The following is a 224822-nucleotide window of genomic DNA, read 5'->3' on the forward strand; positions in this document are numbered from 1 at the left end:
GTGGCGGCATTGCGGGCAGGGCTGCGGGAAGAGGCGGGGCATCTTGCCGTCGTCCGACCCGCAGGGCGCTCAAGCTGCAGGTCTTCTTCGGCGCCATCAAGCAAAAGAACTTGATGGTTCACTCTTCGTCTTCCTCATCCAACGCATCTATGCGGGCGAACACGTCTGCGGCAGGCGAGACCCGGCCTTCCTCGATTTCCCGCCGTCCGTGGGCAAGCAGTTGTAGCAGGGCCATCGCTTGCTCCTGCTCCTCGAAACTCTTGACGTCCATGACGACGAGCTTGGCTTCGCCGTTCTGCGTGATGAGCAGGGGTTCGCGTGTTTCGGTCAACGTCGTGACGATCTCGGCGGCGTGGCTCTTGAGGTAGGAGATGGGTTTGACTTGGGTCGAATACTTCATGGCGCGGACTCCCTGTGGTTAGGGTCTGGACTGACTGTAGTCTTTATTTAGTCCGACCATGAATTGGGGTGGGTCTTATTGTCCCGGGAGAACAATGGTCTTTTTTTGGTGCGTTTGTCCATCGCGGTCATGATCTCCCGGCGTGCCATCTCCTGGCATGGACTTAAGGCAACGCCACCGCCTGCCTGACGCTCGCCGCCAGCATCTGCGCCGTCGCCGCCGACAGCGTCCATCCCAGATGCCCGTGCCCGGTGTTGTAGAAAACGCCCGGCCGCTTACCAGGGCCGACGCGCGGCATCATGTCGGGCATCATCGGCCGCAGGCCGCACCACGGCACCACGCGGGCGGTGCGCACGCCGGGGAAATGGCGGCGGGTCCAGTCCACCAGCGGCTGGATGCGTTCGGCGCGGATGTCCAGGTTGAAGCCATTGAACTCGGCGGTGCCGGCCACGCGGAAGCGGTCGCCCAGGCGGCTGGTGACGATCTTGGCGGCCTCGTCCAGCAGGCTCACGGTGGGCGCGGCGGCCTGGCTCGCGGCGTCGTCCAGATGCACGCTGATCGAGTAGCCCTTGACCGGGTAGATGTTCAGGCGGTCGCCCAGTTGCCGCGCGAACTGGCGGCTGGCGGCGCCGGCGCAGACCACGATGGCGTCGGCTTCGTGCTGTTCGCGCGGCGCGCCCTCTGCACGCGCGATATCCAGCACGTAGGGCAGGCCGTCGCGGCTGATGGCGCGGATGTCGGCATCCTGTTCGAAACGCACCCCGCGCCGCAGGCACGCCTGCGCCAGGCCGCTGGTGAACTTGTGGATGTCGCCGGTGGCGTCGGACGGCGTGTAGAAGCCGCCGTGGCAGGGCGTTTGCAGCGTCGGCTCGATGCCGCGGATTTCCTCGGGCGTGACGGCGTGCCGCTCCAGCCCGCCTTCGCGCAGCAGCGCGTTGGCGCGGCGCGCGGTCTCGAAGCTGGCGGCGTCATGGTAGATGTGCAGGATGCCGCGGCGCTGCAGGTCGAAGTCGATGCCTTCGTCCACCGCCATGGCGTACAGGTGCTCGCGCGCTTCGATCGCCATGCGGGTGGTGGCGATGGTGTTCTGGCGGTAGTTGCGGATCTGCCCCATGAACTGGGCCAGCCACGAATACTTGTGCCAGCTCGGGCGCGGATTGAGCAGCAGCGGCGCGTCGTGGCGGCCCAGCCAGCGCAGGCCCTTCATGATGGTGGCGGCGCTGTTCCACACTTCGGCATTGCTGGCGGACAGTTGGCCGCCGTTGGCAAAGGACGTCTCCATGGCGGGATAGCGCTGGCGGTCGTAGACGGTGACGTCGTAGCCCAGTTTGCTCAAGGCGTAGGCGGACGTGACGCCGGTGATGCCGGCGCCGATGATGGCGATGCGGGGCATGATGGCTCCAGATGGCGTGGCCACGACCCAATGATCGTGGCACCCCATCTGTCTCTGTACCTGAGAGCTTCACCCGGGCGCGGCGGCGCGGGTTCCCCTTCGGTGGGCGCCAGGCGCCTCTCTCCAGATTGTCTAGACCGCGCAGTCCTGTTGCCTGAGAGTTTCCGGGGCGGTTGCTCCGTCGGCGCCCGCCACGGGGGCGGGACTCTTCTGCGGGGTTTTGAATCGACGCACCGAGAATAGCCAAAATTCGGCGCGGGCGGGACTCAGGGTTAATACCAAGGGGGCGCCGGATTGGCTCTACACTGGGCGCCGAACCGCCGGCACGCGCCGGCCGGAAAACGAAAGGACGACCCCGCATGCGCGCTCCGGCAATGTTCCGTATTTCCCTGCTGTCCATGACGTTGACGCTGGCCCTGGCCGGCGCCGCCTCGGCCGGCCCGGCCGTCGCGCAAGCGCCCGCCGCCAAGGCGACCACGGCATCGACCTCCGTATCCACGCCCGCATCCACGCCCGCATCCTCGCCGGCATCCACCGCCAAGGCATCCGCGACGCCGGCACCCGCGTCCGCCGAGGCCGATCGCGCCACCGCCGCCGTCGACGCCGCCGTGGCCGAGGTCATGCGCGAGTACGGCATCGCCGGCATGGCCATCGGCGTCAGCCGCGATGGCGAGCAACGCTTCTTCAACTACGGCGACGCCTCGCGCGCGCCGCGCCGCGCGGTCTCCAGCGACACCCTGTTCGAACTGGGGTCGATCAGCAAGACCTTCACCGTCACGCTGGCCGCCTACGCCCAGGCCACGGGCCGCCTCTCGCTCACCGGCAGCCCGGCCAAGTGGGTGCCCGAGCTGCAAGGCAGCGAATTCGCCAGGCTGACGCTGGTGAACCTGGCCACGCACACCGCCGGCGGCTTCCCCTTGCAGGTGCCGGACGCGGTGCAGAGCATGGCGCAACTGATGGACTACCTGAAGGCCTGGACCCCGCGGTACGCGCCTGGCACGCGCCGCACCTACGCCAACCCCAGCATCGGCATGCTGGGCGTGGTGGCGGCGCGCGCGCTGGGCGAGCCCTACGTGGTGGCGATGGAGCAGCGGCTGTTTCCCAAGCTGGGCCTGCGCGATACCTACCTGGAAGTGCCGCCGGGCAAGATGCCCGACTACGCCCAGGGCTACGACAAGCAGGATGCGCCGGTGCGCGTGAACCCGGGCGTGCTGGCGGACGAGGCCTATGGCGTGAAGTCCAGCGCCCGCGACATGCTGCGCTTCGTCGAGATCAACCTGGGCACCGCGCCGGTCGATGCCACGCTGCAGCGCGCCATCGCCGAGACCCATACCGGCTATTACCAGTTGGGCGCGATGACGCAGGACCTGATCTGGGAACAGTACCGTTACCCGGTGTCGGTGGAAGACCTGGTGCACGGCAATTCCGCCCAGGTCGCGTTCGAGACCCTGCCGGTCAAGGCCCTGCAACCGCCGCTGGCGCCGCAGCAGGCAGTGTGGATCAACAAGACCGGCGCCACCAATGGCTTCGGCGCCTACGTGGCGTTCGTGCCGTCGCGCAAGCTCGGCATCGTGATCCTGGCCAACCGCAACTATCCGAATGAGGCGCGGGTGCGGCTGGCGTTGCGGGTGCTCAAGGCGCTGGCGCCGTGAACGCCGGCGTCGGTCTTTGCCGTAGCGCAAACCCGTCGGACCCGATTCCACCCTGGCGCGCGCCGCTGCGGCGATAATCGCGCGCATGACCTACCAATTACTCAAAATGCTGCATGTCGCCGCCGTGGTCGCATGGCTGGGCGGCTCCCTGTTCGTGTCGCTGTTCCTGCTGTCGTCGCAGCCGCCCGACAGCGACGAGGCGCCCAAGGAACGCAGGATGCTGGGCGCGCTGCGCCGCTGGACGCTGTTCGTGACCACGCCGGCGATGGTGCTGGCCTGGCTGGTCGGCCTGCACCTGGCCGTGACCTTCGGCTGGTTCGCCATGACCTGGATCTGGATCAAGATCGCGCTGGCGCTGGTCCTGTCGGGCCTGCTGGGCGTGCAGAGCGCGGCCTTGCGCCGCCAGGCCCAGGGCAGCGCGAAGCGCGCGCCGCTGGTTGACCTGTACGCGCCGCTCACGGTGGTCGCCGCTGCGGTCATCGTGACGCTGGTGGTGGTCAAGCCGTTCTGAGGCGCCACTTATGCGCCGGCGCCATATCCAAACGCCCCTGTAATAACGACTCAACCAACTATTCGTTCGCGCGCGCAGGGGCCATCCCTAGAATCGTCTGCTCATAACCGTATCGACTGAGAGGCGATTTCCATATGACTCCCCGCACTTACACCGCCCGCGCGGGCACGCTGGCCAAGGCCCTGCTGGGCGCCGTGCTGGCCGCGGCCGCCATGTTCCACGGGCCGGCTTTCTCGGCCGATCCCAAGCCGCTCAAGGTCGGCGTGCGCGGCGGCGTCGACGAGCAGATCTGGGAAGTGGTGGCGCAGGTCGCCAAGAAGAACGGCCTGGCCGTCGAGCCGGTGGTCATCACCGGCACCGCCAGCCCCAACGAGGCGCTCAACAACGGCGACCTGGACGCCAACGCGTTCCAGCACATCCCGTTCCTGAACGATCAGATCAAGCAGCGCGGCTACAAGCTGGTGTCGGTGGCCAATACGCTGATCTCGCCCATCGCCTTCTATTCGAAGAAATACAAGTCGCTGCAGGCCTTGCCCGAGGGCGCCAAGGTCGGCATCCCCAACGACCCCAGCAACCAGACCCGCGCGCTGGTGATCCTGCGCGACCAGGGCCTGATCACGCTCAAGGACGGCTTCGATCCGGCCACGGGCACCGCCACGCTGGCCGACGTGACCTCCAACCCGCGCAAGCTCGACTTCGTCGAAAGCGCCTCGGTGGTCCTGGCGCGTTCGCTGCCCGACGTCGACACCGCCGCCATCGTCAACAGCTTCGCCTACCAGGCCGGGCTGATCGCCACCCGCGACGGCATCGCGGTCGAGAAGAAAGAGAACAACCCCTACGTCAACATCATCGCCGTGCGCGAGAAAGACAGGAACGCGCCCTGGGTGCTTGAGCTGGTCAAGGCCTATCACTCCGAGGAAGTGCGCCAGTTCATCCTGAGCAAGTACGAAGGCTCGGTGATCCCGGTCTTTTGATCCAGAGGGCGCGGCGGCTCCATCCGGCGCCGCCGCCAATCCCGTCCGCGCCATGGCATGAGCCGGGCGCGCGGGCGGCTCGGGAACACAGCATGATGCAACACGACATCCCCCTGGCGGATCCGGCCCTGCGGCCCGCCGCCGACGCGGCGCAAGACGCCCACATCGTTTTCGACGGCCTGCAGAAACGCTACCAGGGCCCGCAGGGCACGGTAACGGCGCTGGCCGATATCTCCTTTTCCATCGGGCGCGGCGAGGTGTTCGGCATCATCGGCCGCAGCGGCGCCGGCAAGTCGACGCTGCTGCGCTCGATCAACATGCTGGAGCGGCCCAGCGCCGGCCAGGTGTGGGTCGACGGCGTGGACGTCGGCGGCCTGGACGAAAATGCGCTTGTCGGCCTGCGGCGCCGCATCGGCATGATCTTCCAGCACTTCAACCTGCTGTCGGCCAAGACCGTGGCGCAGAACGTGGCGCTGCCCTTGCGCGTGGCGGGCGTCAAGCCGGCCGAGGCGCGCGCCAAGGTCGACGCGCTGCTGGACCTGGTCGGGTTGCGCGACAAGGCCGACACCTATCCGTCCAAGCTGTCCGGCGGCCAGAAGCAGCGCGTGGGCATCGCCCGCGCCCTGGTGCATGACCCGGAGATCCTGCTGTGCGACGAGGCCACCTCGGCGCTCGACCCCGAAACCACGCAGTCGATCCTGGCGCTGCTGCGCGACATCAACCGCAAGCTGGGCCTGACGGTGGTGCTGATCACGCACGATATGGCGGTGATCCGCGAGGTCTGCCACAAGGTGCTGGTGCTGGACGGCGGCCGCAAGGTCGAGCACGGCGAGGTCTGGCGCGTGTTCGGCAATCCCCAGGCCGATGCCACCCGTGCGTTGCTGCGGCCGTTGCAGCATGACCTGCCGGCCGACCTGGCCGCGCGGCTGGTGCCGGACCTGCAAGGCGGCGCGGGCCTGGCAGTGCTGCGGCTGCGCTTCACCGGGCAGGGCCGTCCCGAGGGCGTGTCGCTGCAGGCGTTGGCGGCGCTGGGGCCGGGCGCGACGCTGTTGCATGGCGGGCTGGACCGCCTGCGCGGCCACGCCCAGGGCAGCCTGCTGGTGTCGGTGCCGGCCGCCGTTCTACAGGAAGAGGCCGCGCGCGCCGCGCTGGTGGCCGATCAGATCGAGGTACTGGGCTATGTCGCTGCCGATGCTGGATAAATACCTGCAGGCCTTCCTGCAGACGCTGACCATGGTGGGCGTGTCCGCGCTCATCGCGATCGCCGCCGGCCTGACGCTGGCGGTGGTGCTGACCGTCACCGCGCCGGGCAACCTGTATCCGCGTCCGCGCCTGAACAAAGCGCTGTCGATCACCGTGAACACGTTCCGCGCCATCCCCTTCATCATCCTGCTGGTGGCGATGCTGCCGTTCACGCGCATGCTGGTCGGCACCACGCTCGGCACCTGGGCCGCGATCGTGCCGCTGTCCGCCAATCTGGTGCCGTTCTTCGCGCGCATCGCCCAGGTCAGCCTGAACGATGTCGACCACGGCCTGGTGGAGGCCGCGCGCGCCATGGGCTGCCGCCGCTGGCACATCGTGCGCCACGTGCTGCTGCCCGAGGCGTTGCCCGGCATCATCGGCGGCATGACCGTCAGCGTCATCGCCATGATCAACGCCTCGGCCATGGCCGGCGCGGTGGGCGCCGGCGGCCTGGGCGACCTAGCCATCCGCTATGGCTACGAACGCTACGAGACCCGCGTGATGTTCGAAGTGATCGTGATCCTGATCGCGCTGGTCTCGATCGTGCAATTCACCGGCGAATGGCTGTCGCGCCGCGCCGACCACAAGCGCTGACGGCGCCGCGCCGTCCGCATCCCCGAGCTGATTCCCGGAGGTATCCATGTCCGACTCGCAACACCACGGCTTCGCCACCCGCGCCATCCACCTGGGCTACGACCCGCTGGACGAGCAGGGCGCGCTGTCGCCGCCGCTCTACCTGACCTCCACCTACACCCAGGACAGCATCGAGGCCTTCGACCGCATCCGCCTGGGTGAACAATCGGGCTACGTCTACGGCCGCACCCGCAACCCGACCCAGGCCCTGCTGGAAGAGCGGCTGGCCTCGCTCGAAGGGGCCGAGGCCGGCGTGGTCACCGCGTCGGGCATGGCGGCGATCTCGGCCACGCTGCTGTCGCTGCTGCAAAGCGGCGACGAGATCGTGGTCGACCAGATCGTCTACGGCACCGCCTTCACGCTGTTCGCGCAGGGGCTGCCGCGCCTGGGCATCAACGCCGTGTTCGCCGATTTCACGCGCCCGGAAACCGTGGCCGCCGCCATCGGCCCCAAGACCCGCGCGGTCTATTTCGAGACGCCGGCCAACCCCAACCTGCGGCTGGTCGACATCGCCGCCATCTCGGCCATCGCGCGCGGCAAGGGGCTCTTGACCATCGTCGACAACACCTTCGCCACGCCCGTGCTGCAACGGCCGCTGCAACACGGCGCCGACATCGTGCTGCACTCGGCCACCAAGTACCTGGGCGGCCATGGCGACCTGCTGGCCGGGGCGGTGGTTGGCCGCAAGCAGCACATCGACGCGATCCGCCTGCAGGGCCTGCGTTACTTCACCGGCGCGACGCTGTCGCCGTTCACCGCCTTCCTGGTGCTGCGCGGCCTGAAGACGCTGGAATTGCGGGTCGAGCGTCACAGCGAATCGGCATTGAAGGTGGCGAAGTTCCTGCGCGAACACGCGGCGGTGGCCGACGTGTTCTATCCGGGCCTGGCGGGCACGGCCGGCGCCGAGATCGCGCAGCGCCAGCAGGCGGCCGGCGGCGGGCTGGTGGCGTTCGAGTTGAAGGGGGGGCTGGCCGCGGGCCGGCGCCTGCTGAACAGCCTGAAGCTGGCGCGCATCGCTGTCAGCCTGGGCGATCCGGAAACGCTGATCCAGCATCCGGCCACCATGACGCACGCCAGCTATACGGCCGAAGACCGCGAAAAGTATGGCCTGTCGGAAGGCCTGCTGCGCTTGTCGGTCGGGCTGGAAACCGCCGCCGACATCCTGGCCGATCTGAAGCAGGGGCTGGATCAGGCGGGGAGCTGACGCTCGATCGCGCCCGGCCCGCCTTCGCGCCCGGGCGCCGACGACCCGCGTCAGCGCAGCACCGAGGTCAGGCTGTCGAACTGCTGCGATTCCAGCCGCGCGCGTTCCTCGGTCAGTTGGCGCACCGCCAGTTGATGCGCGCGGAACCGGTTCAACAGGCTGTCGCGGTCGAACACGATCTCGTTGTGCTCCACGCGCCACGCGCGGCGGTTGTCGTCGAGCAGATTGATCATCTTCTCGAACTCGTCCAGCGTCTGGCGCTCCAGCTCCCAGTTGCGCGCCAGCGTTGCCTTCTGCTGCGGCCGCGCCTTGATCGCGCCTTCGACCATGCGGTCCTTCTGCTGCTCGCTCAGGTCGAGCGAGCGGATGGTGACGGGCACGTCGGCCAGCAGCCGCTGGTTCTGCTGGCTGTATTTCCGCACCACGCGCTGCGATTGTTCCAGGATCAGCCGGCTTTCCACCATGCCGCGGTCGCGCGCCAGACGGTTGGGGATGAAGAGGTCCGACAGCCGCACCTCGTCCAGTTCCTTCATGTAGGCGCGGTACTGCGCCACCCGCTGTCCCAGGATGATCTTGACGCCGCGCTCGATCTCGCCATACACGCCATGCGCCTTGGGGGTGGCGTCGATGTCCGGCACGTCGCCGGGCGGATGGTCGGGCGCGTTGAGCGCGGCGCGCATCCATTCGCCGGTGCGGCGGATCTCGGCCAGCGCGGTGGCCTTCTGCGTTTCGCGATAGGCCGCGAGGCCGGCCAGGACGGCGGCCGCGGCCGCCAGCAGCAGGCCGGTGGCGAAGGCCGCGCGCATGCGGTGCAACGGCGTGCGAAAGCGCTTGAACGGCGACAGGGCCAGGATCACCAGGGCGGCGGGCAGCACCAGCGCGATGGCGCTGCCGACCGCGCTGCCGACGCGGTAGCCCAGCGACTCGGCGGGGTCCGCGACGCCGTCCGCGCCGTCGGACTTGAAGATCAACAGGAGCAGCCACAACCCGATGTACAGGCCCCAGGTCCATGCCCGCAGGGCGCGGCTGGGTCGTGGGGAACCGCGCGCCGCCGATGTCGCGGACGGCAGCGGCGTGTTGGCGCCTTCCGGGCTCAGGGTGGGTTCTCTACGTGTTTCCACGGCGGGCGGCAGCCACGAAATATTTAGCCGCAGATGTTACCGTGAGGGCTTTTCAGGTGCAATGCGGATCGCGCCGCCAGCCGACCCAGTTGCCTTCGCCCTCGAAGTGATGGATACCGCGTTTGGCCACGGCCAATCCCTCGCGCAGCGCCTGCATGTTCAGTCCCGGCATGTGCCGCAGCAGCGCCGGCGGCAGGGCGGCCAGGTCGAGGTGTTCCTGGCCGAACTCGACCGCCATCGGCGAGCCGTCGTCGCGCACGCGGACGTACCATAGGCCTTCCATGTAAGCGCCGGCCCACGGATCGGGAAACAGCGCCTCGGTGAAGCGGAAACCGAATTCGTCGATGGCCTCCCACGGCCAGAACTGGCGCCGGCCGCCCGTCGCTTCGGTGCCCATGGCGCGGGTGAAGCCGCTGTCGTCGAAGCGGACGGTTTCGGCGTAGGGGTCGGGCGGCGCGGGCGGGCCGGCGAACAGCCGTTTGAGCAGGGACCACATGGCGGCAGGGGGGCAGTCGAAAGAGGGCAGCGGGCAGTGTAGCGGCGCGGATTGCTGCCGCAATGTTACAAGCATTGATCCACGTCAACGCCCCGCCTCGGCACGCCGGTTAGGGTAGATGTTTTTTCCTGACGGGTCGCCGGCGACTGGCCGGCCGCCGCGGCTCTGACCTCACGCGCAGCAAGGATTGCAACGATGACTGACAAGACCCCGCAAGCTTCCGGATCGCCCGCCGAGAACGACGACGGCGCCACGGCCCCGCGCGCCGCCAAGCGCACCGCCGCGCCGCGCAAGGCCACCCGCTCCGCCGCGGCCGGCAAGCGCACGCCGGCCCCGGCGCGGTCCGCCCGCGGCGCCGCGACGCCCAAGTCCACGCGCGCCGTCCGCGCCGACAAGCCGTCCAAGGTCGCCCAGCCGTCGGCGTCCGCGCCGGCAGCCCCGGCCGGGCTGCCCGCCATCGAACCGGCGATCCAGGCGCGCAAGCGCGTCAATGCGCGGGAAGTCGCCGCGCGCCAGGAGACCTCGTCGGTGTTGGCCGATATCGCCCGCCGCTACCAGATCGGCGAATCGGGCGAAGCCCACGCGGCGCTGCGCTCGGTGATCGAGGAACTGTCGCCGGACGACGCGGTGGCGGTGCACCGCGCGCTGCTCGAAGCCAACGCGCAGGCGCCGGCCGCGCGCCGCAATCCCGACGAGGAGCTGGCGACCGACTGGCGCGAGGGCATCTATCCGTACCGCCACCGCATGCTGCGGCGCAATTACGAAAAGCAGAAATACGCGCTGCAGGTCGAGCTGCTCAAGCTGCAGGCCTGGGTCAAGGCCACCGGACAGCGCGTGGTGATCCTGTTCGAGGGCCGCGACGCGGCGGGCAAGGGTGGCACCATCAAGCGCATGATGGAGCACCTGAATCCGCGCGGCGCGCGCGTGGTGGCGCTGGAGAAGCCGTCCGACACCGAACGCGGCCAGTGGTATTTCCAGCGCTATGTGCAGCATCTGCCCACCGCCGGCGAAATCGTGATGTTCGACCGCTCCTGGTACAACCGCGCCGGCGTCGAGCGCGTGATGGGCTTCTGCTCGCAGGAGGAATACCTGCAGTTCCTGCGCCAGGTGCCCGACTTCGAGCGCCACCTGGTCACCAGCGGCATCCACCTGGTCAAGTTCTGGTTCTCGGTCAGCCAGGAAGAGCAGCGCCGCCGCTTCCTGCAGCGCAAGGTGCATCCGCTCAAGCAATGGAAGCTGAGCCCCGTGGACCTGGCCTCGCTCGACAAGTGGGACGACTACACCCGCGCCAAGGAAGCGATGTTCGCGCACACCGACACGGCCGACGCGCCGTGGATCGTGGTGAAGTCGGATTGCAAGAAGCGCGCGCGCCTGAACGCCATGCGCTATGTGCTCAGCCGCCTGCCGTACGAAGGCAAGAGCGGCGCGCCGGAACTGGCGCTGGATCCGTTGATCGTGGGACGGGCGCTGTAGCGCTGTCGCTTTTTCGTGGCCGGTCCGCCGGGCCGGTCCGGGCCCTGTCGCGGTCGCGTCTCACTTGCCCCGCATCTGGTCGATCAGGCGCCGGTCGCGCTTGGTCGGTCGGCCGGCGGCGATGTCCAGCGCCGGCTCGGGCGCCAGCCGCCGCATCTCGGCCGCGCGTTCGCGCGCGGCGGCGCTTTCCGGGGTTTCCTCATATAGCTGGCGCGCCACCGGCGCCGGGCCGCGCGCGCCGCTGACGGCGACCACGCGCACCTGGATGGGCGGGTCTTCCTTGCGGATGCTGATCACGTCGCCGGGGCCGACCTCGCGCGCCGGTTTGGCGGGCTGGCCGTTGACCTGCACCCGGCCCTTGCCGATTTCGTCCACCGCCAGGCTGCGCGTCTTGTAGAAGCGCGCCGCCCAGAGCCATTTGTCGAGCCGTATTCTGTCCATCGTCATTGCCGTCATCAATCGGGTCGTCAGGCGGACATGATAGCGGTTCGCCTCAGCGCGGCACTTCGCGCAGCAGCGCGGCGAAGGCGCTGGCCGGCAGCGCGCGGCTGAACAGGAAGCCCTGCATCGCGTCGCAGCCTTCCTCGATCAGCATCTGGCGCTGCGCCTCGGTCTCGACGCCCTCGGCCAGCGTGCGCATGCCCAGCGAATGCGCCAGCCGCACCACGCCGCGGATCACGGCGGTGGCGGTCGGCACCTTGCCCAGCGCCCAGACGAACGACTGGTCGATCTTGAGCGTGTCGATCGGCAGCCGCGCCAGGTACGCCAGGCTCGAATAACCCGAGCCGAAGTCATCCAGCGACGCCGATATGCCGGCCTCGCGCAGCGCCGCGAGAATGCCGGAGGCCTTCTCGACGTCGCTCATCAGCGAATTCTCGGTGACTTCCACGTCGAGCAGTGTCGGCGGCACGCCATGCACCTGCGCCAGGCGCACGATGGTGTTGGCCAGGTCGGGCGCCACCAACTGGCGCGCCGACAGGTTGAACGAGATGCGCGGCACCGGCAGGCCCTCGCCCAGCCATTCGCTGATGTGCAGGCAGGTGGCGTTGGCCACCCATTCGGTCAGCGCCGACTCCATCGGCGAATCCAGGATCACGTCCAGGAACGCCGCCGGCGCCAGCAGGCCGCGGGTGGGATGGCGCCAGCGCAGCAACGCCTCGGCGCCGCACAGCGAGCCGTCGTGCATGCTGATCTGCGGCTGGAAGTGCAGCTCGAACTGGTTGTTGGCCAGCGCGCCCTGGATGTCGCCGCGCAGCGACAGGCGCGCGCCCAGCCCCTGCATCAGTTCGCGGTGATACACCCGCACCTGGAAACGGCCGGCCGACTTGGCCGCGTACATCGCCGCGTCGGCATAGTTCAGCAGCATCTCGGCCGATTCGCCGGGCGAGTTCATCAGCGCGATGCCGATGCTGGCGCCCAGCGAGACCGAGCGGCCATGGATGTCGCTCGGGATCGACAGCGCGTTCAGGATCGAATTGGCCAGGGCCTCGGCCGCACGCTCATTGGTGCCGCGCAGCACCAGCAGGAACTCGTCGCCGCCGACCCGGGCGCAGAAAATCGCGGGCGTGAGGAACTTGCGCAGCCGCTCGGCCACATCGCACAGCAGCAGGTCGCCCTCGGCGTGGCCGAAGGCGTCGTTGACTTCCTTGAAGCGGTCCAGGTCCAGGAACAGCACCGCCAGGGTCGGGCCCTGCGCGGCCAGCGTCCGCTCGGCCTCGGCGATGGCGGCGGACAGCGTGTCCATGCATTGGCGCCGGTTCGGCAGGCCGGTCAGGTAGTCATGGGTGGCCTGGTATCTGAGCTGGGCGGTTTCCTCGCGTTCGCGCGAGACGTCGCGCAACAGGACCGCCAGGCCGTCCTCATGCGCAAAGGCGCGCACCTCGAACCAGCTCGCCAGCGGCGCGTAGTAGCCGATGTGTTGGGCCGGGCGGCCGGTCTGCATGGCGCCGCGGCAGGCATCGTAGTAGCCGGTGCCGACCAGGTCCGGACAACTGTCCCACAGGCCGCGCCCCACCAGGTCCAGCCTGTTGCGCCGCAACAGGCGTTCGGCGGCCGGGTTCAGGTAGCGCACACGCCATTCGCGATCGAGCGACAGGAAGCCGTCGGCCAGACTGTCGAGCGTGGCGCCGTCGGCGCCGGCCGCGAGGCGGGCGTCGGCGGGCGGGGGAAAGGATGAGGGCTCGTGGCTGTCGTGGTTCATCTCGTCGCGGATTTCCCTGAGCGCGCTTGAAGTGCTGTTGTATCGCATCGGGGAGCCGCCGTAAAACCAAAAAAAGACGCCCCGAGGGGCGTCCAAGACCGGCATTCCGGTTGTCGGGCGGCAGGTCGCCCGGCGGTACTCAATCCAGTTTCAGGTCGGCTTCCTTGACCACGCGCTGCCACTTGGCGATCTCGGCGCGGCGGAACGTGTCCAGTTCGGCGGGGGTGGAGCCGATGGGCTCGGCGCCGATGCCTTCGAGCTGTTCGGCGATCTGCGGGTCCTTCAGCACCTTGGCCAGGGCCTGCGACACCTGGTTGACGATTTCCGGCGGCGTGCCGGCCGGGGCGAACACGGCGTTCCACTCATACGTCTCGTAGCCGGGCACGCCGGATTCGGCGATGGTGGGCAGGTCCGGCGCCGCTTTGGAACGCTCCGAGCCGCCCACGGCGACCGCGCGCAGCTTGCCGTTCTTCACGTGCTGCCAGGCCGAGCCCATGCTGGCGAACATCACCGGCACCTGGCCCGACATGACGTCGATCATGGCCGGGCCGCCGCCCTTGTAGGCGACGTGCTGCAGTTGGGTCTTGGCCAGCAGGTTGAACAGTTCGCCGGCCAGATGCTGGGCCGAGCCGGGGCCGGCCGAGGCGAAATAGACGTGTTCCTTGCTGTCGGGCTGGCCCAGGCGGATCAGGTCGGCCACGGTCTTGACCTCGTACGAAGGCGTCACCACCAGCACGTTGGGCACGCGCAACAGCAGCGATACCGGTGCGAACGCGGTCAGCGTGTCGAACTGCATCTTGGAGTGCAGCGCCGGGTTCTGCGCGTGGTTGGAGGCGTCCAGCATCAGCGTGTAGCCGTCGGGCTGGGCCTTGGCGACCACGGCGCCGCCGATCATGCCGCCGGCGCCGCCGCGGTTTTCGATGACCACCGGTTGACCCAGTTCGGCCGCCAGCTTGGGGCCGATCAGGCGGGCCACCACGTCGACCGTGCCGCCGGGCGGGTAGGTCACCACCAGCGTAACGGCGCGCTCGGGGTAGGCGGCGGTTGCCGTGCCGGCGGCGCCGGCCAGCAGGCCGGCGGCAGCCAGCAGGCTGGCGCGGCGCGCGAGGCGTTGGATCAGAGGGGTCATCAGAATTCTCCTTGGAATTGGAACAGCCGCAACGGTGTCTCGGCGAGTACGGCGCGCCGTTGCGTGGGGTCGTCGATCCAGTCGTCCAGCCACCGCATGGACGCGGGGTAAGACGCCAGGTGGCGATGCTCGGTGTGGGGCCAGTCGCTGCCCCACATGAGGCGGGCGGGCGTGTAGGCGTCCAGCAGTTGGCGCGCGGCCTCGCGGCCAGCGCTGGCACAGGCCTCGCCGGTCCAGTTGCGGTAAGGGGCGGACAGCTTGACCCATACCCGGCCGCTGTCGGCCTGCCGCAGCAGGTAGCCGAAGCCGGGGTCGGCCACGCCGAGCGCCGGGTCGGGACGGCCGAAGTGGTCCACCACCACGCGGCAGCCGGCCTGCAGCAGCGCCGGCATGATATCGGCCAGGCGCGCGGCCTGCAGGTGGATCTCGACGTGCCAGCCGAGCGCGTTGACGCGAGCCAGCAATGACTGCCACGGTTGCGTGCGCAGGTCGGGCACGGCCAGGCCGATCAGGTTGAGCCGGATGCCGACCACGCCGGCCGCGGCCAGCGCCCGCAGCGCGGCCTCGTCGATGGCCGTGTCCACCACCGCCACGCCGCGCAGCCGCGCCGGCGCGGCGCGCAGCGCCTCCAGCAGGTGGCTGTTGTCAGTGCCCAGGAAACTGGGCTGCACCAGCACGCCATGCGACAGCCCGTGCGCGTCCAGCAGGCCCAGGTATTGGGCCAGCGGGGCGTCGTAGTCCGGGGTGTGGCGGCGGGTGTCCGCCAACGCCAGGCCCTGCAGGAAGACGTGGGCGTGGCTGTCGACGGCGAGGCCGGTGACGGAGGGGGGCAAGGCAGTCTCCTGGGCGGGGTCCATGCCCCGCGCGTTCTGTAAGGTTCTGTAAGCGGCATTCTAGGGAGGCAGGGTATAGTTTTCCATTCTGGAAAATTGCTTTATTTATATTGGATTGATATGGAAACCCGGCATCTGCGCTACTTCCTGGCGGTGGTGGACCACGGCAGCGTCAGCCGCGCCTCCGAATGGCTGGGCATCGCCCAGCCGGCGTTGAGCCAGGCCCTGGGACGCATGGAAAAGGACCTGGGCGTGCGCCTGTTCGAACGCTCGCGCCAGGGCACCACGCCCACGCCCGCGGCCCAGGCCATCCTGGAGGACGTGCGCGCCAGCGTCGCGCGCATCGACGCCGCCGCGCGCCGCGCCCGCGAGATCGGCCGCGGCAGCGCCGGCCAGTTGACGGTGGGGCTGGTGTCGTCGGCGCTGTTCGATACGCTGCCGCGCGCCTTGCGCGAGATGCGTCGGCAGGCGCCCGGCGTGCGCGTGATCCTGCGCGAGATGAGCAATGCCGAGCAGGCCGACGCCCTGCAGACCGGCGAGATCGACATCGGCCTGATGCATACGCCGGTGGCGGTGGGCGGGCGCATGCGCGAGCGGCAACTGCTGCGCGACCGGCTGGTGGCGGCGGTGCCGGACGAGTTCGACGTCGCCGCCGATGGCCGGGTCTCGATGGCGCAGATCGCGCAGGCCGGCCTGGTGATGTACCCGCAGTCACAACTGCCGGCGTTCTACGCCGACATTCTCGATGCCATGCGCAAGGGCGGCCATGACGCCCACGTGGCGCAGGAGGCCAACCGCACCCTGACCGTGCTGGCGTGCGTGGCCGGCGGTTGCGGCGTGGCGCTCTTGCCCAGTTGGATCCGCTCGATGGATTTCCGCGGCGTGCGCTTTTGCGAAGTGCGCGACGGCGAGCGCCTGCCCAGCTTCGACCTGAGCGCGATCTGGCCGGCCCGCTCGGTGCCGACCCTGGCTGATTTGTTCGCCAACCTGGACCTGGGCGGGCATTGACCTTTCACTGCGCATTCAGTTGCGCCGGCGAACGCTTAAGCCACGCTTAAGAAGCCGTTTCCCCCGGAACCGCGACGCCCCGGCCGCTCTAAACAGAAACGACGTTAGAGGGGCTCTTCATGGACCTGAACTGGCAGCAGCAGTTGTGGGAAAGCGCGCTCTGGATGGCGCGCGCGTTTGGCATCAGCGTGGTCGCGCTGGCAGTGGCGACGCTGGCGCTGGCGCGCTGGACCGACTGGGGGCGCAAGTTCTGGCGCCTGGCCTGGCCCTACCTGACGCCGCGGCGCAGTTGGCGCCCGCTGCTGACGCTGGCCGCGCTGTTGTTCCTGGCGATGTTCGCGGTCCGCATGACCGTGCTGTTTTCGTTCTGGTACAACGGCTTCTACAGCGCGCTGCAGGCGCTCGATCCGAACGCATTCTGGCGCTTGCTGGGCATCTTCGCGGTGCTGGCCACGGTGCACGTGATTCGTACCCTGGTCGACAGCTACGCCGGCCAGGCCTTCGACATCCACTGGCGGGTCTGGCTCAACGACCGCCTGACGCGCGACTGGCTTGGCGCGCGCGCCTACTACCGCGGCCACTTCGTGGGCGAACCGGTGGACAACCCCGACCAGCGCATCGAGCAGGACATCGCCCTGTTCGTGAGCGGCTCGCGCTCGCTGGCGATCGGCGCCTTGAGCGCGGTGGTGTCGCTGGTGGCGTTCACCGGCATCCTGTGGAACCTGTCCGGCGCGCTCGAGGTGGCTGGCGTGGAGATCCCGCGCGCCATGGTATTCATGGTGTACGTGTACGTGCTCATCGCCACCTTGTTCGCGTTCCGCATCGGCCGGCCCCTGATCCTGCTGAACTTCCTGTCCGAGCGGCTCACCGCCAACTTCCGCTACGCCTTGCTGCGGCTGCGCGAGAATGCCGAGAACGTGGCCTTCTACCAGGGCGAGGAGGTCGAACGGGCGACGCTGTGGGCGCGCTTTTCGGCCTATATCGCCAACCTGTGGGAGCGGGTATACCGGGGCCTGAAATTCGACGGCTTCAACCTGGTGGTGAGCCAGGTGGCCGTGGTGTTCCCGTTCCTGTTGCAGGCGCAGCGCTTCTTCAGCGGCGCGATCAAGCTGGGCGACGTCATGCAGACCTCTCAGGCCTTCGGCCAGGTGCAGGACTCGCTGTCGTTCTTCCGCACCTCATACGATGCCTTCGCGCAGTACCGCGCCACGCTCAACCGCCTGGCCGGCTTCCTCGACGTCAACGCGGCGGCGCGCGATCTGCCGGCGATCGCGGCGCTGCCCTTGCCGCACGCCATGGAAATCAGCGGACTGGACGTGTCGCGTCCCGATGGCCGCGCGCTGCTGCGGCGGTTGGACCTGGCGCTGCATCCGGGCCAGGCCCTGCTGATCAAGGGGCCTTCGGGCAGCGGCAAGACCACCCTGTTGCGCGCCCTGGCGGGCCTGTGGCCCTACGCGCAGGGCACGGTGCGGCGGCCGCAAGGCGCGGCCGCGCTGTTCCTGTCGCAGCGCCCCTATCTGCCGCTGGGCAAGCTGCGCGATGCCGTGGCTTATCCCGGGCATGCGCAGGCCGGCGATGATGCGCGCCTGGCGTCCGCGCTGCGGGCGGTGAATCTGGGGCACCTGGCCGCGCGGCTGGACCACGAGGCCGATTGGTCGCGCATCCTGTCGATCGGCGAGCAGCAGCGCGTGGCGTTCGCCCGCGTGCTGTTCAACCGGCCGGCGATCGTGTTCCTGGACGAGGCCACATCGGCCACCGACGAAGGGCTGGAACACATGCTCTACGGCCTGCTGCGCGAACAGTTGCCAGACGCCATGCTGGTCAGCGTCGGCCACCGCAGCACGCTGGACGCGTTCCACTCCCATCGGCTGGACCTGGACGGAGAGGGGGGCTGGCGCGCCGGACCGCTGGCCGCGGCGCCGGGGCCGGTGCTGACGCGGGCGGCGGCCTGAGGCCGGTGCGAGGCGTTCTGCCGTGCGGCCGGGTCCCAGCGGCCGGCCGCTGGCACGAGCACGGGCGGCGCCCGGCGTGCCCGGGCGCCGGTCAGGTGCCGACCCGCAGCGGGCCGGTCAGCTTGCGCAGCGCCGCGATCACGCTTTGCGCGGTGATGCGGCCGGTCTTGGGATTGGCCGACGGGATGTTCTGGATTTCCATCGAGAACGAGGCGGAATCCGACACCACCTCGACGCGATGCACATTGCGTTCCAGCGACGGGTCGGCCCAGATCTCCAGCGTGGTGCGGTCCGGACCGATGCCGGCCAGCGAGACGCTCACCGCCACGTTCAGGTTGGCCGGGAAGCCCACCGCCGCCTCGCGCGGCGAACCGCGGAAGATCAGGCGCGGCTCGGTGATGCCGTCGATATCGATGTTGTTGTCGGTCAGGTAGGGCGCGCCCAGCAGGCCGCGCACCGGTTTGCGCGTGATCATCGTGACCGAATGGATCTCGCCCTCGGCGGCGGCGGTGATCGCATCCAGGCCCAGGATGGCGCCGGACGGCACCAGGATCTGGCCGTGGTGGCGGCGCGCCAGCTCGATCAGGTCGTCGTGGCGCAGCAGCGCGCCGGAGCTCAGCACCACCAGCTTCTTGCCGGCCGTGAGCACCGGCTCGGCCAGTTCGCGGAACACGGCGGCCGGGGCGCATTCGACCACCACGTCGCAATGTTCGGCCAGCGCGCCGATGGTGGTGAACACCGGCCTGGCGTTCTGCCACGCCACCGCGGGCGCGGCCTGGGGATCGCGCACGGCCACGGCGGCCAGCGTCAGGCCGGGCAGGCCGGCATCCAGGGATTGCGCCACGGCCTGGCCGATGGCGCCGAAGCCGGCGATGCCGACGCGGTAGCTGTTCATGGAAGATTCCGGGGAAGGGGCGCAGGGCGCCGTCAGATTCGCGGGCCGGCCGGCGGCAGCATCGCCGGCCAGGGTCGGCGGTCACTGTAGCGAGGGGGCGGGCGTGCGTCAATCATCGCGGACGCCATGCGCTGTCCGTTCCGTTCGTTCATCGCCAGGGGGCAGGGGCATGCGGCTAGCGGGCCGGCGGGGCGAATTCCCGTCCCGTGTAGTCGGACGCGACCGCGATCTCGCCGCGAGCCAGCCGCGCAGACCAGTCGTCCAGCACGCGGCGTTCCTCCGCGCCGACGTCCGCGCCCAGCGCCAGCCGCAGCGATGCGCCCGCTTCCAGGCCGAAGTGCGTGACCGCGCCGACCCGCAGCGCGCCGGCGGCGTGATCGGCCGCGGCGCGTTCCACGCACAAGCCAGAATCGGCCAGCGCCGACGCCAGATACACGGCGGGATCGCGCGCCACCCAGTCCAGCACATTGCCGATCTGCCACAGGCCGCGGCGGCGGCAGGCGCGGGTGATGCCGTCGCGGCCGCCATCCATCATCGCGAACACCACGCGCGCGCCGTCGGCGGCCAGCGCGTCGGTCCAGGCCTCGGCCAGCGCCGGGTCGTGCTGGTTGCCGCAGAAGCCGGTCAGCGGATCCTGGCCGACTACGCGGCGCACACCGTCGGCATAGGCGGCGCGACCCTTCAGCCCGGGCCGCACGCGTTCCCCCGACAGATGCGCGGCGCCGCCGCGCAGGCCCGCCAGCACGCCGGCCAGGAAGGCCGTGTGCTCCTGCAGGATTTCATAGGACGCGACATTGGCCGCATGGTGGCTGCCCTGGGTGATGGCGAACTGCGTGCGCGCAAAGCGCGGCGCCACCCGCGCCACCGGCACATCGCCCTGGCCGCCATGCACGATGACGAGGTCGGGGGCGTCCGCGCACAGCGCCGCCAGGCGCTCGGCGCGCGCATCGGGGTCGTTGTCCGCGATCCATTCCACCTGCAGGGCGTGGCCCGCGCGCGCGGCGCGCGCCGCGCCCTGCACGGCGGCTTCGTTGAACCCGCCCCGGCCGGCCTGGCCGAACAGCACCAGCAACCGGCGCACGCTCACAGGCTGGCTCCGGTCGCCCGCACCACCGGGCCCCAGGTATCGGCCTGGCGGCGCACGAAGTCGGCGAATTCGGCGGGCGACTTCTGCGCCAGCACGAAGCCCTGCCCTTCCAGTTTGGCGCGGATATCGGGGATGCGCAGCACCTGCGTCAAGGCGTCGTACAGGCGTTCGCTGACGGCGTCGGGCAGGCCCGCCGGGCCAGACAGGCCGACGAAATTCTCGGCCACCAGGCCGGGATAGCCCAGCTCGCCCACCGCCGGAATCTCCGGCGCCTGCGGCACGCGTTGCGCGGTGGTCACGGCCAGCAGGCGCAATTGGCCGGTGCGCAGGAACGGCAGGTTCTGCGGCAGCGCGTCGACCGCGAAGCGGATCTGTCCGCCCAGCAGGTCGTTGCGCATCGCGCCCGAGCCCTTGTACGGAATGTGTTCGAGCCGCGCGCCGGTCTGGCGCGCGTACAGTTCGCCGACGATCTGGCCGACCGACGCCAGGCCGCCGCTGCCGTACTGCACCGGCGCCGGCTGCGCCTTGATCCACTCGGTCAGTTGCGCGAAGGTCTCGACCGGCACCGACGGATGCACCACGAACGCGGTCGGCACCGCGCCCAGGTAGGCCACGTGGCGGAAGCTGGCCAGCGGATCGTAGTGGTGCTGGGGCATCAGCGCCGGCGAGATCGACAGCGGCGCCGAGTTCGACATCAGCAGGGTGTAGCCGTCGGCCGGGGCCTGCGCCACCTGCGTCGCGCCGATGGTGGAGCCGGCGCCGGGACGGTTGTCGATCACGATGGACTGGCCGAGCAGTTCGCCCAGCGCGGGCGCGATGACGCGCGCGGCAATGTCGCTGGCGCCGCCCGGCGGGAACGTCACCACCAGGCGGATGGGGCGCTCGGGCCAGGCGGCGGCGCGCGCCCGGCGCGGACGCGCAAGCGGCAGGGCCAGCGTGCTGGCGAGCAGGAATCGGCGGCGGGAGATCGGCATGGCGGGTCGGCGCTTTGGCGGCAAAGGGCCGTACTGTAGGAAACCATGCCGTCCGCCACAAAGACTTTATGGCGGTTTGCTTATGCCCGCCGCGTATCGCGGCGGACGGGGCGCGCGCCTTGCGCTTGCGCCGCCCGTCGCGCCGCCGGCAGAGCGCGGGCGGCGGGGCCCGTGGTCAGCCGCCTTGCCTGGCCTTGGCCATGTAGTCGACCGTCAGGTTGGACAATGCGCGCACGCCGTTGATCAGGCCCGACTCGTCCACATAGAAGCGCGGCGAATGGTTGGGAGCGGCGGTGTCGGGATTGACGTCCTTGGGCGTGACGCCAAGGTAGAAGAACATGCCCGGCACCTTCTCCTGGTAGAACGAGAAGTCCTCGGACGCCGTCGACTTGGGCTGCAGGCCGTAGTTGCCTTCACCCGCCACGCGCCGCAGCGTGCCACCCATCTCCTCGGTCAGGCCGGGATTGTTGACGGTGGCGTTGTACAGCTCCACCACCCGCACGTCGGCCTTGGCGCCGGCGCTCTGCGCGATCTGCGTGGCCGTGCGCTCGATGCGCTGGTGGATGTCCTTCTTCATGCCCTCGTCATACGTGCGGATGGTGCCCGTCATGGCGACGCTGTCCGGCACGATGTTCATGCGGTTGCCGCCGTGGATCGCGCCCACGGTGATGACGGCCGGCTCCAGCATGCTGTTGATCTGGCGGCTGGGAATGGTCTGCAGGCCCAGGATGATCTGCGAGCTGACCACGATCGGGTCGATGCCCGACCACGGCCGCGCGCCGTGCGTCTGCTTGCCGGTGACGTCGATCCAGAACTGGTCGGCCGCGGCCATCGCCGGGCCGCTGCGCCACGACAGCTTGCCCACCGGATAGCTGCTGGAGACATGCAGGCCGAAGATCGCGTCGACCTTGGGATTGTCCAGCACGCCTTCCTGCACCATCATCTTGGCGCCCCAGATCTTCTTGCCGTCCGGCTCGAAGTCGGCGGGACTCTCCTCGGCCGGCTGGAAGATGAACTTGACGCTGCCGGGCAACTGGTCCTTCATGCCGGCCAGCACTTCGGCGGTGGCCATCAGGATGGCGGTGTGGGCATCGTGGCCGCAGGCGTGCATCACGTCCACTTCCTTGCCCAGGTAGGTGCCCTTGGCCTGGGAGGCGAACGGCACGTCCACCTGCTCCTTGACCGGCAGCGCGTCCATGTCGGCGCGCAGCGCCACCACCGGGCCGGGCTTGCCGCCCTTGAGCAGCGCCACCACGCCGGTGCCGGCCACGCCGGTCTTCACTTCCATGCCGAGCGCGCGCAGATGGTCGGCCACCAGCTTGGACGTGCGCGTTTCCTGGTTGCCCAGTTCGGGATGCTGGTGGATGTCACGGCGCCAGGCGATGAGCTTGTCTTCGATGGCCTTGGCGCGCTGGTCGATCTGCGCGGCCAGTTCCGGCATGGGCGCCGGCGCCAGCGGCCCCTGCGTGCCGGGCGCGCTTTGCGCGGCGGCGGCGCCGCTCAACGCCAGGTGCGCGGCCAGCGCCAGCGGGGCCAGGCGAAACAGGATCTTGCGGTGTTGCATGGCATGTCTCCTCTTGGTTGTTAACCTGTTATTGGGCGGAGATATTACCGGAGCGCATGCGCGGCGGCGCGCTTGTTACGCCTGCTTAAAAACGCCGCTGTTTGATTCCGGGCGCTGGAATTCCGCGCCTTGGAATTGCGCGCCCCGCCTGGGTTTCGCCGACTCGCCGCGAGGCCCGCGCAGCGTCGTCGGACCCACGCGGTAGCGTCCGGCGTCGCCGCGACGATGCGCGCGCCTGTCGCCTACGCGGCCCGCAACACCGGCCGCGCGCCGCGCGTGACCCGCAGCAGCACCAGCGCCGCCAGCAGCGAGGCCACGCCGGCGCCGGCCATGGCGGCATGGAAACCGCTGGCCAATGCGTCGGCGAACAACGCCGCCACGCCATCGGGTTGCGCCGGCAGCGCGTGCCGGGTGACCGCCACGCGCGCCACCGCCTGCGCATCCGGTTGGCCCAGCCGCGCCAGCGCCGCGGCCAGGTGCTCGACCGCGCGGCTGCTCATCAGCGCGCCGAGCAGCGCGATGCCGATGGTCATGCCGGTCTGGCGCAGCGCATTCATGGTGGCCGAGGCCATGCCCGAGCGCTCGCGCGGCACGGTCGCCATCACCGCCATGCTGGTGGCCGGCACCGACAGTCCCATGCCCAGGCCCAGCAGCACCATCAGCGAACCCGACAGTGCATAAGGCGTGTGGGCGTCGAAGCTCATCATGCCCAGCATGGCCGCGCCGACCATGGCATAGCCCGCGATCATCAGCCGGGGCAGGCCGAAGCGCTGGTTCAACCGGCCGAACACCGTCGACACGATGCCGGTGGCCACGAACTGCGGCGCCAGTTGCCAGCCCGTCTCCAGCGGCGTCAGGCCGCGCACGTGCTGCAGGTAGAGCGAGAAGAAGAACAGGCTGCTGTAGGCGCCGAATCCCATCACGAACGAGGCGAAGTTGGTGCTGGCGAAGCCGGCGTCGCGGAACAGGCCCAGCGGCAGGATGGGGCGCGCCACGGTGTGCTCGACCCAGAGGAAGGCGATCAGTCCGAGCGCGGCAACGGCCAGTGCGGCGAGGGTGGCCGGCGCCTGCCAGCCGTGTTCGCCGGCAGTGATCAGGCCATAGGTCAGCGCGCCCAGCCAGACCACGCTCAGGGCCTGCCCGAGCGGATCGAAGGCGGCATGCTCGGGATGCGCGCTTTCCTGGATGCCCCAGGCGCCCAGCGCGATCGCCAGCGCGCCCACCGGCAGGTTGATCAGGAAGATGCTCTGCCAACTGAAGTGCGCCACCAGCAGGCCGCCCAGCATGGGCCCCACGATCAGCGAGATGGCATTGCACGAGGCCCACAGGCCGATGGCGCGGGCGCGCTCGGCGGGGTCGGGAAAGGCCTGGGTCAGCAGCGACATCGCGCCCGGGATCAGCAGCGCGCCCGCCACGCCTTGCACCGCGCGGCCCGCCAGCAGCAGCGGCAGGTTGTCGGCCAGCCCGCACAAGGCCGAACCCAGCGTGAACAGCGCCACGCCCGCCAGCCACGAGCGCTTGCGGCCATAGCGGTCGCCCAGCGGCCCGGCCGACAGCATGAAGGCAGACAGGAACAGCGCGTAGGCGTCCACCACCCATTGCAGGCCGGCCATGTCGATGCGCAGCGCCGCCTGCATGGTGGGCAGGGCGACATTGACGATGCTGATGTCCAGGATGGTGATGAAGCTGCCTAGGTTGACGGCAAACACCAGGGCGCGGCGGCGGGAGGCAAGCATGCGGAAGGGCCGTGAAGGGGATGGAAAGCGTATTCTAGTAATCGACTGACCGTCGGTCAATAAATAAAAAGACGCATTCCCGGATGTTTTGCGGGCGGCAGGCGGGGCGCGTCCTCTACACTGCGGATCGTTGAAAATGAAAGGATTCCCGCTCGCGATGGTCCGTTCCGCCAAGTCCCCCGGCAAGCCCGACGCCAAGCCCGACGCCGAGCCTGGCGCCAGGCCGGATACCCGGCCCGCCGGCAAGCCGGACACCCGGCGCGGCGCCAATGCCAGCGCCGCAACGCCGCGCACCAAGCCCGCGTCGGTGCGCCTGGACGAACTGATGGCGGCCGCCGAAGATCTGTTCGTGCGCCAGGGCGTCGAGACCACCACCATCGACCAGATCGTGGCGCAGGCCGGCGTGGCCAAGGGCACCTTCTATCATTACTTTTCATCCAAGGCGGACGTGCTGGCGGCGCTGCGCGTGAAGTTCTCGCAAGGCTTCCTGGACCGCATCGACGCGGCCATGGCGGCCTGCGCGCCGGACGATGGCGTGGCGCGCCTGCAGGCCTGGACGCGCGCCGGCGTGCACGCCTATTTCGACGGCTATGCGCTGCACGACGTCGTGTTCCACGACGTCAACCACCCGCATCGCGGCGCCGCTGAACGCGCGGCGGTGCTGGCGCAGGCCGAGGGCATGCTGCGCGCCGGCCAGGCCGCCGGCTGCTGGCAACTGGCGCAGCCCGGGCTGACAGCGATCCTGCTGTATCACGGCATGCATGGCGCGGTGGACGACAGCATCGCGCGCGGCGCGGCCGACGCCGAGGCGCTGGCCGCCAGCCTGATTCCCTCGTTCCTGCGGCTGGTGGGCGCGGCTACTGCAGCTTGATGCCCAGTTCCTTGATCAGCGGGGCCATCTGCGCGCGATCGGCGGCGATGGTGTCGGCCAGTTCCTGCGCGCTGCCGCCGATGGGTATCATGCCCAGCGCCTCCATCTGCGCCTTCATCGCTGGTTCCTTGAGGATGTCCGCGACCGATTGCTGGATCCGCGCCACGCGGTCGGCCGGCACCCCGGCCGGCGCCATCAGCCCGATCCACGGCTGCGGCGCGTAGTCGCCCATGCCCGATTCGCGCAGCGTGGGCGTGTCCGGCAGGCCGGGAAAACGTTCGGGGCTGGTGATGGCCAGCGCCCGCAGGCGGCCGCTGTCGATCAGGCCCTTCGAACTGGAAGGGGCGTCCAGGCCGACGTCGAGCTGGCCGCCGATCAGATCGTTCTGCGTCTTGCCCGACGAGGAGGAGGGGATGTACAGCGCCTTGATGCCGGCGCGTCGCGCCGTCTGTTCCCACACCAGGTGGAAGGCGGTGCCGATCGAGAACGAACCCACCGTCAGGCTGCGGGCCCTGCTCTCGCGCACGAAGTCCTGCCAGGTCCTGATGGGGCTGTCGCTGGGCACGATGAAAAGGAACGGCGTGCGCGCCACCAGCGCCACCGGCTGCAGGTCCTTCTGCGGATCGAACGGCAGGTGGTCGACCGCGAACGGCACGATGGTCACGGACGACGCCACCACCATGCCCAGCGTGTAGCCGTCCGGCGCCGACTTGACCAGCGCCCCGGTGCTGATGATGCCGGACGCGCCGGGCTTGTTTTCGACCACCACCGCCTGGCCCCAGGCGGTGGACAGCTTGCTGGCGAGCACGCGCAGCATCACGTCGACCGGACCGCCCGGCGGATTGGAGACGATGATTTTGACCGGTTTGTCCGGATAGGCCGCGCCGGCGGCGGCGGGCAGCAGCAGCGCGAGCGCGATGGCAAATTGCTTGAGCATTGGTATTCCCCTTGTCGATGTTGGACGCGCCGGGTCATGCGCCCGGCGCGGGACTTCAGGCCAGCCGTTCCAGGTGCGGCGCGGCCGGCCACGCGGGCGTCTCGCCGCGGATGAAGGCAATCCAGGCGCGTTGCGTGGTCCGCGCCAGGGAGGCGGCCTGCGTCGGCGCCAGGCCCCGCAGCATCGGCGCGTCGGCAAAGGCCGCGAGCGTGTCGAAGACGAACGGCAGTTCGATGCAATGGCAGGCCTGAAAGCGCGCCGTGGGCGCCACGTCGAAGCGCGCCAGCCACGCCTGCCGACCCTGGGCCGTGGCGTCCGCGGCCCACTGCCGCGAAGGCGCGCCGAACACGGCCTCGCTGGTCAGCGCGCAGTCGGGGCCGTCGCCGCCGGGAAATGCCGCCATTTCGTCACGGGTGTAGCTGACCAGCACATCGGCGCGGCCCGCCGCCCGCCGTAAGGCAGGCTCGATGTCGACGGGCAGCACCTGGCCATCGAGCACCGGACCGAACAGGCTGCGGCGGCTGCCTTCGGCCTGCAGGGCCGTCGCCACTTCGGGCGCCTGTTGCGCCGCCAGCAGCCGCTCGACGGGCAGGGCGCGGGCCTGTTCCAGCGTATCGGCGCCGGCGGCGGCGAGGAATGTCTGGCCCAGCGCCGCGGCCTGCGCGCTGCTGCGAAAGCCGCGGCCGAGCGCCGCGCTTTGCAGGATGGCGCGGCCAAAGCGCGGCCGCCGCGCCAGCATGGCGCAGATCGACGAGGCGCCAGCCGATTGGCCCATCAACGTGACGCGGGCCGGGTCGCCGCCCAGGTCCTGGATGTTGTCGAGCACCCAGTCGATGGCGCATTCCTGGTCCAGCAGGCCGACGTTGGCGGTCTCGCCCGGCAGGTGCAGCCAGCCCAGCGCGGCCAGCCGGTAGTTCACCGCCACCACCACCAGGTCGCCGCGCGCCGCCAGGGACGCGCCGTCATACCAGTCGAGCGCGCCGCCGCCGCTTTGCCAGGCGCCGCCGTGCAGCCACACCACCACCGGCCGGCGGCGCGCGTCGGCGGCGGGCGTCCACACCGTCAGGTGCAGGCAGTCTTCCGCCTGCGGCGCCACGAAGTCGCCCATGGCGCCGCGCAGGCGCGAGGGCAGTTGCGGCGCCACGCTGCCGGGGCGGGAGGCATCGCGCGGGCCGCGCCAGCGGGCCGGCTGGGGCGGCGCGAAGCGCAGCGCACCCAAGGGCGGTTCGGCATATGGAATGGCGCTGAAGCGGCAGGCGCCGCCCTCGCGCACACCGGCCAACCTGCCGGCGCGCAGGTTGGCCTGAACGGTGTCAGTCATGGTCTGGTCCCTTGTCGTCCTGGTTTTCGGCGGACGGCGTGCAGGGCCGCCATCCGCTCGGGACTATGGTAGGGACTGACGGGGGCGGGCAGGCATGCCGGTTTCGAACCGGGTCATGCGCAACCCGCATACCTGCGCCGTGGGCGCGGCCGGGCCTGCCGCGCCTACTTCAGGATGCGCGCATCCATGCTGTTGTCGGCCAGCGCCTGGGCCTGCGCCTGGCTCATGCCCAGGTGCTCGTAGAGCGCGTGGAAGTTCTCGGTGACGTAGCCGCCGAAGTAGGCCGGGTCGTCGGAGTTGACCGTGACCTTCACGCCGGCGTCCAGCAGCGACAGGATGTTGTGCTGCGACATGTGGTCGAACACGCGCAGGCGGGTGTTCGACAGCGGACACACGGTCAGCGGGATCTGCTCGTCGATCAGACGCGCCATCAGGCGCGGGTCCTCGGCGGCGCGCACGCCGTGGTCGATGCGCAGCACCTTCAGCAGATCGAGCGCCTCCCAGATGTATTCGGGCGGGCCTTCCTCGCCGGCGTGGGCCACGGCCGGCAGGCCCTCGGCGCGGGCGCGGTCGAAGACGCGCTGGAACAGGCGCGGCGGAAAGCCCTTTTCGCTGCTGTCCAGGCCCACGGCGATGAAAGCGTCGCGGTAGGGCAGCGCTTCTTCCAGCGTGCGCATGGCCTGTTCTTCGGGCAGGTGGCGCAGGAAGCTGAGGATCAGGCCGCTGCTGATGCCGAGCTTCCTGCGGCCGTCTTCCAGCGCCTGGCTGATGCCGTCCAGCACCACCTTGAACGGCACGCCGCGGTCGGTGTGGGTCTGCGGATCGAAAAAGGGCTCGGTGTGCACCACGTTCTGCTCGTGGCACTTGACCAGGTAGTCCCAGGTCAGGTCGTAGAAATCCTGCTCGGTGCGCAGCACGTCGGCGCCGCGGTAATACAGGTCGAGGAATTCCTGCAGGTTGCCGTAGTTGTAGGCCGCGCGCAGGGCATCCATATCGGGCCACGGCAGCGCCACGCCGTTGCGGCGGGCCAGCCGGAACAGCAGCTCGGGTTCGAGCGTGCCTTCCAGGTGCAGGTGCAGTTCCGCCTTGGGCAGAGAGTTGAGCCAGTCGTACATGGGTGCTCCTAAGTCGAGGTATTGATGGCCTGCGCCACGGTGTCGGCGAATGCGCGCGCCTGGCGCGTGCTGGGGCGGTCGCGGCGCCAGATGGCGGCCAGCGGCGATTTGCGCAGCGCCGGCCGGGCCGCCAGCACCACCACTTCGCCGCGTGCCGCGCGCACCGCCGCGACGCTGCCCGGCAGCATCCACAGGTAGGGACCGACCGTCAGCATCTCGCGGCCGAATTCCAGCGACAGGGCGCCGATCATATCCGGAATCGGCAGCCCCTCGCGATGCAGCACCATTTCCAGTTCACCGCGGATACGGCTGCCGGGCAGGGCGGTGATCCAGGGATAGGCCACGCACTCGGCCAGCGTGGCATCGGCGCGCTCCGCCAGCGGATGGCCGGGGGCGCACACCAGCACCACCGGATCGTCCAGCAGGTTGGCCGAGCGGTAGATGCGCGGGTCCACCGTGGACGAGAAGCGGCTGATCAGCACATCCAGCGCGCCCGCGTCCAGGTCTTCGATCAGGCGTTCATGGGTGCCGATCTCCAGCGTCAGGGTGATGCGCGGATAGGTCTCGCGAAAGCGCGTCGCCGCCTGCGCCACCGGCCAGCCGGCAAACATCGAAAAGCAGCCCACCGTCAGGCTGCCCTCGTCGCCGCGCGAGAGCGCCGCCAGGTCGATCTCGGCCTTGCGGAATCCCGTCAGCAGCTGGCGCGCGTGGCGGCACATGGCCTCGCCCAGCGGCGTACAGCTGGTGCCGCGCGCGGTGCGCTCGAACAGCCGCGCGCCCACCAGTTCCTCGATCTCGGCGATGGCGCGCGACAGGCCGGACTGCGTGCTGTGCAACTGCGCCGCCGCCTTGGACAGATTGCCCAGCTCGGCGACCGTCAGCACGATTTCCAGGTGCCGGGTGCGGAGTTTTCCTTTGAAGGGCGTCATGGCGGGCGGGGCAGTGGCGATGCGCCGATTATTGACCCGCGCCGGGCCCTTGGCAACGCGGCCCTGGCGTTTCGGTATAGTTCGTCGCCAGGGAGGCGGACGCGCGATGCGCATGACGACAAGGTGGAAATCCGGGCGGCCCCAGGCCGCGCCACGATGGCTGGTGGCGGGGCTGGCGCTGGCCATGCTGGCCGGCTGCGGCGTGTCGACCGTGGACGCCGTGCGCGTGACCTGGCCGCCGTTCAAGGAAGGCACGGCGCTGACGCTGCCGTCCGATCCGGCGCAGTGTCCCGACCTGTCCGGCACCTACCGGGTGGCGGGTGAACCGCGGGGTGAACCGGGCTCGGGCGAGGGCGCCGCCGGCATGGCCGACCTGCGCCACTTCCTGGCCTACACCCTGGACCTGGCGGGCCTGCCGGATACCTCGGAACATGCCTGGCGCCCCACAGCGGCCGCCAGCGTCGCCTTCGCGGCGGCGCCGGAAGGCTGGCGGATCCTGGCCGATGACGGCCAGGGCGGCCGCTTCACCGGCCTGCTGCCGCTGCGCGACGGCACGGCGGGCTTCCCCGGTCCGGCGGATGGCCCGCCGCTGGCCCGGACCGACATCCAGCACTTCGGCGGCTGCACCCAGGGCCGCTACTGGATCAGCGCCCGGCGCGACTGGCGCCAGTATGAATCCAAGGGCGTGTTCCGCACCGTGGCGCTGCTGCGGCCACAGGCGGGCGGATTGCTGGTGAGCGTGCAGCGCGAGTCGCACAGCATCGGCCTGCTGCCGTGGTATTCGTCGGATGAGGTGCGGTCGCAGTATTGGTTCGGGCCGTCGGCCGCGGGCCGGTAGCCCCTCGGGTAACCGCCCGTATCCACGCGCGCTTTCCGGTTCGATTTCGTCGCCCGCTCGCGGTACGATCCGGGCTGACTTCGATTTTTCAGGATAACCATGCGACAGAATGCGCTTCGCACCCGAATCGATCCCCTGGCGCGCGCCGTCCTGGCCGCCACGCTGAGCGTCGCCGCCTTGGGCGCCGCCCAGGCCCAGTCGCCTTCTTCGGCCACCGGTACGCGCAGTCCCGGGGCCCAGCCTTCCTCGTCCGGACCGGTGCTGACGCCCAAGCGCAGCTTCGACGATCCGGCCACGCCGGCCGCGGCCCCTGCCGCCGCGCCCGCCGCCACGCCGGACGATTCGGCGGCCGCTCCGCCGACAAACATGCGTACGCCTGTCGCCACGCCGGCCGCCACGCCCGCGGCGGCGCCGGCCCATGCGCCTGCCGCGCCAGCCGCCACCGCCGCGCCCGCCGCGCCCGCCGCGCCCGCCGCGACCGCCACCCCCGCCACCCCCGCCGCGCCCACGGTCATCATCCCGACCGAGCTCGACACCAAGGCGTGTATCGCCAAGCTGCGCAAGGGCGCCACCGCCAACGGCCTGACCCTGGCCGACTGGGATAAGTACACCGCCAAGGCCAAGCTGCTGCCCACCACCGTGGCGTCCGCCCAGGGCCAGCCCGAGGGCCGCGAAACCTGGTGGGACTACATCGCCAAGACGGTTGACGACGAGCGCGTGGCCGATGGCCGCGCGGTGCTCGCCAAGTACGGCAAGCAACTGGGCGACATCAGCCAGCAGTACCAGGTGGACCCGGCCACGCTGGTCGCCATTTTCGGCATCGAAACCAACTACGGCCGCCAGGTCGGCAAGACCGACGTGCTCAACGCCTGGCTGACCCGCGCCTGCACCGAGAACAAGACGCTGTGGGAAAAGAACGCCTACGCCTCCGTGCGCCTGCTGCGCGACGGCGTGGTGCCGGCCGACAACTTCGTCGGCTCCTGGAGCGGCGCCTTCGGCATGACGCAGTTCATCCCCACCTCGTTCTACGAGCTGGCGGCGGACGGCGACGGCGACGGCAAGATCGATCTGTACAACTCGCTGCCCGACGCCCTGGCCTCGACCGCCAACCACCTGCGCAAGCGCCGCGCCAAGTGGACCCACGGCCTGCCGGCGGTGGTGGAGGTGCGCGTGCCGGCCGACGTGGCCGCCGCCATTCCGCCCGCGCCCGACGCCGAATACGTCGGCTCGCAGGACCGCCGCAGCATCGCGCAGTGGGCCCAGGCGGGCCTCAAGCAGGGCGACGGTTCCGCGCTCAAGCTGGCCAGCGGCAACGACCAGCAGGCCTACCTGTTCGCGCCCACCGGCGCCAAGGGCCCGGTGTTCCTGGCCACCGTCAATTTCGATGCGATCCTGCACTACAACCAGTCGCGCCGTTACGGGCTGGCGGTGGCGTTGCTGCTGAACCGCCTGCAGGGCGGCCCGGCGCTGGCCACGGCCTGGCCGACGGACGACCCCGGCCTGTCGCGCGCGCAGATCAAGGAAGTGCAGGAGATGCTCAACGCCCGCGGCTATGACGTCGGCACCGCCGATGGCATCCCCGGCGCCAAGACCCGCGACGCGGTGCGCGCCGAACAGGAAAAGCGCAACCTGCCGCAGGACGGCCGCGTCGGCAAGCGCATCTACGACGCGCTCAAGGCCAAATGAGCGCCGCCGATCCCGCGCAAACCGTCGACGGCAGCGGGGCCGTGGTCTCGGGCACCCAGGGTTACGGCGAAAACGCCGCGGCCCTGGCCGAGCAGTACGAGAGCATCGCTTTCGCGGATGTGCATCGCGACGTGGCGCACCTGATCCCGGCAACGCCGTCTCGCATCGCCGACATCGGCGCCGGTTCGGGCCGCGACGCCGCCGCGCTGGCCCGCATGGGCCACCAGGTGGTGGCGGCCGAGCCCACGCCCGAGCTGCGGCGCGAGGGCCAGCGGCGCCACGCGCTGCCCAACCTGGAATGGGTCGATGACGCCTTGCCCGCCCTTGCGGGCCTGCAAGGGCGCGAATTCGACGTGATCATGCTGACCGCCGTCTGGATGCACCTGGACGCGGACGAGCGCGCCCGTGGCATGGCGGCGCTGGCGGCATTGCTGGCGCCCGGCGGCCAGATCCTGATGTCGCTGCGCCACGGCCCGGTGCCGCCCGGCCGCCGTATGTTCGACGTGTCGGCCGAGGAGACCATCGCGCTGGCGGCCGGGCATGGCCTGTCGGCGCATCACCTCGTCAGGCGCGAAGACATGCTGGACCGCGCCGACGTGCACTGGAGCTTCCTGGGCCTGCGGCGCGGCTAGCAGGGTGTGTCCACGGTGCGAAAGTGCGATGGCATGCAGGGGCGGGCATGGATATGATGCAAGGCACCGTGTGTGTCCATGTTTCGATATCATGCCGTCCGCCCTGCTACCCGAATCCTTCGTCACCCAGCGCTTGCGCGCCGAGCGCATGTCGTCGACCCATCTGCCCTTCATCGCGGCCATGCACGCCGATGCCGCCCTGATGGCAACCATGGGCGGCACCCGAGACGCCACGGCCAGCCGGCGCTACGTCGAGCACAACATGCTGCATTGGGCCGAACATGGCTACGGCATGTACGTGCTGAGCGAGCGCGACAGCGGCGCGCTGGCCGGCCGAGCCGGCCTCAAGCTGGCGCTGTCGGGCAAGATCGAGCGGGTCGAGATCGCCTACGCGTTCATGCCCACCTGTTGGGGCCGCGGCCACGCCTCGGAAATCACCCGCGCCTTGCTGGCGATGGGATTCGAACGCCTGCCGGTGGACGCGCTGAGCGCCGTGGCGATACAGGCCAACGCCGCGTCGCTGCGCGTGATGGAAAAATGCGGGATGCGCTGGATCGAGACCACCGGCGAAGGCGAGGCGCGCAAGCTGCGCTACGAGATCCGGCGCCAGCAATGGCGGGCGCTGGCGGACGAAGCGGCGCCGATCGGCGCTAACATGCGGCCATGAGTCCCGCGAATACCCCCGATACCCCGAATACCACTCCGCCCGCCGACGACGATCCGCCGCCCGTGCCGCCCGAGGCCCCCGCGCCCGAGGAATGCTGCAACAGCGGCTGTATCCCCTGCGTCTACGACACCTACAACGAAGCCATGGACGAATACCGCGCCGCGCTCAAGGCGTGGCGGGCTCGGCATGGCGTGGCGGGGTAGGGGGCGGGCAACCGCCGTTTGGGCGCGGCTTTGCCGTACCGCGAGATTCAACGATTGCCCGGCGATGAATCCGGCGTTGGCCACTGCCGAGCCGCATGCAGCACACGCAGCATGCGCACCAGATCGTTCGTCACGTCGTAGATCAATAGATAGTTCGGGTGCGCCACCAGCTCCCGGGTGCCAGCGACACGGCCCGGGCGACCCAGGCCGGGATGATCGATCAGGCGTCCCGCCTGCTCTTCAAGCTGTTCATCAAGCGTCAGCGCCGCAACGGGGTTGTCCGCCTCGATGAAATCGTAGATCGCTTCCCGGTCCCGGATCGCTTCGGGCGTCCAGCGCAATGCCCTCACTTGGATGTTGCAATCCGGCGACGGGTCGCGGCGCGACGGGCCGCGAATTTGGTTTCGACCTCGGCGGCCGGCACCAGGCGGCCGGCGTTAGCGGAATCCAGGCCCGCTTGCACCTGGCGGCGGAACCAGGCGTCATGCTGGGCGGCTTCCTGTTGTTGCTGCACGTACTCCCGCATGAAGTCACGCAGAAGCTGTGCGCCGGTGCGGTCTCGGGCCTTGGCGGCCATGGCGAACTCGTTTTTCAAGGCTTCATCCACCCGAAAGGTAAAGGTAGCGTCGCTCATGGTGCGGTTCTCATGTGTTACACGATAAGTGCAGCGTAACACGCCCGTCCCGTGGCGCTTGCTGCGATCATTCGCCACCCCGGCGGGGAAAGCAACAGGGGACGCCATCAATTGGGTGATATATCGAGCACGCATATCGAACCGGCGCCCGTGCAGGCAGCGTGGCTGCCTCCTCCCGTCCGCCTCAGCCCGCCAGCTTCATATGAATGATCGGCCGCGGCCGCCCCGCGGCGTCGGTTTCCGAACGGCCTACGTCCTCGAAGCCATAGTGCTTGTAGAAACCGTGCGCCTGCGGATTCTGTTCATTGACGTCGACCCGCAGGCTGCCGTGCAGCGACAGCGCGAAATTCAGCAGGCGCCGCCCGGCGCCCTTGCCGCGCTTGTTGGCGTCGACGAACAGCATCTCGACCTTGTTGCCGTTCAGGCCCATGAAACCGGCGACCTCGCCGGCATCGTCCTCGCAGACCCAGACGCGCACCGACGGCAGGTAGGTGTTGAGCACCTGCGGGTACATGGCCTGGATTTCCTTTTCGGACAGGAACGTATGGGTGGCGCGCACCGAACGAAGCCAGATGTCCACCAGGGCGAGGTCGTCGCCGTGGTTGCGTTCTCGGATGTTCATGTCAGGAAGGGGCGTCAGTGTCCGGCGCGGTGGATGTCGGTCGCCGCCAGGACGGTTTCCATTTGCACAGTATGCGCGAAAACGAAGCGGTCCCCGTACACGGTTTCATCCGGAAACTCGGAGATCAGCGCCATCGGCAGCGCTTCCCGGTCGGTCTCCGTGACCTGCACGGGAATGCCGTTCAGCACATCGAATCCGGTTTCGAGCGCGTGCGCGTGGAATAGTTCAAGCTGGCGCGCATTGAATTCCACCAGGCCGGGCACGTTGCGGGCCAGCCGCGCCGTCACGCCCTCGATCAGGCGGCGGGCGCGCTCGCGCCAGCCGGGGTGGTGGCGCAGCACCAGGAAGAAGCCCTTGGGAATGGTCCACAGCTCGAAATTGCGCGGCAGGTAGCCCGACAGGGGGCGGGTCCACTCATGGGCTGGGTAGCCGTGCAGGTTGATGTGCAACTGCGCGCCGCTGATGGCGTGGGCCTGGTGGCGGCCCTCGCGTTCGAAGAACGGCGCGTGTTCGCGGTAGGCGATGTCGTCGCCCAGCGCGCTGTAGCGCGAGGCGTGCAGCATGTGGCGCGGATGCTGTTCGCGCAGGCGGTTAAAGAGCGCGTAGCCGTCTGGATTCTCGGCGGCGATCAGCGCGAAGTGGGCGTCGCCGCGCGCCTTGAGCGCTTGCGCCGCGCGCAGCGCGCCGACCACGCCGGAGGTCTCGTTGGCATGCTGCGCGCCCGAGATGAAGACCGCCGGGCCCGGGCCGCGCAGATAGGTGCCCAGCACCGGGCGGCCCTGGCGCGACACGGCCTGGAAGGCGTCGCCGCCCAGCGCGGCCATGCAGCCGGCGATCTGCCCGGCCGCCAGCGGCTGGCGCAGCTCGGCCAGCGGCGCGTCCAGCGCCACGGGCGCCACCGGCGCCGGCGGCGCGAAGGGTTCCAGCGTCACCAGCACGCGCGCCGCGCCGTCGTGGCGGCGGATGTCGGGAATGATCTGGCCGGGCTGCAGGCCGCGGTCGCCGGAGGGACGGCCGGAGTGGTGCTGGAAGTGTTCCAGCAGCGTGAAGTACAGGTCTTCGTGCAGCGCCTCGAAGGTGCTGACGATTTCCTCGTCGACCGGCAGCGCGAAGTCCATGCCGGGCAGGTCGACGCGGATCTCCAGCCGGTCGAAATACGGCTCGTGCGCGCCCCAGGGATGGTTGCGCACCGTGTCGACGATGCTGCGAAAGGCCTGCTGGTATTCGGTGGCCTGGGCCGCGTCGGTCTGCATGGCGCCGTCGGCGTCGCGCACGCGCAGCCAGCCGGTGGGCGACAGTTCGGGCGTGCCGTCCTGCGCCTGGCCAAGCTGGTTGGGCGCGAACACGCGATCTTCACGGCGTCGGCCGTCGGCGTAGACGAGCGTGACGTCGTAGTGCAGGTCGGACGCGCCCGGCTTCATCGTCACGCGCACGCCTTGCAGCAGCGCCACCAGCGGATAGGCTTCGAGCGTGAAGCGCTTGGGCAGCGCGTGCTCATGCCGCGGGTAGCGCAGCTCGACCGCCACCAGGCCGTCGCGCTCGACCTCTTCCAGGAAGTAGTGCAGCAGGGGCTTGTAGGCGCTGCGAAAGCGCGCCGTCACGCCGGCCTGCGCCAGCCGCGCCTCGGCCTCGCGGCGCGCGTCGACGCCTTCGAACAGCCAGCCTTCCACCGCCGCGCCACGCCAGGCCGGGGCCTTGTAGGCATGGATCCAGGCGTCCAGCGTGCGGTCGAATGTCTTTTCCAGCAATGCCATCGTCAGTAGTCCTCAAGTGCCTGCCGGAGCAGGCCGCCCCAGGGCGGGGGCATTCATTTACACCTTGCCGGTGGGATCCAGGCGATCGCGCAGCCAGTCGCCCAGCAGGTTCAGGCCCAGCACGGTCAGCATGATCGCCAGGCCGGGGAACACGCTCACCCACCACGCCGTCTGCATGTAGGTGCGGCCATCGGCCAGCATACCGCCCCAGCTCGGGATCATGGGATCCACGCCCAGGCCCAGGAAGGTCAGGCTGCTTTCCAGCAGGATGTTGTTGGCGACGTTCAGCGTCATCAGGATCACCAGCGGGCCCAGCAGGTTGGGCACGATGTGGTGGCGGATCATGGCCAGGTCGCGCACGCCGAAGGCACGCGCCGCCAGCACGAACTCGCGCTCGCGCAGCGCCAGCACCTGGGCCCGCACCAGGCGCGCGTACTGCACCCACTGCGAGATGATCATGAAGAAGATCACGTTGAACAGGCCGCCGCCGAGGATGGCGATGAAGGTGATGGCCACCAGGATGAACGGCAGCGCCAGTTGCACGTCGGCGAAGCGCATCACGATCATGTCCCAGAAGCCGCGGTAGTAGCCGGCGATCAGGCCCATGATGATGCCGAGCAGGGCGCCGCCCAGCACCGACGCGAAGCCCACCAGCAGCGAGATCTTGCCGCCGACGATGACGCGCGCCAGCACGTCGCGGCCCAGCGGGTCGGTGCCGAACAGGTGGGCCGCGCTGTTGAAGGGCGCCATCAGGCGGGCGGTCAGGTCCATGGACTCGCCGCCATCGGGAAACAGCCAGCCCGAGGCCAGCACCAGGACGATCATGACGCCGGTCAGCACGGCGCCCAGCACGAATTCCAGCGAGCGGTAGCGGCTGCGCGGCTTGACGGCCTTGGGAGCGGCGGGGGAAGTAGTGGTCTGCATGGGGCTCACCGCGTGCGGATACGGGGATCGACGATGCCGTAGGCGATGTCGACGATCAGGTTGACCAGGACGATGACGGCGGCCAGCACGGTGACCGTGCCTTGCAGCACCGGGTAGTCGCGGCCGGAGATGGCGTCGAACGCCAGCGTGCCCAGGCCGGGCCAGTTGAACACCATCTCGATGACGACGATGCCGCCGATCAGGCCGCCGAACTGCAGCCCCAGGTAGGTGATGAGGGGAATGGCGCAATTGCGCAGCGCGTGCTTGTACAGCACGATGCGCTCTTTCAGGCCCTTGCTGCGCGCCACCATGATGTACTGGGCCGACAGCGTCTCCAGCATGGTGGTGCGCACCAGGCGGATGTTGGTGGCCGACAGGATGATCGCCATGGTCAGCGACGGCAGCACCAGGCTGGCCGGACCGCTCCAGCCCGACGGCGGCAGCAGCGGGAAGGTGATCGACAGCAGCAGCACCAGCATCAGCGCCAGCCAGAAGTTGGGGAACGACAGTCCCACCAGCGACAGGATGCGGATCGCCTGGTCGGTGGGCTTGCCGCGCTTGATGGCGGCCTGGATGCCCAGCGGCAGCGAAATCAGGATCGACGCGATCAGCGAGGTGAACGCCAGCATCAGCGTGGCCGGCAGCGCGTCGCCGATCAGCTTGGCGACCGAGGTGCCGCCCATGAAGCTGCGGCCGAAGTCGCCGTGCAGCAGGCCCTGCATGTAGCTCAGGTATTGCTCGTGGAACGGCCGGTTCAGGCCCAGCGCCTGGCGGATGTTGGCCAGGTCCTGCTCGGTGACGCTGCCCGAGCCCTGGCTGAGCATCAGCGCGGGGTCGCCGGTCAGGCGCACGGCGTAGGAGACGAGCAGCGTCACGGCCACGATCACGAAGACCGCCTGCAACACGCGTTTAATCAGAAATCCGGTCATGAGGCTCCGCCAGGGCTTTCGCCCCGGCGAATCAGTAGGGTTAATGCGTCAAATACTTCACAGACATCGCGACGCCCAATCAGGCATCGCCCCCCTGGCGGGATGCCGCGGATCCGGCTCCGCCGGTCCGCAGGCATGCCCCTGGGGGAAGGCGCGCAGCGCCTCGGGGGGGCTCTACTCCACGGTCGTATCGACGAACCGGAAGCGGATGTCGCCCGGCACTTCCAGGTTCTTCACGCGCTTGTTCACGCCGACGATGGTGTTCAGGCTGTACAGCGGCAGTTCCAGCGCCTGGTCGGCCACGTAGCCGGCGATCTCCTGCAGCATGGCTTCGCGCTTCTTCACGTCATAGACGGTGCGCTGCGCTTCCAGCATGGCGTTCAGCTTGGGATCGTTGTCGTACGGATTCCACTTCTGGCCCGAGTGGTACATCAGGTAGGCCGTGTTGTCGTAGTCGTAGGTCCAGCCGCCCCACTGGTTCTGCCACATCTCGCCGGTCTTGCCGCCGGGGATGATGTCGTTGAGCAGCACGCCGGTCTCATACGGCTTGATGGTGGCGCGCACGCCGACCGCCTGCAGATAGCCCGACACCGCCTGGGCCACTTCGCGGAAGTTCGAATCGCTGCCGCGCACGTCGATCTGCACCGTCGCGCCCGGCTTGATGCCGGCGCCGGCCAGCAGCTTCTTGGCTTCGGCGGGGTTGAAGGGCAGGGGCTTTTGCTCGGGGTTGTAGCCGAACGACTGCGGACCCTGGAAGCTGGCGATGGTCTTGGCCTGGCCCAGCAGCAACTGCTTGACGATGGTGTCGCGGTCCACCGCCATGATCAGCGCGCGGCGCACGTCGCGGTTCTGGGTGATGCCGTTCTTGGTGTTGTAGCGCAGCGCGAAGGCCACCGGGCCGCCGGTCGAGATGACGTCGGCGTTGCCCGACTTCTTGACCGTCTCGATCAGGCCCAGCGGGATCAGCGTGGCGATGTCCACGCGCCCGGCCTGCAGTTCGGCGACCTGGGTGCCGGGTTCGCTGATGAAGCGGTAGACCACCTTGTCCAGCTTGGGCTTGCCGCCCCAGTAGTCGTCATTGCGCGCCAGGGTCACGTTGACCTTGGGCTGGTAGCTCTCGAACTTGAACGGGCCGGTGCCGACCGGGTGGGTGTTGAAGTTCTCCTCGCCCTTTTCCTGGATGTACTTGGGCGGCACGATCATGGCGCCGTAGCCGGCCAGCTTGGTCAGCAGCACGGGGTCGGGCTGCTTGAGGATGAAGTCGACGGTGTACTCGTCCACCACCTTGACCTCGCCGATCGAGTCGTAGTTCGACTTCTGCGGGCCCTTGGCGCCTTCCGCGCCCAGCAGGCGCTCGAACGTGAACTTGACGGCCTCGGCGTTGAACGGCTCGCCGTTGTGGAACTTGACGCCCTGGCGCAGCGTGAAGCGCAGGCGTTTGTTGTCGTCCAGGTATTCCCACTTGGTGGCCAGGCCCGGCTGCAGCTTCAGGTCGGCGCCGCGCATGGTCAGCCCGTCGTACAGGTTGCTGCCGACCGAACCCCAGAAGGTCACGAAGGTGTCGATCGGATCCCAACTGCCCGGATCCTGGTTGATGGCGACGTTGAGCGTGCCGGCGGCCTGGGCGGTCGACAGGACCGCGGGCAGCGCGCCGCCCAGCGCCAGGGCCAGGGCGGTGGCGGTGAAGGTTTTGCGTAGGGAGAGCATGTTCAACTCCAGGGACGGGAAATCGGCCGGGCCGACGTGTAGAAAACGGAAGGTTCAAGCGGCGCGGGCCACGCGGTGGCCGGGCGCGAATTCAACCAGGGGAATGATCGCCGGCTCGTCGCCCACGCGCCGCACCGGGCTGGGGATCTCGCCCTCGATCAGCGAAGTGTCGATGTGGCGGCCGGGCTCGGCCACCGGCACGGCGGCCAGCAGCTTGCGGGTGTAGGCGTGCTGCGGAGATTCGAAGATCTGGCGGCGCGTGCCCAGTTCCACGATCTGGCCCAGGTAAAGCACCGCCACGCGGTGGCTGACCTTCTCCACCACCGCCATGTCGTGGGTGATGAACAGGTACGACAGGCCGCGGTCTTTCTGCAGGTCCATCAGCAGGTTCAGGATCTGCGCCTGGATCGACACGTCCAGCGCCGACACCGATTCGTCGGCGATGATCAGCTTGGGGTCGCTGGCCAGGGCGCGCGCGATGCAGACGCGCTGGCGCTGGCCGCCGGAGAATTCATGCGGATAGCGGCGCGCGTGCTCGGGCTTGAGGCCCACCTGTTCCAGCAGCTCGCCGACGCGGCGCGCGATGGCGGCCTCGTCGGTCAGCAGGCGGTGGGTGCGGATCGGCTCGGCGATGCTGAAGGCCACGGTCTTGCGCGGGTCCAGCGAGGCATACGGATCCTGGAAGATGTATTGGATCTCCTGGCGCAGGCGCTGGCGGCCGGCGGCGTCCATCGAGAAGATGTCCTGGCCGTTGTAGCGCACCGCGCCCGAGGTCGGCGCCACCAATTGCTGCAGGGTCTTGCCGATGGTCGATTTGCCGCTGCCCGATTCGCCCACCAGCGCCAGCGTTTCGCCGGGGTAGACGTCGAAGCTCACTTCCTCGACCGCGTGCACGCGGTGGGTGACGCGGCCGAACAGGTTGTGGCCGACGTCAAAGCGCGTGGTCAGTTTCTCGACGCGCAGCACCGGCTCGTCGTAGCGCGCCGTGTCCTGCTCGCGGGTCTCGCCGACTTCGCGCAGCGTTTCGCCTTCCAGCACCGTCTGCGGCGTGCGCAGCGGCAGGTCGCGGCCGGTCAGGCTGCCCAGGCGCGGCACGGCGGCCAGCAGGGCGCGGGTATAGGGATGCTTGGGCGCGCGGAAGATCTCTTCCACCGGGCCCTGCTCGACCTTCCTGCCGCGCAGCATCACCACCACGTCATCGGCCATCTCGGCCACCACGCCCATGTCGTGGGTGATGAAGATCACGGCCGTGCCCAGGTCGCGCTGCAGTTCGCGGATGGTGTTCAGGATCTGCGCCTGGATGGTCACGTCCAGCGCGGTGGTTGGTTCGTCGGCGATCAGCAGGCGCGGCTGGCACGACAGCGCCATCGCGATCATCACGCGCTGGCGCATGCCGCCCGACAACTGGTGCGGGTAGCGGTCCAGCAGTTGTTCGGCGTCCGGCAGGCGCACCTTCTCCAGCAGCGCGCGCGCCGCCTTGCGGGCGGCCGAGCGCGACAACTGCTGGTGCAGCATGATGGCCTCGATGATCTGGTCCCCGATGGTGAACACCGGGTTCAGCGAGGTCATCGGCTCCTGGAAGATCATGGCAATGTCGTTGCCGCGGATCGCGCGCATCTGTTCGTCGGACGCGGCGGTCAGGTCGACCTCGCGGTCGGCGCCGTCGCGGAACAGGATCTTGCCGGTGGCGATGCGGCCGTTGTTGTAGTCCGTCAGGCGCATGATGGCCATGGACGTCACCGACTTGCCCGACCCGGACTCGCCGACGATGGCCAGCGTCTTGCCCGGCCGCACGTCGAAGTCCAGGTTCTCGACGGCGCGGAACACGCCGTTTTCGGTATTGAAATCCACCGAGACGCCGCGCACGGAGAGCAGCGGCTGGGCGGAGGAGGCGGGAAGGCTAGACAACGTGGATTCTCACAGCGAGGTGGCGGCGCGGGCGGCCTGGTCGTACAGGCCCGACAGGGCGCGCAGGGTATTGGCCAACTGGTGGCTGGCATCGTCCGCGGCGGGGGAGTCGATGAAGGGTTTCACCAGGCATTGCTCGCGCACTTCGGCGTAGCGCTGGATCGCGGCGGCGCCGGCATCGGTGGTGGTGTAGATCACTTCCTTGCCGGTCTTGGCGCTTTGCACCACGCCCAGCCGCTCCAGCTTCTTGAGCGAATAGTTCACCAGGTGGGTGTCTTCGACATTGAGCGTGAAGCAGATGTCCGCCAGTTTCTTGCCGCGGCCGCGATGGAACACGTGGTTCAGCACCAGGATGTCCAGCGAGGTCAGCTCGGGCAGCCCGGCACAGGCCATGCAGCGGACCATCCAGCGATTGAAGGCGTGCGAGGCGATGATCAGGCCGAACTCCACCTCGGACAGCTCCGGGGCGGAAGAGGCGAGATGGGAGGAGGAAACAATGGCGTCCCGGACGGAAACAGGCATGGGAGGCAGATGGGGACGGATCGACAACAAAACGTTGGCGAATTATTGACGATTTGTGGATATGCAGGCATCCGGGATAACCCGTGGATATAAGCGGTCCCCGGGGTTCATGACCGCAAGTTATTCCCGCGGCGGCGTCGTGGCCGCCGTCGCGATCTGACGCGGACCCTTGCTATGCCGCGCCCGCCGATTCCTGCAACAGCCCCAGGTCGGGCGGGCGGTTCTCGATGATGGCTTCCATGCTGAAAAAGCCCGTCACGGTGGACAGTTCGAAGTCGGTGATGAGCTTCTGGTAGAAGCGGTCGTACCCGGCGATGCCGCGGCAGACCACCTGGATCAGGTAGTCCCAGTCGCCGCCGATGCGGTAGAAACCGGTCACTTCGGGCAGGCGTTCCACGTGCTTGCGGAAGCCGTCGGCCCATTCCTTGGCATGATGGCTGGTGCGGATCATGACGAACACCGTCAGGTCCAGCCCGAGTTCGGCCAGGTTCACCTCGGCGCGGGTGCCGCGGATGATGCCGCAGGCGTTCAGCCGCTGCAGTCGGCGCCAGCAGGCGTTCTGGGACAGGCCGACCCGGTCGGCCAGCTCGCGCTGCGACAGCGAGCCCTCGCGTTGCAGGCAGGAAATAATATTCAGATCAAACTTGTCAATTTTTTCCATGAATTCGATCAGATGATCTATTTTCAGCGATTTTAAGGAAAATTTAGGTGAGGTTTCAAAATTCCTTCCATCGTATGATATTCCGATAATTTTCCTGCCAGCCGTTTCATCGAATCCGCACCATGTCTACCCAAGCGACCCCGGCCGCCACAGGGCCGTTGCGCCAGTTCCAGCAATCCCTGCAATCCCCCGACATCATCGCCAGCCTGGCCGACGGCCTGATCGGCAAGGACGCCGTCATCGAAGGCCCCTTTGGCCTCAAGCCGCTGGTCTACGCCGACTACGTCGCCTCGGGCCGCGCGCTGATGCAGGTCGAGCGCTTCGTCCTGGAACACGTGCTGCCGTACTACGCCAATTCGCACACCGAGGCCTCGTTCTGCGGCGGCTTCATCACGCGCCTGCGGCGCGAGGCGCGCGCCGTGGTCGGCCGCTGCTGCGGCGCGGGCGACGAGCACGCCGTGATCTTCTCCGGCTCGGGCGCCACCATGGGCCTTAACCGCCTGGTGCACCTGTTGGGCGTGCCGGCCGCCTTGGCGGCGGGGCGCAAGGTGCGGGTCGTCATCGGCCCCTACGAGCATCATTCCAACATCCTGCCGTGGCGCGAATGCGGCGCCGACATCGTCGTGCTGGCGGAAAGCCCGCAGGGCGGCCCGGACCTGGGCGAACTCGACGCCGCGCTGCGGGCGCCGGACGGCACGCTGGTCATCTGCGCGCTGTCGGCCGCCTCCAACGTCACCGGCATCGTCGCCGACGTCGAGGCCATCACCCGCCGCGTGAAGCGCGCCGGCGCCCGGATGATCTGGGACTACGCCGGCGGCGCGCCGTACCTGGACATCCGCATGACGCCCGCGGCCGATGCCCCGATCGACGCCATCGTGTTCTCGCCGCACAAGTTCATCGGCGGGCCCGGCGCGTCCGGCATCCTGATCGTGCGCCGCGACGCGGTCGTGCCAACCACGCCGACCTTCCCGGGCGGGGGCACCGCCAAGTTCGTATCGCCCAGCCACCACGACTACAGCGCCAGCCTGGAAGCGCGCGAAGAGGCCGGCACCCCCAACGTGGTCGGAGACATCCGCGCCGCGCTGGTGCTGCTGGTCAAGGAAGCGCTGGGCGCCGACCTGATGGCGCGGCGCAACGCCGCCTTCGTGCGGCGCGCGCTGGCGCGCTGGCAGGGCGATCCCCGCCTGGAACTGCTGGGGTCGCTGAGCGCGCCGAGACTGCCGATCTTCTCCTTCCGCGTGCGCAACGGCCAGGGCGGCTACGTGCACCAGCAACTGGTCACGCGCATGCTGAGCGACCGCTTCGGCATCCAGGCCCGCGGCGGCTGCGCCTGCGCCGGGCCTTACGTGCACAACCTGCTGGAGATCGACGAGGCCGAATCGGCGCGCATGCGCCAGGCCATCCTCGATGGCCGCGAAATCGAAAAGCCGGGCTTTGTCCGCCTGAATTTCAGCGTGCTGCTGTCCGACGCCAAGGCCGACTTCATCCTCGATTCGGTGCTGGCGCTGGCCGCCGATGCGACCGAGTTCGAAGACCGCTACGACTTCGATCCCGCTCGCGCCATCTTCTTCCCGCGGCCCGCCTCGGCGGTGGCCTGACGCGGCTGGCGGCCACGCATCGCGGGGGCCTGGCCCCGCTGCGCGGCCGTCCCTTCATTCCTTCATGTAGGGGCCGCAGGTATTGATCCACGCGGTCTTGAGCGCGGCCAGGTCGTCGGGCCGGTCCTTCATTGCGCGCACGGTCTTCTCGGGAAATTCCCCGCCGTCGCGCACGCATTGCTCATAGTCATCGACCAGCTCGAACTCCATGTCCAGCAGGTCCAGCCGACCTTGGCACAGCGGCGCGTTCAGCTCCTGCCAGTTGGCGGTCTCGCGTCCCTTCTGCACGTTCACCGCTTCCTGGTAGCGGGCGGCGCTGGCGTCGAACCGCGCCACGCATTCCTTGGCCGCGTGGGCGGCGCCCGGCGGCAGGACACAGGCGAGCAGGAGCAGGATGGGCAGGGGGCGGATCGGGATCATGGACGGGGCTTCCGGCGCGGCGGGGCCGCGAAATGCAATGGGCGGATCATAACTGCCGGACGAGTCGTCACTCGCGCCGTATTCTTTTTTCCTGTTTCCCGCTAGTGGGAAACGCGCGTGTCAGCGAGTTCGCCAGCGGCGGGCGCGCACCCTGCGCGGCCGCATGCTGCATGGAAAACCAGTATGGCAATCAATGCAAACGCGTCTACCATCGTTCACACGTCAAGGAATCGAAGATCCAATCCCCACATGCGAAATTGGACGCGCCTTCCAGCTTAAGTTCTGTTTTATCAACACGTTGCGTTGGAGATGAAAGAGAATGACGAACACCCTCATCCATGTCGACCTGACCCAATCCCCTTACGAGAACGAGAAGATCCACAACCGCTGGCATCCGGATATCCCGATGGCCGTCTGGGTCAAGCCCGGCGATGATTTCATCCTGGAGACCTACGACTGGACCGGCGGCGCCATCAAGAACGACGACAGCGCCGACGACGTGCGCGACGTCGACCTGTCCACCGTGCATTTCCTGTCCGGCCCCGTCGGCGTCGAAGGCGCCGAGCCCGGCGACCTGCTGGTGGTGGATCTGCTGGACATCGGCGCCAAGCCCGACAGCCTGTGGGGCTTCAATGGCTTTTTCAGCAAGAACAACGGCGGCGGTTTTCTCACCGACCATTTCCCCCATGCGCAGAAATCCATCTGGGATTTCCACGGCATGTTCACCTCGTCGCGACACATCCCGGGCGTCAGCTTCGCCGGCCTGATCCATCCCGGCCTGATCGGCTGCCTGCCCGACAAGAAGCTGCTGGACACCTGGAACCAGCGCGAGCAGGCGCTGATCGACACCAACCCGAACCGCGTGCCGCCGCTGGCCAATCCGCCCGCGCCCAAGACGGCGCACATGGGCGCGCTGCAAGGGGCCGAGCGCGAGCGCGCGGCGGCCGAGGGCGCGCGCACCGTGCCCCCGCGCGAGCATGGCGGCAATTGCGACATCAAGGACCTGTCGCGCGGCGCGCGCGTGTTCTTCCCGGTCTACGTCAAGGGCGGCGGCCTGTCGGTGGGCGACCTGCATTTCTCGCAGGGCGACGGCGAGATCACCTTCTGCGGCGCCATCGAGATGGCCGGCTGGGTGCACATGCGCGTCACGCTGATCAAGGGAGGCATGGACAAGTACGCCATCCGCAACCCGATCTTCAAGCCCAGCCCGATCACGCCGGCCTACAAGGACTTCCTGATCTTCGAGGGCATCTCGGTGGACGAGGGCGGCAAGCAGCACTACCTGGACGTGAACGTGGCCTACCGCCAGGCCTGCCTGAACGCCATCGAATACCTGAAGAAGTTCGGCTATTCGGGCGCGCAGGCGTACTCGATCCTGGGCACGGCGCCGGTGCAGGGGCACATCAGCGGGGTGGTGGACATTCCCAACTCCTGCGCCACGCTGTGGCTGCCGACCGAGATCTTCGATTTCGACATCCAGCCCTCGGCCTCCGGGCCGATCAAGCACATCAAGGGCGGCGTCGACATGCCCTTGTCGCGCGACCGCTGAAGCGCCCGCGCCAAGGAGACCGACATGCCCATGTATGACTACGCTTGTGCCGACTGCGGCGAGTTCGCGGCGCTGCGGCCGCTGGCGCAATGGCGCGATCCAGCCGATTGTCCGCGCTGCGGCGCGGCGTCGAACCGCATCGTTGGCGGCGCGCCCGCGATCTCGGCGCTGTCGTCGGCCGTCAACCGCGCCCATGCCGCCAACGAACGCAGCGCCAACGAGCCGCGCAGCTCGCGTTCGGGACACGGCATGAATTGCGGTTGTTGCGCGGGCGGACGCAAGTCCGGCAGGACCCGCGCCACGGCCGACGGCGCCAAGTCCTTCGCCGGTGCGCGGCCCTGGATGATCAGCCACTGACGCCGGCTGCGCGCAATCAAGCGAGGCGGCCGCCTCGCTTTTTTTCTTACTGCGGCGCGGCTTCCAGCGGCGCCACGGCGGCGCCCTGGATCTTGTGGCGCGCCAGCGCCTCGGCCACGAAACCGCTTTTCTTCATGGCTTCGACAAAGGCGGCCAGGTAGGCGCTGGCCTTGGCGCCACGGCTTTTGGGCACGCCCATGGCCTGGCGGATCAGCATGAAGTGGCCGTCCAGCAGGCGCAGGCCGCCCAGGCGCTGCGCATCGGCTTGCAGTTGCTGTTTGACGCCGGCGGCCACTTCCATGTTTTCCTTGACGAAGGTGTCGACCACCGCGGGCGAGGTGGGCGCGCGGAACAGCTCGGCGTGCTTGATTTCACGCGTCAGGTACAGGTCATAGGCGCTGCCCTTGCCGACCACCACGCGCTGGCCGGCGCGGTCCACCTCTTCCATGCGGGTGATGGGCGAATCGTCGCGCACCAGGTAAGCGCCCTCGATCACCACATAGGGCGCGGTGAAGGCGATCTGCTCGCCGCGCAGCGGATCGATCGCGAAAAAGCCCACGTCGGCCTGCTCGGCGGCGACCGCGTTGACCGATTCGCCGGCGGACTTGAACACCACCAGTTCCAGCTTCACGTCGAGCCGGCGGGCCAGTTCCGTGGCCAGGTCGACCGACACGCCGCCGGGCGCGCCGGTGTCGGGATGGGTGTTGGCCAGGATCGGGTTGCCCAGGTTGATGGAGGCGCGCAGCGTGCCCGTCGGGGCAAACGCGTCGAGCAGTTCGTGATCGGTCTTCATGGATCTTCCTTCCTCGAGGGACGCCGCCGGTGTCGCGGCGGCGCGGCATGTGCAGCCCAGAGAATAGCCGCAAGCGAGGCGCTTGCGTGTCGCTGGCGGCGCCGACGGCAGGGCGCGGGGCCCGCCGCCGGCGCGCGGCCGGTGACGCCGCGCTATTGCGCGCGGCGCAGCACGTAGTGCGGCGCCAGCGGACCGGTGGGGCGGGTGCCGTCGCGGTACAGCATGATCACCTGGTTCTCGGCGACGAAGTAGCGCTGGCTGTCGCCGGAGGCGTCCAGCCGGATGGTGCTGCCGTCGGATTCCCAACTGAAGGTGCCGGCCACCGCTTCAGGCTGCGGCTGGCGATCCAGGTATTGCGTGGTGCGCTCGTAGCGGCCGTCCTTCATCAGCGTCAGGCGGGTGCGGATGCCGGGGCAGTCGGCGCAGGGCAGGGTGCCCTCGTAGCTGCCGGGCCAGTCCAGCGAGTCGCGCGCCGTGTGGTTGTCCACGGGCACGGCGGCCGTGTGTCGGGAAGGGGCGCAGCCGGCAAGCAGGGCGACTGTCAGGGTGCAGGTCAAGGTGGTTTTCATCATGGCGAGCTCCTGTGTTGCGGTGCGTCCACGATACGGACGCACGCCCATCCTTGCTGAAACGGGATGTAAAGGCAAGCGCGGCGGGCCCGGCGCGCAGGCGCGGGATCCCGCCGGGCAAGGAACCCGGAGCGCGTCAGCGCGGGGCCGCGGCCAGCAGGCCCGGATGGGGCGCGCGGGCGGTCAGGATGGTGCCTGTCACCGACTCGGTGCAGAACAGCGTGCGGCCATCCTCGCCGCCAAAGGCGAGGTTGGTGGTCGACATGCCCTTGGGGCTGCGCCAGACGATCAGCGGTTCGGCGCGATGGTTGAGCAGCCACACGTAGCCCAGCCCCGGATTGCAGACCAGCAGGTTGCCTTCGCGGTCCACCGCCAGGCCATCCGGGCCGCTGGGGCCGTAAGAGGTGAAGAACTGGCTCACCTTGCTGACGCTGCCGTCCGCCATCAGCGGCACGCGCCAGACGCAGTTGCCGCGCGTCACCGCCAGGTACAGCACCTTGCCATCCGGCGACAGCGCCACGCCATTGGGGCTGGGGATGTTGTCGAGCAGGCAGTCGAGCTGGCCGCCGGGACGCAAGCGGTACAGTCGGCCGCTGGGATCGTGCAGGCCGCTCTGGCCCTGGTCGGTGAAGTAGATATTGCCCTGCGCATCGAAGATCAGGTCGTTCACGCCCTTGAAGCGCTCGCTGTTGCGCCGGGCCAGGTAGGGCGTGACCTGGCCGCTGGCCACGTCCAGGACCATCAGGCCATTCTTGTAGTCCGTGATCAGCAGTCGGCCGTCGTCCAGGAACTTCATGCCGTTCGGTTCGCCGTCGTATTCGGTCACCAGGGTCCACTGGCGGTCGGACCCGATGCGGAACACCCGGCCCCAGGGGATGTCGGTGACGTACAGATTGCCGTGGCGGTCGAACACCGGGCCTTCCAGGAACGAATCGACCGGCGCCCCGGCGCGGTTGGCGTCGGCCCAGTCGCTGCGCTGGAGGCGGCGGAAAGCGTCGGGCATGGCGCTCCATGCTTCGAAGGGCGCCACCTCGGGCGGTTGCAGGAAAAACATGGCGTCTCCTCGGTGTCTATTTGGCGTCGTAGCCGATGCTGCGCGCGACGTTGCCCCACATCACGTTGCTGTCGGCCAGGATGCGGCCGAATTCCGCCGCGTCGGCGGCGCGCGGCTCGGCGCCCATCTTGGTGGCGAAGGTCTGCATTTCCTCCGACGCCATGGCCTTGGCGACCTCGCGTTGCAGGCGTTCGGTGACTTCCGGCGGCGTGCCTTTGGGCGCCCACAGGCCGGTCCAGTTGACCACGCCGAAATCCTTCACGCCAGCCTGCGCGAATGTCGGCACGTCGGGAAGCACCGCCAGCCGCTTGGCGCCGCTCACGGCCAGCAGGCGCAACTGTCCGCCCTGCGCCGGCCCCATCAGGCCGGTGGTCGAGGCGAACTGGAAGTCGATCACCTTGCCCAGCACCGCCTGCGTGGCTTCGGCGGCGCCCTTGAACGGCACGTGCATGAATTTCACGCCCGTCGCCCGCGCCAGCCCTTCGGCGGCGAAGTGCGGCGTGGTGCCGGCGCCGCCCGAGCCGTACGTCACCGAGTCGGGCTTGGCGCGCGCCTGCGCCACCAGGTCGTCGAGCGTGCGATACGGGCTGTCGGCCGCCACCGCCAGCGCCATGGGCGCGAAGATGAAGGCCGTGACCGGCTGCAGGTCCGCCGCCGGATCGAAGGGCAGTTTCTTGAAGATGTGCGGCAGCAGCGAATAGGTGGTGTCGTTGGCCACCAGCGTGTAGCCATCGGCCGGCGCGCGGGCCACCTGGCTGACGCCGATGGTGCCGGTCGCGCCGGGCTTGTTCTCCACCACGAAACTCTGGCCGGTCTGCGTCGACAGCATCTGCGCGACCTTGCGCGTGGCCACGTCGACCGCGCCGCCCGGGCCGTAGGGCACCACGATCCGCACCGGGCGGCTGGGCCAGGCGTCCGCGGCATGGGCAACGCCGCCCGCCAGGAGTGTCGCGGCGGCCGCGACGAGCAGCGCGGTGCGCTGGGGGGAGAAGCGGGTGCGATTACGGTGATTCATTTGTCGTCCTCTGTTTTTATGCGGGAATGTCATTCGGCCTTGAGTCCTCGCAGGCCGCGTCACTCCTTGTGGATGCCGGCATCGGCCAGGATACGGGCCGAACGTTCCATCTGGTCGTCGATGAAGGCGCGGAATTCGGTGGCGGTCGAGCCCACCGGCTGCGCGCCGAGTTCCTGCAGGCTGTGGCGCAGCGCCGGGTCCTGCAGCGTGGCGCGCAGCGCCTGCTCGATGCGCGCGGCCACCTCGGGCGGCACGCCGGCCGGCGCCAGCACGCCGTTCCACTCGTACACCGAATACTGCGGCACGCCGCTCTCCGCGACGGTGGGCAGGTCGGGCAGCGCCGCGATGCGCTCGGGCGATGTGACCGCCAGCGCGCGCAGCTTGCCGCTCTTGACCAGCGGGTAGGACGCCGCCATGTTGCTGAACATCATATCGATCTGGCCGCCCATCAGGTCGGTCAGCGCCGGCGCGCCGCCCTTGTAGGGGACGTGGGTGAGTTCCAGCTTGTTGCCCTGCGCGTACCAGGCGGCGGCGATGTGTTGCGCGGTGCCCTGGCCAGGCGTGCCGAACGTCAGGTGGCCCTTGCGCGCGGCGGCCGTGAGGTCCTCGATGCGCTGGTAGGGCGACTGCGTCGGCACCACCAGGAGGTTGGGCGTCAGGCTGATCAGCGAGATCGGCAGGAAATCCCGCCGGCTGTCGTAGCTGAGTTTCTTGTAGAGCGAGGGATTGATGGCGAACGCCGTGGCGTCGTAGAGCAGCGTGTAGCCGTCGGCGGCGGCGTGCGCCACGCTGGCCGCGCCGATGGTGCCGCTGGCGCCGGGCTTGTTCTCGACCACCACGGTCTGGCCCAGGCGCGCGCCCAGCTTCTGGGCAACCAGGCGGGCCTGGGCATCGGCGGCGCCGCCGGCGGAATAGGGCACTACCAGCCTGAGCGCGCGGTCGGGGTAGTCGGCGGCGGCCACGCTGGCGCAGAACGCAAGCGCCAGGGGCAAAAGGCGGAACAGTTTCACGAGATTGTCTCCTTGTGGAAAGCGCGCCGCCTGTGCCGGCGGCTGCGCCTGGTTGGTTTTTTTCAGCGTTTCAGACCGTGGCGATGGGCGTGGCCGGTGAGCCGGCCGCGCCCGGCAGGCGCAGCGGGGGCGCGGTCAGCAGGAAGCGGTGGCGCCCGTTGGCGCGCAGCCAGCGCGCCAGCGGCGTCAGCCACCACAGTTCACCCAGGTGGATGCCGTTCTTGAACAGGCAGTGCTCGTGCAGCGGCAGGCGCGGGCGTCGCAGCGGCGTGGCCGCGCCCCCCAGGGCCACCGGCCGCACCAGCTCGACGGCGGGGTTGTCGGCGATCAGGCAGGCCAGGCGCGCGTCGACGATCCAGCGCAGCAGGCGCGCATCGTCGCCGTCCAGGCCGCTGCCGGTGGCGTGCAGGTGCGCGACATCGGGCTGGCGGTTCATCGACATCAGCGTGTCGCCGAAGCCGGTGTGCAGGCACACCATGTCGCCCGGCTCGATGGCCACGCCGTCGGCCTCCAGGATGCGCATCAGCGCGTCGTAGCCCACGGCGGCGCGCGTGCGGCCGACATGGGCCTCCAGGTCGATCAGCACGGCGCGGCCCTGCACGCCATGTTCGGCCAGTTGCTCGATGCCGAGCGCCCCGGCGCGGGGGCCGGGAAAGCGGGCCCAGTCGGCCACGGCCTGCGGATCCTCCGCGGCCGCGACGATTTCGGCGCCGGCCCGAAAGCCGTTGTAGAACACCGCCTCGGCCCGCCCGTCGCCATCGGCATCGAACCGGCTGCCCATGTGCGCCAGGCTGTCCCACTGCGTGGAATACTGCGTATTCATCAGCAGCACGTCGTCGCACACCACATCGGTGAGCAGCGGATCCTCCGACGCATAGGACCAGCAAAAGCCCTGGGCGCCCGCGCTCTTGCCATCGCGCAGCGTGGCGTAGCGTTGCGGCGGCAGGCGCCGCGGGTTCAGCGCCATGCCGCCCGGCACGTCCAGCGGCAGCGACAGGCAGAACGTCAGGCCCTCGCGGACTTCCGCGATGCCCTGCAGCACCTTGGCGCGGTCCACCAGGTTCATGCGGCCGCGCTGGTCGTCGGGGCCGAATTCGCCCCAGTTGCTGTCCGGCGGCGCGTGCTTCCATCGTTGCGGCATGGCGCGGCTCCTCAGGCGGGGGCGGCCGCGCGGGCCAGCACGTCCAGGGCATTGCGCGCGGCGGCCACGCCCATGTTGACGTAGGCGGCGCTGGTCACCCCGCCGACGTGCGGGCTCAGGAGAATGCGCGGCTCCTGCTGGAAGGGGTGGCCGGCCGTCATGGGCTCGACGGCGAAGCTGTCCAGGCCGGCGGCGCGCACCTGGCCCGAGCGCACCGCCTGCAGCAACGCGTCTTCGTCGACCAGGCCGCCGCGCGCGGTGTTGACCAGGACCACGCCGGGCTTGCACTGCGCCAGCGTCGCCGCGTTGACCATGCCGCGGTTCTCGTCGGTCAGGGGGCAATGCAGCGATACCACGTCGGCCTCGCGCCAGATCGCGTCCAGCGGCACGCTGGCGATGTACTCGGGCAGATCGCGCGCGTAGGGATCGAAGCCGATCACGCGCATGTTCATGCCGTGCGCCATGGCGGCCATGCGCCGGCCGATGGCGCCCAGGCCCACCAGGCCGATGGTCTTGCCGTCCAGCTCCAGGCTCTTGTGCGTCGACTTGTCCCAGTGTCCGGCGCGCATGCGCCCATCCAGGCCCACGACCGATTTGGCGCAGGCCAGCAGCAGCGCCAGGGCGTGTTCCGCCACGGCGGCGGCGTTCACGCCCACGGCGGCCACGACCTGGATGCCGCGCTGGGCGGCGGCGGCCTTGTCGATGGTGTCGGTGCCGCTGCCGTGCTTGGAAATCACGCGCAACGCGGGCGCGGCGTCCATGGCGGCGGCGCCCACCTTGCTGTAGCGCACGATGATGGCGACCGGGTTGTGCTCGCGGCACAAGGCCACGATTTCCTCTTCGGCGGGCGTCTTGCCGGCAAACACCAGATTGAAATCCTGCAGCAGCGCGATGGCTTCCGGGGCCAGGTCGGCCGCGGTCACGACGATGGCGGCCTTGCCTGTGGCGGTCTTGTTCACAGCGATTCCCCTTCCTTGAGCACGCCGGCGGCGCGCAGCGCCGCCGACAGCCACTTGGCCTCGGTGTCGCCGGCCTGGATCGCGGCGATGCGCGCGGCCTCGTCGCGCACCTTCTTTTCGGCGGCCGGCAGCAGGCCTTCGATTTTCTCGCGTTCGACCACCACCACGCCGTCGGCGTCGCCGATGACGAAGTCGCCGGGGTACACGGTCACGCCGCCGACCGACACGGGATGGCCGATGCGGCCGGGCACGTTCTTGGTGGGGCCGTTCGGGTTGGTGCCGGCGGCGAACACCGGATAGTCCATTTCGATGATCTCGACGCTGTCGCGCGCCGCGCCATCCATCACCACGCCGGCGATGCCGAGCTTGCGGCAGGCGTTCATCATGATGGTGCCCATCAGCGCCGAGCTGAGGTCGCCCTTGCCGTCGATCACCAGCACGTCGCCCGGCTTGGCCAGGGAAATCGCGGCGTGGATCATGAGGTTGTCACCGGGGCGCACCTCCACCGTCAGCGCCGTGCCGGCCAGCTTCATGCCCGGATGCAGCGGGCGGATGCGGCCGCTGAGCGCGCCGCGGCGGCCGGCCACGTCGGCCAGGATGGCCGGTTGCAGTGCCGCCGCGCGGCGCACGATGTCGGCGCCGACGCGCGGGAAGTCCTTGATGATGTCCTGGTTTGCCATGAGTGTTCCTGTGAAGAAGGAGAAAGTCGGGAGGGCGGGTCAGGCCGGCTTGATGCCGGCATCGCGGATGACCTTGCCCCATTTGTCGAAGTCCGCCCTGCGGGTGGTGTCCAGGGCCTGCGGCGTGCCGCCGGCCAGCGTGATGCCGAGCTGCTCGGCCAGCGTCGTGAGCGCCGGGCTCTGCAAGGCGCGTCCGATCCCGGCGTTGAGTCGGGCGATGACGGGCGCGGGCGTGGCGGCGGGGGCGAACACGGCCTGCCATTGCTCCACCACGAAATCGCTGAAGCCGGCCTCGGCCATGGTTGGCACCCGCGGCAAGGCCGGCAGACGCTGCGCCGACGTGGCGGCGAGCGCGCGCAGCGCGCCGGTCTGCACGTGCGGCAACGCGGCCGCCGCGGGAATGAAGGCGAATTGCACCTGCCCGGCCAGCGTGTCCTGCAGCGCGGGCGTGTCGCCCTTGTAGGGCACGTGCAGGAACCGCGCGCCGCTCTTTTGCTGCAGCAGTTCGCCCTGCATGTGCAGGATCGTGCCCGTGCCGCCCGAGGCATACGCCAGGCTTTGCGGCGCCTTTTTCGCGGCCGAGATCAGGTCGGCGACCGTGTGGAACGGCTGGTCCTTGCCCACCACCAGAAGATGGGGAATGGTGCCGATCATGATGACGGGGGCGAAGTCCTCCACCGGGTCATAGGTCAGCTTGCCGAGCACGTGCGGCGCGATCGCCTGGGGCCCGATCGAGGTGCCCAGCAGCGTCAGGCCGTCCGGCTCGGCGCGCGCCACGCGGGCCGCGCCAATGGTGCCGGTGGCGCCGGGACGGTTGTCGACGATCACGCGCGTGGCCAGCAGCGCATCCAGTTGCTGCGCGATGGCGCGGCCCAGCACGTCGGTGCTGCCGCCGGCCGGATAGGGCACCACCCAGGTGATGGTCTTGCCGGCGGGCCAATCCTGCGCGGCGCGCGCGCTGAAGGCCGCGCCCGCCGCCACGGCCGCGCCAAGCGCGAGGAAGCGCCGGCGCGAGAGCGAATAAGAGGTCTGCATGGGTTGTCTCCGTGTTGTTCTGGTATTCATGCCGCAAAGCCGTACAGGGCCGCCGGGTTGTGCACCAGGACCTGGCGCAGCCGGGCGCTGCCGGCCCAGTCGGCCAGCCGGTCGAGCTGGCGCGCGTCGTCGGGCATGGGCTGCATGCCGGCCGACGCCGAGGCGTGGGGCCAGTCGCTGCCCCAGACGATGCGTTCGGGATTGGCGTCGAGATAGCCGCGGGCCAGCGCGTCCAGCGCGGGATCCTCGACGCTGTGGCGCGGGCTGACGAGGTAGCCGCCCGACAGCTTGAGCCAGGCGCGGCCCTGGCCGAGCAGGCGCAGCACCAGGGCATGGGCCGGATGCGCGCCGGCCTGCGCCGGGCTGATGCGGGCCATGTGATCGAACACGACCGGCGCGGGCAGGGCCGACAGCAGATCCTCCAGTTGCGCCAGCCGCTCGGGCGGCATCAGCAACTGCACATGCCACCCGAGCGGGGCGACCCGCGCCGTCAGCGGCAGCACCTGGTCGATGGTGCTCGTCACCCCCAGCGAAAGGTTGAGCCGGATGCCGCGCACGCCGGCGTCATGCAAGGCTTGCAGTTGCGCATCGCTTTCGCTGCCATCGATCACGGCCACGCCGCGCGCCTGCCCGCCCAGTTGGGCCAACGCATCGAGCATGGCGCGGTTGTCGGCGCCATAGGTCGATGGCGTGACCAGCACCGCGCGCTGGGTGCCAAGGCGGGCCTGGATCGCGCGGTACTGTGCCATGGACGCGTCCGGCGGCAGCAGCCTTGCGCCCTTCACCGCCGGGTAGCGGGCGTCATACGCGTGGATGTGGCAGTCGCACGCCCCGGGCGGGGCGGCGGTGGCCGGCCTGGCGTCGCCGCTGGAGTAGGCGTAAAGGGCAGCCACGGCCGGATCACTCCACCTTCGCGCCCGAGTCCTTGACGATCTTGCCCCAGCGGATGCGGTCGTCGTGGATCAGCTTGGCGAACGCTTCCGGGGTGTCGGTAAGCACGCGCGCGCCCTGTTCCTGGTACTTGACGCGCAGCTCCGGCGTCTGGAGCGCCTTGTTGAACTCGGCATTCAGGCGCTGCACGATGTCCTTGGGCGTGCCGGCCGGCGCGGCCAGGCCGAACCAGGTCACGGCCTCGAAGCCGGGGAAACCGCGCTCGGCGATGGTGGGCACGTCGGGCATGTCGGGCACGCGCTGCGCCGAAGTCACCGCCAGCGCGCGCATCTTGCCGTTGCGCACGTGGCCGATGAGCGTCGGCACGGAAGACAGGTACATGTCGATCTGTCCGCCGATCAGGTCGTTGGACGCCTGCGCCGCGCCCTTGTAGGGGATGTGCGTGAGCTGGATGCCCGCCGCGTTCTGCAATTGCACCGCCGCCAGGTGGGCCACCGTGCCGTTGCCGGAACTGGCGAAGTTCAAGGCCCCCGGCTTGGCCTTGGCCGCCGCGATCATGTCCTCGAAGGTCTTGAGCGGCGAGTTGGCCGGCACCACGATCACCAGCGGCGCGTCGGCCACCAGGCCGATGGCGGTGAGGTCCTTCTCGGGGTCGTAGGGCAGCTTGGCGTACAGCGTCGGGTTGATCGCCAGGTTGCTGGTCTGGCCCAGCACCAGGGAATACCCGTCCGGCGCCGACTTGGCGACGGCGTCCACGCCGATGTTGCCGCCCGAGCCGGGGCGGTTTTCGGTGACGATGTTCCAGCCGGTGTTGCCGGCCACCTTGATCGCCGCTTCGCGGGCCAGCACGTCGGTGCCGCCCCCGGGCGGGAATGGCACGATCAGCCGGATGGGTTTGTCGGGGTAGCCCTGGGCGGCGCCCAGGCTGGTCATGCACATCAGGGCCAGGCCCGACAGCAAGCGTGCGAACGGCTTCATGTTTTGTCTCCGATATTTGTTTTTGATTGAAGGAATTGTCGGAGGATGTTCCGTCCAATACAATACGAGTTCATACAGCGGAACATGTTTCATATGACGAACGATGACCTGCCTCCGGAATCCACCGACGCGCCGAGCGAAGAGGGCGTCGTGGCCGTGCGCCGCGCGATGCGCATCCTTGAAGCCTTTGGCGTGGAGGATCCGCATCTGTCGCTGGCGGAACTGAGCCGGCGCACCGGCTGCCATCGCTCCACCGTGCTGCGGCTGGCGCGCACCCTGGCCATGGACGACTACCTGGCGCAGCGGCCCGACGGCACCTGGCGCCTGGCGCGCGCCGCCGGCTGGCTGGGCGCGTGTTACCAGGCCACCTTCAACATCGTCGAGGTGGTCCAGCCGATCCTGCGCGAGCTGTCGGCGGCGACCGGCGAAAGCGCGACGTTCTACGTGCGCGAAGGCAAGCAGCGCATCTGCATGGCGCGGGTCGAAGGCCCCAGGTCGATCCGGCACCACGTGCGCGTGGGCGCGGCCCTGCCGCTGGAGCTGGGCAGCCCCGGCCGCGTGCTGCTCGCCTTCTCCGGCGAACCGGGCGAACCCTATGAGTCGGTGCGCCGCGCCGGCTACATGGTGTCGCTGGGCGAACGCGATCCCGAGGTCTCCAGCATCTCCGCGCCGGTCTATGGCATCAATTGGGCGCTGCAGGGGGCGGTGTGCATCTCGGGGCCGATTTCGCGCCTGGGCGAAAGCGTGCTGCATGAACTGAAGGAGCCGATCCTCGCCGCGGCCAGTCGCCTGTCGCGCTCGCTGATGGGCGCGCGGCAAGGGCAGGGCGCCTGACGCGGCCGCGGCGGCCGGCCAGGCCTTGCGCCGTGGCCGCGCATGTCCGCCGCCGCCCGCCATCCTGGCCGTATCGGCGCGGCGCGCCAATCAGGCACGCGCTACGCTCATCGGCGGGCCCGCGGCATCGTGCCGTGGGCGCGAAGGAGCCTCATCATGCAAGGAAGCTGTCTGTGCGGCGCCGTGGCCTACCAGGCGGAGCGCCTGGCCGGGCCCATCGTCCATTGCCATTGCGCCACCTGCCGCAAGGCGCACGCGGCCGCGTTCGCCTCGACCGCCCGGGTGGCGCGCGCGGATTTCCGCTGGACCCGTGGCGTGGACGCGCTGGGCGCCTATGAATCGTCGCCCGGCAAGATCCGCCACTTCTGCACCCGCTGCGGCGCGCACCTGATGGCGCACTGGGTGGCGCAGCCGCAGGTCATCCTGCGCGTGGCGACGCTGGACGACGATCCCGGCGCGCGGCCGCTCGCGCACATCCACACCGCGCACGACGTGCCGTGGCTCGATCATGGGCCGGGCGTTCCGTCCTATCCGGACACCATGCCGGGATAGCGCGCGCCGCCGTCCCGTTTCCGGCGCGTGGCGCATGCGCTACGCTAGCGATCTTTGCGCGCCGGCGTGGCGCGCCGCGAGGAAGCCGCAATGAAAGGCGAACACCATTACGACGTCGGCGTGACCTGGACCGGCAATACCGGCAAGGGCACCGCCAGTTACACCGCATATGCCCGCGACCACGTGATCCAGTCGCCGGGCAAGCCCGATATCGCCGGTTCGGCCGATCCCGCGTTCCGCGGCGACCCGGCGCGCTGGAATCCCGAGGACCTGTTGGTGGCCTCGCTGTCGGCCTGCCACAAGCTCTGGTATCTGCATCTGTGCGCGGTCGAGAACATCATCGTCACAGCCTACCGCGACGACGCCCACGGCGTCATGCGCGAAGACCCCGAGCGCGGCGGCGCCTTCGCCTCGGTCACGCTGCGGCCCGAGGTCACCATCGCCGCGGGCGGCGATGCCGGACTGGCCGAAGCGCTGCACGCCCGCGCCCACCATTTCTGCTACATCGCCAATTCGGTGAACTTCCCGGTGCTGTGCGAGCCGCGCATCGTCGTGGCCGGCTGACACGGGAGGACAGGCCATGACCCTGCCGACGATCTGGGGCCGGCGCAGTTCGTTCAACGTGCAGAAAGTGCTTTGGCTGGCGGGCGAATTGGGCCTGGCCTACGAACACATTCCCGCCGGCGGACAATTCGGCCTGCTCGATACGCCGGATTTCCTGCGCATGAACCCGCATGGCCGGGTGCCGCTGCTGCGCGATGGCGACACGGTGGTGTGGGAGTCGCACGCGATCCTGCGTTACCTGGCCGCGCGCCATGGCGCCGAGGCCTTCTGGCCGGCCGATCCGGCGCGCCGCGCGCGCGCCGACGGCTGGATGGACTGGGCCCAGACGGCGTTGCAGCCGGCATTCCTGTCGGGCGTGTTCTGGGGCTACTACCGCACCCCCGAGGCGCAGCGCGACCTGCCCGCCATCGCGCGCAGCCTGGCCGCCACCCATGCCTGCCTGCGCCAGCTCGACGCGGTGCTGGCCACGCAACCCTACCTGGGCGGGCAGGCCCTGACGCTGGCCGACATTCCCGCCGCCACCGCGCTCTACCGCTACTACGAGCTGGACATCGCCCGCGAGCCCCTGGCGCACGTGCGGGCCTGGTACGACCGCCTGCGCGAGCGTCCCGCCTACCGCGAGCACATCATGGTGCCTTTCAGCGAATTGAAGGGGCGGCTGGATTTCTGACGGGCGCGGGCCTGTTAATCTGTTCCTGGCCGGCGCGAGCGCACCGGCCCATCCTTTGCCACGTAGCCCTCTTCATGTTCCTGCCTCTTTCCGACTGGCCGCGGCGCGCGCCCGAACTGGGTATCGCCGGTCTGCGCCTGCGCCCGCTGCGCGACACCGACGCGGCCGATTGGCATGCCTACCTGCGCGACGACAACGTAACCCGCCACACCAGTTGGCAACTGGACGGCCCGGATGCGCTGGCGTCGCTGATCCAGGGCTATGCCGACCCCGCCGCCAGCCATTGCGTGCGGCTGGCCATCGTCGAGGCCGACGACCGCCTGATCGGCACCATCGGTTTGAACGAGATCGCGCCGGGCGCGCGCCGCGCCGAAATCGCCTATGACCTGGCGCCTTCGCACTGGCGCCGCGGCATCGCCACGCAGGCCTGCGAAGTCGTGTCCACGTGGGCCTTGCAGACGCTGGGCCTGGCGCGGGTGCAGGCCACCGTGCTGGATACCAATACGGCGTCGGCCGGCGTGCTGGAGCGCTGCCGCTTCCACCGCGAAGGGCTGCTGCATCATTACCGGCAGGTGCGCGGCGAGCCTCGCCATTTCTGGATGTACGCGCGCATCTGGCCGCCCCCGCTGGTGGGCGCCGAATGCGGCTAGGCTTGCTTTCCCACGCCGCGCGCCCGGTGGGGCCGGGCCGCCATTTCCTTTCGCGAGAACCATGACTTCCGCTTTGATTGTGATCGACGTACAACGCGCGCTGTTCGAAACCACGCCCGAGCCGGCCGATGCCGGCGCCGTGCTGGCGCGCATCAATGACCTGGCCGGGCGCGCCCGCGCCGCCGGCGCGCCGGTGATCTACGTGCAGCATGAAGCGCCCGGCGGCAAGCTGGCGCATGGCGAGCCCGGCTGGCAGCTCGACACGCGTTTGCGTCCCGCCGATGGCGATGTGCGGGTGCGCAAGACCACGCCCGATTCCTTCCTGCGCACCGGCCTGGACGATGCCTTGTCGCGGGCGGGCGCCACGCATCTGGTGGTGTGCGGCTATGCCAGCGAGTTCTGCGTCGATACCACCGTGCGCCGCGCCGCGGCGCTGGGCTATCCGGTGACGCTGGCGGCCGACGCCCACACCACCCACGACAAGCCGCACGCGGCGGGCGCGCAGATCCGCGCGCACCACAACGCCACGCTGTCGTCGATCTCCAGCTTCGGCGTGAAGATCGCCGCCGTGCCGGCGGCCGACATTGGCTTTGGCCAAGCGAGGTAGCGGCCCATGGATCCCGAACTGCTGCAGTTGCTGGTGACGCGCACCATGCCTTTCGGCAAGTACCAGGGGCGCCTCATCGCCGACCTGCCGGGGCCGTACCTGGCCTGGTTCGCGCGCAAGGGTTTTCCGCCGGGCGAACTGGGGCGCCTGCTGGCGTTGATGCACGAGCTGGACCACAACGGCCTGTCGTCCCTGCTGGCGCCCTTGCGCCAGCCGCCGGCGGCGCGCTGAACGGCGCCGGGGAAACCGCAAGAAACAAATCTCGCGGCTGGCGTAGCGTCTTGGCACGCCCCTCGGGCGCGCGTGGGGCTACGATAGACCGGCGCGTCACCGGGCGGGGTATCTGGCCCGGGCGCGACCAACAAAGAGAGGTCGTCATGAAGAAACTCCCGTTCACCGCCGTCCTGCTGGCCCTGGCCTGCCTGGGCGGCGCGGCCCAGGCGCAGAACGCGGCGCCGGTCACGCAGGAATTCCAGTATCCCAGCCAGCGCTCCAAGGACGGCAGCCTGTCGCCGCCGTCCACCTTGCGCATGACCGTCACGCCCGACCCGAATGCGGCGCCGGCCGTGATCCGCGACACGCCCGAGAGCCAGGCGCAATACGTGCGCTGCCGCGAGGTCTCGGACCGCGCCGCCGTCTCCAACGCCCAGATGCAGGCCGGCGTCGCCCAGTGCCTGCGCGAACTGGAGCAGCGTCGCCAGCAGCAGTAGGCGCCGCGCCCGCCGGGCTTGATCCGGCAGGGCAGCGTCAGGTCGGGCTCGGTCAGGCCAACCCGCTTCAGGCAGGGCCTGGTCAGGCCGGGCCGGCTGCCGTGGCGGCCCTGGCCGATCCGCGCGCCCAGTGCCAGGTCATCAGGCCGGCGGCCAGCACCACCGGCAGCATGGCGGCATTCAGCGCCTCCCAGCCAAACGCGTCCAGCGCCGGACCGGCCGCCAGCGTCGCCACCGCGGTGGCCGCGTAGCGCAGCATTTCGGCCGCGCCCTGGGCGCGGGCCCGCTCGGAGGGACGGTACGACTGCGCCAGCAGCGTGGTGCCGCCGACGAACATGAAATTCCATCCCACGCCCAGGCAGAACAGCGCCGCGTAGAACGCCGGCAGCGATGGCGAGGCCATCGCGATCAGCGCGCAGGCCACGTTCAGCAGCATGCCCGCGCCCAGCACCCTGGGCAGGCCGAAGCGCTGGATCAGCGCGCCGGCGAAGAAGGCGGGCGCATACATGCCGACCAGATGCCACTGCATGATGTTGGCGCCGTCGCCGATGCTGTGGCTGCACGCCACCGCCGCCAGCGGCGCGGCCGTCATGATGAACATCATCGACACCGATCCCACCACGTTGTTGGCCAGCGCGGCGATGAACACCGGCTGGCGCGCCACCGCGCGCAGCGGGCGCGCCGGCAGTCCGCCCTGGACTTCGCCCGCGGCCACGGGCGCCTCGGTATCGCGGTAGAAGCCGAACAACAGGGCGGCGGACAACAGCGCCAGCAGCGCCACCATCAGGTAGGCGCCGGCAAACGTCACCGGCGCGAACAGGTCGCGGCTCCAGGCCGCCAGCGCCGGCCCGGCGATCGCGGCGATGACGCCGCCGGTCATCACCACCGAGATCGCGCGGCTCTTGGCGGCCGGCTCCACCGCGTCCGCCGCCGCCAGCCGGTAGTACTGCGCGAATGCCTGGAACACGCCGACCAGCGCGGTGCCCGCGCAGAACGCCCAGAAATCGGCATGGAACACCGCCCACACCGAGATGCCGCCGCCCGCCGCGCCAGCCAGGGCGCCCAGCGCGAAACCGTTGCGGCGGCCGATGCGCTGCATCAGCAGCGAAGCGAACCAGGTGACCACGGCGCCGGCGACGGTGATCAGCGCGAACGGCAGCGTGGACAGCGCCTTGTCCGGCGCCAGCATGTGGCCGGTCAGCGCGGTCAGGGTCAGGTCGATGGAGATGGCCGCGATGAACAGGCCCTGGCACACGGCCAGGATGCGGGCGTTGCGGCGGCCCGTGGCGGGCGAGGGCGAGGAGGGCATGGGAAGAAAAAGAGAGCGGGGGGTTTGACAGACCCCACTGTATCGACGCAGACTTTGGCGTGAATGACATAATTCCCTCAAAAAACGCCAATCCCCAACGCCAATCCCGAACGCCAATCCTGAACGCCAACCCCGACCGCCAACCCCACCCCAGCCCCAACCCTGAACTCCCATCCGCCATGACCCACCACGTCGCCTTCCTGCTGGTGCCCGATTTTCAGTTGCTGGACATGTCCGGCCCGGCCGCGGTGTTCCAGACCGCCGGCCGTTTCGCGCAGACCGCCGCCGGCCCCGCGTATGCGGTGCACGTCGTCTCCGAACACGGCGGCCAGGTGCGCAGCTCCTGTGGCATCGGCGTGCAGACGGTGTCCTGGCACGGCACGCCCGCCGATACCCTGGTGGTGCCTGGCGGGGAGGGCGCGCGCGCCGCCGCCGTCACGCCCGCCCTGCGCGCCCGCCTGCTGGCGCAGCGGCAGGCGGGCCGGCGCCTGGCCAGTGTCTGCACCGGCGCCCTGGTGCTGGCGGGCGCGGGCCTGCTCGACGGCCGCCGCGCCACCACCCATTGGCGCCATGCCGCAATGCTGGCGCGCGAGCATCCGGGCGTGCGGGTCGAGCCCGACCGCATCCATATCCGCGATGGCGATACCTGGACCTCGGCCGGCATCACCGCCGGCATCGACCTGGCGCTGGCGATGGTGGAGGCCGACCTGGGCGCCGAACTGGCGGCCACCACCGCGCGCGAAATGGTGGTGTATCACCGTCGCTCGGGCGGCCAATCGCAGTTCTCGGCCCTGCAGGACCTGGCGCCCGACAGCGAGCGCATGCGCGCGGTGCTCGAACATATCCGCGCCAACCTGGGCGCGGCCCTGACGGTGGAGCATCTGGCCGAGGTGGCCTGCGTCAGTCCGCGCCAGTTTCTGCGCAGCTTCAAGGCCGATACCGGCGAAACCCCCGCCAAGGCGGTCGAGCGCATCCGCGCCGAGGCGGCGCGGGCCTGCATCGAGGCTGGCGACGACAGTATCGACAGCGTGGCGCGGCGCGTCGGTTTCATGGACAGCGAACGGATGCGGCGCGCCTTCCTGCGGGTCTACGGCCAGCCGCCCCAGGCGCTGCGCCGCGCCGCGCGCAACGCCGCGTTGGCATGAGCGGGGCGAAAACGGTAATAATAGTCACTCTCAATAAAGCATGGGGCCCCGGGCGGGCCCGCGACCGTGACCGCTTCTCACCCCGAACTCGATTGGGCCGTTCCGGCCGCCACGCCCGCCATGTCGCTGGCCGGCGGCACGTTGCGCTTCGAGCGCGGCGAACGGGTGCTGGAAGACCTGGCGCCGGGCCTGAAGCTGGTGCTGGTGCTGGACGGCGAGCTGCGCTACCGCGTGCCGGGCGCGCCGGCCGCCCAGGTCAGCGGGCCGTTGCTGCACCTGAGCCTGTGCCGCGATCCGCTGCGCATGGAACACGAATTCGGCGCGCGCCGGTCGCTGCGCTTCGTGTCGCTGCGCACCTCGCTGGAACACCTGCGCGAGTCCTTATCCCTGGAGCCGGCCGACATCGCGGGCCTGTTGCGCGCGCCGCGCGACGGCGCACCCTATGCCGACGCCAATTTGCGGCTGGCCGCGCCACTGCAGGCCTTGGGCCGGCAGATGCTGGCCTGCCCCATGCAGGGCGCGCTCAAGCGCATGTACCTGTCCGCCAAGGCGCTGGAGCTGACCGCGCTGGCGCTGGGCGCGCTCCAACCGGCGCCGGCCGCATCGACCCCGGGCGGACCGTCGCGCGCCGACGTTGAACGCCTGCACCACGCGCGCGATCTGCTGCTGGCCGATCTTCAGCATCCCCCCACGTTGCCCGAGCTGGCGCGCCGTGTCGGCGTCAACGTCAACAAGCTCACCACGGGCTTTCGCCAGTTGTTCGGATGCAGCGTCTATGCCTGCGTGCGCGAGCAGCGCATGGCCCAGGCGCACGCGCTGCTCGCCGCCGGCGAGATGAGCGTATCGGAGGCCGCCTATGCCTGCGGTTATACGGATTCGCATTTCAGCAAGGCCTTCCAGAGGCGTTACGGCGTGCTGCCGCGCGCGCTGATCCGCGGCCGCTGACCGCGCCGCCGGTTGTCGGCGTTCTGGCCCCACCCGTCGCGCGGGATCGCGCGCATGCCGATGCGCGTTCGCGCCCGCGCGGTTTCCATGGCAAGAGTCTTACAAACGCCTGCGCGTTGCGGTTTCTCCTCGAAATTGTATGAGAATAATTCTCAGTATTAACGAAGGAGAAGTACCCATGCGTTCTAGGTTCGGGAACAACGCGCGGCGCGTGCGGTTGGCGCGCCAATGGCCGCTCTGGCTGGCGGTGGCGACGGGGCCGGCGCTGGCCGAAGGCACCCAGGAGCCCACGGGCGCCGCCACCTTGCCCGCGGTCACCGTCAGCGGCGAGCGCGAGGCCGGCGCCGCGCAACAGCCGACGCTGGGCAAGCTGCCCTTGAGCGTGCGCGAGACGCCCCAATCGATCTCCGTGATCGGCCAGGAACAGATCCGCCAGCAGAACCTGCACACCCTGGACGACGTCATGCGGCACGCCACCGGCATCACGGTGCAGCCGCACCATCACCTCACCACCGGCTACTACGCGCGCGGCTTCCAGATCGAATCCTTCGAGCAGGACGGCGTGCCGGCCATGATGGGCAACCGCGCCGCCGCGCCGGAAGACATGGCCATCTACGAGCGCGTCGAGATCCTGCGCGGCGCCAACGGCCTGTTGCACGGCGCCGGCAATCCCTCGGCCACCGTCAACCTGGTGCGCAAGCGGGGGCAGCGGCAATTCGCCTTCGGCGGGGAACTCAGCGCCGGCAGTTGGGACAACTATCGCGCCGAAGTCGACCTGGGCGGACCGCTGAACGACAGCGGCCGCGTGCGCGGCCGCGTCGTCGGGGTCATGGCCGACCGCGGCTTCTTCTATGAAAGCGCGAACGAGAAGACCGGCCTGTTCTACGGCACTGCCGAGGTCGACCTGGGCCCGGACACCGTGCTGTCGGCGGGCCTGCTGCACAGCCGCGTGCGCTCGCATCCGCCGCCCAGCATGGGCGGACTGCCGCGCTACAAGGACGGCGCGCCGATCGGGCTGCGGCGCTCGGTCAACCTGGAGTCCGCCGGCAGCCGTTCCGACTGGAACACGACGCGCGTGTTCGCGGACCTGGACCACCGCTTCAGCCAGGGCTGGCGTGCGCGGCTCAGCGTCGATCATCTTCGCTCCGATTCCGAGATGAAGTACCTCACCGTCAACGGCGGGATCGACCGCGCGACGGGCCTGGGCGCCAAGCTGTCGGGAGGAGGCATCAAGTACGACAACAGCCAGACCAGCATCGACGCCTACGTCAGCGGCCCGGTCGAACTGTTCGGGCGGCGCCACGAGCTGCTGTTCGGCGCCAATTCACTGCGGACTTCGTACGAGAACCTGAATGCCGATGTCACCAGCCCTCAGTTGAACATGCCGATGGACGTGTTCCACTGGCATCCGCGCGATGTGCCCGACTACGACATCGGCCCCTACAAGTCCGCGAGCATCAATCGCGACCGGGAGCAGGGCGTGTACGGCATGGGCCGCTTCTCGCTGGCCGATCCGCTGACGCTGGTGCTGGGCGCGCGCATGGACTGGAGCCGGCTGCAAGCGCCCAAAGCGAGCCAGCGCACCAACGCCAGATTCACGCCCTATGGCGGCCTGATCGTCGACCTGGACCGGCAGTGGTCGCTGTATGGCAGTTACGCGCAGGTATTCATGCCGCAAATCGACCAGCTCGATCGCGACGGCCGGCCGCTCGATCCGGTCACGGGCACCAATACCGAGGCCGGCGTCAAGGGTGAACTGATGGACGGCGCGCTCAACGTGTCCCTGGCGCTGTTCCAGATCCAGCAAAAGAACCGCGCCCAGGCCGACCCGTCGGTGGTGTGCGCGGGCCGACGCTGCCCCTCGGTCGCCGGGGGCGAGGTCCGCAGCCGCGGCTTCGAGGCCGAGGCCGCCGGCGCCATCACGCCTTACTGGACGGTGGCGGCGGGCTACACCTTCAACACCACCAAGTACATGGTGGACACGCGCGCCAGCGGCCAACCCTATGCCAGCTTCACGCCCAGGCACATCTTCCGCCTGTGGACCGAGTACGCCCTGCCGGCGCTGGAGCGGCGCCTGAGCATAGGCGGGGGCGTACAGGTGCAATCGGGCTTTTACAACGTGGCCAAGACCATCACGCTGCGCCAGGGCGGCTACGCGCTGGCCGACATGCGCGTGGCCTATCGCGTCGACAAGCACGTCACGGTGGCGCTCAACGCCAACAACCTGTTCGACCGCGTCTACTACCAGCGCCTGAACGATGCCAACTGGACCAACTACTACGGCGAGCCGCGCAATTTCATGTTGACGGTGCGCGCCGAGTATTGACCGTCGTCATCGCATGAGGCGGCCGCGCGCGTCGCGTGGCGCGCGCCGGCCGCCTCGGCCCGCCCGGTAAAAAACTTCCGCAATCGCCAGCGAGACTTCCGCAATCGCCAGTGGCGCGCCACGTCGCTCTCTAGAATGGTTTGAGAATAATTCTCAGTAACCAGGAAAGAGGAACGGCGGTGCGATCAAGGTTCAGGAACAGGGCGGCACGGCCGCGCAAGGGCGCGGCGCGCCATTGGCCGGTGTGGCTGGCATTGACGGCGGCGGGGCCGGTGGCGGCGCAAGCGTCCGACGATGCCGCGACCTTGCCGGCGGTCACCGTCAGCGGCGAACGCGACGCGACCGCGCCGGCGCCCACGATGGGCAAGCTGCCCTTGACGGTACGCGAGACGCCGCAGTCGATCACCGTGATCGGCCAGGAACAGATGCGGCAGCAGAACCTGCAGAGCCTGGATGACGTCATGCTGCACGCCACCGGCATCACGGTGCAGCCGTACCAGTTGCTGACCACGGCCTACTATTCCCGCGGCTTCAAGGTCGATTCGTACGAGCAGGATGGGGTGCCGGTGCTGATGGGCAACATGGCCGCGTCGCCGCAGGACATGGCGGTGTACGAGCGCGTCGAGATCCTGCGCGGCGCCAACGGCCTGCTGCATGGCGCCGGCAATCCCGCCGCCACCGTCAACCTGGTGCGCAAGCGTCCGCAGCGCGAGTTCGCCTTCAGCGGCGCGGTCAGCGCTGGCAACTGGGACCGCTACCGCGCCGAGGCCGACCTGGGCGGCCCGCTCAACGCCAGCGGCAGCGTGCGCGGCCGTCTCGTCACGGCCTTTGAAGACCGCGGCTATTTCTACGACGTGGCGGACCAGAAGTCGGCGCTGTTCTACGGCATCGGCGAGGTCGACCTGGGCCCGGACACGGTACTGTCGGCCGGGCTGCAATACCAGCGCATCCGCTCCACCACCAACATGGCGGGCGTGCCACGCTACAAGGATGGCGGCGACATCGGCCTGAAGCGCTCGACCTACCTGGACGCGGCCTGGGACCGCTTCAACTGGAACACGACGCGCGTGTTCGCCGACCTGGAACACCGTTTCGGCCAGGGCTGGAGCGCCAAGCTCAGCGCCAACTACCTCACCGCCGACAGCAACCTGAAGTACGCCGGCGCCTATGGCGCGATCGACCGCCAGACTGGCCTGGGCTCGGCGCTGATGGGCGGCGCCTACAAATTCGACAACACCCAGGCCAGCGTCGATGCCTACGTCAGCGGCCCCGTGGAGCTGTTCGGCCGGCGCCACGAGCTGCTGGTCGGCGGCAATGCGCAGCGCACCACGACCGAGCAGTACACCGGCCAGCTGACGCCGGCGCTGCGCGTGCCGGTGAACGTGTTCGACTGGGATCCGCGCAGCGTGCCGGAGCCGGGCGTCGGCCCCTATACCTCGCCGGGCGAGACGCGCGCGCGCCAGCAGGGCGTCTACGGCATGGGCCGCTTCTCCCTGGCCGATCCACTGACGCTGGTGCTGGGCGGCCGCATGAGCTGGTGGAACCAGGACGCGCCCGGTTCGCGACAGCGCATCGACCCCGAATTCACGCCCTACGGCGGGCTGATCGTCGATCTGGACCGCCAGTGGTCGCTGTACGGCAGCTATGCCGAGGTGTTCCAGCCGCAGACCCAGCTCACGCGCGACGGCCAGGGGCTGGACCCGGTCACCGGCACCAACTACGAGGCCGGCATCAAGGGCGAACTGATGGACGGCGCGCTGAACGTATCGCTGGCCGCGTTCCAGATCCGCCAGAAGAACCGCGCGCAGCAGGATCCGGCCTGGCCCTGCGTCGGCCAGAACTGCTACTACGTGGCGGGCGGCGAGGTGCGCAGCCGCGGCTTCGAGGCCGAGGCCAGCGGCAACATCACGCCGTACTGGACGGTGGCCGCGGGCTACACCTTCAACACCAGCAAGTACCTGACCGACACGCAGGCGGGCGGCCAGCCCTTCGCCAGCTTCACGCCCAGGCACATCTTCCGGCTGTGGACGAACTATGCGCTGCCGACGATGCAGCGGCGCCTGAGCGTGGGCGGCGGCCTGCAGGTGCAGTCCGGCTACTCGACCGTGTCGGGCCCGGTCACGCTGCGCCAGGGCGGCTACGCGCTGGTGGACCTGCGCCTGGCCTACCGCGTCGACAAGCACCTGACCGCCGCGCTGAACGTCAACAACGTGTTCGACCGCGGCTACTACCAGAGCCTGTCGGGCACGGCCTGGAACAACCGCTACGGCGAGCCGCGCAACGTCATGCTGACCCTGCGCGCCGAGTACTGAGCGGTGTGCGATCGATGGACGGCGCGGGCGCGCCGTCCATCCGTTTTTTCAAGGAGAGACAACGTGGCTGCAATGACGCCCGTGCCAGTGTTCGACTGGCTCGATCATTTCATGGCGCTGGCTGGCGATGGCGGCATGCGCGACATCGGCAGGCTGCGGCGCCTGGCGCCGCACGAAGGCTGGCTGGTCGGCATCAAGGCCGCGGCCAGCGACGCCGACGTGCACGGCGATGTCTGGGAACGCCATCCCGCCGGCGAGGAAATGCTCTGTGTGCTGGAAGGCAGCGTGGTGCTCACGCTGATGGACGAGGCCGGCGCCGAGACCGATGTGCTGTTGGACGCCCGGCGCGGCGCCGTGGTGCCGCGCGGCATCTGGCACCGCCTGCGCGTGGCCTGTCCGGCCCGCATCCTGTTCGTCACGCCCGGGCAGGGCAGTGAACACCGCCGCGTGGGCGCGGCGACGCAAGCTTGAAGGAAATCGACGTGAAGCAAACCGCGAATGCGCGCCTGTTCGTCATGATCGGCGCGCTGTATTTCTCCCAGGGCATTCCGCTGGGCGTGGCCATGGAGGCATTGCCCACGCTGCTGCGGCGCGACGGCGCGCCCCTGCACGCGCTGGCCTGGCTGCCGCTGGTGGGGCTGCCCTGGGTGCTGAAGTTCCTGTGGGCGCCGCAGGTCGACAACCGCTGGCGCGCCGCGCTCGGCCGGCGCCGTAGCTGGATTCTTCCGATGCAGGCCGTGGTGCTGGCCTGCCTGGCGGCGGTGGCCATGACCGGCATCGCCGCCGCCAGCGCGCCCTGGGTGGTGGGCCTGATGGCCCTGGCCTCGCTGGCCAGCGCCACCCAGGACATCGCCACCGACGGCCTGACCGCCGAGCGCTTCGATGGCCAGGCGCTGGCGCGCGCCAACGCCGTGCAGGTCGGCGGCACCATGGTCGGCTTTTTCGCCGGCGGGCCGGGCTGCCTGGTGCTGGCGGGGTGGCTGGGGCAGGGCGTTGCGCTGACGCTGCTGGCGGCGGTGGTGGCCTTCAGCCTGCTGATGGCGCTGGGGTGGCGTGAAGCCGCCTTGCCCGCGCCCGCCGCCGCGCCGCGGCGCGCCACCCTGGCGGGCTTCGCGCGCCGGCCCGGCGCCTGGGCGCTGGTGCTGGCGGCGTTCCTGGCGGCCATGACGGCGGTGGCGGGCTATGGGCTGTCCAAGCTGTTCCTGGTGGACGCGGGCTGGCCGGTGGAGGCGGTGGGGCGACTCGGAATGGCGGGGGGCGCGGTGACCGTCTTGCTCGGCTGCGGCGGCGGCGCCTGGCTGGTGGGCCGCATGGGCGCACGCGGCGCGCTGGCCCTGGGGCTGGCGGCGTCGGGCGCGGCCGCCGCGGCCTGGCTGGCGCAGGCGCAGGGTTGGGCGGCGCAGCCCACGCCGACGGCCTATCTGGCCCAGGCGCTGGGTTCGTTCGGCGCGGGCGCGGCCTCGGTTGCGCTGATGACGCTGGCGATGCGCTTCGCCGCGCGCGGCACGCAGGCCGGCACCGACATGACGGCGGTGCAGAGCGCGCGCGACCTGGGCGAGATCCTGACCTCGTCGCTGATCACGGCGCTGGCGGCGCGGTTGGGCTATGCCGCCGGTTTCGGCGGCGGGCTGCTGGCGGCCGTTGCCACCCTGGCATTCGTGGCGTTGGCGCTGCGCCGCCGAGGGTGACATGGCGTTTCGGGCGGTTGCGGCTACACTTGTGCGCCGTTTTGCTTTCAAGCCCCCGAATTTCCATGATTTCCACCGCATGCGGCGTCGACTTCGGCACCTCCAACTCCACCGTCGGCTGGAGCCGCCCCGACCAGCGCGCGCTCCTGGCCCTCGAAGACGGCAAGACCACCTTGCCCTCGGCCATCTTCTTCCACGATGAAGACGCCGAGGTCAGTTACGGCCGCGCGGCCATCTCCGACTACCTGGCGGGCTACGACGGGCGCCTGATGCGCTCGATGAAAAGCCTGCTGGGCAGCTCGCTGATCGACGGCTCCACCGAGGTGCAGGGCCGCTCGATCCCGTTCCGCGTGCTGCTGACGCGCTTCATCGCCGAACTCAAGCGCCGCGCCGAAACCGCCGCCGGCCGCGACTTCACCCGCGCCGTGCTGGGCCGGCCGGTGTTCTTCGTCGACGACAACCCCGCCGCCGACCAGACCGCCCAGGACACGCTGGGCGAGATCGCGCGCAGCGTCGGCTTCACCGACATCGAATTCCAGTTCGAGCCGCTGGCGGCGGCCTTCGACTACGAGTCGCAGATCGACCGCGAGGAACTGGTGCTGGTCATCGACATCGGCGGGGGCACATCCGACTTCTCGCTGATCCGCCTGGGGCCGGGCCGCGCCGCCAAGCCGGACCGGCGCGACGACATCCTGGCCTACGGCGGCGTGCACATCGGCGGGGTGGACTTCGACAAGCAGCTCAGCCTGGCGCACGTCATGCCGCTGCTGGGGCTGGGCAGCCAGTTGCGCAGCGGCAAGGATGTGCCGTCCACGCAATACGGCAACCTGGCCTGCTGGCACACCATCAACCAGGCCTACACCCGCAAGGCGGCCGAACACTTCGCCTACATCCGCGCCGAAGCCGGCGACCGCGACAAGATCGACCTGTTGCTGAACCTGGTCAAGCAGCGCGCCGGCCACTGGGTGGCGGTGCAGGTGGAAGAGGCCAAGATCGCGCTGTCGGAAGGCCCGGCCGCGCGCATCGACCTGTCGCGCATCGCGCCCGAGCTGGGCGTGGACGTGACGCGGCCGTCGTTTGACGCCAGCGTGGCGCGGCTGATCGAGAAGATCGAACAGACCGTCGGCGTCCTGCTGCGCGACGCGGGCGTCGCCCCCGCCGACGTGGACACGGTGTTCTTCACCGGCGGTTCCAGCCGCGTGCCGCGCCTGCGCGATTGCGTCTCGGCGCTGGTGCCGCAGGCGCGCAGCGTCGAAGGCGACCTGTTCGGCAGCATCGGCGCCGGCCTGGCGCTGGACGCCCGTCGCAAGTTCGACTGATACACGGGGCGGCGAGCCTGCCGCCCCGAGATCCTCGGCGCTTGGTCCTGCGCGGGGGGCATGATGCCCGTCATTCCCATCACGCCCGTCAGCTCCATGACGCGGCCATGGCGGGCGCGATGGTAAGCTGCAAGCTCTTCGCGCCGGCCGCCTTGCGTGCCGGCGCTTGCACCTTCCCACGCCGCGCCATGACCGACAAGTCCGATTCCCATCTGTTCGAAGAACGCGTCTCCACCGAGGCCGCCTACGATGGCCGCTTCCTCAAGATCCGCAACGACACCGTGCGGCTGCCCAACGGCAACACCTCCACGCGCGAATACGTCGTGCATCCGGGCGCGGTGGTGGTGATCCCGTTGCTCGACGACGGCCGCGTGCTGCTCGAGCGCCAGTACCGCTATCCGATCGGCCGCGTCATGACCGAATTCCCCGCAGGCAAGCTCGATCCGGGTGAAGACCCGCTGGCCTGCGGCAAGCGCGAACTGCTCGAGGAAACCGGCTACACCGCCAGCCAGTGGGCCCGCGCCGGCGCGCTGCACCTGGCCATCGCCTATTCCACCGAGATCATCCACATCTACTTCGCGCGCGGCTTGCGCGCCGGCCCCCGGCAACTGGACCAGGACGAATTCCTCGACGTCTTCAGCGCCCTGCCCGAAGACCTGTACACGGCCTGCGCCAAGGGCGAAGTCACCGACGCCAAGACCCTGACCTGCACGCTGTGGCTGCAGAACGTGCTGTCCGGCGCCTGGCAACTGGACTGGCAGGACCAGCCCGCCTGAGCGGACAGCGGCCTTCCCGGGCCCGCCCTGAAGGCCGGCCCGCGCCGCCGCCCTTACTAGACGAACGATCCCGCCGACCATGCCTGCCTTTCCTGTCCTGGTGCACCCGTCCGGACTGCGTTTCGAGGCCGACGCCGATTCGACCCTGCTGGCGGCCGCGCAGGCCGCCGGCATCAAGCTGCCCAGTTCCTGCCGCAACGGCACCTGCCGCGCCTGCATGTGCCTGATGCTGGAAGGCGAGATCGCCTACCGCATCGAATGGCCGGGCCTGTCGCGCGACGAGAAGGAAGAAGGCTGGATCCTGCCCTGCGTGGCCCAGGCCCGGTCACCGCTGGAAATCCAGTCGTTGCAGGCCGCGCCTCTCGAACCGGCGCCGCCGGCGCCACCGCGGCCGCTGACGGGCGCGCGGCGCTAGGCCGCGGTCCAGCAACCTCCGCCCGCTTCCCGTTTCCCGCGGCTCGCTGCCCGCCGCCGGCTGCCAGCCGCCAGCCGCCAGCCGCCCGGCACGGCAACCCTCGGATGCGCGGTTGATACGAATCAGCATATAAACGCGATTTTTCGGCTAAATAATCGCTGCCAGGTCGCGCATACTGCCTCCATGGCGTCAGGCATTCAGCCACGCCGCTTTTTTTAAGGAGCACGACATGCTGGATTGGGTGAACTACCAAAAGGAACTGATGGGCCGCATCGGCGAACTGGGCGCGCTCACGCCCGACACGCTCAAGGGCTACCAGGCGCTGTCGGCCGCCGGCGCCAGGACCGCGCACCTGGATGCCAAGACGCGCGAATTGATCGCGCTGGCGGTGGCGGTCACGACCCGCTGCGACGGCTGCATCACGGTGCATTCGGCGCAGGCGCTCAAGCACGGCGCCACCCGCGAGGAAATCGGCGAGGCGCTGGGCGTGGCGGTGGCCTTGAACGCTGGCGCCGCGATGGTGTATTCGGCCCGTGTGCTGGACGCCGTCAGCGCGCATCAGCCGGGCTGACGGCCCGTGCGACTTTGCACGGTCGCACATCGCCGGCGCGCGCGGCCGGTCGTCGCACGGGCGGCCGCGCGCGCCGGCCATTCCCCGCGTGCGGCGTCAGTCGTGCCGGTGCATGGCCGACTGATGCTTGGTGTCGCGCATGGTCGCGTACACCAGCAGCGAGATGAAGATCACGCCCGCCAGGTAGTAGTAGAACCACTGCTCGTGGCCCTGCTGCTTGAACCACAGCGCGATGGCGGGCGCCGTGCCGCCGAAGATCGACACGGTGATGGCGTAGGGCACCGCCACGCCGGTGGCGCGGATATTGGTGGGGAACAGCTCGGCCTTCACCACGGCGTTGATCGAGGTGTAGCCGGCCGTGAAGATCCAGGCCGCGCAGATCAGCAGGAAGGCGATGAACGGCGAGCGGGTCTGCGACAGCGTCATCAGCAGCGGCACGGTAAGCAGCGCGCCGGCGATGCCGAAGAACACCAGCAGCGGCTTGCGCCCGATCCTGTCGGACAGCGCGCCATACAGCGGCTGCAGGATCAGCGCGAAGATCAGCGACGCGGCGATCACGTAGGTGGTGACGATGTCGGAGAACCCGGCGGTCTGCCGCACGAAGGTCTGCATGTAGGTGGTGAAGGTGTAGAACGCCGCCGTGCCGCCGGCCGTCAGGCCCACCACGATGGCGACCTCGCGCGGATAGCGCAGCAGGCCGCGCAGGGAACTGGTCTTGGGCTTGGTCTGGCTGGCCTGCCGGTAGGAGTCGGTTTCCGGCATGTCGCGCCGCATGACGGCGGTGATGATGGCCAGCATGGCGCCGATCACGAAGGGAATGCGCCAGCCCCATTGCACCAGTTGCTCGTGCGTCAGGAATACGTTCTGCAGCAACAGCAGCACCAGGATCGCGCAGAGCTGGCCGCCGATCAGCGTGACGTACTGGAAGCTGGAATAGAAGCCGCGATGATCGGGATCGGCGATCTCGGTGAGGTAGGTGGCGCTGGCGCCGTATTCGCCGCCCAGGCTCAGGCCCTCGATGACCCGCGCCAGTGCCAGCAGCGCCGGCGCCGCCAGGCCGATGGAGGCATAGGTGGGCGTGACCGCGATGATCAGCGATCCCATGCACATCATGCCCACCGAGACCATCAGCGACAATCGGCGCCCGTGCCGGTCGGCCAGGTGGCCGAACAGCCAGCCCCCCAGCGGCCGCACGATGAAGCCGGCGGCGAACAGCGTGGCGGCGTTCAACTGCTGCACGACGGGATCGTGCGAGGGGAAGAAGGCGGGGGCGAAGTACAGGGCGAAGGCGGTATAGGCGTAGAAGTCATACCATTCGACCAGGTTGCCCATGGAGCCGACGAAGATCGCCTTGATGCGGCGTTTGGCGTCGGGCATGTCGAGATACGCTTGGCTCATATCTGTCTTCCACGGAGACGGTTCCCGCCTATGGTGCGCCTGCTGGCGCCAAAATGCACCCCTGCGCCCGTCCGGGTTATTCGTTCAGCTTGGTGTCAATAATCGCCGGCGGGATACTCCGCGCCGCGTTGCGGTCCGGGCGCGTCTACTTGCGCGGCGGTTCGATCACCGTGCAGGCCGCCGCGCCGGCGGGCGCCTGGGCATCGTCGCCGAGCAAGGCGCGCGCGCCGCAGACCGAGCCGAACATCCCCTTGTTGTCGTGGCCGATGCCCGTCACTTCGAAGCCGGCGCGATGCAGTGTCACCGGCCGGCTGCCGCGCGCGGCGACGATGCGCTCGTACTGCAGGTAGGCGGTGCCGCGCGCCAGCCGCGTCGCCCCCTGGGCCTCGGCGCCGCAGGTCTTGTCCAGCAGGCGGTGCTCGGGGTTGTTGTCGGCGCCGCCCAGCAGGTAGGTCACGTCGCGCGCCGCGTAGCGGATGAACAGGCGCGTGTCGTCGGTTTCCTGCGCGTACGCGGGCAGCTTGTCGGTGCCGTACTTGTATTGGTTGTAGGTCGGGCAGATGCCGCGCTCGTAGGGCGCGTAGCCCTTGCCGTCGGGGCGCGGGCGTTCGCGGGTCAGATACAGGTACGACGAGGGGTTGGCGATCACGTAGCGCAGCGCGACGCCGTCGCGGCGCAACGGGCCGTCGATCTGGTTCAGCACGGCGTAGCGCTGCACCAGTTGGCCACCGCCGGAATGCCCGGCCAGCACGATGCCGGCCAGGATCGGCAGGCGCTTGCGATCGTCCAGGCTGCGCAGCAGGTCGTCAATCACCTGGAACGAGCTGACCGGCGCGGGCCGGCCGTTGGCCTGCACACTGTCCTCGCCGTCCTCCCAGCCGGCCTTGCGCCACGCGGCCATGCCGGCGAAGCCCGAGTCGATCGAACCGACAAAGCGCGGCGCCAGGATCAGCGTGTCGTTGGCCCGCGCCGGATTGGCGGCCAGCACCGTGGCGACCGTTTCGTAATAGGCGTCCGCGTTGCGCTTGACCCCATGGAACACGATCACGATCTGCTTGATATCGCGCAGGTCGCCGCGCGCCAGGTTCCGGTTAGCATAAACCGGTATCTTGTAGCGATGGCCGGGCTTGCCCAGTTCCAGCGTCTGCCAGCGCGGCACCACCACCCGCTTGGGAGCGGGCGCGGGTTCGTCGTAATCGTAGGGGTCGGGCAGCGGCGTCTGCGCGCGCGCCGCCAGGGGCAGCAGGGCCGCCAGGATCAGCGCCGCCACGCCCCGCGCCCGGCGCGAGCGCGGCACGCGCGTAGCCGGATGGGGCTGCGCGGCGCCGGGTGCGGCTGTGCGGCGCATGGCGCGGGCGGGCGTCAGCAGCCCTCGTGGCCCAGCAGTTGCTTGAGCGCGGGCTGGTCCAGGATGCGGACTTCGCGCTGGTTGATGCGGATCAGGCCGTCGCGCGCGAAGCGCGAGAACAGCCGGCTGACCGTCTCCAGGGTCAGGCCCAGGAAGTTGCCGATTTCCTCGCGGCTCATGCGCAGCACGAACTCGGTCGAGGAGTAGCCCAGCGACGCATAGCGCTGCGACAGGTTCAGCAGGAACGCGGCCAGGCGCTGTTCGGAACGCATCGATCCCAGCGACGCCAGCATCTGGTGCGAGCGCGTGATTTCGCGGCTCATCAGGCGGCGGAACTGCTGCTGCAGCGACGGCAGATGGGTGGCCACGCGGTCGACTTCGTTCAGGCGGATCACGCAGACTTCGGAGTCTTCCAGGGCCACGGCGGCCGAGACGTGCTTGCCATCGAGCATGCCGTCCATGCCGACGATCTCGCCGGGCAGGTGGAAACCGGTGATCTGGATCTGGCCGGTGGCGTCTTCGAGCTGCGTTTTCAGGCTGCCGAAGCGCACGCCGTAGACGGCGTCCAGGGGATGATCCAGCGAATACAGCGTCTTGCCCTTTTCGAGGCGCACGCGTTCTTTCACCAGTTCGTCCAGCTTTTCCACTTCGGCGGCTGCCATCCCGACCGGGACACACACGTGGCCCAACATACACGTGGAACAGTGGGCGGCATCAGGGGCAACGGGAACCCGTTTTTGCATACGATGACCTTTATAGTGCCTAGACCTGGCCGGTAGCCTGGACGGGCTTAAAAGCGTGAAGACAGGTACCCATTGTAGTCCGTTGTTACTACGGGTGTCTTACGCGGCATTTTGTAGCGCATTCCTACGGCTGCGATCGGGCCGGGCGGGCCCGCCGATAGGCGATCCAGTCGTCCCCCTCGATGTCCGCCGCGGCCCCGCGCCAGGCCGGGTCGATGGGGTAGTAGTCGCAGGCCACCGGCGCGGCGCCAGGCGCCAGCGGCCGGGCCAGCACCGGCCGGCGCACGAAGCAGCCGGGGCGGCCGGGGACGTATTCCTCGATCTCATCCATCAGGGCGAGCAGGGCCGGGTCGACCTCGTAGATATCGCCCAGCACCCGCCGGCCATCGGTCACCGGGAGCAATCCGGGCCAGTCGCCGAAATCCACCAGCATGCCGGGCACCGTGGCCGGGCCGACGTGGCGCGCCGGCGGCAGGCCGCGGCGCGCGGCGGCTTGCGCCAGGTCATTGATCTCGCCCGCGCGTAGCGTGCCGTAGACAAAAACGTTTATGCTCATGGGACAGATTGTTGCTGTACGCGGATGCGTTACCGACCAAATCCATGCGGCCGACGAGGTATTGAAATTCTCGCATCCGGCCGCATATTCAGGTCATCGAGCCCGCCGGCGCGTATCGGTCAGGCTCACCAACAAGCCACCAACGACCATTATGCGATTCGACAAACTGACCACCAAGTTCCAGCAAGCCCTGGCCGACGCTCAGAGTCTGGCCGCCCGCAACGATCACCCCTACATCGAGCCCGTCCACGTGCTGGCGGCGCTGCTGTCCGACCCGGACAGCGGGGCCGGCAGCCTGCTGGCGCGCGCCGGCGTGGCCGTCAACCGGCTGCAGCCGGCCCTGGACGCCGCGCTCAAGGCGCTGCCCCAGGTGCAGGGCGATGACAACGTCCAGGTCGGCCGCGACCTGCAGGGCGTGCTGACCCGCACCGACAAGGAAGCCGCGCGCCGCGGCGACACCTACATCGCCAGCGAACTGTTCCTGCTGGCCCTGGCCGACGACAAGGGCGAGGCCGGCCGCATCCTGCGCGACGCGGGCCTGCAGAAAAAGGCCCTGGAGGCCGCCATCGACGCCGTGCGCGGCGGCGAGAACGTCTCCGGCGCCGAAGGCGAATCCAACCGTGAGGCGCTGTCCAAGTACACCCTCGACCTGACCGAGCGCGCCCGCCAGGGCAAGCTCGACCCGGTCATCGGCCGCGACGACGAAATCCGCCGCACCATCCAGATTCTGCAGCGCCGCACCAAGAACAACCCGGTCCTGATCGGCGAGCCCGGCGTGGGCAAGACCGCCATCGTCGAAGGCCTGGCGCAGCGCATCGTCAACGACGAAGTGCCCGAGACCCTGCGCGGCAAGCGCGTGCTGTCGCTCGACCTGGCCGCGCTGCTGGCCGGCGCCAAGTTCCGCGGCGAATTCGAAGAGCGCCTGAAGGCCGTGCTCAAGGAACTGTCGCAGGACGACGGCAGCAACATCGTCTTCATCGACGAGCTGCACACCATGGTCGGCGCCGGCAAGGCCGAGGGCGCGATGGACGCCGGCAACATGCTCAAGCCGGCGCTGGCGCGCGGCGAGCTGCACTGCATCGGCGCCACCACGCTGGACGAATACCGCAAGTACATCGAAAAGGACGCCGCGCTCGAGCGCCGCTTCCAGAAGGTGCTGGTCGACGAACCCGATGTCGAGTCCACCATCGCCATCCTGCGCGGGTTGCAGGAGCGCTATGAGATCCACCACGGCGTCGAGATTACCGACCCGGCCATCGTGGCCGCGGCCGAGCTCTCGCACCGCTACATCACCGACCGCTTCCTGCCCGACAAGGCGATCGACCTGATCGACGAGGCCGGCGCCCGCATCCGCATGGAAATCGATTCCAAGCCGGAAGTGATGGACAAGCTCGACCGCCGCATCATCCAGCTCAAGATCGAGCGCGAGGCCGTCAAGAAGGAAACCGACGACGCCTCCAAGCGCCGCCTGGGCGTGATCGAGGACGAGCTCGAGAAGCTGCAACGCGAGTACAACGACTTCGAGGAAATCTGGAAGGCCGAGAAGGCCGCGGTGCAGGGCACCCAGGCCATCAAGGAAGAGATCGACAGCGTGCGCGCCGAAATGGCGGAGCTGCAACGCAAGGGCCAGTTCGACAAGCTGGCCGAGCTGCAGTACGGCAAGCTGCCCGACCTGGAAGCGCGCCTGAAGGCCGCCGAGGTGGGCGCCGCCGAGGCAGCCGAGGAGGCCGAGGGTGGCGAAGGCCGACCGCGCCTGTTGCGCACCCGTGTCGGCGCCGAGGAAATCGCCGAGGTCGTGTCGCGCGCCACCGGCATCCCGGTGTCCAAGATGATGCAGGGCGAACGCGAAAAGCTGCTGCACATGGAGGAATACCTGCACAAGCGCGTGGTTGGGCAGGACGAGGCCGTGCGCCTGGTGTCCGATGCCATCCGCCGTTCGCGCGCGGGCCTGGCGGATCCCTCGCGCCCGTACGGTTCGTTCCTGTTCCTGGGCCCCACAGGCGTGGGCAAGACCGAGCTGACGCGCGCGCTGGCCGAGTTCCTGTTCGACTCCGAAGAGCACATGATCCGCATCGACATGAGCGAATTCATGGAGAAGCACTCGGTGGCGCGGCTGATCGGCGCGCCGCCCGGATACGTGGGCTACGAAGAGGGCGGCTACCTGACCGAGGCCGTGCGCCGCAAGCCGTACAGCGTGGTGCTGCTCGATGAAGTCGAGAAGGCGCACCCGGACGTCTTCAACGTGCTGCTGCAGGTGCTGGACGACGGCCGCCTGACCGATGGCCAGGGCCGCACGGTGGACTTCCGCAACACCGTCATCGTGATGACGTCGAACCTCGGTTCGCAGCATATCCAGACGCTGGCCGGCCAGCCGTACGACGTGGTCAAGGAAGTGGTCTGGGGCGAACTCAAGCAGACGCTGCGGCCCGAGTTCCTGAATCGCATCGACGAAGTGGTGGTGTTCCACGCACTGGAAGCGCAGCACATCGAGTCCATCGCCCGCATCCAGTTGCGCCGCCTGGCCGAGCGCCTGGAAAAGCAGGAGATGCGGCTGGAAGTGACTGAGCCCGCGCTGGCCGAACTGGCCCGCGACGGTTTCGATCCGGTGTTCGGGGCGCGTCCGCTCAAGCGCACCATCCAGCAGCAGATCGAGAACCCGGTCGCCCGGCTGATCCTGGAAGGCCAGTTCGGTCCGCGCGACGTGGTGCCGGTGGATTGGCGCGACGGCAAGTTCGTGTTCACGCGCACGTTGCAGTAAGCCCGGTCGCCTCGCCCATCCCGGGCGCGCACTCCAAAAGCCCCGCAGGCAATCGCTTGCGGGGCTTTGTTTTGGACAACGGGGGCCGCGCGGGCGGCCCCGCCAACGGCATCAGGAAGGGGCGTAGTCCCGCCGTTGATCGCCCACCTGACGGCCCAGGCCTTGCAGCGTCCGCAGCACCAGCGCCAGCCCGCGCCGCGTGTCCTCGTCGCGCGAGAGCTGGAACAGTCCGCCCAGGCCCGGCGGGCGCGCCTCTTGCAACCCTTGCGCGTGGGCCGCGCGCCAGGCGTTGGACAGGGTCCAGGCCGCGCCCGTGGCCTGCTCCGACAGCGCGCCCAGCTTTTCCACCATGGGGGCATCGAGCAGGTCGACCAGGTCGGACGCCAGCGCCAGCAGGTCGACCAGATTGTCCAGCCGGCCGCTGTCGGCCAGCGGTTGCAGCTTGCCGGCGAGCTGCGCCAGCGCATCGTTGCCGGCCGCCGCGGGTGGCGCAGCGAGCAGGGCGTCGCATTGGCCGGCGTTGGACAGGCTGTTGTCGTGCGGTGCGTTCATAGCATTCCCCTGGCGACGGACCAGTACAGGCCCCGGTTGAAACCATGCCGCAGCAGTCCGCCCAGCTTGGTCGGCGGCGTCGGCCGCACGTCGTGGGTGTAGTCGTACCAGAGCGGCATGCCCGCGTTCAGGCCCATCTGCGCCACGGCCTGGACGCGGCCGTCGTAGGCGCTGCAGGGATGGCCCAGCCGGATCTCGCCGGCGATGTTGTTGGCGATGACGGGCGCCTGGTTGTGGCACGAGCCGCCTGCCTTGCTCACCGGCAGGTCCACGGTGTCGCCGATCACGTACACATTGCGCAGGCCATAGACCTGCATGGTTTCGTGATCGGTGGGCAGCCAGCCCTCGTTGTCGGGCGCCTGCGAAACGCCCGATTCCATCACTGCGTCGACCGCGCGGATCGGCGGCGTGGCCATGAGGATGTCGAACGGCTGCTCGACGCCTTCCTCCGAGTAGGCAATGCGGCGATCGGGGTCCACCTTCGCCAGCGTGAAGCCGCGCTGGAACCGGATGCCGCGTTGCTCGAAGATGGCCGGCAGCACCTCGCAGGTGGGCTTTTGCAGGAACAGGCAGTTGCGCAGCAGTTGCGAGGTGGTGGGGTAGGTGTAGATGATCTCCACACGGTCGCGCACGCCGCGTCGGCGCAGGTAGTCGTCCAGCATCAGCGTGGTCTCGATCGGCGCGATGCCGCACTGGTGCGGCACGTTCGGTGTCTTGGGAAAGGTGACGCTGACGAACACGCGGCCGCGTTCGATCGTGGAGAGGCGGCTGGCCAGTTGCCGCGCCGGCTCGTACTGGTAGAAATGGTCGCCCGCTTCGCGCAGCCCTTCGATGCGCTCCGGCGCGGGCACGCAGCCGGTGGCGATCACGAGATAGTCGTAGCCGTGGCGCTTGCCGCCGCGGGTGTGCAGTTGCTGGGCATCGAAATCGAAGCGCGTCACCTTGTCGACGCGGAAATCGATCTCGGGCCGCAGCAGGGAACGTTCGGGACGCTTGAGTTCTTCCTGGAAAAACAGGTTGAACGCCACGTACATGAAGGCCGGCTTGTAGTAATGATCCGGCGAATCGGACAGCAGCATGATGCTGACCTTGCCGGCCGCCACTTCGGGGTACAGCTTGTGGACCAGTTGGTTGGCCAGCATGGTGCCGCCGACCCCGCCTCCCACGACAACAATTCGCTTGCTCATAAAAATCCTCCGATGAGAATAATCAGGAACCAAGTGCAGTTGCGCCCTCATATGTAGCAATTGAGGGGTGGTTGGTCAACAAAATAACTTTGACTTATAAAAGGGAATCCGTGCCGGTCGCGTCTCGGATCGGGCCGGCGCGGCTCGAAATGCCGCGCCGGCGCAGGCCGTCTTACTGTTTGACGGTGACGAACACCGGGTTCGAGTAGAACCACAGGTCGTTGTAATTGCGCGCGTTGATGGCGTTGAAGCGGGCCGCGTTGTCGGCCAGATCGACCTTGGCATCGGGCAACGGCTCGCCGTTGGCGGTTTCGCCCGCCACGTCTGGCGCCAGGTTGGTGCCGCGCAGGCGCAGATACTGGCTCTTGTCGGCGGTCAGCTTGACCTTGATGACGTTGTAGCCGTCTTTGTCCACGGTCCAGTCCTTGCTGGTGTAGCGGCCCAGCACGCGGGTGCTGGGATTGGTCGCGTTGTCGTACGCCGGCGTGCCGGCGGCGGCGCGGGCGCCGATATCGCCCACGATCAGGTCGACATGGTGCACGGTCGGCTTGACGTAGGTGGGGTTGCCGCTTTCGATCGGATACTCGTAGTGGTTGCTGGCGGGGCTGCGAAAGCGGATGGTGACCTCCACCTGCTCGCCCTTGGCCGCCGTCAGTTCGCCGCCCATCTGTGCCGCGCCCGAGGCGCCCTGCGCCTGGAATTCGAGCGCGTCGATCAGGTCGCCGAAGACGCCGAACATGTGGCCGCTCTTCAGGCCCGCGACCACCGCCGCCATGTCCTTGCCATCCTTCCAGACGTAGGTCTTGGCGTATTCGCCCGGCGCGTAGCCGCTGCTGTACTGGCCGGTGGCGTTGATGCGGAAATGGAAGTCCGAATCGGCCACGGTCCAGATGTGGCGGCCCTCGCCCAGCAGCGCGTCCCAGGTGCCCCCGAGCTTGGCCACCAGGTAGTCGACGCCGCCGTAGGTGCGGTTGGGCAGCTTGTCGGCCGTGTAGGCCTCGGCATAGCCGCCGCGGTCCGGCTCCATCTGGTTGCCGACCATGCCTTCGATGGCGAAGAAGATCGACGGCGCCAGATCGTGCATCTCGCGCAACTGGCCGATGGTGTACTTGCCGGCGTAGCGCGACGGGTGGTTCAACAGCATGTAGCTGTCGGGGTGCTTGTCGCGCAGCCACTTCAGGGCCGTCAGCGAGTCGGCGTGCGTGGTGTACGCGCGCGTCTGGCCGGCCAGGTCGGCGACCAGTTGCGCGTCGAACAGGTTGGCGGCCTTGTTGGTGTACAGGTATTCGAATTCGGCCACGGCGCGCAGCGACCTGTCGGACAGCGGGTCGTGGGTGCCGATGCCGATGTTGACGTGGTCGTGCGTGGGCATGTCCCACTCGAACGACGAGAAGATGATCTTGCCGGCGTAGCGGCCCGCCGCCTGCGCCTGCTTGATGAACGGCACTTCATAGCGCGCCATGCCCGCCGAGAACGGGATCGAGCCGCCGGGAATGTTGGCACCGGTGTTGTCGCGCGCGGACATGCGCAGGTGGTTCGAAAGCGCGGCCCAGTCCAGTTGGTAGCGGTCGAAGGCCTGGTCCAGCACGCTTTCCAGCGTGGTCTGGGCGTCGTCGGACTGGATCGTGTGCACGTGCAGGTCGCCCGCGCTCCAGGCGCCGGTCTTCACCGGCGGCGTGGGTTCGGTCACGACCGGCGGCGCGCTCGCGTCGTCATCGTCATCGCTGCCGCCGCAGGCGCTCAGCAAGGTTACGCAAGCCAGCGACAACGGCATCAGGGCCCGCCGCAGGCGGGTTACTTCGAACTGCATTCCATACTCCAGCGTCATGCGGCCCGCACCGGCGCGGCGCCGCGAAGGCCCGCACTATGCGGGCCGCGAGTGACGTGGGAATGACAGCTTGCTGTTAGCGGGCGGCTTGCGTCGCGTCGGCCAGCGCCTGGCGGATGATGGCCTGCGCGGTCCAGCGGGCGACCTCGGTGACGGCCGGCAATTCCAGGCCCCATATGTCCTTGAGCACCAGGAACACCTCGGTGCCGTAGACCAGCGACAGCGCCTGCGCCACGCGTTCCTGTTGCGCCGGCGGCAACAGGTCCGCCAGCGGCGCGATGGCGCGCTTGAGGATGTCGACCCGGTGGCCGCGCACCAGCCGCGGTTCATTGCCGGCGCGACCGGCGCTGGCTTCGGCGTGCTGCTGCAGCGACACCTGGATGGCCGCGCGCAGCGGCGCCTCGTGGGCGGCCAGGCGCGGGTAGGCGAAGCGCAGCAGTTCGTCGACGCGGGTGGCGGCGTCGGGCGCGGTCGAGTCCCAGGCCAGGATCGGCCCGAGGCTCTCGTCGACCACGGCGGCGATCAGCGCGCTCTGGCTCGGGAAGTAGCGGTAGGCGGTGGCGCGCGACACCTGCGCGTGCTCGGCCAGCTCGGCCACCGACGGGGTGATGCCTTGCGCCATCAGGCGCTGCGCGGCGTCCAGCAGGATCTTGCGCATGCGCGCGCGCGGTCCGTGCGGCGGTTCGCCGCTGGCGGCCGCCTGGCGGCTGGCGGGCGCGATCAGGCGCGCCGGGGCGGCGGCCGGCTTGCGCGCCGTGGTCGCGGTTTGACGTGAGACAGGTGTCTCAGTATGATTCTTTCGTCTCATTTCTTGATTCTACAGGGCCTCTAGCCCCGGACATATATCGAGGCGCGCACCGAGTGTAGCCGCCCGCGGAGGAGTCATGACGCATTCGAATCGGCGGGTTTTCGTGGCCGCTACCTACGACACCAAGGGTCACGAGGCCGAGTACGTGGTCGAGCTGCTCAAGCGCGACGGCCTGGACGTGGTCTCGGTGGACGTGTCCACCACCGGCGCGGCCAGCGCGGCGCAAGTGCAGGCGCGGGAAGTGGCGCGCAGCCACCCGCAGGGCGAGCAGGCCGTGTTCACGGGCGACCGGGGCACCGCCATCGCGGCCATGGCGTTGGCATTCGAACACTATGCCGCCGCCAACCCCGACATCGGCGCCTTGCTGGGCCTGGGCGGCTCCGGCGGCACCGCATTGATCACCCCGGCCATGCGCGCGCTGCCCATCGGCGTGCCCAAGCTGATGGTCTCGACCATGGCGTCGGGCAACGTCGCGCCCTATGTCGGGCCGTCGGACATCGCCATGATGTATTCCGTGACCGACGTGGCCGGCCTGAACCGCATCTCGCGCCGGGTGCTGGCCAATGCCGCCGGCGCCATCGGCGGCGCCTTCCGCCAGGCCGCCAGCGCCGCGGGCGATGACAGCCGGCCCGCCGTCGGCATCACCATGTTCGGCGTCACCACCGCCTGCGTGCAGCAGGTCACGCCGCTGCTCGAATCGCGCTATGACTGCCTGGTGTTCCACGCCACCGGCACCGGCGGCCAGTCGATGGAAAAGCTGCTCGACAGCCATCTGCTGTCCGGCGTGCTGGACCTGACCACCACCGAGGTCTGCGACTTCCTGTTCGGCGGCGTGCTGGCCTGCACCGAGGACCGCTTTGGCGCCGTGGCCCGCACGCGCGCGCCCTACGTGGGCTCCTGCGGCGCGCTCGACATGGTCAATTTCGGCGCCATGGATTCGGTGCCCGAGCGCTACCGCGGCCGCACCTTCTATCCCCACAACCCGCAGGTGACGCTGATGCGCACCACGGCGGAAGAGAACCGCCGCCAGGGCGAATGGATCGCTGACCGGCTGAACCGCTGCGACGGCCCCGTGCGCTTCCTGATCCCGGAAGGCGGCGTCTCGGCGCTGGACGCGCCGGGCCAGGCGTTCTGGGATCCGCAGGCCGACGCCGCGCTGTTCGAGGCGCTGGAGTCGCGCCTGGTGCAGACCGCAGACCGGCGCCTGGTGCGCGTGCCGTGCCACATCAACGACCCCCTGTTCGCCCGCACCGCGGTCGAGCAGTTCCTAGCCATCGCCAAACATTGAGGATTGCCGCCATGCCGCGCTTTGACCGTAACCAACTGCTGGACAAGTTCCGCGCCATGGTGCGCGACCGCACCCCCATCGTGGGCGGCGGCGCCGGGACCGGACTGTCCGCCAAGTGCGAGGAAGCGGGCGGCATCGACCTGATCGTGATCTACAACTCGGGCCGCTATCGCATGGCCGGGCGCGGCTCGCTGGCCGGCCTGCTGGCCTACGGCAACGCCAATGAGATCGTGGTCGACATGGGCCGCGAAGTGCTGCCGGTGGTCAAGCGCACGCCGGTGCTGGCCGGCGTCAACGGCACCGATCCGTTCTGCGACTTCGACGTGTTCCTGGACGACCTCAAGCGCCAGGGCTTCGCTGGCGTGCAGAACTTCCCCACCGTGGGCCTGATCGACGGCACCTTCCGCGCCAACCTGGAAGAGACCGGCATGGGCTACGCGCTGGAGGTGGACATGATCCGCCTGGCGCACGAAAAGGGCATGCTGACCACGCCGTACGTCTTCAACGAGGACGACGCCGTGGCCATGACGCAGGCCGGCGCCGACATCATCGTGGCGCATATGGGCCTGACCACCGGCGGTTCGATCGGCGCCGAGACCGCGCTGACGCTGGATGACTGCGTCGCCGCCATCGACCGCATCGCGGCGGCCGCCCTGGCCGTGCGTCCCGACGTGATCGTGCTGTGCCACGGCGGCCCCATCGCCACGCCCGAGGACGCCGCCCACATCCTGCGCCATTGCCAGCATTGCCACGGTTTCTACGGCGCCAGCTCGATGGAGCGCCTGCCCACCGAGCAGGCGCTGACCGCCGCCACCCGCGAGTTCAAGCAACTGACGTTCTGAAATTTCCCCTTCCTCCGTTTCCGCCGGGGCGCCGCGCGCCCGTCAGGAGTCCGCATGCCGCATACCGTCTATACCAGCGCCATCGTCCAGGCGCCGCTGGCCAAGGTCTGGCCGCTGTTTCGTGATTTCAACGGCCTGGCGGAGTGGCATCCCGGCATTGCGCACAGCCGCCTGGAAGAGGGCGGCCGCCACGACGCCATCGGCTCGGTGCGCTACCTGTCGCTCAAGCCTTCGGGCTTCGTGCGCGAGCAGTTGCTGATGCTGGACGACCCGGGCACCGCGCTGCGCTATTCCATCATCGAGACCGATCTGCCGATGCGTGACTACGTCGCCGGCATCAACCTGCGCGCCATCACCGAGAGCGGCACGACGCTGGTGGAATGGTGGGCCGATTTCCGGGTCGAGGCGGACGCCGACCTGCAGGCGGTGGCGACCGCCGTGGGCCAGGGCGTGTTCGCCGCGGGACTGGCAGCCCTGGACGCGAAGCTGCGCGCCTGAGCGGCGCGTATCGTCGCGGCGGGGCGGGCGCGTGCCCCGCTGGCGTTGCCGTGGCGACGCCGCTCCGCGTCAAGCGCGCCGGCGCGTCGCGCCCGCCGACAGCTTGCAGCCGGCCGGCAGCGCCGCGCCGCGCAGGTAGTCGCGGATGGCGCGGATCAGCGCCTCGGCCGCCGGGCTCAGCGCATGTTCCTTGTGGCGGATGATGCACAGCGTGCGCACCACCGTCGGCCGCGCCAGCAGCGCGAACGCCAATCCCGGTTCCAGCACCCGCTGCGCCGCCAGCGCGGGTAGCAGCGCCACGCCCATGCCGGCCTTCACCAACGCTGCCTGGGAAGTGGTGCTGGAGGCCTCGTAGAAGGGCGCGGCGGCTTCGATCGGCAGGTCCGCGCGGGCCCGCAGCAGCGCCATGATGCCGGTCTCGTCCACCACCCCCACCAGCTTGCGGCCCGCCAGGTCGGACCAGCGCATGGCGCCGTCGCGGCCCGGGCGCAGGCTGGCGTCGTCGCGCCGGTACAGCACGCCGAAGCGGTCTTCCAATAGCGCGTCGAATTGCAGGCCGGGCGCATCGGCCCAACGGCTGGTCAGGCCGAAATCGACTTCGCGCGCGGCCACCTTGCGCTGGATGCGGCCGGAGTTGTCGTCGCTCAGATAGAGGCGGATGGCGGGATATTGCGCCGCGAACAGCGCCGCCGCCGGCGCGATCAGCTCGGTGATGGCCGAGGGCGCGGCCGCCACGCCGACGCGGCCGCGTTCCAGCGCGCCGAAGCGCACCACGTCCTCGATCGCGCCATCGAAATCGGCCAGCAGGCGCATCACGCGCGGCAGGAACTCCTCGCCCGCCGGCGTGAGCAGCACGCGCCGGCTGGTGCGGGCGAACAGGCGCGTGGCCAGCGCCTCTTCCAACTGGCGCACCAGGCTGGTCACCGACGACTGGGTCTGGAACAGTCGCTTGCCCGCATGCGTGAAGCTGGATTCCTGCGCCACCGCGACGAACGCGGTCAGATGCTTGAGGGTGACGTGCTTGGGCAGGCGATTCATTTCAAATCACGATGGATGGATCAATAAAAACAATTTTTCCAGATTGATCGGGCCGACGATACTAGGGGCTTCATCAAGCACCAGGGCCGTCCGCGGGCGGCCCGCACAAGCGGCCGGCGTCATCGCCGGCCCCATCAAGGCGGAAGTTGCATGCAGGAAAAACTGGATCTGGTCATCGAAGGCGGCTGGGTGATCGACGGGCTGGGCGGGCCGCGCCGCCGCGCCGACGTCGGCATCCGTGGCGAGCGCATCGCCGCCATCGGCGACCTGGCGGCAGCGCCAGCGGACCGGCGCCTGGATGCCGGGGGCAGGATCGTTGCGCCCGGCTTCATCGATACCCATGGCCACGATGACCTGATGTTCGTGGAAAAGCCGGGCCTGGAATGGAAGACCAGCCAGGGCATCACGTCGGTGGTGGTCGGCAACTGCGGCATCAGCGGCGCGCCGGCGCCGCTGCCGGGCAATACCGCCGCGGCGTTGGCCCTGCTGGGCGACTCGCCGCTGTTCGCGGACATGGCCACGTACTTCGGCGCGCTGGAGGCGCAGCGGCCGATGATCAATGTGGCCGCCCTGGTGGGCCACGCCAACCTGCGCCTGGCCGCGATGCCTGATCCGGCGGCACAGCCCGGCGCCGAGGAGCAGCGGGCGATGGAGCGCATGCTGGCCGACGCGTTGGAGGCTGGCGCGGTGGGGTTCAGCACGGGCCTGGCCTACCAGCCCGGCGGCGTCGCCGAGGAAGCCGAACTCGACGGCCTGGCGCGCGTCGCGGCCTCGCACGGCGCGCTGCACACCAGCCACATCCGCAACGAGGGCGACGCGGTCGAGGCCGCCGTCGACGAGGTGCTGGGCATCGGTCGCCGCACCGGCTGCGCCACGGTGCTGTCGCACCACAAATGCATGATGCCGGCCAACTGGGGCAAGAGCGCCGCCACGCTGGCCAACATCGACCGTGCCCGCGCCGCCGGCGTCGATGTGGCGCTGGACATCTATCCGTATCCTGGCAGCTCCACCATCCTGATTCCGGAGCGCGCCGACCAGATCGACGACATCCGCATCACCTGGTCGACGCCGCATCCCGAATGCGGCGGCCAGTCGCTGGCCGAGATCGCCGCGCGCTGGGGCTGCGATCCGGTCACGGCGGCGCGCCGCCTGTGCCCGGCGGGCGCGATCTACTTCGCCATGGACGAAAACGAAGTGCGCCGCATCTTCCAGCACGAATGCTGCATGGTGGGCTCCGACGGCCTGCCCAACGACGCCCATCCGCACCCCCGCCTGTGGGGCAGTTTCACGCGCGTGCTGGGACGCTACGTGCGCGAGGCCGAGCTGCTGACGCTGGAGGCCGCCGTGGCCAAGATGACCGCGCTGCCGGCCCGCGTGTTCGGCCTGGCCGATCGCGGCCGGCTGGCCGTGGGCGCCTGGGCCGACGTGGTGGTGTTCGACGCCGATACGGTGTGCGACCGCGCCACCTGGGACGCGCCGACGCTGGCCTCGGCCGGCATCGAGCACGTGCTGGTCAACGGCTGCGCCGTGTTCCCGCAAGCCCCCTCGTCGCACCGCCCCGGCAGGATCCTGCGCCGCGACGCCAGCATCGCGGGCGCGCCGGAATTTTCACGATAACGAGCAGAACCGATCCCACAGGAGACAACCCCATGATCCGCAATACTTGCGTCGCCCTGGCGCTGGCCGCCCTGTTGCCGGCCGCCCACGCCGAATTCCCCGACCGCCCCATCACCCTGATCGTGCCGTTCCCGGCCGGCGGCCCCACCGACATCGTTGGCCGGCTGGCGGCGGCCAAGGCGGGCGAGATCCTGGGGCAGCAGGTCGTGGTGGAGAACCGCACCGGCGCCTCCGGCACCATCGGCATGGCCGCCACCGCGCGCGCCAAGCCCGATGGCTACACGGTGGGGCTGGCGACCGTCAGCACCCACGGCACCGCGCCGCACCTGTTCCCCAAGCTGGCCTATGACCCGGTCAAGGACTTCACGCCCATCAGCAACCTGGTGACCAGCCCCAACATCCTCAGCGTCAACCCGCAGTATCCGGCCAGGACGCTGGCGGAATTCGTGTCGCACGTGCGCGCCAATCCCGGCAAGGACGGCTACGCCAACGCAGGCGCCGGCGGTGTCAACGACCTGGGCATGATCTGGTTCCTGCAGATCACCGGCGGCAAGATGAACAGCATCTCGTACCGCGGCTCGGCGCCGGCCCTGACCGACACGGTGGGCGGCGTGGTGCCCGTGATCTTCGACAACTTCCCGTCGTCGCTGCCCTACATCAAGAGCAACCACCTGCGCGCGCTGGCCATCACCGGGACCGCGCGCAATCCGCGCCTGCCGGACGTGCCGACCTTCGCGGAGCAGGGCTACAAGGACTACGACGTCACGGCCTGGTACGGCGTGGTGGGGCCGGCGGGCATGCCGGCCGACGTGCGCGACAAGCTGGCGCAGGCCTTCGCGAAGGCGGTGCGCGACCCCGCCACCGCCGCCAAGATGGAAGAGACGGGCGCCTTCCCGCTGGGCAATTCACCGGCCGAGTTCGGTGAGCAGATCCGCGCCGAGCGCGACCGGTGGAAATCGGTGATCGAGCGCGCGCAGATCAAGCTGCAGTAAGGTGGGGAGCCGCCCGTCTCCGGCTGGCTCGGTCTTTCCGGCCAGCCGGGTCTCGGCGGCCAGGCGGTCCACGGGCGGGGAAATTCAAATAAGATAGGTCACCCGTTACGTGTTACCGGAGGTCGTCATGCTTGAATCGCAAGTCGTGGATCAGATCGGTCGTCATTGGGGTTGGGTGGCGTTGCGCGGCGTCGTCGCCATTCTGTTCGGCCTGATGGCCGTGTTCATGCCGGCGATCACCTTGTCGGCGCTGGTGCTGGTGTGGGGCGCGTTCGCGCTGGCCGATGGCGTGCTGGCGCTGATCGCCGGCATCCGCATCCGCGACCACGGCAAGCCGCTGTGGGCATTGATCATCGTCGGCCTGCTGGGCGTGGCGGCCGGCATCGTCACTTTCCTGTGGCCGGGGCTGACGGCGCTGATCCTGCTCTACATCATCGCCATCTGGGCGCTGGTGGCCGGCGTGTTCCAGATCATTGCCGCGATCCGTTTCCGCAAGGAAATCCGCAACGAATGGTTCCTGGGGCTGTCCGGATTGGTGTCGGTCCTGTTCGGCGCGATGCTGGTGATGCAGCCGGGGGCCGGCGCGCTGGCGCTGGTGTGGGTCATCGGTATCTATGCCGTGTTCTTTGGCATACTGCTGCTGGTCTTTTCCTTGCGCCTCAAGCAGCACCGCGCGCCCTGAGTCCATGTCCGCCTACCAGACCCTGATTCCCCTGAACTTCCTGGCCGTGGGCCTGGGCGCCATGTTCGGCGCCTGGGCCCGCTGGCTCGTCAGCCTGTGGCTCAACACCGAGTCGTGGCCCTGGGGCACGCTCGCGGTCAACCTGGCCGGGGGCTACCTGGTGGGGCTGGTGCTGGCGCTGGTGGCGGGCCATCCCGAATGGCCGGCCTGGGTGCGGCTGGGGGCCATCACCGGCTTCATGGGCGGTCTGACCACCTTCTCGACATTCTCGGCCGAAACCGTGGCGATGCTCGAGCGCGGCGCGTACGGCGGCGCGCTCGGCTACGCCGGCTTCAGTTTGCTCGGATCCCTGCTGCTGACGGGGTTGGGCCTGGCAACGGCCAGCCTGTTGCGCTGAGGCGCCCGCGTTGCGGCGGCGCCGGGCCGCCATGCGGTTGCGTGGCGCCTTGGCGACGCTTCAGTCGCCGGCCCGCGGATTCAGCACCCGCGCCGCTTCCAGGCCGCTGCGCACCGCGCCTTCCAGCACGCCGGGATAGCCGGTATCGGTCCAGTCGCCGGCCAGCGCCAGCGTCGGCCACGGCGTGCTGTTCAAGGGCCGCGTCAGACCCGGCACCGCCGCGAAGGTGGCGCGTTTTTCGATGAACAATTCCGCCGCCGCGACTTCCGGCATCGGCGGCAGCCGTTGCGGATGGGCGGCGGCCTGTTCGGCCACCTGGTCGATCAGGGCCTCGATGGCCTGCTGGCGGTTGCGGTCGGCCAGGCTGGTGGCGGCGCTCGCCACCACCGCCAGTTCGCCGGCCAGGGCATCGCCGGCCAGTTGCGCGCGGTCGAACAGCCATTGGCCGACGTGGCCACGGGCCGGCTCTTCGCGCAGCATCATCATGGGCTCGGGCAGGCGCCAGGGGCCGGCCAGCCGCAGGTTGAGCGTGGCGATCGGCAGATAGTCGAAGGCGCGCAGCGCGTCCAGCAGCCCGGTGGCGCCGGCCGCCCGCAGCGGCGCGTCCAGCAGGCGCGCGGCGAACGCCGGCGGCACCGCCAGCACGGCGGCGTCGAAGCGTTCCTGGTTGATGTCGATGCCGTCCTCCGCCGGCCGCAACTGGCGCACCGTGCTGCCGTAGCGCATGGTGACCTGGCGCGCGGCGGCGTCCGGCCACAGCGCCGACAGGTCGGTGCAGGGCAGCAGCAGGTCGCTGTCTTCGCGGCGGCCGGCCAGGCTGTCGCGCAGCACGCGGGCGAACAACCCGGCGCTGGCGCTGGCCACGGGGGTATTCAGCGCGGCCAGGCACAGCGGTTCCCAGACCTGGCGGATCAGGGTGTCGGACTGCGCGTGATAGTGCAGGAGCTGCAACACGGTCCAGTCGCGCGGCGGCGTCCAGGACATGGCTCGCAGGCCGCGCATCAGGCGCAGCGTGGCAAAGCGGTCGGCCCACGACAGGCCGCGCGCGCCCAGGATCGCCACCGCCATGTGCAGCGGCGCGGGCAGGCGCGGCGCCGACAGCCGGAAGCGGCCGTCCAGGCTCGCCAGCCGCAGCGATCGGCGCATCAACAGGGCATCGGGGTTGCGGCCAACCCGGCGCATCAGCGCCAGCGTGTGCGTGTAGGCGCCTGACAGCAGGTGCTGGCCGTTGTCCAGCGGCGATTCGAAGCCATCGTGGAACACGCGCCGGGCGCGGCCGCCGGGCGTGTGGCCGGCTTCGAACACGGTGACCTTGGCGCCGGCTTCGCGCAGGGCGACGCTGGCCGCCAGGCCCGCCCAGCCGGCGCCGATGACCGCCGCCTTCACCGTGCCAACCGGCGGACCAGTCCGCGCCCGCCGCCTACCCAGGTCTTCCACGCCAGCCACAGCTTGCGCAGCGGCGTCAGCGAGATGCGCTGATGCAGCACCTGCCAGTTGTCGCGCTCGATCTCGTCGAGCAGCGCGTGATAGATCGCCGCCATCATCAGGCCGGGACGCTGCGCGCGCCGGTCGGCTTCGGGCAGGCTGCGCATCGCCTCGCGGTACAACTCGCGCGCGCGCTCGGCCTGGAACTTCATCAGGGCCGAGAAGCGTTCGGAATACTCGCCATTCAGGATGTCCGAGGCCTTGACCTCGAACTGCTGCATGTCGTTGACCGGGATGTAGATGCGGCCGCGGCGGGCGTCGTCGCCCACGTCGCGGATGATGTTGGTCATCTGGAACGCCAGGCCGAGCTTCTCGGCGTACACCAGCGTGGCCGGATCGGAGTAGCCGAAGACGCCGGCCGACAATTCGCCGACCACGCCGGCGGCATGCCAGCAATACTTGCGCAGGCCGGGCCAGTCCAGGTAGCGGGTCTGGTCCAGGTCCATTTCCATGCCGTCGACCACGGCCAGCAGGCGCTCGCGGGTGATCGAACAGCTCTGCAGGTGCGGCTGCAGCGCGCGGGTCACGGGATGGTCGGGCTTGCCGTCGAACATCTGGTCGACCTGCGTGCGCCACCAGGCCAGCTTGATGCGCGCCAGCGACGGGTCGGTGCATTCGTCGACCACGTCGTCGACTTCGCGGCAATAGGCGTACAGCGCCGTGATGGCGCGCCGCCGCTCGGGCGGCAGGAACAGGAAGGAATAGTAGAAGCTGGAACCGCTTTTGGCGGCTTTCTCCTGGCAGTACTCGTCAGGGGTCATAGTTGGCAGGGCCGTTTGCTTACTTGATGGAGCGCCAGAGCATGATGGCCCAGTCCTTGGCGCCCAATTCGGGTCGGTTCATGAATACATCGTAGCCGCTCGCCTCGATCCGCTCCAGCACGCGCAGCCCGCCTTGCACCACCAGGCGCAGTTCCAGGCCGATTCGGCCCGGCAGGCGGCGCGCCAGCGGAGCGCCGAAGTGTAGCAGCGCGCGGGTGCGTTCCACCTGGAATGCCATCAGCGCGCGCCAGCCCGGGGTCAGGCGGCAGGCCGCCAGGTCCTCTTCCGAGACGCCGAAGCGGTCCAGGTCTTCCTGCGGCAGGTAGACGCGGTGCTTGTGCCAGTCGACCCGCACGTCCTGCCAGAAGTTCACCAGTTGCAGCCCGGTGCAGATGGCGTCCGACTGTTCCACGTTGTGGGGTTCGGCGGCATCGAACAGATGCAGCATCAGCCGCCCGACCGGATTGGCCGAGCGGGTGCAGTAATCGGCCAGCGTGGGGTAGTCCTCGTAGCGCTTGACGCTGATGTCCTGTTCGAAGGCCGACAGCAGGTCGTAGAACGGCGTGATGGGCAACTGGTGGCGGGCGATGGTGGCCGCCAGCGGCACGAAAATGCCGGCCAGTTGAGGCGCGCCGGGCGCGGGCACGGCGCCCGGTTCGGCGCCGATGCGGTGCAGTTCGGCGCGGAAGGCCGCCAGTTGGGCCAGCCGCTCGTCGTCGCTGGCGCTGCCTTCGTCGGCGATGTCGTCCGCCGCCCGGGCAAACCGGTACAGATCGGTCACGGCGCCGCGCAGCCTGCGCGGCAGCAGCAGCGAGGCGACGGGAAAATTCTCGTAGTGATCGATGGGCATGGTCTGGTCCTGCTTTCTGACTGCGGTCTGGCCGCGCGGGCCGGATCCCGGTCATTTTAGAGTACGTGCGGCGCCGCGGCCCCGCGCCGCCGACACGCCGATCAGTTAGACTTAAGCGCCACAGGATCTCATACCATGCCCCGCCCAATTTCAGCCACCGTTTCCGTTTCCGCCCTGGCCCACAACCTGGCCGCCGTGCGCAGCCACCTCGACCAGACCGCCGCCGCGGCCGGCGGCGTGCCGCCGTCGATCTGGGCAGTGATCAAGGCCAACGCCTACGGCCATGGCATCGAACAGGCCGTCGCCGGTTTTTCCAAGGCGCAAGGGCTGGCCATGCTGGACCTGGACGAGGCCGTGCGCTGCCGCGAGGCCGGCTGGGGCGGTCCGATCCTGCTGCTCGAAGGCTTCTTCAATCCGTCCGATCTCGAGATCGTCGACCGCTACCACCTGAGCATCACCGTGCATCAGCGCGAACAGCTCGACATGCTGGCGCGCGCCCGACTGTCGCGCCGCGTGGACGTCATGCTCAAGCTCAACAGCGGCATGAACCGGCTGGGCTTTTCGCCCGCGGCCTATCCCGCCGCCCACGAGCGCGCGCTGCTGCTGCAACAGCAGGGCGTGATCGGCTCGATCGGCAAGATGACCCATTTCGCCTGCGCCGACGGCCCCCAGGGCATCACCGAGCAACTGGCCGTGTTCAATTCGGTGACGCATAAGATGACCGGGCCTGTCAGCGTCTGCAATTCGGCGGCCACCCTGCGCTTCGCCGAGGTCGCCGTCGGTTCCGAGAGCCAGGCGCACTGGGTCCGTCCCGGCATCTGCCTGTATGGCGCCTCGCCCTTCGCCGACGCCGAGGCCGCCGCCTTCGGGCTCAACCCAGCCATGTCGTTGCGCTCCGAGATCATCGCGGTGCAGGAATTGAAGGCCGGCGACTCGGTCGGCTACGGCGCGCTGTTCCGCGCCGACCGCCCCATGCGCGTCGGCATCGTGGCCTGCGGCTACGCCGACGGCTATCCGCGCCATGCCGCCACCGGCACCCCGGTGGTCGTGGCCGGCGTCCGTACCCGGCTGGTCGGGCGGGTGTCGATGGACATGCTGATCGTCGACCTGGACCCGATTCCGGCCGCCGGCGTCGGCGCCCCGGTGTCGCTGTGGGGCGAGGAGGGGCCGTCGGTGGACGAAGTCGCGCTGGCGGCCGGCACCATCGGCTACGAGCTCCTTTGCGCCTTGGCGCCGCGCGTGCCGGTCACCCGGGACGCCTGATTCCTTTTTGACCAACCCCGGGCACTTTTCCGACTCTTGCCTGTCGCAAGCCTGACGGCGTCCGTTTTCACCGGGTACTTCCGCCCACGGCGGCAGGTGTCCGGCATGCAAGAATTGCTACGCAATTTACAAGACAGGCATCGCCGGATGGTGTCTACTTGAAAACCGGGCGCCCAAGCGCCCGTTTTCGCCCCAGTAACGAACGACGAGGTTTCGATCCATGAAGGACAAATGCGTGCTCATCACGGGCGCCACCAAAGGCATAGGCTGGGCCCTTACTCAGCGGCTGTCCGACATGGGTTGTCATGTGGTCGGTATCGCGCGCAATACCGGCGATGTGGACTTTCCCGGCTACCTCTATGCCTGTGACCTGGCCGACGCCGGCCGCACCGAGGAAGTGCTGCGCGAGATCCGCGAGAAATTCCCGGTCGATGCCGTGGTCAACAACGTCGGCATCGCCTCGCCCCAGCCGCTGGGCGAGATCGATCTGGCCACCCTCTACAACGTGCTGGACCTGAATGTGCGCGTCGCCGTGCAGGTGACGCAGGCCTTCATCGAATCGATGAAAGCGCGCCGCGCCGGCCGTATCGTCAACGTCTGCAGCCGCGCCATCCACGGCGGCCTGGAACGCACCGCCTATTCGGCCGCCAAGAGCGCGCTGGTCGGCTGCACCCGCACGTGGGCGCTGGAACTGGCCGAATACGGCGTGACCGCCAACGCGGTGGCGCCGGGCCCCATTGAAACCGAAATGTTCCGCGCCACCCGTCCGGCGGGCAGCGAAGGCGAAAAGCGCGCGCTGGCCTCGGTGCCGATGAAGCGCCTGGGCACGCCGGCCGAAGTGGCCGCCGCCATCGCCTTCCTGCTGTCGGACGACGCCGGCTTCATCACCGGCCAGGTGCTGGGCGTGGACGGCGGCGGCAGCCTGGGCGGCCGCTCCTGATCGCCCGCCCGCCCCACGGCCGGCACGCCGCCCGTGGCACGGGATAAAGAAGGCGCCCCACGGGCGCCTTTTTTGCCGCCGGGCCGCCCTCAAAGGCAAAAGCGCGCCCCCGCAGGGGCGGCGACCCGCGTAGCGGCGGAGCGTGGGGTTTTTTCCGTTTGCGGTCCGGCTCAGTACGGTCCGCCGGCCTTGGCGGCCGGCTTGACGTCCTTGAACTCGCCGGCCAGCTTCTCGGCAGCGCGCGCCAGCAGCACTGCGTCCACGCCCACCGCCACGAAGGTCGCGCCCAGCGACAGGTAGTGCCTGGCCTGCGCCACGCCGCTGTGCAGGATGCCGGCGGCCTTGCCCGACTTGACGATGCGGCCGATGGCCGCGTCGATGGTGCGGGTGACTTCGGGATGCTCGGGCTGGCCCAGGTAGCCCATGCTGGCCGACAGGTCGGCCGGGCCGATGAAGGCGCCGTCCACGCCGTCCACCGCCAGGATGGCCTCCAGCGCCTCCACCCCGCGCGGCGTCTCGATCTGCACCAGCACGCACATCTCGTCGTTGGCGCGCTCCAGGTAGTCGGGGATGCGGTTCCAGCGCGACGAACGCGCCAGCGCGCTGCCCACGCCACGGATGCCGGCGGGCGGATAGCGCACCGCGGCCACGGCGGCGGCGGCCTCTTCGGCCGACTGCACCATCGGCACCAGCAGCGTCTGCGCGCCGGTGTCGAGGATCTGCTTGATCTGCACGGGATCGTTCCAGGCCGGGCGTACCACCGGCGCCACCGGATAGGCGGCCACCGATTGCAGTTGCGCCAGCGTGGTTTGCAGCGTGTTGGGGGCGTGCTCGCCGTCGATCAGCAGCCAGTCGAAGCCGGCGCCGGCGATGATCTCGGAGGTGTAGGCGCTGGCCAGGCCGGCCCACAGGCCGATCTGGGGCGTGCCGGCGCGCAGCGCGCGTTTGAACTGATTGGTCAGGATATCCATGGGCCGCGTTGAGGTCAGATGAAGTGGCAGTTGACGGAGCCGAGCACGCCGTAGTCGACGTTGAAGGTGTCGCCGGGGCGCGCGGCCACCGGCCGGGTAAAGGAACCCGACAGGATGATCTCGCCCGCTTCCAGCGCCACCTCGTGCGCGGCCAGCTTGTTCGCCAGCCATACTACGCCATTGGCCGGATGGTTCAAGACGCCGGCGGCCACGCCGGTTTCCTCGATCACCGCGTTGCGCGACAGGATCGCGCCGATCCAGCGCAGGTCCAGCTCGCCGATCTTCACCGGCCGCCCGCCCATCACCACGCCGGCGTTGGCCGCGTTGTCGGCGATGGTGTCGAACACCTTGCGCGGACGCTTGCTGTCGGGGTCGATGCCGTGCGAGCGGGCATCGATGATCTCCAGCGCCGGGATCACGTAGTCCACCGCGTCGTATACCTGGAACAGGGTCACGTTCGGCCCTTGCAGGCGCTTGCCCAGCACGAAGGCCAGCTCCACTTCCAGCCGGGGCAGGATGAAGCGGCCGGCGGGAATGTCGCCGCCGTCCTCGAAGAACATGTCATCGAGCAACATGCCGAAATCGGGTTCGTCGATCTGCGACGACAACTGCATGGCGCGCGAGGTCAGGCCGATCTTGTGGCCACGCTTGACGCGGCCCTCGGCCAGCTTGATGTCCATCCAGGCGCGCTGGATGGCGTAGGCGTCGGCGATGGTGATGTCGGGGTGTTCCAGCGAGATCTGGCGGATCTGCTGGCGGGTGCGTTCGGCGTCGTGCAGGCGCGCGGCCAGCGCGCGCACGGTGGTGGAATCGAGCATGCGGGGTGTCCAGGTAGGGGGGTCAGGCGGGGCAGGGCACCAGCGTGTTGACCAGACGGCCGATGCCGTCGATCTCGGTCACGACCTCGTCGCCCGGCTGGACGTTGACGATGCCGTCCGGGGTGCCGGTCAGGATCAGGTCGCCGGGCGACAGCGTCATGAAGCCGCTGAAGTACGCGATCAGGGCGGGGATGTCGAACACCATGTCGCGGGTGTTGCCGCGCTGGGTCTCGACGCCGTTGACGGTGGTGCGCAGGTCCAGGTTCATCGGGTCGGCCACGTCGTCGCGGTCCACCAGCCATGGCCCCAGCGGGGTGCAGGTGTCGCGGCTCTTGACGCGCAGGTTGGGGCGATACCAGTTCTCCAGGTAGTCGCGCAGCGCGTAGTCGTTGGCCACGGTGTAGCCGGCCACGTAGTCATAGGCCTGCTCGCGCGTGACGTTGCGCGCGGTCTTGCCGATCACCACGGCCAGCTCGCATTCGTAGTGCATGAAGCCCACGTCCGCCGGCCGCAGCGTCTGCGCGCGATGGCCGACAAAGGTATTGGCTGCCTTCAGGAAGCCGAGCGGTTCGGGCGGCGCCTTGAACGCCAGTTCCTTGGCATGGTCGGCATAGTTGATGGCCAGCGTGAAAGTGGTGCGCGGCTCGATCGGCGGCAGCCAGGTCACCGCGTCCTCGGCCAGCAGGCGGCCGTCGGCCAGGCGGATCTGGCCGTGGCCGGCGTCGGTGGCGGCGTGGATGGCGCCTTCGTGGGCGATGCGTGCGTGTTTCATGGCGGGTTCCGTGGGGACGCCTCAGGCGCCGGCGATGAGCGTGTTGCCGAGCGTGCCGACCTGGTCGATGCGGATCTCGTAGCGTTGGCCCGCATGCGCCAGCGGCGCGTCGGCGCGGGCCCCGGCCAGCAGGATGTCGCCCGGTTCGAAGCTCATGAACGCGGTGACGTCGGCGATCAGGCGTGCCACCGGCCGCACCAGGTCGGCGGTGCTGGCGCGCTGCGCCAGTGCGCCGTCGATCCAGACCTCGATGGCGAGCGCGTCCGGGTCCGCCACGGACGACACCGGTGCCAGCGCGCGGCCGATCGGGCAGAAGCCGTCGCGGCACTGCTGCTTGAGCGCTGGACGGAAATAGCTGTCGTGCGGGGCCGACAGATCGGCCACCACGCGATAGCCGGCCACGTGGGACAGCGCCTCGGCTTCGCTGACGCGGCTGGCGCGCCGGCCGAACACGATGCCCAGGGTGGCGCCGATGCGCACCTGGGGCATGTCGGCGGGCAGCGTGATCGCGTCGCCGTCGGCGGCATAGGTATTGGCCGGCTTGATGTACAGCACCGGCGCGCGCGGCGCGGCCTGGTAGGGCGGCGCGTTCACCGCCTCGCCCAGCGCGGCCAGCGCCTGGCGCGTATTGAGCGCGGCGCCCGCCACCGTGCGCGGCAGCGCGGCGGCGCGGGCCGCCAGGTATTCGCGATAGTTGCTGTGCTTGTAGTTGAGCACCGCGTCGGCTTCTTCCACCTGCAGCGACAGGCCCAGCGGCCGGCGCGCCATCTCCGGCGCCAGCGCGTCGCGCAGGGCCTGGAACGTGCGTTCGCCCAATGCCGCCTGCTGCGCGGCGCTGCGGCCGTGGCCGATGCGCAGGAGCACGTGCACGAAGGCGTTGTCGGGATGGCCGTCCGCGATCAGGTAGTCATCGATCCGCACGGCGCGGGTACGGGCGCCGGCCAGCGGATAGAGGCTGCCGTCGCCGACGGCGGCGTCCTGCACCACGCGCATCAGGGCGCGGGTGTCCAGGTCCAGGTTGGCGGAGTACTCGATCCAGATATGTGGCATGACAGGCGCGGGACCAGCCCCCTCCGGCATATTGTTAGCATGTTAATTATCATAGCGAAAAAAGGGCGTCGGCGGCAATCGTCCGCGCAGCCGCGCGACAGGGGTTTTCCGTCGTTGACAGCGCCATCGCCGACGCATAAAGTTAACGAGTTAACTAAAATGTCGAGCCGCCCGCCGCATTGGCGCCGGCCGTCCGCCCAAGGCGAGGAGACGCACGTGAGCATCAAGCACTGGATCAATGGCAGGCAGGTCGACAGCGCCGACCGCTTCACCACCTTCAACCCGGCCACGGGCGAGGCCATCGACGACGTGGCCGCCGGCGGCCAGGCCGAGATCGACGCCGCCGTGGCCGCCGCGGCCGAGGCCTTTCCCAAGTGGGCCGGCACGCCCGCCAAGGAACGCGCGCGGCTGATGCGCCGCCTGGGCGAACTGATCGACCGCAACGTGCCGCAGTTGGCCGAGCTGGAAACCCGCGATACCGGCCTGCCCATCTCGCAGACGCGCAAACAACTGATCCCGCGCGCCTCCGAGAACTTCACCTTCTTCGCCGAAGTCTGCACCCGCATGAACGGCCACACTTATCCCGTGGACGACCAGATGCTGAACTACACGCTGTACCAGCCGGTCGGGGTGTGCGCGCTGGTGTCGCCTTGGAACGTGCCCTTCATGACCGCGACCTGGAAGACCGCGCCCTGCCTGGCGCTGGGCAATACCGCCGTGCTGAAGATGTCGGAGCTGTCGCCATTGACCGCCGACCAGCTCGGCCTGCTGGCGCTGGAGGCCGGCATCCCGCCCGGCGTGCTCAACGTGGTGCAGGGTTATGGCGCCACCGCCGGCGACGCGCTGGTGCGCCATCCCGGGGTGCGCGCGATCTCGTTCACCGGCGGCACCGTCACCGGCAAGAAGATCATGGCGAACGCGGGCGGCATCAAGAAGTTCTCGATGGAGCTGGGCGGCAAGTCGCCGGTGCTGGTGTTCGACGACGCCGACGTCGAGCGCGCGCTGGACGCGGCGCTGTTCACCATCTTCTCGCTCAATGGCGAGCGCTGCACCGCGGGCTCGCGCATCTTCGTGCAGGAATCGATTTACGATGACTTCGTGCGCCGCTTCGCCGAGCGCGCCAATCGCCTGGTGGTGGGCGACCCGACTGATGACAAGACCAATGTGGGCGCGATGATCACCCGCCAGCACTGGGAAAAGGTCACCGGCTACATCCGCCTGGCCAAGGAAGAGGGCGCGCGCATCCTGGCGGGCGGCGCCGACGCGCCGCGGGGCCTGCCGGCGCACCTGGCCGGCGGCAATTTCGTGCGGCCCACGGTGCTGGCCGACGTCGACAACCGCATGCGCTGCGCCCAGGAAGAGATCTTCGGGCCCGTCGCCTGCCTGATTCCGTTCAAGGACGAGGCCCACGGCCTGGCGCTGGCCAACGACGTCAAGTATGGCCTGGCCTCCTACATCTGGACCCGCGACATCGGCCGCGCCCACCGGCTGGCGCGCGGCATCGAGGCCGGCATGGTGTTCATCAACAGCCAGAACGTGCGCGACCTGCGCCAGCCGTTCGGTGGCACCAAGGAATCCGGCACCGGCCGCGAGGGCGGGGAATACAGCTACGAAGTGTTCGCCGAGATCAAGAACGTCTGCGTCTCGATGGGCAGCCACCCCATTCCGAAGTGGGGCATCTGACAGGCGCCCGGATACCGAAAACAACAGGAGACACGCATCATGGGCAAGCTCGCGCTGGCGGCCAAGGTAACGCACGTGCCGTCGATGTACTTATCTGAAATGCCCGGCCGCCATCACGGCTGCCGCGAAGCCGCGATCCAGGGCCATCGGATCATCGGCCAGCGCTGCCGCGACCTGGACGTGGATACGCTGGTGGTGCTGGACGTGCATTGGCTGGTGAACGCCGGCTACCACATCAACTGCAATGAACGCTTCGCCGGCCGCTACACCAGCAACGAGCTGCCGCACTTCATCCAGGACATGGATTACGCCTACCGCGGCGACCCGGCGCTGGGCCGGCGCATCGCCGAATGCGCCGGCGCCGCCGGCGTGCCCACCCGCGCGCACGAGATCGCCAGCCTGGAACTGGAATACGGCACGCTGGTGCCGATGCGCTACATGAATGGCGACGACCGCTTCAAGGTGGTGTCGGTGGCGGCCTGGTGCGCCTGGCATTCGCTGGACGACAGCCGTCGTTTCGGCGCGGCCCTGCGCCAGGCCATCGCGCAGAGCGACAGCCGCGTCGCGGTGCTGGCCAGCGGTTCGCTGTCGCACCGCTTCAACGACAACGGCAGCCCCGAGGCCGCCATGCATAACATCAGCCGCGAGTTTTACCGCCAGGTCGACCTGCGGGTGGTGGACCTGTGGCGCCAGGGCGACTGGAAGACGTTCTGCGCCATGCTGCCGGAATACGCCGAGCTGTGCGTGGGCGAGGGCGGCATGCACGACACCGCCATGTTGCTGGGGCTGCTGGGCTGGGATGCCTACGACCGGCCGGCCGAGATCGTCACGGACTACTTCACCAGTTCGGGCACGGGCCAGATCAACGCGATCCTGCCCGTGCCGGACTGATTCATTCGGTCGGGTCGCGCTTGATCAGGTCGACCATCGCGTCGACGTCGGCGTACAGGCGGTCGAGCAATTCCTTGCCGATCCGGTCCTCGATTTCCTGGTACTTGGCATCCACCTGCGGCCGCATGCGGTCGATCAGTTTATTGCTCTTGGGCGTCAGCGAAATCTCCTGGCGCCGTTGATCCGCGTTCGAGCGAACCCGCTTGATGAGGCCCTGTTCTTCCATGCCCGCCAGCATGCGGGTCAGGCTGGGGCTGAGGATCTGGCAACTGCGGGCGATCTGGTTGGGTTCCATCGCGCCGACTTCGCTCAGCGTGCGCAACACCCGCCATTGCTGTTCGGTGACGCCGGCCGCGTGCAGGATCGGGCGGAAATGCGCCATCAGGGTTTCACGCGCGTAAAGCAGCAGGTGGGGAAGGTTGCGGTGGTGGAAGCTCGGACTCATGTTGGCCATGTTAGCAAGAAGCCGATCAGTTTCTGACCAGATCTCGGGGGTATCAACGTCCAGGCCCGCAACGATGGCGGGCCTGGACGGGTAAAACGGAACGCGGAAACGGGGTCAGGACGCGGGGTTCTGCTGCGCCAGTTCCTGCAGGTCGTCGGGCAGGGTCAGGTCGGGGGCGCCCTGCTGCAATTCGCGCAGCGCCGTCACGGCCTCTTCCTGCTGGTCGTCCTGCATCAAGGCGCGGATGTGCGCCACGCGAGTCTCGATGTCCTGTTCGCTGAAGGCGACCGGCTCGCTGCTGGCCGCCTCGGCCGGCTGTTCGGCTGCGGCCGTGGCGGCAGCCGGCGTGGCGTCGACGCTGGCCTGCTGGGCGGGGGCGTCGGCGGGTGTCTGCACCGCGGCGCGCTGCACCGGCGCGGACGCCGGCTGCGGCGCGGGCGCTTCGGCGACCTCCGGCCGCGGCGCCGGGCCGCGTTCGATGTTGATGGCCGGTTCGTGCGACACGGCCAGTTGCGGCGTCATGTCGGCCATTTCCGCGTTTTCACGCATGTCGGTCCAGGCGAACAGGCCGGCGACCAGCGCCGCGCAGGCGGCTGCGGCCCAGCCCGGGTGCCAACTGCGGCCGGGATGCCAGGTGCGGCGCACCGCCGCATCCAGTTCGGGGCTGCCGCCGGCCCTGGGCTTGCGATACAGGGCGCGCAAATCCAGTTCGTCGTCTTCGTCGAAGGGGGGGCGATAGGTAATGCTCATGCGCGTACTCCTCGCGCATACGCCTGGTGGCAAGGCGTATCCGCGTCTGACCTTGGCCTGTGCCGCGCCGGTGGTCCGGCGGTCTCGTCCAGGGGCGGGTCTTGTTCCGGTTTAGGTGGCCGCGTTTGCGGCCCAAGCGTCTTGCGATGCGCCGCGATTCCCGTCGTGCCGTCCTGGCGGGCGGCGGCGCCGGGTATGCCGCCAAATAACCGACGGTTCAACATTGCGCATCACCCGGTGATTATGCGCGATTTGCAGAAATCTGCCAGCGAATTTCTTCTGTTTGCATGGTGTAACTATGACGCGTCCCTGTTTGTGCAAGCCAATTGAAAGCTGGCTGCACCAGGGCGGGGCAAAACCTGCCGTGGATGCGCGCCGTGGCGACGCGGCGGCGGCCCCCCGGCACCGTCCAGTGCCGGTAAACTTGCGCCCATGGCCAAAACCCGAACCGTCTATGTATGCGCCGAATGCGGCGGCACCACTCCGAAATGGCAAGGCAAGTGTCCGCACTGCAATGCCTGGAACACCCTCGAAGAAACCGTGGAGTCGGCCGCGCCGGCCGCCGCGGCCTCGCACCGCTATGCGCCGCTGGCCTCCAGCAGCCCGGTGCGCAGCCTGTCCGAGATCGAGGCGCGTGAAACCCCGCGCACCCCCACCGGGCTGGAGGAATTCGACCGCGTGCTGGGCGGCGGCCTGGTGGCCGGCGCCGTGGTGCTGATCGGCGGCGACCCCGGCATCGGCAAGTCGACCCTGCTGCTGCAGGCGCTGGCCTCGCTGTCCGAAAGCACCAACGTGCTCTACGTCACCGGCGAGGAATCGGCCGAGCAGGTGGCGCTGCGCGCGCGCCGGCTGGGACTGCAGACCGGCAACGTCAACCTGTTGGCGGAAATCCGCCTGGAGGCGATCCAGGCCGCAGTGTCCGAGCAGAAGCCCAGCGTGGCCGTGATCGACTCGATCCAGACCCTCTACAGCGGCGAGCTGACCGCGGCGCCCGGCTCGGTGTCGCAGGTGCGCGAGTGCGCCGCCCAATTGACGCGCCTGGCCAAGCAGACCGGCATCGCCATCGTCATGATTGGCCACGTCACCAAGGACGGCGCGCTGGCGGGACCACGCGTGCTCGAACACATCGTCGACACGGTGCTGTACTTCGAGGGCGACACGCACTCGTCTTTCCGGCTGGTGCGCGCCTTCAAGAACCGCTTCGGCGCGGTCAACGAGCTGGGCGTGTTCGCCATGACCGACCGCGGCCTGCGCGGCGTGGCCAACCCGTCGGCGCTGTTCCTGTCGCAGCACGAGCAGCAGGTGGCCGGCTCCTGCGTGATGGCCACGCAGGAGGGCACCCGCCCGCTGCTGGTCGAGATCCAGGCGCTGGTGGACAGCTCCCACGCGCCCAATCCGCGCCGCCTGACGGTCGGCCTGGAGGGCAACCGCCTGGCGATGCTGCTGGCCGTGCTGCACCGCCATGCCGGCGTGTCGACCTTCGACCAGGACGTGTTCGTCAACGCCGTCGGCGGGGTGCGCATCACCGAGCCCGCGGCCGACCTGCCGGTGCTGCTGGCCATCATGTCGTCGCTGCGCGACCGGCCCCTGCCGCGCGGCCTGATCGCCTTCGGCGAAGTCGGGCTGGCGGGCGAGATCCGGCCCGCGCCGCGCGGCCAGGAACGCCTGCGCGAAGCCGCCAAGCTGGGCTTCTCGATCGCGCTCATCCCCAAGGCCAACGCCCCGCGCCAGCCCATCGAGGGGCTGGAGATCTGGGCGGTGGACCGGCTCGACGCCGCGCTCGACAAGTTGCGCTGACGGGAGCCCCGAGTGAGTCTTTTGCTGATCGCCCTGTGCCTGGGCGCGGGATGCCTCATTGGCTTCATGGGCGGCGTGCTGGGCATCGGCGGCGGCCTGATCGCGATTCCGGCGCTGGTGCTGCTGCTGGACATGCCGCAGCAACTGGCGCAGGGCACCGCGCTTATCATGGTGTTGCCCACCATCATGATGGCGGTGCGCAAGTACAACCAGCAGACCCGCATCGACCGCCGCGTGGCGCTGGCCGGCGCGGGTGGGGCGGTAGTGTTCACCTGGGTCGGCGCGCGGCTGGCGCTGGGCATCGAGCCGGGCGTGCTGCGCCTGAGCTTCGCCGTGTTCCTGTTCTTCATCGCGCTGTTCTATGCATGGCAGACCTGGCGCGCCGGAAGCGTCCCGCCCGCTGCCCGGCCGGCCACCAGGAAAGGCGGCCTACCCGCCGGGGAAGCGCCGGCGTTCACGCCGCGTCGCGCGACCGCGCTGGGCGTGCTGTGCGGCACGCTGGGCGGCTTCTTCGGTGTCGGCGGCGCGGTGCTCGCCGTGCCCATCATCACGTCGGTCTTTCGCCTGTCGCAGACCACGGCGCAGGCGCTGGCCCTGTGCATGGTGATTCCCGGCTCGGCCGTGGCGCTGGTGACGTATTCCTGGGCGGGCAAGGCCGACTGGTGGGTGGGCTTGCCCCTGGCGGCGGGCAGCCTGTTGTTCGTGCCGGTGGGCGTGCGCCTGGCTTACCGTCTGCCTGAACGCAAGCTGAGAGCCTGCTTCGCGGCGATGCTGTTTGCCACCGTGGCGCTGCTGGTATTTGAAAGCTGAGCGGCGCGGCGGGGCCGCTCGATTGTCACGATCCCATGACCAAGCGTTAACGTCGGAAAGGGCGCGAAAATTCCGCGCGTCCCGCTGAACCTTCGTGGCGGTGCGGGCTCCAACGGAGTACGGGTTTTGCGGCGATGTTGCCGCCCCGTGTTGGCAAGGCCGGAGGGGCAGCCCTCGGGTCTTCACCATTAGGAGTACATGTAATGACGACTCACTCCCGTATCGCTGCGTTCCTGTCCACGTCGGCCTTGTGCCTCGGTCTCGCTGCCGCGCCTTCGGCGTTCGCGGCGGGCGCCGACGCCACGACCAAGGCAGGCGACACCAAGACCCACGCGCAGCACAAGCATCACAAGTCCGACAAGACGTCCGCCAAGCAGGGCACCGAGAAATCGGGCGCCGCCAAGGTGGATCAATCGGGGGCCACGGCTCCCGCCAAGTAAGTCGGCCGCGCAGTACCGGATCGCGAGATCCGCGCAGTTCCTTTGCACGGCGGACGGGCTTCGGGCCCGGAAGTCGAAAGCCTCTCGGTATGGGCGCCGAGAGGCTTTTTTCATGTGTTCCGCCCGCGGCGTGCGGCCTGCCCCGTGGCGCGGGCGGCGCCGCGGGGCAGGCCCGTGTCAATCCACTGGCGTGATCACGCGGCCGGTATCGAAATACGCCGCCAGGTTCTCCAGCATCAGGTCTTCCATGGCCTGGCGCGTTTCCAGCGTGGCGCTGCCGATGTGCGGCAGCAGCACCGCCTGGTCGCTCTTGATCAGGGCCTCGGGCACCTTGGGCTCGTGCTCGAACACGTCGAGCGCGGCGCAGCCGAGCTTGCCGGCCTCCAGCGCGGCCACCAGCGCGGCCTCGTCGATGACCGGGCCGCGCGCGATGTTGACGATGATGCCGCGCGGGCCGAGCGCTTCCAGCACCTCGCGATTGACCAGGTGGCGCGTGGCCGGGCCGCCCACGGTGGCCACGACCAGGAAGTCGGCCCAGGCCGCCAGGTCGGTCAGCGAGGCCTCGTAGCCGTAATCGACGTCGTCGCGCTTCCTGCGGTTGTGATAACGCACCTGCATATCGAAGCCGATGCCGCGGCGGGCGATGGCCTCGCCGATGCGGCCCAGGCCCACGATGCCGAGCTTCTTGCCGCTGACGCGCTGGCCCAGCGGAATGCTGCCGTGCACCTGGCCCCACTGGCCGGCGCGCACGAAGCGTTCGCCCTGGCCCATGCGGCGGGCGCCTGCGATCATCAGGCCCCAGGCCAGGTCCGCCACGCAATCGGTCAGCACGTCGGGCGTGTTGCTGACCTGCACGCCGCGCGCATGCGCGGCCTGCACGTCGATGGTCTCGTAGCCCACGCCCCAACTGCAGATGGCCTTCAGGTCGGGCAGGGCGTTGATGAGTTCGGCGTTGGCGCCGAAGTTGGCCGAGGTGACGACGGCCGTGACGCCCTTGCCGAGTTCGGCCAGGGCGGCCTTGCGGTCCGGCTGCTTCCAGAGCTCGATGACGTCGTAGCGCTCGGCGAGGCGCTGGTTGGCGGAGGGCGAGCCGGCCAGCGAGCCGACCTGGATGATGCGATGCTTGGTGGTCATGTTGTCGTACAGGTGGGTGGCGAAACCTTCATGCTACTTGATCCGGCCTTGAATCCGGCTGACAAGGCGCGGGCCGCGGGAACCCTCCCGGGCCGCGCCCTTGAGCGGCGGGCTCGAATCAGGCTGCCCAAGGCTGCCTGCCCCAAGCAGCCCATTTCAAGCAGCCTTACTCCAGCTGGATATCTGCCTTCTGGATCACGTCCTTCCAGCGCTTGACCTCGGCCTGCTGGAACGCGCTGAACTGCTGCGGCGTGTTCGCCACCACCTCGAAGCCCAGGCCCTGCAGCGTCTTCTCGGTCTGCGGATCGCGCAGGGCGGTCTGCAGGGCCTTGGTCAACTGCTGCACTACGGCCGGCGGGGTGCCCTTGGGCACCGCGAAGCCCTGCCACGAATACACCACCATGTCCTTGATGCCGGCCTCGGCCAGCGTCGGCACGTCCGGCAGGTCCGCCGCGCGCGCGTCGCCGGTGATGGCCAGCGCCTTGAGCTTGCCGGCCTTGATGTGCGTCTGCACCGCGCCCAGGTTCTGGAACGACACGTTGACCTGGCCGCCGATCAGGTCGGCGATGGCGGCGCCGCCGCCGCGATACGGCACGTCCACGCCCGAGGTCTGGGTGCGCTGGCGGAACATCACCGCCGACAGGTGGTCGGACGAGCCCGTGCCGGACGAAGCGTATGAAACCTTGCCCGGATTCTTGTTCGCATAGTCCACCAGCTCGGCCACCGTGCTGGCCGGGAACGACGGCGAGGCCACCAGCACGTTGGGGTTGCGCACCGCCTGCGTGAGGTACTCGAAGTCCTTGCTCGGGTTGTACGAGAGGTTCTTGTACAGCGCCTCGTTGATGGCGAAGGTGCCGATCGAGCCGACCATCATGGTGTAGCCGTCGGGCGTGGCGCGGGCCAGCGCCTGCGCGCCGATGGCGCTGTTGGCGCCCGGCTTGTTCTCGACCACGAAGGTCTGGCCCAGCGCTTTCGTCAGCCCCGGCGTGACGCTGCGCGCCGTGATGTCGGACGAGCCGCCCGGCACGAACGGCACGATCATCGTGACGGGCTTGGTGGGATAGCCGGCGGCGTGGACCGCCGGCCCGGCAAGCAGGGCGGCGGACAGCGCGACCGCGCCGATCGATCTGTTCATGATGTCTCCTGGTTCGCGTGATGATGAGGAACCCGGCGCCCACGCGTGGCGGCCGGGCCCGGATCGGCGCGGGTCAGTCGACCTTGGCGCCCGATTGCTTCACGACCGCGGCCCATTTGACGGTTTCCCGCGCCATGAACTGGGTGAATTGCGCCGGCGTGTTGCCCGAGGGCGTCGCGCCCTGGGCCTGCAATTGTTCGCGCACCGCCGCCTGCTGCAGCGCCGCGGCGACATCGCGCTGGACCTTGTCGACGATCTGTTGTGGCGTGCCCGCCGGGGCCAGCAGGCCGAACCAACTGGACGCCTCGTAGCCTTGCACGCCGGCCTCGGCCAGCGTCGGCACGTCGGGCAGCGCCGGCGAGCGCGTGGCGGTGGTGACCGCCAGCGGCCGCAGCTTGCCGCCCTTGATGAAGCCCATCGACGACGGCAGGTTGTCGAAGATCAGGTCGGCCGACCCCGCCATCACATCCGTCAGGGCCGGGCTGCTGCCCTTGTAGGGCACGTGCGTCATGCGGGTGTCTGTCATGGTCTGGAATAGTTCCCCCGACAGGTGGGTCGAGGTGCCGTTGCCGGTCGAGGCCATATTGACGCTGCCGGGATTGGCCTTCAGGTATTTGATCAGGTCCGCCACGCTGCGGATGCCGTGCTTGTCGGCAAAGGCCGGATTCAGTTCCAGCACGTTGGGCACCGGGATCACCAGCGTGACCGGCGTGAAGTCCTTGACCGGGTCGTAGGGCAGCTTGGCGTAAACGGACTGGTTGATCGCATGAGTGCTGACGGTGCCCATCAGCAGCGTGTAGCCATCGGGCGTGGCGCGGGCGGCTTCGGCGGTGCCGACGTTGCCGCCCGCGCCCGCCTTGTTGTCCACCACCACCGCCTTGCCCCAGGCCTTGCCCAGTTCGGCCGCGACCACGCGCGCGGCGATGTCGGCGGTGCCGCCGGCGGGGAAGGGCACGATGATCCTGACGTCGCGCGCCGGATAGTCGGCGGCGCGCGCGGCGGCGGGCAACAGGACTGCCGCCGCCAGACAGGCGGCAAGGGCCAGGCGGCCGCGCAAGGGGGCTGCAAGCATGGAAGTCGTCTCCTCGTGTGCGCGTGGCCGCGCATCGTTTGTGGGGTGTTCCTGCCAGGCCGGGGCCCGGGTCTGAATGCTGCCGGCGTCTGTCGCGCCTTGCCGTCGTGAATGCCGATGACTTGTAAAACGAATATAGGTATTGAGGGTCTACTTGTCAACCAAGTATACTTTTTCCAAGCTACTCATCTAACAACTGGATTCCCCCTCGGAATCCGCCAGGAGACCCGCCATGAAAACCTCCCCGGTCACCGTGCAGGACCTGCAGCGTTCCGTCATCGCGGTCCCGCCGCTGGCGCGCCATGCCGACCTGTCGCTGAACGAAGCCGCCAACCAGGCCCTGCTGCGGCACCTGGAGGCGGGCGGGGTGCGCAACGTGATGTACGGCGGCAATGCCAACTTCTACAACGTCGGCGTGGGCGAATACGCGCGCATCGTCGATATGCTGGCCGCGCTGGCCGGGCCGGACACCTGGATCCTGCCGTCGGTCGGCCCCGATTTCGGCAAGATGATGGACCAGGCGGCGATCCTGCGCGGCCGCGCCTTCCCCACGGCCATGCTGCTGCCGATGTCGTTTCCCTACACCGACGCCGGCCTGGCCGACGGCGTGCGCCGCTTCACCGATGCGCTGGGCAAGCCGGCGGTTGTCTACATCAAGTCGGCCGACTACCTGGCCCCGGCCACCGCGGCGCGGCTGGTCGAGGAAGGCCGCATCGTGGCGTTCAAGTATGCGGTGGTGCGCGAGGACCCGGCGCGCGACGCCTACCTGTCGGCGCTGCTGCAAAGCGTGGACGCCAATCGCGTGGTCAGCGGCATCGGCGAGCGCCCGGCCATCGTCCACTATCGCGACTTCGGCCTGAAGAGCTTCACCTCCGGCTCGGTCTGCGTGGCGCCGCGCGGCTCGATGCGCCTGCTGCGCCTGCTCAAGGAAGGCCGCTACGACGAGGCCGAGTCGGTGCGCGCCCAATACCTGGGCCTGGAGGACTGCCGCGACGCGATCAGCCCGATCCGTGTGCTGCACGACGCCGTGACCCTGTCGGGCGTGGCCGACATGGGCCCGATGCTGCCGCTGCTGACCGGCATTTCCAGCGCCGAGCGCGAGCGGGTCGCGCCGGTGGCGCGCGCGCTGGCCGAGTGGGACCGCGAAGCCGTCGCGGCCTGATGGCCGCGCGCGCGGCAACGGCGGTACGATGAGCGCTGCCGATACGCACCAGGAGATTTCGTGGCCCGACCCAAAGCATCGCCTCCCTCCGCGCCGCCCGCGTCCGCCGAGCCGGACGCCATGGGCGCGCTGGTGCTGGAACGCGGCCATCGCGTCCGGCTGGCCGACCAACTTTACGGCCAGATCTTCGAGCAGATCGTCGCCGGCAATCTCAACGTCGGCGATAAGCTGCCTTCCGAGAACGAGATTTCCGAACGCTTCGGCGTGTCGCGGCCGGTGGTGCGCGAAGCGCTGTTGCGCCTGCGCGCCGACGGCCTCATCACCGCGCACCAGGGCCTGGGCACCTTCGTCAGCCACCAGCCGGCGCCGCGCCTGACGGCCTTCAGCGACGTTGGCAACGTCGGCGCCTATCTGCGCGCGCAGGAGTTGCGCGTGGCGCTCGAGGGCGATGCCGCGAGGCTGGCGGCGCTGCGCCGCACCGACGAGCAGTTGCACAAGATCGAGGCCGCGCATGCCGCCTTCGCCGACAGCCTGGCGCGCGGCCAGATGTCGGCCGAGGCCGACCTGGCGTTCCACGCCAGCATCACCGAGGCCACCGGCAACGACTTCTATCTCGGGGTGCTGGAAAGCATCCACGAGTCCATCAATGGCTTCATGCGCCTGACGCTCAACCTGACCCGCACCGGGTCGCGCCAGCGCGCCCAGCGCGTCCTCGACGAGCACGCCACCATCCTCGACGCGATCCGCGCCCAGGACGGCGAGCGCGCCCGGGTCGCCATGCAATTCCACCTGGGCCAGGCCCGCCACCGGCTGGTCGACCGCGAACGCGATTGACCGGCCGCTCGCGCCGTCCGGGAGCTTCACACTGACAACAGCAGGAGACATCGCGTGCAAGGCAATGGTTCGGCAGGAACAGCGGCATCGGCGGGGCAGGTGCGTGAACAGATTCTGATCGTGTTGCAGGCCTGGGGCATGGCGCCCGACCTGGCCGCCATCACCGCCGGCCTGATGGCCGAGACGGATCTGCTGGGCATCGATTCGCACGGCATCTCGATGCTGCCGTCATACGAGGAAAAGCTGCGCGCGGGCACGCTCAAGCTCGACGCGCGCCCGCGCGTGGTGCGCGACGGCGGCGCCAGCGCGCTGCTGGACGGCATGGGCGGACTGGGCTACCCGGTGTCGGCGCAGGCCATGAACCTGGCCGTCGACAAGGCGCTGGAGCATGGCGTGGGCGCGGTGTCAGTGTGCAATTCGCATCACTTCGGCGCGGCTGGCGTCTATGCGCGCATCGCGGTCGAGCGCGGCGTGGTCGGGCTGGTCACCAGCAGCGCCAACGGCGTCATCATGGTGCCCACGCGCGGCGCCATGCCCATGCTGGGCACCAACCCCATCGCCTTCGGCGCGCCGGCCGCGCATAACGAGCCGTTCGTGCTCGACATGGCCACCACCACCGTTGCGGCCAACAAGGTCAAGGTCTATGACTTCCTTGGCAAGCCGCTGCCGCCGGGCTGGGCGGTGGACGGGCAGGGCGAGCCTGTCACCGCGGCCGACAGCGCCATGCAGTTCATCTTCAAGCATCCCGAGGGCGGGCTGACGCCGCTGGGCGGCACGCCGGCCATGAGCAGCCACAAGGGCTATGGCCTGGCGATGATGGCGCAGATCCTGGGCGGCACGCTCAGCGGCAGCGCACTGGCGGCGCGCCGCAACGTCACGCGCCGTCCCGGCGAACCCGACGACGTCGGCCACTTCTTCCTGGCGCTCAATCCCGACGCCTTCCGCGCCAGCGGCTCGTTCGAGTCGGACATGGACGACCTGATCGACACGCTGCACGACACCCCGCCGGCGCGGCCCGACGAACCGGTGCTGGTGGCCGGCGAACCCGAGGCCGCCGAGCGCGCGCGCCGCCGCGAGCAGGGCATCCCGATCCCGCCCGCCCTCGCCAAGCGCCTGCGCGAGATCTGCCAGCGGGCCGCGGTGCCGTATCTGCTGGACTGAGCCCTCCGCCCGGTCGCATGACGTTTTCCCCGCCGCGCGGGCCTGCCCGCGCGTTGATTCACCGACCCGGCCACCGGGCGGCAAGCATTAGAAAAACACGACAAGGAGACAACCATGCAACACAAGACATCGCCGGCGCGCCGCCGGCTGGGACTGGCCGCGCTGGCATTGGGCGCGGCCGCGGCGATCGCACCGGGGCTGCTGCTGGCGCAGGACTGGCCGACACGGCCGGTCAAGCTGATCGTGCCGTTCCCCGCGGGCGGCAGCACCGACGCGGTCGGACGCCTGCTGGCCGCCGAGCTGTCCAAGGAACTGGGACAGAGCGTCGTGGTCGAGAACAAGGGCGGCGCCAACGGCAACATCGGTTCCGATGTGGTCGCCAAGGCCGAGCCCGACGGCTACACGCTGCTGCTGTCGGGGGTGGGCTCGAACGCCATCAGCTATTCGCTCTACCAGAGCATGCCGTACCGCGACAGCGACTTCGCCCACATCTCGCTGCTGGCCACCGGGCCCAACGTGCTGGTGGCCAACATGGATTTCCCGGCCACCAACTTCGCCGACTTCATCAAGCTGGTGCGCGCCAACCCGGGCAAGTACACCCACGCCAGCTCGGGCAATGGATCGTCGGGCCACCTGGCCATGGAGATGCTCAAGCAGGCCGCCAAGATCGACCTGGTGCACGTGCCCTACAAGGGCGGCGCCGCCGCCATCACCGACATGATCGGCGGCCGCGTGTCGGTGATGTTCCTGAACCAGGACACGCTGCTGCCGCAGGTCAAGTCCGGCAAGCTGCGCGCGCTGGCGGTGGCCAGCGCCAAGCGCAATCCCGCCTATCCGGATACGCCCACGGTCGCGGAGTCCGGCTACCCGGGCTTCGCCGCCGAATCATGGTTCGGCCTGTCGGCGCCGGCCAAGACGCCGCCGGCCGTCATTCAGCGGCTGAACCAGGCCACCGTCAAAGCCCTGGCTTCACCGGATATCCGGCAGAAGCTGGAAAGCGTAGGCTTCGTGGTGGTGGGCGACGACCCCAAGGCGTTCTCGGCCTTTGTCCAATCCGAAATCACCAAATGGGGCGCGGCGGCCAAGGCCTCCGGCGCCCGCATGGACTAGCGTTCTGTATCAACACTCCCCGCGCGCCGGGCGGCGCCCGGGGTTCAATACGATGGGAAACACGCAGCGATGACTTCACCCTTGCCCAACCGCTTTCGCCAACGCATCCTGGCGCGCGAGCGCCTGATCGGCTTCTGGATGTGCATGTCCAGCCACATCACCGCGGAAGTCGCGGGCCTGGCCGACTTCGACTGGCTGCTGCTGGATGGCGAGCATTCGCCCAACACCGTGCCGATGTTCCTGCAGCAGTTGCAGGCCCTGCAGGGCAGCGCCAGCGCCGCCATCGGCCGGCCGACCTGGAACGATCCGGTCGAGATCAAGCGCCTGCTGGACATCGGCTTCTACAACCTGCTGATTCCCTTCATCGAATCCGAGGATGACGCGCGCCGCGCGGTGGCCGCGACCCGCTATCCGCCGCAGGGCATCCGCGGCGTGGCCGGCATGCAGCGCAGCAACCGCTACGGCACCGTGCCGGATTACTTGAAGACCATCAACGACAACATCTGCGTGCTGCTGCAGATCGAGAGCCGGCCGGGCATCGAGGCGGTCGACGCGATCGCCGCGGTCGAGGGCGTGGACGGCGTCTTCATCGGCCCGTCGGACCTGGCCGCGGCCCTGGGCCATCTGGGCAACCCGGGCCACCCGGAAGTGCAGGAAGCGATTCGCCACCTGTACCAGCGCGTCACCGCGCAGGGCAAGGCGGTGGGCATCCTGGCGCCGGTGCAAGCCGATGCGCGCCGCTACCTGGACATGGGCATGCACTTCGTCGCGGTCGGCACCGACCTGGGCGTGTTCAAGCAGGCCACCTTCGCGTTGCGCGAGGCCTTCCCCACCTGATCCTGCCTGATCGCGCGGCCGTCGCGTTCGCCACGGCCGCGCCTTGCCTTACTGCTCCAGCGCCAGCAGGTCGGCGACCGTCTGGCGGCGGCGGATCAGGCGCGCCTCATTGCGGTCCAGCAGCACTTCGGCCGCCAGCGGCCGGGTGTTGTAGTTCGAGGACATCGACGCGCCATAGGCGCCGGCATTGTGGAACACCAGGAAGTCGCCGATGCGCGGCCGCGGCAGCGACTGGTCCGAGACCACGCCGCCCGCGTCCTGCGTGAACACGTCGCCCGATTCGCACAGCGGACCGGCCACGGCGACACGGGTCTCGGCCGTTGGCGGCGTGGCGCCGTCCGGCGCGTGCACCGAGATGCGGTGGTAGCTGCCGTACATGGCCGGGCGCATCAGGTCGTTGAAGCCGGCGTCCACCAGCGCGAAATCGCGCTCGGGGCGGCGGTTGATCGCGTGCACTTCGGCCACCAGCGCGCCGGCCTCGGCCACCAGGAAGCGGCCCGGTTCGATCTCCAGGCGCACCGCGTGGCCCAGGCGCTGCTCGATGCGCTTGCGGGCCGCGTCCCATTGCTCGAAGTAGTGGTCGCAGTCGATGCGCGGCTCGCCCTCGCGATACGGAATCGACAGACCGCCGCCGGCCGAGATGGCCTCGATGTCGTGGTCCAGCGAGGCGACCACGTCGACCATCGCGTCGCACACGCTGGACAGGTGGCCATAGTCCACGCCCGAGCCGATGTGCATGTGGATGCCGACCAGCTTCAGGCCGTAGCGGCGCACGATGCCGATGGCGGCCGCGACGTCGTCGATCCAGATGCCGTGCTTGCTTTGCGGGCCGCCGGTGTTGGTCTTGTTGCTGTGGCCGTGGCCGAAGCCCGGGTTGATGCGCAGCCACACGCGGTGGCCCGGCGCGTGCTGGCCGACGCGTTCGAGCATGTCGAGCGAGCCGGCGTTCACGGTGATGCCGTGCTTGATGACGGTGGCCAGGGTGGCGTGGTCGATCAGGTCGGCCGTGAACACCACGCCGGCCGGCTCGCCCGCGGGCTCGAAGCCGGCGGCCAGGCTGCGCTCGATCTCGCCCAGGGACACCGCGTCCACCATCACGCCCTCGGCGCGCATCAGGCGCAGGATGTGCAGGTTGGAGCAGGCCTTCTGCGCGTAGCGGATGACGTCGAAGCGGCGCAGTTGGGCGATGCGCTCGCGGATGACGGCGGCATCGTAGACCCACAGCGGGGTGCCGTGCTCGGCGGCGAGTCGGGTGAGTTGGCGCGGATCGAAAGCCATTGCGGGGTGAACCTTGTTGCGATGATGGGGTAGGGAATCAGGGCAGCATCATGCCTGCGCCAGGTCATCCAGTAAAATGCTTAGATTTTCCACATCGATTCATTCCTGATATGGATAGGGCATGCTGACCCATCGTCACGTCGAAGTCTTCCGCGCCCTCATGATCGCCGGCAGCGTGACCAAGGCCGCCGACCTGTTGTTCACCTCGCAGCCCACCGTCAGCCGCGAACTGGCGCGCATGGAGCAGACCATCGGCTTCGCCCTGTTCGAGCGGGTGCGCGGCCGCCTGCGGCCCACCATGCCCGCGCTGGCGCTGTACGACGAGGTGCGGCAGTCATACGCCGGGCTGGAGCGGGTGGCGTCCACCGCGGCGCGCCTGCGCGCCTTCCAGGACGGGCAACTGGCGGTAATCGCGTTGCCGGCGTTTTCACATTCGCTGCTGCCGGGGGCCTTCCGGCGCTTCAGCCAGGACTACCCGGGCGTGAGCCTGGCGCTGGAGGCGCAGGAATCGCCGTTCCTGGAGGAATGGCTCACTGCCCAGCGCTACGACCTGGGCCTGACCGAGCACGAGCTGGAGCCGGCCGGCACCCGGCTGGCGTTATTGCTGGAGGTGGACGAGGTCTGCGTGCTGCCCGATGGTCATCGCCTGTTGGCCCGGCCGGCGCTGGAACTGGCCGATTTCGCTGGCGAACCGTTCGTCAGCCTGTCGTCCAGTGACCCCTACCGCATCCAGATCGACGAGGCCTTCGCGGCCGAAGGCGTGCTGCGGCGCGCGATCATCGAGACGCCGACGGCGGTCTCGGTATGCGCCTTCGTGCGCCAGGGGCTGGGCCTGGCCATCGTCAATCCATTGACGGCGCTGGATTTCATCGGCCGCGGCCTGCATATCCGGCCATTGCGGCGATCGTTCCCGTTCCGGGTCAACTTGGTGTTTCCGGAGCACCGGCCCAAGAACCCGCTGGTGGACGCCTTCACCGCCACCCTGCGCGACGAGGCCGAGCAGATCCGCGCCCGCCTCGCGGCCCGGCAGGACTGACGGGCGCTGCCGCCATCGGGCCATGCGGCTGGGGTCCGTAGACGGCAGTCGGCAATAGGTGGGAACGGGCAGGTGGCAGCAGCCGGCAATAGCGCAACGAGCAACTGGCAACAGGAACAGGTAACAGGAACAGGCAACAAAAAAGGATGCCCGTGGGCATCCTTCTTCATTTGCCGTATTCATGACGCCCTGCAAGGCAGGGCGGCATAATGGCTTAGGCCAGCGCCTTGATGGCGGCAGCCAGGCGGCTCTTGTGGCGAGCGGCCTTGTTCTTGTGGATGATGTTCTTGTCAGCCACGCGATCGATCACGCTCGACGCCTTCTGGAACACTTCGCCAGCCGCAGCCTTATCGCCAGCGGCGATGGATTGGCGAACGCGCTTGATGGCGGTGCGCAGCATCGAGCGCAGGCTGGAATTGTGCTTGTTGCGCTCAACGGATTGGCGAGCGCGCTTGCGGGCTTGGGCGGTATTGGCCATGTTGCTATGTAAGTTGAATTCGGCAAAGTCGAACATTTTAGCAAGTCCCAGAGGGATTGCAAGCTTTAAATGCCGTGTCTGCCGATGGAGCGCCCGTCAACCGGGCGGGGGGCGCTGCGAGGAAAGCCTCGGACTGCAGGACCCGGGTAGCTTGACCTGGGCTTCAGACCGCGCGGGCATCGAAGGAATCAACGCCTGGTGGCCCTGCTGCGCCTACTGGATAAAAACACCGTGCCGAGTATACAACGGAAGCGGCCTTTCGTTACAGCCCCGTTTCAGCGGACGTGGTCAGGCCGCGACGTTGATCGACACGAACCAGGGTGTGTAACGCCGCACGTGGATCGGCATCATGTCTTCGAGGGCGGCCAGCGCCGCGTCCGTGTCGTCGAGCGGGAAATGGCCGGAAACGGGCAGGCCGCCAGCGGCCATCGAGACGCGCAGGGAGCCGCTGCGGTAGGGGCGCAGGGCGGCGATGACCTCGGCCAGCGGGCGACCGCGGGCGTCGATCCAGCCAGCCTCCCAGGCGGCTTCCGCCATCAGTTCGGCACGGGGGGTGTCGATGCGCGAGACATCGAAGCGGGCTCCGGTGCCGGCCCGCACGATGCCGTGGGCGCCCGCCATGGTTTCCACCACCACCTCGTGCTCGTGCACCACGACCACCGTGCGCTGGGCTTGCTGGCGCACCATGTAGCGGGTGCCCAGGGCGCGCACGGTGCCCTCGGCGGTCTGCACCAGGAAGGGCCGCCGCGCGTCGGGCGCCACCGACACGGTGACGGCGCCGTCCAGCAGCCGCACCTGGCGGTAGGCGGGGGTGAAGTCCAGGTTGACGCGGCTGCGCGCGTCCAGCAGCAGTTGGCTGCCGTCGGAAAGCAGGTAGCGGCGGCGTTCGCCGGTGGCCGTGGCGGCGTCGGCCGCGACGTTGCTCAACGGGTAGAAGGCGTTGCCCACGTACGCGGCGCAGGCGCCCGCGCTGGCGAGGGCGAGCGAACCCGCCAGGAAGCGCCGGCGCGGCGGCACGACGACGGGCGGCGTGACGGCAGGCGCGGGCGCCGCCTGCGGCGAGGGCGGCGAGGCGGTCGTGGCGTAACCGGCAGGATAGGCGTCGCCCAGCCGGCCAAAGCCCGATCCCGCCAGAGTGCCCGTCAATTGTTGCCAGGCATTCTCATGCAGAGGGTCGGCCGCGCGCCACGCCAGGAAATCGTTGTAGTCCTGCGCCGTCGCTTTACCGGAGCGTAGCAGCAGCAACCAATTGATGACTTGGTCCGCCATGGGTTGTCCTTGGGCGTACTTCACTTCAAGCTGCCGCCTGGGGGGCCAGGCGGGAATCCTTTTGATGGCAATTTGTAAATAATAAAGGTTTTTTACCAAAGATTACCGGCCGCTTGTCAATTCTTGACGAATCAAATGCAAAAAAAGCCGGCGGGTAGCCGGCTTTTTGCTGAGATTGAGGCGCGAACCCTGGAAATTAACGGGGGGATCGGCGTCCGAAGTCTCGGGGACGGAACCCAAACAGTAACAACATGCCGAAGTAGACCGCCGCGCTGGCCGCCAATACGCCGGTCAGCCACAGCGCGCGATGGCCGGCATGGGCCTGCAGGCCGATCCAGTCAATACGACCATCGGCGTATAGCAGCAGCGCGGCCAGGGCCGCCAAGGCCGGCACCAGGCGCAGGCAGAAGCGGCCCCAGCCGTCGCCGGGCCGGTAGACGCCCCGGCGGCGCAGGCCGATCAGCAGCGCCAGCGCATTCAGGCAGGCGCCCAGGCCGATGGCGAGCGCCAGGCCGGCGTGGGCCAGCAGCGGCACCAGCGCCAGGTTCATCAGTTGGGTCAGGATCAGTACGCCGATGGCGATTTTCACGGGCGTGCGGATGTCCTGCTTGGCATAGAAGCCGGGCGCCAGGATCTTCACCGCCAGCAGGCCGATCAACCCGGCCGAATAGGAAATCACGGCCAGCCGGGTCTGCAGCACATCCTGCGCCGAGAACGCGCCATAGTGGAAGAGCGTCGCCACTAGGCCGTCCGACAGCAGCGCCATGCCCACCGCCGCCGGCAGTCCCAGCAGCAGCACCAGCCGCAGGCCCCAGTCGAGCAGCGCGCTGTAGCCGCCATGGTCGTCGCGGGCGTGGGCGGCCGACAGGCTCGGCAGCAGCACCGTGCCCAGCGCCACGCCCAGCAGGGCGGTCGGGAATTCCATCAGGCGGTCGGCGAACGACAGCCAGGTGACGCTGCCGGGCGCGAGCCAGGTGGCGATGTTGGTGTTGATCAGCAGCGAAATCTGCGCCACCGACACGCCCAGCGTGGCCGGCGCCATCTGCTTGAGGATGCGCTGCACCGTGGGGTCGGCCCAGGCTTCGCGAAAGCGCAGCGAGAAGCGCGGCGTCAGGCCCAGCCGCGCCAGCGCCACCCATTGCACCGCCAGTTGCGCCACGCCGCCGATCATCACGCCGATGGCCAGGGCATAGACCGGCACGTCCATGCGCGGGGCCAGCCAGAGGCAGGCGGCGATCATGGACAGGTTCAGCAGCACTGGCGTGAAGGCCGGCACGGCAAAGCGCCGCCAGGTGTTGAGCACGCCGGAGGCGAACGCAATCAGCGACATGCAGAAGATGTAGGGAAACATCACCCGCGTCATCCAGACGGCGGCGCCAAATTCGGTGTCGCGCGCGGCGCCGCGCAGGCCGCTGGCCATGGCCGACACCACCCAGGGCGCGGCGATGATGCCGATCAGCGTGATCGCCATCAGGGCCGCGGTCAGCAGCAGCGCCACCCGGTCCAGCAGGGTGCGGACCTCGGTTTCGGAGCGGTTGTTGCGGGCATGGCCCAGGATCGGCACGAAGGCCTGGGCGAAGGCGCCTTCGGCGAACAGCCGGCGCAACAGGTTGGGAATGCGGAAGGCGACCCAGAAGGCGTCGGTGATGGGGCCGGCGCCGAAGGCGCGCGCCACCAGGATGTCGCGTACCAGCCCGGAAATACGGGACAGCAGGGTGAAGCTGCTGACGGTGGCCGCGGAACGGAACAGGCTCATGGGGGTGACTGCGATAGAAAGCGGGCGGGCCTGCCCGGGGTATTGCAAGGAAGCGGCGCCGGCTCGCCGGCGCCCAAAGCATCGCCCCCTCCGGGGAGGGGGCGTCGGGCGATTACTTGGGGGGCATCCGGATGGCGCCATCCAGGCGGATCGTCTCGCCGTTCAGCATGTCGTTGGTGATGATGGCGTGCACCAGCTTGGCGTAGTCCTCCGGACGGCCCAGGCGGGCGGGGAAGGGGATGCTGGCGGCCAGCGAGTCCTGCACTTCCTGCGGCATGCCGAAGATCATCGGCGTGCCGAAGATGCCGGGAGCGATCGTCATGCAGCGGATGCCGGTCTTGGCCAGGTCGCGGGCGATCGGCAGGGTCATGCCGGCCACGCCGGCCTTGGAGGCGGCGTAGGCCGCCTGGCCGATCTGGCCGTCGAACGCGGCGACCGAGGCCGTGTTGATCATCACGCCGCGCTCGCCGGTGGGCTCGGGCGTGTTGCCGCTCATGGCCTCGGCGGCCAGTCGCATCATGTTGAAGCTGCCGATCAGGTTGATCGACACGACCTTCTGGAACAGATCCAGCGGGTGCGCGCCGTTCTTGCCCACGATCTTGGCGGCCGGCGCCACGCCGGCGCAGTTGACCAGGCCGAACAGGGTGCCCAGTTCCTTGGCCGCGGCAACGGCGCGCTGGCCGTCGGCCTCTTGCGTCACGTCGCAGTGGACGTAGCGCTGGCCCAGTTCCTTGGCCAGTTCCTCGCCGGGGCCATCCTGCAGGTCGGCGATGACCACCTTGGCGCCGTTGGCCACCAGCATGCGCACGGTGCCGGCGCCCAGGCCGGATGCGCCGCCGGTAACGATGAATACCTTGTTCGCGATTTCCATGTCTCTACCACCAGATCAATTCAAGGGATGAAAACGGCGCGCCAGGCGCCGGATGCGAAAAGGCCTTCGGGCCGGGGGCGGAACGCGTCGCGTCCGGCCGGCGCCGAAGGCCTGGGCCTGCGAAGCGCCTATCAGCTCTTGACGGCGTCGAACAGGCGCGACTTGATTTCCTCGACCGCGCCGACGCCGGAGATCTTGCGGTACTTCGGCGCCTCGGCCGGGTTCTGCTGGGCCCACGACGAGTAGTAGTCGACCAGCGGACGGGTCTGCTGGCGGTACACGTTCAGGCGATTGCGCACCGTTTCCTCGCGGTCGTCGTCGCGCTGGATCAGGTCTTCGCCGGTGACGTCGTCCTTGCCTTCGACCTTGGGCGGGTTGAAGCGCACGTGGTAGCTGCGGCCGCTGGGCTGGTGCACGCGGCGACCGCTCATGCGTTCGATGATGTCTTCTTCGGGGACTTCGATTTCCACCACGTAGTCCAGCTTGACGCCGGCGCTCTTGAGCGCGTCGGCTTGCGGAATGGTGCGCGGGAAACCGTCGAACAGGTAGCCGTTGGCGCAGTCGGGCTGCTTCAGGCGGTCCTGGACCAGGCCGATGATGATCTCATCCGAGACCAGGCCGCCGGCATCCATGACCTTCTTCGCTTCGATGCCCAGGGGCGTGCCGGCCTTGACCGCGGCGCGCAGCATGTCGCCCGTGGAAATCTGGGGAATGCCGAAATGCTGGGTGAGAAACGCGGCCTGGGTGCCTTTGCCGGCGCCGGGAGGTCCGAGCAAGATGAGACGCATGAGTGCTCCTGAATGGGGTTTAATTTTTGTGATCCGAGCGATTATGCCGCAACGCAGCAGCCTCTGCGGGGCCGCGCCATGCGAAATAACCCTTATATCCGTTTGCTATAGATCAAGCGAACGCGTTCCAGGTCGGCCGGCGTATCTACGCCGGCGGCCGGAGGGTGCGACGCCCGATGGACGACGATGACGTGGCCGTGCTCCATCGCGCGCAACTGTTCCAGCGACTCGAACCGTTCCAGCGCGCCTTGCGGCAGGGTCGGGTAGCGGCGCAGGAACGACACGCGGTAGGCGTACAGGCCGATGTGATGCCAGGCGGGCAGGCCGTCGGCCAGCACGCGCTCGCCGCCGGCCAGCGCGTCGCGCGCCCACGGGATCGGCGCGCGCGAGAAATACAGCGCGCGGCCGTCGACGGCGCAGACCAGCTTGACCACATTGGGGTTGAACAGCGCCTGGGCGTCCGCCAGCGGACAGGCGCAGGTGGCGATGTCCGCCTGCGGGCTGTCGGCCAGGCGGGCCGCCACGGCGTCGATGAGTTCGGGTTCGATCAGCGGTTCGTCGCCCTGCACGTTGACGACGATGGCGTCGTCGGGCAGGCCCAGTTGTTCCACGGCCTCGGCCAGGCGGTCGGTGCCGGTGGGATGGTCGCCGCGGGTCATCAGGGCGCGCAGGCCGTGGGCCTGGGCGGCGTCCTGGACGCGCGCGTCATCCGTGGCGATGTAGACCTGCGACGCGCCTGATTGCGCCGCGCGTTCGGCCGTGCGCACCACCATCGGCTTGCCGCCGATGTCGGCGAGCGGTTTGTCGGGCAGGCGGGTCGAGGCGGTCCGCGCCGGGATCAGGGCGATGAAGCTCACGATACGAGCGGGTCAGGAGGAAACGGGGGCGTCGTCCAGCGAGCGCGCTTCCGATTCGAGCATGACGGGAATGCCGTCGCGCAGCGGGAATGCCAGGCGGTCGGCGCGGCAGACCAGTTCGGCCCGGGTGCGGTCGTGTTCGAGGCGGCCCTTGCACAGGGGGCAGACGAGGATGTCGAGAAGGCGGGATTCCATGACCGGGATTCTAAAGCAGTTTGGGCGGGCGCAGCCCGCGCCGGGCCGCCTTGCGCGCCGGAAATGAGGGTCGCGGGAGGGTCGAATTACTTGTTTTGTTAATTGTTGTCATGTTTTGACGCTCCACGCCAGAAATTTCGGGACGGATGATGGCTATGATCCGCCGCGACGTGAGGAAAGAGGAAACACGACAATGGATTCCAACACCATCCGCATCGGGCTGATGCTCATCATCCTGGCCTGGACGGTCATCAGCGCCATCACCTACATGGCGCGCCGCAGCGGCAACAAGGACGCACTGCGCCAGCTCAAGCGGGAAGGCCAGCCGTTGCGCCGCCTTGGCGCCGAGGAGCAGGCGCTGGTGCAGCCATTCCTGGTGCGGCCCGCCAAGCCCACGCAAAGCGTCGCGCTGCTCAATGACGGCGTGTTTCCGCTGCGCGGCGCCTTCGTGCGTCACGGGCTGGAATCGAGCCACGGCGCCGCCACGCTGCACGACACGCTGGGCGGCGTCGACGTGGTGCTGCCTTACGACGCGCGCGACTATCTGCGCGAGGACAACCAGGCCGAAGTGGTGCTGACGGAGAAATTCGCCATCGTGGTGGCGCTGAACGGCGGGTTCGACCTGGCCGGCGGCCGCGAGCGCGAGGCGCGCCGGCAGAAGCAGAACCAGCAATGGTCCAGCGGCAAGCTGGGGGCGATGCAGGACGTGGTCGATGCCGACGCGCCCGCCGCGCAGGACGCTGGCAACGCGCCCGACGCCCAGGCCGAACGCGAGTTCGCCGACGCCATGCGGGTCGAGATCCTGAGCCAGCGCGAGGAAACGCCCGCCGAGATCGCCTGGCGCCGTCCGGCCGGCGTCGCCTTCTGGCCCGCCGTGTGGTGGCTGGCGGCGTTTGTCTGCCTGGGCGTGGCCGCGGCGGGCGGCGGCCTGGCTTGGCTGGCCTCGGCCGCCGCGCCGGCGCTGCTGGCCGTCTGGCTGACCTGGCGCCGGCGCCCGTTGGGCGCGGCGCAGAAGGTGAACCGGGTGCGAGGCGAACTGAACGCGATCGTGCTGACCAATCCGGCCAACGCGCAGGCGGTGTCGACCCAATTGTTCCTGGGCGACAAGCTGCCGGTGACGCTGCCCGATCATTGGCGCGCCAACCTGGAGCTGCCGGATGACGGCCGCGTCGACGTGGACCTGCGGGTGGAGGACTACACCGTGCTGCGCCTGGGCAACCGGTTTTCCGTGGATGAAGAGCAGCGCCTGTTTCCCCAGGTGGCCTGGGGGCGCCACGTGACACTGGCGCTTGCGGGGCTGATCGCGGGCGCGGCGTTCGGCCTGATCGGTGACGGCGATCTGCGCGGCGACGTCGCGCTGGCGTCGGCGTGGGCGCGTGGCGCCCAGCCGCGGGTCTACGACTCGGCCACTGCGTTGGCCCAGGACCCGCCCGCGCCCGGCGACGTGGTGGCCCTGAAGGGCGCGGGCCGCTGCCAGTTCCAGCCGGACGCTTACCGTCAGGGCGAGGTGCGCTTCGATTGCGAGCGCATCCGTTGGCAGGGCGATGCGATCCAGGCTGGCGAACTGCGGGTCACGCCGGCCGCGCTGGCGTTGTATTCGGGCGGTTTCCTGAAGACCCGGCCCAATCCGATGATGGACATGCTGGTCCGCAACCAGGTGTATGGCAGCGTGGCCGGCAATCCGCTGGCCGCTTACAACGCCCGCAATGTCTCCGCGGTGACCGTGAATCGCGTGACCGATCTGGTGCTGACGATCGAACTGGCCTGCGAGGCCGCCACGGGGCAGGCCATCGCCGAGTGCGACCGCCTCAAGGCCGAGACGGTCGATGGCCTGATGCTGGCGCGCGACGAGCCGGACAGTTGGCTGGCACTGTTGCGGCTGGCGCAGGGCGGGGCCTTCAGGCAGCAGGGCAATGCCGACGAGGGCGTCATCATCGCGCACGTCGCCAACCGGCTGCGCGGCCTGGCCAGGAGCAGCATGGAGCCGCAGTTGCGCGAGGCGTTGGCGCGCGCCGGCAACGACCTGATGGCGCGCCAGCGCGGCGGTGTCGTCCTGCAGGTGTGGCCCGGCCGCTACGCCGATATGCCGCAATTGCCGCCGCGCGACGAAATGCCCGATCTGCTGCAGTCGTGGAGCCACCAGACCGCGATGCTGGCGGCCGATGGAGCCCGGCCATTCCAGGCTGGCGGCGTGGTCACCGCGGTCGGGCGCGAGGCGTCCGGCACAACGGTCGTCGACGTCGATGCGCGGCTTTCGCTGGACGATCCATGGCCGTCGCTTGCGCGGGTCATCTGGCTGGCGCTGGCGTTGCTGCTGCTGGCGGTGCATGTGCCGCTGGCGGTGCTGCGGTTGCGCGCGGCGACTGCCCGCAAGCGTGGGCTGGCGGAATACGCGCGGCGACCGGTCGCTGCGCGTTCGGCCTTTTTCTAGGAAGGCTGTCCCACAGCGCGCTGGCGCAGCGTCTGCGCCAGCCAGTCGAACAATCGCGGATCGGAAAAGCCGGCCCGCACCGGCACCTCCCACAGGCGCGCGTCATGCAGGGCGGCGCATTTGATGGCGTCCTTGGACGTGACCAGGATGGTCCGAGCGGCCAGCGCCTGGAAGGGCGAGGTGGCGTAGTCGTGGTGGTCAGGCAGGGGCAGCGTGGCCGCCAGCGTGATCCCCTGGGTTCGCAGCGTGGCGAAGAAACGCTCCGGGTTGCCGATGCCGGCGGCCGCCGCCACGTCCGGCTGGCCGGCGAAGGCGGCCAGCGGGCGGCGCGCGCCGCCTTCGATCTGGCGGGCGTCATCGGGTTCCAGCCACATGGCGACCTGGCGCGGCCCCGGGCCGGAGGGCGCCGCCGCGTGTCCGCCGGGCACGCCGATATTGGTGATCACCGCGTCCACCTCGCGCAGCCGGCTGGCCGGTTCGCGCAAGGGGCCTGCCGGCAGCAGGCGGCCATTGCCGACGCCGCGCTGGTCCTGCACGACGATTTCCAGGTCGCGCGCCAATGCCAGGTGTTGCAGGCCGTCGTCGGAAACGATCACGTCCACCTGGGGATGGGCGCGCAGCAGTGCCTGGGCGGCCAGCGCGCGGCGCGGATGCACCGCCACGGGCGCGCCGGTGGCGCGCGCGATCAAAGCGGGCTCGTCGCCGAATTGCGCGGCTTCCAGTTCGCCCTGGCCGACGCGTGCCTGCGGTCCGAGTTTCACGCCGTAGCCGCGGCTGACCACGCCGGGCGTATAGCCGCGGGCGCGCAGCGCGTCGACGGTGGCAATGACCATGGGCGTCTTGCCGGTGCCGCCCACGTAGATGTTGCCGATCACCACCACGGGCACCGGCGCCCGGTAGGCCGTCGCGCGGCCGTCGCGGTAGCGCGCGCGCTTGCGCGCCACCACGCTTGCGGTCAGCGCGGACAGCGGGCGCAGCAGGGTGGAGAGCCAGCCGCCGTGCTGCCATTGGCGCGCAATCAGCGAGGCCTTGGGGCGGGACGAAGTCACCGGGCGGTCTGGGCGGCGAAGTTGACGCGGCCGATGCCGGCCAGGCGCGCCGCTTCCATGACGTTGATCACGGACTGGTGGGTGGCCTGCGCATCGGCGTTGATGACCACCAGCGGTTCGGTCTTGCCGGCGGCGGCCTGGCGCAGCACGTCGGCGATCTCGGGCGGCGTGGAGACGTCGATCAGCGTGCCATTGAGCGCATAGCGCCCATCCTGGCTGATCGCCACTTCCAGCGCCGGCGGCGTTTCCTGCTCGGCCGAGGCCTGCGGCAGCGTGACCTTCAGTTGCGTGAAGCGGGCGAACGAGGTGGTCGCCGCCAGGAAGATGAGGATGACCAGCAGGACGTCGATGAGCGGAATCAGGTTGATGTCCAGCTCGTCGCGGTCGCCCCGGGAGCCCCGGAAATTCATGGACGGTCCTCGCGCGCGGCGGAGGCGGGCGACACCGCGCGCGCCAGCCGCGCGGCCGACAGTTCCATGGCGTTCAGGTAGCCGTCGACCCGGCCGCGCAGATAGCGGTGCGCGATCATGGCGGGGATGGCGATGAGAATGCCGAAGCCGGTGTTGTAAAGCGCGATCGAGATGCCCCGCGCCAACTGGGCGGGGTCGCCGCCGCCAGGCGTGTACGAACCGAAGATTTCGATCATGCCGACCACGGTGCCGAACAGTCCCATCAGCGGCGCGACCACGGCGATGGTGCCGATGGCGGGGATGTAGCGGCTCAGGTCATGGGCCACGGCGCGGCCGGTGTCCTCGACCACGCTGCGCAATTCCTCGCGCGGCAGATGGCGGTGGCGCATGACCTCGGCCAACACGCGGCCGAGCGGCGAATTGCGTTCCAGGCGGCTCAGTGATTCGGGAGAATCCTGGCGGTTGCGCAGCATCTCGGCCACTTGTTCGTTCAGGCCGCGCGGCATGACCTGGCTGCGGCGCAGCGACAGGAAGCGCTCGAAGATCAGCGCAAGACCCAGCACGGAAGTCGCCAGCAGGGGCCAGATCGGCCAGCCGGCCTCGCGCAAGATGGAAAGCAAAGCGGTCAACTCCAGGTGCGCCGGGGGACGGGGAGGGCCACGCGCCGGCATCTGCTCAAGCCGGAACTGTAACGGCGCGGCCGGGATGTGGCAAGGCCGGCCGGACGGCAAAACTATCCACAGAATTTGTGGATAATTCTGTGCAAAACTTCGCCGGAACGCTTGCGGGCACAGGGCTTGCGCTTGGTTGCTTCAAATTCGAGCAACCGTGCATGGTCAGAAATTCCATAAAAATCATGTTCTTAGGTCGAATTTGCTAGCTTTCGGGCCTGCCGCGGCAAAAATGCCCGGACGCGGTATCATGGCGGCCCGCTACGTATGCCCTGTGGACAGGTACGCATCGGAAAGCCTTATGACAATTGAACTTGCAGTCACAAACAACGTATTTGCGCGGGATATCCTGACAGTTGCCCAGCTGAACCAAGCGGTGGGGCAGTTGTTGGAGCGCAGCGTCCCGGCACTGTGGGTTCGCGGCGAGATTTCCAACTTCACGCAGGCGGCTTCCGGGCATTGGTACTTCACGCTCAAGGACAGCCGCGCCGCCGTGCGCGCCGTCATGTTCCGGGGCCGCGCCAGCGCGGTCGGCTTCGTGCCGCGCGCCGGCGACCAGGTGGAAATCAGGGCCAGAGTGTCGCTTTACGAACCCCGTGGCGACTATCAACTGCAGGTCGACGCCATGCGCCGCGCCGGCCTGGGCAATCTGTACGAAGCCTTCCTGCGCCTGAAGGAACAGTTGAACGCGGAAGGCCTGTTCGATCCGGCGCGCAAGCGCGAACCCGTGCCGTTGCCGCGCGCCATCGGCGTGATCACCTCGTTGCATGCCGCCGCGCTGCGTGATGTGCTGTCGGCGCTGGCGCGGCGCGCGCCGCAGGTGCCGGTCATCATCTACCCGGCGCCGGTGCAAGGCGCCGACGCGGCCGGCCGGCTGGCGGCGCAGGTCCGCCAGGCGAACGCCCGCGGTGAGGTCGATACGCTGCTGCTGGTGCGCGGCGGCGGCAGCATCGAGGACCTCTGGAGCTTCAACGACGAAGCCCTGGCGCGCGAGATCGATGCAAGCGCCATCACCACCATCAGCGGCGTTGGCCACGAAACCGACTTCACGATCGCCGACTTCGTCGCCGACGTGCGCGCGCCGACGCCGACCGCGGCCGCCGAATTGGCCTGCGTGCCGCGCTCCGAACTGCTGGGCCGCGTCATGTACGCGGCCGAAACCTTGGTGCGCGGCCAGCAGCGCCGCCTGGAACGCGCGGCGCAGCGTCTCGACCGCGCCGCCGCGCAACTGGTGTCGCCGGCCCAGCGGCTGGAACACCAGCGCGAGCGCCTGAACAGCCTGAGCTACCGGCTGGCATCGGCCTGGGCCGGTCCGCAGGCCCGGCGCGGCGCCCGCGTCAACCTGCTGGCGCAGCGTCTGGCGCATCGCGCGCCCGACACGCGCCGCGGCGCGGAACGCCTGGCCGCCGTGACGCGCCAGCTTGGCCAGACACACGCGCGCCTGCTGGCGCGGCGCCGCGACCAGTTGGCCGCGGCCGGCGCGCAACTGCGCGCGCTCGATCCCGGCAACACGCTGGCGCGCGGGTATGCTATCGCGCGGGACGCCGACGGCCGCATCGTGCGCGATGCCGCCACCCTGGCGGCGGGGCAGGGCCTGGACCTGAGCTTCGCGCAGGGCGGCGCCCGGGTCGAGGTCACGCAGGTGCGCGAGACGCGCGACCTCTGAAGCGCCGCGAACAGGCGGTAGTGGGACAACGCGGCCCTCGGGGCCGGCCGTCAGGGATGGAACGATGCGGTTGAACGAACCACGCAAGCCTGAGCGCCGCATGCGCCAGGCCGCTATGCTGGCGGCGCTGTTGGCCGCCATGACGCTGGCCGCGACGACGCCAGCGCGGGCCGGATTCCAGAACGACCCGCCGCCGCCCGCCGCGCCGCTGTCGGTGGCGCCGCCGCCTCCGGCCGCGCCGTCGCCCCGGGCCGAGCCCAAGCCGCCGTCCGATTGCGACTGCGCGTCGCCCTACCGCGAATATCGGGCGGCCGAGACCGCCGAGACCCGCGCCTTGTTCAACGCCGTTGCCGCCGGCGACGAGGCGGCCTTCGCCGCCGCGCTGGCCAAGGTGAAGCAGCCGGGCGACTACGCGCTTGAAGGCGTGCCGCTGCTGCACGCGCTGCTGATGCCGGCGGGCAAGCGCGGCAAGCACGTGTATTGGGACATGCCGACGGACGAGGCGGCGCGCCTGCGCCAGGCCTGCCACGCGGCGCTGCCGGCCCGCACCCGCATGCTGGCGGCCCTGCTGGCGACCAGGCCGGCGCTGGACGACATCACCTACGAATCGCGCCGTCCGTCGCTGCAACTGGCGCTGCTGTATGGCACGCCCGAGATCCTGGACATGCTGCTGGCGGCCGGCGCCCGCCCCGACCAGCGCGGCGACGAGAATAAGACTCCGCTCGAATTCCTGCTCAGCCGCGATTTCGAATTCGCGGTGCGCATGACCTACCTGCCGCGACTGGTTGACCGCCAGCAGACCACGCGCATGGTGCTGGCCCTGCTCAAGGCCGGCGCCGCGCGTCCCTTCGCCTATATCGACGAACACGCCGATGACGCCATGCGCCAGGCCTTCAGGGACGCGCAGGGGCAACCGCGCCGGGCCGCGGACTACCTGGCCTGGGGGCCGCTGGTCGAATTGACCGAAGGCGCCGAAGTCGTGCGCGCGCTGGCCGCCACCGGCACCCGGCCCGCGTACGGCGAGGGCGCCAGTCCGCTGGCGCTGGCGGCCTACACCGGCAACGCGGGCGCGGTGACGGCGCTGGCGGAGCTGGGGCCGCGCACCGCGCCCGACACCGGCTACGGCGCCAGCGGCGACCGCGACCTATGGCTGGACGCGGCCCAGGCCGCCGTGGCGGCCGGACACGGCGACATCGCCGTGCCGCTGTTGCGCGCCGACATGCCGTTCAATCAGCGCGGACCGCAGACCGGCACCGACGCGGCGGTCTTCGTGCGCATGGAAGCGGACGAGCGTCCGATCATGAATCTGGCGGCCGGCAAGGGCGACGTCGTCACTTTGCAGCGCTTGCTGGCGCTGGGCGCGACGGTTGAGGGCGACGATACCGAACCGCATGGCGACACGCCCCTGGCGGACGCGGTGCGGGCCCGCCAGGCCGCGGCCGTGCGCGTGCTGCTGGCGGCCGGCGCCAATCCGACCACCACGCGGGAGGGCTATGACCGCAAGTCCGCCCTGCAGCGCGCCATCGAGGCTGATGACGCGCCATTGCTGCACGACCTGCTGGCGGCCACGCCGCCGGCCGCGCTGCAGGCGCTGCTGGCCGACCCCGCGCGCTCGCCATTGGCGCAGGCGCTGCGCCAGCCGGGCAAGCAGGGCGCCGCGATGCTGCGGCACCTGGTCGATGCCGGCCTCGACCTGAAGACGCTCGATGCCAGCGCCATTCGCCAGGCGCTGGAGAGCCGCGACGGCGAGATGGCCAGGTATCTGATCGACGCGGGCGTCCCGGTCAATCCGCAGGCCGCCGCGGCGGCGTCGGACGATCCCTATGACAACAAGGGCGTGCCGCCCTTGCTGGTGGCGGTGACTTCGGGCCAGGCGGCCATGGTCGATGCGTTGCTGGCCAAGGGCGCCGATCCGCTCGGCCTGGCCCCGGACGGCCGCAGCGCCCTGTATTGGGTCATCGGCGGCGGCGACGCGGCCATGCTCGAACGCTTGCTGGCCGCCGGCGCGCGGCTCGACGATCCGCGCTTGCCGCGCGCGCCGGCCGCTCATGCCTTGTTGAACGCCGCGCTTGCCTCCGGCGACCTGGCGCTGGTCAAACGTGTGGAGCAGGGCGCCAAGCAGCCGCTGGCCGACGCCTGCCTGCCGTCGGGGGGCGAATACGCGCTGCTCGACCGGCCCGGGTACTTCGCGCAATTGCAGGCGGCGGGCTACACCGGCGCGCGCGCCGAGTGCGTCGGCAAGGACGGCGCCTTGCCGCAGCGCCTGCTGTCGGCGCTGTTGCGCGACCGCCAGTTGGCGATCGCGCGCCGCGACACGGTGATCGATGTGCTCACGCGCTTGAAGGCCGTGGGCGCCGATCTGGACGCGCGCCAGACCGAGAGCGGCGATACGCCGCTGGTCGCCGCCATCCTGCTGGGCCGCGGCGATCTGGCCGATGCCCTGCTGGCGGCCGGCGCGAGCCCGGACGCCGCCGATGCGCAGGGTCGCAGTCCGGCCTGGGCGGCGCTGGCCAGCGGGCAGCCGGACATGCTGGCGCTGCTGGCGCGGCACCACGCGCGCTTTGATGGCGCGGCGGCGCCCTCGGGCCAGTCGTTCAGCCAGACGCTGGCGTGCCAGGCCGCGCCCGGCTTTGCCGCCGCGCTGCAGGCGGCCGGCGCGCCGCTCAAGCAGGCCTGCCCCGCCAAGCCGGGCGCCGCCAAGGCCCTGGGCAAAGCGGCCGCGCGCGTCGCCGGCCATTACTACCTGCGCGGCATGCGCGAAGTCGGCAGCGAGCTGCTGCTGTCGCCCGATGGCCGTTTCGATTACCTGATGAGCTACGGCGCCGTGGACATCCAGGCCAGCGGCACCTGGCGCCTGGAAGGTAGGCAGGTGCGCCTGGACACGCCGCCGATCCAGCCGTTCTCGGCGATCGCGAAGGTCGGCGCGGACTCGCGGCCCGCCGAGGGCGACGAGCTCACGGTGCGCGTGTATTACGAAGGCCGGCCGGTCAAGGTCGATGTGGCGATGTCGTCGGCCAGCGCCGATTACGCCGGCACGCCGAAGCAGTCCGAAGGCGCCGATGGCGTCAGCGCGCCGATCGCGCCGGGTGAGCTCAAGGCCCTGGCGGTGTTCGTGCCGCTGCCTTCCGGCGCGCGCTGGCACAGCGTGGATGTGAGCAAGTCCGATATCGCATCGCGGGCGCTGCGCATCGACCTGGAACTGCCGGAATCGGCTAGTCGCACACCGTTGCACATGACATTGGCGTTGCGCGAAGACGGCGCGCTGGTGGCCGCGCAAGGCGGGCGCGAACTGCGCTATGAGAAAGAGTAGCGTTTACGCGCGCAAGGCATAAACACATGCCCGTTAACCCCGCGCCGCCGCGGGGTTAACGCGGTATCCTCGCAGAGTTGCCGATACAATTGAACGGCTTGATCGTGCACTCAACAGAAGGAACCGACACATGGCACATACTCTTCCCCCCCTGCCTTACGAACTGGACGCGCTGGCTCCGCACATCTCGAAAGAGACGCTGGAGTACCACTACGGCAAGCACCACCAGACCTACGTCACGAACCTGAACAACCTGATCCCGGGCACCGAGTTCGAGAACCTGTCGCTGGAAGACATCGTCAAGAAGTCCTCGGGTGGCATCTTCAACAACGCCGCGCAGATCTGGAACCACACCTTCTACTGGAACAGCCTGGCTCCCAAGGCCGGCGGCGCGCCGAGCGGCAAGCTGGCCGACGCCATCAATGCCAAGTGGGGCAGCTTCGACGCCTTCAAGGAAGCCTTCAACAAGTCGGCCGCCGGCAACTTCGGTTCGGGCTGGACCTGGCTGGTCAAGAAGGCCGACGGTTCCGTCGACATCGTCAACACCAGCAACGCCGCCACCCCGCTGACCACGGCCGACAAGCCGCTGCTGACCTGTGATGTCTGGGAACACGCGTACTACATCGACTACCGCAATGCCCGTCCCAAGTACCTGGAAAACTTCTGGGCCCTGGTGAACTGGGACTTCGCCGCCAAGAATTTCGCCTGATTCCGCTGCGCGCCCGGCGCGCACCGCAGGGCCAAGGCCCCTCGCATCGCGAGGGGCCTTTTTGTTTTCGGCGCGCCCCGGGAGCCGACCGAAATTCTAGATTACGGGGTCAAATTTTGTATTTTGTCGAATTCATTTTGTAGAAAATGAGAATAAATCTCCCTCTCTTTACGAATAAAGCGAGGCGAAGGTCCCGCTATCGTTGAAAGCAGTCTGCGGCCGAGCCATGGGGCCAACGATCGCGGCATGCCCGCCACAACACCGTGGCGTTTGACGGGAAGGGAAGCATGTTGCGGTTTTTTTCGGGGTTGCATATCGGCGCGCGCATCGGCGTGCGACTGTCGGGCGCGTTCCTGCTGGTAGCGTTGCTGGGGGGCTGCATCGGCGCGTTCGGGGTGTGGGGGCTCTCCCGCATCAACGACATGAACGACCAGATCGCCGAGGTCGAATTCCGAGGGCTGTCCGACATCAAGGAAGCCAACATCAGCCTGATCGCCGCCGGCCGCGCGCGCAAGAGCTTCCTGGGCGCCACCACCGAGGAAGAAAGGCAGGCGCTGCGCGCCGAGTTCGACCGCGATGTCGCAAACCTGGAGCGCCTGCGCGCCAAGGCGGCGCAGAGCTTCGTCCGCGAGGACGGCAAGCGCCTGCTGGCGCAATTCGTCGAAGCCGAAGAGCTCTGGAAGCGCGAGGCCATCGAGTTCTTCGAGGCCGCCCAAGGGCTGCCGCTGGCCCAGACCGATGCCGCCATCGTCAACATCACCAAACGCGCCGCCGCCTCGTCCGGCAAGGCCGAGGCGCTGATCATCGAATTGGTCCAGGCCAAGGAGCAGGCGGCTGACCGCGCGGTGCGCGAAGTCACCGACCTGTACTCCGGCACCCGCCTCATCATGATCGGCCTGTCGCTGGCCGGCGTGGTCCTGGGCCTGCTGCTGGGCTGGCTGGTGACGCGCGGCATCACCCGGCCGCTGGGGCGGGCGGTGGAGGCCGCGCGCCGGGTCGCCAATGGCGACCTGAGCGGGGATATCCAGGTCACCTCGCGCGACGAGACGGGGGACCTGATGGCTGCGCTCAAGGCCATGAACGAAAACCTGTCGCGCATCGTGCGCGATGTGCGAGACGGCTGCGAAAGCATCGCCTCCGCTTCCTCGCAGATCGCGCAGGGCAATGCCGACCTGTCGCAGCGCACCGAGGAACAGGCGGCATCGCTGGAGCAGACCGCGGCCTCGATGGAACAGCTCACCAGCACCGTGCAGCAGAACGCCAGCAACGCCGGCGAGGCCGAAAAGCTGGTCACCCAGGCCTCGACCGTGGCGGCGCGCGGCGGCGAGGTGGTCGACGTCGTGGTGCAGACCATGAGCGCGATCTCCGAAAGCTCGCGGCGCATCTCCGATATCACCAGCGTGATCGACGGCATCGCGTTCCAGACCAACATCCTGGCGCTGAACGCCGCGGTCGAGGCTGCGCGCGCCGGCGAGCAGGGCCGTGGCTTCGCGGTGGTGGCCGGCGAGGTCCGCACCCTGGCGCAACGCTCCGCGGTCGCGGCCAAGGAGATCAAGGCGCTGATCGACGAATCCGTCCATCGCGTCGAAGGCGGCACGCGTCAGGCCGACGAGGCCGGTAACACCATGCGCGAGGTGGTCGACAGCGTGCGCCAGGCCGCGATCCTGGTCCACGAGATCGCCAGCGCCTCCGCCGAGCAATCCACCGGCATCGGCCAGGTCAACCAGGCCGTGGCGCAGATGGACACCGTGACTCAGCAGAACGCCGCGTTGGTGGAACAGGCCGCGGCCGCGGCCGGCAGCATGCAGGATCAGGCTGGCCGCCTGGCGCAGCAGGTGCGACGCTTCAAGATCGATGCCGGTCCCGTGTCGATGGATGCCGAACCCCGGGCCCGGCTGATCCAGGCCGGCCGCGCCACGCCGCATCCGGCGGCGGAGGCGCGCCAGCAACCGGTCGTGGCGCGCCCGGCCCTCATCAAGCACGACGCGGACGAGGACGACTGGTCGTCGTTCTGAATGGCACGCCTGTGGGCTGGCAGTCAGGCGGCAATGGTATGGTTTAGCCACTTCTGGTTTTGCCACGCCTTGCCGCCCGGCCCCGCCCATGTTCCTGCCCACTCCGCTGCGCCGTATCGCCACCGGTTCCCGCCACCTGCTGCGCCGCAAGTTGCGACAGACCAACCGCCTGTCGCGCAAGAGCCTGCAGATGGCCCTGTTGCTGGGAGGCGCGGCGCTGGTTGCCCTGGTGTCGCTGGGGTTTGCCTACCTGGCCGACCTCGCGCTGGAATGGAACCGCGAATGGGTCGGGCATGCCGGCTGGCTGGCGCTGCTGGTGTTGCCGTGCGCACTGGCCATCCTGCGTTGGGCCACGCTGCGGTTCGCGCCCAATGCCGCGGGCAGCGGCATTCCCCAGGTGATCGGCGCGCTGTCGCTGCCGCCCGGCCCGGGACAGCGCAGCCTCGTGTCGCTGGCGCAGGCGCTGTGGAAGATTCCGCTGGCGTTCTTCGGCATGCTGGCCGGCGCCTCGATCGGCCGCGAAGGGCCGTCGGTGCAGGTCGGCGCCGCGGTGATGCTGGCATGGGGCGATTTCTGGAAGCGTCGCGGGCTGCAACTGCGCGGCTTCCATGCCAACGAGCTGATCGCCGCGGGCGCGGCCGGCGGCCTGGCCGCGGCCTTCAATGCACCCTTGGCGGGCGTCATCTTCGCCATCGAGGAACTGGGTCGCGGCACCGTGCTGCGCTGGCAGCGGCTGGTGCTCATCGGCGTATTGGCGGCCGGTTTCCTGGTGGTGGCGGTGCAGGGCAACAATCCCTATTTCGGCACCTTTGGCGGCGCGGTCCTTACGCATGGCATGCTGTGGTGGGTACTGATCTGCGCCGCGCTCAACGGCGCGCTGGGCGGTCTCTTCGCGCGCCTGCTGGGCAAGGGGGCGGCCGGCATGGCGCCCGCGGCCTGGCGGGCCTGGATCCGCGTCCATCCCATCTGGACCGCCTTCGCCATGGGCGTGGTGCTGGCGCTGATCGGCCTGGCCACGGCCGGCAGCGTCTACGGCACCGGCTACGGCGCGGCCGCCGACCTGCTGTCGGGCGAGACGCAGAACGCCTTGCCCGCCGGTTTCGGCCTGGCCAAGCTGGCCGCCACCGTGGCTTCGTACTGGGCCGGCATTCCCGGCGGCATCTTCACGCCCGCCCTGACCACCGGCGCCGGCATCGGCCATCACATCTGGCAATTGGCGGGCGAGGGCGTGGACCAGCGCGTGCTGGTCCTGGTGTCGATGGCCGCGTTCCTGGCCGCGGCCACCCAGGCGCCGTTGACGGCCAGCGTGGTGGTCATGGAAATGACGGGCAGCCAGCCCATGCTGTTCTGGCTGCTGGTCGGCTCGCTGCTGGCCTCGGGCGTGTCGCGCCAGTTCTGCCCGCAGCCGTTCTACCATCTGGCCGCCGGACGCTTTCGCCGCCAGGCCATCCTCGAGGCCGGGCGCGCCGCGCGGGCGAGCGCGCCGACACCGTGAGGGCAGGCCGGCATGTGTACGGTGAGTGAACAGTAGCTGGACACCGTCCGTTCTGCGGACATCCTCGGGATGCACCATCTTGGCGCGAAACCGCTGCGTTAAGATCGTGCGCATTCGATTCCTCCACTTCAATCCGAGCATCTCATGACCGTGCATGCCTATATCTGTGACGCGATTCGCACCCCCTTCGGCCGCTACGGCGGCGCACTGGCCCCGGTGCGTCCCGACGACCTCGCGGCCGTAGCCATCAAGGCGCTGGTGGCGCGCAATCCTGGCGTGCGCTGGGAAGAAATCGACGATGCCATCCTGGGCTGCGCCAACCAGGCCGGCGAAGACAACCGCAACGTCGCCCGCATGGCCACGTTGCTGGCCGGCCTGCCGGTCGAAGTTCCCGGCGCCACGGTCAACCGTCTGTGCGGTTCGGGCCTGGACGCCATCGGCAGCGCCGCGCGCGCCATCCGCGCCGGCGAAGCCGGCCTGATGCTGGCCGGCGGCGTCGAAAGCATGAGCCGCGCGCCGTTCGTCATGGGCAAGGCCGATAGCGCCTTCTCGCGCAACGCCGCGATCTATGACACCACCATCGGCTGGCGCTTCATCAACAAGTTGATGAAGGCCCAGTACGGCGTCGACTCGATGCCGGAAACCGCCGAAAACGTCGCCGACGATTTCAAGATCAACCGCGAAGACCAGGACCTGTTCGCGCTGGCCAGCCAGCAGAAGACCGCCCGCGCCCAGAAGGAAGGGTTCTTCGACGCCGAGATCGTGCCGGTCTCGATCGCGCAGAAGAAGGGCGATCCTATCGTCGTGTCCAAGGACGAGCATCCGCGCGAGACCAGCCTCGAGGCGCTGGCCAAGCTCAAGGGTGTGGTCCGCGAAGGCGGCACCGTGACCGCCGGCAATGCTTCGGGCGTCAACGACGGCGCCGCCGCGCTGCTGCTGGCCGACGAAAAAGGCGCCGCGCGCCACGGCCTGACGCCGCGCGCCCGCGTGGTCGGCATGGCCACCGCCGGTGTCGCGCCGCGCATCATGGGCATCGGCCCGGCGCCCGCCACCCGCAAGGTGCTGGCCCAGACCGGCCTGACGCTGGACCAGATGGATGTGATCGAGCTGAATGAAGCCTTCGCCGCCCAGGGCCTGGCCGTGTTGCGCCAGCTTGGCATCGCCGACAACGACCCGCGCGTCAACCCCAACGGCGGCGCCATTGCCCTGGGCCACCCGCTGGGCGCCAGCGGCGCGCGTCTTGCCACCACCGCGATCAATCAGTTGCACCGCACCGGCGGCCGCTATGCGCTGTGCACCATGTGCATCGGCGTGGGCCAGGGCATCGCCTTGATCATCGAGCGTGTCTGATTCCGCTACGGCCCCGGGCGACCGGGGCCGGGCCCGCCGCCGCGCGGTGGCGGCACGGCCAAACGAAAAGGGAGCCCATGGGCTCCCTTGTTGCGTGCGCAGGACCGCGGCTGGCTCAGGGCAGTCCGTCGATCTTCCTGCCGGCCTTCATGCCGTGGCTTTCGTACCAACCCTGCGCCATTTCGAGTGCGTAGCGCACCGGTTTCTTGGAGCAGTGGGTGTCGTCGGTCTGGGGCGCCATGTCTTCGATGTTGACGATCGTGCCGTCGTCGGCGATAAAAGCGATCGACAGCGGCAGCAGGGTGTTGCGCATCCAGAAGCACTGCACGTCGGGCTGCTCGAAGACGAAGAGCATGCCGTCATTGCCGGCCAGTTCCTTGCGGAACATGAGGCCGTCGCGGCGGCTGGCTTCCGTGTTGGCGACTTCTGCGCGGATAATATGGATGCCGGCGGCCAGTTGCGCGATCGGCAGCGTCGGTTGCGGGCCGGTCGCCGTCTGGGCCCCGGCCGCCAGGGGCAACGCCAGGGTGGCGGCGCCGAGCAGCGCGGCTACCGCCGCGCGCGCTGCCGATTTAATGAACGCTGTTTTGAGCAACGCACCACCAACATGAAACAAAGCAGCATTCTTCAGCATGACCAAACGCGGTAATCGCAGTAATAAGAAAATAACAAGGCGGGGCCCGAAAGCCCCGCCTGATAATGGCGCAACCTTACCGTTGCGCTGTAAAGAGTAACTCAGGCAGCGGTGATATTGAGCGCCTGTTTGCCTTTGGGCCCCTGGATAATCTCGAAAGCCACTTTCTGGCCTTCTTTCAGGGTTTTAAAACCATTCATCTGGATGGACGAGAAGTGGGCGAACAGATCTTCACCGCCGTCGTCGGGCGTAATGAAGCCGAAACCCTTTGCATCGTTGAACCATTTGACGGTACCCGTCGATTTGGGATTGTCCCCTTGGACGGCGGTTGCGGTCGTATCAGACATGCGGACTGCCTCATTGAATCGTATGTTGACAGAAGGGCATCGCGGCCTAGACCCCTGTCCCCCCTCCGGCCTCCTGGCAGGTTTTCGGTGAATTGAAAACCCCAGAATGCGTGGATAATGCGCCGCTTTTCTTTGCGGAGTCAAGTATGGAAACTACGCATTTCTACGTGTAATTTTGCGTAAGTTACATGCAAGCCGTCCCCTGATTAAATAGAATAGCCGCCCTATGAGTTCTACCTTGGATACCCAGCATGATTTGGCCGTCGAGAAGGCGCCGGCGCGCGTCGCGCCGCCTCCGATGTACCAGGTGCTGTTGTTGAATGACGACTACACCCCGATGGAGTTTGTCGTGAAGGTGCTGCAGAAGTTCTTCAACAAGAACCACGAAGAAGCCACGCGCATCATGCTTCAGGTGCATCACGAAGGCCGTGGGGTTTGCGGCGTCTACCCGCGCGACCTGGCCGCCACCCGGATTGCCCAGGTGGCCCAGTATGCGCGGGCGCGCCAGCATCCATTGCAGTGCGTGATGGAACCGGTCTGAACTCGCAAGAACAGCGCCGCCACCACAGGCGGCGTTCTGCTGTACAGGGTTGCAAAGCAGGAACCGCGCACCGAGAAGCGCGCGGCACTATCAGGTCGGCAGCTCCGCCGCAAAGGAGCATCGCATTCGAGTAGGCGGGGAGGTTTGCCGTGAGTGGAAAGAACAGCAAGACCTGGCTGGCGGTAGCCGGCGCGATCGTGGTGGCCGGCGCCATCGGCGTGGGTTGGTGGATGGGCAAGGGCGGCCAACCGTCCGCGCCGGCGACGCCGCAGACGGTTACGCCGGCGGCAGCCACGACCGCGCCCGCCGCGACGGGTGGCGCCGCCAAGCCGGAGGCCTTGCCGGCCACGGCCACGGTCGGCACCGCTGACGCGTTCGCGGTCCTCAATTGCCAGCCGCGCCAGTACAACGACTCGCTCGCGCTGGCGGTCACTTTCACCCAGCCGGTCGAAGCCAAGGCCGATCTGACCAAGTTCCTGCAGGTCACCGACACCGGCGCCGCCTCGGGCAAACCCGACCAGGACACCGAGCGCAGCGCCAACGGCCAGCAGCCGAGCTCCGTCCAGCCTGGCGACGCCGCGCCCAAGGGCAAGATCGTCCAGGGCAACTGGGTGGTCGGCTCCAATCCGCGCATGGTGTATTTCCCCTTCGTCCAGCCGCAACGCACGTATTCCGTCGCGGTGCGCGCGGGCCTGCCGGGCGCTGGCGACAAGGTCGCCCTGGCCGGCGCCTCGCATTGCGACGTGGTGACCGATGCCATGCCGCCTTCGTTCTATTTCGCCAGCCGCGGCGTGGTGCTGCCGGCCGGCCAGAACGGCGGCCTGCCGGTGGCGACGGTCAACATGCCCGAGGTCGACGTGCAATTCCTGCGTGTCGCGCCCGAGCGCGTGCCGGAACTGTTCGAGTCGGTGCTGGGCATCGGCCGCAACACCTCCGCGTCGGACGATGATGAATCCGGCGGCTACGACGACGAAGACGGCTGGCGCTACTCGGGCAACCGCAGCCTGAAGGGTTCGGTCAGCAACTGGGACCTGGACCGCCTGAACACCCTGACGACCAGTGTCTACCAGGGCCGCTTCCTGACGGACGACAAGCCGAACCGCCGTCACGTCACCTTCCTGCCGGTCGAAGGCATCAAGGAACTGCAGGAACCCGGCATCTACGTCGCGGTGATGAGCCAGCCCGGCCGTTTCCGCTACGAATACCAGGTCACCTACTTCTATGTCAGCGACATCGGCCTGCACGCGCGCCGCTACAGCGACCGCATCGAGGCCTACTCGGTGTCGCTCAAGAGCGGTCAGGCGATCTCGGGCGCGCTGTTCGAACTGGTGGATGGCGCCGGCAAGACGCTGGCCAAGGCCCAGGCCGATGGCCAGGGCCACGTGCGCTTTGACGGCAGCTTCACCAACGCCCGCGTGATCCGGGCCTCGCGTGACAAGGAAATGACCGTGCTGGCGCTGGCCGAGCCCGCGCTGGACCTGTCCGAATTCGATACCGGCGGCCATATTTCCCGCCCCAACAGCCTGTTTGTCTATGCCGGCCGCAACCTGTACCGCCCCGGCGAGACCTTCCATGTGTCCGTGCTGCCGCGCGACCTCGACGGCCGCGTCATGCCGCCCGCGCCGCTGACCGCCACGCTCAAGCGCCCTGACGGCCGCGTGGTCTCGACCAACCTGTGGCAGCCCGCCAAGGACCTGCAGGGTTATGTCGAGCGCGCCATCGACCTGCCGCCCGATGCCCAGACCGGCGCCTGGATGCTGGAACTGCGCGTCGACCCCGCGTCGCGCGCGCCGGATGCTTCCTGGAAGTTCCAGGTCGAGGAATTCCTGCCCGAACGCATGAAGATGGCGCTCACGTCCGACCAGGATGTGTTGGCGCCGAACGACACCCTGACCGTCGACGTGCAGGGCGACTATCTGTATGGCGCGCCCGCCGCCGGCAACCGCCTGCTGTCCAGCTTCCAGGTCAAGCGCGACCGCTATGCGCTGCCGCAGCAATGGCCCGGGTTCATCTTCGGCGACGTGGACGACGATTCGCGCCGCCATTTCGAGGAACTGCCGGAGGCCGCGCTGGATTCGACCGGCGCCGCGCAACTGGAAATCGAACCGCGCACCGAAGGCACCCATTCGCCGATGAAGGTGCGGGTCTCGGCCAGCCTGCTGGAATCGGGCGGCCGCCCGGTGGTGCGCTCGATCGAGCGCAGCGTCTGGCCCGCCGACAAGCTGATCGCCGTGCGTCCGCAGTTCGACAGCGACGTCGCGCGCGAAGGCGCGCCGGCCTCGTTCGAAGTGCTGCGCGTGGACGCCCAGGGCAAGATCGCGCCGCTGGCGCAGGCCCAGATGCGCCTGTATCGTGAGGAACGCCAGTACTACTGGCGCTTTGACGACCAGCGCGGCTGGAACAGCGGCTACACCGAAACCGAGGAACTGCTCGATTCGCGCGAGATCGCGCTGAAGGACCGCAGCCAGTTCACCGTGCCCGTCAAATGGGGCCGTTACCGCCTGGAAATCGCCGATCCGGAGACCGGCGAAACCCTGCGCTACCGCTTCTATGCGGGCTGGGACGCCCAGGACGCCGACGCCATGGGCAACCGCCCCGACCGCGTGCAGATGAAGCTGGAAGGCGTGCCGGCCAAGCCGGGCGACAGCGTCAAGCTGACCCTGACGCCGCCGCACGACGGCCAGGCCCTGATCACCGTCGAGGGCGACCGCATGCTGTGGTCGACCTGGGTGGCCGTGAAGGCGACTGGCACGCAAGTGGAAATCCCGATCGACAAGAGCTGGAAGCGTCATGACCTGTACGTGGCCGCGGCGGTGTTCCGTCCCGGCAGCGAGGGTGACCGCGTGACCCCCGCGCGCGCGCTGGGCCTGACCTTCCTGCCGATCGCCAGCGCCGACCGCAAGCTCGACGTCAAGCTGACGGCCGCGGCCAAGACCGAACCCGAAACCAAGACCACGGTCCGCGTGAAGGTCGATGGCGCCCAGGGCAAGCAGGCCGTGGTGACGCTGTCGGCGGTCGACGTCGGCATCCTCAACATCAACCAGTACCGCACGCCCGATCCGCTCGACTTTTTCTTCGGCAAGCATCGCTACGCGGCCGAACTGCTGGACATGTACGGCAAGCTGATCGAGAAGATGGACGGCACCAAGGGCAAGCTGAAATGGGGCGGCGACGCCGCCATGCGCGGCGACAGCAAGAGCCTGCCCAAGAAGGTCAAGCTGGTCGATTTGTTCTCGGGACCGGTCAAGCTCAACGACAAGGGCGAGGCCGACATCCCGCTGAATCTGCCCGACTTCAACGGCACGCTGCGTCTGATGGCCGTCGCGTTCACCGCGGACAACTACGGCAGCACCGACACCGAAATGGTGGTGGCGGCGCCGATCGTGGCCGAGCTGAACACGCCGCGCTTCATCACCCCGGGCGACCAGGCAGCCATCGCGCTGGACGTGACCAACCTGAGCGGCGCCGACCAGAAGGTGACGGTCAAGCTGGAAGCGCTGGATCCGGTCGGCATCGTCGACGGCACCCGCACCGTGACCCTCAAGGACAAGCAACGCACCACGCTGCGCTTTACCGCCACCACCACGGGCTCCTACGGCCTGGGCCTGATGCGCCTGACCGTGGACGGGCAGGGCGGCGCCAAGCCGATCCACATCGTGCGTGAATCGGTGCTGCAGGTGCAGCCGGCCTACGCGGCCGAGCGCCAGGTGCGCCGCCTGCGCCTGAACCCGGGCGAGTCCAACACGCCGCAGGCATCGTGGGTGGCGTCGTACTACCCCGACTCGACCACGGTCAGCATGACGGTCTCGAACCGTCCGCCGATCAACGTCAACCGCGTGGTCGAAGGGCTGCTCAACTACCCCTACGGCTGCACCGAGCAGACCATCAGCGCGACGCTGCCGTGGGTCCTGATCGACGAGGAAGCGGCCAAGCAGTTCGGCCTCAAGCCGCGCACCCAGGCCGAGCGTGAAGCCAAGGTCGCGGGCGCCATCGGCCGCCTGTCGGGCATGCGCAACGCCGTGGGCTCCTACAACCTGTGGAGCAGCTCGTCCTCGCGCGACGTGTGGCTGACGGCCTACGCCGTGGGCTTCCTGCAGGACGCGCGCGACAAGGGCTTCACCATTCCCGAGGCCTCGCTGGATCGTTCGCGCCAATGGCTGTTGGAACAGGTGCAGCAGAGCAGTGGCTCGTTCGGCACCTGGTCGACCAGTCTGAAGCGCGACTTCGAGTCCGGTCGCCTGGACAGCGGCGGCCAGAGCGTGCTGCGCGAAGACCACCGCCGGTTTGCCGGCCTGGCTACGGCCGCCCTGGCGCTGGCGCGCGACAAGAAGGCGCCGCTGTCGACGGTGCGCCAGTTGTTCGACAACTACCAGGACCGCGCGCGTTCGCCGCTGCCCCTGATCCAGTTGGCCGCCGCGTTCAAGCTGATGGGCGACGAAGGGCGCATGAAGAGCGCGCTCGATCTGGCCATGACGCGCGAGTACGGCATCACCCGCCGCGCCAACAGCTACTACGATGACTGGCTCGGCGATTACGGCAGCGCCGTGCGCGACTACGCGCTGGCGTATGCGCTGGCCAACCAGTACGAGCTGCGCCATGACCGCGTCGAGAACCTGATGACGCAACTGGCCGCGCGCCTGGGCAACCGTTCGTACCTGTCGACCCAGGAACAGATGGCCCTGCTGCTGGCCGCGCGCGCCGCGGGCGGCGACAAATCGACGCCGTGGCAGGCCGCGCTGACGGTCAATGGCGTGCGCAAGGAGCTGGAAGGCGGCAGGTCCGACCGCACCGTGTCGCTGAGCGCGGCCGAGCTGGCCGGCACGCAGTTGCTCAACACCGGCAGCCAGTCGCTCTTCATCGAGTACGACATCCAGGGCAGCCCGACCACGGTGCCGGCGCCGCGCAACGACGTGATTCAGCTCAAGCGCGGCTGGTACCGTCCCGACGGCAAGCCGTGGGATGGCGGCACGCTGCAGACCGGCGACATGCTGGTGGTGTGGGTCCAGGCCAGCGCCAACCAGAACATCCCGGATGGCCTGCTGGTGGACCGCGTGCCCGCCGGCTTCGAGGTCGAGAACCTGAACCTGTCGCAAAGCCCCGAGATGCAGGACTGGAGCATCGGCGGGCGCCGCGTGGCCGACGCGATGGCCGACCCCAACATCAAGCACCGCGAGTTCCGCGATGACCGGTATGTTGCGGCGGTCTCGCTGGGTCGCGGCAAGGTGGACGTGTTCTACCTGGTGCGGGTCGTGACGCCGGGCCGCTATGCGGTGCCGTCGACCGTGGCCGAAGACATGTACCGGCCCGAGATCCGTGGCGTAGGCGAGCAATGGAGCACGGTCGAAATCCGCGATCGCAGCGCCAAGCAGCGTCCTTGAACACCGCCGCCACCCCGCCGGCGGGCGCCTCGCGCGCCCGCCGCTGGCGGCGGCGCGGACTCTTCGCGGCCAGCGTGCTACTCGCGCTGGCCGCGTTGTTATTCGTGTTCGACCGCCTCTATCCCCTGCCTCCCATCGATTCCGGCGGCGCGGCCGTGGTGGTCGCCGCGGACGGCACGCCGCTGCGCAACTATCCCAGCCGCGACGGCATCTGGCGCTACCCGGTCAAGCCTGACCAGGTCTCGCCGCACTACCTCGATACGCTGCTGACCTACGAGGACCGCTGGTTCTACTGGCACCCCGGCGTCAATCCGGTGTCGCTGGCGCGCGCCGGCTGGCAATGGGCCACCAACCGCCGCATCGTCTCGGGCGGTTCGACCCTGACGATGCAGGTGGCGCGCCTGATCGACCCGCAACTGGCCGGCAAGCCGTCGCGCTCGATGAGCGCCAAGCTGCGCCAGGCGTGGCGCGCGGTGCAGTTGGAAATGCACTACAGCAAGGACGAGATCCTGTCGCTGTACCTGACCCACGCGCCCATGGGCGGCATCGTCGAAGGCGTCGAAATGGGCTCGCGCCTGTGGCTGGGCAAGCCGGCGCGCGATCTCAGCCCGGCCGAGGCCGCCATGCTGACCGCCTTGCCGCAGGCCCCGTCGCGGCTGCGGCCGGACCGCCATCCCCAGGCCGCGCAGACCGCGCGCGACAAGGTGCTGGACCGCATGGTGGAACTGGGCCGCTGGACCCCGGCCGAGGTGGCCGACGCCAAGATCGAGCAGGTGGTGGCGCCGCCGTTGCGCGCCCGCTGGCTGGCGCCGTTGGCTGCCCAGCGGCTGTTACAGGAGGCCGGCCGTCCCGCAGCCGGTTCGCGCCGCCCCGGCGCCCGCCCGCCGCTGCTGACCTCGACCCTGGATGCGGACATGCAGGCCGCGGTCGAGCGCATGCTGCTGGATCGGGTCGACAACCTGCCGCCCAAGGTCTCGATGGCGGTGCTGGTGATGGACAACGACACGCTTGAAGTCAAGGCCTACGCCGGCTCGGCCGACTTTTCCGATGATTCCCGATACGCCCACGTGGATATGGTGCGCGGCGTGCGTTCGCCCGGCTCGACCCTCAAGCCATTCCTGTATGCGCAGGCGCTGGACGACGGCCTGATCCACTCGGAAAGCCTGCTGATCGACGCGCCGTTGTCGTTCGGCGGCTACGCGCCGGGCAATTTCCAGGCGTCGTTCTCGGGGCCGGTCAGTGTGGCGCAGGCGCTGCAACGCTCGCTCAACGTGCCGGCCGTGGACCTGCTGGACCGCGTCGGGCCCACCCGTTTCGCCTCGGTTATGCTGACGGGCGGGGTCTGGTTACGTTTGCCGGCCGGCGCCGAGCCCAATCTGAGCTTGATTTTGGGCGGGGGCGGCACCACATTGGAAGAACTGGTGGGCGCTTATCGGGCCCTGGCCCGTGGCGGCATCTCCGGGCGTCCGCGCCTGCGGCCGGAGCAACCGCGGGTCGAGTCCCGTATGATGAGTGCTGGCGCGGCCTGGATTGTCCGCGACATCCTGGAGGGCGGCGGCCACCCGGACCGGCCGTTTTACCAATCGGGCAGCCCGGCGAAGCAACTGGCCTGGAAAACCGGGACGAGTTTCGGATTCCGGGACGCCTGGGCCGTCGGGGTGACCGACAGTTGGACGATCGGGGTATGGGTGGGCCGTCCCGACGGCACGCCGAATCCCGGGTTTTTCGGGGCGAATGTGGCGGCGCCGCTACTGCAGGATATCGTGGCGGCGTTGCCGGAAGGCGCCCAGCACGTGCGCGTGCGGCCTGCCTCGGTGCAGGCGGTCGTGACGTGTTGGCCGCTGGGTTACCGGCTCGGCAGCGTGCCGTCGGGGGAATGCCCCGAGCAGCGCGCGGCGTGGGCCTTGAACGACACGGTGCCGCCGTCGTTCGCCGGCTATGCCGATGCCACGCAGGGGCCGTTGCGCCTGGGGGGCGTGGCCACCGGATCGGTGTTGCGGCCGGTGCCTGGCAGTGCGCAGGTGGCGGTGGATGTGGATGTGCAGGGCGCCGAAGGCGAAGTTTGGTGGATGCTCGATGGTCGCGTGGTGGGTCATGCCGCGTCGGGTCGTCCGTTTAATCTGGTGCTGACGCGGGACGGACGGTATACGCTTACCGTCATGGACGCGCAAGGCCGTCATGACAGCGTGGTTTTTGAAATCGCTGGCGTTACGCCCTGATCGGCATAGAATATGAATCGTGTATTTGCCCGCTTCGATGCGTTACGGAGGAAGCGTGATTTCCCAAGAGCTTGAAGTCAGCCTGCATATGGCTTTTGTCGAGGCCCGTTCGGCCCGGCACGAATTTATTACCGTCGAGCACCTGTTGCTCGCGCTGCTCGATAACGCTTCGGCCGTTGAAGTGTTGCGCGCCTGCGCCGCCAACCTGGATGACCTGCGCCGCAACCTGCGTCAGTTCGTTTCGGAAAACACGCCGGTGATCCCCAGCGGCGCGGAAGTCGACACCCAGCCCACGCTGGGTTTCCAGCGCGTCATCCAGCGCGCGATCATGCACGTGTCCGCGGGCGGCACCGGCAAGAAGCCGGTCACCGGCGCGAACGTGCTCGTGGCCATTTTCGGCGAAAAGGATTCGCACGCCGTGTACTACCTGCAACAGCAGGGCGTCACGCGGCTGGACGTGGTGAATTTCCTGTCGCATGGCATTACCAAACAGCCACAGGTGGAGTCCGCCGCCGTGCAGAAAGAGCAGCAAACCAATGGTGAAGAACAGGGCGAATCGCGCCAGTCGCCGCTGGACCAGTATGCGACCGACCTGAACGCCGCGGCGTTGGCCGGCCGCATCGATCCGCTGATCGGGCGCGAGCACGAAGTCGAACGCGTGATCCAGGTGTTGTGCCGCCGCCGCAAGAACAACCCGCTGCTGGTCGGCGAGGCAGGCGTGGGCAAGACCGCGATCGCCGAGGGCCTGGCCTGGCGCATCACGCGCGGCGAGGTCCCCGAGATCCTGCAGGCGGCCCAAGTGTTCGCGCTGGACATGGGCGCGCTGCTGGCGGGCACCAAGTACCGCGGCGATTTCGAGCAACGCCTGAAGGGCGTGCTCAAGCAGATCCGCGGCAATCCCGACGCGATCCTGTTCATCGACGAAATCCACACGCTGATCGGCGCCGGGTCGGCTTCGGGCGGCACGCTGGACGCGTCCAACCTGCTCAAGCCGGCCCTGTCCTCGGGTCAGCTCAAGTGCATCGGCGCCACCACGTATACGGAATACCGCGGGGTCTTCGAGAAAGACCACGCGCTGTCGCGCCGCTTCCAGAAGATCGACGTGGCCGAGCCCAGCGTCGAGCAGACCGTGCAGATCCTGCGCGGCCTGAAGAGCCGCTTCGAGGAACACCACAACGTGCGCTACTCGGCCGCGGCGCTGTCGGCCGCCGCCGAGCTGTCGGCGCGTTTCATCAACGACCGCCATCTGCCGGACAAGGCCATCGACGTGATCGACGAGGCCGGCGCCGCCCAGCGTCTGCTGCCGCGTTCGCGCCAGAAGAAGGTGATCGGCAAGGTCGACATCGAGAACATCGTTTCCAAGATCGCGCGCATTCCGCCGCAGTCCGTCTCCAACGACGACCGCAGCAAGCTTGCCACGCTCGACCGCGACCTCAAGACCGTGGTGTTCGGCCAGGACAACGCCATCGAGGCGTTGTCGGCCGCCATCAAGATGGCGCGCTCGGGCCTGGGCAAGCCGGAAAAGCCGATCGGCGCCTTCCTGTTCTCCGGCCCCACCGGCGTCGGCAAGACCGAAGTCGCGCGCCAGTTGGCGTTCACGCTGGGCGTGGAGCTGCTGCGCTTCGACATGTCCGAGTACATGGAACGCCACGCCGTCTCGCGCCTGATCGGCGCGCCGCCGGGATACGTCGGTTTCGACCAGGGCGGTCTCTTGACCGAGGCCATCACCAAGCAGCCGCATTGCGTGCTGCTGCTCGATGAAATCGAAAAGGCCCATCCGGACGTCTTCAACATCCTGCTGCAGGTCATGGACCATGGCACGCTGACGGACAACAACGGCCGCAAGGCGGACTTCCGCAACGTCATCCTCATCATGACGACCAACGCGGGCGCCGAGACCTTGAACCGTCCGTCCATCGGCTTCGCCAATTCGCGCGTGGTGGGCGACGAAATGGCGGAAATCCGCCGCATGTTCACGCCCGAGTTCCGCAACCGGCTGGATGCGATCATCCCGTTCGCGCCGCTGGACCGCGAGATCATCCTGCGCGTGGTCGACAAGTTCCTGATGCAGCTCGAAGACCAACTGCACGAGCGCCGCGTCGAAGCCGTGTTCACCACGGCCCTGCGCGAGCACCTGGCCAAGGAAGGCTTCGACCCGCTGATGGGCGCGCGGCCGATGCAGCGCCTGATCCAGGACACCATCCGGCGCGCGCTGGCCGACGAGCTGCTGTTCGGCAAGCTCGTCGATGGCGGCACCGTCACCGTGGACCTGGACGAGGCCGGCAAGGTCACGCTGGACTTCGACGACCACGGCAAGCCGCCGTCGGCCGCGCCCGACAAGCAGGAAGTCGAGCTCGTCGAATAGGCCCATGAGTAGCGCGGAGAGCCAGCCGCTGATCGAGTGCGAGCACTGCGCAAGCATCTATCGCCGACATCCGCTCGAACCTGGCGAGACCGCCAATTGCGCCCGCTGCGGCACCATTCTATGGCGCTACAGCGGGCTTACTTTGTCCAATTGGCTGGCGCTCGCGATCGCCGCGCTGATCGTCTTCGGCGTGGCCAACGCCTATCCGGTCGCGTCGATGTCGGTGCAGGGCATGGTGCAGCAGGCTTCGCTGCTGGATGCCATCGACATCACCTGGCGCCAGGGACATTACGTGGTGGCGGTCATGACCGGGCTGGCGGGTTTCGTGCTGCCGCTGTTCCAGTTGATCGTGCTGCTGTGGGTGCTGGGGCCCCTGTCGCGCGGCGTCGAGCCGGCGGAATTTCGCGGCGCGATGCGCCTGTTGGGTCTTCTGCGGCCGTGGTGCATGGTGCCGGTTTTCCTGCTGGGGGTGCTGGTCGCCGTGGTGAAGCTGGCGGGCATGGCCGCGGTGGCGCCCGGCGTCGGCCTGTTCGCCTTTGGCGTCCTGACCATTTTCCTGACCATGCTGGGCCGGCTGACCCCGCATGTGTTGTGGCGCTACGCCGAATCCGGCGGCGTGGTGCCCGTGCATGTGCCCGAGGCAGGGCCCGACGCGGTGCTGACGGGCTGTCATGTGTGTGGCCAGGTTCAGGCGGTGCCGCGCGCCGACGACCCCGAAGCGGAGCACCACTGCGTGCGCTGTCACGCGGTGGTGCACTACCGCAAGCCCGACCACCTGGCCCGCACCTGGGCGCTGTTGCTGGCTGCGATGGTGTTCTATATTCCCGCCAATGTCTTGCCGGTGATGAAGGTCAGTTCGGTGCTGGGCGACAGCGCCCACACCATCCTGGGCGGCGTCGTGGAACTGTGGAACATGGGCTCCTGGGACATCGCGCTGATCGTCTTCATCGCCAGTGTGGCGGTGCCCTTGACCAAGTTGCTGGCGCTGATCCTGCTGCTGCTGACCGAGCAATGGCGCAGCACCACCAACCTGCGTCCGCGCACCCGCCTGTACCAGATGGTCGAGTTCATCGGCCAATGGTCGATGCTGGATGTCTTTGTCGTGATCCTGCTGGCAGCCCTGGCCGATTTCCAGGGCCTGATGGAAATCAGTGCCGGCGCGGGGGCCGCTGCGTTCGGCGTGGTCGTCATCCTGACCATGCTGGCCGCCATGAGTTTCGACCTGCGCCGCAGTTGGGACCTCGAGGATGTGAGTGAGTTGGACGAAGCCGCGCCGGCCGGTGGCGGGCGCGGGGCGTCCGCAGCCGGCGCGCAAGCGGGCTGATGCCGGCATGATCGCGGTGGACGGAAACCTCCCCGCGCGCCGTTCAAAGAAGAAAAGGAAATACCAATGTCCGACCAAGCACCTGGATCTGGTGAAGAGAAGTATGCGTCGCCCACGATCTCGCGCAAGCGCAAGAGCCGGATTTCATGGATCTGGCTCGTGCCGGTCGTTGCGGCGTTGATGGGCCTGTCGCTGGTGGTGCGGACCTGGATGCAGGCCGGCCCTGATCTGTCGATCGAGTTCAATACGGCCGAGGGGCTGGAGGTCGGCAAGACCCAGTTGCGCTACAAGGACGTGAACGTCGGCACCGTCAAGTCGATCGGTTTCAACGCTGATCGCAGCAAGGTGGTGGTGCAGGCCGAGCTGTCCAGGGAAGTCGCCGACCTGGCGCGCGAGGGCACCAACTTCTGGGTGGTGCGCCCGCGCCTGGACGTCAGCGGCGTGTCCGGCCTGGGCACCTTGTTGTCCGGCGCCTACATCGGCGTGGACGCGGTCGAGGGCAAGGACTCGTCCAAGAAGGCGACCAAACTGCATTTCGTCGGCCTGGAGACGCCGCCGGCCGTGACGCACGACCGCGCCGGCAAGCGCTTCAAGCTGAAGGCCGCGGACCTGGGGTCGCTGGATATCGGGTCGCCGGTGTATTTCCGCCGCATCAACGTCGGCCGCGTGATCGGTTACGCACTGGACAAGACCGGCAATGCCGTCAACGTCGAGGTATTCGTCGACGCGCCCAACGACAAGTTCGTGACCAACGGCACCCGCTTCTGGAACGCCAGCGGCGTGGATTTCAGCGTCAACGCCGAGGGCCTGAAGGTGCGGACCCAATCGCTGGTGTCGATGGCCGTGGGCGGCGTGGCGTTCGAGCCGGTCTACAGCGCGCGTGACGCCAACACCCCGGCGGCGGCCGATTCGCACTTCGAGCTATACGCCACCGAGGCGGCCGCCAAGGCCAACCCCGACGGCGAAGCCTTCCCGATCCGCATGCGCTTCGATCAGTCGATCCGCGGCCTGGCGGTGGGCGCGGCGATCGACTTCTCGGGCATCACGCTGGGCAACGTCACGCAGATCAACATGGACTTCGATCCCGTCAGCAAGCGCTTCTTCGCGCTGGTGGATGCGACGCTGTATCCGGAACGCCTGGGCCGCGTGTACGACGAAGTGCGCGAGCACGCCATCAAGGACGGCGACGAGGCCGGCGGACGCCTGCTGGGCATCATGATCAAGCACGGCCTGCGCGCCCAGTTGCGCACCGCCAACCTGTTGACCGGCCAGTTGTACGTGGTGCTGGACGAGTTCCCCAACGTCAAGCCGGTGGAATTCAAGATGACCACGCCGGCGATGATCCCGACCGTGCCGGGCCAGCTCGATCAGTTGCAGCAGCAGGTCAGCAATATCGTCGCCAAGATCGACAAGATTCCGTTCGACAAGATCGGCGAGGACCTGCGCACCACGCTGGCCAGCACGTCCAAGCTGATGAACCGCCTGGACAAGCAGGTGGCGCCCGAGGCGCAAGGCGTGCTCAAGCAGGCGCGCGAGTCCATGGCCAGCCTCAACGCGCTGGTGGCGTCGGATTCGTCGTTGCCGGTCAATGCCGAGAAGGCCATGCAGGAACTGAGCCGCGCCGCCCGCTCGCTGCGCGCGTTGGCGGACTTCCTGCAGTCCAACCCCGAAGCGCTGTTGCGCGGCCGCGGCCAGGACCCGATTCCGGGCGCCGGCCCCGTCAGGAACTGAACCCATGACCCGACTCGATTTCCGTCCCTTCCCGACCTCCCGCCCCGGCCCGTTTGCGCGCGGCCTGACGCTGTTGGCGCTGCCGCTGCTGCTGGCCGCCTGCGCCTCGTCGCCGCCCGTGCACTACTACACGCTGCAAGGGCCGGCGCCCCAGCCCCCGGCCGTGCCGCGCGCCGCCGCGCCGTTCCTGCTGGAAGTGCAGGGCGTCAATGTGGCGGCCCAGGCCGATCAGCCTCAATTGATGGTCCGCACCGGCGACGGCAGCGTGGCGGCGATGTATTCCGAGCGCTGGAGTTCGCCCTTGGGGGACGAGATTCGCGGTGCGCTGTCCGACGCGCTCAAGCACGACCTGGGCGCGCTGGACGTGCAGGTGGTCAAGCCCGCGCCCACCGCGCCGGTCTGGCGGGTGCAGACCGACGTGCAGCGGTTTGACCTAGTGTCCGGCAGCATGGCGCAACTGGACGCCACCTGGCGGGTGCGGCCGGTCAATCTCAAGGGCAACGGCCTGCTGTGCCGCAGCGTTGTCACCGAAACCGTGTCGGAGGCCGGCATCCCCGCGCTGGTCGCCGCGCAGCAGCGCGCGGTGGCGGCGCTGGCGGGCGTCATGGCGTCCGCCATCCGCGGGCAGACGCCCGACAGCGGCGGCGCGGTGCGGATGCTGGGCTGCTCGCCGCTGCCCGATGCCGACAAGCCTTAAAAAGGGACGGGCAGGGCGCCAAAACCCGCCGCGATCTCAATCGGTTAACCCTAGGGTTAACCTTAATACAAACCCGGTTGCAACCTGACTAGCATACGGTCCTACCGATGCCGGGCCCCCTTGCGGGTCCGGTGTGACCTTTGCCATGCGACAGGAAGCAATCTCTTATGGCCAGCACCACCCTCGGCGTCAAGGTCGATGACGCGCTACGCGATCGCCTGAAGGCCGCCGCGCACAAACTCAACTGCACGCCACACTGGCTGCACAAGCAGGCGATCCTTGCCTACCTGGACAAGATCGAGCGCGGCCACCTGCCCGCCGAGATGTCCCATCTGGGCGGGGAAGAGGGAGGCGATGACGAGGGCGGCGAACACCAGGCCGCCGCCACGCCGCCGTTCTACGAATTCGGCCAGGACGTGCAACCGCAATCGGTGCTGCGCGCTGCCATTACCGCCGCCTACCGCCGCCCCGAGCCGGAATGCGTGCCGCTGCTGCTGGGCCAGGCGCGCATGCCGAACCTGGAAAAAGTGCATGCGATGGCCACTGACCTGGTCAAGAAGCTGCGCGGCAAGCGCACCGGCGGCGGGGTCGAAGGCCTGATCCAGGAATTCTCGCTGTCGAGCCAGGAGGGCGTGGCGCTGATGTGCCTGGCCGAGGCGCTGCTGCGCATTCCCGACCGCGCCACGCGCGACGCGCTGATCCGCGACAAGGTCGCGCGCGGCGACTGGAAGTCGCACATGGGCGGCTCGCAGTCGCTGTTCGTCAATGCCGCCACCTGGGGCCTGATGATCACCGGCAAGCTGGTGGCCGTGAGCAGCGAGCAGTCGCTGTCCAAGGCGCTGACGCGCCTGATCGGCAAGGGCGGCGAACCGCTGGTGCGCAAGGGCGTGAACATCGCCATGCGCATGATGGGCGAGCAGTTCGTGTCGGGCCAGACCATTTCCGAAGCGCTGGCCAACAACCGCAAGATGGAAAGCCGCGGCTTCCGCTATTCATACGACATGCTGGGCGAAGCGGCCACCACGGCCGAGGACGCCGACCGCTATTACGCCTCGTACGAACAGGCCATCCACGCCATCGGCAAGGCCGCCGCCGGCCGCGGCATCTACGAAGGCCCCGGCATCTCCATCAAGCTGTCGGCGCTGCATCCGCGCTATTCGCGCGCCCAGCGCGAACGCGTCATGGCCGAGCTGCTGCCGCGCGTGAAGGCGCTGACCATCCTGGCGCGCAGCTACGACATCGGCCTGAACATCGATGCGGAGGAAGCCGACCGCCTGGAGATCTCGCTGGATCTGCTGGAGGCGCTGTGCTTCACGCCCGAGCTGGAGGGCTGGAACGGCATCGGCTTCGTCATCCAGGCCTACCAGAAGCGCGCGCCGTTCGTGATCGACTACGTCATTGACCTGGCCCGCCGCAGCCGTCATCGCGTGATGGTGCGCCTGGTCAAGGGCGCCTACTGGGACAGCGAGATCAAGCGCGCCCAGGTCGACGGCCTGGAGGGCTATCCGGTCTACACCCGCAAGGTCTACACCGACGTGGCCTACCTGGCCTGCGCCCGCAAGCTGCTGGGCGCGCCGGAAGCCGTGTATCCGCAGTTCGCCACCCACAACGCCTACACGCTGTCGGCGATCTACCAACTGGCCGGCCAGAACTACTACCCCGGCCAGTATGAATTCCAGTGCCTGCATGGCATGGGCGAGCCGCTGTACGACGAAGTGGTCGGACCGCTGGCGCAGGGCAAGCTGAACCGCCCCTGCCGCATCTACGCGCCGGTCGGCACGCACGAAACGCTGCTGGCCTACCTGGTGCGCCGCCTGCTGGAAAACGGCGCCAACACCTCGTTCGTCAACCTGATCGGCGACGAGAGCATTCCGGTCGAGACGCTGGTGGCCGATCCGGTCGAGGCCGCCTCGCGCATCGTGCCGCTGGGCGCGCCGCACGAGAAGATCCCGCTGCCGCGCGAACTCTACGGCAATCCGCAGCAGGGCGCGCGCGCCAACTCCGCCGGCCTGGATCTGAGCAACGAACACCGCCTGGGCTCGCTCTCGGCCGCGCTGCTGACCAGCGCCGCCACGCCCTGGCGCGCCGCGCCCATGCTGGGCGAGGGCGATGGCGCCTGGGACGCGGCGCGGGCCATCGAGGTGCGCAACCCCGCCAACCTGCACGACGTGGTTGGCCACGTCATCGAAGCCAATGGCGAGGAAGCCGAGGCCGCCCTGCGCGCCGCCGCCAATGCCGCGCCCATCTGGCAGTCGACCCCGGTGGCCGAGCGCGCGCAATGCCTGCGCCGCGCCGCGCAAATGCTGGAAGAGCAGATGCAGACCCTGCTGGGCCTGATCGTGCGCGAGGCCGGCAAGTCGCTGCCCAACGCCATCGCCGAGGTGCGCGAAGCGGTGGACTTCCTGCGCTACTACGCCGACCAGGCCGACCGCGAATTCAGCAACGACACCCATCGTCCGCTCGGGACGGTGCTGTGCATCAGCCCCTGGAATTTCCCGCTGGCCATTTTCACCGGCCAGGTCGCGGCCGCGCTGGCGGCCGGCAATACCGTGCTGGCCAAGCCCGCCGAGCAGACGCCGCTGATCGCGGCGCAGGCGGTGGCGATCCTGCGCGCCGCCGGCGTGCCGCCGGGCGCCGTGCAACTGCTGCCGGGCCGCGGCGAAACCGTGGGCGCGCAACTGGTGGCCAGCCCCGGCGTGCGCGGCGTGATGTTCACCGGCTCGACCGACGTGGCGCGCATCATCGCGCGCACGCTGGCCGACCGCCTGGACGACGACGGCCACACCATCCCGCTGATCGCCGAGACCGGCGGCCAGAACGCCATGGTGGTCGACTCGTCGGCGCTGGCCGAGCAGGTGGTGTTCGATGTGCTCAGCTCCGCATTCGATTCGGCCGGCCAGCGCTGTTCCGCGCTGCGCGTGCTGTGCGTGCAGGAAGACAATGCCGATCACGTCCTGACCATGCTGCGCGGCGCCATGCGCGAGCTCAGCGTGGGCAATCCCGACCGCCTGTCGGTCGACGTCGGCCCGGTCATCGATACGGAGGCGCGCAACAATATCCAGCGCCACATCGATGCGATGCGCACGGCCGGCCACCGCGTGGACCAGGTCGAACTGAATGGCGAATGCCGCCACGGCACGTTCGTGGCGCCCACCATCATCGAGATCGACCACATCAGCGAACTGACGCGCGAGGTGTTCGGTCCGGTGCTGCACGTGGTGCGCTACGCCCGCGACGAGCTGGACGGGCTGCTGGACGCCATCAACGGCACCGGCTATGGCCTGACCTTCGGCGTGCATACCCGCATCGACGAGACCATCGCCCACGTGACCGGCCAGGTCCACGCCGGCAACGTCTACGTCAACCGCAACATCGTCGGCGCGGTGGTCGGCGTGCAGCCGTTCGGCGGCGAGTGCCTGTCGGGCACCGGTCCCAAGGCTGGCGGCCCGCTATATATGTACCGCCTGCTGGGCACGCGCCCCGAGGGGTTGCCGCCGGCGCTGGACGCGGCCGCGCCGTTGCCGCAGCGCATTGCATTGCCGGGTCCCACTGGCGAGACCAACACTTATATGGTCGAGCCGCGCGGCGCGGTCTATTGTGTGGCGGCCACGGAGGCCGGCGCGCGTGCCCAATGGGCGGCGGCGCGTCTGACCGGCAATCACGCGTGGTTCGCCGATACGCCGGCGGCGCAGGCGCTGCTGGCGGGATTGGACGCCGAGCAGCAGGGGCAGGCGGGCATTCTGGCCGATGCCGAGGTCGACCACGCCGATTACCATGCGGTGCTGTTCGAAGGCGATGGCGACACGCTGCGCACGCTGAACCAGCGCATCGCGCAACGCCCCGGCGCCATCCTGGCGGTGCATGGATTGACCTCGGATGCCCTGGCGGCCGGCGCCTCGTATGTGCCCGAGCGCCTGCTGACGGAGCGTTCCATCAGCGTCAATACGGCGGCGGCCGGCGGCAACGCCAGCCTCATGACCATCGGTTGAACGTGACCGAGGGGTAACCCTTGGGAAACCAAGGGTTATCTCCAATATCTAGCGAGGTTGCACTGGAAGCAAAATCCGGTCGCACCTGAAGTTCGATTGTGGCAACCCGGCAATCGCACTCAAATAGATCACCTGGCCCAAAAGCCCAGGTATAACAAAGCCACATCCGACATACCGGAGGATTCCCATGAAGTTTCGCACCACTTTGAAGCTTGTCGCCGCCAGCATCGCCGCCGTCGGCATGGCCGCCGCCGCGCAGGCCGCCGACGTCAAGTTCGGCTTTGCCGCGCCCCTGACCGGTCCCCAGTCGCACTACGGCGAGGACATGCAAAACGGCCTGAACCTGGCCCTGGAAGAAGCCAACAAGAAGGGCATCAAGGTCGACGGCCAGCCCGCCAAGTTCGTGCTGGTGTCGCGCGATGACCAGGCCGATCCGCGCGTCGGCGTGCAGGTGGCGCAGCAACTGGTCGACGAGAACGTGGTCGGCATCCTGGGCCACTTCAATTCGGGCACCACGATCCCCGCCTCGCGCGTCTACCACGAAGCCGGCCTGCCGCAGATCGCCATGGCCACGTCGCCCGAGTACACCAAGCAGGGCTACGAAACCACCTTCCGCATGATGACCAGCGACACCCAGCAGGGCGCCGCGGTCGGCAAGTTCATGGTGCAGAGCCTGAAGGCCAAGAAGGTCGCCATCATCGATGACCGCACCGCCTACGGCCAGGGCCTGGCCGACGAGGTCGAGAAGGCCGTCAAGGCCGCCGGCGGCCAGGTGGTGCGCCGCGAGTACACGACCGACAAGGCCAACGACTTCACGGCCATCCTGACCAACATCAAGGGCTCGGCGCCCGACGCCATCTTCTACGGCGGCCTGGACGCGCAGTCCGGCCCGATGAAGCGCCAGTTGGCCACGTTGGGCCTGAAGTCGCCGCTGGTTTCGGGCGAAATGACCCGCAGCGACACCTTCATCAAGCTGGCCGGCGACGCCGCCGACGGCACCTTCGCCTCGCTGGCGGGCGTGCCGCTGGACAAGATGGCCGCGGGCAAGGACTTCGAAAAGCGCTACCAAGAGCGCTTCAAGAAGGCCCCCGGCGTCTACGCGCCCTACGCCTATGACGGCGCCTGGAACATGATCGCGGCGATCGAAGCGGCCGGCTCGGCCAAGCCCGAGAAGTACCTGCCGGAACTGGCCAAGCTGAACCGCAAGGGCGCCACCAGCGAGCACATCGCCTACGACAAGAACGGCGACCTGAAGGAAATCTCCGTCACCATCTACGAAGTCAAGAATGGCAAGTGGGAGATGGTTGAAACGATGGTCAGTCAGGCCAACTAAGGCTGCCTGACCCGGCCAGGACGCGGCGCCGCCGCGCCTGGCTATCTTGATTGACCCCGCGCGCGCCGCCCGGCGCGGCGGCGATTTGCGCGAAGGCGGCCCCCGGGGCCGCGCCGCATCCGATCCTCGCGCGATTTTTCCAGGCTTATTTCCACGGCCCCTATGGATATCTTCATTCAACAACTGATTAACGGCGTCACGCTCGGCAGCGTGTACGCCCTGGTCGCCCTTGGCTACACCATGGTGTACGGCATCATCGGGCTGATCAACTTCGCGCATGGCGACGTCGTCATGATCGGCGCGATGGCGGCCACCACGATCGCCATCTCGCTGGTCGGCGGCGACCCGTCCGCTTCCGCCTTCATGGTGCTGGGCCTGGGCCTGCTGGTGTCCGTGCCGCTGTGCATGGCCGTGGGCTGGACCGCCGAGCGCGTGGCCTACCGGCCGCTGCGCCGCGCGCCGCGCCTGGCCGCCCTGATCACCGCCATCGGCGTGTCCATCATCCTGCAGAACGTGGCGATGATGGGTTGGGGCCGCAACTACCTGAACTTCCCGCAGGTGCTGTCGCCGCGGGTGTTCGAGATCTTCGGCGCGCGCATGAGCACGCTGCAGATCGCCATCGTCGCGATCGCCGCGCTCATCATGGGCGGATTGCTGGCCGTGGTGCACAAGACGCGCCTGGGCACCGCCATGCGCGCCACCGCGCAGAACCGCGAAGTGGCCGGCCTGATGGGCGTGAACATCAACACCGTGATCTCGGCGGCGTTCCTGATCGGCTCGGCGCTGGCCGCGGTGGCCGGCATGATGGTGGCCACCTACTACGGCGTGTCGCAGTACACGATGGGCTTCATGCTGGGCCTGAAGGCCTTCACGGCCGCGGTGCTGGGCGGCATCGGCAACCTGGTCGGCGCCATGGCGGGCGGCCTGCTGCTGGGCATCATCGAATCGCTGGGCGCCGGCTACATCGGCGACCTGACCGGCGGCTTCCTGGGCAGCCACTACCAGGACGTGTTCGCGTTCTTCGTGCTGGTGCTGGTGCTGATCTTCCGTCCGTCCGGCCTGCTGGGCGAACGCGTGGGGGACCGCGCATGAACACCACCCTGAAAAACAGCGGGCTGTCGACCCGCAACCTGATCGGCATCGCGCTGATCGGCATCGTGCTGGCGGTGCTGCCGTTCGTGATCGGCATGGCCGGCCAGAGCTGGGTCCGCATCCTGAACTTCGCGCTGCTGTACGTGATGCTGTCGCTGGGCCTGAACATCGTGGTGGGCTTCGCCGGCCTGCTGGACCTGGGCTATATCGCGTTCTACGCGGTGGGCGCCTACACCTGGGCGCTGCTGGCCTCGCCGCACTTCGGGCTGCACTTGCCGTTCTGGGCGATCCTGCCGATCGCGCTGGCGGTGGCGTGCCTGTTCGGGGTGCTGCTGGGGGCGCCGACGCTCAAGTTGCGCGGCGATTACCTGGCCATCGTGACGCTGGGCTTCGGCGAGATCATCCGCATCTTCCTGAACAACCTGAACGCGCCGGTCAACATCACCAACGGCCCGCAGGGCATCAACCGCATCGACACCTTCAAGGTGGGCGAGTTCGCCTTCGGCCGCACGGAAAGCCTGCTGGGCATCCGCGTGACCGGGCCGGAGAAGTACTACTACCTGCTGCTGGCGCTGACGCTGATCATCATCCTGGTGTGCGTGCGCCTGCAGAACTCGCGCATCGGCCGCGCCTGGGAAGCGATCCGTGAAGACGAGATCGCCGCCAAGGCGATGGGCATCAACACCCGTAACATCAAGCTGCTGGCCTTCGCCATGGGCGCCTCGTTCGGCGGCGTGGCGGGCGCGCTGTTCGCGTCGATGCAGGGTTTCGTCAGCCCCGAGAGCTTCTCGCTGATGGAATCCATTTCCATCCTGTGCATGGTGGTGCTGGGCGGCATGGGCCACATCCCGGGCGTGATCCTGGGCGCGCTGATCCTGGCCGCGTTGCCGGAATTCCTGCGCGCCGTGGTCGAGCCGGTGCAGCAGATGGTGTTCGGCGCCGTGGTGCTGGATCCCGAGGGCATCCGCATGCTGCTGTTCGGCCTGGCGATGGTGTGCGTGATGCTGTTCCGTCCCGCCGGCCTGTGGCCGTCCGCCGTGCGCAAGCGCGAGCTGGCCACCAAGACGCAGGGAGGCGCGGCATGAGCAAACTGCTGCAAGCCCAGGGACTGGGCAAACGCTTCGGCGGCCTGCAGGCCTTGTCGGATGTCAGCTTCGACATCGAGCAGGGCGAGATCTACGGCCTGATCGGCCCCAACGGCGCCGGCAAGACCACGCTGTTCAACGTGCTTACGGGCCTCTACATCCCGGAAGACGGTAGCTGCACCTTCAACGGCGCCTCGATGTCGGGCAAGAAACCGCACGAGGTGGCGCACGCGGGCCTGGCGCGCACCTTCCAGAACATCCGCCTGTTCGCCAACCTGAGCGCGATCGAGAACGTCATGATCGGCCGCCACATGCGCACCCGCGCCGGCGTGCTGGGCGCGGTGTTCCGTACCCGCGGCACGCGTGCCGAGGAAGCCGCCATCGAGGCCCGCGCCCAGGAGCTGCTGGACTACGTCGGCATCGGCCACCGCGCCAACGACGTGGCGCGTTCGCTGCCCTACGGCGACCAGCGCCGCCTGGAAATCGCGCGCGCCTTGGCCACCGATCCCAAGCTGCTGGCGCTGGACGAGCCGGCCGCCGGCATGAACGCCTCGGAAACCGTGGTGCTGCGCAAGCTGATCGAGAAGATCCGCGACGACGGCGTCACGGTGCTGCTGATCGAGCACGACATGAAGCTGGTCATGGGCCTGTGTGATCGCGTGCTGGTGTTGGAATACGGCAAGGTGCTGGCCATGGGCAAACCCGCCCAGGTGCAGCGCGACCCCAAGGTCATTGAAGCGTATCTGGGCGCGGGCGCCGCCCAGGATCCGCTGATTCATCAGGAGCGCCCGGCATGACGACGGCAAGCAAACCCCTACTGGAACTGCGCGGCCTGCAGGTCGCCTACGGCGGCATCCGCGCGGTGCGTGGCATCGACCTGCGCGTGGACGAAGGCGAACTGGTGTGCCTGATCGGCGCCAACGGCGCCGGCAAGAGCACGACCCTGCGCGCCATCTGCGGCCTGGTGCCGCTGGCCGGCGGCGAAGTGGTCTACGGCGGCCAGTCCATCGGCGGCCAGAAGTCGCACGAGCTGGTGCGCCAGGGCCTGGTGATGGTGCCCGAGGGCCGCGGCATCTTCGGCCAGCTCACCATCGAGGAAAACCTGGCGATGGGCGCCTACATCCGGCGCGACGCCGTGCAGGTGCGGCAGGACACCGACCGCGTGTTCACGCTGTTCCCGCGCCTGGCCGAGCGCCGCAAGCAGGCGGCCGGCACGCTGTCGGGCGGCGAGCAGCAGATGGTGGCGATGGGCCGCGCGATGATCGCGCGTCCGAAGCTGCTGTTGCTGGACGAACCCTCGATGGGACTGGCGCCGCTGATGGTCGAGAAGGTCTTCGAAGTGGTGCGCACCATCGCCAGCGAAGGCGTCACGATCCTGCTGATCGAGCAGAACGCCCGCCTGGCGCTGGAGAACAGCCACCGCGGCTACGTGATGGAATCCGGCGAGATCACGCTGTCCGGTCCCGCCGCCGACATGCTGCACGATCCCAAGGTGCGCGCGGCGTACCTGGGGGAAGTGGAAGAGGCGTAGGCCTGTCCCTCTGCCGCATAAAAGAGCCCGGCCATGCCGGGCTTTTTTTAATGCGCGTCGGACTCAGCCGGCCTGGCGCTTGAGGAAGCCCTCGATCAGGGCGGCGAAGGCGGGCGGGCACTCCTGCATCGGGTAATGGCCGCAATGCGCAATGACGTGCAGCGTCGCGTTGGGATGCCAGGCCAGGAAGCTGCCTTGCATCGCTTGCGCGTCGATTCCCGGGTCCCGATCGCCGACCACGACCAGGAACGGTGTCTCGATTCCACGCACGGCGTCGACGAAGTCCGCCGTCACCAGCATGTCGAGGTACTTGCGCCGGCAGGCGGGTGCCACGGTCGCGCGGTTGTGGCGGACCTTGGCGTCGGCCCAGCCGTCGGACAGGCTGCTGGAGACATGTCGGAATAGCCGGCGCAAGGCCTCGTCGTCCTCGGTTGTGCTGGCGAAGAACGCCAGGGCCTCCGGCCCCAGGGGGGTGCCGGCGGCGGAGACGGGGCACACCGCGATGGCGCTGGCGATGCGTGACGGCGCGTCCGCCGCCAGGCGTTGCGTGATCATGCCGGTCATCGAGTGGCCGATGATGTGGAACCGCCGCCAGCCGAGCCGGTCGGTGAGCGCGAGGCAGTCGGCGGCGATTTCCTCGACCGTGCAGGCGCCGGTCAGCGCGATGGACTGGCCGTAGCCGCGCAGGTCGGCGAACACGTAGGTGAAGGCCTGGCCGTCGAGCCAGGGCATGACGGCATCGTAGCTACCATGGTCGCCGAGCCAGTCGTGCAGGACCAGCACGGGGATCGGGCCGTGGCCCAGGCGCGCGTAGCCGAGGCCGGCCGGCGAGCCGGGATGGATTTCAAGGGACGTCTTCATTCCAGGTTTCCTTGTGTGAGGGGAACGAAAACGAAACGCCCTCCCGGCGGACCGGGAGGGCGTTTTCAAAGTGCAGCCATCCTATCAAATCGCCGGCGCCAGCGTCAACGGGGCGGCGTCGCCGCCGGCGCGCTGGCGGGAAGGCCGGCTCAGGCAGGCTGCGCCACGACCCGCTCGCGCCCGATCAGCAGGGCGATGACGGCGGCGATCAGGCCGGTGGCGCCGGCCGCGACGAAGGCCATCAGGTAGCTGCCTTGCGACTCGCGCACCACGCCCGCCATCCAGGCCGCGCTGGCCGCGCCCAACTGGTGGCCGGCGACGATCCAGCCGAACACGATGGGCGCCTCGCGGTCGCCGAAGGCTTCAGTGGCCAGGCGCAGCGTGGGCGGCACCGTGGCGATCCAGTCCAGGCCGAAGAACACAGCGAAGATCGCCAGGCTGTAGAACGAAAAATCGGAATAGGGCAGGTACATCAAGGCCAGGCCGCGCAGTCCGTAATAGACGAACAGCAGCTTGCGCGGATCGTAGCGGTCGGTCAGCCAGCCGGAGGCGGTGGTGCCGAACAAGTCGAAGATGCCCATGATCGCCAGCAGGCCGGCCGCCTGCACTTCGGGCATGCCATGGTCGCCGCATAGCGCGATCAGGTGGGTGCCGACCAGGCCGTTGGTGGTGAAACCGCAGATGAAGAAGGTGGCGAACAGGAACCAGAAAGTGCGGGTCCTGGCGGCGCGGCCCAGGGCGCCGAAAGTGGCGGCGATCATGCCGGTGCGCGGCGCGGTGGGTGCGGGCGGCGCATGCGGGTCACTGCCGAACGGCGTCAGGCCGACGCTGGCGGGGCGGTCCGGCACCAGCCACCAGGCCAGCGGCACCAGGGCGGCGGCGGCGCCGGCCACGGTCCACACCACCCGGGTCCAGTCGCCCGACGACGCCAGCGCCGCGAGAATGGGCAGGAAGATCAGCGTGCCAGTGGCGGTGCTGGCCGTCAGCAGCCCCATCATCAGGCCGCGGTGCTTGCTGAACCAGCGGTTGACCACGGTGGCGCCCATCACCACCGCGACCGCGCCCGACCCCACGCCCGAGAACACGCCCCAGGTCAGCAGCAGATGCCAGGGTTGCGTCATGTAGGCGCTGGCGGCGGTGGACAGCGACATCACCGCCAGCGCGCCGATCAGCACGCGGCGCAGGCCGAAGCGTTCCATCGCGGCCGCGGCGAACGGCCCCACGAGGCCGTAGAGGAAAATGCCCACCGCGGCGGAGAACGACGTGATGCCGCGGCTCCAGCCGAAGCTTTCCTCCAGGGGCACCAGCAGCACGCCGGGGGACGCGCGCAGCCCGGCCGAGACCAGGAGCGCCAGGAAGATCACGGCGACGACGACAAAAGCATACTTCTGTCCCGCGCGGCGGAAGGGGAAGGGCGGTTGGGCTATACTCATGTTACTGACCGGTACGTATTTGGGTTTGCGAATAGTACGTACCGGTCAGTAACACCGTCAAGCGATATTTTCTTGATGGTCCTGTTCTTGGCGCGGCTGGCAGTGACGGCCGCAAGGAGGCGCTCGCATGGCCAATAAACCCACGGCGGACGGCAAGCCCGCCGAATCCACCGCCAAACCCCTGTTGGCGGCCGACCGCATCCGCCGGACGGCCCGCGAAATGTTCTACCGCGATGGCATCCGCGCGGTGGGGGTGGACGCCATCGTCCACCAGGCCGGCGTGACCAAGCCCAGCCTGTATCGCAGCTTTTCGTCCAAGGACGAGTTGGCGGCGGCCTACCTGCGCGACTACGACGCGGAATTCTGGGGGCGTTTCAACGCCGCCTGCGACGCCCATCCGGGTGATCCGCGGGCGCAGTTGCGCGCCTATCTGTCCGGCCTGAGTGTGCGGGCGGTTCAATGCGGCTACCGGGGCTGCGGCCTGACCAATGCGGCGGTCGAGTATCCGGAGGCCGGCCATCCGGCGCGTGAGGTCGCGGTCGCGCACAAGCTGGAACTGCGGCGGCGCCTGACCGCGATGGCCCGCGAGATGGGCGCGCCGGATCCGGTCGCCTTGGGAGACGGGCTGTTGTTGCTGATCGAAGGGGCCTTCGTCTCCAGCCAGTTGTTTGGCGAGGGCGGACCGGCGGGCCGGGTAGCGCAGATCGCGGACCAGCTCATCGAAGCCCATCTGGGCAGCCCGTAAAGCGGTTATTGCGCCGCACAATATCGGTGCCGGATGTGGTGCATCATGCACCGTTGTGGTGGTGTTTGTACTTATTTCGCAACGCCAAAAATAATGCTAGGCATTTTTATTGCAACGCAGCATGCACGGGTCTAAGATGGACTCGTGCTGTTCCCCCATCGCGCTTTCTCAAGGAGAGAATCATGAGCGATACCGCGTTGAAAAATGCCCGCATGTCGGATGCGCTGGAGCGGTCCCTGATCCGCGAGGCCATCAAGGCGGAAACCCTGTCCGGCCCGTTCTCGCGCATGGGCTGGCGTCGGCTGAAGCTGCGCCTGCGCCGGTTCGGCGGCGCCGTCGGCGAGGTGCTGCACGACATGGACGCCGGCCGCCGCCAGCATCCTGTGATTTCCGCCCATCGTTGAACCGCGGATCCGCGCCAGAAAAAACGCCAGCGATCGCTGGCGTTTTTCATGGGAGCGCCGTGGTGGGTGTCACAGCGCCATGTCCACCAACAGGTAGCCGTCCAGCAGGATGATGCCAACGGTGGCGACCACGGCTGCCCAGGCCCAGGCGCCGCGCAGGACGTGGCGGCCCATTACCTGCTTGCGGCAGGCCAATACCACCAGCGGCCCCAGCGCGAACGGCAGGGCCAGGCTCAGGATGACCTGGCTCAGCACCAGCAACTGGTCTGGGTCCTGGCCGCCGGTGAAGGCCAGCAGGGCGGCGGCCACGGTGCCGGCGATCAGCCGCGTGGCCAGCGCGCGGCGGCGATCGGACCAGCCGCTGTTGATCTGGAAGCCTTGCGACAGCATGCGGCCGGCCAGCACGCCGGTGATGGTGGAGCTTTGGCCCGCCGCGTACAGCGCGATCGCGAACACGATGGCCGCGCCGATGCCGAAGGTCTGGCCGATCACGGCATGGGCGTCGTCCAGGCTGGAGACGATGATGCCGGAGCCGGACAACGAGGCCGCGGCGACGATCATGATGGCCGAATTGATCAACATGGCCACGCCCAGCGACACCACGGTGTCGTTGCGCGCCACGCGCATGGCCAGGTCGCGGGCGTCGGCCGGCAGCACGCGGGCGCGCTGCGCCAGCGACCCGGAATGCAGGTAGAGGTTATGCGGCATCAACGTCGCGCCCAGGATGCCCAGCGCGATCAGGAAGCCTTGCGGGTCGCGCAGCGCGTGGCCGGTCTGCGTCATGCCATGGGCCACGTCGGTCCAGGCCGGGTTGGCCTTGAACAGCAGGAACACGAACGAGGCTGCCACGATCGACAGCAGCACGGCGATGACGCGCTCGTGGCGGTCGGCGTTGCCGCGCGTCAGGGCCAGCACGGCGAAGGTGCCGACGCCGGTGACCGCGACGCCGCCCAGCAGCGGCAGGTTGAACAGCAGGCGCAGCGCGATGGCGCCGCCGATGAGTTCGGCCAGCGCGGTGGCCAGGATGGCGGCCTCGCCGGCCAGCCAGGCGGCCTTGGCGGTGCGCGGGGACAGGTGGCGGGCGGTGAGGGTGGCCAGGTCTTCGCCGGTGGCCAGTGCCAGGCGCGACACCAGCACCTGGAAGCCCAGCGCCAGGATGGCCGAGGCGATCACCACCAGCAGCAGGCCGTAGCCGAAGCCGCTGCCCCCGGCGATGTCCGTGGCCCAGTTGCCCGGGTCGATATAGCCCACCGCCACCAGGATGCCGGAGCCGACCACCCGGCGCAGGTTGGCCGAGACCTGGGCGTCCTGAGGGTACGCTGCCTTACCGCCTGAAATCGCGTAGATGAATCGGGTCATGTTTGTTCCTGAGAATGGTTCTCATTTTCCATATCTCCGGCATGACCGTCAAATTGATTTTCAGCAAGCCCCGGATAGGGCGGGCCAATGGCGTCGCCTCTTCCGGGCCTGCCGCGGCCGGTCAGGACTTGAGCTTGGCGTCCATGGTGATCTTGGCGTTGAGCACCTTGGAGACCGGGCAGCCCTTTTCGGCCTTGCGCGCGGCCTCGTCGAAGGCTTCGGCGCTGGCGCCCGGAATCACGGCCTCCACGGTCAGGTGCACCGCCGTGATGGCGAAGCCGCCGTCGACCTTGTCCAGCGTGACCTCGGCCTGCGTGTCCAGCTTTTGCGGGGCCAGGCCGGCCTCGCTCAGGATGTTGGACAGCGCCATGGTGAAGCAGCCGGCGTGGGCAGCGCCCAGCAGTTCCTCGGGATTGGTGCCCGGGGTGTCGCCGAAGCGCGTGTTGAAGCCGTAGGGCTGGTTCTTGAGCGCGCCGCTCTGCGTGGAAATCGTACCCTTGCCCGTCTTCAGATCGCCCGACCAGGCGGCGGTTGCGGTTTTCTTCATGCGTGACTCCTGTTGAGGGAACGCGCCCGAAACGGACGCGTCCGGTTGGGGGAGCGCGCGGCCGGCCCGATGGCGGCGCGCGTTGCCGGAAGGGGCATGGACCATGATACGGCGGGCGCGGCGGGGCGTCGCCTGTCGGCCGCCTGCATCCGGCAAGCCGATGTAACCGCCGCTTGCGGCGCCTTGCCAGCGCCGCGCGGCGCCGTCACACTTCGCCCCTGGCTCAACCCGAACAGGCATTGGATACAGATGGTAGTGATCGACACCGAACAAACCCGCCGCGCATTGTCGTTCGACGCGGCGATTCCGGCCTTGCGCGAGGCGTTCCGCCAGGGCGCCCATGTGCCCGCGCGCCATGTCCACGCGATCGAATCGGGCGGCGCGCACGGGACCACGCTGATCATGCCGGCCTGGAACGAGCAGGGTTACTTCGGCGTCAAGGTCATCAACATCTTTCCCGAGAACACGCGCCAGTCGCTGCCGGGCCTGCACGCCACCTACAACCTGTACAGCGCCCGCACCGGCGTGCCGCTGGCGCAGGTGGACGGCGACCTGGTGACGGTGTTCCGCACCGCCGGCGCGGCGGCGCTGGGCGCGTCCTACCTGGCGCGCGAGGATGCGCGGGTGCTGACCATCGTCGGCTCGGGGCGCATCGCCGGGCTGGTGGCGCAGGCCATGCGCACGGTGCGGCCGATCGACAAGGTATGGGTCTGGAACGTGCGGCCGGCCGGCGCCGAGGCGCTGGCGACGGCGCTGCGCGAGCAGGGCTTCGACGCCAGCAGCACCCTCGATCTGGAGCAGGCCGTGCGCCAGGCCGATATCGTCAGTTGCGCGACGCTGTCCACCGTGCCGCTGGTGCGCGGCGACTGGCTGCGCCCCGGCGCCCACCTGGACCTGATCGGCAGCTTCAAGCCCGACATGATCGAGACCGACACGGCCTGCTTCGACGGCACCACGGTCTACGTGGATACCGACGAGGCGCCGACCAAGGCCGGCGACCTGCTGGCCGCGTTCGAGGCCGGCGTGCTGGCGCGCGAGGACATCCGCGGCAACCTCACCGACCTGGTACGCGGCCAGGCGCCGGGCCGCACCCGGGCGGATGAAGTGACCGTGTTCAAGGCGGTCGGCAGCGCGCTGGAGGACCTGACGCTGGCCGCGCTGGTCTACGAGGCCTGCGGCGGTCAGGCAAAATAGCGCCATCCGCTGTTTTTTCATCCTGCGAGCTGTCGTCATGTCCCGCTTCTTCGTCCGCTACGCCTGCGCTGTCGCGCTGGCCGTTCCCGCCCTGTCCGTCCATGCCGAGATCGTGATCGGGGTGGATGTCTCCACCACCGGCCCGGCCGCGGCGATCGGCATCCAGACCAACAACGCCATTCGCCTGTGGCCCAATACGCTGGGCGGCGAGCCGGCGCGCTACGTGGTGCTGGACGACGGCACGGACGTCAGCCGCGCGGTCAAGAACCTGCGCAAGCTGACCTCGGAAGACAAGGTCGACGCCATCGTCGGCCCCAACACCACCGCCGCCGCCCTGGCCGGGTTGGACGTGCTGGCCGAGACCGGCACGCCGATGATCGCGCTGGCGGCCTCCAGCGTGATCGTCGAGCCGCTGTCCGATCCCAAGCGCGCGTGGGCCTTCAAGATGCCGCAGAACGATTCGCTGATGGCGACCGTGCTGGTCGAGGACATGAAGAAGAAGGGCCTTAAGAACGTGGCCTTCATCGGCTTCGCCGATTCCTACGGCGACAGTTGGTGGAAGGAATTCTCCGCGGCCGCCGGCAATGACATCAAGATCGTGGCGCAGGAACGCTTCCAGCGCACCGACGCGTCGGTGGTGGGCCAGGTGCTCAAGGTGATCGCCGCCAAGCCGGACGCGGTGCTGGTGGCCGGCGCCGGCACGCCCTCGGCGCTGCCGCAGAAGACGCTGCTCGAGCGTGGCTACACCGGCGCCATCTATCAGACCCACGGCATCGGCACGCTGGAATTCCTGCAGGTCGGCGGGCGCGACGTCGAAGGCACGCTGTTCCCCACCGGCCCCGGCGTGGTGGCGCGCGAGCTGCCGGATTCGAATCCGGTCAAGAAGGTGGCGGTGGAATTCGCCGACAAGTACGAGCGCCAGTATGGCGCCAACACCCTGACGCAGTTCGCCGGCGACGCCTATGGCGCCTGGATGCTGCTGGATTCGGCGGTGGCGCGCGCCCTCAAGACCGGCGCCAAGCCAGGCACCCCCGAATTCCGCATCGCCCTGCGCGACGCGCTGGAGAACACCCGCGACCTGATCGTGCCCAACGGCGTGCTCAACATCTCCAAGGACAACCACCAGGGCTTCGACGAGCGCGCCCGGGTGATGGGCGTGGTGCGCAATGGCAAGTTTTCCTACGCGGACGCGGCGGGGAAAAAATAGGGACGACATAGTCCCGTACGGTTCGTAACGAGTGCTCACCCGCCATAGGGCGGGACGGGGAAAAGCAGGCTTCGGCCTGCTTTTTTTCGTCCATATCATTAGAGGTGAAATGATTTAATGTCGTATCATTTTTAGCGAAGCCATGTACCTAGAAATAAATTCGGGAGAAATAAGACCATGATCGTCCAACGCACCCGCCGCGTCCTGCTGGCCCTGAGCCTGGGCCTGCTGGCCGCCTGCTCCGACTCCGGCTCGGACAAGCCCGCACAGGGGGCCAGCGCGCCCGCCGCTGGCGGCGACACGCTGGCGGCCGCCAAGGCCGCCGGCAAGATCCGCATCGGCTACGCCAACGAGGCGCCGTTCGCCTTCATGGACAGCAAGGAAGCCAAGGTCACCGGTGAATCGGTGGAAATCGCGCGGGTGGTGCTCAAGCGCATGGGCATCAACGAGGTCGAAGGCGTGCTGACCGAGTTCGGCTCGCTGATCCCGGGCCTGCAGGCCAAGCGCTTCGACATCATCGCGGCGGGCATGTACGTGACGCCCGAGCGCTGCGGCCAGGTGGCGTTCTCGAACCCGACCTATGGCGTGGGCCAGGCGTTCCTGGTCAAGCAGGGCAACCCGAAGAATCTGCACAGCTATGAGGACGTGGTCAAGAACCCCGACGCCAGGCTGGGCGTGGTGGTGGGCGCCATCGAAGCCGAATACGCCTCCAAGGTGAAAGTGCCGGCCGGCCAGATCGTGGTGTTCCCGGATGCCGTGAGCGCGCTGTCCGGCGTGCAGGCCGGCCGCGCCGACGCCTACGCGGCCACCGCGTTGACGGTCAACGACCTGATGGGCAAGACCAACGACGGCAGCGGCCTCGAAAAAGCCGAACCGTTCACCGATCCGGTGATCGACGGCAAGGGCGTGCGCGGCTACGGCGCCTATGCCTTCCGCACGGACGACAAGGCCTTTGCCGATGCCTTCAATGCCGAGCTGGCCAAGTTCATCGGCACCGACGAGCACAAGAAACTGGTGGCGCCGTTCGGCTTCACGCCCGAGGAACTGCCCAAGGACGTCACGGCCGCCAAGCTCTGCGCCGCTAACTAGGGGGCGCCGATGCAGCTTATATCCGAACATATCGCCGAGCTGGTGCCGCCACTGTTGGAAGGCCTGGCGGTGACGCTGGAGATCATGGCGGGCGCCGTCGTGCTGGCGGTGCCGCTGGCGCTGGCGGCCGGGGTGGGGCGCCTGTCGACCGTGCGCCCCGTGCGCTGGCTGGCGTCCATCTACGTCGAGGTGTTCCGCGGCACCTCGGCGCTGGTGCAACTGTTCTGGTTCTATTTCGTGCTGCCGCTGTTCGGCGTGCAACTGCCGGCTATGCTGGTGGGCATCGTGGTGCTGGCGCTCAATGCCGGCGCCTATGGCGCCGAGGTGGTGCGCGGCGCGATCCGCGCGGTGCCGCCGGGCCAGCGCGAGGCCGGCGTGGCCCTGAACCTGACGCGCGGCCAGATCATGCGCCGCATCGTGGTGCCGCAGGCCATCCCGGCCATGCTGCCGCCGGCCGGCAACCTGCTGATCGAACTGCTCAAGAACACCGCGCTGGTGTCGCTCATCACCATCACCGACCTGACCTTCCGCGGCCAACTGCTGCGCAGCGAAACCCTGCGCACCACCGAGATCTTCACGCTCATGCTGCTGCTGTACTTCGCGGTGGCGCTGCTCATCACCGCCGGCGTGCGCCTGCTTGAACGGAGGGTCCGCGTCCGATGAAACCGATATTCGACTGGTCCTTCGCGCTGGAGATCCTGCCCACGCTGGGTTCGGCGCTGGTCATCACCATCCAGGCCACGGTGCTGGGCATGCTGGTGGCCGTGACGCTTGGCCTGGCGCTGGCGCTGCTGCGGCGTTCGCGCCTGGCGCTGCTGTCCTTGCCCACGGCGTTCGTGATCGAGTTCGTGCGCAGCACGCCGCTGCTGGTGCAGATGTATTTCCTGTTCTACGTGCTGCCCCTGACCGGGGTGCAGATGTCGCCCCTGGCGACCGGCATCGTGGCGCTCGGGCTGCACTACGCCACCTATTGCGCCGAGGTCTACCGCGCCGGCATCGAGGCGGTGCCGCGCGGCCAACTGGAAGCGGCGCGGGCGCTGAACATGTCGCCGTGGCGCACGGCCGTGGGCGTGGTGCTGCCGCAGGCGATCCCGCCGGTGGTGCCGGCACTGGGCAACTACCTGGTGGCCATGTTCAAGGACACGCCGCTGCTGTCGGCGATCACGGTGGTCGAGCTGCTACAGCAGAGCAAGATGATCGGCTCCACCACCTTCCGCTACACCGAACCCCTGACGCTGGTCGGCGTGCTGTTCCTGGCGCTGAGCCTGATCGCGGCCTGGGGGGTGCGCGGCCTGGAGGCCCGCCTGCAACGATATGGAGGAAAGCGATGAGTTCCAGCATCACCATCAAGAACCTGCACAAGCGCTATGGCGAGCTGGAGGTGCTCAAAGGCATCAACCTGGAGATCCCGGCGGGCCAGACGGTGGCCGTGATCGGGCCGTCCGGCTCCGGCAAGTCGACCCTGCTGCGCGTGCTGATGACGCTGGACCAGCCCAGCAGCGGCGAGATCGAGATCGATGGCGAGCCGATGTGGACCGACGCCCAGGGCCGCCCGGCCGGCCCCAATTCCGAGCACCTGCGCAAGGTGCGCGGCAAGATCGGCATGGTGTTCCAGCACTTCAACCTGTTCCCGCACATGACCGCGCTGGGCAACGCCATGGAGGCGCCGGTGCACGTGCTGGGGCTGTCGCGCGACCAGGCCCGCGAGCGCGCGGTGGAATACCTGGAGATGGTGGGGCTGGGCGACAAGCTCGACGTCTACCCGGCGCAGTTGTCGGGCGGCCAGAAGCAACGCGTCGGCATCGCCCGCGCGCTGGCGATGTGCCCGGAGATCATGCTGTTCGACGAGGTCACCTCGGCGCTCGACCCGGAGCTGGTGGGCGGCATCCTGCAGATCCTGCGCGACCTGTCGGCGCGCAAGAGCATGACCATGATCATCGTCACCCACCAGATGAAGTTCGCCGAGCGCAGCTCGGACCGCACGCTGTTCTTCGACCAGGGCAACGTCGTCGAGGATGCCGAATCGCAGACGCTGTTCAGCGATCCGAAGGAGGCGCGCACCCGGCAGTTCCTGGACAGCGTGATCGAGGGGCAATAAGCCGCGGTAATAAGCGGCGGGCCAAAAGGACGGGCCTAAAGGGCGGGCCTCGTCCCACCCTAAATCCCCACGCGGGCGTCGGGATTGGCCGCGCGGGCGGATGCCGGCGCTATGCTGTGCATCCGCGTCCATCGCCCGGAGCCTTACGCATGAGTCATCTTTTCAGTCCCACGTCAGTCGGCAATGTCGAACTGGCCAACCGCATCGTCATCGCGCCCATGTGCGAGTACTCGGCCGACGAGGGCCGCGCCACCGATTGGCACATGATCCACCTGGGCCACCTGGCCCTGTCGGGTGCGGCGCTGCTGTTCACCGAAGCCACCGCGGTCGAGGCCGACGGCCGCATCTCCCCGGGCGATCTGGGCCTCTGGTCCGACGAGACCGAGGCCGCGCTGGGCCGCGTGGTGCAGGCGGTGCGCCGCTATTCGCCCATCAAGCTCGGCATCCAGCTTGGTCACGCCGGCCGCAAGGCGTCGAGCCATGCGCCCTGGGAGGGCGGCCAACTGGTGCCGCCGGAGCAGGGCGGCTGGCAGGGCTGGGCGCCGTCGGCGCTGCCGCACAATGCCTCCGAGCCGGCGCCGCGCGCGCTTGACGCCGCCGGCCTGGCGCGCGTGCGCGATGCCTTCGTCGACAGCGCCCGCCGCGCCATCCGCCTGGGCTTCGATGCCATCGAGCTGCACGCGGCCCACGGCTATCTGCTGCATCAGTTCCTGTCGCCGCTGGCCAACCAGCGCGACGACGAATACGGCGGCTCGCTGGAGAACCGCATGCGCTTTCCGCTGGAAGTGTTCCGCGCGGTGCGCGCGGTGACGCCGTCGTCGGTGGCGCTGGGCGTGCGGGTGTCGGCCACCGACTGGGTCGAGGGCGGCTGGGACCCGGCGCAGACCGAGGCGTTCGCGCTGCGGCTCAAGGAATTGGGCTGTGAGTTCATCGACGTCTCCAGCGGCGGCGTGTCGCCGCTGCAAAAGATCCCGGTCGGGCCGAACTACCAGGTGCCGTTCGCCGACGCCCTCAAGCGCGCGGTCGGCCTGCCCACCATCACGGTGGGCCTGATCACCGAGGCACAACAGGCCGAGGACATCGTGGCGCAAGGCCAGGCCGACATGGTGGCGCTGGCGCGTGGCATGCTGTACGACCCGCGCTGGCCCTGGCATGCCGCCGCGCAACTGGGCGGGCAGGTCGCCGCGCCGCGCCAGTACTGGCGGTCGCAGCCGCGCGAGCTGAAGGAACTGTTCGGCGAGACGCGCTTCGGCCAGCGCTAGCGCGCGACCGTCGTCCAAAGAAAAACGCCGCGTGACGCGGCGTTTTTCATGGGCGGACGGTGCGCGCTTACAGGCGCGAATACGCCGCTTCCAGTTCGCGATGCAGGATGTCCGCGAAGTCGGCGCGGGCGGCGTCGTGCTGCGCCAGCAGGCGCGCCAGCACCACGTTGTCCTCTTCGCCGTTCCAGATCTTGATGTAGGTGCCTTCCTTGTAGCCATGCTGCTGGCGGAAGATGTTCAGCACGTTCTTGGAAACGTACTGGGTGTAGGCATCGTTCCAGCTCATCTCGCAGGCGGTCATGCTCTGCTCGAGCAGCTTGAAGCTGGCGCGGCCGCACACCGCCAGGCCGCCGATCAGTTCCAGCAGTTCGGGCACGTTCAGGCTGGCCAGCGCGTAGCTCTTGCCGTCCAGCGTGATCGAGGCGGGGCCGGCCAGGTCGGCCACCAGCGCGGCGGCGGCGGCGTTGACGTCGCCCTTGGCCTGCACGATGGTGTGCGACAGGTAGAAATGCAGGATGTCGACCAGTTCCATCTGCACCTGCGGCAGGTCGATGGTCTGCTTCTTCCACCACTTCCAGCCGTAGTGCTCCAGGGCCTCGGCCGATTCGACGAAGGCGGCGCGCAGGAAGCGGGCGCCGCCGTTGATCCAGTCCGGATTGATCATGCTGTTCAGGTCGCCTTGCAGCTTCAGCATCGTGGCCGCCTGGGCCTGGTTCAATCCGACAACGTTATTCACTTTCACTCCGGTATTCGTGGGGTCTGTTCGACAGCGGCGGAAATGTTAGCACCATTGCCGCCGCGGCCGCGTCCGCTCACGCATCCTTGCGGTACGACGAGGTCTTGAGCGGCGGCAGCTTTTCCAGCGGCCGCTTGCGCGGGTCGCGGGCGCCGCTGGCGGCCTTGAACAGCATCAGCGCGAAGAAGCCCAGGAACACCGCCGGCATGAAATCGTCCAGGTCGAAGCGCGGCGCGTGCAGCGCCTTGAAGGCGACGTTGACCGCGGCCCAGCCGGCCACCGCGCCGGCGACGGTCAGGAAAATGCCCTGCTTGCGCTGGCGCGCGCGCTTGGCCAGCGAGACCGCCTCGGCGTCCGTCTGGCCGGGCGCGACGGTGGGCGGCACGCTGTCGGCGCGACGCGATTGCAGCGGCGGCGGGGCTGTCTTGCCCCAGGTCAGGTCGTTCAGGGAACCCTGGTCCGGGGCGGGGGAGGGCGTCGGCGCCGGCATGGCGGCCTGGCGCTTGGTCTCGGCTTTGCTCGGCACCCGTCCAGGCGTGGCGCCACCGGCGCGCGAAAGATTTTCGATGTAGCGCGCGAAGTCGCCGTTCTTTGGCTCCATGTCGATAGCCATGCTGTTCTCCGCTAATTGCCGCGACGGATCCGCGCCGGCTGCCGGCGCTTGCGCATCATCGCGACCAGAAGTCCGCATCCTAGCAGCACCGAGAAACCCGCGCCGATCATCATGGCGATCTGCTGGGCGTTTTCCGCGGCGCCCAGGCTGCGCGCGGTGATGTAGCCCGGCGCCAGCATCAGCGGCATCCACAGGATGGCCGAAAGCACATTGGCCATCTGGAAACGGCCATGCGCCATGCCCATGACGCCGGCCACCGTCGGGATGGTCGAGCGGATCGGTCCCAGGAAGCGGCCGATCAGCACCGAGGCGAAGCCATAGCGGTAGAAGAACAGCCGGGCGCGGGCGACGGCGGTGCGCTGCTGCTTGAGCGGCCAGCGCCGTAGCACGCTGGGGCCCGCCCAGCGGCCCAGCCCGTAGGACAGCGCGTCGCCGACGATGGCGCCAGCGACGCCCCAGGCCATGATGCTCCATGGATCCAGCGTGCCGGCCCCGATCAGGCCGCCCGTCAGCAACATCAGCGCGGTCGCGGGAATGAACAGGCCCAGCAGCACCATCGATTCTCCCAGCGTGAGCAGGAAGGTGATGGGGCCGGCCCAGGCCTGGTTGGTCTCGATCAGCACGCCGATCTTGTCGATGTATTGGTCCATGAGGCAAAAGTTGAAAATTAGCTGAACGCAATCGGGTATCTTAACGCCTGCATTGTGGGCGCCGCGTGAAAGCGGCGTCCACCGAAGGCTATCGTCGGAGTTCTATGGATTCGGTTACACAAGCCGTGCTGGGCGCGGGCATACAGGGGGCGCTGCTGGGGCGCGTGCAGGGACGGCGAGCGCTGATCTACGGCGCGGCGCTGGCCACGGTGCCGGATCTGGACGTGTTGATGCGTTACCCGGACCCGGTGTCACTGATGACCTATCACCGGGGCTTCTCGCATTCGATCTTCGTGCTGACGGGTCTGGCGCTGCTCCTGGCCTGCCTGATACGCCGATACTGGCCACAGGCCCCCTACAGCGGCAGGCGATTGTTCCTGACACTGTGGTTGGTATTGGTGACGCATCCACTGCTGGACGCCTTCACCGTCTACGGCACGCAGTTGTTCTGGCCGCTGGCGTCGATTCCGGAAAGCTGGTCGGCGATTTTCATCATCGATCCGGTCTACACCGTGCCGCTGTTGCTGGCGGCGGTCTACGCGATCATCGCGGGCATGACGCGCAACGCCCGGCGACTGCTGGCGGGGGCGCTGATCTTCAGCACGGCCTACCTGGCGTTCGGCCTGGCGGGCCGCATCGCCGCCGAGCAGCGGGTGCGCGATGCGATGCAGGCGCGAGGCATCGTCGTCACCGAGCTGCGGGCCGTTCCCATGCCGCTCAACACGCTGCTGTGGCGCGTTATCGCCAAGACGCCCGATGGCCATTACTACGAGGCCGTCAGCAGTTGGTTCGACCGCGAGCCGCCGGAATGGCTGCGCCAGCCGCTTCACCCGGATCTGGGCCAGGCGCTGGCGGGCGTGCCGCTGCACGAGCGACTGCGCTGGTTCACCGATGACTGGCTGCGCTATGACGCGCTGGGCGATGCGCTGGTGGTGACCGATTTGCGCATGGGCATGGCCGGTCACTACAACTTCCGCTTCAAGATGGCGGAGCGCGCGCCGGATGGCACCTGGCGGCCGGTGACGCCGTCCAGTTGGCCGGGCGAGCGGGGCGGCTGGGCCGAGCTCAAGCTGCTGCTGGCCCGCATCCTGCATGCCCAGCCGCCGCTGCCGCTGGCGCAGTGGGCGGAGAGCGCCACGCGCTGAGCCGGTCCGCATTGGCTCGCCACGCCGCCTGATACGACCCGCCGCGATCCGGCGGGTTTTTCATGTTCCGGCGCTGCCCCGGCATGGGCCCCGTATTGACCGGCGGTCCGACCCTGCATTATTCTTGTTCGATATTAAGGAACAATAGTTCCGTTTTATGGAACATCGATGAGTATTCTCGACGGCGTCCAACGCGTGCTTGCGCTTTATGCGGAGGGCGCTGCGGAGCTCAGCTTCACCGACGTGGCGCAGCGGTTATCCATGCCCAAGAGCACGGCATCGCGCCTGCTCAACCAGATGCAGCACTACGGCATGCTCGACCAGGACGCGGCCTCGCGCCGTTATCGTCCCGGCCTGCTGCTATCGCAGGCGGTGCGCGCCGGCCTGGCCGCTACCCCGCTGGATGACGCCTGCCGCAAGGTGCTGGCGCGCCTGTCGGCGGACAGCGGCCTGACCGCCTACCTGTCCACCTTGAACCAGCGCGAAACCGTGGTGCTGCAGCGCCTGAACGGCTCGCACCCGGTGCAGGTGCTGTCGCCGCCCGGCTCGCGTCGCGCCGCCTCGGGCACGGCCATGGGGCGGGCGCTGCTGTCGCGCCTGAGCCAGGCCGAGTTCGACGCGCTCTACGGCGCCGACCCCACGCAGTCGCTGCCGATGGAAGGCAAGGATTGTCCGGCCACCGTCGGCGAACTGGCGCAGCGCGTGGCGCAGACCCGCGCCGACCATTACGGGGTTGCCATCGACCAGGCGATGCCCGGCATCGGCGCCGTGGCGGCGGCGGTGCGCGATCCGTCCAGCGGTGAATTGCGCGGCCTGTGCCTGTCCTTTGTGTCGTTCCAGGTCGATGCCGCCCGCGTCGCCGCGTTGCGCGACGCCCTGACACAGCAGGTCGCCGCGTTGGGGCGCGAACTGAACGACCCCTACTGGCTGGACTGATCCCTGTTACCGATTCCCGCTATCTGGCCGCCCGCATGCGGCGCTCCGACCCAACGACTCCACGGAACTTTGCACATGAACCTTCTGCTCCTCAGCAATTCCAGCAGCGACGCCGGCTACCTGGTGCACGCCTTGCCCGACATCCGCGAACTGATCGCCACGCTGCCAGCCGGCGCGCCGGCGGTGTTCGTGCCGTACGCAGGCGTCACCCGCAACTGGGACGACTACACCGCGATGGTGGTGACGGCGCTGGCCGACACCGGCCTGGACATCGAGCCGCTGCACCGCGCCGCCGATCCGGTGGCCGCGCTGGAAAGGGCCGCGGTCATCATCGTCGGCGGCGGCAACACCTTCAATCTGCTTGGCGAGCTGCGCCGCCGGGGCCTGTTGAGCGTGGTGGCGCGCCGCGTGCGCGAAGGCGCCGCCTACCTGGGCTGGAGCGCCGGCTCCAACCTGGCCTGCCCCAGCATCTGCACCACCAACGACATGCCGATCACCGATCCCGCGGGCTTCGACGCGCTCGGCCTGCTGTCCTTCCAGATCAATCCGCACTACACCAACGCCCATCCTCCCGGCCACCGCGGCGAGACCCGCGCGCAGCGCCTGGCTGAGTTCTGCACGCTGAACCCGACGATGCCGGTGCTGGGCCTGCCCGAAGGCGCCGCGCTGCGCGTGCGCGGCGCCGCCATCACGCTGGTCGGTCCGCACGATGCGCCGCTGTTCCTGGGCGGCAACGAGCCGCGCGTGTTCCAGCCCGGGGTGGTGGAGATCCCGGCATGAAACAGGTCATCGACACTATCGAGCTGCTGTCCTCGGCGCATGTCACGGGCGAAGCGGTGGCGCAGGTCCTGCGCGAGGCGGGCCAGTGCGAAGTCGAAGTCACTCGGCTCGAGCGCGACGGCCTGGCCACCGACTTTCTCTCCATTGTCATCCCGGGTTCCGACGCCAACGCGCCGCAACTGGGCATCGTCGGCCGCCTGGGCGGCATCGGCGCGCGTCCGGCCGTCACCGGCCTGGTGTCCGACAGCGATGGCGCCGTGGTCGCCGTGGCCACTGCGCTCAAGCTGATGGCCATGGCGCGCCAGGGCGACGTGCTGCCCGGCACCGTGCGCATCCGCACCCACATCTGCCCGCGTGCCGGCACCCGTCCGCACCACCCGGTGCCGATGATGCGCTCGCCGTTCCCGATGCGCGAGATGATGTCGCACGAAGTCGATCCGCGCATGGACGCGATCCTGTCGGTCGACACCACCCGCGGCAACCGCCTGGTGAACCAGCGCGGCGTGGCCCTCACGCCGGTGGCCAAGCAGGGTTACCTGCTGCGCATTCCCGAAACCATGCTGGACGTGATCGGCTGGGTCAGCGGCCAGTTGCCCCTGACGCTGCCGTTGACCACACAGGACATCACGCCCTACGAGAACGGCCTGTGGCACGTCAATTCGCTGATGCAGCCGGCCATCGTCACCGACGCGCCGGTAGTGGGCGTGGCGCTGACCGCGCAGACCGCCGTGCCGGGCTGCGCCACCGGCGTCACCAACGCGGTCGACGCCGACGTCGCCATGCGCTTCTGCATCGAGATCGCCAAGCTGTTCGGGCAGGGCGCGCTGGCTTTCTTCGACGACGCCGAATGGCGCGCGCTGCAGGCCCGCTACGGCTCGATGGCGCACCTGCAGACCACTGGCCGGGAACCCGGGGGCGCGCAATGAGCACGCCCAAGCCGCGTCGCGTGGCGTTCTTCACCATCGGCCAGTCGCCGCGCAGCGACGTGGTGCCCGAGATGGCTCCCTTGCTGGGCGAGCACGTGCGCATCGACGAATTCGGCGCGCTCGACGGCTTGGACGCCGCGGCGCTGGCCGCGCTGGCGCCGCGTCCGGGCGAATACCGCTTCGCCACGCGCATGCGCGACGGCAGCCAGATCGAACTGGACGCGGCCGCCGCCGAGGCCCGCCTGGCGCAGGTGATGCGTCAGGTCGACGCTGCCGGCTACGACCTGCTGGTGCCGTTGTGCACGGGCACCGCGATCGCGCCGATGCGCACGCTGGTGGTCGAGCCGCAGCAGGTGGTGGACCACCTGGTCGCGGGCCTGTCGCAGCACGGTCGCCATGTCGGGCTGGTGGTGCCGCTGGAAGCCCAGGTCGATGCGTTCCACATGGCCGTGCCGCTGGAATGCCCGGCGACGGTGGTGCATGCCTCGCCCTACGAAACGGACGCGACGCGCGCAGCCGCCAATTTCACGCAGGCCGGCCGCGCATTGGCTGACTGCGATTTCATCGTCATGCATTGCATGGGCTACGCCGAACGCATGCGCCAGGCGGTGGCGCAGGCATCGGGTCGCCCGGTGCTGCTGTCGAATCGTGTTGTGGCGCAGATGCTTGCGCAAATTCTGGAATAAGGGATCCTCTTCATGTTCAGCCGTAGTTTGCAACGCGCCGTGGGCGCACTGTTCGTCGTCGGCGCCATGTCGGCCGCGCCGGTCCTGGCCGCGGACGCCTGGAAACCGACCAAGCCGGTGCGCCTCCTGGTCGGTTTCGCGCCCGGCGGTTCCGCCGACACGCTGGCGCGCCTGCTGGCCGAGCCGCTGTCGCAGCGCCTGGGCCAGACGGTGGTGGTCGAGAACCTGGCGGGCGCCGGCGGCAACATCATGGCCTTCCGCCTGTCGCAATCGCAGCCTGACGGCTACACCATCGGCATCGCCGCGGCCGGTTCCATGGCCATCACCCACGTGCTCAACGCCAAGGGCACCAGCTACAAGCCGACCGACTTCACGCCCATCACGCTGGCGGCGGTGCAGCCCAACGTGGTCATCGTCAACAAGGACGTGCCGGCCAACAACCTGGCCGAATTGAAGGACTACTTCCAGAAGACGCCGACCGCCACCTACGGCACCGCCGGCGTGGGCATCTCCAATCACCTGATCGCCGAAACCATGCTGTACAAGCTGGGCGTGAAGGTGCCGCACGCGGCCTACCGAGGCGCGGCGCCGGTCATCACCGACCTGCTGGGCGGCCACATCGCGATGACGATGGACAACATCTCCACCGCCGCGCCGCTGGCGCTGCAGGGCAAGGTCAAGGCCATCGGCGTGGCCTCGCTCAAGCGCTCGGCGCAACTGCCCGACGTGCCCACGCTGGACGAGCAGGGCCTGAAGGGCTTCGACATGCCGACCTGGCAGGGCGTGTTCGCGCCGGCCGGGCTGCCGGCCGACGTGCTGGCCGCCTACTACGCGGCGCTGCAGGACGTGCTCAAGCAGCCCGCCGTGAAGGAGAAGATGGCCGGCCTGGGTTCGGAACCGGTCACCGGCATGACGCCCGAGCAGTTCGGCCGGTTCCTGGAGAACGACCGCAAGCAGTGGGCCGACATCGTGCGCGCCGCCAACATCAGCCTGGAGCAATAAGCAGGCTGTCGCGTCCGCCGTTGCCAGCAGGCGCGGCGCGCGCCGCAAACAAAAACGCCAGACTCGCGTCTGGCGTTTTTATTGGGTCTCGCGGACGGGCGGGATCAGTCCGGCAGCCGCGCCGCGATCTCGGCGATCAGGCGGCGCGCGGCGTCCAGCTTGTCGGCGGCCGGCAGCGGGTGCGCGCCCTGCGCGTCGAACAGCACCAGTTCGGTGGTGTCGGCGTCCATCACCTTGTGCGCCAGGTTGCCCACCAGCAGCGGAATGCCCTTGCGCTGGCGCTTGGCCTCGGCGTGCTCGGCCAGCTTTTCGGTCTCTGCCGCAAAACCCACGCACCACGGCCCGTCCTTCAGTTTGGCCACTTCGGCCAGGATGTCGGGGTTGGGCTCGAACTCCATCTGCGGCGCGCCGCCGCCTTCGCTGGTCTTCTTCAGCTTCTGGTTGCTGACGTTCTTGACGCGCCAGTCGGCCACGGCGGCCACGGCGATGAAGATGTCGGCGTCGGCGGCGCTGGCCATCACGGCGTCGTGCATCTGGCGCGCCGTCATCACCGACAGGGCGGTGACGCCGCGCGGCACGGGCAGGGCGGTGGCGCCGGTGATCAGCGTGACGCGGGCGCCGGCTTCGCGCGCGGCGCGGGCCAGGGCGTAGCCGGTCTTGCCCGACGAGCGGTTGCTCAGCACGCGCACCGGATCGACCGGCTCGGAGGTGGGGCCGGCGGTCAGCAGCACGTGACGGCCGGCCAGCAGCTTGGGCTGGAAGAAGGCGATCAGGTCGGCGAGGATTTCATGGGCTTCGAGCATGCGCCCGTCGCCGGTCTCGCCACAGGCCTGTTCGCCGGCGGCCGGACCCAGGATGCTGATGCCGTCGGCGCGCAGTTGCGCCACGTTGCGCTGGGTCGCCGGGTTGGCCCACATCTCGCGGTTCATGGCGGGCGCGACGAGCAGCGGGCAGGCGCGCGCCACGCACAGCGTCGACAGCAGGTCGTCGGCCATGCCGTGAGCCAGCTTGGCCATGAAGTCGGTGCTGGCCGGCGCGATCAGCACGGCGTCGGCGCCGCGCGTCAGGTCGATGTGCGCCATGTTGTTGGGCACCCGCGGGTCCCAGGCATCGACGAACACCGGACGGCCGGACAGGGCCTGCATGGTCACCGGCGTGATGAAGTGCGTGGCCGCCTCGGTCATCACTACGTCGACGACGGCGCCTTGTTCGGTCATGCGCCGCACCAGCTCGGCGATTTTGTAGCAGGCGATGCCACCGGTCAGGCCGAGGACGATGCGTTTGCGGGCGAGGTCGAGCATGGGCGTCGGACGGCGTTTGGATGCCGTCGAATCAGGGAACGGACAGTGATTTTATTCCGCATTGCCGCATCGCGCCGTTCGCCATGCGTGCAGGGGGGCTCAAACAGGAAAAAACCCGGCCAGGGGCCGGGTTTCGAAGGGGGGCGGGGGAGGGCGTCAGGCGCGCGGCTTGCGGGCCCGCAGCAGCTCGTCCAGCACCAGCAGTACCGCGCCGCAGGTGATCCCCACGTCCGCCACATTGAAGGCGGGGTAGTACCAGTCGCGCCAATAGAACAGCAGGAAGTCCACCACGTGGCCATACACCACGCGGTCGATCACGTTGCCGATGGCGCCGCCCAGGATCATCGCCAGCGCCAGGCAGAAGCGCGGCTGGCCGCGGGTGCGGCGCAGGATCACGGTGATGACCACGGCGGCGACGAGGCCCAGCGCCGTGAACAGCCAGCGCTGCCAGCCTTCCTCGGATGCCAGGAAGCTGAATGCCGCGCCGCGGTTATACAGCAGCGTGAAGTCGAAGAACGGCAGCAGGTTCAGGCGCTCGCCATACTGGTATGAGGTGTTGAAGTACACCTTGGTCAGCTGGTCCAGCACGACGATGGCCAGCGCGATGCCCAGCCAGCGGCCCACCCTTGCGGGGGGCGCGCCGGCGGATGCCCCGGTGGCCGTGCCTTGAGGGCCGGCCATGCTCAGGCCTTGTCGCGGGCTTCGCCCGAGCCGAACAGGTTGGACACGCAGCGGCCGCAGATCTCGGGGTGATCCGGATCCTGGCCCACGTCCAGGCGCCAGTGCCAGCAGCGCTCGCACTTCTTGTGCTTGGACGGCGTGACCTCGATGCGCGTCTCGCCTTCGCCTGCGTGCACGGCGGCGCGCGAGACGATCAGCACGAAGCGCAGGTCGTCGCCCAGGCTGGCCAGCAATTGCTGGTCTTCGCCGCTGGCGTACAGGTCGACCTCGGCCTGCAGCGACGAACCGATGTCGCCGGCCGTGCGCACCTCTTCCAGCTTGCGCTGGACCTCGGCGCGGATGGCGCGCAGGCGCGTCCACTTGGCCGACAGGGCCTCGGCGTCCGCGAACGGCGGCAGCGCGTGGTAGACCTCGGTGAAGATGGTGACGCGGGCGGCGTCGGCCTGGTGCTTCAGGGCCGAGCCGACCAGTTCCTTCCAGGCCTCTTCGGCCGTGAACGACAGGATCGGCGCCATCAGCTTGAGCAGCGTCTGGGTGATGTCCAGCAGCGCGGTCTGGGCCGAGCGGCGGGCCACGCTGTCCACCTTCGAGGTGTACAGGCGGTCTTTCAGGATATCCAGGTAGAACGCGCCCAGGTCTTCCGAGCAGAACGTCTGCAGGCGCGAAACCGCCGGGTGGAAATCGTAGCGTTCGTAGTGACCCTGCACCTCGGCCTGCATCTGCGCCGTCATGGCCAGCGCATAGCGGTCGATCTCGAACAGCTCGCCGTAGGGCACGGACTGCGACACGGCGTCGAAGTCGGCCAGGTTGGCCAGCAGGAAACGCAGCGTGTTGCGGATGCGGCGATAGCCTTCGACCACGCGCTTGAGGATCTCGTCAGAGATCGACAGCTCGCCCGAGTAGTCGGTGGAGGCGACCCACAGGCGCAGGATTTCGGCGCCCAGCGAATCGGACACCTTCTGCGGCGCGATCACGTTGCCGACCGACTTGCTCATCTTGCGGCCCTGGCCGTCCACCACGAAGCCGTGCGTCAGCAGGGCCTTGTAGGGCGGCTGGCCATACAGCATGCAGCCGGTCAGCAGCGACGAATGGAACCAGCCCCGGTGCTGGTCGGAGCCTTCCAGGTAGAGGTCGGCGGGCCAACCCAGTTCGGCGCCGTGCGAGCCGGCGAAATCGCCGTCCTTGCCGCCCAGCACGGTGGCGTGGGTGCTGCCCGAGTCGAACCACACGTCCAGCGTGTCGCGGTTCTTTTCGTATTGGTCGGCTTCGTCGCCCAGCAGCTCGCGCGGGTCCAGCGTCTGCCAGGCCTCGATGCCGCCTTGCTCCACGCGTTGCGCGACCTGTTCCAGCAATTCGGAGGTGCGCGGATGCAGCGCGCCGGTTTCCTTGTGCACGAAGAAGGCCATCGGCGTGCCCCACTGGCGCTGGCGCGACAGGGTCCAGTCCGGACGGTTGGCGATCATGGCGTGCAGGCGAGCGCGGCCCCAGGCCGGATAGAAGGCAGTGGCGTCGATGCCGGCCAGCGCCGATTCGCGAAGGGTCGGGCCGCCGTCCTTCGGCTTGATGTCCATGCCGGCGAACCATTGGCTGGTGGCGCGGTAGATGATGGGCGTCTTGTGGCGCCAGCAGTGCATGTAGCTGTGCTTGTGCTTTTCGACGTGCATCAGCGCGCCGGCTTCCTTCAGGGCCTCGACGATCTTGGGATTGGCGTCCCAGATCGACAGGCCGCCGAACAGCGCCAGGCTGTCGACGTACTTGCCGTCGCCCATGACCGGGCTGATGAAGTCGGTGTCCTTCATGCCGTGCTCCTTGCACGAGATGAAGTCCTCGATACCGTAGGCGGGGGCCGAGTGCACCACGCCGGTGCCGGAGTCGGCCGTGACGTACTCGCCCAGGTAGATCGGGGCCTTGCGGTCATAGGCGGCTTCGAACTGCGCCAGCGGATGGCGGAACTCGATGCCCGACAGCGCCGCGCCCGGGGCGGTGGCGATGACTTCGCCTTCCAGGTTCCAGGCCTTCAGGCAGGCTTCGACGCGCTCGCGCGCGATCAGCAGCAGCGGGCCGAACTTGGGCGCGGGCGACACGCGCACCAGCGCGTATTCGATTTCGGGATGCAGGTTCAGCGCCTGGTTGGACGGGATGGTCCAGGGCGTGGTGGTCCAGATGACGATGGCGCCGTCGTCGACCTTGTCCAGGCCGAAGGCCTTGGCCAGCTTGTCGTGCTCGGCGAACGGGAAGGCCACGTCCACCGCCGGGTCGACGCGGTCGGCGTATTCGACCTCGGCCTCGGCCAGCGCCGAGCCACAGTCGAAACACCAGTTCACGGGCTTGAGGCCGCGGAACACGTAGCCCTTGTCCAGGATGCGGCCCAGGGCGCGGATCTCGTCGGCTTCATTGCTGAAGTTCATCGTCATGTAGGGACGATCCCACTCGCCCAGCACGCCCAGGCGCTTGAAGTCCTTGCGCTGGCGGTCGATCTGCTCGAGCGCGTAGGCGCGCGCCTTGGACTGCACCTCGGCCACCGGCAGGTGCTTGCCGTATTTCTTCTCGATCTGGATCTCGATCGGCATGCCGTGGCAATCCCAGCCCGGCACGTAGTGCGCGTCGTAGCCGGCCATGTTGCGGCTCTTGACGATGATGTCCTTCAGGATCTTGTTGACCGCGTGGCCGATGTGGATGTCGCCGTTGGCGTAGGGCGGGCCGTCGTGCAGCACGAAGCGCGGACGGCCGCGGCTGGCGGCGCGGATCGCCTGGTAGACGTGGTTTTCCTCCCACTGCGCAATCCAGGCGGGCTCGCGCTTGGCGAGGTCGCCCCGCATGGGGAAGGGGGTATCGGGCAGGTTGAGGGTCTTTTTATAGTCCATGAACGGCAAAATAGGCGCGCGCGTTTCGCGCGTCTTCGGCGATGGCGGCAGTCAGGGAAGGGAGATCAGGAAATTTTTCTTCGTCCCGCAGCTTTTGCAGGAATTCGACACGCACGAGTTTACCGTATGCGTTGACGGTCTCGTCGAGCAGGTGCGCTTCCAGCAGCACGCGTCCGCGGTCCTCGACGGTCGGGCGCACGCCCAGGCTGGCCACCGCCGGCAGGGCGCGCTCGGCCAGGCCATAGACCTGCACCACGTAGATGCCGGAGCGGGCCGCGCAGCGCTCGGCCACCCGCAGGTTCATGGTCGGATAGCCCAGGGTGCGGCCCAGCTTCTGGCCGTGGATCACGTGACCGCTGATATGGAAGGGGTGGCCCAGGAGGTGGCGGGCCCGGTCCAGGTCGCCCACGGCCAGGGCGGTGCGCACTTCCGAGCTGGAAATGCGGTGGCCGTGGCGGTCGGTGACGTCGGCCAGGGTCTGCACCTCGAAGCCATGGCGCAGCCCGGCTTCGCGCAGCAGGTCGATGTCGCCGCTGCGCTTGTGGCCGAAGCGGAAGTCCTCGCCCACCAGCAGCCACTTGGTATCCATCCCCCGCACCAGCAGGTTCTCGATGAAGGCGTTGGCCGACATTTCGGCCAGGCGGGCGTTGAAGCGCTCGACCACGACCTGGGATACGCCATAGCGGGCCAGCGCCGCCAGCTTGTCGCGCAGCCCGGAAATGCGGGTGGGCGCCAGCTCGGGACGCTGGTTCAGCGTGGCGAAGTACTCGCGCGGGTGCGGCTCGAAGGTCATCACGGCGGGCGTCAGGCCGCGGTCGCGCGCGACCTGGCAGACGCGCGCCAGCATGGCCTGGTGTCCTCGGTGGACGCCGTCGAAATTGCCGATGGTCAGCGCGCTGGGAGCGCGCTGGGCGGGCGGCGGAAGGGATCGGTGGATGCGCAGCGGTGGTTTCACGAGCGAGAGTTTACAATTTTGGATTACGGGATTGTTCGTCATCCCCAATTTGGATCGCTCATCTTGCCGGAAACTTCTACACCACCGCGCCGCATCGTCATCCTGATCTCGGGACGAGGCAGCAACATGCAGGCGCTGGTCCAGGCCTGTCGCCAACAGGGCTGGCCCGCCACGATCGCCGCCGTGATCGCCAGCCGGCCGGACGCCGCCGGCCTTGAATGGGCCGCGGCCCAGGGCATCGCTACGGCGGCGCTGTACCACAAGGACTATGCCAGCCGCGAAGCGTTCGACGCCGCGCTGGCCACGGAAATCGACCTGCACGCACCGGACTACGTCATCCTGGCCGGCTTCATGCGGGTGCTGACCCCCGGCTTCGTCAATCGCTATAGCGGCCGCCTGGTCAACATCCATCCGTCGCTGCTGCCGGCGTTCCCGGGGCTGCACACGCACGCCCAGGCGCTGGCCACCGGCGTGCAGGTGCATGGCTGCACCGTGCATTTCGTGACGCCGGTGCTGGACCATGGCCCCATCATTGCCCAGGGCTGCGTGCCGGTCCTGGCTGGCGACACGCCCGAAATGCTGGCCGAACGCGTGCTGGAAGTCGAGCACCAGGCTTTTCCGACCGCCGTGCGCTGGCTCGCCGAAGGCCGGGTTACCCTGACGAATGACCACCGGGTGGACGTGCAGGGAGATCCCGACCGCCTGTTCACCTGGTCCGCGGCGGCCTGAGCCGACGCCAGCCGCGCAGCCGGGCCGCCGACGGCCCTGAATCGCATTTATCGGGCGGCATGTGTCCGCCCCACTGGAATACACCATGAGCAAACCCCAATCCCCGCGTTCCCGCCCGGCAGCCGCCGGAGAGCGTGACGGCCGGTCCTTCTTCTCGCGCCCCAAGGGCGAGGCCCGCGTCGCCCAGGATCGCGCGCCGCGCCCCGAGCGCGCCGCCGGTGGCCGCGAAGGCCGTTCGGACGAGCGCCGCGACAGCCGTCCGACCCCACGTCCGTCCTATGACGCGCCACGCGGCGAAGGCCGCGGCGAACGCGGTTCCTTCGGCGGCGACCGGCGCGAAGGCTCGGGCCGCCCGACGCCGCGCCCTTCCTATGACGCGCCGCGTGGCGAGCGTGGCTCGTACGGCTCGGAGCGCCGTGAGGGCCAAGGCCATGGCGGTGAACGGGGTTCCTTCGGTTCGGACCGCCGCGAAGGCTACGGCCGTCCGGATTCGCGCCCGTCCTACGGCGCTTCGCGCGGCGAAGGCCGTGGCGGCGAGCGCGGCTCCTTCGGTTCGGACCGCCGCGAAGGCCAGGGTCGCCCGGATTCGCGTCCCTCCTATGGCGCTTCGCGCGGCGAAGGCCGCGGCGGTGAGCGCGGCTCCTTCGGTTCGGACCGCCGTGAAGGCCAGGGTCGCCCGGATTCGCGTCCCTCCCATGCCGCTTCGCGCGGCGAAGGCCGCGGCGGCGAGCGCGGCTCCTTCGGTTCGGATCGCCGTGAAGCCTTCGGTCGTCCGGATTCGCGCCCGTCCTACGACGCTCCGCGCGGCGAAGGCCGTGGCGGCGAGCGTGGTTTCCACGGTTCCGACCGCCGCGAAGGCCAGGGCCGGCGTGACGCCGCCCCGCAAAAGCCGCAATTCAACCGGCCGCGCCTGTCGTATGCCGCCAGCCGTATCGACCAGGTGCAGCGCGTGCTGGGCGAGATCCTGCAATGGACCTACCCGGCAGACGCCGCCTTGTCGCACTGGCTGCGTGGCCATCCCGGCCTGGGCGCGCGCGACCGTTCGGAAGTGGCCGAAGCCGTCTACGACGTGCTGCGCCACCTGCGCCGCTACCGCCAGTTCGGCGAAAGCGGCGTCGGGCCGGCTTCGCGCCGCCTGGCCATCCTGGGCCTGGCCGCCACCCTCGGCACCGAAGCGCTGCGTGAAGGCCTGGACGCGGCCGAGGCGGAATGGCTGCAACGCGTGCTGCAGATCGACCTGGCGACGCTGCCGCGCGCCGTGCGCGGCAGCATCCCTGACTGGCTCGACGAGCGCCTGGGCGCCATGGAAAGCCCCGAAACCCTGATCGAGGCCCTCAACCGCCAGGCCAGCCTGGACCTGCGTGTCAACCCGCTCAAGGTCGAGCGTGACGCCATGCTGGCGGAACTGCAGCAGAGCGCCGGCCGCTACGAACCCGTGCCGATGCCGTACTCGCCCTGGGGCATCCGCATGGAAGGCCGTCCGGCCATCAACCGCTGGCCGCAGTTCGAGAACGGCAGTATCGAGGTGCAGGACGAAGGCAGCCAGTTGCTGGCCCTGCTGGTGGCGCCGCGCCGCGGCGAAATGATCATCGACTTCTGCGCCGGCGCCGGCGGCAAGACCCTGCTGCTGGGCGCGCTGATGCGCTCGACCGGCCGCCTCTACGCCTTTGACGTCTCGGCCGCCCGCCTGGCGCGAGCCAAGCCGCGCTTTGCACGCAGCGGCCTGTCGAACGTGGTGCCGGTGGCGATCGACAGCGAGAACGACGCCCGCGTCAAGCGCCTGGCCGGCAAGGCCCAGCGCGTGCTGGTCGACGCGCCCTGCAGCGGCATCGGCACCTTGCGCCGCAACCCCGACCTGAAGTGGCGCCAGCACCCCGAGTCGCTGGCTGAACTGGGACAACTGCAGGAACGCATCCTCAATAGCGCCGCGCGCTGCGTGGCGCCCGGCGGCCGCCTGGTGTACGCCACCTGCAGCCTGCTGGCCGAGGAAAACGAAGTGCAGGCCGACCGCTTCCTGGCCAGCCATCCGGATTTCGAGCGGGTGGACGCGGCCGAGATCCTGGCTGCCCGTTGCGACAACCTGAAGCTGGAGGGGCCCTACGTCCAACTGCGTCCGGACCTGCATGGCACCGACGGCTTCTTCGCCGCCGTGTTCGAGCGCCGCAAGAAGGCTGTCACCGCAGCGGAAGGCGAAGCCGAGGCGCAGTCGGACGCCGAAGCGCCGCACGAAGAGGATGTCGGCACTGCCGAGGCGCCCGTCGCCCAGGAGTCCCTGGAACCGGTGGCCTCGGAAGCGTTCAGCGAGGCGGATCAGGCCAGGCCGGCTTCCTGAGCGGTGGCTGGCCCCGCGCTGGCTCAGGGAGCCGGCGCGATGCCCAGCGTCGCGCTGTACCGGCGCGTTCCGATGGTCTTATTCTGGTATTTCACTTCCCAGGCCAGCGAATCCGACCCGGGTTGGTTGGCCTGGTAGACCAGTTGCGCCACCGGCACTGTCTTGTACGCGCAACGTCCCGAGTCGCCGGACTGGCCGCGCGTCTGGACGATGCTGGCGACCCCCAGGCGCGGTTGCAGCGTGATGGTGACGCGGGGCGCGCGCAGCGCCAGGCAGTCAGAGCCGCGGATCTCGTAATAGGACGCCAGCACGGTAACGTCCCCAATTTTCAGCGACTGGGCATGCGTGGGCGCCGCGGCGGCCAGACCGGCGGCGGCCAGGAGGGCAATAAAATAGGGACGGGTTTTTTCGCGGAACATCGTGAGGCGGAAGAGACGGTGATAGCGGACCGAAGTGTGCGCCAGACCCGTGGCGCCCGCAAGACAGCGCGTGCCAGCCTGACAGGAACTTTAATCGCGACGCGTAGCCAAAACGAAGTGTCCGACGTGGGCGCGTCCCGGCCCGGGATGCGTCGTCATCGTCGCCAAGGGTCGCGCCGACTCGGTCGCGCGCCTGGCGTAGTGTGGTCAAAAGCAGGGCTTAGTCCTTGATTTCCCTCAAAAACTATTTTGAAACTCCATTGTCATAACGCGGCAAAGGTAAGCTAAACTTCAGGCACTCTTCAAGCGAGGCTCATTACAGCTTTATGGATTACATCCTCTCCTTCATTGCCGGCGGTCTGACCCAAGCCACTTGGTGGCAGATCGTCGTTTTCACCCTGGTCATGACGCACATCACCATTGTGTCCGTCACCGTCTTCCTGCACCGCAGCCAGGCGCACCGGGGCCTGGACCTGCATCCGGCCGTCATGCACTTCTTCCGCTTCTGGCTCTGGATGACGACCGGCATGGTCACCAAGGAATGGGTTGCCATCCACCGCAAGCACCACGCCAAGTGCGAAAAGGAAGGCGATCCCCATTCGCCCATCCTGTTCGGCATCTGGAAGGTGCTGTTCCGCGGCGCCGAGCTCTACCGCGAAGAATCCAACAACAAGGAAACCATGGCCAAGTTCGGCCACGGCACGCCTGACGACTGGCTCGAACGCAACGTCTACAGCAAGCACAGCCTGTGGGGCGTGCTGACCATGCTCGCCATCGACATCGCCCTGTTCGGCGCGATCGGCGTCACGGTGTGGGCGGTGCAGATGGCCTGGATCCCCTTCTGGGCGGCCGGCGTCGTCAACGGCATCGGCCACTACTGGGGCTACCGCAACTACAACAGCCCGGACACCAGCACCAACGTGTTTCCGTGGGGCATCGTGATCGGCGGCGAAGAGCTGCACAACAACCACCACGCCCACGGCACGTCGGCCAAGTTCTCGGCCAAGTGGTACGAGTTCGACATCGGCTGGTGCTACATCAACATCCTGAAGTTCCTGGGCCTGGCCAAGATCAAGAAGGTCGCGCCCAAGCTCAAGCTGGATGATTCCAAGACCGGCATCGACCTGCGCACGCTGCAGGGCGTGATCACGCACCGCTACGAAGTCATGGCCCGCTACGCGGACGTGATCAAGAGCGCCGCCCGCGAGGAACTCGCCAAGCTGAAGGCCTCGCGCCAGGACGGCAACGCCGATTGCGGCTGGACCAAGCTGCACAAGGTGCGCCGCGCCATCCACCGCAACGAGGACATCCTCCAGCCGGAACAGCTCGAGGCCGTGGACAAGGCCATCGCCCAGAACAAGTCGCTGTCGACGCTGGTGCAGATGCGCCGCGAACTCGGCCGTATCTGGGAAAGCTCCAGCGCCAGCAGCGAACAGCTCCTCCATGACCTGCAGGCCTGGTGCCAGCGCGCCCAGCAAAGCGGCATCGCCGGGCTCGAGCAATTCGCTCAACGTCTGCGCCGCTACGCGGCATGATGCTAGAGAAGCTCAATCCTGAACAACGCGCCGCAGTAACGTTAGAACCGCAGCACGCCCTGGTCCTGGCCGGGGCGGGCAGCGGCAAGACCCGGGTGCTCACCACCCGCATGGCCTGGCTGATTCAAACCGGCCAGGCCTCGCCTTTTGGGCTGCTGGCCGTCACGTTCACCAACAAGGCCGCTCGCGAAATGCTGGCGCGCATGTCGGCCATCCTGCCGATCGATACGCGCGGCCTCTGGATCGGCACCTTCCACGGCCTGTGCAACCGCATGCTGCGCGCGCATCATCGCGACGCCGGCCTGCCGCAGACCTTCCAGATCCTCGACGTCACCGACCAGCTCGCCGCCATCAAGCGGCTGATGAAGGCCAATGGCGTCGACGACGAGAAATATCCGCCGCGCGACGTGCAGCGCTTCATCAACGGCGCCAAGGAAGAGGGCTTGCGCCCCGCCGACGTCGAAGCCTATGACGCGCACCGCCGTCGCCTGATCGAGATCTACCAGCTCTACGAAGCCCAGTGCCAGCGCGAAGGCGTGGTCGACTTCGCCGAGCTGCTGCTGCGCGCCTACGAACTGCTGTCGCGCAACGCGCCGGTGCGCGAGCACTACCAGCGCCGTTTCCGCCACATCCTGGTCGACGAGTTCCAGGACACCAACACGCTGCAGTACAAGTGGCTGCGGCTGCTGGCTGGCGGCGGCGCGGCGATCTTCGCGGTGGGCGACGATGACCAGTCGATCTACGCGTTCCGCGGCGCCAACGTCGGCAACATGTCCGACTTCGAGCGCGACTACGCCCGCGGCACCGTCATCCGCCTGGAGCAGAATTACCGCTCGTACGGCCACATCCTGGATTCGGCCAACGCGCTCATCGGCCACAACAGCGGCCGCCTGGGCAAGAACCTCTGGACCGACCAGGGTGAAGGCGAACCGGTGCGCGTCATCGAACAGCCCTCGGACGGCATGGAAGCGCAATGGATCGTCGACGAGATCCGTTCGCTGATCCACGAAGGCAGCCTGCGCCGCGAGATCGCCGTGCTCTACCGCAGCAACGCGCAGTCGCGCGTGATCGAACACGCCATCTTCTCGGCCGGCATTCCCTACAAGGTCTACGGCGGCCTGCGCTTCTTCGAGCGCCAGGAAATCAAGCACGCGCTTGCCTACTTGCGCCTGATGGCCAACCCGCACGACGACACGTCGTGGATGCGGGTGGTGAATTTCCCCACGCGCGGAATCGGCGCGCGCACGCTGGAACAACTGGCCGACGCGGCGCGCGCGCATGATTCCAGCCTGTACTCGGCGGTGGCGCTGGTGGCCGGCAAGGGCGGCTCCAACCTGGCCCAGTTCGCCCAGTTGATCCATCGTCTCACAGAGGAAACGCGCGACCTGCCGCTGCCCGAAATGGTCGAGCACATGCTCGAGGCCAGCGGTCTGAACGCACACTACAAGGCCGAGCGCGAAGGCGCCGAGCGCCTCGAAAACCTGAACGAACTGATCACCGCCGCGGCAGTGTTCGCGTCCGAGGAAAACTACGACGGCATGCCCGCCGGCGTGGTGCCCGACCAGGACACCTCCAGCACGCTGATGCCCGGCGTGGTCGATGCGGCGCCGGTGGTGTCCGACGGCCTGACGCCGCTGGCGGCCTTCCTGTCGCATGCCGCGCTCGAAGCCGGCGACAACCAGGCGCAACAGGGCCAGGACGCCGTGCAGCTCATGACCGTGCACGCGGCCAAGGGCCTGGAGTTCGACGCCGTCTTCATCACCGGCCTGGAGGAAGGCCTGTTCCCGCACGAGAACAGCATCCTGGAACAGTCCGGCCTGGAAGAAGAGCGCCGCCTCATGTACGTGGCGATCACCCGCGCGCGCCAGCGCCTGTACATCAGCCTGGCGCAAAGCCGCATGCTGCATGGCCAGACGCGCTACGCCATGCGGTCGCGCTTTCTCGACGAAATCCCCGAGCAGCACCTGAAGTGGCTGTCGCCCAAGGCCGGCCTGACGCCGTCGCTGAGCGCCGGCGGCGGCTGGAACGGCAACCGCGGCGACGCCTTCGGCCGCAAGCCCACCAACACCATTGCGCCGCGTCAACCGCGCGGCACGGCCTCCGGCGTCACGGTGGGCGACAAGCAGTATCGTGTGGGACAGGGCGTGCACCACGCGCGCTTCGGCGACGGCACCATCGTCAGCCTGAGCGGCGCGGGGCAGGACGCGCAGGCGGAAATCCATTTCCGCGATGTCGGTTCCAAGACGCTGGCTCTCGGCATCGCCAAGCTGGATATCGTTCAAGGTTGATAGACATGGCCAATCAAGACTCCCCGAAAGCCGAACTGGCATCGCTGCGCGCCGAAGTCGACGAGATCGACCAGCAGATCATCCTGCTGCTGGGCGTGCGTTTTCGCTGCACGGACATGATCGGCGAGCTCAAGCAAGCCAACGACATGGACCTGGTGGACCCGGTGCGCGAAGACCAGCAGGTCCAGCGCATCCGGCGCCTGGCCGAAGAGGCCGGCGTGCCCCCGGCCCTGGCCGAAACCATCCTGCGCGAAGTGATCGACACGGTGGTCGATCACCACACCCGGTTGCGCGAGCGTCCCTACTCGTGATGCGTGGGGGGCCGGCGGCCTGCTTGGCCGCCGTCACCATGCGCAACGGCAGTTCCATGGCCGCGGCTCCAGCCGCGGCCATTCTTTTTTCCGCGGCGCGGGGTCGGCGGCGTCCGCTACAACGTTTTCAGGAACGCCAGCAGGGCGTCGATCTCGGCCGGGCTCAGGTCGAGCGGCTTGATGTGTTCCGACTTGCGCGGCGCATACGAGTCCGGGGGATCGGCCGGCGGCGTCTCTCGGCCCATGCCGGCGTTGTACATCCGCAGCAGTCCCCGCAGATCCGGGAACAGGCCGTTGTGCATCCACGGGCCGGCCTGCGCCACGTTGCGCAGGCTCGGCGTGCGGAACTTGCCCAGGTCGGCGGGATCGCGCGTGGCTTCATAGCGCCCCAGGTCCTGGTTGCGGCGGCCGTAGAACGACAGGCCGATGTTGTGGAACTGATGGTCGGTGAGCAAGGGGCCATTGTGGCAGTTCATGCAGCGCGCCTGCGTGCGGAACAGGTGCAGGCCCAGTAGCTCGGTGTCGTCCAGCGCATCGACGCGGCCAGCGAGGAACTCGTCGAAGCGGGTCTTCCCCGGGCGCAGCGAGGCCACGTAGGCGGCCAGTGCGCGCGCCAGGCGGTCGGCGTCGATGGCGGATGCCGTGGTCGATGCCCCAGGCGCTTGAGCTGTCGGTATCATTGCCGCCGATGCCGATGCCGATGCCGATGCCGATGCCGATGCCGTTGAGCCAGCCGCTGATGAAGCCGGCGCAACTGTTGATGAAGCCGATGCAGTCGCTGGAGAAGACGCCGCCGTCGCGCCGCCGAACGCGTCCAGGAAGCGCGCGGGATACTTGTCGGTCTCCCGCAGCCGCGCCACTGCCCCGGCGGCGTCATGGTTCATTTCCCGCGGGTCGTGCAGCGGCCCCATCACCTGCTCCTTGAGGCTGGACGCGCGCCCGTCCCAGAACAGCCGGGGCGCGAACGGCGCGGCATACAGCGGCGTGGAGCGACGCCGGCCCATCAGCTTGTCCTCGCCCACCGCGAGCGGCAGACCGTCCGTGAAGGCGCGCTGCGGTTGGTGGCAGGAGGCACAGGAGATTTGGCCCTTGCGCGACAGGCGGGTATCGAAGAACAGCATCTGACCCAGCGCCACGATTGCCGGCCGCGCCACGTCGGCGGCCAGTTCGGCCTGGCCGGAATTCGCGGCGGTCCATTGCAGCGGCGGGTCGGCGACGGGCGGGACCGGCGCCCATTCATGCCATTGCACGCCGACGTCGATGGTGGGCGCGGGCCAACCGGCCGGGGGTCCGGAATAGCGCGCGCGCAGGCAGGCGATGTTCCAGCCCGCCGGGTCGTGGCAAGCGGCGGCGCCGGGCGCGATGCCGGATGGCGTGGCGGCGCGCTGCTGGCCAGAAGCGGTGGACGGGGTGGCGAGCACGAGGGCCAGCGGAATGGCATGCAGGAAGGCGGCCAGGGCGTTCTGCCGGAGCCGGGATTTGCCACGCAGGGGCATCGATACGTTCCGTGTCGCGTTGGTGTCAGGCGTAGGACGCTGCGACGATTGCAATACCTCAGCACGCAATCGATGAATAATTTATATGGATATCGATTTTTTGATTGGCGCATGAGGGCCGATGACCCGTGCCAGGCGCCTTTTGATTGGCGCCGCGTCGTGGCTGGCTTTGCCTTGCCGGTCCCTCATTCGCCAAGAAGGCGGAATGCCCCGGCGGGATCCCGCTCGACGATGCCGCGCCGTTCCGCTCGCGACAGCAGGGGTTCCAGGATGTAGTCGATATACGCCACGCCGTTCGGGCCGATCTTGATGCATCCCGCGCTGTCACCCGCCACCGGATAGCCGGTGTAAGCCTCGGCGTCGAGCACGAGCGCGCCGGGGCGGGGGGCGGGATGGGTGGCGGTCAGCAACCGGGTATCGTCGGTGACATGCTTGCGATAGAGATCGCGCGCGGTGTCCTTGAACAAGACCGGTCCGCCCCGCCCGCCGTGGTGCATGACGAAGACGAATTCCCCCAGCGGCATGTCGTCGGGGATATGGCGATTGGTGGCGGGACTGTGGTACCAGGCCGCGTAGGTCGCCAGGTCGGTGTAGAAAGCGGCGATCTGGCTGCCCGGGGCGTCCTTTTCGCCCACGGCTTGATGATGCGCGTACCAGGCCTCGTCCGTGTACTGGAACAGGCCCGATGCGCTTGAGCTGGCGTCGGGGCACCGCGGCGAGGCGCCGAACGCCGATTCGATGTAGGCAATGTCCGCCGCGATCTGGATGGTCGGGGGGCTGAAGCCGCGCTGCCGGCCGTGTTCCGCGATGGCGGCTTTGATTTCGGTCTGGGATCGGCTCAATGCCATGCAAATAGCTCCTGCGTGACGGCGCGACTGGCGTCCCGATGGAGAACCCGCGCCATGGCCGGGATGGCCACGGCGCATGTTAGGGACGAAGGCCGCGGCGCTCCATGCCGCATCGTCTGATTTGTCGGTCAGAAGCGATAGCCGACCTGCAACCAGAGCTCGCGTCCGGATTGATAGGTGGTGTTGTCGGCCGCCAGGTTGGGATTGCTTGCGACAATCGCGGGCATGCGGTTGAGCAGGTTCAGGATTTCCACCGTCAGTTCCAGGCGCGGCAGGAAGGTGGGCTGCCAGGTGAGCTGCGTGTCCCAGGTCCAGTAGGAGGGCAGGTCGCCCGACTTGTAGCTATCCAGCCGGTATGGTGCGGGACCCTTGCCGATATACATGACGCCGTCGCGCTTGCTGCGCCAGTTCAGCATGTTGCTCCAGGCCAGCCCGGCTTTGGGGCAGGCGCCGGTGAGCGCGAGCGTGGCGACCTGGGGCTGGTGGAAACTCCTGGGCGGCAGGTCGATGACTCGGATCTCCGAGCCGTTGTAAATCACACGCTCTTCAGGGCCGCGCGCGTCGCCGCCATACCCCGTGACCAGATCTGCGTTGGTCTTGCGTTTCTGCCAACTCCAGGATGCCTGCATGGTCCAGCGCGTGGGGCCGGCATGCCAGGGTGCCAGCGTGCGCAACGTCAGGCTGACGGCGTCAGTGGTGGAGCCGCCGCCGTTGCGGTATTTGAAGCCCGTACTGATCTTGCCGGCTTTGATCCATTGCTGCCGGCCGATGCGGCGGACATAGCTCAGCAGGCCTTCCAGTCCTGCCATGCGCTGGCGCAGCGACAGGGCCCACTCGTCGTCATGCGGCATGCGCAGGCCGCTGTAGTCGACGGAGAAATCCTGCTCTTCGGCGGGTACCGGCTCGCCCTTGATGTTCGTCACGCGTTTCAACAGCCGCAGGCGTCCGGCCTCGAGCGCGGTTTCCAGGACCGGACCGCCGTAGTAGCGCGACCAGCCGCCGCTCAGCAAGGTGTCGCCCGAACCGAACACGTCCCAATCCAGGCGCGTGCGCGGCGCCACGTTGTTGCTGCGGAACAGGCTCTCGCGGTCATAACGCAGCCCTGCATTCAGCGCCAGGCGCCGCCACTCGATGCGGTCGGAAAAGTACAGCGCGGCCGTGCGCGAACGAGCGCGCACGGTGCCCGGCTGCCACAGCGACAAGTTGGTATCGGCATAGGCGTCGACGCTGCGGTAGGTGCGCGTGTAGGCGGTCGACAGTTGCGGGCGCTTGAAGGCCGCGTCGACCTGTTGCACGTCGATCCCCGCGTAGATGTTGTGCGTGAACGTACGGGTGCTCAGCGGATCGAGATCGATACGGCTCTTGAGCACCAAAGTGTCCTGCTGCTTCTGCTCGCGGCCGAAACCGCCCTTGAAGTACGACGGCAACCCATAGGGGCGCGTCGTAACCCATTCGCGGCTCATTGAGCGGCGGTTGCTCATGGCGTGGTCCCAGCCGGCTTGCAGCGTCAGGCGCCCCGCGCCGAGGCGGTGTTCCAGGTTGCCGTTGACGCCATATGCGCCATGATTATTGTCCCAATGCGTGTCGCGGAACAGGTTGCTGGCCAGCGTTTCTCCGCGGTCACTGTATTTGAGCGTCAGGTCGGCCAGCGTGTCGGCGCTGGCACGCACGCTGAACTTACCCAGGAAATTATCGACGCGATCGCCATAGGTGTTGGGCGTGCGCAGGGGCTTGTCCTTGTCGTCCACGCGCATGATCCAGCGTTCGATCCTGGACTGCCGGCGCGACATCGCCAGCACCAGGCCTGCCCTGTCGTTGACGGCGATATCGGCCACGGCCGAATAGAAGCGCTTTTTCCATCGCGGCGTGAAGCCGGGTTCTCCCTCGGCCCACTTGCTCTCCTGGCCGGGCGAGACGCGCTGCTGGGTCATGTTGGATGTATTCCAGCGATAATCTAACTTCAGGTGGCTCTCGCCGGAAAAGCGTCGCAGCCGCGCATCGACGACGCCGCCGTTGAAACGTCCGTACTCGACCGGGATGAAACTGTCGCGCACCTGCACGGTTTGCAGCAGGAGGGTGTCGATGAAGTACGACTGCGGATTGCTGGGCACGTTGCCCCCCGCCTGGGCCAGCCGCTTGTTGGCCGGGTCGACGCGATTGGTGGCGTCGATACCATCGATCTGGAACAGGTTCTGGTAGGGGCTGGCGCCGTAGAACGAAATGTCCTCGACATCAAGCGAGCCGCGATTTTGGGAGCCCGCCGCGCCTGGGTTGGTACGCATTGCGGGGTGATTCGCCACCAGCGTGCTGAGGTCGCGGTTGGACGATGGCGTGGCGGCGATCTCTTGCTGGTCGTAGAAACGCTCGCCGACTTGATCGCCATAGACGCGAACGGGCTCCAGCCGCGAAGTGCTGGCCGGGGCCGACTTGTCGACATAGATGATGTAGCGGTTCGCGCCGTCCGCGCGCAGCGCCAGGCCCGAGCCTTCCAGCATCCGGTCGAGCGCCAGCCGGGCTGGAAACCGGCCCCGCACGACCGGCGACATCTTGTTCGCCACCGCCTCGGGCGGGAACGAGATTTCGAGCCCGGATTGGCGTCCCAGTTCGACCAGCGCGTCGCCCAGCGGCAGGGAGGGGATGCAGAGGCGGATGGTGTCGGTAAGCGGTTGGGCCGTCAAGGGAGCGGCGAGGGCCAGCAAGGCGCAGAAAAGAAGCGCGGATGTGCGTGTGGGGGGAAAATGGCGTGGCATGAGGCGTCCCGGGTTCCGTGGATGTCGGCAGTGGGACGCCGCAAGCCAGCCAGGACCTCAGCGGCGTAGCAACGATCGGTCGGTCATATTGTCCGATTTCGTCAGAAGCGATAGCCGACCTGCAACCAGAGCTCGCGTCCGGATTGATAGGTGCGATGGTCCGCCGTGAGTTTGGGTCTATTGCCCGTGACCGCAGGCATGCGATTGAGCAGGTTCAGAACTTCGATGGTCACTTCCAGGTTGCGTGCGAACGTGGGCTGCCATTTCAACCTGGTGTCCCAGGTCCAGTAGGATGGCAACTTCTCCGATGTGTAGCTGTTGAGAAATTCCGGAGCCGGACCTTTGCCTGTATAGAAAATCGCGTCGCGCGCACTGCGCCAGTTGAATGCGTTGCTCCACGTGAGGCCCGCGCCCGGGTAGGCTCCGGTCAGGGTCAAGGTGGCGACTTGCGGTTGGAAGAACGAATTGGTTGGCAGGTCGAAGGCGCGAATCCGCGCGTCGTTATATAGCACCTGTTCATCAGGATCCCCCGCGTGGTCGTTATAGCCCTTGGCCAACTCGGTGTTGGCGCGGCGCCGCTGCCAGCCCCAGGTGGCGCGCATGGTCCAGCGGGTCCTTCCCAGGGCAATCGGATGAAGCGTACGCACGGTCATGTTGATGCCGTCGGTCGTGGAATGACCATCACTGTTGTATCGGGAGGTGTTGGCGTTGACGTTGACGTTTGTCCACTGGTCCCGCCCGTTGCGATGTACATAGTTCAGCGCGCCCTCGAGACCCGCCACTCGTTGGCGCAGCGATATCGCCCATTCGTCGTCATACGGCGTGCGTAACCCCTTGTATTCCACCGTATACGGCTTGCGGCCATCCGCGATCGGGTTTCCATTCTTGTCCGTCTCGTGCAGTTTCAGGCGCGCGCGCTCCGCCTCCATGGCGATGCCCAGTATCTGTGCGCCGTAGTAGCGCGACCATCCCATGCTCAGCACGGTGTCGTCCGTTCCGAACATGTCCCAATCCAGGCGCGTGCGGGGCGCCAGATTGTCGTTGCCAAGAAAGCTGTCGCGGTCGTAGCGCAGCCCGGCATCCAGGGCCAGTCGTTGCCATTCGATGCGGTCCGACAGATACAGGCTGGCAGTGTGATGCTTTACCGCGGCCGTCCCGGGAAGGTAGTGGGTTCTATTGCTGTCTTGGACAGTGCCATCGGCGAACTGGCTGCGGCGGTACGCATAGGCATCCTGAAATCGCTTGAATCGAGCGTGGGTCTGCCGCAGCTCTGAACCCGCGTAGACGGTGTGGGCAAACATGCCGGTGCGTAGCGGATCCAGGTCAACGCGGCCCTTGAGAACGCCGGTGTCCTGCAGCGTCTGCTCCTTGCCAAAGCCCACCACCGCGTACTGGACCTTTTTGATCGGCGGAGTGAAATAGGAAACAAACTCTTCACGAACCGATTGCCGGTGGCTGGTGGCGCGATCCCATCCCGCTTGCAGAGAAAAGCGCCCGCCCTGGAATCGATGTTCCAGTTTGCCGTCGACGCCCCGTCCACTGTGATAATTGTCCCAGGTGGTGTCGCGGAAATAGGCGTCGGCCAGGGCCTGGCGATACTCGCTGTATTTCAGCGTCAGGTCGGCGACGGTGTCCGGGGCGGGACGCACACTGAATTTGCCCAGAAGGTTATCGATCTGGCTGCGGTAGGTTCCCTCGCGCAGCTCCGGTTGACCCTTGTCGTCAACGCCCATGGCTGCCCGCGTGATGTCGGATTGGCGACGAGACAATGCCAATACCATGCCGGCCTTTTCGCTGAATGCGACATCGCCCAGCGCCGAATAGAAGTTCTTCTTCCACTTGGGTGAGTAGTCGAAGTGGCCCTGTGACCACTTTTGTTCATCGCCATGCGCCGTGCGCTGTCGGGTCATGTTGGAGCTGTTCCAACGGTAGTCCAGCTTCAGATGGTTCTGCCCGGAGAACCGGCGCAATTTTGCATCCACCACGCCGCCAGTGAAGTGACCGTATTCCACAGGCACGAAGCTGTCATGCACTTGCACCGATTCCAGCAGACTGGTGTCGACGAAGTAGGACTGCGAATTGCTGGGCACGTTGTTGACGACCAGGTTCGGATTCTTGCTAGCCGGGTCTACGCGGTTGGTGGCGTCCATGCCATCGATCTGGAACAGATTCTGGTAGGGGCTGGCGCCATGGAATGAAATTTCCTCGACATCCAGCGATCCCCGATTCTTCGAACCCGCCGCACCGGGGTCGGTGCGGACCGCCGGATGCGTCGCCACCAACGTGCTCAGGTCCCGGTTGGACGACGGCGTTTCCGCGATCTCCTCGCGGCTATAGAGGCGCCCGCCAATCTGCTCGCCGTAGACGCGTACCGGCTCAAGCCGCGATGCCGAGAACGGATTGGCCTTGTCCTCGAAGACGATATAGCGTCCCGGCCCGTCGGCGCGCAGCGCCAGGCCGGAGCCTGCCAGCAACTGGTTCAGCGCCGCCAGCGCCGACGTTTCTCCCCGCAGGGCGGACGAGGCCTTATTGGCCACGGCGGCCGGCGGGAACGAGATCTGCAGGCCGGACAGGCGACCCAGTTCCAGCAAGGCGTCGCCCAGCGGTTGCGCTGGAATGTCATAGTCGAAGGTGCGGTTGGGCGACTGGGCCAGGGCGGGGGCGGCCATGGCCAGCGTGGCGCAGAAGATCGCGGCCGACGCGTTGGCGCGGAAACGGCCGTTGAATGAGAGAGGCATGCGAGCGTCCTATGGCTGATTGGAAACCAGCCATAGGACGCGGCGGTCGACGGGGAACCTCAGCGTCAAACCGGCCGGTAAGCCATGCGACGCGTCGAAGTCAGACCGGATGAATGCTTGCGCCCCGTGTCAGGCCCGCTTCAGAACCGATATCCCACCTGCAGCCACAGTTCGCGTCCCGACTGGAACGTGCTGCGGTTGGCCTTCAGGTTGGGATTGCTGGCCGTGACCGCCGGCATCCGGTTCAGCAGGTTCAGCACTTCGACCGTGAATTCCAGGTTGCGCGCGAAGGTCGGCTGCCACGCCAGCTTGGTGTCCCAGGTCCAGTACGATGGCAGCTCGCCGGATTCGTAGCGGTCGAGGTATTGCGGGCGCGGGCCGACGCCAACGTAGATGGTGGCGTCGCGCTTGCTGCGCCAGTTCAGCTTGTTGCTCCAGGTCAGGCCGGCGCGCGGGTAGGCGCCGATCAGCGTGAGCGTAGCGACCTGGGGCTGGTAGAAGGTGCTGGGCGGCAGGTCGATGGCGCGGATCTCCGAGCCGTTGTAGATCACCCGGTCATCCGGATCGCGGGCATCGGCGGTATAGCCCGTGACCAGGTCGCCGTTGGTCTTGCGCTTCTGCCAGCTCCACGATGCCTGCATGTTCCAGCGCGTCGGCCCCAGGCGCCAGGGCTCCAGCGTGCGCAGCGTCAGGCTGACGCCGTCGGTGGTGGAGAAGCCGTCGTTGTTGTAGGTGTAGCCGGTGGCCTGCGTGCCGCTCTTGGTCCATTGGTCGCGGCCGTTGCGATGCACGTAGCTCAGCAAGCCCTCGATGCCTGCCATGCGCTGGCGCAGCGACACCGCCCATTCATCGTCATACGGCATGCGCAGGCCGCGGTAATCCACAAAGTACTCCTTGCCGCCATCGGCCACGGGCCTGCCCTTGCTGTCGAGCACCTGGCGGCGCAGGCGGCTGCGCTCGGCCTCCAGCGCCGTCTCCAGCACCTCGCCGCCGTAGTAACGCGACCAGCCCGCGCTCAGCAGCGTGTCGCCCGATCCCAGCACGTCCCATTCCAGGCGGGTACGCGGCGACACGTTGGCGTTGCCCAGGAAGGTCTCGCGGTCGTAGCGCAACCCGGCGTCCAGCGCCAGCCGTTGCCACTCGATGCGGTCGGACAGGTACACGCTGGCCATGTTGTATTTCACGTTGACCGTGCCGGGCAGGTAGTGGACCTTGCTGAAGTCCTGGTAGGTGCCCTTGTTGTTGTAGGCGCGGCGGAACGAATACGAATCCTGGAAGCGCTTGAAGCCGGCGTCGACCTGTTGCAGATCGGCGCCCGCGTACAGGCTGTGGGTGAAGATGCCGGTGCGCACCGGATCCAGGTCGACGCGGCCCTTGAGGGTCCAGGTGTCCTGCCGCGTCTGCTCCTTGCCGAAGCCGCCCGCGGTGTATTGCGGCAGTCGGTAGGGTTGATAGGTCACCAGTTCATCGCCGACCGACTGGCGATCGCTGGTGGCGTGGTCCCAGCCGGCCTGCAGCGAGACGCGGCCGCCCTGGAACAGGTGGTCCAGGTTGCCGCTCAGGCCGTAGGCGCCGTGGTTGTTGTCCCAATGCGTGTCACGGAACAGGTAGCTCGACAAGGTCTCGCTGCGGTCGCTGTATTTCAGCGTCAGGTCGGCGGTGGTGTCGGCACTGGCGCGCACGCTGAACTTGCCCAGGAAGTTGTCGACGCGGTCGCGGTAGGTGTCCTGGCCCTGTTGCGGCTGGCCTTTGTCGTCCACGCCCATGTTCCAGCGCGTGATGTCGGATTCGCGGCGTGACATGGCCAGCACCACGCCGGATTTGTCGTTGAAGGCGAAGTCGCCCACGGCCGAATAGAAACGCTTCTTCCATTCGGGGGAATAGCCCGGCTGGCCCTGCGCCCAGCTATTCTCCTCGCCTTCGGCTACATGCTGCCGCGTCATCTTCGACGTGTTCCAGCGGTAGTCGAACTTCAGGTGGTTCTCGCCGGAAAAGCGGCGCAGGCGCGCATCGACCACGCCGCCGGTGAAGCGGCCGTATTCGACCGGCACGAAGCTGTCGTACACCCGCACGGCTTCCAGCAGGCTGGTGTCGACGAAGTACGACTGCGGATTGCTGGGCACGTTGCCGACCTGCAGGTTGAGGTTCTTGCTGGCCGGGTCGACGCGGTTGGTGGCGTCGATGCCGTCGATCTGGAACAGGTTCTGGTAGGGGCTGGCGCCGTGAAAGGAGATGTCCTCGACGTTGAGCGAGCCGCGGTTCTGTGAGCCGGCCGCGCCCGGATTCGTGCGCACCGCCGGGTGGCTTGCCACCAGCGTGCTCAGGTCGCGGTTGGAGGAAGGCGTTTCGGCGATCTCCTGCTGGCCATAGGTGCGTTCGCCGGCCTGTTCGCCGTAGACACGCACCGGCTCCAGCCGCGAGGTGGAGAAGGGATGTGCCTTGTCGACGAAGACGATATAGCGGCCCGGACCTTCGGCGCGCAGCGCCAGTCCGGAACCGGCCAGCAGGCGGTCCAGCGCGAGCAGGGCGGAATACTCGCCTTGCAGCGCGGGCGACATCTTGCCGGCCACGGCGGCTGGCGGGAACGAGATCTCCAGGCCCGATTGGCGGCCGAGCGCGAGCAGGGCGTCGCCCAGCGGCTGCGACGGGAGGTCATACGCGATGGTGCGCGCGGGCGGCTGGGCGATGACGGGCGCGGCAATGGCCAGCATGACGCAAAGGAGGGCGGCCGAGGCGCCGGGCCGGCGTTTGCGGTCAAGAGGGAAAGGCATGAAAACGTCCTACGCTGCTGTTGATGTCAGCCGTAGGACGCGGCGTAGGACGCAACCCCTCATTGCAGAATTGATGAATAATTTATATTGATTCTTATTTACCGATTGGCATTGATCGAAACGGGCAGGGCGGCGTGATCAGCGCAGGATCAGCAGGCCCGGCAGGTCGGTGATGCGCACCTTGGTCTGCGCCAGCAGCAGGTCGAGCGCCCGCTTGGGGTCGGCGACGCCGGCCGTGCCCGACACTCGGGTGTCGCGCGCCAGCTCGCCCAGCACCAGGATGTGCTTGCCCGTGTAGCGCGCCAACTGCGCGGCCGCCTCGGGCAATGCGGTGTTGTTGAAGGCCAGCATTCCCTGGCTCCAGGCGGGCGCGGTTTCATGCGGCGCCGCATCCTGGACCATGCCTTCGGCCGAAACCGCGATGCGTTGCCCGGCGTCCAGCGTTTGCGGTTGCCGGTCCGCACAGGCCAGGCATTGCACCGCCACCTGGTGCGTGTAGACGGTGACGCGCGTCGCGTCGCGGTCGCGCGCGACCGCGTAGCGGGTGCCCAGGGCCGTGGCGCTGGCGTCCGCCGTCACCACGCTGAAGGCCGGGCCTGCGGTGCCGCGCGGCGCGGCCTCGAACAGCGCCTGGCCGGCCAGCAGGCGCACCTCGCGCCTGTCGGGGCCGAAGTCCACGGCGATCGCCGAATGCGCGTCCAGGATGGCGCGCGAGCCATCGGGCAGGGCGACGCGCAGCGGCTGCGTGTCGCTTGCGTAGTCGGCGCCAGGCTGGAAGTCGCGCAGCGCGTACGCGGTCGTGCCGGTGGCGGCGACGAGTGCCAGCGCCAGCGCCGTATGGCGCTTGCGCGGCGGGCGGGCAGCCAATTTTCCGCGGTCGATCTCGCCCATGCGGCGCCACACCCGCGCCAGCCTGTCGTAGGCGGCGGCATGGCGGGGATCGGCGTGGTACCAGGCGTCGAACTCGGCCTGCGCCTGTGCATCGAGCGGCTGGCCGCTGTGGCGGATCACCCAGCGCGAGGCTTGCTCGTCCGCGGTGGCGGAATTGCCCGGGGTGCTGGCCTTGCTCATGCCGACAGCGCCTGGTCGCAGGCCAGCAGGATGCGCATCATGTGTTTCTCGACCGCGCTCACCGAAATCGCGAAACGCTCGGCGATGGCGCGGTAGGTCAGTCCTTCGTGGCGATGCAGGACAAAGACGTCGAGGCTGCGGCGCGGCTGGCGCAGCAGGGCGGTTTCGAGCCGCCGCAGCAGTTGGTTGGCCGAAGCCACTTCCAGCGTGTCGGCCTCGAAGGCGGGCGGCTGCGTGGCGGCATAGTCGGCCACCACGTTCAGTTCGCGGCCCCGGCGGCGGTGCCAGTCGGTGGCGATGTTGGCCGCCACGCGGAAGACATAGGCGCGGTGGTTGTCCGGCAGGGTCTTGTCCTGGAACTCGGCCAGCTTGATCCAGGTGTCCTGGGCGCAGTCCTGGGCCACGTCGCGCGAGCCAGTGCGCATGGCCAGAAAGCCCAGCACTTCGCGGTAGTGCCGCAGAAATACATCGGTAAGCGAAGACATGTCGCTGACGCCTCGCGCCAGATAGAGTCAGATTCGCGTCGAATTATAAATGATAATTATTATTGTTATTGGGTGTTGCGCCCCGAGGGAAAGGGCGGACGGCCCATGCCGTCCGCCCGCGGCTCAGGCTTCGCCCTGTTCGATTTCTTCGAGCGAGCCCTGCAATTCCAGCCACTGTTCTTCCAGCGTCTCCATGCGCTTGCCGTGTTCGCCATGTTCGGCCATGACTTTCTGGCGCTCGGCGCGACGCGCATCGGAATACAGGTCCGGGTCGGCGATCACCGCGTCCAGGGCCTGCAGCTTGGCGCGCAGCTTCTCCATTTCGGTCTCGACCTTGGCCAGCCTGGCTTCCAGCGGCTTGCGCAGCGCCGACAGGCGCTGGCGCTGCTCGGCCTCGGCGCGGCGTTGCGCCTTGCGGTCGACCACGGCCTCGCCATTCTCGGCGTTCTCGCGGGCGGCCTCGGCGCGTTCGCCGGCGTTGCGGGCCGCCAGCCAGTCGCGGTAGTCCTCCAGGTCGCCGTCGAATTCGCGCACGGCGCCGTCGGCCACGATCCAGAAGCTGTCCACGGTGGTGCGCAGCAGATGGCGATCATGCGAGACCAGCAGCATGCTGCCGCCGAACTCGGCCAGCGCGGCGGCCAGGGCCTCGCGCGTCTCGACGTCCAGGTGGTTGCTGGGCTCGTCCAGCAGCAGCAGGTTGGGCTTCTGCCAGACGATCAGCGACAGGGCCAGGCGGGCCTTTTCGCCGCCCGACATTGGCCCGACCTTGCTGTTGACCGTGTCGCCCGAGAAGCCGAAGCCGCCCAGGTAGTTGCGCAATTCCTGCTCGCGCGTTTCCGGCGACAGCCGCGCCAGGTGGGCCAGCGGCGTGCTGTCCACGTCCAGCATGTCGAGCTGGTGCTGGTGGAAATAGCCGATCGCCAGCCCGCGCGAGGCGCGGCGTTCGCCGGCCTGCACCGGCAGTTCCTCGGCCAGGGTCTTGATCAGCGTGCTCTTGCCGGCGCCGTTGGCGCCCAGCACGCCGACGCGGCTGCCGGCGCGCACCATCAGCGTCACGTCGCGCAGGATCGGCACTTCGTTGCCGGCCGCGTCGGTGTAGCCGGCCGACAGGTGTTCCAGCGTCAGCAGCGGATCGGGCACCTGGTCGGGCGAGGGAATGCGGATGTCGATGCCGGCCTCGGCGTGCAGCGGCGCCAACACCTGCATGCGGGCCAGCGCCTTGACCCGGCTCTGGGCCTGCTTGGCCTTGGAGGCCTTGGCCTTGAAGCGGTCGATGAAGCCCTGCAGGCGCGCGGCTTCGCGCGTCTGGCGTTCGTAGGCGATGTTGGTCTGGCGCAGGCGCTCGGCGCGCTGCGTCAGGAAGTCGCCGTAGCCGCCGCGGTAGCGCACCAGCTTGGCGTGATCGAAATGCAGGATGGACTTGGCCACCGCGTCCAGGAACTCGGTGTCGTGGGAGATCAGCATGACGGTGCCGGGATAGGCGGCCAGCCATTTCTCCAGCCACAGCATGGCGTCCAGGTCCAGGTGGTTGGTGGGCTCGTCCAGCAGCAGCAGTTCGGACGGCGCCATCAGCGCGCGCGCCAGCGCCAGGCGCATGCGCCAGCCGCCGGAGAAGCTCGCCACCGGCTGGCTCCATTCGGCCGGCTTGAAGCCCAGGCCGGCCAGCAGTTGCTCGGCGCGCGAGGCCGCGCTCCAGGCGCCGGCCTCGACCAGCGCCGCTTCGACTTCGGCGATCTGCGTGCCCTGGTCGTCGGTGAGTTCGGCGCGGCGCGCCTGCAGCGCGCGCAGCGGCGTGTCGCCGTCGATGACGAATTCACGCGCGGGGCGGTCGTCGGCATGCAGTTCCTGCTCGACGCTGGCGATGCGCCAGCCGGCCGGCAGCGCCAGGTTGCCGGCGTCCAGGTCCAGCGCGCCGGTCAGCAGCGCGAACAGCGACGACTTGCCGGCGCCGTTCTTGCCGACGATGCCGACGCGTTCGCCCGGGTGCACCACGAATTCGGCGTCGTCCAGCAGCACCTTGGTGCCGCGACGCAGGGTCAATCCAGAGGCGCGGATCACGTCGTCAACTGCTCGCGGGTCAGCAGCAGCAACTGGTCGGACGCTTCTTCCGTATCCAGCCACACCGGCGACAGCTCAGGGAAGGCGGCTTCGAAGAAATCGCGCTCGTGGCCGATCTCCAGCACCAGCACGCCGTTCTCCGACAGGTAGCGCGGGGCCGCCTGCAGGATGCGGCGCACCAGGTCCATGCCGTCGGCGCCGCCGGCCAGGGCCAGGTGCGGCTCGTGGCGGTATTCCTGCGGCAGCACGTCCATCGAGCCGCTGTTGACGTAGGGCGGGTTGCAGACGATGACGTCGTACTGGCGTTCGGGCAGGCTGTCGAACAGATCGCTCTGGTGCAGCGCGAGGCGATCGCCCAGGCCGTAGTCATCGACGTTGCGGCGGGCGACTTCCAGCGCGTCGGGCGACACGTCGACGGCGTCCACCTGAGCGTAGGGGAAGGCCAGGGCCGACAGGATCGCCAGGCAGCCCGAGCCGGTGCACATGTCCAGCACGCTGTCGACGGCCTGCGCGTCCTGCACCCAGGGCGACAGGCCTTCGTCCAGCAGCTCCGCGATGGGCGAGCGCGGCACGATGACGCGCGCGTCCACGTAGAAGCGATGCCCGCGCAGCCAGGCCTCGTTGGTGAGATACGCGGCCGGCACGCGCTCGGTGACGCGGCGGTCGATCAGCTCCAGCACGCGGTTGCGTTCCTCGGTGAGCACGCGGGCGTCCAGGAAGGGCTCCAGCGTGTCCAGCGGCAGGTGCAGCGCGTGCAGGACCAGGTAGACCGTCTCGTCCCAGGCGTTGTCGCTGCCGTGTCCCAGCGCCACCTGGGCGGCGTTCAGGCGCGATACGCCGTAGCGGATCAGGTCGCGCAGGGTCAGCAGTTCTTGGCGGGCGGATTGATACATGAGAGGCTTTTTAAGCGGCGGGCAGGAGGTTTTCCAGCGTGCGCCGATAGATGTTTTTCAGCGGGTCCAGCGAGGCCAGCTCGATACGCTCGTTGACCTTGTGGATCGTGGCGTTGCAGGGGCCGAACTCGATGACTTGCGGGCAGATCTTGGCGATGAAGCGGCCATCGGACGTGCCGCCGGTGGTCGACAGCTCGGCCGTCACGCCGGTCTCGGCCTGGATGGCCTGCACCAGCGCATCGGTCAGCGAACCGCGCGGGGTCAGGAAAGGCTCGCCGCCCAGCTCCCAGTCCAGCGTGTATTCCAGGCCATGGCGGTCCAGCACTTCGTGCACCCGCGCCTTCAGGCCTTCCGGCGTGCTGGCGGTGGAGAAGCGGAAGTTGAACAGCGCCACCGCCTCGCCCGGCACCACGTTGGTGGCGCCCGTGCCCGAGTTCAGGTTCGAGACCTGGAACGTGGTCGGCGGGAAGTACTCGTTGCCCTGATCCCACTCGATCGCGACGATCTCGGCCAGCGCCGGCGCCAACTGGTGCACAGGGTTGCGCGCCAGGTGCGGATAGGCCACGTGGCCCTGGACGCCCTTGACCGTCAACGTGCCCGACAGCGAGCCGCGGCGGCCGTTCTTGCAGGTGTCGCCGAGCACGTCGCCCGAGGTGGGTTCGCCGACGATGCAGTAGTCCATCTGCTCGCCGCGCGCCTTGAGCGCGTCACAGACGATGGCGGTGCCGTCGATCGACGGGCCTTCCTCGTCCGACGTGATCAACAGGGCGATCGAGCCGCCGTGCCGCGGGTTGGCCGCCACGAATTCCTCGGCTGCCACCACGAAGGCCGCGATCGAGCTTTTCATGTCGGCGGCGCCGCGGCCGTACAGGTAGCCGTCGCGCTCGGTGGGCACGAACGGATCGCTTTCCCACTTCTCGCGCGGGCCCGGGGGCACCACGTCGGTGTGGCCGGCGAAGACCACCAGCGGCGCGGTGTTGCCACGGCGCGCCCACAGGTTGGTGACGCCGCCCTGGGCGATGGTTTCGCAGGTGAAGCCGAGCGGCGCCAGGCGCGCGGCCAGCGTCGCCTGGCAATCGGCGTCCGCCGGAGTGACCGACGGACGGGCGATCAGGTCCTTGACCAGATCCAGAACAACCGAAGGAGGTTGGCCCTCCTGCCGCTGCGCGGCTGCCTCCCCAAGGGAGGGTGCACGCCCTTCGGGCGGCCGTGCGGTCGTGCGCATTACGCCCTCAGCAGATCGTTGATGCTGGTCTTGGCGCGGGTCTGCGCGTCGACACGCTTGACGATGACGGCGCAGGCCAGGCTGTGCGAGCCGTCGGCCGAGGGCAGCGAACCCGGCACCACCACCGAACCCGACGGCACGCGGCCGTAGGTGACCTTGCCCGTGGCGCGGTCATAGATCTTGGTGCTTTGCGACAGGTACACGCCCATGGCCAGCACCGAGTTCTCTTCGACGATCACGCCTTCCACGACTTCCGAGCGGGCGCCGATGAAGCAGTTGTCTTCGATGATGGTGGGGTTGGCCTGCAGCGGCTCGAGCACGCCGCCGATACCGACGCCGCCGGACAGGTGGACGTTCTTGCCAATCTGGGCGCACGAGCCGACGGTGGCCCAGGTGTCGACCATGGTGCCTTCATCGACGTAGGCGCCGATGTTGACGTACGAGGGCATCAGCACCACGTTGCGGCCGATGAAGGCGCCGCGGCGGGCGACGGCGGGCGGCACCACGCGGTAGCCGCCTTGCTTGAAGGCGTTGTCGCCGTATTCCGAGAACTTGAGCGGCACCTTGTCGTAGAACTGCAGCGGGGCCTGGCCCATGATGGCGTTGTCGTACAGGCGGAACGACAGCAGCACGGCCTTCTTGATCCACTGGTGCACGACCCAGTCGTCGTTGATTTTCTCGGCCACGCGCAGGCGGCCCAGGTCCAGCCCGTCGATCGTGTGTTCGACGGCTTCGCGCACTTCGGCGCTGGCGTCGGAGGGCGACAGGTTGGCCCGGTCGTCCCAGGCTTTTTCGATGGTGGTCTGGAGGTCGAGAGTCATAGCGGCTCAGCTTTTCAAAAAAGGTTGATCAAACGGAAGTATGTACGAAATGGGCGATGCGTTCGGCCGCCTGCACGCAATCGGCCAACGGCGCCACCAGGGCCAGGCGGATGCGCCCCTGGCCGGGATTCACGCCGTGCGCTTCGCGCGCCAGGAAACTGCCCGGCAGCACGGTAACACCGGTACGGCCGTAAAGGTCACGCGCGAACGCGGTATCCGAACCCGGGGTGGCTGCCCACAGGTAGAACGAGGCCTGCGGACGCTGCACATCCAGCACGTTCTGCAGGATCGGCAGCACCGCCTCGAATTTCTCGCGGTACAGGCGGCGGTTGTCCTTGACGTGAGCCTCGTCGGTCCAGGCGGCGATGCTGGCCGCCGACACCAGCGGGCTCATGGCGCTGCCATGATACGTGCGGTAGCGCAGGAAGCGGCCGATCAACGCGGCGTCGCCCGCCACGAAACCCGAACGCAGGCCCGGCACGTTGGAGCGCTTGGACAGGCTGGAGAAGGCCACCAGGTTGCGGTAGTCGTTGCGGCCCAGGCGGCGCGCCGCCTGCAGGCCGCCCAGCGGCGGATTGCCTTCGTCCAGGTAGATCTCGGAGTAGCACTCGTCGGAGGCGATCACGAAGCCGTGGCGGTCGGACAGGGCGAACAGGTCTTCCCATTCGTCCAGCGTCATGACGTTGCCGGCCGGGTTGCCGGGCGAGCAGACGAACACCATGCGGGTCTTTTTCCAGACCTCGTCCGGCACCTGGTTCCAGTCGCAGGCGAAATTGCGCAGCGCGTCGGCGTTGACGTAATAGGGCGTGGCGCCGGCCAGCAGCGTGGCGCCCTCGTAGATCTGGTAGAACGGGTTGGGGCAGATCACCACCGACCCGGCCGCCGGATCGATCACGGTCTGGGTGAAGGCGAACAGCGCCTCGCGCGAGCCGAGCGCCGGCAGCACCTGGGTCTCGGCGTCAGGTGCCGGGATGCTGTAGCGCTGTGCCAGCCAGTTGGCGATGGCCTGGCGCAGCGCAGGATCGCCCTTGGTCGACGGGTACACCGACAGTCCGCCAAGGTTGTCGCGAATGGCCTGCGCAACGCGTTCCGGCGCGGCGTGTTTGGGCTCGCCGATCGACAGGTTGATGGGCGTCAGGCCGTCCGGTTGCGCAGTGGCCGAGGCCAGCAGGGCGCGCAGTTTTTCGAACGGGTAGGGGTGCAGGGCATCGAGGCGCGGATTCATGACGCAAGATTTTAACAAGCAAGCTACAATAGCGGGCTTGGCCTATTGCGAAGGTGGCGAAATTGGTAGACGCACCAGGTTTAGGTCCTGACGCCGTAACAGGTGTAGGGGTTCGAGTCCCCTCCTTCGCACCAACCCTATTCGGATCGTGACCGGCGCCCCGCCGTCACTGTCCCACGACTCCGAGCGATGACCCCGAGACATGTTTGTGTCTCGGGGTTTTTTCATTTTTCTCCCTTTGGAATGTCCTTATTAATCAAATGGTTGATAACCCAAGGGTTGTTATCAAATGGTGGATCAATCCTGATCGAGGCCTCGGCCCGGGCGCCGGGCTCACTTGCCTGTAGCGCGCGCCTGTACCGCATTTGTCTCGCTTGTTATAAAGAGGCCTGAAGCTTTTCTTGTCGAGCGAGGGTAAATTGTTGTCGATTCAATCACTTGGCCGCGGCGCATTGATGGTGTTGCTCGCCGGGCTCGCATCGGGCTGTTCTTCCTCCTCTCCCCTGAATGTCTGGTCGGCGCCGGCGTCGTCATCCGGCCCCGACTCGTCGCGCGTCAGTCTCGAATGCCGGGTGAGCCGCAGCAGTTGCCTGTATGACGGCAAGTACGAAGCGGGCGAGCGCGATTACGCCGAGGACGAGGCCAAGCGCCTGAACCGCGCCGAATTGGACCGGCTGCGCCGCGCCGCCGGCAATTGATCGAACAGGAACGGCCCGCCTGACCGCGGGCCGTTTTGTTGGCGGAATCGCTCGCGATGGAATACGGCAAGGCCTTTTTTGACCTGCAACTGCGCTTTGCGCAGGCGGCGCGCGCCCTGGCGGGAATTTCCCTGGAGCGCGCCGTGATGGACTACACCAATGTCTATATCCGGTTTGGACTGGGTCGCGACTTCGATGCCGGTCATGCGGCCTGGCGGGAATACGCCGACGGGCTCGTGGCTGCGCCGGACATTGGTGACTGGACGTATCGACATTACCTGCGGCTGGGCGCGGACCGGCCAGGCGTGGACACGTCCGGCGCCGTTTCTGGCTGTTTTTCCTACGTCATGCAGGATGCCGCCACCGTGCGGCTGCATTTCCGCAATGCCGAGCCGGCGCCGGCATCGCCGCTGAACGGCAGCCGCCTGCCGCTGAGAATCGACGAATTGCGGTCACTGTTTCATGCCATCCGGCGGGATCGGCCAGCAGCCAGGAGGGTGGCGGGAACGTCATGGCTGTACAACCTGCCGGCCTACCGGCGCTGTTTCCCGGCGGATTATGTCGGCAGCCTGCGCCTGGCGGGTGATCGCTTTCGCAACGTGTCGCTCTGGGGACAGTTCCTGCGTCGCGATGGCGCGTTGAGAGCGCAAGCCGTGCGGGAGTTCGAGGCGGGCTGGGCGCGAGCGGGCGATGTCCGCGATCTGGCGGCATGCTTTCCGCTGCGGGCGCTGGCGGCCGAGGCGCCGATCGCGGCGTTCTATCGGCACTACGGCATAGCGCAGGGCTGAACCGGCGGCCCCTCGCTGTCCGCCCGCGGCCCCGCGGCCGCCTAGCGCGTCGCGGCCTGCAGCCGGATGCGGAACGTCGCCCGCGGATCGTTGAACGCGCTGGCGCTGTCGGCGCCGATATCGATGCGTGCAGTGCCGGCGTTGGCGTACGACCTGTTCGAAAAGTGCTTCACCACGTCGCGCCCGGAGACGATGTCGGCCAGGTAGATGGCAGGGCTGAAGTCGACCTGCCCGTGGCGCAGATCGGCGGTCACGGCCACCAGCGCCCAATGACATACCCCTTGGCCGTAATAGTCCTCGTCGCGGAATCGGTCGAGGAGGATTTCGGCGCGATAGCCGCCATCGGCGGCGGGCTCGAATGAGACGGGCGCGCGTTGCTCCGGCACCACCGTGGCGCCGGTGACGGCGGTCAGCGGCACGCAGTCCGGGTTCTCGACCCGGTAGTCGGCATGACCGTCAATGCGTTCGAAGGGGCCCGGCGCGTCCTCGACGCGCACGCTCAGGTCCACGCGCTGGCGCGCTTGCGGATCGGGGTGCGCAACGACGTTCGCGGCCAGCGCGCAGGCCGAAGCGGACACGGCCGCAAACACCGGCAGGGCAATCGAAACGAGGCGGCGCGTCATGACGTTCAGCGGGCCGGTTTGGCGGGGGCCAGCGTGTCGTACTGGTCGATCTGGCCGACGTCCACCCAGCCGGCCGCGCAGTCGCCCTGGTAGTCGTCATCCTTGGTGCGTTCGCAGGCCTGGCCGCGCTTGGCCCGCTTCCATTGCACCGGCAGGTCGGCGTCCTTGCACAGCGCGTTGCCACGGCATTCGGGCACGCTGGCGGTGGGCACGGCGATCACGTAGTGGCGCTGTTCCTCGCCCTTGCGCACCATGGCCGGAATGCAGACGAACTGGCGGTCCATGACGTGAGCCACCGGTTTGCCCTGGCCGTCGACGCGGTCATTCAGGTCAACGCCGCCGTCGCCGGCGATCGAGCCGAAGGCGGCGCCTTCGCCGCAGTCGCCCAGGTACATCACGGTGTAGCCGTCGGCGCTGCATTGCGCGCTGTTGCCGCCGTCGGCGTGACACTCGATCCGCGAGGCGGGCGTCATGGCGGCCAGCTTGGCCTGCGCGTCGGCGACCGAGGTGACAGGGGCGGCCAGGGCGGCTCCAGCGCAGAGGCTGGCGGCCAGGGTGGCGAACAGGCGGGACAGGCAGATCGTCATGGATGCTTCCATTGGGTGATGGGGAAAACAGCGGGCGGCGGCGCTCACGCGGTGGCGGCAAGGGGGGGTTGCTGCCTGCCGTAGAACACCCGCGCGCAGACCGCGCCGCTTATCAGGCCGGGCACGCCTCCCAGGAACATTGGAAAGCTCATTTCGGGCAGGGTGTATTCGCGCACCGCGAAGCCCAGCAGGAAGGTGAAGGCGTAGAGGCCGCCCAGCAGCCCCGGCCAGCAATACGAGCGCCATGACGGGGTGGCGGGGCGGCAGGCGCCCGCCACCAGGCCGCACAGCAGCGCGGGCACGCCGCCGTACAGGTACGACCAGGGCACCAGGAAGATCGACGTGAACAGCGCCTCGACGCTTATCGAGGAGATGGCCACGAACAGCGCGAAGACCAGGGTGCCAACCGGGGGCCCCAGTGCGGCGAACAGGGCGGCGCCGGCGGCGGCCGAGCGGGCAATGTCGCCGCGCGTTTTGCCGGCGGGCCGGCGCGCGAGGCGCCACGTCAGCGCGCCCAGCGACATGGCGGCCAGTACACACACGGATAACAGCAGCACAGCGTGGCTTCTCAGACGTCGGTGGGTTTGTTGGGAAACAGGTTCAGGGAAAGGATCGCGTCGGGATACGTCGCGAGCAGCATGCCGGACAAATGGCCATGCAGCGCGCCGAACAGCGGCCAGGTCAGCGGCTCGCTGCCGGGCAGCAGGTCCAGCAGCATCAGTTGGCCTGTGCGCACGGTGCCGACGAAGTAGGCGCGTTCGTCATGCTGGCCGGTGGGCGTGGCCCGGTAGATCTTCGTGGCGCGGCCGCTGTCGTCCTTGCGCCAACTGTTACCGCTGGTCGTGGTTCGGACGCTGAGGGGGGCGATGTCTGCCTGGATGGTCTCCCAAAGGGTGCGGGCGTTGGCGGCGTATACGACGATGGTCATGGTGGGCGTTGTCCTATTCGAAAAATGGGTAACGCGAGGCCAAGCACGGCAAAGTTACCAACGCCGCCGCGCCGCGGCAAGCGCCGCCGCGTTCCGCCGCATCGTCAGTCGCCCGCCAGTTCCCGCAGTTCGGCGGCGCGGCTGATATTGAGCAGCATGGGGCAGTATTCATACATGGGCGAACCGACGTGCGCCCCGGCCAGGGCGCAATGGCCGTTGCGGTAGGCCAGCCAGGCTTTCTGCGTCTGTTCCAACTTGGTGGCGTCTTCCGGGAAATCGCTGGCCAGGCGCGCCTGGATCCGGGCGTAGAGCGTGTTGATCTCCCGCTTGGCCGCCGCCGAGACGCCTTCGGCGCAGGCGCCCACGGTGCCGTTGTTGGTGACGCCTGCGTCGCGCAGGCAGCGGTCGTACTGGCCCATGTAGTCCGGCGTGGAGGCGCCCAGGACCAGGGCGGGAGACAGCATCAGGGAGAGGGCGAAGGCGTGTCGGATCATGACGGCGTGGATGGGAAACAGGGAAGGGGCGCGCGGCATGGCCGCGCAGGCGAAGCATACCGCCCGCCGCCGCCGTTCGTCCTAGCCGTGTTGCAGCATGGCGGGGGGCGTCATCGTCAAGTACTGTCAAGAACCAGCAGGAATTTTCATTGCTTTGAAGTCGCAATTCCCGGCGCGGGCTACCGTCGGGTTTTCTGTTGCGGAGGCAAGTCATGTATCCCTTATCGAAACGCTGCGGCGCGGAATTCTTCGGCACTTTCTGGCTGGTGCTCGGCGGCTGCGGCGCGGCGGTGCTGGCCGCCGGGTTTCCGCAGTTGGGCATCGGTTTCGCCGGCGTGGCGCTGGCGTTCGGCCTGACGGTGCTGACCATGGCGTTCGCGGTCGGCCATATCTCCGGCGGGCACTTCAATCCCGCCGTCACGGTCGGGCTGGTGGCCGGCGGTCGCTTCCCGGCGCGCGAGATCCTGCCGTACGCGCTGGCGCAGATGCTGGGCGCCATCGCCGCGGCGGCGGTGCTGGCGGTGATCGCCGATGGCAAGCTGGGCTTCGACCTCAAGGGCAGTCACTTCGCCGCCAACGGCTACGGCGCCTATTCGCCCGGCAAGTATTCGGTGGCGGCCGCGCTGGTCACCGAAGTCGTGATGACGGCGGGGTTCCTGTTCGTGATTCTGGGCGCCACCGCCAAGCGGGCGCCTGCCGGTTTCGCCGCCATCCCCATTGGCCTGGCGTTGACGCTGATCCACCTGGTCAGCATTCCCGTCACCAATACGTCGGTGAATCCGGCGCGTTCCACCGGCCCGGCATTGTTCGTGGGTGGCTGGGCGCTGGAGCAACTGTGGCTGTTCTGGGCAGCGCCGATCGCCGGCGCGATCATCGGGGCGCTGGCCTACCGGCTGGTGAGCGAGCCAGCCTCGCAGGCGTAAGGAGCGGGGCGCGCCGACCCGGGTCAGTCCATCGCCTGCAACCGGGCCAACTGCGCATCGCTGGGAAACCCGCGGGTGCGGTAGCGCACCGGATAGAGGTTCTCGCGCTCGAGCAGCGGGGCCAGCATGGCCACCGCCTGCGTCCAGGCGACCACCCGGACTTCGCCGATCTCGTCGGTCGCGTCCGGGCGCACCAGTGCCAGACGGTCGACCTCGGGCAGCGAGGTGTCCACGCCGCGGGTCCAGGTGGCCAGCGAGAACGAGGCGTCGGCGTCGCCGTCCTGCACGAACAGGTTGTAGGTGGCGACAAACACGTCGACGCCCTGTTCCTCGTAAAGATGGTCCAGCGCCTCTTTCTGGGCGTCGTAGTCGCCCTTGGCCAGCGTGCGCGCCAGGTGGGCCTGGCGCTGCAGCAATTCGTCGTGCGGCGGCCGGTAGCGTTCGACGCCGGCCTCGCCATAGCGGTACATACAGGGCGAGACGGGCCGGCCGTGCGGGATGACCTGCTGGCACAGCTCGGCCATCTTCATCAGGCCTTCGGTGTCGTTGTCGCCGCTGACCAGCAGCAGGTCGCGGGTCGGCATCATGAAGACCGGCCGGCCGCGCACCGGGACGCGCTCCAGCATGTCGGGCAGCAGCACGCGGCTGATGTCATAGCCGTCTTCCCAGCCGCCGCCGTAGACGCCCGGCGCCACCTCCACGAAGTTGTCGGCCGAGTCGCGCAGATTGTCGATGGCGATGGCCAGCGCTTCGTCGAACGTGATGCCCCAGGAGGCTTCGGGCCCGTTGGTGAGGGTGGCGATGGATTCCGGCCGGTCCAGCGCCAGCAGCACCACGCAGTCGTCGCCGAAGGGGCGCACGGCGGGCTGGAACGCCGCGTCGTTGCCGTCGTTGCGCAGGTGGTGCATGCGCACGGCCTCGACGGCGCTGCGGCCACGGATGACGGGACGCAGCAGCGCGCGCGCTTCGGCCAGCGAGTGCGGCATGGCCTGGCCGCTGCTGAGCAGGGTGGAGACATAGCCCTGCAAGGCGCCCTGGCGTTGTCCGCCGCGGGCATCGCAATAGGCGTGGTAGGCGTTGTGCAGGTTGAAGTAGGCGCTGTCACCGTGCAGCAGGCGGAACTCGTCGGCCTTGTAGGTGAGCTCGCCGGTGTAGCCCCGTTGCCGGACGGCGGCGATGAACAGCGTGGCGAACTGATCTTGCGTGGGCTTGCGCCGGAACAGCGAGTCTAGGAATCCCATGCTTGTCTCACCTGGTGGGGGCGTCGCTATGCCGGTCTGGGGTGTAATCGCGGTTGGCCGAGCTTGAACCAGGCCCGGGTGATGTGCTGGCCGCGCACTTCGTAGATCGCGACCACGTCGATCTCGCCGGGGCCGTCGGCGAAGTTGCGGGTGACGATCTCCTGGTCCACCACGATGTCGCCATTGACGATCCGGTTGACCAGCCTGCCGTGCAGGTCGGGTTCCTGGAAGCGCTCGAGGTGGCGCGCGCGGATTTCGGCGCGGCCGCTGGCCAGCAGCGTGTCGGGAAAGGCGTAATACTGGCAGTCCTCTGCCCAGGCCGGCATGAACGCCTCGATATCGCGGGCGTTGTAGGCGTCCAGTTGCCGCTGCACCACGTCGGCGGGGCGGGCGGGGGACGCGTCGCGTGCCGCGGCCTGCTGGCGGATGCGCGCTTCGGTGTCGGCGTCGAGCAGCCGGCGGATCTCCCGGAACAGGGGCAGGGCGTCGGTGTGCTTGCGGCCGTAGTCCAGGTTGAACGCATAGTCGAAGTCCGGGGCATTGGCGCCCTGGTTATGTTGCAGCAGCGTCTCCAGCTTGTCCATCGCCTTCACCGCGCGGGCCTCGGGCGAGCCGGCCTTGTCGTAGTCGTCCCACAGGGCCAGCAGCCGTGCGCGCGCCGGGGCGTCCAGCGCAGCGGCCAGTTGCAGCAGGTCGAGCCGTTCCTGGGCGCCCTTGTCGGCGCCCGTCGCCTGCTGCGTCGCCGGGATGTCGCCATGGATGGCCTCGCCCAGGTCGTGCACTACGCACAGCCGCAGGATGCGGGCGAAATCCAGGTCCGCCAGGCCGTCTTCGAGCATCATCGCCATCAGGCACAGGCGCCAGGTGTGCTCGGCCGTGCTTTCCTGGCGTCCGCCCGAACTGCGGGCGCTGCGCAGGACGTCTTTCAGCTTTTCGGCTTGCCGCAGGAACTCGAGCCGGCCCTGTAGTGTGTCGGTGTCCATGAATCAGGTTGTCGTAAGTCTGTTCTCAATACGCTCGCGCGTATCGCTTCCCGCCAACGAGTGTATCTTGTGACCGCCGCGATGACGCCATCCGCGCCCGCCGGCCCTGAGCAACCGGCCTCGGCCGGCCGCGGCGGGCGGGTCCGGGTCGGGCTGGTTGTACATTACGCACTATCACCCGCTACATCTTTACAGGATCGCTCTCCCATGACCGCCCCGGAAGTCGTCATCTCGCCCTCCATCACCTGCGCCAATGACCAGCCCTTCGTGCTGTTCGGCGGAATCAACGTGCTGGAATCCAAGGATCTCGCGTTGCGCGCCTGCGAGGAATACCAGCGCGTGACCACCAGACTCGGCATTCCCTACGTGTTCAAGGCGTCGTTCGACAAGGCCAACCGCTCGTCGATCCATTCCTACCGCGGCCCAGGCCTGGAAGAGGGCATGAAGATCTTCGAGGCGGTCAAGCAGAACTTCGGCGTGCCTGTGATCACCGACGTGCACGAACCCTGGCAGGCGGCTCCCGTGGCCGAAGTGGCCGACATCCTGCAATTGCCGGCGTTCCTGGCGCGCCAGACCGACCTGGTGGTGGCGCTGGCCAAGACCGGCCGCGTCGTCAACATCAAGAAGCCGCAGTTCCTGAGCCCCACCCAGGTGCTCAACATCGTCGAGAAATTCACCGAGGCGGGCAACCAGCAGATCATCCTGT

206 protein-coding genes, 1 tRNA gene, 2 pseudogenes and 2 riboswitches (1 of these 211 cut by a window edge) are annotated in these 224822 nt (G+C 68.6%); of the genes and pseudogenes, 102 read left to right on the plus strand and 107 right to left on the minus strand.

What is annotated here, in order from left to right:
* Nucleotides 1–118 precede the first annotated feature (118 nt).
* A complete protein-coding gene (locus tag SB816_RS08805) occupies nucleotides 119–400 on the minus strand; it encodes a type II toxin-antitoxin system Phd/YefM family antitoxin (protein WP_064527860.1) in 282 nt (93 codons plus the stop codon).
* A gap of 163 nt (nucleotides 401–563) precedes the next feature.
* Nucleotides 564–1793, minus strand: a complete 1230-nt coding sequence (locus tag SB816_RS08810) for a D-amino acid dehydrogenase (RefSeq protein WP_144654817.1) — start codon at nucleotides 1791–1793, stop codon at nucleotides 564–566.
* Nucleotides 1794–1837: 44 nt separating this feature from the next.
* Nucleotides 1838–1924: riboswitch (glycine riboswitch) on the minus strand.
* A 1-nt stretch (nucleotide 1925) separates the two neighbouring features.
* Nucleotides 1926–2016: riboswitch (glycine riboswitch) on the minus strand.
* 136 nt (nucleotides 2017–2152) lie between these two features.
* Between SB816_RS08810 and ampC the strand changes: the two genes are divergently transcribed.
* The 6 genes from ampC (at nucleotide 2153) to SB816_RS08840 (ending at nucleotide 8009) form a co-directional block, all read left to right on the plus strand.
* A complete protein-coding gene (ampC, locus tag SB816_RS08815) occupies nucleotides 2153–3445 on the plus strand; it encodes a class C beta-lactamase (RefSeq protein WP_240806382.1) in 1293 nt (430 codons plus the stop codon).
* A gap of 85 nt (nucleotides 3446–3530) precedes the next feature.
* The gene (locus SB816_RS08820) at nucleotides 3531–3956 is read left to right on the plus strand and encodes a CopD family protein (RefSeq protein ID WP_144654818.1); all 426 of its coding nucleotides are present in this window, start codon (nucleotides 3531–3533) and stop codon (nucleotides 3954–3956) included.
* A gap of 134 nt (nucleotides 3957–4090) precedes the next feature.
* Nucleotides 4091–4930 (plus strand): MetQ/NlpA family ABC transporter substrate-binding protein, encoded by an 840-nt coding sequence (locus SB816_RS08825; protein ID WP_144654819.1) that lies wholly within the window; start codon nucleotides 4091–4093, stop codon nucleotides 4928–4930.
* A gap of 92 nt (nucleotides 4931–5022) precedes the next feature.
* A complete protein-coding gene (locus SB816_RS08830; protein ID WP_144654820.1) occupies nucleotides 5023–6132 on the plus strand; it encodes a methionine ABC transporter ATP-binding protein in 1110 nt (369 codons plus the stop codon).
* Nucleotides 6110–6766 (plus strand): methionine ABC transporter permease, encoded by a 657-nt coding sequence (locus SB816_RS08835; RefSeq protein WP_026383015.1) that lies wholly within the window; start codon nucleotides 6110–6112, stop codon nucleotides 6764–6766. Before SB816_RS08830 ends, SB816_RS08835 begins: the two co-directional genes overlap by 23 nt.
* Nucleotides 6767–6812: 46 nt before the next feature.
* Complete coding sequence (locus SB816_RS08840; RefSeq protein WP_054501992.1) at nucleotides 6813–8009, plus strand: trans-sulfuration enzyme family protein; 1197 nt, start codon at nucleotides 6813–6815, stop codon at nucleotides 8007–8009.
* 50 nt (nucleotides 8010–8059) lie between these two features.
* On the opposite strand, the gene SB816_RS08845 is transcribed toward SB816_RS08840, so the two are convergent.
* Both SB816_RS08845 and SB816_RS08850 read right to left on the minus strand, forming a co-directional pair.
* Nucleotides 8060–9130 (minus strand): hypothetical protein, encoded by a 1071-nt coding sequence (locus SB816_RS08845; RefSeq protein WP_410546819.1) that lies wholly within the window; start codon nucleotides 9128–9130, stop codon nucleotides 8060–8062.
* A 52-nt stretch (nucleotides 9131–9182) separates the two neighbouring features.
* Entirely contained in the window at nucleotides 9183–9626 is a 444-nt protein-coding gene (locus SB816_RS08850; RefSeq protein ID WP_410546820.1) for a hypothetical protein, read from the minus strand.
* 195 nt (nucleotides 9627–9821) lie between these two features.
* Between SB816_RS08850 and ppk2 the strand changes: the two genes are divergently transcribed.
* Nucleotides 9822–11099, plus strand: a complete 1278-nt coding sequence (ppk2, locus tag SB816_RS08855; protein WP_175143150.1) for a polyphosphate kinase 2 — start codon at nucleotides 9822–9824, stop codon at nucleotides 11097–11099.
* A gap of 60 nt (nucleotides 11100–11159) precedes the next feature.
* Here the strand turns inward: ppk2 and SB816_RS08860 are convergent, their stop codons facing one another.
* The 4 genes from SB816_RS08860 to SB816_RS08875 all read right to left on the minus strand — a co-directional run bounded on the left by SB816_RS08860 (nucleotide 11160) and on the right by SB816_RS08875 (nucleotide 15261).
* Nucleotides 11160–11540, minus strand: a complete 381-nt coding sequence (locus tag SB816_RS08860; RefSeq protein ID WP_054478886.1) for an RNA-binding S4 domain-containing protein — start codon at nucleotides 11538–11540, stop codon at nucleotides 11160–11162.
* Between the two features lie 52 nt (nucleotides 11541–11592).
* Entirely contained in the window at nucleotides 11593–13299 is a 1707-nt protein-coding gene (locus SB816_RS08865) for a putative bifunctional diguanylate cyclase/phosphodiesterase (RefSeq protein WP_240806383.1), read from the minus strand.
* A gap of 139 nt (nucleotides 13300–13438) precedes the next feature.
* Nucleotides 13439–14428: a tripartite tricarboxylate transporter substrate binding protein gene (locus SB816_RS08870; protein ID WP_064527850.1), complete on the minus strand. Its 990-nt coding sequence runs from the start codon at nucleotides 14426–14428 to the stop codon at nucleotides 13439–13441.
* On the minus strand, nucleotides 14428–15261 hold the full coding sequence (locus SB816_RS08875; RefSeq protein WP_372413594.1) for an amidohydrolase family protein: 834 nt from the start codon (nucleotides 15259–15261) through the stop codon (nucleotides 14428–14430). Before SB816_RS08875 ends, SB816_RS08870 begins: the two co-directional genes overlap by 1 nt.
* A gap of 120 nt (nucleotides 15262–15381) precedes the next feature.
* Here SB816_RS08875 and SB816_RS08880 point away from each other — a divergent pair, with 120 nt between their 5' ends.
* Both SB816_RS08880 and SB816_RS08885 read left to right on the plus strand, forming a co-directional pair.
* On the plus strand, nucleotides 15382–16269 hold the full coding sequence (locus tag SB816_RS08880) for a LysR family transcriptional regulator (protein ID WP_064527846.1): 888 nt from the start codon (nucleotides 15382–15384) through the stop codon (nucleotides 16267–16269).
* 119 nt (nucleotides 16270–16388) lie between these two features.
* A complete protein-coding gene (locus SB816_RS08885; protein WP_410546821.1) occupies nucleotides 16389–18221 on the plus strand; it encodes an ABC transporter ATP-binding protein/permease in 1833 nt (610 codons plus the stop codon).
* A 91-nt stretch (nucleotides 18222–18312) separates the two neighbouring features.
* Here SB816_RS08885 and SB816_RS08890 read toward each other — a convergent pair whose 3' ends face one another.
* From SB816_RS08890 to SB816_RS08910, 5 genes are all read right to left on the minus strand, one after another.
* Entirely contained in the window at nucleotides 18313–19116 is an 804-nt protein-coding gene (locus SB816_RS08890; RefSeq protein ID WP_054502000.1) for an aspartate dehydrogenase, read from the minus strand.
* A 175-nt stretch (nucleotides 19117–19291) separates the two neighbouring features.
* Nucleotides 19292–20203, minus strand: a complete 912-nt coding sequence (locus tag SB816_RS08895; RefSeq protein WP_410546822.1) for a BMP family ABC transporter substrate-binding protein — start codon at nucleotides 20201–20203, stop codon at nucleotides 19292–19294.
* Nucleotides 20200–21177, minus strand: coding sequence for a Bug family tripartite tricarboxylate transporter substrate binding protein (locus SB816_RS08900; RefSeq protein ID WP_144654825.1), 978 nt, complete (start codon nucleotides 21175–21177; stop codon nucleotides 20200–20202). Before SB816_RS08900 ends, SB816_RS08895 begins: the two co-directional genes overlap by 4 nt.
* A gap of 175 nt (nucleotides 21178–21352) precedes the next feature.
* Nucleotides 21353–22741 carry an amidohydrolase gene (locus SB816_RS08905; protein ID WP_054502003.1) on the minus strand — a complete coding sequence of 463 codons (1389 nt, stop codon included), beginning with the start codon at nucleotides 22739–22741 and terminating at the stop codon, nucleotides 21353–21355.
* Between the two features lie 242 nt (nucleotides 22742–22983).
* Nucleotides 22984–24477 (minus strand): MFS transporter, encoded by a 1494-nt coding sequence (locus SB816_RS08910; protein WP_175190241.1) that lies wholly within the window; start codon nucleotides 24475–24477, stop codon nucleotides 22984–22986.
* 136 nt (nucleotides 24478–24613) lie between these two features.
* Between SB816_RS08910 and SB816_RS08915 the strand changes: the two genes are divergently transcribed.
* Nucleotides 24614–25348 (plus strand): TetR/AcrR family transcriptional regulator, encoded by a 735-nt coding sequence (locus SB816_RS08915; RefSeq protein WP_410546823.1) that lies wholly within the window; start codon nucleotides 24614–24616, stop codon nucleotides 25346–25348.
* On the opposite strand, the gene SB816_RS08920 is transcribed toward SB816_RS08915, so the two are convergent.
* The 4 genes from SB816_RS08920 to SB816_RS08935 form a co-directional block, all read right to left on the minus strand.
* Entirely contained in the window at nucleotides 25335–26285 is a 951-nt protein-coding gene (locus SB816_RS08920; protein ID WP_116791776.1) for a Bug family tripartite tricarboxylate transporter substrate binding protein, read from the minus strand. The genes SB816_RS08915 and SB816_RS08920 overlap by 14 nt on opposite strands.
* A gap of 55 nt (nucleotides 26286–26340) precedes the next feature.
* Nucleotides 26341–27606, minus strand: coding sequence for a carboxylesterase/lipase family protein (locus SB816_RS08925; protein WP_175143144.1), 1266 nt, complete (start codon nucleotides 27604–27606; stop codon nucleotides 26341–26343).
* A 164-nt stretch (nucleotides 27607–27770) separates the two neighbouring features.
* The gene (locus SB816_RS08930) at nucleotides 27771–28721 is read right to left on the minus strand and encodes an adenosine deaminase (protein ID WP_068953231.1); all 951 of its coding nucleotides are present in this window, start codon (nucleotides 28719–28721) and stop codon (nucleotides 27771–27773) included.
* An 8-nt stretch (nucleotides 28722–28729) separates the two neighbouring features.
* Nucleotides 28730–29650, minus strand: a complete 921-nt coding sequence (locus SB816_RS08935; protein WP_059271596.1) for a LysR family transcriptional regulator — start codon at nucleotides 29648–29650, stop codon at nucleotides 28730–28732.
* A gap of 112 nt (nucleotides 29651–29762) precedes the next feature.
* Here SB816_RS08935 and SB816_RS08940 point away from each other — a divergent pair, with 112 nt between their 5' ends.
* From SB816_RS08940 to SB816_RS08960, 5 genes are all read left to right on the plus strand, one after another.
* The gene (locus SB816_RS08940; protein ID WP_410546824.1) at nucleotides 29763–30488 is read left to right on the plus strand and encodes a hypothetical protein; all 726 of its coding nucleotides are present in this window, start codon (nucleotides 29763–29765) and stop codon (nucleotides 30486–30488) included.
* Nucleotides 30489–30587: 99 nt separating this feature from the next.
* Nucleotides 30588–32174 carry a lytic murein transglycosylase gene (locus SB816_RS08945; RefSeq protein ID WP_410546825.1) on the plus strand — a complete coding sequence of 529 codons (1587 nt, stop codon included), beginning with the start codon at nucleotides 30588–30590 and terminating at the stop codon, nucleotides 32172–32174.
* A complete protein-coding gene (locus SB816_RS08950) occupies nucleotides 32171–32806 on the plus strand; it encodes a class I SAM-dependent methyltransferase (RefSeq protein ID WP_116791772.1) in 636 nt (211 codons plus the stop codon). Before SB816_RS08945 ends, SB816_RS08950 begins: the two co-directional genes overlap by 4 nt.
* A gap of 91 nt (nucleotides 32807–32897) precedes the next feature.
* The gene (locus SB816_RS08955; RefSeq protein ID WP_116791771.1) at nucleotides 32898–33473 is read left to right on the plus strand and encodes a GNAT family N-acetyltransferase; all 576 of its coding nucleotides are present in this window, start codon (nucleotides 32898–32900) and stop codon (nucleotides 33471–33473) included.
* On the plus strand, nucleotides 33470–33676 hold the full coding sequence (locus SB816_RS08960; RefSeq protein WP_144654833.1) for an oxidoreductase-like domain-containing protein: 207 nt from the start codon (nucleotides 33470–33472) through the stop codon (nucleotides 33674–33676). The genes SB816_RS08955 and SB816_RS08960 overlap by 4 nt, the downstream gene beginning before the upstream one ends.
* Before the next feature lie 47 nt (nucleotides 33677–33723).
* Here SB816_RS08960 and SB816_RS08965 read toward each other — a convergent pair whose 3' ends face one another.
* From SB816_RS08965 to SB816_RS09010, 10 genes are all read right to left on the minus strand, one after another.
* Entirely contained in the window at nucleotides 33724–34026 is a 303-nt protein-coding gene (locus SB816_RS08965; protein WP_054502013.1) for a type II toxin-antitoxin system mRNA interferase toxin, RelE/StbE family, read from the minus strand.
* The gene (locus SB816_RS08970) at nucleotides 34023–34310 is read right to left on the minus strand and encodes a CopG family ribbon-helix-helix protein (protein WP_054502014.1); all 288 of its coding nucleotides are present in this window, start codon (nucleotides 34308–34310) and stop codon (nucleotides 34023–34025) included. Before SB816_RS08970 ends, SB816_RS08965 begins: the two co-directional genes overlap by 4 nt.
* Before the next feature lie 184 nt (nucleotides 34311–34494).
* Nucleotides 34495–34932: an acetyltransferase gene (locus SB816_RS08975; RefSeq protein ID WP_054415951.1), complete on the minus strand. Its 438-nt coding sequence runs from the start codon at nucleotides 34930–34932 to the stop codon at nucleotides 34495–34497.
* Nucleotides 34933–34946: 14 nt separating this feature from the next.
* Nucleotides 34947–36686: a peptidase M14 gene (locus SB816_RS08980; RefSeq protein WP_269874706.1), complete on the minus strand. Its 1740-nt coding sequence runs from the start codon at nucleotides 36684–36686 to the stop codon at nucleotides 34947–34949.
* Nucleotides 36687–36743: 57 nt separating this feature from the next.
* Nucleotides 36744–37610: an ABC transporter permease gene (locus SB816_RS08985; RefSeq protein ID WP_238923249.1), complete on the minus strand. Its 867-nt coding sequence runs from the start codon at nucleotides 37608–37610 to the stop codon at nucleotides 36744–36746.
* A 5-nt stretch (nucleotides 37611–37615) separates the two neighbouring features.
* Nucleotides 37616–38539, minus strand: a complete 924-nt coding sequence (locus SB816_RS08990) for an ABC transporter permease (RefSeq protein WP_006385014.1) — start codon at nucleotides 38537–38539, stop codon at nucleotides 37616–37618.
* Between the two features lie 174 nt (nucleotides 38540–38713).
* Nucleotides 38714–40246: an ABC transporter substrate-binding protein gene (locus SB816_RS08995; RefSeq protein WP_020928525.1), complete on the minus strand. Its 1533-nt coding sequence runs from the start codon at nucleotides 40244–40246 to the stop codon at nucleotides 38714–38716.
* A 54-nt stretch (nucleotides 40247–40300) separates the two neighbouring features.
* A complete protein-coding gene (locus SB816_RS09000) occupies nucleotides 40301–42154 on the minus strand; it encodes a dipeptide ABC transporter ATP-binding protein (RefSeq protein ID WP_410546826.1) in 1854 nt (617 codons plus the stop codon).
* A gap of 9 nt (nucleotides 42155–42163) precedes the next feature.
* The gene (locus SB816_RS09005) at nucleotides 42164–42676 is read right to left on the minus strand and encodes a winged helix DNA-binding protein (protein ID WP_054415947.1); all 513 of its coding nucleotides are present in this window, start codon (nucleotides 42674–42676) and stop codon (nucleotides 42164–42166) included.
* Nucleotides 42677–42848: 172 nt separating this feature from the next.
* A complete protein-coding gene (locus SB816_RS09010; protein WP_116791767.1) occupies nucleotides 42849–43337 on the minus strand; it encodes an Lrp/AsnC family transcriptional regulator in 489 nt (162 codons plus the stop codon).
* A gap of 122 nt (nucleotides 43338–43459) precedes the next feature.
* Between SB816_RS09010 and SB816_RS09015 the strand changes: the two genes are divergently transcribed.
* Nucleotides 43460–44935 (plus strand): aminotransferase class V-fold PLP-dependent enzyme, encoded by a 1476-nt coding sequence (locus SB816_RS09015; RefSeq protein ID WP_410546827.1) that lies wholly within the window; start codon nucleotides 43460–43462, stop codon nucleotides 44933–44935.
* A gap of 54 nt (nucleotides 44936–44989) precedes the next feature.
* Here the strand turns inward: SB816_RS09015 and SB816_RS09020 are convergent, their stop codons facing one another.
* Nucleotides 44990–45355, minus strand: a complete 366-nt coding sequence (locus SB816_RS09020; RefSeq protein ID WP_175143135.1) for a hypothetical protein — start codon at nucleotides 45353–45355, stop codon at nucleotides 44990–44992.
* 319 nt (nucleotides 45356–45674) lie between these two features.
* Between SB816_RS09020 and fmdA the strand changes: the two genes are divergently transcribed.
* Together fmdA and SB816_RS09030 are read left to right on the plus strand one after the other, a co-directional pair.
* Nucleotides 45675–46904, plus strand: coding sequence for a formamidase (gene fmdA / locus SB816_RS09025; protein WP_410546828.1), 1230 nt, complete (start codon nucleotides 45675–45677; stop codon nucleotides 46902–46904).
* Nucleotides 46905–46928: 24 nt separating this feature from the next.
* Entirely contained in the window at nucleotides 46929–47261 is a 333-nt protein-coding gene (locus SB816_RS09030) for a zinc ribbon domain-containing protein (protein ID WP_116791763.1), read from the plus strand.
* Nucleotides 47262–47307: 46 nt separating this feature from the next.
* On the opposite strand, the gene SB816_RS09035 is transcribed toward SB816_RS09030, so the two are convergent.
* The 11 genes from SB816_RS09035 to SB816_RS09085 all read right to left on the minus strand — a co-directional run bounded on the left by SB816_RS09035 (nucleotide 47308) and on the right by SB816_RS09085 (nucleotide 57386).
* The gene (locus tag SB816_RS09035; RefSeq protein ID WP_144654838.1) at nucleotides 47308–48054 is read right to left on the minus strand and encodes an ABC transporter substrate-binding protein; all 747 of its coding nucleotides are present in this window, start codon (nucleotides 48052–48054) and stop codon (nucleotides 47308–47310) included.
* A 152-nt stretch (nucleotides 48055–48206) separates the two neighbouring features.
* Nucleotides 48207–48626, minus strand: a complete 420-nt coding sequence (locus SB816_RS09040) for a copper resistance protein NlpE (RefSeq protein ID WP_054415938.1) — start codon at nucleotides 48624–48626, stop codon at nucleotides 48207–48209.
* 133 nt (nucleotides 48627–48759) lie between these two features.
* Nucleotides 48760–49677: an SMP-30/gluconolactonase/LRE family protein gene (locus tag SB816_RS09045; protein ID WP_410546829.1), complete on the minus strand. Its 918-nt coding sequence runs from the start codon at nucleotides 49675–49677 to the stop codon at nucleotides 48760–48762.
* 16 nt (nucleotides 49678–49693) lie between these two features.
* Nucleotides 49694–50692 carry a Bug family tripartite tricarboxylate transporter substrate binding protein gene (locus tag SB816_RS09050; RefSeq protein WP_410546830.1) on the minus strand — a complete coding sequence of 333 codons (999 nt, stop codon included), beginning with the start codon at nucleotides 50690–50692 and terminating at the stop codon, nucleotides 49694–49696.
* A gap of 59 nt (nucleotides 50693–50751) precedes the next feature.
* Nucleotides 50752–51702: a Bug family tripartite tricarboxylate transporter substrate binding protein gene (locus tag SB816_RS09055; RefSeq protein ID WP_410546831.1), complete on the minus strand. Its 951-nt coding sequence runs from the start codon at nucleotides 51700–51702 to the stop codon at nucleotides 50752–50754.
* 70 nt (nucleotides 51703–51772) lie between these two features.
* The gene (locus SB816_RS09060) at nucleotides 51773–52843 is read right to left on the minus strand and encodes a cyclase family protein (RefSeq protein WP_410546832.1); all 1071 of its coding nucleotides are present in this window, start codon (nucleotides 52841–52843) and stop codon (nucleotides 51773–51775) included.
* Nucleotides 52844–52854: 11 nt separating this feature from the next.
* The gene (locus SB816_RS09065; RefSeq protein WP_064527801.1) at nucleotides 52855–53802 is read right to left on the minus strand and encodes an NAD(P)-dependent oxidoreductase; all 948 of its coding nucleotides are present in this window, start codon (nucleotides 53800–53802) and stop codon (nucleotides 52855–52857) included.
* Nucleotides 53799–54482 carry an RraA family protein gene (locus SB816_RS09070; protein ID WP_020928512.1) on the minus strand — a complete coding sequence of 228 codons (684 nt, stop codon included), beginning with the start codon at nucleotides 54480–54482 and terminating at the stop codon, nucleotides 53799–53801. The genes SB816_RS09065 and SB816_RS09070 overlap by 4 nt, the downstream gene beginning before the upstream one ends.
* Before the next feature lie 39 nt (nucleotides 54483–54521).
* Nucleotides 54522–55517 carry a Bug family tripartite tricarboxylate transporter substrate binding protein gene (locus SB816_RS09075; protein WP_175190023.1) on the minus strand — a complete coding sequence of 332 codons (996 nt, stop codon included), beginning with the start codon at nucleotides 55515–55517 and terminating at the stop codon, nucleotides 54522–54524.
* Nucleotides 55518–55543: 26 nt separating this feature from the next.
* On the minus strand, nucleotides 55544–56410 hold the full coding sequence (locus tag SB816_RS09080) for an amidohydrolase family protein (RefSeq protein WP_116791756.1): 867 nt from the start codon (nucleotides 56408–56410) through the stop codon (nucleotides 55544–55546).
* A gap of 7 nt (nucleotides 56411–56417) precedes the next feature.
* Entirely contained in the window at nucleotides 56418–57386 is a 969-nt protein-coding gene (locus tag SB816_RS09085; RefSeq protein WP_020928509.1) for a Bug family tripartite tricarboxylate transporter substrate binding protein, read from the minus strand.
* Nucleotides 57387–57470: 84 nt separating this feature from the next.
* Here SB816_RS09085 and SB816_RS09090 point away from each other — a divergent pair, with 84 nt between their 5' ends.
* The 8 genes from SB816_RS09090 (at nucleotide 57471) to SB816_RS09125 (ending at nucleotide 61973) form a co-directional block, all read left to right on the plus strand.
* Complete coding sequence (locus SB816_RS09090) at nucleotides 57471–58220, plus strand: IclR family transcriptional regulator (RefSeq protein WP_054502028.1); 750 nt, start codon at nucleotides 57471–57473, stop codon at nucleotides 58218–58220.
* Between the two features lie 156 nt (nucleotides 58221–58376).
* Nucleotides 58377–58772, plus strand: coding sequence for a GFA family protein (locus SB816_RS09095; RefSeq protein ID WP_064527794.1), 396 nt, complete (start codon nucleotides 58377–58379; stop codon nucleotides 58770–58772).
* A gap of 90 nt (nucleotides 58773–58862) precedes the next feature.
* On the plus strand, nucleotides 58863–59336 hold the full coding sequence (locus SB816_RS09100) for an OsmC family protein (protein ID WP_020928506.1): 474 nt from the start codon (nucleotides 58863–58865) through the stop codon (nucleotides 59334–59336).
* 22 nt (nucleotides 59337–59358) lie between these two features.
* Nucleotides 59359–60006 (plus strand): glutathione S-transferase family protein, encoded by a 648-nt coding sequence (locus SB816_RS09105; RefSeq protein ID WP_081273637.1) that lies wholly within the window; start codon nucleotides 59359–59361, stop codon nucleotides 60004–60006.
* A 74-nt stretch (nucleotides 60007–60080) separates the two neighbouring features.
* Nucleotides 60081–60656 carry a GNAT family N-acetyltransferase gene (locus tag SB816_RS09110; protein WP_064527790.1) on the plus strand — a complete coding sequence of 192 codons (576 nt, stop codon included), beginning with the start codon at nucleotides 60081–60083 and terminating at the stop codon, nucleotides 60654–60656.
* Between the two features lie 61 nt (nucleotides 60657–60717).
* Nucleotides 60718–61263, plus strand: coding sequence for a cysteine hydrolase family protein (locus SB816_RS09115; protein ID WP_054502032.1), 546 nt, complete (start codon nucleotides 60718–60720; stop codon nucleotides 61261–61263).
* 6 nt (nucleotides 61264–61269) lie between these two features.
* Nucleotides 61270–61494: a DUF3820 family protein gene (locus tag SB816_RS09120; RefSeq protein WP_006385039.1), complete on the plus strand. Its 225-nt coding sequence runs from the start codon at nucleotides 61270–61272 to the stop codon at nucleotides 61492–61494.
* Between the two features lie 146 nt (nucleotides 61495–61640).
* Nucleotides 61641–61973 carry a hypothetical protein gene (locus SB816_RS09125; protein WP_054502033.1) on the plus strand — a complete coding sequence of 111 codons (333 nt, stop codon included), beginning with the start codon at nucleotides 61641–61643 and terminating at the stop codon, nucleotides 61971–61973.
* Nucleotides 61974–62055: 82 nt separating this feature from the next.
* Here SB816_RS09125 and SB816_RS09130 read toward each other — a convergent pair whose 3' ends face one another.
* Nucleotides 62056–63282 (minus strand): MFS transporter, encoded by a 1227-nt coding sequence (locus SB816_RS09130; protein ID WP_059271543.1) that lies wholly within the window; start codon nucleotides 63280–63282, stop codon nucleotides 62056–62058.
* A gap of 179 nt (nucleotides 63283–63461) precedes the next feature.
* Here SB816_RS09130 and SB816_RS09135 point away from each other — a divergent pair, with 179 nt between their 5' ends.
* The 10 genes from SB816_RS09135 (at nucleotide 63462) to SB816_RS09180 (ending at nucleotide 74779) form a co-directional block, all read left to right on the plus strand.
* The gene (locus tag SB816_RS09135; protein WP_100504394.1) at nucleotides 63462–64427 is read left to right on the plus strand and encodes a GlxA family transcriptional regulator; all 966 of its coding nucleotides are present in this window, start codon (nucleotides 63462–63464) and stop codon (nucleotides 64425–64427) included.
* 66 nt (nucleotides 64428–64493) lie between these two features.
* Nucleotides 64494–65372 carry an AraC family transcriptional regulator gene (locus SB816_RS09140; protein WP_231133050.1) on the plus strand — a complete coding sequence of 293 codons (879 nt, stop codon included), beginning with the start codon at nucleotides 64494–64496 and terminating at the stop codon, nucleotides 65370–65372.
* A 178-nt stretch (nucleotides 65373–65550) separates the two neighbouring features.
* Nucleotides 65551–67698 (plus strand): TonB-dependent siderophore receptor, encoded by a 2148-nt coding sequence (locus SB816_RS09145; protein ID WP_410546833.1) that lies wholly within the window; start codon nucleotides 65551–65553, stop codon nucleotides 67696–67698.
* A gap of 179 nt (nucleotides 67699–67877) precedes the next feature.
* A complete protein-coding gene (locus SB816_RS09150; RefSeq protein WP_410546834.1) occupies nucleotides 67878–70010 on the plus strand; it encodes a TonB-dependent siderophore receptor in 2133 nt (710 codons plus the stop codon).
* Nucleotides 70011–70082: 72 nt separating this feature from the next.
* On the plus strand, nucleotides 70083–70481 hold the full coding sequence (locus SB816_RS09155) for a cupin domain-containing protein (protein ID WP_054415903.1): 399 nt from the start codon (nucleotides 70083–70085) through the stop codon (nucleotides 70479–70481).
* A gap of 44 nt (nucleotides 70482–70525) precedes the next feature.
* The gene (locus tag SB816_RS09160) at nucleotides 70526–71698 is read left to right on the plus strand and encodes a RhtX/FptX family siderophore transporter (protein ID WP_045953608.1); all 1173 of its coding nucleotides are present in this window, start codon (nucleotides 70526–70528) and stop codon (nucleotides 71696–71698) included.
* Nucleotides 71699–71763: 65 nt separating this feature from the next.
* The gene (locus SB816_RS09165) at nucleotides 71764–73017 is read left to right on the plus strand and encodes an Hsp70 family protein (RefSeq protein ID WP_063587686.1); all 1254 of its coding nucleotides are present in this window, start codon (nucleotides 71764–71766) and stop codon (nucleotides 73015–73017) included.
* 188 nt (nucleotides 73018–73205) lie between these two features.
* A complete protein-coding gene (locus SB816_RS09170) occupies nucleotides 73206–73793 on the plus strand; it encodes an NUDIX domain-containing protein (RefSeq protein ID WP_269874680.1) in 588 nt (195 codons plus the stop codon).
* A 79-nt stretch (nucleotides 73794–73872) separates the two neighbouring features.
* A complete protein-coding gene (locus tag SB816_RS09175; RefSeq protein ID WP_054502038.1) occupies nucleotides 73873–74208 on the plus strand; it encodes a 2Fe-2S iron-sulfur cluster-binding protein in 336 nt (111 codons plus the stop codon).
* Nucleotides 74209–74437: 229 nt separating this feature from the next.
* The gene (locus tag SB816_RS09180; RefSeq protein WP_054502039.1) at nucleotides 74438–74779 is read left to right on the plus strand and encodes a carboxymuconolactone decarboxylase family protein; all 342 of its coding nucleotides are present in this window, start codon (nucleotides 74438–74440) and stop codon (nucleotides 74777–74779) included.
* Between the two features lie 96 nt (nucleotides 74780–74875).
* Here the strand turns inward: SB816_RS09180 and SB816_RS09185 are convergent, their stop codons facing one another.
* From SB816_RS09185 to SB816_RS09200, 4 genes are all read right to left on the minus strand, one after another.
* Entirely contained in the window at nucleotides 74876–76177 is a 1302-nt protein-coding gene (locus SB816_RS09185; protein WP_144654848.1) for an MFS transporter, read from the minus strand.
* A gap of 145 nt (nucleotides 76178–76322) precedes the next feature.
* Nucleotides 76323–77525, minus strand: a complete 1203-nt coding sequence (locus SB816_RS09190; RefSeq protein ID WP_372412983.1) for a hypothetical protein — start codon at nucleotides 77523–77525, stop codon at nucleotides 76323–76325.
* 14 nt (nucleotides 77526–77539) lie between these two features.
* Nucleotides 77540–78268, minus strand: coding sequence for a helix-turn-helix domain-containing protein (locus tag SB816_RS09195; protein ID WP_049073054.1), 729 nt, complete (start codon nucleotides 78266–78268; stop codon nucleotides 77540–77542).
* A 124-nt stretch (nucleotides 78269–78392) separates the two neighbouring features.
* Nucleotides 78393–78824, minus strand: a complete 432-nt coding sequence (locus SB816_RS09200) for a gamma-glutamylcyclotransferase (RefSeq protein WP_144654849.1) — start codon at nucleotides 78822–78824, stop codon at nucleotides 78393–78395.
* A gap of 151 nt (nucleotides 78825–78975) precedes the next feature.
* Between SB816_RS09200 and clpB the strand changes: the two genes are divergently transcribed.
* Entirely contained in the window at nucleotides 78976–81582 is a 2607-nt protein-coding gene (gene clpB, locus SB816_RS09205) for an ATP-dependent chaperone ClpB (RefSeq protein WP_049073056.1), read from the plus strand.
* Nucleotides 81583–81693: 111 nt separating this feature from the next.
* Here clpB and SB816_RS09210 read toward each other — a convergent pair whose 3' ends face one another.
* From SB816_RS09210 to SB816_RS09225, 4 genes are all read right to left on the minus strand, one after another.
* A complete protein-coding gene (locus SB816_RS09210; RefSeq protein ID WP_144654850.1) occupies nucleotides 81694–82134 on the minus strand; it encodes a DUF1641 domain-containing protein in 441 nt (146 codons plus the stop codon).
* On the minus strand, nucleotides 82131–83321 hold the full coding sequence (locus SB816_RS09215) for an FAD/NAD(P)-binding oxidoreductase (RefSeq protein ID WP_144654851.1): 1191 nt from the start codon (nucleotides 83319–83321) through the stop codon (nucleotides 82131–82133). The genes SB816_RS09210 and SB816_RS09215 overlap by 4 nt, the downstream gene beginning before the upstream one ends.
* A gap of 172 nt (nucleotides 83322–83493) precedes the next feature.
* Complete coding sequence (locus SB816_RS09220) at nucleotides 83494–85131, minus strand: S-layer protein (RefSeq protein WP_410546835.1); 1638 nt, start codon at nucleotides 85129–85131, stop codon at nucleotides 83494–83496.
* Nucleotides 85132–85225: 94 nt separating this feature from the next.
* Nucleotides 85226–85873 (minus strand): TetR/AcrR family transcriptional regulator, encoded by a 648-nt coding sequence (locus SB816_RS09225; RefSeq protein ID WP_064528465.1) that lies wholly within the window; start codon nucleotides 85871–85873, stop codon nucleotides 85226–85228.
* 160 nt (nucleotides 85874–86033) lie between these two features.
* Here SB816_RS09225 and SB816_RS09230 point away from each other — a divergent pair, with 160 nt between their 5' ends.
* From SB816_RS09230 to SB816_RS09240, 3 genes are read left to right on the plus strand one after another with little or no spacing between them, the layout of a single operon-like run.
* The gene (locus SB816_RS09230; protein ID WP_054502045.1) at nucleotides 86034–87245 is read left to right on the plus strand and encodes a Tm-1-like ATP-binding domain-containing protein; all 1212 of its coding nucleotides are present in this window, start codon (nucleotides 86034–86036) and stop codon (nucleotides 87243–87245) included.
* 11 nt (nucleotides 87246–87256) lie between these two features.
* A complete protein-coding gene (locus tag SB816_RS09235) occupies nucleotides 87257–88087 on the plus strand; it encodes a phosphoenolpyruvate hydrolase family protein (RefSeq protein ID WP_026384442.1) in 831 nt (276 codons plus the stop codon).
* 54 nt (nucleotides 88088–88141) lie between these two features.
* The gene (locus SB816_RS09240; RefSeq protein ID WP_064528455.1) at nucleotides 88142–88585 is read left to right on the plus strand and encodes an SRPBCC family protein; all 444 of its coding nucleotides are present in this window, start codon (nucleotides 88142–88144) and stop codon (nucleotides 88583–88585) included.
* Nucleotides 88586–88654: 69 nt separating this feature from the next.
* Here SB816_RS09240 and SB816_RS09245 read toward each other — a convergent pair whose 3' ends face one another.
* Complete coding sequence (locus SB816_RS09245) at nucleotides 88655–89623, minus strand: LysR family transcriptional regulator (protein WP_054502046.1); 969 nt, start codon at nucleotides 89621–89623, stop codon at nucleotides 88655–88657.
* A gap of 150 nt (nucleotides 89624–89773) precedes the next feature.
* Here SB816_RS09245 and SB816_RS09250 point away from each other — a divergent pair, with 150 nt between their 5' ends.
* The 4 genes from SB816_RS09250 to SB816_RS09265 all read left to right on the plus strand — a co-directional run bounded on the left by SB816_RS09250 (nucleotide 89774) and on the right by SB816_RS09265 (nucleotide 93311).
* Nucleotides 89774–91240: an N-acyl-D-glutamate deacylase gene (locus SB816_RS09250; RefSeq protein ID WP_410546836.1), complete on the plus strand. Its 1467-nt coding sequence runs from the start codon at nucleotides 89774–89776 to the stop codon at nucleotides 91238–91240.
* A 32-nt stretch (nucleotides 91241–91272) separates the two neighbouring features.
* Nucleotides 91273–92232 (plus strand): tripartite tricarboxylate transporter substrate binding protein BugE, encoded by a 960-nt coding sequence (locus tag SB816_RS09255; RefSeq protein ID WP_410546837.1) that lies wholly within the window; start codon nucleotides 91273–91275, stop codon nucleotides 92230–92232.
* Nucleotides 92233–92359: 127 nt separating this feature from the next.
* Nucleotides 92360–92914: an HdeD family acid-resistance protein gene (locus SB816_RS09260; RefSeq protein WP_049073064.1), complete on the plus strand. Its 555-nt coding sequence runs from the start codon at nucleotides 92360–92362 to the stop codon at nucleotides 92912–92914.
* 4 nt (nucleotides 92915–92918) lie between these two features.
* Nucleotides 92919–93311: a CrcB family protein gene (locus tag SB816_RS09265; protein ID WP_064528463.1), complete on the plus strand. Its 393-nt coding sequence runs from the start codon at nucleotides 92919–92921 to the stop codon at nucleotides 93309–93311.
* Nucleotides 93312–93371: 60 nt separating this feature from the next.
* Here SB816_RS09265 and hpnE read toward each other — a convergent pair whose 3' ends face one another.
* The 3 genes from hpnE to hpnC are packed head-to-tail and all read right to left on the minus strand — an operon-like array spanning nucleotide 93372 to nucleotide 96407.
* The gene (gene hpnE, locus SB816_RS09270) at nucleotides 93372–94697 is read right to left on the minus strand and encodes a hydroxysqualene dehydroxylase HpnE (protein ID WP_144654855.1); all 1326 of its coding nucleotides are present in this window, start codon (nucleotides 94695–94697) and stop codon (nucleotides 93372–93374) included.
* The gene (gene hpnD, locus SB816_RS09275; RefSeq protein ID WP_175146353.1) at nucleotides 94694–95557 is read right to left on the minus strand and encodes a presqualene diphosphate synthase HpnD; all 864 of its coding nucleotides are present in this window, start codon (nucleotides 95555–95557) and stop codon (nucleotides 94694–94696) included. Before hpnD ends, hpnE begins: the two co-directional genes overlap by 4 nt.
* Nucleotides 95558–95576: 19 nt before the next feature.
* The gene (gene hpnC / locus SB816_RS09280) at nucleotides 95577–96407 is read right to left on the minus strand and encodes a squalene synthase HpnC (RefSeq protein WP_054502049.1); all 831 of its coding nucleotides are present in this window, start codon (nucleotides 96405–96407) and stop codon (nucleotides 95577–95579) included.
* A 135-nt stretch (nucleotides 96408–96542) separates the two neighbouring features.
* Here hpnC and alr point away from each other — a divergent pair, with 135 nt between their 5' ends.
* Nucleotides 96543–97670 (plus strand): alanine racemase, encoded by a 1128-nt coding sequence (alr, locus tag SB816_RS09285; protein WP_410546838.1) that lies wholly within the window; start codon nucleotides 96543–96545, stop codon nucleotides 97668–97670.
* Between the two features lie 220 nt (nucleotides 97671–97890).
* Nucleotides 97891–98610 (plus strand): SDR family oxidoreductase, encoded by a 720-nt coding sequence (locus tag SB816_RS09290; protein WP_020928472.1) that lies wholly within the window; start codon nucleotides 97891–97893, stop codon nucleotides 98608–98610.
* 170 nt (nucleotides 98611–98780) lie between these two features.
* Here the strand turns inward: SB816_RS09290 and hpaI are convergent, their stop codons facing one another.
* The 5 genes and pseudogenes from hpaI to SB816_RS09315 all read right to left on the minus strand — a co-directional run.
* On the minus strand, nucleotides 98781–99581 hold the full coding sequence (hpaI, locus tag SB816_RS09295; RefSeq protein WP_064524707.1) for a 4-hydroxy-2-oxoheptanedioate aldolase: 801 nt from the start codon (nucleotides 99579–99581) through the stop codon (nucleotides 98781–98783).
* A 14-nt stretch (nucleotides 99582–99595) separates the two neighbouring features.
* The gene (gene hpaH, locus SB816_RS09300; RefSeq protein WP_049073070.1) at nucleotides 99596–100399 is read right to left on the minus strand and encodes a 2-oxo-hept-4-ene-1,7-dioate hydratase; all 804 of its coding nucleotides are present in this window, start codon (nucleotides 100397–100399) and stop codon (nucleotides 99596–99598) included.
* A gap of 22 nt (nucleotides 100400–100421) precedes the next feature.
* Nucleotides 100422–101171, minus strand: a complete 750-nt coding sequence (locus SB816_RS09305) for a fumarylacetoacetate hydrolase family protein (protein WP_049073071.1) — start codon at nucleotides 101169–101171, stop codon at nucleotides 100422–100424.
* 21 nt (nucleotides 101172–101192) lie between these two features.
* Nucleotides 101193–101852, minus strand: a complete 660-nt coding sequence (locus SB816_RS09310) for a fumarylacetoacetate hydrolase family protein (RefSeq protein WP_258955736.1) — start codon at nucleotides 101850–101852, stop codon at nucleotides 101193–101195.
* A 15-nt stretch (nucleotides 101853–101867) separates the two neighbouring features.
* Nucleotides 101868–102251, minus strand: a pseudogene (locus SB816_RS09315) (4-hydroxyphenylacetate isomerase); the annotation flags it as partial.
* Nucleotides 102252–102437: 186 nt separating this feature from the next.
* Between SB816_RS09315 and hpaE the strand changes: the two are divergent.
* Both hpaE and hpaD read left to right on the plus strand, forming a co-directional pair.
* Entirely contained in the window at nucleotides 102438–103904 is a 1467-nt protein-coding gene (hpaE, locus tag SB816_RS09320; protein ID WP_410546839.1) for a 5-carboxymethyl-2-hydroxymuconate semialdehyde dehydrogenase, read from the plus strand.
* Nucleotides 103905–103943: 39 nt separating this feature from the next.
* Entirely contained in the window at nucleotides 103944–104795 is an 852-nt protein-coding gene (hpaD, locus tag SB816_RS09325; RefSeq protein WP_054502055.1) for a 3,4-dihydroxyphenylacetate 2,3-dioxygenase, read from the plus strand.
* 1 nt (nucleotide 104796) lies between these two features.
* Here the strand turns inward: hpaD and hpaR are convergent, their stop codons facing one another.
* The gene (hpaR, locus tag SB816_RS09330) at nucleotides 104797–105240 is read right to left on the minus strand and encodes a homoprotocatechuate degradation operon regulator HpaR (RefSeq protein ID WP_054502418.1); all 444 of its coding nucleotides are present in this window, start codon (nucleotides 105238–105240) and stop codon (nucleotides 104797–104799) included.
* A 114-nt stretch (nucleotides 105241–105354) separates the two neighbouring features.
* Complete coding sequence (locus SB816_RS09335) at nucleotides 105355–105990, minus strand: hypothetical protein (RefSeq protein WP_144654859.1); 636 nt, start codon at nucleotides 105988–105990, stop codon at nucleotides 105355–105357.
* A 432-nt stretch (nucleotides 105991–106422) separates the two neighbouring features.
* Between SB816_RS09335 and radA the strand changes: the two genes are divergently transcribed.
* The 3 genes from radA (at nucleotide 106423) to SB816_RS09350 (ending at nucleotide 109037) form a co-directional block, all read left to right on the plus strand.
* Nucleotides 106423–107787, plus strand: coding sequence for a DNA repair protein RadA (gene radA / locus SB816_RS09340; protein WP_006396055.1), 1365 nt, complete (start codon nucleotides 106423–106425; stop codon nucleotides 107785–107787).
* 12 nt (nucleotides 107788–107799) lie between these two features.
* Complete coding sequence (locus SB816_RS09345) at nucleotides 107800–108597, plus strand: sulfite exporter TauE/SafE family protein (RefSeq protein WP_054502057.1); 798 nt, start codon at nucleotides 107800–107802, stop codon at nucleotides 108595–108597.
* Nucleotides 108598–108800: 203 nt separating this feature from the next.
* Nucleotides 108801–109037, plus strand: a complete 237-nt coding sequence (locus tag SB816_RS09350) for a hypothetical protein (RefSeq protein WP_054502058.1) — start codon at nucleotides 108801–108803, stop codon at nucleotides 109035–109037.
* 177 nt (nucleotides 109038–109214) lie between these two features.
* On the opposite strand, the gene SB816_RS09355 is transcribed toward SB816_RS09350, so the two are convergent.
* The 3 genes from SB816_RS09355 to SB816_RS09365 form a co-directional block, all read right to left on the minus strand.
* Nucleotides 109215–110171, minus strand: a complete 957-nt coding sequence (locus tag SB816_RS09355; protein ID WP_026384457.1) for a 2-hydroxyacid dehydrogenase — start codon at nucleotides 110169–110171, stop codon at nucleotides 109215–109217.
* Between the two features lie 166 nt (nucleotides 110172–110337).
* Nucleotides 110338–111306 carry a Bug family tripartite tricarboxylate transporter substrate binding protein gene (locus SB816_RS09360; protein ID WP_144654860.1) on the minus strand — a complete coding sequence of 323 codons (969 nt, stop codon included), beginning with the start codon at nucleotides 111304–111306 and terminating at the stop codon, nucleotides 110338–110340.
* Nucleotides 111307–111379: 73 nt separating this feature from the next.
* Nucleotides 111380–112378, minus strand: coding sequence for a tripartite tricarboxylate transporter substrate binding protein (locus SB816_RS09365; RefSeq protein WP_410546840.1), 999 nt, complete (start codon nucleotides 112376–112378; stop codon nucleotides 111380–111382).
* Between the two features lie 232 nt (nucleotides 112379–112610).
* On the opposite strand from SB816_RS09365, the gene SB816_RS09370 reads away from it, so the two are divergent.
* The 5 genes from SB816_RS09370 to garL all read left to right on the plus strand — a co-directional run bounded on the left by SB816_RS09370 (nucleotide 112611) and on the right by garL (nucleotide 117482).
* Entirely contained in the window at nucleotides 112611–113540 is a 930-nt protein-coding gene (locus tag SB816_RS09370; RefSeq protein ID WP_054502060.1) for a dihydrodipicolinate synthase family protein, read from the plus strand.
* Nucleotides 113541–113660: 120 nt separating this feature from the next.
* Nucleotides 113661–114374, plus strand: coding sequence for a FadR/GntR family transcriptional regulator (locus SB816_RS09375; protein WP_049073084.1), 714 nt, complete (start codon nucleotides 113661–113663; stop codon nucleotides 114372–114374).
* Between the two features lie 54 nt (nucleotides 114375–114428).
* On the plus strand, nucleotides 114429–115535 hold the full coding sequence (locus SB816_RS09380; protein ID WP_054502061.1) for an Ldh family oxidoreductase: 1107 nt from the start codon (nucleotides 114429–114431) through the stop codon (nucleotides 115533–115535).
* Between the two features lie 114 nt (nucleotides 115536–115649).
* Nucleotides 115650–116645, plus strand: a complete 996-nt coding sequence (locus tag SB816_RS09385; protein ID WP_054502062.1) for a Bug family tripartite tricarboxylate transporter substrate binding protein — start codon at nucleotides 115650–115652, stop codon at nucleotides 116643–116645.
* Nucleotides 116646–116714: 69 nt separating this feature from the next.
* Complete coding sequence (gene garL / locus SB816_RS09390) at nucleotides 116715–117482, plus strand: 2-dehydro-3-deoxyglucarate aldolase (RefSeq protein WP_054415874.1); 768 nt, start codon at nucleotides 116715–116717, stop codon at nucleotides 117480–117482.
* 48 nt (nucleotides 117483–117530) lie between these two features.
* Here the strand turns inward: garL and lysA are convergent, their stop codons facing one another.
* On the minus strand, nucleotides 117531–118760 hold the full coding sequence (lysA, locus tag SB816_RS09395; protein ID WP_372412962.1) for a diaminopimelate decarboxylase: 1230 nt from the start codon (nucleotides 118758–118760) through the stop codon (nucleotides 117531–117533).
* 121 nt (nucleotides 118761–118881) lie between these two features.
* On the opposite strand from lysA, the gene SB816_RS09400 reads away from it, so the two are divergent.
* Nucleotides 118882–119796 carry a LysR family transcriptional regulator gene (locus tag SB816_RS09400; protein ID WP_064524690.1) on the plus strand — a complete coding sequence of 305 codons (915 nt, stop codon included), beginning with the start codon at nucleotides 118882–118884 and terminating at the stop codon, nucleotides 119794–119796.
* Between the two features lie 214 nt (nucleotides 119797–120010).
* Here the strand turns inward: SB816_RS09400 and rpsT are convergent, their stop codons facing one another.
* The 7 genes from rpsT to SB816_RS09435 all read right to left on the minus strand — a co-directional run bounded on the left by rpsT (nucleotide 120011) and on the right by SB816_RS09435 (nucleotide 126010).
* The gene (rpsT, locus tag SB816_RS09405; RefSeq protein ID WP_006396042.1) at nucleotides 120011–120274 is read right to left on the minus strand and encodes a 30S ribosomal protein S20; all 264 of its coding nucleotides are present in this window, start codon (nucleotides 120272–120274) and stop codon (nucleotides 120011–120013) included.
* A gap of 288 nt (nucleotides 120275–120562) precedes the next feature.
* A complete protein-coding gene (locus SB816_RS09410; protein WP_064524687.1) occupies nucleotides 120563–121543 on the minus strand; it encodes a FecR domain-containing protein in 981 nt (326 codons plus the stop codon).
* Nucleotides 121544–121739: 196 nt separating this feature from the next.
* Complete coding sequence (gene murJ, locus SB816_RS09415; RefSeq protein ID WP_144654866.1) at nucleotides 121740–123299, minus strand: murein biosynthesis integral membrane protein MurJ; 1560 nt, start codon at nucleotides 123297–123299, stop codon at nucleotides 121740–121742.
* A 112-nt stretch (nucleotides 123300–123411) separates the two neighbouring features.
* Nucleotides 123412–124170, minus strand: coding sequence for a 3-hydroxyacyl-CoA dehydrogenase (locus SB816_RS09420; protein ID WP_006384004.1), 759 nt, complete (start codon nucleotides 124168–124170; stop codon nucleotides 123412–123414).
* 131 nt (nucleotides 124171–124301) lie between these two features.
* On the minus strand, nucleotides 124302–124958 hold the full coding sequence (gene adk, locus SB816_RS09425) for an adenylate kinase (RefSeq protein ID WP_054502068.1): 657 nt from the start codon (nucleotides 124956–124958) through the stop codon (nucleotides 124302–124304).
* A 92-nt stretch (nucleotides 124959–125050) separates the two neighbouring features.
* Nucleotides 125051–125815: a 3-deoxy-manno-octulosonate cytidylyltransferase gene (kdsB, locus tag SB816_RS09430; protein WP_064524683.1), complete on the minus strand. Its 765-nt coding sequence runs from the start codon at nucleotides 125813–125815 to the stop codon at nucleotides 125051–125053.
* 12 nt (nucleotides 125816–125827) lie between these two features.
* Nucleotides 125828–126010 carry a Trm112 family protein gene (locus SB816_RS09435; protein WP_054502070.1) on the minus strand — a complete coding sequence of 61 codons (183 nt, stop codon included), beginning with the start codon at nucleotides 126008–126010 and terminating at the stop codon, nucleotides 125828–125830.
* Nucleotides 126011–126203: 193 nt separating this feature from the next.
* Between SB816_RS09435 and SB816_RS09440 the strand changes: the two genes are divergently transcribed.
* Entirely contained in the window at nucleotides 126204–128441 is a 2238-nt protein-coding gene (locus tag SB816_RS09440; RefSeq protein ID WP_410546841.1) for an IgaA/UmoB family intracellular growth attenuator, read from the plus strand.
* Here the strand turns inward: SB816_RS09440 and lpxK are convergent.
* Genes lpxK through SB816_RS09455 form a run of 3 tightly spaced genes read right to left on the minus strand, consistent with a single transcriptional unit; the run spans nucleotide 128438 to nucleotide 130520 of the window.
* Nucleotides 128438–129490: a tetraacyldisaccharide 4'-kinase gene (lpxK, locus tag SB816_RS09445; RefSeq protein ID WP_410546842.1), complete on the minus strand. Its 1053-nt coding sequence runs from the start codon at nucleotides 129488–129490 to the stop codon at nucleotides 128438–128440. The two genes, SB816_RS09440 and lpxK, sit on opposite strands and share 4 nt — an antisense overlap.
* Nucleotides 129487–129900, minus strand: coding sequence for an ExbD/TolR family protein (locus SB816_RS09450; RefSeq protein ID WP_054502073.1), 414 nt, complete (start codon nucleotides 129898–129900; stop codon nucleotides 129487–129489). The genes lpxK and SB816_RS09450 overlap by 4 nt, the downstream gene beginning before the upstream one ends.
* On the minus strand, nucleotides 129897–130520 hold the full coding sequence (locus SB816_RS09455) for a MotA/TolQ/ExbB proton channel family protein (RefSeq protein WP_064524676.1): 624 nt from the start codon (nucleotides 130518–130520) through the stop codon (nucleotides 129897–129899). The genes SB816_RS09450 and SB816_RS09455 overlap by 4 nt, the downstream gene beginning before the upstream one ends.
* Before the next feature lie 352 nt (nucleotides 130521–130872).
* Here SB816_RS09455 and xseA point away from each other — a divergent pair, with 352 nt between their 5' ends.
* The 6 genes from xseA to pcaF all read left to right on the plus strand — a co-directional run bounded on the left by xseA (nucleotide 130873) and on the right by pcaF (nucleotide 141116).
* Nucleotides 130873–132237: an exodeoxyribonuclease VII large subunit gene (xseA, locus tag SB816_RS09460; RefSeq protein WP_054502075.1), complete on the plus strand. Its 1365-nt coding sequence runs from the start codon at nucleotides 130873–130875 to the stop codon at nucleotides 132235–132237.
* Between the two features lie 100 nt (nucleotides 132238–132337).
* Nucleotides 132338–135547 carry a permease gene (locus SB816_RS09465; RefSeq protein WP_410546843.1) on the plus strand — a complete coding sequence of 1070 codons (3210 nt, stop codon included), beginning with the start codon at nucleotides 132338–132340 and terminating at the stop codon, nucleotides 135545–135547.
* 130 nt (nucleotides 135548–135677) lie between these two features.
* Complete coding sequence (sodB, locus tag SB816_RS09470; RefSeq protein ID WP_049073101.1) at nucleotides 135678–136256, plus strand: superoxide dismutase [Fe]; 579 nt, start codon at nucleotides 135678–135680, stop codon at nucleotides 136254–136256.
* 287 nt (nucleotides 136257–136543) lie between these two features.
* Nucleotides 136544–138271 (plus strand): methyl-accepting chemotaxis protein, encoded by a 1728-nt coding sequence (locus SB816_RS09475; protein WP_054502077.1) that lies wholly within the window; start codon nucleotides 136544–136546, stop codon nucleotides 138269–138271.
* Between the two features lie 88 nt (nucleotides 138272–138359).
* Complete coding sequence (locus tag SB816_RS09480; protein WP_054502078.1) at nucleotides 138360–139766, plus strand: chloride channel protein; 1407 nt, start codon at nucleotides 138360–138362, stop codon at nucleotides 139764–139766.
* Nucleotides 139767–139910: 144 nt separating this feature from the next.
* Complete coding sequence (pcaF, locus tag SB816_RS09485) at nucleotides 139911–141116, plus strand: 3-oxoadipyl-CoA thiolase (protein ID WP_054502079.1); 1206 nt, start codon at nucleotides 139911–139913, stop codon at nucleotides 141114–141116.
* 115 nt (nucleotides 141117–141231) lie between these two features.
* On the opposite strand, the gene SB816_RS09490 is transcribed toward pcaF, so the two are convergent.
* Both SB816_RS09490 and SB816_RS09495 read right to left on the minus strand, forming a co-directional pair.
* Complete coding sequence (locus tag SB816_RS09490; protein WP_231132925.1) at nucleotides 141232–141750, minus strand: DUF192 domain-containing protein; 519 nt, start codon at nucleotides 141748–141750, stop codon at nucleotides 141232–141234.
* A 101-nt stretch (nucleotides 141751–141851) separates the two neighbouring features.
* On the minus strand, nucleotides 141852–142097 hold the full coding sequence (locus SB816_RS09495; protein ID WP_006220277.1) for a cold-shock protein: 246 nt from the start codon (nucleotides 142095–142097) through the stop codon (nucleotides 141852–141854).
* A 226-nt stretch (nucleotides 142098–142323) separates the two neighbouring features.
* Between SB816_RS09495 and clpS the strand changes: the two genes are divergently transcribed.
* From clpS to SB816_RS09560, 13 genes are all read left to right on the plus strand, one after another.
* Complete coding sequence (gene clpS, locus SB816_RS09500) at nucleotides 142324–142638, plus strand: ATP-dependent Clp protease adapter ClpS (RefSeq protein ID WP_025135841.1); 315 nt, start codon at nucleotides 142324–142326, stop codon at nucleotides 142636–142638.
* Between the two features lie 230 nt (nucleotides 142639–142868).
* Nucleotides 142869–148016, plus strand: coding sequence for an alpha-2-macroglobulin family protein (locus tag SB816_RS09505; protein ID WP_410547121.1), 5148 nt, complete (start codon nucleotides 142869–142871; stop codon nucleotides 148014–148016).
* Nucleotides 148013–150235, plus strand: a complete 2223-nt coding sequence (gene pbpC / locus SB816_RS09510) for a penicillin-binding protein 1C (RefSeq protein WP_144654872.1) — start codon at nucleotides 148013–148015, stop codon at nucleotides 150233–150235. Before SB816_RS09505 ends, pbpC begins: the two co-directional genes overlap by 4 nt.
* Nucleotides 150236–150290: 55 nt before the next feature.
* Entirely contained in the window at nucleotides 150291–152600 is a 2310-nt protein-coding gene (gene clpA / locus SB816_RS09515; RefSeq protein WP_024069529.1) for an ATP-dependent Clp protease ATP-binding subunit ClpA, read from the plus strand.
* A gap of 4 nt (nucleotides 152601–152604) precedes the next feature.
* Entirely contained in the window at nucleotides 152605–153924 is a 1320-nt protein-coding gene (locus SB816_RS09520; RefSeq protein WP_175188713.1) for a PqiA/YebS family transporter subunit, read from the plus strand.
* Nucleotides 153925–153990: 66 nt separating this feature from the next.
* A complete protein-coding gene (locus SB816_RS09525) occupies nucleotides 153991–155655 on the plus strand; it encodes an intermembrane transport protein PqiB (protein WP_064524673.1) in 1665 nt (554 codons plus the stop codon).
* A gap of 4 nt (nucleotides 155656–155659) precedes the next feature.
* On the plus strand, nucleotides 155660–156352 hold the full coding sequence (locus tag SB816_RS09530; protein ID WP_410546844.1) for a membrane integrity-associated transporter subunit PqiC: 693 nt from the start codon (nucleotides 155660–155662) through the stop codon (nucleotides 156350–156352).
* Nucleotides 156353–156519: 167 nt separating this feature from the next.
* A complete protein-coding gene (gene putA, locus SB816_RS09535) occupies nucleotides 156520–160341 on the plus strand; it encodes a trifunctional transcriptional regulator/proline dehydrogenase/L-glutamate gamma-semialdehyde dehydrogenase (protein WP_064524671.1) in 3822 nt (1273 codons plus the stop codon).
* Between the two features lie 187 nt (nucleotides 160342–160528).
* The gene (locus SB816_RS09540; RefSeq protein WP_049073109.1) at nucleotides 160529–161674 is read left to right on the plus strand and encodes a branched-chain amino acid ABC transporter substrate-binding protein; all 1146 of its coding nucleotides are present in this window, start codon (nucleotides 160529–160531) and stop codon (nucleotides 161672–161674) included.
* Nucleotides 161675–161914: 240 nt separating this feature from the next.
* Complete coding sequence (locus SB816_RS09545) at nucleotides 161915–162766, plus strand: branched-chain amino acid ABC transporter permease (RefSeq protein WP_374700484.1); 852 nt, start codon at nucleotides 161915–161917, stop codon at nucleotides 162764–162766.
* A complete protein-coding gene (locus SB816_RS09550; RefSeq protein WP_175142862.1) occupies nucleotides 162763–163851 on the plus strand; it encodes an ABC transporter permease subunit in 1089 nt (362 codons plus the stop codon). The genes SB816_RS09545 and SB816_RS09550 overlap by 4 nt, the downstream gene beginning before the upstream one ends.
* Nucleotides 163848–164648 carry an ABC transporter ATP-binding protein gene (locus SB816_RS09555; protein WP_006383977.1) on the plus strand — a complete coding sequence of 267 codons (801 nt, stop codon included), beginning with the start codon at nucleotides 163848–163850 and terminating at the stop codon, nucleotides 164646–164648. The genes SB816_RS09550 and SB816_RS09555 overlap by 4 nt, the downstream gene beginning before the upstream one ends.
* A complete protein-coding gene (locus SB816_RS09560) occupies nucleotides 164645–165382 on the plus strand; it encodes an ABC transporter ATP-binding protein (protein WP_410546845.1) in 738 nt (245 codons plus the stop codon). Before SB816_RS09555 ends, SB816_RS09560 begins: the two co-directional genes overlap by 4 nt.
* Before the next feature lie 63 nt (nucleotides 165383–165445).
* On the opposite strand, the gene SB816_RS09565 is transcribed toward SB816_RS09560, so the two are convergent.
* The gene (locus tag SB816_RS09565; RefSeq protein WP_410546846.1) at nucleotides 165446–166243 is read right to left on the minus strand and encodes an alpha/beta fold hydrolase; all 798 of its coding nucleotides are present in this window, start codon (nucleotides 166241–166243) and stop codon (nucleotides 165446–165448) included.
* A gap of 149 nt (nucleotides 166244–166392) precedes the next feature.
* Nucleotides 166393–167676 carry an MFS transporter gene (locus SB816_RS09570; protein ID WP_410546847.1) on the minus strand — a complete coding sequence of 428 codons (1284 nt, stop codon included), beginning with the start codon at nucleotides 167674–167676 and terminating at the stop codon, nucleotides 166393–166395.
* A gap of 127 nt (nucleotides 167677–167803) precedes the next feature.
* Here SB816_RS09570 and SB816_RS09575 point away from each other — a divergent pair, with 127 nt between their 5' ends.
* Together SB816_RS09575 and SB816_RS09580 are read left to right on the plus strand one after the other, a co-directional pair.
* A complete protein-coding gene (locus tag SB816_RS09575; RefSeq protein WP_144654877.1) occupies nucleotides 167804–168421 on the plus strand; it encodes a TetR/AcrR family transcriptional regulator in 618 nt (205 codons plus the stop codon).
* 182 nt (nucleotides 168422–168603) lie between these two features.
* Entirely contained in the window at nucleotides 168604–168825 is a 222-nt protein-coding gene (locus SB816_RS09580; RefSeq protein ID WP_054415856.1) for a hypothetical protein, read from the plus strand.
* 69 nt (nucleotides 168826–168894) lie between these two features.
* Here SB816_RS09580 and SB816_RS09585 read toward each other — a convergent pair whose 3' ends face one another.
* Nucleotides 168895–170184: an Nramp family divalent metal transporter gene (locus tag SB816_RS09585; RefSeq protein ID WP_410546848.1), complete on the minus strand. Its 1290-nt coding sequence runs from the start codon at nucleotides 170182–170184 to the stop codon at nucleotides 168895–168897.
* A 121-nt stretch (nucleotides 170185–170305) separates the two neighbouring features.
* Nucleotides 170306–170731, minus strand: a complete 426-nt coding sequence (locus tag SB816_RS09590; protein WP_064523566.1) for an OsmC family protein — start codon at nucleotides 170729–170731, stop codon at nucleotides 170306–170308.
* 249 nt (nucleotides 170732–170980) lie between these two features.
* Between SB816_RS09590 and SB816_RS09595 the strand changes: the two genes are divergently transcribed.
* The 7 genes from SB816_RS09595 (at nucleotide 170981) to SB816_RS09625 (ending at nucleotide 177581) form a co-directional block, all read left to right on the plus strand.
* Complete coding sequence (locus SB816_RS09595; protein ID WP_054502091.1) at nucleotides 170981–171925, plus strand: ornithine cyclodeaminase family protein; 945 nt, start codon at nucleotides 170981–170983, stop codon at nucleotides 171923–171925.
* A 37-nt stretch (nucleotides 171926–171962) separates the two neighbouring features.
* Nucleotides 171963–173132 (plus strand): ABC transporter substrate-binding protein, encoded by a 1170-nt coding sequence (locus SB816_RS09600; protein ID WP_175142856.1) that lies wholly within the window; start codon nucleotides 171963–171965, stop codon nucleotides 173130–173132.
* Between the two features lie 177 nt (nucleotides 173133–173309).
* Complete coding sequence (gene ehuB / locus SB816_RS09605) at nucleotides 173310–174221, plus strand: ectoine/hydroxyectoine ABC transporter substrate-binding protein EhuB (RefSeq protein ID WP_269872477.1); 912 nt, start codon at nucleotides 173310–173312, stop codon at nucleotides 174219–174221.
* 9 nt (nucleotides 174222–174230) lie between these two features.
* Nucleotides 174231–174884: an ectoine/hydroxyectoine ABC transporter permease subunit EhuC gene (ehuC, locus tag SB816_RS09610; RefSeq protein ID WP_064526387.1), complete on the plus strand. Its 654-nt coding sequence runs from the start codon at nucleotides 174231–174233 to the stop codon at nucleotides 174882–174884.
* On the plus strand, nucleotides 174881–175552 hold the full coding sequence (gene ehuD, locus SB816_RS09615; RefSeq protein WP_006383962.1) for an ectoine/hydroxyectoine ABC transporter permease subunit EhuD: 672 nt from the start codon (nucleotides 174881–174883) through the stop codon (nucleotides 175550–175552). Before ehuC ends, ehuD begins: the two co-directional genes overlap by 4 nt.
* Nucleotides 175549–176319: an ectoine/hydroxyectoine ABC transporter ATP-binding protein EhuA gene (ehuA, locus tag SB816_RS09620; protein ID WP_410546849.1), complete on the plus strand. Its 771-nt coding sequence runs from the start codon at nucleotides 175549–175551 to the stop codon at nucleotides 176317–176319. Before ehuD ends, ehuA begins: the two co-directional genes overlap by 4 nt.
* A gap of 149 nt (nucleotides 176320–176468) precedes the next feature.
* Entirely contained in the window at nucleotides 176469–177581 is a 1113-nt protein-coding gene (locus SB816_RS09625) for an NADH:flavin oxidoreductase/NADH oxidase (protein ID WP_410546850.1), read from the plus strand.
* 67 nt (nucleotides 177582–177648) lie between these two features.
* Here the strand turns inward: SB816_RS09625 and SB816_RS09630 are convergent, their stop codons facing one another.
* From SB816_RS09630 to SB816_RS09640, 3 genes are all read right to left on the minus strand, one after another.
* Entirely contained in the window at nucleotides 177649–178299 is a 651-nt protein-coding gene (locus SB816_RS09630; protein ID WP_410547122.1) for a dUTP diphosphatase, read from the minus strand.
* Nucleotides 178300–178393: 94 nt separating this feature from the next.
* Nucleotides 178394–178930, minus strand: a complete 537-nt coding sequence (locus SB816_RS09635) for a hypothetical protein (protein WP_269872475.1) — start codon at nucleotides 178928–178930, stop codon at nucleotides 178394–178396.
* A gap of 11 nt (nucleotides 178931–178941) precedes the next feature.
* Nucleotides 178942–179580: a DedA family protein gene (locus SB816_RS09640; RefSeq protein WP_054502098.1), complete on the minus strand. Its 639-nt coding sequence runs from the start codon at nucleotides 179578–179580 to the stop codon at nucleotides 178942–178944.
* 104 nt (nucleotides 179581–179684) lie between these two features.
* Between SB816_RS09640 and SB816_RS09645 the strand changes: the two genes are divergently transcribed.
* The 6 genes from SB816_RS09645 to SB816_RS09670 all read left to right on the plus strand — a co-directional run bounded on the left by SB816_RS09645 (nucleotide 179685) and on the right by SB816_RS09670 (nucleotide 185055).
* Nucleotides 179685–180725, plus strand: coding sequence for a metal-dependent hydrolase (locus SB816_RS09645; protein WP_064526390.1), 1041 nt, complete (start codon nucleotides 179685–179687; stop codon nucleotides 180723–180725).
* Nucleotides 180726–180893: 168 nt separating this feature from the next.
* Nucleotides 180894–181661, plus strand: coding sequence for an IclR family transcriptional regulator (locus tag SB816_RS09650; protein WP_054502100.1), 768 nt, complete (start codon nucleotides 180894–180896; stop codon nucleotides 181659–181661).
* Nucleotides 181662–181736: 75 nt separating this feature from the next.
* Entirely contained in the window at nucleotides 181737–182441 is a 705-nt protein-coding gene (pepE, locus tag SB816_RS09655) for a dipeptidase PepE (protein ID WP_054502101.1), read from the plus strand.
* Nucleotides 182438–183367, plus strand: a complete 930-nt coding sequence (locus SB816_RS09660) for a DUF1177 domain-containing protein (protein WP_144657989.1) — start codon at nucleotides 182438–182440, stop codon at nucleotides 183365–183367. Before pepE ends, SB816_RS09660 begins: the two co-directional genes overlap by 4 nt.
* The gene (locus SB816_RS09665; protein ID WP_410546851.1) at nucleotides 183364–184053 is read left to right on the plus strand and encodes an AroM family protein; all 690 of its coding nucleotides are present in this window, start codon (nucleotides 183364–183366) and stop codon (nucleotides 184051–184053) included. The genes SB816_RS09660 and SB816_RS09665 overlap by 4 nt, the downstream gene beginning before the upstream one ends.
* A 12-nt stretch (nucleotides 184054–184065) precedes the next feature.
* A complete protein-coding gene (locus tag SB816_RS09670; RefSeq protein ID WP_410546852.1) occupies nucleotides 184066–185055 on the plus strand; it encodes a Bug family tripartite tricarboxylate transporter substrate binding protein in 990 nt (329 codons plus the stop codon).
* A gap of 104 nt (nucleotides 185056–185159) precedes the next feature.
* Here the strand turns inward: SB816_RS09670 and coaBC are convergent, their stop codons facing one another.
* The 4 genes from coaBC to SB816_RS09690 form a co-directional block, all read right to left on the minus strand.
* Entirely contained in the window at nucleotides 185160–186356 is a 1197-nt protein-coding gene (coaBC, locus tag SB816_RS09675) for a bifunctional phosphopantothenoylcysteine decarboxylase/phosphopantothenate--cysteine ligase CoaBC (RefSeq protein ID WP_054502105.1), read from the minus strand.
* A 156-nt stretch (nucleotides 186357–186512) separates the two neighbouring features.
* Nucleotides 186513–187037 (minus strand): signal peptidase II, encoded by a 525-nt coding sequence (gene lspA, locus SB816_RS09680; RefSeq protein ID WP_054502106.1) that lies wholly within the window; start codon nucleotides 187035–187037, stop codon nucleotides 186513–186515.
* 2 nt (nucleotides 187038–187039) lie between these two features.
* Nucleotides 187040–189901: an isoleucine--tRNA ligase gene (gene ileS / locus SB816_RS09685; protein WP_410546853.1), complete on the minus strand. Its 2862-nt coding sequence runs from the start codon at nucleotides 189899–189901 to the stop codon at nucleotides 187040–187042.
* Nucleotides 189891–190856: a bifunctional riboflavin kinase/FAD synthetase gene (locus SB816_RS09690; RefSeq protein ID WP_059271438.1), complete on the minus strand. Its 966-nt coding sequence runs from the start codon at nucleotides 190854–190856 to the stop codon at nucleotides 189891–189893. The genes ileS and SB816_RS09690 overlap by 11 nt, the downstream gene beginning before the upstream one ends.
* A gap of 63 nt (nucleotides 190857–190919) precedes the next feature.
* Here SB816_RS09690 and purN point away from each other — a divergent pair, with 63 nt between their 5' ends.
* Together purN and SB816_RS09700 are read left to right on the plus strand one after the other, a co-directional pair.
* The gene (gene purN / locus SB816_RS09695; protein ID WP_410546854.1) at nucleotides 190920–191585 is read left to right on the plus strand and encodes a phosphoribosylglycinamide formyltransferase; all 666 of its coding nucleotides are present in this window, start codon (nucleotides 190920–190922) and stop codon (nucleotides 191583–191585) included.
* A 949-nt stretch (nucleotides 191586–192534) separates the two neighbouring features.
* Nucleotides 192535–193917 (plus strand): RsmB/NOP family class I SAM-dependent RNA methyltransferase, encoded by a 1383-nt coding sequence (locus SB816_RS09700; RefSeq protein ID WP_410547123.1) that lies wholly within the window; start codon nucleotides 192535–192537, stop codon nucleotides 193915–193917.
* A 23-nt stretch (nucleotides 193918–193940) separates the two neighbouring features.
* On the opposite strand, the gene SB816_RS09705 is transcribed toward SB816_RS09700, so the two are convergent.
* A complete protein-coding gene (locus SB816_RS09705) occupies nucleotides 193941–194336 on the minus strand; it encodes a hypothetical protein (protein WP_116791360.1) in 396 nt (131 codons plus the stop codon).
* Between the two features lie 326 nt (nucleotides 194337–194662).
* On the opposite strand from SB816_RS09705, the gene SB816_RS09710 reads away from it, so the two are divergent.
* Genes SB816_RS09710 through SB816_RS09720 form a run of 3 tightly spaced genes read left to right on the plus strand, consistent with a single transcriptional unit; the run spans nucleotide 194663 to nucleotide 198470 of the window.
* Nucleotides 194663–195871: a fatty acid desaturase gene (locus SB816_RS09710; RefSeq protein ID WP_049073143.1), complete on the plus strand. Its 1209-nt coding sequence runs from the start codon at nucleotides 194663–194665 to the stop codon at nucleotides 195869–195871.
* Nucleotides 195868–198159, plus strand: coding sequence for a UvrD-helicase domain-containing protein (locus tag SB816_RS09715; RefSeq protein ID WP_054502111.1), 2292 nt, complete (start codon nucleotides 195868–195870; stop codon nucleotides 198157–198159). The genes SB816_RS09710 and SB816_RS09715 overlap by 4 nt, the downstream gene beginning before the upstream one ends.
* Nucleotides 198160–198164: 5 nt before the next feature.
* A complete protein-coding gene (locus tag SB816_RS09720; protein ID WP_006384334.1) occupies nucleotides 198165–198470 on the plus strand; it encodes a chorismate mutase in 306 nt (101 codons plus the stop codon).
* Between the two features lie 116 nt (nucleotides 198471–198586).
* On the opposite strand, the gene SB816_RS09725 is transcribed toward SB816_RS09720, so the two are convergent.
* The 12 genes from SB816_RS09725 to dapC form a co-directional block, all read right to left on the minus strand.
* Nucleotides 198587–199966 carry a cytochrome-c peroxidase gene (locus tag SB816_RS09725; RefSeq protein ID WP_410546855.1) on the minus strand — a complete coding sequence of 460 codons (1380 nt, stop codon included), beginning with the start codon at nucleotides 199964–199966 and terminating at the stop codon, nucleotides 198587–198589.
* Nucleotides 199967–200151: 185 nt separating this feature from the next.
* The gene (locus SB816_RS09730; RefSeq protein WP_054502113.1) at nucleotides 200152–200814 is read right to left on the minus strand and encodes a hypothetical protein; all 663 of its coding nucleotides are present in this window, start codon (nucleotides 200812–200814) and stop codon (nucleotides 200152–200154) included.
* A 128-nt stretch (nucleotides 200815–200942) separates the two neighbouring features.
* Nucleotides 200943–203492 carry a TonB-dependent receptor gene (locus SB816_RS09735; protein ID WP_410546856.1) on the minus strand — a complete coding sequence of 850 codons (2550 nt, stop codon included), beginning with the start codon at nucleotides 203490–203492 and terminating at the stop codon, nucleotides 200943–200945.
* A gap of 173 nt (nucleotides 203493–203665) precedes the next feature.
* Nucleotides 203666–206302: a TonB-dependent receptor plug domain-containing protein gene (locus tag SB816_RS09740; protein ID WP_410546857.1), complete on the minus strand. Its 2637-nt coding sequence runs from the start codon at nucleotides 206300–206302 to the stop codon at nucleotides 203666–203668.
* 140 nt (nucleotides 206303–206442) lie between these two features.
* Nucleotides 206443–209073, minus strand: a complete 2631-nt coding sequence (locus SB816_RS09745; RefSeq protein ID WP_372412923.1) for a TonB-dependent receptor plug domain-containing protein — start codon at nucleotides 209071–209073, stop codon at nucleotides 206443–206445.
* A gap of 138 nt (nucleotides 209074–209211) precedes the next feature.
* A complete protein-coding gene (locus SB816_RS09750) occupies nucleotides 209212–210144 on the minus strand; it encodes a FecR family protein (RefSeq protein ID WP_116791366.1) in 933 nt (310 codons plus the stop codon).
* Nucleotides 210141–210629 carry an RNA polymerase sigma factor gene (locus SB816_RS09755; RefSeq protein WP_064526411.1) on the minus strand — a complete coding sequence of 163 codons (489 nt, stop codon included), beginning with the start codon at nucleotides 210627–210629 and terminating at the stop codon, nucleotides 210141–210143. Before SB816_RS09755 ends, SB816_RS09750 begins: the two co-directional genes overlap by 4 nt.
* A gap of 123 nt (nucleotides 210630–210752) precedes the next feature.
* Nucleotides 210753–212687: an ABC-F family ATP-binding cassette domain-containing protein gene (locus SB816_RS09760; RefSeq protein WP_175142846.1), complete on the minus strand. Its 1935-nt coding sequence runs from the start codon at nucleotides 212685–212687 to the stop codon at nucleotides 210753–210755.
* On the minus strand, nucleotides 212684–213580 hold the full coding sequence (prmB, locus tag SB816_RS09765; protein ID WP_410546858.1) for a 50S ribosomal protein L3 N(5)-glutamine methyltransferase: 897 nt from the start codon (nucleotides 213578–213580) through the stop codon (nucleotides 212684–212686). The genes SB816_RS09760 and prmB overlap by 4 nt, the downstream gene beginning before the upstream one ends.
* A 10-nt stretch (nucleotides 213581–213590) precedes the next feature.
* On the minus strand, nucleotides 213591–214805 hold the full coding sequence (gene dapE, locus SB816_RS09770) for a succinyl-diaminopimelate desuccinylase (RefSeq protein WP_254603828.1): 1215 nt from the start codon (nucleotides 214803–214805) through the stop codon (nucleotides 213591–213593).
* On the minus strand, nucleotides 214805–215626 hold the full coding sequence (gene dapD, locus SB816_RS09775) for a 2,3,4,5-tetrahydropyridine-2,6-dicarboxylate N-succinyltransferase (protein ID WP_006395964.1): 822 nt from the start codon (nucleotides 215624–215626) through the stop codon (nucleotides 214805–214807). The genes dapE and dapD overlap by 1 nt, the downstream gene beginning before the upstream one ends.
* A gap of 28 nt (nucleotides 215627–215654) precedes the next feature.
* Nucleotides 215655–216851: a succinyldiaminopimelate transaminase gene (dapC, locus tag SB816_RS09780; RefSeq protein WP_054502121.1), complete on the minus strand. Its 1197-nt coding sequence runs from the start codon at nucleotides 216849–216851 to the stop codon at nucleotides 215655–215657.
* A gap of 47 nt (nucleotides 216852–216898) precedes the next feature.
* Here dapC and SB816_RS09785 point away from each other — a divergent pair.
* The 3 genes from SB816_RS09785 (at nucleotide 216899) to SB816_RS09795 (ending at nucleotide 218337) form a co-directional block, all read left to right on the plus strand.
* A tRNA-Leu gene (locus SB816_RS09785) sits at nucleotides 216899–216985 on the plus strand.
* A 321-nt stretch (nucleotides 216986–217306) separates the two neighbouring features.
* A complete protein-coding gene (locus SB816_RS09790) occupies nucleotides 217307–217549 on the plus strand; it encodes a hypothetical protein (protein WP_064526422.1) in 243 nt (80 codons plus the stop codon).
* Between the two features lie 56 nt (nucleotides 217550–217605).
* Nucleotides 217606–218337, plus strand: a complete 732-nt coding sequence (locus tag SB816_RS09795; RefSeq protein ID WP_064526425.1) for a hypothetical protein — start codon at nucleotides 217606–217608, stop codon at nucleotides 218335–218337.
* Between the two features lie 41 nt (nucleotides 218338–218378).
* Here the strand turns inward: SB816_RS09795 and SB816_RS09800 are convergent, their stop codons facing one another.
* The 5 genes from SB816_RS09800 to SB816_RS09820 form a co-directional block, all read right to left on the minus strand.
* Nucleotides 218379–218960: a hypothetical protein gene (locus tag SB816_RS09800; protein WP_144657978.1), complete on the minus strand. Its 582-nt coding sequence runs from the start codon at nucleotides 218958–218960 to the stop codon at nucleotides 218379–218381.
* A gap of 5 nt (nucleotides 218961–218965) precedes the next feature.
* A complete protein-coding gene (locus SB816_RS09805; protein ID WP_410546859.1) occupies nucleotides 218966–219547 on the minus strand; it encodes a hypothetical protein in 582 nt (193 codons plus the stop codon).
* A 44-nt stretch (nucleotides 219548–219591) separates the two neighbouring features.
* Entirely contained in the window at nucleotides 219592–220104 is a 513-nt protein-coding gene (locus tag SB816_RS09810; RefSeq protein WP_144657977.1) for a hypothetical protein, read from the minus strand.
* An 11-nt stretch (nucleotides 220105–220115) separates the two neighbouring features.
* Complete coding sequence (locus SB816_RS09815; RefSeq protein WP_054502126.1) at nucleotides 220116–220475, minus strand: hypothetical protein; 360 nt, start codon at nucleotides 220473–220475, stop codon at nucleotides 220116–220118.
* A gap of 104 nt (nucleotides 220476–220579) precedes the next feature.
* Nucleotides 220580–221008, minus strand: coding sequence for a lysozyme inhibitor LprI family protein (locus SB816_RS09820; RefSeq protein WP_240806529.1), 429 nt, complete (start codon nucleotides 221006–221008; stop codon nucleotides 220580–220582).
* 173 nt (nucleotides 221009–221181) lie between these two features.
* Between SB816_RS09820 and aqpZ the strand changes: the two genes are divergently transcribed.
* A complete protein-coding gene (gene aqpZ, locus SB816_RS09825) occupies nucleotides 221182–221892 on the plus strand; it encodes an aquaporin Z (RefSeq protein ID WP_410546860.1) in 711 nt (236 codons plus the stop codon).
* Nucleotides 221893–221915: 23 nt separating this feature from the next.
* Here aqpZ and SB816_RS09830 read toward each other — a convergent pair whose 3' ends face one another.
* The 3 genes and pseudogenes from SB816_RS09830 to SB816_RS09840 all read right to left on the minus strand — a co-directional run.
* Entirely contained in the window at nucleotides 221916–223133 is a 1218-nt protein-coding gene (locus SB816_RS09830) for a hypothetical protein (protein ID WP_116791472.1), read from the minus strand.
* 26 nt (nucleotides 223134–223159) lie between these two features.
* Complete coding sequence (locus SB816_RS09835) at nucleotides 223160–223510, minus strand: nuclear transport factor 2 family protein (protein ID WP_258955738.1); 351 nt, start codon at nucleotides 223508–223510, stop codon at nucleotides 223160–223162.
* A gap of 36 nt (nucleotides 223511–223546) precedes the next feature.
* Nucleotides 223547–224116, minus strand: a pseudogene (locus SB816_RS09840) (HD domain-containing protein); the annotation flags it as partial.
* A 207-nt stretch (nucleotides 224117–224323) separates the two neighbouring features.
* Between SB816_RS09840 and kdsA the strand changes: the two are divergent.
* Nucleotides 224324–224822 carry the 5' portion of a 3-deoxy-8-phosphooctulonate synthase gene (gene kdsA / locus SB816_RS09845; protein WP_054502130.1) on the plus strand. Its footprint extends 359 nt past the window's final position, so the window shows 499 of its 858 coding nt (coding positions 1–499); its start codon is at nucleotides 224324–224326; its stop codon lies off the right edge, out of view.

Origin of the sequence: Achromobacter sp. SIMBA_011 (assembly GCF_046535435.1) — a bacterium.
Lineage (GTDB): Bacteria > Pseudomonadota > Gammaproteobacteria > Burkholderiales > Burkholderiaceae_B > Achromobacter > Achromobacter dolens.

What these genes read in the sequence shown, in the direction of transcription:
- SB816_RS08805 (WP_064527860.1), bottom strand. Translation starts at nt 400, where the DNA reads ATGAAGTATTCGACCCAAGTCAAACCCATCTCCTACCTCAAGAGCCAC.
- SB816_RS08810 (WP_144654817.1), bottom strand. Translation starts at nt 1,793, where the DNA reads ATGCCCCGCATCGCCATCATCGGCGCCGGCATCACCGGCGTCACGTCC.
- ampC (WP_240806382.1), top strand. Translation starts at nt 2,153, where the DNA reads ATGCGCGCTCCGGCAATGTTCCGTATTTCCCTGCTGTCCATGACGTTG.
- SB816_RS08820 (WP_144654818.1), top strand. Translation starts at nt 3,531, where the DNA reads ATGACCTACCAATTACTCAAAATGCTGCATGTCGCCGCCGTGGTCGCA.
- SB816_RS08825 (WP_144654819.1), top strand. Translation starts at nt 4,091, where the DNA reads ATGACTCCCCGCACTTACACCGCCCGCGCGGGCACGCTGGCCAAGGCC.
- SB816_RS08830 (WP_144654820.1), top strand. Translation starts at nt 5,023, where the DNA reads ATGATGCAACACGACATCCCCCTGGCGGATCCGGCCCTGCGGCCCGCC.
- SB816_RS08835 (WP_026383015.1), top strand. Translation starts at nt 6,110, where the DNA reads ATGTCGCTGCCGATGCTGGATAAATACCTGCAGGCCTTCCTGCAGACG.
- SB816_RS08840 (WP_054501992.1), top strand. Translation starts at nt 6,813, where the DNA reads ATGTCCGACTCGCAACACCACGGCTTCGCCACCCGCGCCATCCACCTG.
- SB816_RS08850 (WP_410546820.1), bottom strand. Translation starts at nt 9,626, where the DNA reads ATGTGGTCCCTGCTCAAACGGCTGTTCGCCGGCCCGCCCGCGCCGCCC.
- ppk2 (WP_175143150.1), top strand. Translation starts at nt 9,822, where the DNA reads ATGACTGACAAGACCCCGCAAGCTTCCGGATCGCCCGCCGAGAACGAC.
- SB816_RS08860 (WP_054478886.1), bottom strand. Translation starts at nt 11,540, where the DNA reads ATGGACAGAATACGGCTCGACAAATGGCTCTGGGCGGCGCGCTTCTAC.
- SB816_RS08865 (WP_240806383.1), bottom strand. Translation starts at nt 13,299, where the DNA reads ATGAACCACGACAGCCACGAGCCCTCATCCTTTCCCCCGCCCGCCGAC.
- SB816_RS08870 (WP_064527850.1), bottom strand. Translation starts at nt 14,428, where the DNA reads ATGACCCCTCTGATCCAACGCCTCGCGCGCCGCGCCAGCCTGCTGGCT.
- SB816_RS08880 (WP_064527846.1), top strand. Translation starts at nt 15,382, where the DNA reads ATGGAAACCCGGCATCTGCGCTACTTCCTGGCGGTGGTGGACCACGGC.
- SB816_RS08885 (WP_410546821.1), top strand. Translation starts at nt 16,389, where the DNA reads ATGGACCTGAACTGGCAGCAGCAGTTGTGGGAAAGCGCGCTCTGGATG.
- SB816_RS08890 (WP_054502000.1), bottom strand. Translation starts at nt 19,116, where the DNA reads ATGAACAGCTACCGCGTCGGCATCGCCGGCTTCGGCGCCATCGGCCAG.
- SB816_RS08900 (WP_144654825.1), bottom strand. Translation starts at nt 21,177, where the DNA reads ATGCCGATCTCCCGCCGCCGATTCCTGCTCGCCAGCACGCTGGCCCTG.
- SB816_RS08905 (WP_054502003.1), bottom strand. Translation starts at nt 22,741, where the DNA reads ATGCAACACCGCAAGATCCTGTTTCGCCTGGCCCCGCTGGCGCTGGCC.
- SB816_RS08910 (WP_175190241.1), bottom strand. Translation starts at nt 24,477, where the DNA reads ATGCTTGCCTCCCGCCGCCGCGCCCTGGTGTTTGCCGTCAACCTAGGC.
- SB816_RS08915 (WP_410546823.1), top strand. Translation starts at nt 24,614, where the DNA reads ATGAAAGGATTCCCGCTCGCGATGGTCCGTTCCGCCAAGTCCCCCGGC.
- SB816_RS08920 (WP_116791776.1), bottom strand. Translation starts at nt 26,285, where the DNA reads ATGCTCAAGCAATTTGCCATCGCGCTCGCGCTGCTGCTGCCCGCCGCC.
- SB816_RS08925 (WP_175143144.1), bottom strand. Translation starts at nt 27,606, where the DNA reads ATGACTGACACCGTTCAGGCCAACCTGCGCGCCGGCAGGTTGGCCGGT.
- SB816_RS08930 (WP_068953231.1), bottom strand. Translation starts at nt 28,721, where the DNA reads ATGTACGACTGGCTCAACTCTCTGCCCAAGGCGGAACTGCACCTGCAC.
- SB816_RS08935 (WP_059271596.1), bottom strand. Translation starts at nt 29,650, where the DNA reads ATGACGCCCTTCAAAGGAAAACTCCGCACCCGGCACCTGGAAATCGTG.
- SB816_RS08940 (WP_410546824.1), top strand. Translation starts at nt 29,763, where the DNA reads ATGACGACAAGGTGGAAATCCGGGCGGCCCCAGGCCGCGCCACGATGG.
- SB816_RS08945 (WP_410546825.1), top strand. Translation starts at nt 30,588, where the DNA reads ATGCGACAGAATGCGCTTCGCACCCGAATCGATCCCCTGGCGCGCGCC.
- SB816_RS08950 (WP_116791772.1), top strand. Translation starts at nt 32,171, where the DNA reads ATGAGCGCCGCCGATCCCGCGCAAACCGTCGACGGCAGCGGGGCCGTG.
- SB816_RS08955 (WP_116791771.1), top strand. Translation starts at nt 32,898, where the DNA reads ATGCCGTCCGCCCTGCTACCCGAATCCTTCGTCACCCAGCGCTTGCGC.
- SB816_RS08960 (WP_144654833.1), top strand. Translation starts at nt 33,470, where the DNA reads ATGAGTCCCGCGAATACCCCCGATACCCCGAATACCACTCCGCCCGCC.
- SB816_RS08970 (WP_054502014.1), bottom strand. Translation starts at nt 34,310, where the DNA reads ATGAGCGACGCTACCTTTACCTTTCGGGTGGATGAAGCCTTGAAAAAC.
- SB816_RS08975 (WP_054415951.1), bottom strand. Translation starts at nt 34,932, where the DNA reads ATGAACATCCGAGAACGCAACCACGGCGACGACCTCGCCCTGGTGGAC.
- SB816_RS08980 (WP_269874706.1), bottom strand. Translation starts at nt 36,686, where the DNA reads ATGGCATTGCTGGAAAAGACATTCGACCGCACGCTGGACGCCTGGATC.
- SB816_RS08985 (WP_238923249.1), bottom strand. Translation starts at nt 37,610, where the DNA reads ATGCAGACCACTACTTCCCCCGCCGCTCCCAAGGCCGTCAAGCCGCGC.
- SB816_RS08990 (WP_006385014.1), bottom strand. Translation starts at nt 38,539, where the DNA reads ATGACCGGATTTCTGATTAAACGCGTGTTGCAGGCGGTCTTCGTGATC.
- SB816_RS08995 (WP_020928525.1), bottom strand. Translation starts at nt 40,246, where the DNA reads ATGCTCTCCCTACGCAAAACCTTCACCGCCACCGCCCTGGCCCTGGCG.
- SB816_RS09005 (WP_054415947.1), bottom strand. Translation starts at nt 42,676, where the DNA reads ATGCCTGTTTCCGTCCGGGACGCCATTGTTTCCTCCTCCCATCTCGCC.
- SB816_RS09010 (WP_116791767.1), bottom strand. Translation starts at nt 43,337, where the DNA reads ATGGAAAAAATTGACAAGTTTGATCTGAATATTATTTCCTGCCTGCAA.
- SB816_RS09015 (WP_410546827.1), top strand. Translation starts at nt 43,460, where the DNA reads ATGTCTACCCAAGCGACCCCGGCCGCCACAGGGCCGTTGCGCCAGTTC.
- SB816_RS09020 (WP_175143135.1), bottom strand. Translation starts at nt 45,355, where the DNA reads ATGATCCCGATCCGCCCCCTGCCCATCCTGCTCCTGCTCGCCTGTGTC.
- fmdA (WP_410546828.1), top strand. Translation starts at nt 45,675, where the DNA reads ATGACGAACACCCTCATCCATGTCGACCTGACCCAATCCCCTTACGAG.
- SB816_RS09030 (WP_116791763.1), top strand. Translation starts at nt 46,929, where the DNA reads ATGCCCATGTATGACTACGCTTGTGCCGACTGCGGCGAGTTCGCGGCG.
- SB816_RS09035 (WP_144654838.1), bottom strand. Translation starts at nt 48,054, where the DNA reads ATGAAGACCGATCACGAACTGCTCGACGCGTTTGCCCCGACGGGCACG.
- SB816_RS09040 (WP_054415938.1), bottom strand. Translation starts at nt 48,626, where the DNA reads ATGATGAAAACCACCTTGACCTGCACCCTGACAGTCGCCCTGCTTGCC.
- SB816_RS09045 (WP_410546829.1), bottom strand. Translation starts at nt 49,677, where the DNA reads ATGTTTTTCCTGCAACCGCCCGAGGTGGCGCCCTTCGAAGCATGGAGC.
- SB816_RS09050 (WP_410546830.1), bottom strand. Translation starts at nt 50,692, where the DNA reads ATGAATCACCGTAATCGCACCCGCTTCTCCCCCCAGCGCACCGCGCTG.
- SB816_RS09060 (WP_410546832.1), bottom strand. Translation starts at nt 52,843, where the DNA reads ATGCCGCAACGATGGAAGCACGCGCCGCCGGACAGCAACTGGGGCGAA.
- SB816_RS09070 (WP_020928512.1), bottom strand. Translation starts at nt 54,482, where the DNA reads ATGGCAAACCAGGACATCATCAAGGACTTCCCGCGCGTCGGCGCCGAC.
- SB816_RS09075 (WP_175190023.1), bottom strand. Translation starts at nt 55,517, where the DNA reads ATGCAGACCTCTTATTCGCTCTCGCGCCGGCGCTTCCTCGCGCTTGGC.
- SB816_RS09085 (WP_020928509.1), bottom strand. Translation starts at nt 57,386, where the DNA reads ATGAAGCCGTTCGCACGCTTGCTGTCGGGCCTGGCCCTGATGTGCATG.
- SB816_RS09090 (WP_054502028.1), top strand. Translation starts at nt 57,471, where the DNA reads ATGTTTCATATGACGAACGATGACCTGCCTCCGGAATCCACCGACGCG.
- SB816_RS09095 (WP_064527794.1), top strand. Translation starts at nt 58,377, where the DNA reads ATGCAAGGAAGCTGTCTGTGCGGCGCCGTGGCCTACCAGGCGGAGCGC.
- SB816_RS09100 (WP_020928506.1), top strand. Translation starts at nt 58,863, where the DNA reads ATGAAAGGCGAACACCATTACGACGTCGGCGTGACCTGGACCGGCAAT.
- SB816_RS09110 (WP_064527790.1), top strand. Translation starts at nt 60,081, where the DNA reads ATGTTCCTGCCTCTTTCCGACTGGCCGCGGCGCGCGCCCGAACTGGGT.
- SB816_RS09115 (WP_054502032.1), top strand. Translation starts at nt 60,718, where the DNA reads ATGACTTCCGCTTTGATTGTGATCGACGTACAACGCGCGCTGTTCGAA.
- SB816_RS09120 (WP_006385039.1), top strand. Translation starts at nt 61,270, where the DNA reads ATGGATCCCGAACTGCTGCAGTTGCTGGTGACGCGCACCATGCCTTTC.
- SB816_RS09125 (WP_054502033.1), top strand. Translation starts at nt 61,641, where the DNA reads ATGAAGAAACTCCCGTTCACCGCCGTCCTGCTGGCCCTGGCCTGCCTG.
- SB816_RS09130 (WP_059271543.1), bottom strand. Translation starts at nt 63,282, where the DNA reads ATGCCCTCCTCGCCCTCGCCCGCCACGGGCCGCCGCAACGCCCGCATC.
- SB816_RS09135 (WP_100504394.1), top strand. Translation starts at nt 63,462, where the DNA reads ATGACCCACCACGTCGCCTTCCTGCTGGTGCCCGATTTTCAGTTGCTG.
- SB816_RS09145 (WP_410546833.1), top strand. Translation starts at nt 65,551, where the DNA reads ATGCGTTCTAGGTTCGGGAACAACGCGCGGCGCGTGCGGTTGGCGCGC.
- SB816_RS09155 (WP_054415903.1), top strand. Translation starts at nt 70,083, where the DNA reads ATGACGCCCGTGCCAGTGTTCGACTGGCTCGATCATTTCATGGCGCTG.
- SB816_RS09160 (WP_045953608.1), top strand. Translation starts at nt 70,526, where the DNA reads ATGATCGGCGCGCTGTATTTCTCCCAGGGCATTCCGCTGGGCGTGGCC.
- SB816_RS09165 (WP_063587686.1), top strand. Translation starts at nt 71,764, where the DNA reads ATGATTTCCACCGCATGCGGCGTCGACTTCGGCACCTCCAACTCCACC.
- SB816_RS09170 (WP_269874680.1), top strand. Translation starts at nt 73,206, where the DNA reads ATGACCGACAAGTCCGATTCCCATCTGTTCGAAGAACGCGTCTCCACC.
- SB816_RS09175 (WP_054502038.1), top strand. Translation starts at nt 73,873, where the DNA reads ATGCCTGCCTTTCCTGTCCTGGTGCACCCGTCCGGACTGCGTTTCGAG.
- SB816_RS09180 (WP_054502039.1), top strand. Translation starts at nt 74,438, where the DNA reads ATGCTGGATTGGGTGAACTACCAAAAGGAACTGATGGGCCGCATCGGC.
- SB816_RS09185 (WP_144654848.1), bottom strand. Translation starts at nt 76,177, where the DNA reads ATGAGCCAAGCGTATCTCGACATGCCCGACGCCAAACGCCGCATCAAG.
- SB816_RS09190 (WP_372412983.1), bottom strand. Translation starts at nt 77,525, where the DNA reads ATGCGCCGCACAGCCGCACCCGGCGCCGCGCAGCCCCATCCGGCTACG.
- SB816_RS09195 (WP_049073054.1), bottom strand. Translation starts at nt 78,268, where the DNA reads ATGCAAAAACGGGTTCCCGTTGCCCCTGATGCCGCCCACTGTTCCACG.
- SB816_RS09200 (WP_144654849.1), bottom strand. Translation starts at nt 78,824, where the DNA reads ATGAGCATAAACGTTTTTGTCTACGGCACGCTACGCGCGGGCGAGATC.
- clpB (WP_049073056.1), top strand. Translation starts at nt 78,976, where the DNA reads ATGCGATTCGACAAACTGACCACCAAGTTCCAGCAAGCCCTGGCCGAC.
- SB816_RS09210 (WP_144654850.1), bottom strand. Translation starts at nt 82,134, where the DNA reads ATGAACGCACCGCACGACAACAGCCTGTCCAACGCCGGCCAATGCGAC.
- SB816_RS09215 (WP_144654851.1), bottom strand. Translation starts at nt 83,321, where the DNA reads ATGAGCAAGCGAATTGTTGTCGTGGGAGGCGGGGTCGGCGGCACCATG.
- SB816_RS09220 (WP_410546835.1), bottom strand. Translation starts at nt 85,131, where the DNA reads ATGCAGTTCGAAGTAACCCGCCTGCGGCGGGCCCTGATGCCGTTGTCG.
- SB816_RS09230 (WP_054502045.1), top strand. Translation starts at nt 86,034, where the DNA reads ATGACGCATTCGAATCGGCGGGTTTTCGTGGCCGCTACCTACGACACC.
- SB816_RS09235 (WP_026384442.1), top strand. Translation starts at nt 87,257, where the DNA reads ATGCCGCGCTTTGACCGTAACCAACTGCTGGACAAGTTCCGCGCCATG.
- SB816_RS09240 (WP_064528455.1), top strand. Translation starts at nt 88,142, where the DNA reads ATGCCGCATACCGTCTATACCAGCGCCATCGTCCAGGCGCCGCTGGCC.
- SB816_RS09245 (WP_054502046.1), bottom strand. Translation starts at nt 89,623, where the DNA reads ATGAATCGCCTGCCCAAGCACGTCACCCTCAAGCATCTGACCGCGTTC.
- SB816_RS09250 (WP_410546836.1), top strand. Translation starts at nt 89,774, where the DNA reads ATGCAGGAAAAACTGGATCTGGTCATCGAAGGCGGCTGGGTGATCGAC.
- SB816_RS09255 (WP_410546837.1), top strand. Translation starts at nt 91,273, where the DNA reads ATGATCCGCAATACTTGCGTCGCCCTGGCGCTGGCCGCCCTGTTGCCG.
- SB816_RS09260 (WP_049073064.1), top strand. Translation starts at nt 92,360, where the DNA reads ATGCTTGAATCGCAAGTCGTGGATCAGATCGGTCGTCATTGGGGTTGG.
- SB816_RS09265 (WP_064528463.1), top strand. Translation starts at nt 92,919, where the DNA reads ATGTCCGCCTACCAGACCCTGATTCCCCTGAACTTCCTGGCCGTGGGC.
- hpnD (WP_175146353.1), bottom strand. Translation starts at nt 95,557, where the DNA reads ATGACCCCTGACGAGTACTGCCAGGAGAAAGCCGCCAAAAGCGGTTCC.
- hpnC (WP_054502049.1), bottom strand. Translation starts at nt 96,407, where the DNA reads ATGCCCATCGATCACTACGAGAATTTTCCCGTCGCCTCGCTGCTGCTG.
- alr (WP_410546838.1), top strand. Translation starts at nt 96,543, where the DNA reads ATGCCCCGCCCAATTTCAGCCACCGTTTCCGTTTCCGCCCTGGCCCAC.
- SB816_RS09290 (WP_020928472.1), top strand. Translation starts at nt 97,891, where the DNA reads ATGAAGGACAAATGCGTGCTCATCACGGGCGCCACCAAAGGCATAGGC.
- hpaI (WP_064524707.1), bottom strand. Translation starts at nt 99,581, where the DNA reads ATGGATATCCTGACCAATCAGTTCAAACGCGCGCTGCGCGCCGGCACG.
- hpaH (WP_049073070.1), bottom strand. Translation starts at nt 100,399, where the DNA reads ATGCTCGATTCCACCACCGTGCGCGCGCTGGCCGCGCGCCTGCACGAC.
- SB816_RS09305 (WP_049073071.1), bottom strand. Translation starts at nt 101,171, where the DNA reads ATGAAACACGCACGCATCGCCCACGAAGGCGCCATCCACGCCGCCACC.
- hpaD (WP_054502055.1), top strand. Translation starts at nt 103,944, where the DNA reads ATGGGCAAGCTCGCGCTGGCGGCCAAGGTAACGCACGTGCCGTCGATG.
- hpaR (WP_054502418.1), bottom strand. Translation starts at nt 105,240, where the DNA reads ATGAGTCCGAGCTTCCACCACCGCAACCTTCCCCACCTGCTGCTTTAC.
- SB816_RS09335 (WP_144654859.1), bottom strand. Translation starts at nt 105,990, where the DNA reads ATGAGCATTACCTATCGCCCCCCCTTCGACGAAGACGACGAACTGGAT.
- radA (WP_006396055.1), top strand. Translation starts at nt 106,423, where the DNA reads ATGGCCAAAACCCGAACCGTCTATGTATGCGCCGAATGCGGCGGCACC.
- SB816_RS09350 (WP_054502058.1), top strand. Translation starts at nt 108,801, where the DNA reads ATGACGACTCACTCCCGTATCGCTGCGTTCCTGTCCACGTCGGCCTTG.
- SB816_RS09355 (WP_026384457.1), bottom strand. Translation starts at nt 110,171, where the DNA reads ATGACCACCAAGCATCGCATCATCCAGGTCGGCTCGCTGGCCGGCTCG.
- SB816_RS09360 (WP_144654860.1), bottom strand. Translation starts at nt 111,306, where the DNA reads ATGAACAGATCGATCGGCGCGGTCGCGCTGTCCGCCGCCCTGCTTGCC.
- SB816_RS09365 (WP_410546840.1), bottom strand. Translation starts at nt 112,378, where the DNA reads ATGCTTGCAGCCCCCTTGCGCGGCCGCCTGGCCCTTGCCGCCTGTCTG.
- SB816_RS09370 (WP_054502060.1), top strand. Translation starts at nt 112,611, where the DNA reads ATGAAAACCTCCCCGGTCACCGTGCAGGACCTGCAGCGTTCCGTCATC.
- SB816_RS09375 (WP_049073084.1), top strand. Translation starts at nt 113,661, where the DNA reads ATGGGCGCGCTGGTGCTGGAACGCGGCCATCGCGTCCGGCTGGCCGAC.
- SB816_RS09385 (WP_054502062.1), top strand. Translation starts at nt 115,650, where the DNA reads ATGCAACACAAGACATCGCCGGCGCGCCGCCGGCTGGGACTGGCCGCG.
- garL (WP_054415874.1), top strand. Translation starts at nt 116,715, where the DNA reads ATGACTTCACCCTTGCCCAACCGCTTTCGCCAACGCATCCTGGCGCGC.
- lysA (WP_372412962.1), bottom strand. Translation starts at nt 118,760, where the DNA reads ATGGCTTTCGATCCGCGCCAACTCACCCGACTCGCCGCCGAGCACGGC.
- SB816_RS09400 (WP_064524690.1), top strand. Translation starts at nt 118,882, where the DNA reads ATGCTGACCCATCGTCACGTCGAAGTCTTCCGCGCCCTCATGATCGCC.
- rpsT (WP_006396042.1), bottom strand. Translation starts at nt 120,274, where the DNA reads ATGGCCAATACCGCCCAAGCCCGCAAGCGCGCTCGCCAATCCGTTGAG.
- SB816_RS09410 (WP_064524687.1), bottom strand. Translation starts at nt 121,543, where the DNA reads ATGGCGGACCAAGTCATCAATTGGTTGCTGCTGCTACGCTCCGGTAAA.
- murJ (WP_144654866.1), bottom strand. Translation starts at nt 123,299, where the DNA reads ATGAGCCTGTTCCGTTCCGCGGCCACCGTCAGCAGCTTCACCCTGCTG.
- SB816_RS09420 (WP_006384004.1), bottom strand. Translation starts at nt 124,170, where the DNA reads ATGGAAATCGCGAACAAGGTATTCATCGTTACCGGCGGCGCATCCGGC.
- adk (WP_054502068.1), bottom strand. Translation starts at nt 124,958, where the DNA reads ATGCGTCTCATCTTGCTCGGACCTCCCGGCGCCGGCAAAGGCACCCAG.
- SB816_RS09435 (WP_054502070.1), bottom strand. Translation starts at nt 126,010, where the DNA reads ATGGAATCCCGCCTTCTCGACATCCTCGTCTGCCCCCTGTGCAAGGGC.
- SB816_RS09440 (WP_410546841.1), top strand. Translation starts at nt 126,204, where the DNA reads ATGGATTCCAACACCATCCGCATCGGGCTGATGCTCATCATCCTGGCC.
- SB816_RS09450 (WP_054502073.1), bottom strand. Translation starts at nt 129,900, where the DNA reads ATGAATTTCCGGGGCTCCCGGGGCGACCGCGACGAGCTGGACATCAAC.
- xseA (WP_054502075.1), top strand. Translation starts at nt 130,873, where the DNA reads ATGACAATTGAACTTGCAGTCACAAACAACGTATTTGCGCGGGATATC.
- SB816_RS09465 (WP_410546843.1), top strand. Translation starts at nt 132,338, where the DNA reads ATGCGCCAGGCCGCTATGCTGGCGGCGCTGTTGGCCGCCATGACGCTG.
- sodB (WP_049073101.1), top strand. Translation starts at nt 135,678, where the DNA reads ATGGCACATACTCTTCCCCCCCTGCCTTACGAACTGGACGCGCTGGCT.
- SB816_RS09475 (WP_054502077.1), top strand. Translation starts at nt 136,544, where the DNA reads ATGTTGCGGTTTTTTTCGGGGTTGCATATCGGCGCGCGCATCGGCGTG.
- SB816_RS09480 (WP_054502078.1), top strand. Translation starts at nt 138,360, where the DNA reads ATGTTCCTGCCCACTCCGCTGCGCCGTATCGCCACCGGTTCCCGCCAC.
- pcaF (WP_054502079.1), top strand. Translation starts at nt 139,911, where the DNA reads ATGACCGTGCATGCCTATATCTGTGACGCGATTCGCACCCCCTTCGGC.
- SB816_RS09490 (WP_231132925.1), bottom strand. Translation starts at nt 141,750, where the DNA reads ATGCTGAAGAATGCTGCTTTGTTTCATGTTGGTGGTGCGTTGCTCAAA.
- SB816_RS09495 (WP_006220277.1), bottom strand. Translation starts at nt 142,097, where the DNA reads ATGTCTGATACGACCGCAACCGCCGTCCAAGGGGACAATCCCAAATCG.
- clpS (WP_025135841.1), top strand. Translation starts at nt 142,324, where the DNA reads ATGAGTTCTACCTTGGATACCCAGCATGATTTGGCCGTCGAGAAGGCG.
- SB816_RS09505 (WP_410547121.1), top strand. Translation starts at nt 142,869, where the DNA reads ATGGGCAAGGGCGGCCAACCGTCCGCGCCGGCGACGCCGCAGACGGTT.
- SB816_RS09520 (WP_175188713.1), top strand. Translation starts at nt 152,605, where the DNA reads ATGAGTAGCGCGGAGAGCCAGCCGCTGATCGAGTGCGAGCACTGCGCA.
- SB816_RS09525 (WP_064524673.1), top strand. Translation starts at nt 153,991, where the DNA reads ATGTCCGACCAAGCACCTGGATCTGGTGAAGAGAAGTATGCGTCGCCC.
- SB816_RS09530 (WP_410546844.1), top strand. Translation starts at nt 155,660, where the DNA reads ATGACCCGACTCGATTTCCGTCCCTTCCCGACCTCCCGCCCCGGCCCG.
- putA (WP_064524671.1), top strand. Translation starts at nt 156,520, where the DNA reads ATGGCCAGCACCACCCTCGGCGTCAAGGTCGATGACGCGCTACGCGAT.
- SB816_RS09540 (WP_049073109.1), top strand. Translation starts at nt 160,529, where the DNA reads ATGAAGTTTCGCACCACTTTGAAGCTTGTCGCCGCCAGCATCGCCGCC.
- SB816_RS09545 (WP_374700484.1), top strand. Translation starts at nt 161,915, where the DNA reads ATGGTGTACGGCATCATCGGGCTGATCAACTTCGCGCATGGCGACGTC.
- SB816_RS09550 (WP_175142862.1), top strand. Translation starts at nt 162,763, where the DNA reads ATGAACACCACCCTGAAAAACAGCGGGCTGTCGACCCGCAACCTGATC.
- SB816_RS09555 (WP_006383977.1), top strand. Translation starts at nt 163,848, where the DNA reads ATGAGCAAACTGCTGCAAGCCCAGGGACTGGGCAAACGCTTCGGCGGC.
- SB816_RS09560 (WP_410546845.1), top strand. Translation starts at nt 164,645, where the DNA reads ATGACGACGGCAAGCAAACCCCTACTGGAACTGCGCGGCCTGCAGGTC.
- SB816_RS09565 (WP_410546846.1), bottom strand. Translation starts at nt 166,243, where the DNA reads ATGAAGACGTCCCTTGAAATCCATCCCGGCTCGCCGGCCGGCCTCGGC.
- SB816_RS09570 (WP_410546847.1), bottom strand. Translation starts at nt 167,676, where the DNA reads ATGAGTATAGCCCAACCGCCCTTCCCCTTCCGCCGCGCGGGACAGAAG.
- SB816_RS09575 (WP_144654877.1), top strand. Translation starts at nt 167,804, where the DNA reads ATGGCCAATAAACCCACGGCGGACGGCAAGCCCGCCGAATCCACCGCC.
- SB816_RS09580 (WP_054415856.1), top strand. Translation starts at nt 168,604, where the DNA reads ATGAGCGATACCGCGTTGAAAAATGCCCGCATGTCGGATGCGCTGGAG.
- SB816_RS09585 (WP_410546848.1), bottom strand. Translation starts at nt 170,184, where the DNA reads ATGACCCGATTCATCTACGCGATTTCAGGCGGTAAGGCAGCGTACCCT.
- SB816_RS09590 (WP_064523566.1), bottom strand. Translation starts at nt 170,731, where the DNA reads ATGAAGAAAACCGCAACCGCCGCCTGGTCGGGCGATCTGAAGACGGGC.
- SB816_RS09595 (WP_054502091.1), top strand. Translation starts at nt 170,981, where the DNA reads ATGGTAGTGATCGACACCGAACAAACCCGCCGCGCATTGTCGTTCGAC.
- SB816_RS09600 (WP_175142856.1), top strand. Translation starts at nt 171,963, where the DNA reads ATGTCCCGCTTCTTCGTCCGCTACGCCTGCGCTGTCGCGCTGGCCGTT.
- ehuB (WP_269872477.1), top strand. Translation starts at nt 173,310, where the DNA reads ATGATCGTCCAACGCACCCGCCGCGTCCTGCTGGCCCTGAGCCTGGGC.
- ehuC (WP_064526387.1), top strand. Translation starts at nt 174,231, where the DNA reads ATGCAGCTTATATCCGAACATATCGCCGAGCTGGTGCCGCCACTGTTG.
- ehuD (WP_006383962.1), top strand. Translation starts at nt 174,881, where the DNA reads ATGAAACCGATATTCGACTGGTCCTTCGCGCTGGAGATCCTGCCCACG.
- ehuA (WP_410546849.1), top strand. Translation starts at nt 175,549, where the DNA reads ATGAGTTCCAGCATCACCATCAAGAACCTGCACAAGCGCTATGGCGAG.
- SB816_RS09625 (WP_410546850.1), top strand. Translation starts at nt 176,469, where the DNA reads ATGAGTCATCTTTTCAGTCCCACGTCAGTCGGCAATGTCGAACTGGCC.
- SB816_RS09635 (WP_269872475.1), bottom strand. Translation starts at nt 178,930, where the DNA reads ATGGCTATCGACATGGAGCCAAAGAACGGCGACTTCGCGCGCTACATC.
- SB816_RS09640 (WP_054502098.1), bottom strand. Translation starts at nt 179,580, where the DNA reads ATGGACCAATACATCGACAAGATCGGCGTGCTGATCGAGACCAACCAG.
- SB816_RS09645 (WP_064526390.1), top strand. Translation starts at nt 179,685, where the DNA reads ATGGATTCGGTTACACAAGCCGTGCTGGGCGCGGGCATACAGGGGGCG.
- SB816_RS09650 (WP_054502100.1), top strand. Translation starts at nt 180,894, where the DNA reads ATGAGTATTCTCGACGGCGTCCAACGCGTGCTTGCGCTTTATGCGGAG.
- pepE (WP_054502101.1), top strand. Translation starts at nt 181,737, where the DNA reads ATGAACCTTCTGCTCCTCAGCAATTCCAGCAGCGACGCCGGCTACCTG.
- SB816_RS09660 (WP_144657989.1), top strand. Translation starts at nt 182,438, where the DNA reads ATGAAACAGGTCATCGACACTATCGAGCTGCTGTCCTCGGCGCATGTC.
- SB816_RS09665 (WP_410546851.1), top strand. Translation starts at nt 183,364, where the DNA reads ATGAGCACGCCCAAGCCGCGTCGCGTGGCGTTCTTCACCATCGGCCAG.
- SB816_RS09670 (WP_410546852.1), top strand. Translation starts at nt 184,066, where the DNA reads ATGTTCAGCCGTAGTTTGCAACGCGCCGTGGGCGCACTGTTCGTCGTC.
- coaBC (WP_054502105.1), bottom strand. Translation starts at nt 186,356, where the DNA reads ATGCTCGACCTCGCCCGCAAACGCATCGTCCTCGGCCTGACCGGTGGC.
- lspA (WP_054502106.1), bottom strand. Translation starts at nt 187,037, where the DNA reads ATGGCCGGCCCTCAAGGCACGGCCACCGGGGCATCCGCCGGCGCGCCC.
- ileS (WP_410546853.1), bottom strand. Translation starts at nt 189,901, where the DNA reads ATGGACTATAAAAAGACCCTCAACCTGCCCGATACCCCCTTCCCCATG.
- SB816_RS09705 (WP_116791360.1), bottom strand. Translation starts at nt 194,336, where the DNA reads ATGTTCCGCGAAAAAACCCGTCCCTATTTTATTGCCCTCCTGGCCGCC.
- SB816_RS09710 (WP_049073143.1), top strand. Translation starts at nt 194,663, where the DNA reads ATGGATTACATCCTCTCCTTCATTGCCGGCGGTCTGACCCAAGCCACT.
- SB816_RS09715 (WP_054502111.1), top strand. Translation starts at nt 195,868, where the DNA reads ATGATGCTAGAGAAGCTCAATCCTGAACAACGCGCCGCAGTAACGTTA.
- SB816_RS09720 (WP_006384334.1), top strand. Translation starts at nt 198,165, where the DNA reads ATGGCCAATCAAGACTCCCCGAAAGCCGAACTGGCATCGCTGCGCGCC.
- SB816_RS09725 (WP_410546855.1), bottom strand. Translation starts at nt 199,966, where the DNA reads ATGCCCCTGCGTGGCAAATCCCGGCTCCGGCAGAACGCCCTGGCCGCC.
- SB816_RS09730 (WP_054502113.1), bottom strand. Translation starts at nt 200,814, where the DNA reads ATGGCATTGAGCCGATCCCAGACCGAAATCAAAGCCGCCATCGCGGAA.
- SB816_RS09740 (WP_410546857.1), bottom strand. Translation starts at nt 206,302, where the DNA reads ATGCCTCTCTCATTCAACGGCCGTTTCCGCGCCAACGCGTCGGCCGCG.
- SB816_RS09745 (WP_372412923.1), bottom strand. Translation starts at nt 209,073, where the DNA reads ATGCCTTTCCCTCTTGACCGCAAACGCCGGCCCGGCGCCTCGGCCGCC.
- SB816_RS09750 (WP_116791366.1), bottom strand. Translation starts at nt 210,144, where the DNA reads ATGAGCAAGGCCAGCACCCCGGGCAATTCCGCCACCGCGGACGAGCAA.
- SB816_RS09755 (WP_064526411.1), bottom strand. Translation starts at nt 210,629, where the DNA reads ATGTCTTCGCTTACCGATGTATTTCTGCGGCACTACCGCGAAGTGCTG.
- prmB (WP_410546858.1), bottom strand. Translation starts at nt 213,580, where the DNA reads ATGTATCAATCCGCCCGCCAAGAACTGCTGACCCTGCGCGACCTGATC.
- dapE (WP_254603828.1), bottom strand. Translation starts at nt 214,805, where the DNA reads ATGCGCACGACCGCACGGCCGCCCGAAGGGCGTGCACCCTCCCTTGGG.
- dapD (WP_006395964.1), bottom strand. Translation starts at nt 215,626, where the DNA reads ATGACTCTCGACCTCCAGACCACCATCGAAAAAGCCTGGGACGACCGG.
- dapC (WP_054502121.1), bottom strand. Translation starts at nt 216,851, where the DNA reads ATGAATCCGCGCCTCGATGCCCTGCACCCCTACCCGTTCGAAAAACTG.
- SB816_RS09790 (WP_064526422.1), top strand. Translation starts at nt 217,307, where the DNA reads ATGGTGTTGCTCGCCGGGCTCGCATCGGGCTGTTCTTCCTCCTCTCCC.
- SB816_RS09795 (WP_064526425.1), top strand. Translation starts at nt 217,606, where the DNA reads ATGGAATACGGCAAGGCCTTTTTTGACCTGCAACTGCGCTTTGCGCAG.
- SB816_RS09800 (WP_144657978.1), bottom strand. Translation starts at nt 218,960, where the DNA reads ATGACGCGCCGCCTCGTTTCGATTGCCCTGCCGGTGTTTGCGGCCGTG.
- SB816_RS09805 (WP_410546859.1), bottom strand. Translation starts at nt 219,547, where the DNA reads ATGACGATCTGCCTGTCCCGCCTGTTCGCCACCCTGGCCGCCAGCCTC.
- SB816_RS09815 (WP_054502126.1), bottom strand. Translation starts at nt 220,475, where the DNA reads ATGACCATCGTCGTATACGCCGCCAACGCCCGCACCCTTTGGGAGACC.
- SB816_RS09820 (WP_240806529.1), bottom strand. Translation starts at nt 221,008, where the DNA reads ATGCCGCGCGCCCCTTCCCTGTTTCCCATCCACGCCGTCATGATCCGA.
- aqpZ (WP_410546860.1), top strand. Translation starts at nt 221,182, where the DNA reads ATGTATCCCTTATCGAAACGCTGCGGCGCGGAATTCTTCGGCACTTTC.
- SB816_RS09830 (WP_116791472.1), bottom strand. Translation starts at nt 223,133, where the DNA reads ATGGGATTCCTAGACTCGCTGTTCCGGCGCAAGCCCACGCAAGATCAG.